This is a genomic window from Mycobacterium sp. P2_H7 (assembly GCF_056403275.1).
In genome coordinates, this window is sequence record NZ_JBFUFU010000005.1 from 338,141 (window position 1) to 568,826 (window position 230,686).

Genomic DNA, 230,686 nt, shown 5'->3' on the forward strand with positions numbered 1-230,686 from the left:
GAAGTACCAGCAGGACAATTTCGCCCAGATGCTCCAGCAGGCCGACGACATGCAGAAGAACGTCGAGACCATGGAGAAGATGTCGTCGGTCACCGAGCAGATGGCTGCCACGATGCATTCGATGGTGCAGCGCACCACGGACATGACCATCGACATCGCCGAATTGCGGGACCACATCGCCGATTTCGACGACTTCCTGCGGCCGATCCGCAACTACCTTTACTGGGAACCGCACTGCTTCGACATCCCGGCCTGCCAGTCGATCCGGGCGGTGTTCGACGCCCTGGACGGCATCGACACCATGACCGACGACATCCAGCAATTGCTGCCCGACCTCAAGCACATGGACACCTTGCTGCCGCAAATGGTGGTGCTCATGCCCGAGAACATCCGGGTCATGAAGAACATGCGCAACCAGATGCTGACCATGTACCAGACCCAGAAGGGCATCCAGGATCAGCAGTCGGCCGCGGGCGATCAGAACAATGCGATGGGGCAGGCCTTCGACGACGCGCTGAACGACGACACCTTCTACCTGCCGCCGGAAGCCTTCAACAACAAGGACTTCAAGCGCGGGATGAGCAACTTCATCTCACCGGACGGCAAGTCCGTGCGGTTCATCATCAGTCACGACGTGGATCCGGCCACCCCCGAAGGTATTTCGAATGTGGAGCCGGTCAAGCAGGCCGCGCGCGAAGCCATCAAGGGCACGCCGCTGGAAGGCTCGAAGATCTTCCTGTCCGGGACCGCGGCCACCTATAAGGACATGCACGACGGCGCGTTCTACGACCTGCTGATCGCCGGGATCGCCGCGGCCTCACTGATTTTCATGATCATGCTGCTGATCACCCGGTCGTTGGTGGCCGCCGCGGTCATCGTCGGCACCGTGCTGCTGTCGCTCGGTGCGTCGTTCGGCATGTCAGTTCTGTTGTGGCAGCACATCCTTGGGCTGGAACTGCACTGGATGGTGCTGCCCATGGCGGTGATCCTGCTGCTGGCCGTGGGCTCGGATTACAACCTGTTGCTGGTGTCGCGGTTCAAGGAGGAGCTCGATGGTGGGCTCAAGACCGGGATCATCCGCGCGATGGCGGGCACCGGGTCGGTGGTCACCTCGGCGGGCATGGTGTTCGCCGCGACCATGGCGACGTTCGCGTTCAGCGATCTGAAGGTGATGGCGCAGGTCGGTACGACAATCGCGCTGGGCTTGTTGTTCGACACGCTGGTGGTGCGGTCGTTCATGACGCCGGCCATCGCGGCGCTGCTGGGCAAGTGGTTCTGGTGGCCGAAGATCGTGCGGCCGGCGCATTCGGACCGGCGGCTGGCGGCGGCGGGGGTCGAGCCGGTCGAGGCCCGGTAAGCCGGGGCCGTGCGGCCCCGGCCGTCCCGTGACTACGGGCTGGAGCTGATGGTGACGTGCGGGGTGACCTGCGGGACCTGATCTTCGGACAGGCCGATGCAGGCACCGCTGTCGGCGCCGGTGCAGGGGATGCCGTCGATCTCGGGCATGTCCGGGTTGGCGGCGGTGGTGGTGAAGCCCGACGAATTCGGCGAGTTCGGCACCATGAACGGCGTGCACTGGGTGGTGTACTGGTCTTCTTCTTCACCGCTGCTACAGGCCGCATTCGCGGTCGCCGGATTCAGGGTGATCAGTGCGGCCGGGGCGCCGAGGGCAGCCAGGGCGAAAGCGGCGGCCAGCGCGCGCTTGGTGAGGTCGGACATGGGGGAGGCTCCTCGTTCTTTGATTGTCGTCCGAATTGTACGGCTGAGTCACAGAAGTCACACGGGGAACTGACGGGGTGGGCGATGGCTGCATGATGGGGGTATGAAGCTGCGCGTTGTCGTCGGTCTGATCCTGACTCTGTTGATGCTGTTTCCCGGGGTGGCATCGGCCTCGGTGGCGGCGCCCGCCGGCGACGCGGTGTCCATCGGTGACCCCGATGCGCTGGGGCAGATCGACCTCTATGTGGATCCGCTGTGCCCCTACAGCGGGAAGATGGTTCGCGCGCAGGGCGCGGAGATCGGCCGGCGGATCGAGGATGGGTCGCTGCGGGTGAACCTGCGGTTCGTGAATTTCCTTGAGAAGTATTCGGCTTCAGGCACTTACGACTTCCGTGCGATTGGTTCGGCGTTTGTGGTGGCCGGGCAATCCGGGTCCAGCTCGGTGGTCTGGGCGTTCGTGGAGAAGATCTTTTCCGCCGAGAACCAGCCGCATGAGGGCGGTTCTTCGGACCTTTCCAACGATCAGCTGGCTGAGTTGGCGGCTTCGGCGGGGGCGCCTTCGCCGGCGGTGGATCTCATTCGGGCTGGGGTGTTCCTGGGGTATGACCCTGCGTCGATCGCGGCGTCGAACCTGGCCGTGCTGCACACGTTCCCGGAGCCCGGGGTGCCGACGGTGGTGATCAACGGGGAGCCGCTGGATGGGGAGTCGGACTGGTTGGCGCGGTTGCCGGGGTAGGGGTTTGGCTGGGCTCTGCCCGTCAGTTGCCTACGAGCAGAAGTCGCAGGAATCCATTTTGACGGGGGGCGGGTTGTCGCCGTCCCAGATGTCGGACGGCAGCTCGCCTTTGTAGGGAACGTTGCCGGCCGAGTGCTGGACGAAGTACCACGTGTGGCAGATATTCATGTCCCATTGGTAGGCAACGCCGGGTCCTGATGACATGTCGTAGCGGGAGTAGGTCATGGCATTGCCGGGGCACCAGGTATGCGGCGGTAGGGGTCCAGCCTGGGCAGGAGCTGCCAGCGCCACACCGCCGGTGGCCAACGCGACGGCTGTCAGTGCTGCGATTCGTCGGTTCATGTTCTGACCTTTCCTTGGTTGGTGACCACAGCGTGCGCCGGACAGCTTGGGGGATTCTTGGGTCGGCGCCGTATCGCGAGTCGTACCCGCGGTCGGGGTGCGCAGTCATTTCGCTTGCACGGAGATCCTCGATTACCAGCCGTTAAGCCTGAGGCCTTAAACTGCGGGCTGACCATGACGGTGGCCTGGACTGCGCCGCTCTCACGCCGCATCCACCGAGGACACCTTGATGGCGATCGACCATGTCCCTACGTACCTGCATCTCAGTAGTGAGGACGTCGAGGCAATCGCCGACGAACTCGACGCGATCCGTCGGGATGTCGAGGAGTCGTTGGGGGCGAAGGACGCGGCTTACATCCGGCGGGTGATCTATTTTCAGCGGGCATTGGATATCTCGGCGCGGCTGCTGATCGCCGGCTCACGGTCGAAGGCCGGATGGTTGGCGGGTACGTGCGCGTTGGCCTACGCGAAGTCGATCGAGAACATGGAGCTCGGCCACAACATCTCCCACGGCCAGTGGGATTGGATGAACGATCCCGAAATCCACTCCAATACGTGGGAGTGGGACATGGTGGGGCATTCGGCGCAGTGGCGGTATTCGCACAACTACCGGCATCACGTGTACAGCAATGTCCTCGGTATGGATGAGGACATCGGCTACCGGCTGCTGCGGGTGACCGAGGACCAGCCGTGGCGCTGGTGGTATCTGGCCACCCCGCTACGAAACCTGGTGTTGGCGTCGATGTTCGAGTGGGGCATCGCCCTGCACGGCCTGCACTCGGAGCGTCTGCGGCACGACTCGTCGGACGCTGTTGCTGTCGAGAAGCGGAAGTTCTTCGGTAAGGCCGCCCATCAGTTGGCCAAGGACTACGTATTCCTGCCGGCGCTGAGCCTGCGCCGGTGGCGGCGGACCTTCGCGGCCAACCTGGCGGCGAATACGCTCCGCAATCTGTGGGTGTACGTGAACATCATCTGCGGGCATATCCCGGGCGGTGCCGAGACGTTCGATCCGGTGGTGGTCAAGGACGAGACGCGCGGCGAGTGGTACTTGCGGCAGATGCTTGGGACGGCGAACTTCCGCGCGAGCCGGCCGCTGGCGATCTCGGGTGGGCACCTGTGCTACCAGATCGAGCACCACCTATTTCCTGACCTGCCGAGTAGGCGCCTGCCGGAAATCAGTGTCCGCGTGCGGGCCTTGTGCGAGAAGTACGACCTGCCGTACAACACGGGAACGCTTGCACTGCAATTCTTCCGGACGCAACGAATCATTCACGGGTTGGCGGTCCCGGATGAGTTCCCACCTGTTGGTCGGCGCAGCTAGGGCTCAGCCTTGCGTCATCCGACGTATCTCGAGGCACACTGACGGGTGTCAGCGGCTCGAGATGGAGGCATGACCAGTGCTCAACCCCACCGTCACACCCGTACCGGGCAAGCCGAACCTGCTGTTGGGCACCTACGACCTCGCCGATGTGGGCTATCGCGTCGAGGAGTTCTTCGTCTCGGGCACGGCGACCAGTTTCGCCGGGCCGACGGAGACGGCCGACTACACCACGCGCATCGCGTCCCTGATGCCGACGGACCCGGGCCGGTTCAGCGGCACCGTCGTCGTCGAATGGCTCAACGTCAGCGGCGGTATCGACGCGCCGGCGGTGTGGTTCATGGCCCATCGGGAGGTGATCCGCGCGGGCCACGGGTACGTCGTGGTGTCGGCCCAGCGGGTGGGCGTCGAAGGCGGCGACAGCCTCGGCATGGACTTGTCGCTGAAAACGCAGAATGCCGAACGCTATTCGGCGCTGCACCACCCTGGCGACGCGTTCTCGTTCGACATGTACTCTCACGCCGGCCGGTTGGTGCGGCAGCGGTCGAGTGTGCTGCTCGGCGGGGCGGAACCGAAAACGGTGCTGGCGGTCGGGGAGTCGCAGTCGGCCGCGTTTCTCACGACCTACATCAATGCCGTCGACCGGTCTGCGGCGGTGTACGACGGGTTCCTGGTGCATTCGCGATTCGGCGGCGCCGCGTCGCTGGACGGCGGATCGTTCCTGGGCGAGTCCGACGAACCCGTGCCGTTCATCCGGCAACTTCGCGTTTCGGTGCTGACGGTGATCACCGAGACCGATCTGGTCGGCAAGGTGCGGTCGGGGTATCACGCGGCCCGCCAGCCGGACACAGAGCTGTTGCGTACCTGGGAGATTCCCGGCACCGCCCATGCGGACAACTACACCAACAAGGTGGGTTTCATCGACTCGGGACTGGCCCCGCTGGACGCTCTGGTAGCGGGGTATGCGCCGACGAATTCGTTGATGGGCAAGGATCTTCCGTACTTCATCAACTTCGGTCCCCAGCACCACTATGTCCTACAGGCGGCGCTCGCGCGGCTCGTCGAGTGGGTCGCCGGTGGCGAGGCGCCGCCCAGCGCACCGCCCCTCGATCTCAGCGACGACGCAGTGCCGAGGCTTGTGTGCGATGTCCATGGGCTGGCGACGGGCGGGGTGCGCACCCCGTGGGTGGACGTACCCGTGGCGTGGACCTCGGGGCTGGCCGACGCGGAGGACGTGATGGGACTGCTGTTCGGGTGCGGGGAGCCGTTCGCCGCGGAGAAGCTGGCGGCCCTGTATCCGGGTGGAGCCGACGAGTACCTTCGCCGATTCGGTGCGTCGCTGGACACCGCGATCGGTGCGGGGTTCCTGCTCGCCGCCGACCGCCAGGAGATCCTGGCGCTCGCGGCGGCCGTCTACGCCCGCCAGGCCGGCTGAGGTCACGCCCTGCTGCTGGCCACCGGCGGAACCTGGGGCGCCTGCAGGGTGTAGTAGCCGTAGTCGGTGGTGTTGTAGGTGCCGAGCAGCTTGTTCGCGGCGTCGTAGACCTTGCAGATCTGGTCGCGGTCATTGCCGCGGCGCGCGGTGGAGTAGACGCCGCGCACCGCTCCGGTGGCGTACAGCTCGGGGTGCTGTTCGCAGGTGGGCTGGATGGAGGTGGCGGTGTGCAGCGGCTTGGCCTCGGCGGCGGTGCTCATGGCCAGAGCGCCGGCGAGGGCGCCCGCGGTCAGGGCGGAGGCGGCGAGAGTGCGGATGGTGGCGTTCATGGTGGCTCCCTGCGGTTGGGCGCGGTCCGTGTGTGCCGCGTTCATAGGTAGGAGCGACGGGGCCGCAGGTTCGTGACACTTTTTTCGCGATTGCCTTCTGCGCCGGCGAATGAGTACGCGACTACTCGGGCCCAGTTGTGGTCGCGATGGTCTGATCGTTCCCAACACGGTTCTGGCGGTAGGGGATGGGAGCACGATGAACAGAGCACTCGCGTGGGCAGCGCCTACGGGCTCGACGGTCCCGGTCGAATCGGTGCTGTCGTGTGTGGTCTACAGCGCCGCGACCGGCGAGATCCAGCACACCCACATCGTCGTCACCCTCGAAGGCGGACGGACCCCCAACGAGGACGCGATGGCCAAGGAGGCCGTGCAGTCCTACATTCGGTCGGTGGCCGGCGCCGACCCGGATCTGCATGTGCTGCACGTGACGGCGGACGCGCTGGATCCGAGTGTCGGATACCGGGTTGACCATGCGTCGGGGAGGCTGGTGCCGAAGTACGGGGCGTGATCGGCACGGGCTCCCGACGCGGTGTGGTGCGCCAGCTCTACTCACTTGACCGGCGAGGACGAGCGAAGCGCAGACATCGCCACTGGCGGGTGCGGCCGTAGGGCGAGATTATTTCCTGGTCGGCTCGTCGCGATTTCCGGCCGTTCAAGCTCTCGGCTGCGGGCTGACCATGACGGTGGCCCGGACTGCGCCGCTCTCACGCCGCATCCACCGAGGACACCTTGATGGCGATCGACCATGTCCCTACGTACCTGCATCTCAGCAGTGAGGACGTGGAGGCAATCGCCGACGAACTCGACACGATCCGCCGGGACGTCGAGGAGTCGCTGGGGGCGAAGGACGCGGCTTACATCCGGCGGGTGATCTATTTTCAGCGGGCATTGGATATCTCGGCGCGGCTGTTGATCGCCGGCAGCCGGTCCAAGAAGGGCTGGCTGCTGGGTACGGGCGCGCTGGCGTACGCGAAGTCGATCGAGAACATGGAGCTCGGCCACAACATCTCCCCGAAATCCACTCCAACACCTGGGAGTGGGACATGGTGGGGCATTCGGCGCAGTGGCGGTATTCGCACAACTACCGGCATCACGTGTACAGCAATGTGCTCGGTATGGATGAGGACATCGGCTACCGGCTGCTGCGGGTGACCGAGGACCAGCCGTGGCGCTGGGTCCACCTGGCGACGCCGCTGCGAAACCTGGTGCTGGCGTCGATGTTCGAGTGGGGCATCGCCCTGCACGGCCTGCACTCGGAGCGTCTGCGGCACGACTCGTCGGACGCTGTTGCTGTCGAGAAGCGGAAGTTCTTCGGTAAGGCCGCCCGCCAGTTGGCCAAGGACTACGTGTTCCTGCCCGCGCTGAGCCTGCGCCGGTGGCGCCGGACCTTCGCGGCCAACCTCACCGCGAACACGCTCCGCAATCTGTGGGTGTACGTGAACATCATCTGCGGGCATATCCCGGGCGGTGCCGAGACGTTCGATCCGGTGGTGGTCAAGGATGAGACTCGCGGCGAGTGGTATCTGCGGCAGATGCTTGGGACGGCGAACTTCCGCGCGAGTCGGCCGCTGGCGATCTCGGGTGGTCATCTGTGCTACCAGATCGAGCACCACCTGTTCCCTGACCTGCCGAGCAACCGCCTCCCGGAGATCAGTGTTCGGGTGCGGGAGCTGTGCGAGAAGTACGACCTGCCGTACAACTCAGCTTCCCTTCCGCGCCAGCTCTTCCGGACGCAGCGGCTTATTCAAAGGTTGGCAATTCCGGACTCGGTGGTGAGCGTTGGGCGGGGTCGTCGCCAGGAGGACTCGCGACTTGACTTTTCGACGATGCGTCGGGAGGCCGGAACCGCCTCCCACTCCAGCGCAGGCCGTCTGCGGAACAACGCCGCGTGTGGACTTCAGCACGGTCAGGGCCGACGGATCCTCATTGTCGAATTGGGGTGGTGGTGACCGCATAATGGAGTGCCGACTCTGCTGTTTGACAGAAAGGAACTCCGACCGGTTGGCGCGGTTGCCAAGGTAGGGACTGGTCTTCGATGTTCGTGCGCCCAGACGTACTCGTGGTCACGGTGCGCAGACACGAGCCGACCCCAGTCTGATCGTCAGCCCGCAGATAGAAATTCTTCAAATCGCTCAGCGAGACGTTCCTTCGATGGGCGGTCGATTGGTCGTGCGGGCAGAGCCAGCAGACGACCGTCCATCTCCTGGAGTCCATGTCTCAGCATGGGGCCATCGATTTCCTGCATGACCTCACTGTTGATGCTGACGACATAGTTGGGTGAGATTCCGAGGAGATTTGCATCGTAGGCCGCGTGGTGGATTTTGCAGAGACTCAAGCCGTTTTGGACAACGGGCAGCCCGTGTGGCTTGTTGTCACCGATAATATGCGCAGCATCCAACAGTTTTCCGTGTCTCAAAGTGCAGACTGCGCAACGTTGTTCGTAGGCAATCAGAACTCTGCCTCGGAACTCGGGTTGATGGAGCCTCAGCTTTGCGACACGTTCGGCATACTCACGTTCGTCAGGCTTCAGGTGGAGCGGATCTGCCAAGAACCGGAGGCTCTCGTCTAGAGCGAGTATGAACTGACGGCTCGCGATGTCATCGGCGACAACATACACCGGGAAGATCGGTACGAAGACCGCAGTTTTTATCTTGCGTAGAAGAATTATCGGCAAGCCGAGCTCATAGGCCCGCCGGAGTTTACGGTTACTGCCGTCAGTGCTGCCGACTCGGTAGTCATAGGCGAGTAACGCGTCCCCGATGGCGCTATCGTCGTAGGGACCGTCGGGGCTGGATACCACCGAGAGGGTCGCGTTGAGGTCATTCGGGTTCCAGATTCCTCCGCTTTGATCGATTACTCGGCGAACTTCGCCTGTGCTTAGTTGGAGCGCTTCTAAATCGGCTCTAGTTGCGACACCGCGTTCGGCGCGTATCTCAGCGAGCCGCTCAAAGATCATCCTTCGAAGCTGCAGCTCGACCTCGCTCTCCATGCCGTGAGTGTGCCATGGCTCGTTGCCTTATTGGAGTAGGCCGACTCGCTCGGTCTACACATGTACCCGGCTCAGTTACACAGAATGCGACGAGCGGTCGGGTGTAGTGCTTTGTGCCCCTTCGGATTAAGGTGCGGCGTAGTCGAGAGTACCGACCGTCATGTTGGTCGCGGTACGTCCGCCGGCGGTTGCGATCTCGCGGCCGATGCCGAAGTCCGCGATCAGGATTCGCCTCGGCCTGGCCCCGGTGGTGAGCACGATGTTGGCCGGTTTCACGTCGCGGTGCTGCAGGCCGCGTTGGTGCGCGAAATCCAGCGCGTCGGCGATGGCCGCGCCGATGTCGGCGACGTCGGCGGCGGGGAGTCCGCGTGGATGATCGGCCAGCAGTCATGCGACGTCGGAACCGGCGACGAAGCCCATCGAAATCCAGAACCGGCCGTCGCACTCGCCGCGGTCGTGGACGCCAACAATATGGAGATGCCACAGAACGGCGGTGAAATCGGCTTCGCGGCGGAAGCGTTTTGCCGAAGCCGGCGTTGTCGATGAACGCGGCCGGCCGGCTCTTGACTGCGCCGCGTCTCGCCAGCCGTGGATGCCCGGCGAGCTAGAGCTCGCCCATTCCGCCCGCGCCCAGCAGCCGCACGATGCGGTAGCCGGCGAACAGATCGCCTTCGGTGAGCACGGCGGAATCCTAAACTCACTCCAGTACGGCCGTCCGCCGCAACCCGGCATTGAATGTCCTCGTGAGGGGTGAAGTCTACAACTCCGAAGCACGGCGGGAACTCCTGTGCCGCCTCGAAATTAGATGCACAACGTTGTTTGCTAGCTACGACAGCTATTCGGTTGGAAGCGTGAACTGGAAACAACAAGTGTGCGTGCGGACTGCGGCAGCGCGCGCTACTGGGCAATACCGGCATACTTTGCTTCTGGTCTGGGCAAATTCTGATGCGGCTGCAGCCGTGCAATCGGCGGCAAACGATAACCCTTCTGCGGACTGTCCTCTGTTCGGGTGAATGCGGAATTTCGCAACCAGATAACGTGAAGTTTGCGCCGTACTGTTATAAATTCCCGCAGCGGGCTCGCAGCGTTTTGACATCTCGGCGACGGAGGACAGCAATGACGGTGGCAGTCGGAGGAGTGCCCTCCTGCATGCGTACGCAGCGTGCATTCGGTGATGTCCGTGCGTGAGGCGCCGAAGGTAGTGAGCCTGGCAACCGCATTGGCGGCACTAGCAGTTCCGGCAGGTGCAAAGCCGATCATCGACGAACCGGCAGATGCCGGGCCGGCGGGGATCGCGTCGCCAGACACCGACGCGATCCGGGCTGAGGCGGAGGTGAGGTTCCTCGGTGATGCGGAGTTGATGGCGTTCACTGTGCATCAGAGCAGCGAGGGAATGATGTTCCCGCAGCACAGTTCACACTCTTCGCATTCGTCGCACGCCTCCCATGCTTCGCATGCCTCGTCGAGCCCCGGGTTCGGCCTTCCCGATGCGCCGAGCCCGTACATACCGAACCCGTACGTACCAACCCCATATGTACCGCCGGTGTACGTGCCACCTGCGGCGGTCGCACCGGCGGTGTTGCCACCGGCATCCCCTACGCCGACAACGGAACCCGCGCCTGCCCAGGGTGTCGACGTCGCCTATATCGCCTGCACCCGCGCCCGCAACGGATATGGCGTCAACGACATCTCAGCCGAGCTGCAGGGTTATGGCCTCTCGGTCGGTGAGGCGACCAATATCGCCACCCAGGCCTTGACCGCGGTCCTCGGTGGGGGCCACTTCTGCGACGCCTACCACGGTGATTGACATCCACCCCGCACCCGCACTGCAGGCACGGCGACCACGCACCTCCGTCCCACAACGGGATGCCGTCGAGGGTGAGGAAGTCGTCGTCGAGTTCAGCGCCGCAATCCAGTCGCTGGGAGCGTTGCAGGAGGCCGCCTACCGACTGATCGGGACCGCCACCTGTCATATCGACGAGGCAGATGGTCGGTGGGTGTGCCGGCTGTCCCCGTCCCAGCAGTCCCATGGTGCCGAACTGCGTTCGCAGTTTCTCACTTTGGTGACCGATGAGAACCTTCGCGAGAAGGTGCATGGGGAGACCGATCGGCTCCGTGATGTCATCGTCGCGTTGGCCTTCGGGTCGCTGGCCCAGGAACACTGACGCAGTGGCCGGCTTCGCTCCCGCAGACACGTTCGCGCCCGCGCCATCGGTGCTGCAATTGCTCCCGATCCGGTTCGAACGCCTCGACACCGATCACTTCCTGGTCGGAAATATGGTCGGCGATATGGCCGAGATGACAGCCGCCGAACTGGACCGGCTCTGCGCGCTGGACCTCACGCCAGGCGATGGCCTCTATGAGCGAGCGTTCGAGAAGATGTTCATCAGTTCCACCGGGCAGCACGCCGCTCAGCAGCTGCTGGCGCTGCGGCTGCGCAGCCGCCTGAGTTTCCTCCGCGCCGCCACACCGTTGCACATCTTCGTCGTCACGCTGCGCTGCGAGCACTCATGCCCCTACTGCCAAGTCTCGCGCCAGAGCAAAGACCGCGTGCGTTACGACATGGACCGCGACACCGCCTCCCACGCATTGGATATCGCGCTAGCCGCCCCCGCGCCGCTGATCAAAATCGAGTTCCAAGGCGGGGAACCGCTGCTCAACTTCGACCTCATCCGGTGGATCGTCGTCACCGCCGAACAGCGCGCCGCCCCGCTGGGTAAGCAGTTGCAGTTCGTGATCGCCACCAATCTGGCGCTTCTTGACGACGCGGTGCTCGACTTCTGCGCGCAACACAACGTACTGCTCAGCACCTCACTGGACGGGCCGCGTGACCTGCACAACGCGAACCGGCCGCGCCGCGGGCAAAACAGCTACGAACTCGCGGTGGCCGGCATCGCCCGCATCAAGAAACGTCTCGGCCGCGATAAGGTCGGTGCGCTCATGACTACCACCCAGGCCAGTTTGGATCGGGTCGAGGATATCGTCGATGAATACCTTCGCCACGATCTGGACGGCATTTTCCTTCGGCCGTTGTCCCCCTATGGTTTTGCGATCAAGACGAGGCAGTTCCACAAGTACGACGCGCAGGAGTGGCTGAGCTTCTGGAAGCGTGGTCTGCGCTACATCCTGGACATCAACAAGTCCGGTCGTCACTTTCCCGAGTTCTACGCAGCACTCATGCTGCGCCGGATGCTCAGCGATGAACCTATCGGGTACGTCGATCTGAGAAGCCCGGCCGGGATCGGTTTGGGCGCGTTGGTCTACAACTACGACGGCACCGTCTTCGCCTCCGATGAAGCCCGAATGCTCGCCGAAATGGGTGACCGCACCTTCGAACTGGGTAACGTCCGCGATCACCGCTACCGCGACCTGGTGCTGTCGGACACCTTGGTATCCGCGGTGGCGGACTCGTTGACCCAGACCGCACCACAATGCTCAGGCTGTGTCTTTGAGCCCAACTGCGGCGCCGAACCGGTCTATCACCACGCCACCCAAAACGACGTCCTGGGCATCAAGCCGCTCTCCGAGTTCTGCGCCCGGCAGAAAGGTGTCATCACCCACCTCTTCGAGCTGCTGGAACACTCGCCCGAGGATGCCGCTGTCCTGCGGCGGTGGGCGGCGTGAAACCGCTTGTCCTGGTCGGCCGTTCACCCAGTGTCGACATGGCGGGGCTGGGGACTGAGCGGCGGATCGTGCGGCTGCGAACCCCCGATAGGGCTCCCGCAGATGTGCGTGACGCGGCCCTCATCGCCGACGACAGTGACTGGCCAGCTGCACAGGCCCACGGCTTCACCATCGCTATAGCTCGTGGTACGCGGCCCGACCATTCGCCGTTGAACTATCTGCGATTACCGGCGGGATTCGCCGAGTTGGGCGATGGTGATGTGGTGAGCATCTACCCGCAGTCGGGTCGGGTGCGGGTGCTCTACCGGCGGGAGTCTCGGCACAACTTCTTCCTCGTGACCGAGCGCTGCAACAATTACTGCCTGATGTGCTCCCAGCCACCCAAAAAAGTCGACGACGGCTGGCTGATCGACGAGATCGCCCAAGCCCTCCCGCTCATCGACCCGGCGACACCAGCTCTGACGTTCACCGGCGGTGAACCGCTCACCGAGTGGCGACGCTTCCTCGGACTGCTCGAACTCACCCGTGATCTGTTGCCGGACACCGCCGTGCACGTGCTGACCAACGGCCGCGCCTTCGCCACACCGGACGTCGCGCACGCCTGGGCAGGCATCGAACATCCCAACCTGTCGGCCGGGATCCCGATCTACGCGGCCGTGGACCACATCCACGACTACGTTGTGCAGGCACGCGGTGCGTTCGACGAGACCGTCCTGGGAGTGCTGCGCCTCAAAGATCGCGGGCAGCGCGTCGAAATCCGCGTTGTCCTGCACGCCATCACCGCCCCCCGGCTGCGTGAGACGTGCACGTGGATCGCGCGCAACCTCCCGTTCGTCGACCACGTGGCCCTGATGGGATTGGAGAACACCGGCTTCGCGATCGCCAACGACGACAAACTGTGGATCGATCCGCTCGACTATCAAGAGCAACTCGCCGCCGGCGTCGATGTGCTCTCGACCGCCGGAGTCAATGTGTCGGTGTACAACCTGCCGCACTGCGTCCTCGAACCCCGAGTGCGACCGTACGCGGTGCAATCGATCTCGGACTGGAAAAACGCCTACGTGTCGGAATGCGACGGCTGCACGGCACGCGACAGGTGCGCGGGATTCTTCGCCACCGGACGCCCGAAATTCAGCCGCGGGATTGCCGCCATATAGTGTCGTATTCGACGAGCCGGGCGCCTAGCGCGTCGGCAGCCTTGCTCTCGCCGTGGTGGATATTCAGGGTGGCGATCCGCACAGTCATGACTATTCCTGTCTGCTCGACATGGAATCTCGTGCAACCCGACCAGCATGAGGGCGGGCCACCGACAAGTCGATCGGCACGAGAAGCGCCTTTCTCACGCAGTCTCCCTGGATTGTTACGGCTGACCCACAATCAGCTCGTCCATCCCGGCGCGTATCCGACGTCGAGGCGCACGCTCGCCTTGTATCCCGACCACGTCGCGACGCCTGGCGGCTGCCCTCGATAGATGCCCCGCGCCGCGGCGGCCACACGGTTGTATTCGGTGGGCCAACGGATTTCGTCGGCGATTTGCTCCAGAATCTTGCGGTCGCGGCCCAGTACCCGTTCTATGATGTCCGGCGCCGGCAGTGCGTTGCGCTTGTCGGTGTTGCAGCGCACACACGCCAGCACCAGATTGGCGAGGCCGTCGATGCCGACCAGTGACCATGGCAATACGTGATCGATCGGGTTGTTGGCGGGCAACGCCGCACTGCAGTAGAAGCACGTCGGGGTGAACGCTTTCCGGAACGGCCCGCGCACCGCGGCGAGCGCGGCGCGGTCCCGGCCGAACAGGTGCCCGGCGATATCGGGGACGCCGGCTTCGAGGAACTTGTTCATCCGCCGCACATCGTCGACCCACATGATCTCCAGAGCCGGCTTGAGTAGACCTGCCAGGCGAGCCAAGCCCATCGCCACACCCGGCAACAGCACCACCGCGTCTCCGTGTGCGCGCAGCGTTCCGCGCGACACGTTGGAATGGAGGAATGCGTCGTCGTACAGGAACCGATCACTGACGTCGCTGCCGGGCAGTCGCTGCAGACGATACAGCGGCTGCTGCGCCGGGCAGAGGCCGATTTCGTCGACAGCCTCACGGTGGGCGGAAGGCGAGGTCGTCATGGCGACACTCAGCGACGAAGCCCGTGAAGCAGCTCGTAAAGCGTTGACAGCGCGAGGAATTCTGGCGCGTTCACCCGTCGACTGACGCAACTCTTGGCCTTCGAATGGGCGGACCTGTCGCCAGTACAGCTCCAGCACCCGCTGCGCGAGATCAGGGATCGGCACCGTCAGCAAGGCTACTGGGTCGTCCGGGAGATTCTCGATGCAGTGATCTATAAGTGCCATAAAGGTGGCCAACTTGTACGTGGCCACTCGCACGCCTGTTTCCAGAATCGCGACCACCCGCTGCCCTAACAGCAGGGGATCGGCCGGCTCCACCATGTGCTCTTGTTACCACCATCCCTCGGTCGTCTGTTTGCGAACCGCCGCATACTGGTGACCTGCGCTGCTCGCCCGGTCGCCCAGGCTTTCGGAGCGGAGTACCGCCGAATCGGCGGGCCCATTGAACTTGTCGGTGGCTCCTGTCATTCTGGCCGGCTCGCCTGAGCGCAGAAGACGACGAAGGGACATCCCGATGACTACTCCCGGCTGGTATCCGGACCCGACTGGCCAACCCGGCCAGCGCTACCACGACAGCCGGCGCTGGACTCGGCACTTCACACCAATCCCCCTGCCATGCCGGCACCCGCTGTAGCCGTCGCGGTATCCAACGGCGGCGGAACCAGCCACGGACTGCATCTGGTGCTGACGGTCTTGTCGTGCGGGCTGTGGCTGCCGATCTGGGTCATCGCTGCCATCTTCAGCGGCGGCTCGTCCTCCGCGGTGGCCGTCGCGGGTTCGGGCGGGATCGTGCGCACCACCAACCGTCGCCCGCTGGTGGCGGGAGTGGTGATGGGTGGCTTCGTTCTCCTGGGCGTTGTCGGCCAACATTCTTGGCTGCTTATCGTTTTCGCGGTGCTGGGTCTCTTGGCCGGCGGCGGATTCTGGGCGCTGAAGGCGGCCCAGCAACGCGAAGGGCAGCAGCGGCATGAGCAGTTGCGGCCCGCGGTGAGTGCACGGGCAGTATGCGCGAGAGCCTGTCTGAAGTGCAGAAAGTTGTCGAACCACTACCTTCGCCAAAGATGTCGAACGATTACTCGGGTGCCGACCAGAGCGCTCGGTGTCAGGTAGGCGTGGCTCGGTGCGCTCCCGAAGACGCTGAGGGATCCGGAGTGTTCGTTTAAGAACATGGATTCGCGCACGATGTCAGTCAATGAGCACTTGAGTGACATTGTTTGGCCTTCATGTCACTAAACGAACCTTTTTCGACGTTGTTTGGCCGATCCGCCAGCGTTCCGAGCACCTTTCCTCAGCGTTCCAACCCCAGTGCGGCCCGCAACCGATCTACATTCATCGTGCCGGGACCCCCAGTGGGGAAGGAGTCCAGCAGCTTGGTCAGGTCGCCGCGGCGGGTCGGGTCGTCGGCGGCTTGGCGTGGTGTCACACCGTTGAGCGCAGGAATCGACTGCTCGAGCCAACTCGCTTCATACGTACGCACAACGTCATCGAGTACCGCTGCGATCTCGGGATCCTCGGGATCAAGAGTGGGGTCGGATGGTGTGTGTCCGGCGAGAGCCCGCGCATCGCTGGCTGGCACTCGATTCTCGTCCACCACGACCATCGCGGGATCAAGCCGGCGCAGCGCCTCCAGCGCGTCATCCATCCGTTCGTTGCTATTCGTCTCGATCCTCAACACTTCGCCGTCGAGCGTGTAAGACGCCCGAATCCGTTGGCCGCCATCGGTTGTCACCGGTTCGAGCCACTGGTTGGCCTCGGCCCGTTCATACGCGGCGTCCAAAGCCGCGGAAAACTGGACCGGATCACTGGTCCTCACGGTGACCTCGCACAGCACCATGAGGTGCCCCTCGGTGTTGGTGAGGACCGGCGGCGCGAACCTCCCGCTGAGAAAGGCCACCAGCTCATCCGGGTCCGGCTCGGCGTCGAGCAGCTCGATCAGATCATCACGATCGCGCAGCCGCACCGGCTCCAGACCACCCAGGAATCGCATCTGATCACCGGCGGGGTATAGGCGGGTGCACACCAGGTGTCCGGGTTTGAGTTGCCGGCTTGCGACGCGGTCGTGGACGGTAACGATGTCGCCGGTTCGGATGTCCCGCAACGTCAATCCGTCGCCGGGCTTTGCCTCCTCGACTTCGAAAATCGACCGCTGCACCAACATCCACTGCTGCGCCAGCAGACGCTCATCGTCGGGCAGCAGGTACCCCCGGCGGTCCAGGAAGTCCCCGAAGGCGCCACCTTCGAACAACACCGCATCCATCATCAGCGGATCGCCTTCCGCCTCTGGATCGTCGTCGTATCGAAGGCGTTCGAAGGTCACCTCGTCGAGCAGATCACTCCAATCGGTGAGCAGAACATGTTGGGTTGCTTTGAGATACAGCCATCCCGCCCGGGTGTCGAGGGGGAGTTGCTCGTTACCCAAGTGGCATTTCTTGTATTTGCGTCCGGAGCCACACCAACACGGCTCATTGCGCCCGATATCGGGTCGCTGCTGCGGCAGGAATTCCTGTAGCAGTGTGAGCAATGGGTGCTCCGGCAACGCATCGGCGCGGCGTAGTAGCGCCACGCCACGTTCGGCGTCACCGCGGTCGGAGGCGAAGCGCGCCAGGTCCAGCAGAGTGGGCTGCCAATCGACGTCCATCGACTCGGCCGTCAGGTATTCGCGCTCGGCATCCTGGACGGCGCCCGCTCGCTCAAGCGCCACCGCACGCAGCCATTGACAGCCCACCCGAGCGGGGTGCGGGACCAGCGGGGCTAACGTGTCGGCGAGCATCCCCAGTGCTGCCGGTTCCATGCACCGATAGACGAGGGCTTCCTCCACCAGGAGCTCAGCCAGGTAAGGATCGGCCACTACGGCGCCGAGTTCGACCAGTCCGAGATCGTCGTCGGGGGAGCCTTCCAACTCCTCGTTTTGCAGCAGCGTCTCCATCTGTCTGGCCACGGAGACGAGCCCCAACACGGCGGCGGCGCGGTCGACGTCGATGTCGTGACGCTCGGCGAAGAAGTCGCACTGCAACTCGAAACGGTGCCTGTCGAAATTGAAGCCGGCCGGTGCCAGGAGTTCGCCTTGGTGAGCCAGCCCGGAGTCGGCGATGATCTCGGCCAGCGGAGCTGTCGGCGCGATGAACATGGCGTCATCCTGCAGGCAGAGAGCCCACACAGCGCCATCGATGAACGTCGATCCCTCGACGCTCAACACCGATGACAGCAGTGACCCCACAGCGGGATCGACGGTGGCATCGACACGCTCGACGGCAAGCCCGTCGGGACCAATCCGGATTCCGATAAGGTCACCGGCCACCACGCCCAACGTGCGCAGAGTTGTCGGTGACAACACCAGCACGCCGCCCTCGGGGACCACCTCATCAGGAATGCCCCGCGCTTCGAGCAGCTCGTCCTCGAACTCCAGCATCGCGATGATCGCCGGAGTTCCGTCGGCGAAGTGATCGTGCGGTGCGTGCTCGCACAGAATGCTCAGCGGAGCCAGATCCGGCGACACCGTGACGGCGTCGTGGATGATCTCCTCGGCGGTGAGCCGGTGTGTGAAGATTCGGCCGGTTACAACGGACGGTACCCAGATCCACCGCTCGTCCGGCAATTGCCCTGCCGGACAGTCCATCTGGTGCAACGCAGTGTCGATGACGTCCTTGGCGTCCGGCACACCGCCGGCTCGCAGGCGTTCGGCTATCTGATCCTCGGGCAGCGGTCCGGACTGGGCGAGCATCGTCGACAACACGTCCATCGGATCGGCCACCTGCTTACCGTACTGCCGAGATGTGCGTCATCGACACACTGATATCGCCGGCGGCAGCACCCTCTCCGACGGGCATTCCCGAGCTTGGCTCTTCTGATGTGACCGCGGTGGTTCCTCCAACTCGCGCCGCAATCAAACCGTCGCGCTGCATCAGATCATCATGATGCGCAGATGATGCACTGCTATGCTTTCTTCCATGCGCACAACGATTGATCTGCCGGACGACCTGCACAAACAGGCTCAAGCGATCGCGCGCGACACCAAACGCACACTCAGTGAGACTGTTGCCGAACTGATGCGCCGCGGACTCGGGCCGTCGGGTGAGCCCGCAGCGATCTCGATGAACCACCGCACAGGATTGCCCTCCATCACACTCGGTCGAGTGGTGACGTCGGAGGACGTGCGCTCTTTGGAAGATGACGAATGAGCGTGCTACTCGACGCCAACGTCCTGATTGCCGTGCTGATCGAGGATCACGTGCATCATGATGCGGCCGCTGAGTGGTTTTCATCGTCGAATGAGGGCTTTGCCACTTGCCCCATAACACAAGGCAGCCTCATGCGTTTCCTGCTGCGTGCGGGACAGTCTGCGCACACAGCATCTGGGGTCATCCAGGCGGTCGCGAACGCCGACCGCCACGAATTCTGGCCTGACAGTATCTCTTTCGCAGATGTGCGGACGGCCGGGGTGATCGGTCATCGGCAGGTCACTGACGCTTACCTTGCCCAGTTGACGCGGAGCCACCACGGACTCATAGCTACCTTCGACACCGGCCTGGCGGGACTTCACCACGACGTCGCGGTGCTCATCGAACACCCCTGATCTGCATGGCTGTGCTTAGCGCGGGATCACAAATGGGTAACCTCGACCGAAGAGTCGATGGATCAGGGGGAAGTCCATGAGCCTCGTACTGGGCCTATCAGTGACGACGAGGGATATTCGCGGAGAGCTGGTTGACGGCGCCACCGGACAGGGAGACCACCTGGACCGCACGGTGCTTGAGCCCGCTGACGTCGAGCAATACCTGGCCACGCTGCCCGCCGGTGAGGAGATACACGCCGTCGGGCTGACGTGGACGCCGGACGCCGAGTCGGCAGCGATCAAGGTGCGCGAAGCACTCGACGTGTACCGCGGGGGAGCGGCCGTGGTGGCCGTCCGCGAGGTCGAGGCCACCGAAGCGCTGGCCCGCGGTATCGCCCAGATGACAGGACACGACTTCCTCGTCGTGTGCATCGTCGAGCCCGATGCCGCCGTGGTGGCGACGGTCGACGGCTTTCACGTGGGAGTCGAGCAGATCGACCGGGTCGATGCTGCCACCCTGATCGACCGGGTGTGCGCGGTCGTGCGCAGTGCGCGACCCAGCCCCGACGCGGTATTCGTGCTGGGTTCCGAGGATTCCGAGGAACTGGTCGCCGCCCTGCAGGAGGAAACCGACCGCCCGGTCGTCACCGCCACCGAAGCGGATTTCGCGATGACCCGCGGAGCGGCGTTGGCTTCGGCGTTCGCTGCCAGCCTGCCCGTCACGGAACCGTCCGAGCCAAGGTTCTCCCGGGTGCAGCTGCTGGCCTCGGCGTTGAGCGTCGCCAGCGTTGCGTTCGTCGTCTCGGTATCGGTGGTCCTCGGGTCGCAAGGCCTGCCCGAACGCAGCGAGCGAGTCCCCGAACCGGTCGCCGCGGCGGCACCCATCGCCAAGCCGGCGCCACCGGCGCCGAGCAGCGAGGCCGTCCGGGCCATGGCGCGCAAACCGTTCGCCTTGATGAACGCTCCCGCTCCGCTGGCTCCCGCACCTGCACCCGCCGCGCCGCCGCCGGCTCCCGAACCTGCCGCGCCGGCCAACGTGGCACCCCTGCCGCCGGCCTACATCCCGCCGCCGGTCGCTCCGCCGGAGCCGCCGAGGCTGCGTGACCGGATCCTGGACAAGATCCCGATCATCGGCCGGTTCCGCTAGACCTCAGGTCTCCGGGAGCGGCGACTCGCCGGCTCCGAGCCCGTTCAATGGATGCTGCGCCGCGGCGCTCGGCTCGTTGCGGCCTGCGACAAACGGCACGGCGCCGCAGGCAAGCAGGATGACCGCGACGCCCATCCACTGACTCGGCGCCAGTCGCTCACCCAAAAGCATTGCCGCCAGGGCAATCCCGATCACGGGTTCGAGGGCGCCGAGCAAACTCAACGGCACCGAACCCAAGGTGCGGACCGCATAGAGCGCACCGCCCATGCCGATGGTCATCAGCACCACCCCTTGGATCGCGGCTACCGTCCAGACGCTTGCCGGCACGGCGAAGTGATCGCCGGACGCAACAGCGACGACTGCGGTGGTCACAGTCGAACCCGTCGTCACCAAACCGGAGGCGGCGACCGTGCCCACCTGCGGCACCCACCGTTCACTCAGGACCAGATACCCGGCATAGCCCGCCGCGCTGAACAGCGTCAGGCCAACGGCGGCAAGGGATACCGCGCCCGATCCCGCGCCGCCGACCATGACCAGACCGGCGATGGTGACGCAGGCCAACGCGATCAACACCTTGGGCAGCGGGCCCCGATCACGCAACCAGACCAACCCGATCACCATGAGTGGGCAGACGTTCACGACGATCACCGGGATCTGTGCACCGCCGCGTTCGACGGCCATGAAGAACGCGAGAACCTGGGCGCCGAACAGCGGCCCGCACAGGAGGAGCAGGCACAGCACCGGCCGCCAGGGAAGTCGCCGGGCGCGGCCGCTCAGCAGCCACAGCGCCGCGATGACGACGGTACCGAGGACGCCGCGCAGTGTGAGCAGCACCGCGGGACCGGTGCCGTCGTCGTAAGCGAACACGGCGGCCACCGCCATCGAGCCGTACGCGAGCGCCGACGCCGCACCGGCGGCCCAGCCTCGCCGAGCCGAGCGCTCAAGATCGTCAGCCACCGCTGCCTTCCCATTGCACGTGCCGCATCGAGCCGACATCGTTGTCCGGGCTGATCTTGCGTGCGCAAAGACTACTGCCCGGCCGGAGGCGCGCTGCCGGGAGTCAGACTTTGGGAAGCCAGCCGCTCCACGTCGGGGACAGGATGAAGCCGCGGCCCTCGCCGTCCTTGCAGGCGGTGGTGCGAGCGTTGTCCACGCCGCAGGTCATGCCGTTGAAGGTGATGGAGTGAAACGGCGGGAGTGGCTTGAGAGGCTGACCTCGAAGCATGCCGTTTGGCGCGACCGGATTGCCCGTCTTCTTCAATTTCGTCAGTGTGCCAATCCAATTGGCGCCATTGAGCCCGCGGGCGGGATCCGTCTTGACCCGCGGCACATTCGGAAAATTGTTGCCGGTGCACTGTGCCTGCTCGATCATGAAGTCACACGAAATGCCGTCCGGTGTCAGAAACGCAATGGTGCTGGTGGTGAACCCTGGCGTCGACGTGTCGATGGCGTAGTCGGCGAAGTTGACCGGCGTGTAGCCGCTGAGGTCGGGGAATGTGGGTGTGTCGGCGCGTGCTTCTGCTGCGTGTGCGACGGCCGAACAGACCGCAGTGATCGCGAGTAAACGCCAGAAGTGCATCGTCCTATACCTTCGGCAACCAGTCGGACCATGCCGGCGAGAGGATGAAGCCGCGGCCCTGCGCGTCCTTGCACGCTGTGGTCGCTTTGTCGTCGACGCCGCAGATGACGCCGTCAACTGTGATGGAGTGAAACGGAGGAAGTGCCATGAAAGGCAGTCTTGGCGCGTGAATGCGCGAGCTTGTTTGTTTGAGTCCTGTTGCTGTTCCGATCCAGTTCTCGGTCTGCACTCCGGGGGTTTCGCTTGGTTCGGCTGATGCAACGCCGGGAAAGTTGTTGCCCAGGCATTGGGCCTGACCTGATAGGAAGTTGCAGGTGACACCGTCCGGCGTGACGAAGTAGTACGCATCGAACGGGTCACGTCCGGGTGTGGTGATCGGCCGGTTGTAGTCCGCGATGTCGACTGGGGAGTAACTGTCGATGTTTGGAAAGCGTGGTGTGTCCGCCGAAGCTGAGGAGCAATAGCTCCACGAGAGTGCGGTCGCGGCCGCCATCACAGCCACCGCCCCGCGCGTCGTTAGGTCGCTACACATCTGGCAGCCAGCCGGACCATGCCTGCGAGAGGATGAAGCCGCGGCCCTGCGCGTCCTTACATGCAGTTATGCCGGCGTCATCGACACCGCAGATCGCGCCGGAGACCGAAATCGAGTGCAGGGGTGGGAGGGTCTTCAATAGTTGGTCGTGCACAGTGGTACCCACAGGCCCTTCGTTCGTCTGCTTCAGGCCGGTGACTGTGCCAATCCAATTGATCCGATTGAGATTTCGTGCGGGGTCCGACACTGCTGGCGGAACAGATGGGAAGTTGTTGCCGCGGCATTGAGCCTGTAGCGACGTGAAATTGCATACCACTCCGTCTGGAGTGACGAAGTATGTTCCCGAACTCGGATGGCCCGGCGTCGTGGTGTCGATTCGATAGTCGGCGATGTCGACCGGCGTGTAGCTGTCGAGGTCCGGAAAGTTGGGTGTATCCGCCGAAGCCAGGGATGGATCGACCGCCGAGAACAAGGTCATCGCGATAGAGACGATCGTCGCTCTCCGCGTTGCGTTACGAGTCATATCTTCGGCAACCACCCCGACCACGACGACGAGAGAATGAAGCCGCGTCCTTGCGGATCCTTGCACGCCGTCGTGCCGTTGTCGTCGACACCACAAATCATGCCTTCAACGGAAATCGAGTGAAATGGAGGCAGTACCGAGATCTTGTGCCCCTGGACCGAACCATCGGCGTATGGAGTTGAGCCCGCGGTCTGGATCCCTGAGATGGTGTCGATATATGCATAGGGCCCATCGGTGACGGCACCAGGAAAGTGGTCGCTAGTGCACCCAGCGCTGCCCTGCGTGCCGCCCACGCCAGGAAGAAAGCTGCACTGAACTCCTTCCGGCGTCACGAAGGCGACATCCTCGATCGGTGTTCGACCGGGGTTCGGTAGCGCGATGGCGTAGTCCTGCACGTTCACGGGTGTGTAGCCGCTGAGATCTGGAAAGGCAGGAATGTCGGCTTGCGCATTCGGGAGATGGATTGCCGTTCCGAGGCTCACTGCGGCGGCGACAGCTGGCACCCAGCGCATGCCAACACCTAAACCTTCGGCAACCAGCCCGAGCCTTCCGAAGACAGAACGAACCCACGCCCCTGTGGGTCCTTACACGCCGTCGCTCCTGAATTACTCACACCGCAGACAACCCCGTCGACCGTGATCGAATGGGACGAGGGCAGAGTGCGAACCTGTTGCCCGTGGATCGAGTTTCCATCTACATACCCGGGATTCGATGACTGGTACAGGCCTTTTTGGGTGTCCATGTAGCTCACCCTCGACTCCGGGTTCGCCAGCGCCGGGACGCTAGGGAGATTGTTTCCGAAACACGCCGCGCCGCCGTCATCGATGACGCACACAACCCCGCCGGGGGTGAGGAAGTAATCCGTTTTGGTTGGCTGCCTGCCGGGATTGTCGAAGGCGATCGAATAGTCCTGAGCGTCGACCGGTGTGTAGCCGCTCAGGTCGGGAAAGTTTGGTGTGTCGGCATGCGCCGCTGGCTGGTGCACCAGAGCCAACAGACTTGCTGCACCCAACGCCAGTCGCGCCCACTGAGTTGGCATCACGCTGTTCCTCCGTTAGTCGCTATCCGAAAGCTTTGTCGTCAACGATGCCCTCCCTGTTACGGCGGGCGATTGGCATTGACAGTGATTTGTTGCGAGTTGTAGATCGAACCTGGATTCGGAACTCGTGGGTCACTGTTCCATTGACTTGCGAGAATATTCATCTTGTCCAGGGTCGAACCCGGCATGATGAAGCCGCCGTACGGCTGGGGAACGTTGCGCGAATCGACGACAGTGGTTGGAACCCCCTGCATGATCTGGGTCGGATCGTTGGCAACTCGGACCTCGACATTTCCCGTGGATCCGTTGAATCCAGACAGCACCGGCTTGCCGTCTACCTGCTGGAAGCTCAGTTCGCCGAAATTGACGCCGCGATCGGTCAGCATCTCAGGCGCATCGGTCGGGTTGCCGAATCCGTGACCGGTCCATGGCTGCCAGGTGTCTCGCTTCGTTATGTCCCCGCCCTGGCTCGGGTCGACTTGATACATGGAGACGCCTGAACTGCGATCGAACTGGTCCGCAGCGATGTAGATCTTTCCGTCCTGACTGCTCTGGAAACCGCTGATCTGGGTCGGTCTGGCGCCCTCTCCCGACGCCGGCGCCCACGATCCCGGCACCGGTTGCAGCGGCTTCGAGAAGTCGCCGTTCATCTTGACCAGCCAGGAACCCGTCGGTTCGAGATTGTTCTTGGTGCCGACGACCATCATGTAGGTGTCATTGCCCACCTTGACCGTTCCGCCCGGCAGCGTGTCATCAGCTCCCAAGGCGTAGCCCGGGATCGCGAACAGCTCGTTCGGACTGCCCTTCGGGCCGGTCAACGGCGGTCCGTAATGCGGATGGCCTTCGGAGTCGAACGCCACCGGGACAGCCACTGATCGGTAGTGCGGATCTGCGCCGACGTGATCGCCCTCGAAGGCGTCGCCGAAGATCGCGACGTGCTTCCCGTCGGGCAAGGTGACGACCTCGCCGAGGTCCGCGGCGCCGATGCCTGGAATGCCGGGGTCGCTACCGGTCCCGGCGACCGGCCCATGATTGCGAGCCTCGCCACGCCCCAATGGACCGCCGGGCGGCCCCAGCATGAGGTCCTCCAACGAGGTTGCGGTAGGCGCCGGCTCCGGCAACCCCGAGGCTTTAGCAATCGCCTTGGCAAGCTCGTCGTCGATCCGGTCGCCCTCGATGATCGCGTTGGCAACTTGGGCTTCGACCTCTGCCATCTTCTGAGCCACAGCCTGCTGCGTCTCGGCGTCCATGTAGCTGTAACTGTCCGGCGGGCTGACAGCATTCGTCGCCGGGTCCACCTTCACCGCCGGCGCTTCGGCCGCGTAATTGAGGATGTCCTTGACCTTGTTGGCCAGCGTCTCGGCTTCCTGATGCGCGGTGTCGATCAGCGTCGCGGCCGCCTTGATCCGCTCGGCCTGTTTGTCGTGGTCACCGGCGGTCGAGAACACCGCCTGACGCGCGGTATCGCCCGATTCGCCGTCCCAGTCCGCGGCCTGCATGGCCGACCGCAGAAAATCGGCGGAATCCGCGTGATTGGTCGCCACATCGTGCGCGGCCTTGCCCAGATCACCGATCTCGGGAGGCCAATTCAACAGCTCCTGCAGGGTGAGCGCCACGAGCTACAGGTCGCGTCCGGCTGCCTCGATGTCCTCGGCAGAGCCACTATCGGTCTTGGTGTACGCCGCGGCGGCCGCTCGATGCCCGTCCGCGTGCTTGACGTGATGCGCGGCGAACTGTGTCGCCGATGTCTCCCACTCGCTGAGCATCCCCGGCAACGCCGCCGCGGCCTTGCTGGTACCCAGCGCCACCGAACCCGCCCGCGACTGCGCCTGGGCATGTGTCGACGTGAACGACTCGGCATGACTGCTCAACGACTCCGCGGTCACCTGCAACTGGGCCGGATCGACCCGTAACGGCTTGGCCATCAGACTTACCCCCTAACCACACGATTCTAGGCCCGCGCCGAACCACCCCGAGACGCCAAATCGGAGCGGTACCGTCGTCCCGTGGAAATCTTGCGTACCGCAGATGAGCGATTCGACAACCTGCCCGGCTACAGCTTCGAGCCGCACTACGTCGAGGTCACCAGCGTCGATGGCACGCCGGTGCGGATCCACTACCTCGACGAGGGCGCCCCCGACGCACCCGTCGTCCTGCTGCTGCACGGCGAACCCAGCTGGAGCTACCTCTACCGGCACATGATCCCCGTCCTGGTGAACGCCGGACTGCGCGCCGTGGCCATCGACCTGGTCGGCTTCGGTCGCAGCGACAAACCAACGCGGCGAACCGATTACACCTACCAGGCCCATGTGGACTGGGTCCGCGATGCCATCAGCGCGATCGGTCTGACCGACATCACCCTGGTCTGCCAGGACTGGGGCGGGCTGATCGGGCTGCGCATCGTGGGGGAGAACCTCGAGCTGTTCAGCCGCGTCGTCGCCGCCAACACCTTCCTGCCGACGGGGGACCGCCCACCCGGCAAAGCGTTCCTGGCCTGGCAGCAGTTCAGTCAGCAGACGCCGGTGTTCGATGCCGGCGCCATCGTCAACGGCGGGAGCCAGACCGCCTTGAGCGACAATGTCATCGCCGCCTACAACGCCCCGTTCCCCGACGAGACGTTCAAAGAAGGCGCCCGCCAGTTCCCGACGCTGGTCCCGACCAATCCGGACGACCCCGCCACGCCGGCCAACCGCGCAGCGTGGGAAGCGTTGGGCCGCTTCGACAAACCGTTCCTGTGTGCGTTCTCCGACTCCGACCCGATCACCCGCGGCGGCGACCGGGTGCTGGCCTCCCACATCCCGGGCGCCAAGGACCACCAACCCGTCACGATCGCCGACGGCGGTCACTTCCTGCAGGAGGACAAGGGCCCCGAACTCGCGGCGGTCGTGGTGGCTTTCGTCGCCCGCACCCCGTGACCGTTTGCACGCTACGTTGTAAGCCGTGACTGTCACCCCGGCCGACCTGACCGGAACCGAGCGTGCCGTCCTGCTGGTCCTGATGGCGCAGGCGCGGCCCGTCCCCAACCCCGACCTGATCGCGCTGGGCCCCAAGCTGGAGAAGGCCGGCCGCGACAAGCTCAACGAGCTCGGCCTCATCGAATCCGACCGCAGCACCGGCAGATTCGTGCACGAGCTCACCGACCGCGGTTGGCGGCTGTGCCGCGACATCCTCACCGCAGGCGCACCGCCCCGTTCCACCGGCCCGGCAAAGACGCTGTACACCTTCCTCGCGGCGTTCGACCGCCACCTCACTCGCGCCGACCTCAGCCTCGCGGAGGTGTTCGGCGTGCCCGTCGCGACCGTCGATGACCGCATCCGCACCAGCTACGCGACGCTGGCGCCACGACCTGGCGCGTGGGTGGGTCTGGCGACGCTCCGCGGCGAACTGGACGTGGAACGCGACGACCTGGACGCCGCGCTGCAGGGGTTGTACCGGGACGGCGCGATCAGCCTGATTCCCGAGGAGAACCAGAAGGTCCTCACTGCCGCGGACCGCGATGCGGCCATCCTGATCGGCAACCAGGCCAAGCATCTGATTAGCATCGAGAGTTGATGCAGGAGGCAGATCGCGAGGCGCTCGCCGCGCTTCGACTCACGTGGGCACCGACCAGCGACGATCTGTGGCGCCCGCAATCGGCCACCCACGTCAACGGCCTCAACGAACGCGCCGTCGACGACGTGATGGAAGCGTTCGGCGACGCCCTGCGCGACCCGGACAGCGCCCCGCTCGGCGTCGCCATCCGCGGCCAGGCCGGATCCGGCAAGACCCACCTGCTCGGCCAGATCCGCGAACGCGTCCAGAAAGACGGCGGATTCTTCTTCGTGGTCGAACTGCTGAATGCCGCCAGCTTCTGGGAATCGGTGCGCAGCGGCATCCTGGAGAGTCTCGGCCGGCCCGGCGTCGGACGGGAGACCCAACTCAAGGATCTGCTGTGGGAGCTGTCCTCCATTGCGCACGTCTCCCGGGCTGAGCGCCGCGCCATCATCGGCGACGACGACCTGGAACCCGAAACCCTGGACCAGTTCGTCAACACGCTGGCCAAGGCCCGCCGCGACGTCCGCGACTGCCACCAGACCTTGCGCGCCCTGGTGCTATTGGCCGCCAACGACCTGACCGCCCGCGATGTCGGCGACGCCTACCTGCAGGCCAGCGAGGAGGACGACGACTCCTCCGACCGCAAGATGTGGCGCCTCAAGGGCACCAGCCCGTCGGCGCAGCAATGCGTGCGCGACATCGCCCGGCTGACGGCGCTGGCCGGGCCCGCGGTGCTGGCGCTGGATCAGATCGACACCCTGCTGGCGCAGTCGTCGTCGCGCACCGGCGGGGCCGCCAGCACGAGTGACGGTGTGCTGGAACAGGTTGCCCACGGCCTGATGTCGGTGCGCCAGACCATGCGCCGCACCGTGGGGGTGGTCGCGTGCCTGCCTTCGGCGTGGGAGGCCATCCGCGACCGGGCCACCGCCAGCGTGAGTGACCGATTCCGGGTGACCGCTCCGCTGACCCCGCTGCCCAGCGGTGACCTGGGCCGGGCCATCCTGGAGCGCCGGTTCGCGGCCGGCTACACCTCGGTGCGATTCGTCCCGCCCTACCCGAGCTGGCCCATCGTGGCGTCCGCGTTCGACGACGCCGCCGGGTACACGCCGCGCCAGCTCCTGATCCGCGCCGACGCGCATGTGCGCGATGCTTTGCGTCGCGGTGAGCTGACCGAACTCGCGCATCTCAATGGCGAGCCCGAGCAGGAAGCGCAGGACGATGGGCCTGCTCCCGACACCTCGCCGCTGGATCGGCGATTCGTCGAATTCCGTTCCCGCGCAGTGCCGGCCGCCGCACTCGACCCCGACGGCGAGGACACCGCCGTCCCGGCCCTGCTGCACGCGGCGTTGACGGCGTGGATCGCCGAGCAAGGCAACGACCAGTCCTACGCGTGCGATCCGCCGCCCGGATCGCACGTCGTGCTGCACGCGCGCCTGCGGCAGACCCTGGACTCGGCGACCGACGACGAGCAGCACTGGGCGTTCCGCGCGATCGGTTCGACCAACGCCGTCGCCGCCCAGAATCGAATCAAAAAGGCCGTCAGCGCAACGGGTCTGGGCTCCGACCGGCGCCGGCTCTTCTTCCTGCGCAACGGCGCATGGCCCAGCGGCCCGAAGACCGCTGCTCTTGTCCAGGACTTCGACCGCGCGGGTGGACGCACCCTGGCCATGTCCGATGACGACATCCGCACCATGACCGCATTGCGCGATCTGCTCCAGGAGGACGACGCCGGCTTGGCGGCGTGGTTGCGCGCCCGCAGGCCCGCGCACGGGATCGCCCTGCTGCGGGCAGCCCTCGGGGGCGACGAGCCGGTCGTGGTCATCGAAGCCGAGCCGGAAGCGCAGCCGGACAACGACATTGCCTTGGCGACCTCGGAGGAAGAGATACCGCTGGGCGTCGACATCCGCACCGATGCCACGGTGTCGGTCGAATTGGCCGCGCTGCGCAAACATGTGGCGATCTTCGCGGGCTCCGGCTCGGGCAAGACGGTGTTGATCCGGCGGCTGGTGGAAGAGGCCGCGCTGCGTGGGGTGTCGTCAATTGTGTTGGACCCCAACAATGATCTGTCGCGGCTCGGCAGCCCGTGGCCGGAGAACCCCGGTGGTTGGCACCGGGCCGACGACAGCCGGGCCCGCGAGTACTTCGCCAACACCGAGGTGATGATCTGGACGCCGCGGCGCTCCACCGGCCGGCCGTTGGCCTTCCAGCCGCTGCCGGACTTCGCCAGCGTGCGCGATGACCACGATGAATACAACGACGCCGTCGAGGCGGCGTGCGCGGCGCTGGAGCCGCGCGCGCAGATCGCCGGATCAACCGCCAAAGCCGCGCGTTCGCGGGCCGTGCTGCGAGAAGCGTTGCTGGAGTACGGCCGTGCGCCCGACCCCACGCTAAGCGGCTTCGTCGACCTGCTCGAAGACCTGCCCGACGACGTCAGCGGGCTCACCGGAGCGCAGAAGATGGCCGGCGAGATCGCGCAGAATCTGCGGGCCGCGATGGTCAACGACCCCATGTTCGGGGGAGCGGGCCAGCCCGTCGACCCCGGTGTGCTGCTGACCCCATCCGAGGGTTACCGGGCCCGGGTGTCTGTGATCAGCATGATCGGCCTGCAATCCGACGAGCAGCGCCAGAGCTTCGTCAGTCAGCTGCAGATGGCGTTGTTCGCGTGGATCAAACGCAACCCCGCGGCCGACCGTCCGCTTGGTGGCCTGCTGGTGATGGACGAGGCGCAGACGCTGGCCCCGGCCAAGGGCACGACCGCGAGTACCCGCAGCACATTGGCGTTGGCATCGCAGGCCCGCAAGTACGGTCTGGGCCTGATCTTCGCCACCCAGGCGCCCAAAGGCCTGCACAACCAGATCCCGGGCAACGCGGCGACCCAGTTCTACGGACTGCTCAACTCGCCGACGCAGATCGACACCGCCGAGGAAATGGCGCGCGCCAAGGGCGGATTGGTGCCCGACATCAGCCGACTGCGGGCCGGCAATTTCTATGTGGCCACCGAGGGTGAGGCGTTCCATCGCGTCGCGGCGCCGTGGTGCCTGTCGTATCACCCGGCGAGCCCGCCGTCAGCTGAACAAGTCCTGGGACTCGCGCAGGCGCGGTAATGGGTTCAATGTTGGACATTGTTATGAATTATTTTTCATAGCAACAACTTAGATGCTGTGAGCAGATGCCTCGATACCCGGACCACTCTCTGTCGAGCTTAATCCGGATCATCTGCGCTCTGCGTGGAACATAGGTGAGAATAAGCCGTGCCTCGCAAGAATGCCTCGCGACAGAACGGGCCCCAGCCGCTGCATGCCGGCGACCTCTTTACTGATCGATTCGATGAAAGCACTGCTTTCAAGACGGCTCTCGCAGCGCACCGTCTCTACATGAACTCCGAGGAAGATGTCCCTGCCGCCAAGAACGTCCTTGTCTATTACGGAGTGGGTGGCATCGGGAAGACATGCCTTTCCGATCGACTCGAGCTGTGGGTTAACGACAGCCTGCCACTCGCGACGGGGTGGGGTCCCGCTCCGCAGACTGCGGTTGCGGCAACTGGGCGAATAGACCTGCATAAGTCGCAAGGTCGCGTCGACATTGTTGACGCGGTCATCGCTATTCGAAGAGCGTTCGGGAAAGTGAAGTCGCGCTGGGTCGCCTTCGACCTCGCCTTCGCTGCATATTGGGCCTCTGTGAACCCCGGCGAACCATTGCCTGGTGCTGGCGATGGTGCCTTCGCTGACGGCGTCGCGGACACCATCACCGACCTCTTGTCCGAAATCGGTGTTCCGGGAGCTGGAATTGCTACTCGAACATTGCGTAGCGTGATGCGCGAATTCCGCGCACGGATGATCCGACGCGGCGTATTCGGCGATTACGAAGGCTTCGAGGGTCTTCTGCAACGGTGTACTGAACTGCCGGCTCCCGACAGTCCTCACCTGGAGCTACTAGGCGAGATCGTTGCGCTTCTGGACACCGACCTCTGCAACTGGGATGAGTGGGATGACCAGGAGGAGTTTGCTCCACTTGTCGTGATGTTTGTCGACACGTTCGAACGACTGACAGCTGATCCGCGCAGGACGGACGAGGCGACGATCAACCAATTGATATGGCGTCTGCCCAATGTGCTGTTCGTGGTCACTGGAAGAAACATGCTCGACTGGTGGGATGAACGTCGAACGAACCTCCACGTTGCGGGACGTGCCGTATGGCCAGGTCTGTTGCCCGGGGCAACCGAGGATCCACGTCAGCACCTCGTCGGGAATCTTGAGTTCGACGACCGCATCAGGATCATCGAACGCGGACGCGAACTGTACAACGTCCCGATCAGTAATGAAGTCGTGCACGAGCTGGGGATTGCTTGCGGTGGACTGCCGCAGTACTTGGATCTTGCACTCGCGTTGGCGCGAACGCGAATGCTCAACGGGGGCAAGTCAATCAGCGTCGCTGATGTCACCGGCTCGCTGAGTGATCTCGTCCTGCGTGTATTGGAGGATGTGCCAAACGACGAGCAGCACGCATTGCGCGCCGCATCGCTCTTTCCGTACTTCAGCGCGGAACTTGTCGAGGCGGCGGCCGGCGTCGATCATGGTTGCGCCCTTCGTGCGTTGTCTCGGCCCATGATCGACCGGCGTGGTTCGGGCGCGTTTCCCCAGTCGATGCACGACGCCATTCGTGCCGCCATCCGCTCGTCACCTCACGACATCTCGAACGGTTGGTCGGCTCAAGATTGGGAAAAGGCCGGTGAGCTCGGCCTGCACTACCTGGATCGATTGTGCGCCAGCACCAAAGAGAGCGGGAAGATCAAGCTCCACTTCGAAGTCCTCGGCTTGGCCGTGAGGCTGGTGTGTGATCAGAAGCTTTCCATCGGTCCGGCGACGTCGTCGTCCTACGACGACTGGCTCAGCCAAGCGATTGTGTTTGCGCCGTCGATCACTGGACTGAAGCCGTATCTTCCGGCGGAGGCAGTCAGTGACTATGGCAAAACGGTGATCGATTTCGTAACCGCGAAGAGCACCGATGTCACCGTTGATGAAGCGGTTGATCTCTTGAGACCGATCTTCACTTCCACCCACCCGCTTCGATTTCCTGCAGGGCGTCATTGGGGCTACACATTGCGCAACGCCGCGCGATATGAGGAGGCGCTGGACGTGTTTCAACAGATCGCGGAAGTCGCACCCACACCGATGCATCACTATCAGTTCGCGAACACCTTGGCTGCAGCGCGCCGCTTTCGCGAGGCGATGGAGAAGCTACCTGGGCTGACTACAGAAAGGAAGCTCCGACTGAAGCGCGCATGTGATGTGTCACATGGACGGTTCGACGACTACTTCGGTCCGGTCCTCGCCAAGGTCGACAGGCTTCGAACGAGCGGCAGGCAGCGCGAGGAAATCGAGGATGCCGCCAACGCATACCGCTGGCAAGCGTTTGTTCATGGAGGAGTGGACAGGCAGGTACTCGATGGACTCGCGCAGGACGCCGAGGAGGCGGCTCACTTGACCGGGATTCGCGACGTGTTTCTGGCCAGGGTGTTCATGGATCCAGACTCCGTGTCGATCGATTCCGACGCATTTGTGTACTTCGAAAGAATCGACCGGATCCGAAACTCGGGCGAGGTCGGATTCCGTACTGTAATGGCCCGAATGGCGCTGGCACTGCGAGCGGGAGATCAGAGAAGCGTCGCGGAGGTCGCCGAATTGATGGAGAGCCGCGTCCTGAGGCGCGGACGACTCTGGACGGCTTGTGAGTGCGCTGCTGACTCCTACGGCCATCCGGTGTCGATAATGCCTACGCAATGGCTCGAGCCCTACGACGTGGTCCGAGATCGGTGGCGTTCGCATTGGGACCGCTGGCTCATGCGTGTGAGCTGACAGCCGAGCTTCTCATGGAATCGCCCCTGCCGGCGGAGTGCCATCGGTCGTTTCCTGAGTGAACTCTGCGACGACGTCCACTCCAGGCCGTTCGATTTGTCGAGGCAGATCCAGTTTTTCAGCGAGTTGCCAGCTGGCAGATGGCTTTTCGTGACGACGTTGCGACCTTCGGTGACCTTTTGTACAACCAACCCTGACCGCAGGCACAGGCCCTACTTAAGGTCGGTAGCAAGACTAACTTTCAGACGTCCTCTCCGTGACATCGTCTGAAAGGAATGATCGACATGAAGTTTGCGAAAGTCATTTCCGCAGTGGGTATTACCGGGGCGCTCGCGATGGGGCTGGGTACCGGCGCCGCCAGCGCGGACCCCAACTGGGGGCCGCGAGGACCGCATGGCCCCGGTGGATGGAACAACGGGCCCGGCTGGAATCGTGGACCCGGACCCGCCGACTGGCATCACCCCGAGTGGGCCGGCTGGAACGACGGCTACCCCGACCGGGGGTGGCGTCCGCCGGAGGGCTGGGAGCCCCCGGGCGACTGGAACAACCCCGGTGGCTGGGCACCGCCGGCGGACTTCCATATGCACTGCGGTGGCCCATTGTGGAATCTGTTCCACCCGATCCCGTGTTGGTGATCTGAAACTTGCCCCAGTTCTGCCGCTCGCCGTCTGGCGGGCGGCAGAACGCTGGGCTCGTGTCACTGCTCGACGTCGTAGTCCATCACCGATACGGAAAGCATTGCCGCGCTTTGATCGTCACCGGGTCCGCTGCCGCGGAACGCATCCAGAGTGGACTGGGACGCCCACCGTTCGTAGATGTTGATCCGGCCCGCATCGATCAGGTCTGCGGAGATGGCGAAGTCCAGGCAACCGTCGGCCTGCCGCGCCAGTTTGACCACGGCCACGCATTCGGCGAGGTAGTCCTCCCGCTGCTCCGGTCTGACGGTGATGTGTCCGGCAACGATGATCATGGTCTAGGTAGACATCGAGCGAGCCTGAAACTCATCGCTTGGAACGGCGGTCAGTACCTGCACTCGAGTCCCCGAGCTCTTGCGGCCTGGTCATTTGCCGCCGATCATCCTGATCTTTGGGGGTGTGGATCCCCGTCGAATGGATGCAACCAATAAGCCGACGGCGACGATGGACGGAATGCTCGCCTGCCAGGCGATCAACAGGTACATCGGTCCCCAGATCGTCAGAGATGCGGCGACCAGGCGAATGTACTCACCAGTGGTCACTGATGCGTTGGGATCCTTACCGGCGATGAAACCGAGTGCCACCGCGATACCGACGCCGACGCTGCCGGCAGCGAACACCGTGACAGTCGACCACAGCGTTCGACGCCATGACGGCATCTACCGGTGAAAGCGGTCGGTGCGCTGGGCGCAACCTCTCGCCGTCTTCACTGTCGCTCAAAAGTCGCTCGGAGGCGGGCATTGAGACCGTCGCTTGCCGTTGCTGCGAGCCGCGACGAACGGCCTACCCCTCAGCAGCGACCAGCGACCGCAGCTTGATCGTCGGGTTGTCCCGCTGGAAACCTTCCAGGCGCCACTTCGTCGAGAACAACACCAGCAGCACCCCGTCGGAACGCATCAGCACCTCCGAGGACACCTGCTTGCTCATGAACTCGGCGTCCTCGGGATCGACGATCCGCGCCACCTGGTACGGCAGCGATTCCAGCGTGATCGCCGCACCGATCTCCGTCTCCATCCGGTGCTGGGCCACCTCGAACTGCATGGGCCCGACGGCCGCGAAGACGGGGGCCTGCTCGCCGCGGCGGTCCGAGCGCAGCACCTGCACCACGCCCTCCTGGTCGAGTTGCTCGATACCCTTGCGGAACTGCTTGTGCTTGCTCGGATCCTTGCCGCGGACCACCGAGAAGTATTCGGGGGAGAAGCTGGGGATCGGCGGAAACTCCACGGGCACATCGCGATACAGCGTGTCACCCGGACGCAGCGCCGCCGCATTGGCCAAGCCGATCACGTCACCGGGCCACGCGTCGTCCAGCGTGGAGCGCTGCTGCCCGAACACCGACTGCGCGTACTTGGTCACGAACGGCTTACCGGTTCCGGCGTGCGTCAGCACATCACCACGCTCGAACGTCCCCGAGCACACCCGCGCGTAGGCGATCCGGTCGCGATGCGAGGAGTCCATCCCGGCCTGCACCTTGAACACGAACGCGCTGAACGGCGAACTCACCGCCCGCGGCTCACCGGCCACGTCGACGATCGCGCCGGGCGAGGGCGCCAGCTCGACGAGCACGTCGAGCAGCTGGTTCACGCCGAAGTTCAGCGCCGCCGAGGTGAACAGCACCGGCGAGGACTCGCCGGCCAGGAACGTCTCGCGGTCGTAATCCGAGCCATCCATCGACAACAACTCCGATTCCTCCACGGCGGTGTCCCAGTCGCCCTCGGCGGCGTCGTGCGCCTTATCGGCGGGGATGTGTTCCTCCGGCGCGGCGGTGGCGCCACCGGCGGTGCGGGTGAACCGGATGTAGTGGCCCTTACGGCGGTCCATCACGCCCTTGAAATCACCGGCGATGCCCACCGGCCAGGTCAGGGGAGTGGTCCGCAACCCGATGCGCTCGTGGATCTCGTCCATCAGCTCCAGGGCATACCGGCCCGGGCGGTCCCACTTGTTGATCACGGTGATGATCGGGATCCCGCGGTGCTTACACACCTGGAACAGCTTCAGCGTCTGCGGCTCAAGACCTTTGGCGGCGTCGATGAGCATGACCGCGGCGTCCACCGCCGTCAGCACCCGGTAGGTGTCCTCGGAGAAGTCGGCGTGACCCGGGGTGTCCAGCAGATTGATCACGCAATCGCGGTACGGGAACTGCAACGCTGTCGAGGTGATGGAGATGCCACGGGCCTTCTCCATCTCCATCCAGTCCGACACCGTCGACTTGCGGCCCGCCTTGCCGTGGATGGCGCCGGCCTCGTTGATCACCCGGGCATGCAGCGCCAACGCTTCGGTCAGTGTCGACTTACCGGCGTCAGGGTGGCTGATGACGGCGAAGGTGCGGCGACGCGCCGCCTCCGCGGTGACGCGGCCGGCGGTACGGGTATCCAGGGCGTTCTCGGTCATATCACCCTCGATGGTATTTGCCCAGGTGGGCAAACCCGAAATCTAGGCGAAGTCGGTCCCTGAGCTGACGTTTTCCCACTCCGCGATCTCCGCGGCCCGTGCATCGGCGACATGCCGGTAGATGGCCAGCGCATCGGTGCCGAGCAGCAGGAAACCGGGGGTTTCGGGTGCCTCGACTGCGGTGATGATCGCGGTGGCCGCCTTCGCCGGGTCGCCGGCCTGGTTGCCGTGCATCGTGTCGTTCTCGATGCGCCGCTTGCCCGCGGTGTCGGCGTAGTCGGCGATCGGCGTGGCCGACTGGGTCAGGGAGCGGCCCGCGAAGTCGGTGCGGAACGCGCCCGGCTCGACGATGGTCACCGAAATGCCCAGCGGGGCAAGCTCACCGCGCAGCGAACCGCTGAGCCCCTCCATCGCCGACTTGACCGCGGAGTAGTAGCCCGAGCCCACCGGGGTGGCCTGCGCCCCGATCGACGAGATGTTCACGATCGCGCCGGACCGGCGGGCCCGCATCCCCGGCAGCACCGCCTTGATGGTCGCCACCGTGCCGAAGAAGTGCGTCTCGAACAGGGTCCTCACCTCGGCGTCCTCACCCTCCTCGACGGCCGCCCGGTACCCGTAGCCGGCGTTGTTGACCAGCACGTCCACACCGGTAAAGCGGTCTTCGGCCTGACGCACGGCATCGGTCACCTGCTCGGCTGAGGTGACATCGAGCGCGACGGCCAGCACCCGGTCCGGAGCGGCGGCGGCCAGGTCCGCGACGCGGCTGACGTCGCGGGCGGTAACCACCGCGTTGTGGCCGGCGGCGATGACCGCCTCGGCGAGGGCACGTCCGATTCCGGTGGAGCAGCCGGTGATGAGCCAGGTCGACATGTGCGCCAGTATGCCGATGAACCCTGTGGCCGTCTGCCACCATGAGCACGTGAAGAAGCGTTTGCTGATCCTGGTGGTGCTGGTGATCGTCGCCGTGGCTGCCGCACCGTGGGGTTTCCGCACCTTCGTCGAAGGCGACCCGGACCCGGCACTGACGCTGACCGCGGACGCCACCCAGGCAACCACCGGCATCGACGGCACCTGGATGGTCCAGCCCGGCTCACAGGCCGGCTACCGCGCACAGCAGCACCTGCTGTGGCAGCCCATTGACGTCAACGGCCGCACCTCCTCGGTGCTCGGGAGCGCCGAGGTGGACAAATCACGTTTGATGTCAGCCGATTTCGTCGTCGACGCCGGATCGCTGGAGTCCGCGCACCACGGCCGCGACCAACGCTTCAGCGGCACAGACGTGATGGATGCCAAGAAGTTCCCGACCGCCGAAGTGGCCGTCACCGCGCCCGTCGACCTCTCCTCGGTCCCCGACGACGGGCGCCCGGTTCAGGTGGACGTCCCGGTGAAACTGACCCTGCACGGCGTCAGCAAGCAGGAATCCGCGCGCGCCGGCATCCGGCGCACCGGAGACCGCGTCGACGTCGCGGGATCCATCCCGATCACCTTCGCCGACTACCAGATCACCCCGCCCAAACTGCTGGCCGGGGTGCTGGAGATCCAGCCGGTCGCCACCATCGAGTTCTTGGTGCATCTGGCCAAGGGCTGACACGATCGCCCGGTGAACATCTGCGTCTTCCTCTCCGCCGCCGACCTCGACGACCGCTACACCGTCCCCGCCCGGGAGTTCGCCCGCGCGCTCGGCGCAGCCGGTCACACGCTGGTGTGGGGTGGCTCGGACACCGGGCTGATGAAGGTCGTCGCCGACGGCGTACAGGAGGCCGGCGGACGGCTGGTCGGGGTGTCGGTGGAGCTCTTCCGGTCGGCGGCCCGCCCCGGCGCCGACGAGATGGTGTTCACCAAAGACCTGGCCGAGCGCAAGGCCGGCCTGCTGGCCCGCTCCGACGCGCTGGTGATCCTGCCCGGCGGCCTGGGCACGCTGGATGAGGCCACCGAGATCCTGGAGCTGCGCAAGCACGGCCACCACACCAAGTCGGTGGTGCTGCTGAACACCGCGGGCTTCTACGACGGGCTGGTGATCCAGCTGCGCCGCATGGAGCAGGACGGTTTCCTGCCCCTGCCGCTCGACGAACTGATCTACGTCACCGCCGAACCGGCCGACGTGCTGACCTACCTGGAGCGCTAGAACCGCAGCCAGCCGCGCGAGGCAGACTTGTGCCGGTCGGCGTACGGCCACGGCTGATGACGCTCCGGCACCGACGCGGCCCGCACCTCCTTGAGCTGGACGCGCAGGTAGCGGCGCACCTCATCCAGCTCGGGATCGGCCCAGCGGTTGACGGCCTCGATCGGATCACCGGTCAGGTCGTAGAGCTCCCACTGGTCGTCGAGCACGTCGCTGCGGTACCGCTCACCTCCGCGGCCGCTGAACGCGAGTTGGCGCACACCGGGTTCGGTCCAGGTGCCCGGATCGTCGAAGGTGCGCACCAACTTCCACAGCCGCCCGTCGTAACGCTGGACCAGCCCCTCGAAATTGGCCGCGACGTCGACGGGGACCCGAATGCGCAGCGGGGCAGGAGGATTGGTGACGGCACCGATGGCCCGCGCGGCCGCCGAGGCCCCGGTGTCGCCCTCGAGGACGTTGTCGCGGGTCATCAGGTACACGGGCCGGTCCTCATCGGCGGGCGCGCCGTCGACCACCGGCATCAGGTTGAGGCCGGGTAGTGGGTGCACCTCGCTGAACGTCCGCGCGAGCGCCTCCGCGGTTGCGGGCACGTCGATGCCGGCCGCGCCCAGCAGCGTCGGCACCAGATCCACATGCGATGTGGGCGCTTCAACGGTGCGGGCCGATGTGGCGCCGGCGCCGATGCGGGCGACGACGAACGGCACCCGGGTGGCTTCGTCGTAGAGGTTGAACCACTTCTGGTGCAGGCCGCCGTGCGCGCCGAGCAGGTCACCGTGATCGGACGTGCGGACGAGCACGGCCTCGGTCGATCCTTCGGTGACGGTGCGGCGCACCCGGTCCAGCGGAGCGTCCACCTCGGCGTGCAACCGGTAGTACAGGTCGCGGTACTCCTGCGCCTTGCGCCGGTAGGTCCGCTCGATCGCACCGGCCGGTCCGTACCCGGAGTAGTACGCCTCCCGGAACGCGGCCTGGGCCGTGGGTTTGGTGCTGAGATCCTCCTCTGCGGTCGGCGGGGCCGGCACAGGCGGCGGATCCAGCGGTGAGGGCTGCAACGGTGAGCGCCGTGCCCACGCCGGAAACAGCACGATGTCATGGGGATTGACGAAACTGGCCACCAGCAGGAACGGCTTCAGTGCCTCGGGATCGCCGGTGCGACGGCGCTCGTAGCGGTCCTGCAGCCACGTCACGATCCGGTCGGCGAACAGCGGATCACGGCGAAATCCGCTGTTGGCCATCAGAGCACCGTGCGGCTCGGGGCCCACCCAGCCGGAGAATCCGTATGGGCCCAGCGGGTCGGCGTCGAGATACTGACTGACCGCGGCCGGGTCGATGAGACCGTCATCGTCGTTGGTGGCCAATGGTTTACCGGTCTTGGGGTCGGTCAGGTCGGCATGCGAGATATGCCATTTGCCGTCGTAGTGCGTGTCATAGCCGGCGGCGCGGAACCAGTTGCCCAGCGTGGGCACCTCACCGGGGCGCAGCCAGCGCAACCGCGAATCGTCGTACCGCTTGCCGATGCCGTCGGTCTGGGTGACGCCGTGCAGATCGGGGTACTGCCCGGTGAACAACGTCGGCCGGCTCGGGACACACGCCAGCGACCCGGTGTAGTGCCGGCTGAAACGCACACCGTGCTCGTCGAACCAACGCCACCCCGTCAGGGTGCGCTGCCGCCACTGGCGCAGCTCCTCGGGCTCATAGGGCGGTGCGGCGCGTTCTTCGTCGGTCACCAGGATCACGACGTCGGGAGTCATATCCGAATCTCACACCCCCCGCCCAGCCCGGTGGGGGAGAATCGCCGCATGTCGACACCGCCGCCCGACGAGCCGACCCGGCGTCTGCCTCGCGTGGACGGCCCGACGCAGCGGATCCCGCGACCCGAACCGTCCACCGAGCAGATCCGCAGGCAACCCGAGCCGGCGACGGAGAAGTTCGCCCGGCCGACCCCGCCGCCCCCACCCGCGCCCGCGCCCGCGAAGAAGCGCAACACGCAGACGATCGTGCTGGTCGCGGTGATCGTGGTGGCGTTGTTGGTCGGCAGTCTCGCCGGCGCCGAGCTGTATGCCCGGTACAAGGCGGCCGCCCTGCTGTCCAACATCACCGACTGCCTGGTCAAGGACGGCGCCGACGTGTCGTTCTCGGTGAGCCCGCCGTTCCTGTGGCAGTACCTGTCCGGCGACTACACCAACATCTCGGTGGCCACCGACGGCAATCAGGTGCAGGAAGCCAAGGGGATGACCGCCGACGTCACGCTCAGCAAGATCGCGCTGAAAGACACCGGGGACTCGAAAGGCACCATCGGGTCACTGGACGCCACGCTGTCCTGGACGTCGGACGGCATCAAGGAGACGGTGGCGCAGAATCTGCCCGTCGTCGGGAACCTGGTCACCGACGTGCACACCGACACCGCCGCGGGCACCCTGGTTCTGGAGGCCTCCGGCGGCACCACCGTCACCGCGCAACCCGCCGTCGCCGACGGCAACCTCAATCTGAACGTCACCGACGTCACCGGACCGTTCGCCAAAGACACCGTGCAGAGCGCCCTCAACGATCTGACCACCAAGCTCAACGACAACTACCCGCTGGGCATCAAGGCCGACAGCGTGCAGGTGACGAGCACCGGTGTAGTCGGCAAGTTCTCCAGCCAGAACGCCACCATCCCGTCCGGGGAGAGCAACTCCTGCTTCGCCGATCTCTAGGCGGCGACGAGCCGCAGCGGCAGGTGGCTGTGCCGGCGAATGATGTTGTTGACGGCCCACACCGGCCGGCCCGTCACCTCGATGCGCTCCACCCGCTCCACCAGGGCACGCAGGATCGCGACCGTCTCCAACCGGGCCAGGCCCTGCCCGGCGCACGCGTGTGCGCCGTTGCCGAATCCGATGTGCTTCCCGGCGTCACGGCGGATGTCGAACCGTTCCGGCTCGTCCCAGGCATCCTCGTCCCGGTTGGCCGAGGCGTAGAGCACCAGCACCCGGGACCCGGAAGCGATGGCGGTGCCGGCGATCTCGGTGTCGGCGCGCACCTGACGCGCGAACGCTCGCAGCGGCGACTCATAGCGGACGATCTCGTTGACCGCGCCCGGAATCAGGTCGGGATTCTCCTTGAGCAGCTGCCATTGCTCGGGATGGGTGCCCAGCAGGTACAGCGCGTTCGAGATGGCGCTGATGGTGGTGTCCAGCGACGGCGCGATGTAGTCGATCATCAGCGCCGGGCACTCGTCGTGCGCCAGCACGCCGGCGTCCGCGGCGGTGAGCAGCTCATCGATGATGCTGCCTTCCAGCACGTTGCGTTGACGCACCACTCGGCGGGCGAACCGAAGCATCTGCAGAGATCGCGGGATCGCCTTGATGGCTTGCCAATTCATCGGACCGAGGATGTCGAACGTCGCTCCACCCCACTCGATCAGATGCTCGCGCTGATCGCGCGGCCAGCCGACCAGATCGGGGACGACGGCCAGCGGCAGCGCGGTCGCCAGATCGACACCGTCGATAGTGCCCTGTCTGACGGCTGAGTCCACCACCGCTGCGGCCTGTTCTTCGACGGTGTCACCGATGGTGCGCAGCGCGCGTGGTAGCAGCCGGTGGGCGACGAGCTTGCGCCGCTCGGCGTGTTCGTCACCGTCGCTGGCCAGGGTGGTGCCGCGGGACATCTTGTTGGACAACGTGTTCAGCGACACCCCGTCACCGGACAGAAACTGTTGGTCATCGCGCAGCGTGGCCTTGCATTCGGGATAGCGGGGCAAGGCGTAGCACTTGTGCCGGGCCAGCCACACCACCGGCCCGAGCCGGCGCAGCTTCTGGTAGTGCGGATGGGGGTCGAGGATCGCAGGGGTGGTGTACAGATCGGCGGTGTAGGTGGCGGTCATGGAATCCTTCCGGCGACGGTGAAATCTGGTCTGACGATGACGGTCTGGCCGCGCAGCCACCGCGCAGTGGCGCCGGTGACGATCTGCACGGTGGCTTTCAGGGCGTCGGCGCGCGCCTGTTGCGCCGTGGTCAGTGGCTGCGCGGATACGACGGCGAAACCGTTGCCCCACGGCTCGCCCGGATAGAGCCGGCCCGTCAACCGGCCACGACCGACCTTCAGGCGCGGCGTGGTCGAGTCGACCATCTTGGTGCGCAGGCCGGGAATCAGACGCATCCGCGGCACGACGATGCGCCGCATCAGATCACCGAACCGGCCGCCGGCCGTCATCGCCCGGCCGACGGTCAGGGCCAGGCCGATCATCGCCCGGGTATGCGGTTGGCGTTCGCGCTCATAGGTATCCAGCACGTCGGCGGTCAATTCACCGTGCAGCACCCCTGCCAGTTTCCAGGCCAGGTTCATCGCATCGCGCACCCCGGCGCCCATGCCCTGCCCGATGAACGGCGGCGTGAGGTGCGCGGCGTCACCGAGCAGGAACACGTTGCCCTGACGCCACTGCCGCGCGATTTGGGCGCGAAACGTGTACTCGGTGACCCGCACCAGCTCCAGCTCGGGGTCGGTGGTCCACGGTGCGAGCAGTGGGCGCAGTGCCTCGAGAGTGTCGTAGTCCGAGGCAGATTCGCCGGGCAGGAGTTGGAACTCCCACCGGTAGCGGGCGTCGCCGATGCGCATGTAGGTGGCCGCCCGGCGGGTGCTGCACACCTGATGGACGCCGTCCCACTGACCCAGATCGGCGGTGGTGGCGATGTCGACCACCAGCCAACGCTGTTCGAAACCGAGATCGCGCATGGTGACGCCGATGCTGCGGCGCACCAGGCTCTTCGCTCCGTCGCAGCCCAGCAGGTAGTCGCAGGTGATCTGTTCGCCGTCGGACAACGTGATCTTTCCTGGCGCGACGGCCGTCACCTCGACACCGGCCCGCAGATGAAGCTGCGGGTAACGGGAGGCGTTGTCCCGCAGCAGCTTCTCCAGCTCGGGTTGGTCGAACATGTTGGCCTGTGGGAAGCCGCAGCGGCCGGGGCCACGCTGGAACCGGGCCATCACGGCGAGCTGTTCGTCGAGCAGTTGCAGCCCGAGCGCGGGCCGGGAGATCTTGGCGAACTCCGCGGCGATGCCGAGCCGATCGATTATCCGGTACACCTCGTCGTCGAGGTGTACGGCGCGGGGTTGCGGGTAGACCTCGGGCCAGCGCTCCAGGACCAGGGTTTCGATGCCGTACTGGGCGAGCAGGGTGGCCACGGTCATCCCGGTCGGTCCGGCGCCGATGACGGCGACCGAGACGTGGTTCACCGGTAGCGCACTCTCATGCGTTGTGCGCCAAGGTCGATGACGCCGTCGTCGGTGCCGACGGTGGCCTCGACGATATCGCCGTCGTGCAGGTATTTCGGGTTCGCGGCCTGGCGCTTGAAGAACGCCTTCCACTTCACCGCCGGGGGCAGCAGGTTGCCGATGATCTCGATCGGCTTCGGCGGGGCGCTCAGCGCGGTGCCAACCGGAGTGCCGGTGAGCACCAGGTCACCGGCGGCGAGATCCTGGAACCGGGTGAGCGACTGCAGCGCCTGCAGCGGCCGGTACAGCATGTCGCCTTCGACGGTGGCGTTCTGCCGCTCGGAGCCGTTGACGGTCAACCGCAGCCGCAGATCGCCGAAGCGCTTGAGTTCGTCCCCGTCGAGCAGCACCAGTTCGGGTCCGGTCGGGGTGAAGGTCGGGTAGGACTTCGCCTCGTAGAACTGCGTCTGCGGCAGCTGGATATCGCGGGCGGACACGTCGTTGGTGATCACCAGGCCGGCGATCGCGCCCGGCAGATCGGACTCGGAAAGGGTTGTCCCGACGGGGATGTCGCGACCGATGACCAGGCCGATCTCCACCTCATAGTCAAGGAAACGGACATGCTCGGGTTTGACGATGTCGTCGAACGGCCCGCTGATGGACGCCGAGGATTTGCGGAAGAACGTCAGCGGCACTGTCTTGGGATCCATGCCTGCGTCGCGGACGTGGGATTCGAAGTTGGTCATCTGAGCCACCACCCGGCACGGGGCGGTGACGGGGGAGACCAGTGTCAGGCTGTCCACGGGCGCGGTGTCACCGGTGCGTGCCGCGTCGATGGCGGCCCGGTCGGCCAGTAGGGCAGCGGTGGTGGTGGCTGTGGTCTCGATGCGAGCGGCACCGGCGGGGGTCTTGACCCACCATGCGTCGGCGGTGCGCAACACGGAAACGGTCATGAGGAAGCAACTTTCAGTAGTCCGGCGAGCCGCCGGAGATCGAATTCGTTGTCACCGCGCAGTGCGGCCACCATCGTTGCGGCCTCGTGGCGGATGTTGCGGGCGTCGCTGCCCAAGAAGTCCCGGCTGACGGGCGGCCCCCACTGCGACAGGCCGGTCGCGGTGAACGGCGCCCACCCGGGCTCCAGGGTGTTGTCGAACATGTCCCCGTCGGCGAAATGCTCGACCAGGAAGCCGTCGGGGTCGCGCCAGTAGTCGAAGATCTGGCTGCCCTGGATGTGCCTGCCGATACCCCAGGACCTGAAATAGCCACGCTCACGGAGGTATTCGCCGCCGGCGGCCAGTGCGTCGAGATCACTGACCTGGTAGGCCGAGTGGACGTAGCGGTTCGCCGGGCCCAGCGCCAGAGCCAGGGTGTGGTGATCGGCCGGGATGGCACCGCGGTCGCACCGGATGAAGCTCATGGTGGGGCCGCGGTCGCGCTGACCGGGGAAGTACAGGAAATCGCTGACGATCATTCCGAACAGGTCGAGGTACCAGTTGAGGGTGCGCCGGTAGGTGGTGGACTGCAGCACCACGTGCCCGAGCCGCTGCACCCGGGCCGGGATCCGCGGCGGGCGCTGCGTGACGTTGGTGCGGCTGACGGCGCGGCCGGTGTTGTGGACGAGGGGCTGTTGCACTGGTAGCTCGGGCCGGACGTGCATGCCCGCGACCACCCGCACCGGGGTGCCGCCCGGATCGGCGAGGTCGACGGCCAGCCCGCCGATCGCTTCCGGCAGGGCCCGCGCCGCGACGCCGGTGTGCTCGGCCAGTCGCAGCACGTCCACCTCGTCGGCGGCTTGTAGCGCCAACCCGGCGAATCTCGTAGCGGGCCCCTGCCGCAGCAGCACGCAGGGTGCGTCGGCGTCGGTGCCGCGCAGGTGAAGTTCGGTGGGGGTGCGCAGCGCGGTCTGGAATCCGAACGCGCGGGCGAAGGCTTCGGCGCGGGTCAGGTCGGGTTTCTCGAACTCCAGCCAGGCCAGATCGACCACTTTGATGACGGGGTTACGGGACCGCCCGGGGTGTTCACCCTTGTGGGAACCCTGTTCGCTGTGCAGGTCTTTGTGCACGTCAACAACCATGAGACCTCCTTACTTGACGAAATCGTCACATACGACGCAACACTCAGTCAACGTTTCTGACGAAATCCTCAGAAATGAGGCACACTGTTGCCATGTCCGACGTGAGCCGCACAGACCGGCGGAAGGCGCGCACCCGTGCCGCGCTGATCGAGGCGGCCCAGGCTTTCATCGCCGATGGCCGGGTCAATGCGCCCATCCTGGAAATCACCCAGGCCGCCGACGTCGGGATGGGCTCGTTCTACAACCACTTCGACACCAAAGAGCAGTTGTTCGAGGCGGCCGTCACCGAAGTGCTCGACGCCCACGGCGCCCTGCTGGATGCCTGCACCGCGAATCTCGATGATCCGGCGGAGATCTTCGCTGCCAGCTTCCGGCTGACCGGCCGGTTGTTCCGAGGCCGTCCACAGGAGAGCCGCGTGCTACTGGCCAACGGCATGTCCCTGCTGGTGTCCGAGCGCGGCCTGGCTCCCCGCGCCCTACGCGACATCAAGGCCGGGGTGTCCGCTGGCCGGTTCCGGGTCGAGGATCCCGAACTGGCACTGGCGATGGCCGGTGGCGCGCTGCTTGGGTTGGGTAATCTCCTTGCGGCGCAACCGGATCGCGATGGCGCGCACGCCGCCGATGTGGTGACTGCCGATGTCCTGCGATTGTTCGGGATGAGCGAGGACGACGCCCGCGAGGTGTGCGCGCGGCCGCTGCCGGACCTCGCTGCTACCGCTGCGGCGTCCTGAGGCGCGACCAGATCGCCGCGCGCGTGCGCGACACGATCGATCTCTTGGTGTGCGTCGGCAACACCTCGATGTGCAGCCAGCCGAGACGTTGCAGCAGTTCGGCTTTGGCGACGGCGCCCTTCGGAAATTTCTGTTCTGCCGCGTGATTGCAGTCGACCGCGACCTTCCACTGGGGCCATCCCATCGCGACGACGGTCTCGTCCTGGCCGTCGACGATGCGAATCTGAGTGTCGGCGGGGCGAAGACCACCGTCGGACAGGATGAGTCGCACGCGTGTCTCCTCGGGGCAGGAGGCCCCGCCGTCCATTTCCAGCACGGCCTCGCGCGCCCGTGCGATGCCGCGGGCGCCGGCATAGCGGTCCACCAGCGGCCAGACGGCGTCCCGGGTGAGGCCCGTCGATGCGGCGAGAGCGTCGAGGATCATGACGGCCTCGTCCCTCGGCAGGTGCCGTGCGATGTCGAGAGCCGTGCGGGCCGGTGTGGTGATCATCAGGCCTGCCCGCACGGTGACCTCGTCAATCGAGATCCGCTCGTTCCGGACGATCACGTTCGGTAGGCGCCTGTGGGCGGTGATGATCTCGATCGGCTCGAAGGCGACGTCATCGGGTCTCAGATAGACGCCGGCGGCGGTTCTGCCGGCGATCACTCCTGAGCGGCCGGACCACAACCACGCCGACTTGGCGCGTTCGACCAGGGTCAGTTCGGCGCGCTTGGGCAGGTACACGTTCGGAAGGACCGCTTTGTACTGCGACCGCAGAACTCCCCTGGTCACAGAGCGGTTCTTGATGGCTACATCGCCGAGGAACGGTTCCATGCGGCCATGGTGGCCCCGGGTACCGACATCTTTCCGCAGCTCTGACGAGATTGCGCTGAGGGTTGTGGATGGAGGCGACCGCGGTCGCAACGACGACCCTCAGCGCAATCTCGTCAGAGCACCCGAAAGGGGTCAGTGCAGGGGAGCGAGTAGCGCGTCGAGCCCGTAGGCGAACACGGCGTCATAGTCGGTGGGGGATTGCAGCGCTGCCACCAGTTCCTGGTCGGGCCAGTCCGCGGTCCAGGGGTCGCGGTGGTAGTCGCCGCGCACTGTCGAGAACTGCATGACCGCAGCGGAGATGACGTGCACCTGCACGGCGCGCAGGAGCAGCGCGGCCCGCTCGCCGGTGACGCCCAGCGCGGCCAGTTCGGCGGCGAGCACCTGCTGGACCGGCTGGAACAGTGTGGCGGTCCGGCCTCGTCCATGCGCGAGCGCCAGCAGGTGCTGGTGCTCGATGAGCAGGCGGCGCTGGGCATGGGCCACCGAAGAGATGCGCTGCACCGGATCGGCGCCCTCGACCGGCAGGTTGCTCATGGCGGCGAGCAGGCGGTCGATCAGGCTGTCGAACAGCTGATCGCGGCCGCCGACATGCCAGTAGATGGAGGTGACGGCCACTCCGAGCGCGTCGGCGAGCCCGCGCACCGAGAATCCGCCACGCTCGACGAGGCGCGCGGCGGCATCGAGAATCGTCTCGGCATCAAGGGCTTTCGTGTTGCGAATTCGTCCGCCTCGGTTCTGTAACGGTGTTACATTCCGACTATATCCGGCGAAGGAGAGACACGTGTTCGATCTGCTGATCACGGGCGGCACCGTAGTCGACGGCACCGGGGCTGACCGGTTCACCGCCGATGTGGGCATCAAGGACGGAAAGATCGCCGAGGTTCGGCGTCGCGGCCCGGGCGACCGGCCACTGGAGGCCGACGCCAAGGAGACCATCGACGCCACCGGCAAGATCGTCGCGCCGGGCTTCGTGGACATCCACACCCACTACGACGGTCAGGTCAGTTGGGACGACCTGCTTGAGCCGTCCAGCAATCACGGGGTCACCACGGTGGTCGCGGGCAACTGCGGGGTGGGGTTCGCGCCGGTTCGGCCCGGCCAGGAACAGTGGCTGATCGAACTGATGGAAGGCGTCGAGGACATCCCGGGAACCGCACTGACGGAAGGCATTACGTGGGGCTGGGAAAGCTACGCGGAATACCTCGACGTCATCGGCAAACGTGAACTGGCCGTCGACGTCGGCAGCCAGATTGCGCACGGCACCGTCCGCGCCTATGCGATGGGTGAGCGCGGCGCCCGCAACGAACCCGCCACCCAAGACGACATCGCGGCGATGAGCCGCCTGGTGCAAGAGGCCATCGAGGCTGGGGCGCTGGGCTTTTCGTCATCGCGGACGCTGGCGCACCGCGCGATGGACGGCGAGCCGGTGCCGGGCACCTTCGCCGCCGAGGACGAACTGTTCGCGCTCGGCCGGGCCACGGCTGCCGGTGGTGGCGCGGTGTTCGAACTCGCCCCGCAGGGCGCCGCCGGTGAGGACATAGTGGCGCCCATCAAGGAACTGGAGTGGATGCGGCGCCTCGGTGAGGAGATCGACTGCGCCCTGAGTTTCGCGTTGATCCAGGTCGACGCCGATCCCAACCTGTGGCGCGAACAACTGGAACTGTCGGCCAGTGCGCATCAGGCGGGCAGCCGGCTCTACCCACAGGTGGCCGCGCGGCCGTTCGGCATGCTGCTCGGCTTCCCCGGGCACCACGCCTTCACCCACCGGCCCACCTACCGTCGGCTCAAAGCCGAATGCAGCAGGGAGGAACTCGCCGCCCGACTCGCCGAGCCGGCGGTGCGCACGGCCATCCTCGGAGAGGAGGACCTGCCGGTCGACCCGAATGCGTTGTTCGACGGCATGTTCGCCCTGGCGCAGTATTCGACCCACCGGCTCTACCGGCTGGGCGAACCGCCGGACTACGAGCCCACCGTGGAGCGCACGGTCGCGGCGATCGCGCAGCAGCGCGGCGAAGATCCGCTGGCGACGATGTATGACCTGATGCTGGAAGCCGACGCCGGCGCCATGCTGATGCTGCCGATGTTCAACTACGCCGACGGTAATCACGACGCCATCAGGGAGATGATGACCCACCCCGCCGCGGTGCTGGGGCTCTCCGACGGCGGCGCGCACTGCAGCATGATCTGCGACGCCTCGTATCCGACGTTCCTGCTGACGCATTGGGCGCGGGATCGTCACCGTGGGAAGAAGCTGGGTCTGGAGTACGTGATCCGCAAGCAATCCCATGACACCGCAGAGCTGTTCGGGCTCACCGACCGTGGCGTGATCGCGATCGGCAAGAAGGCCGACGTGAACGTCATCGACCTGGACGCGCTGACCCTGCACGCCCCGCGGATGGCCTACGACCTGCCCGCCGGCGGGCACCGGCTGGTGCAGGGCGCCTCGGGCTACACCGCGACGATCGTCAACGGTGTGGTCACCCGGCGCGACGGCAAAGACACCGGGGCGCGACCGGGACGGCTGGTCCGCGGCTAGAGGATGCCGAGGATGTCGTTCTTCAACGCCTCGGCCTCGGTGCCGAACACGGCCTGCACACCGGTGCCGACCTCGATGACCCCTGCCGCACCAAGGCTTTTCAGCCGCGCCTGATCGACCTTCGCCGGGTCGACGACCTCCATGCGTAGCCGGGTGATGCAGGCGTCGACGTTCACCAGGTTCTCGCGCCCACCGAACGCGGCGATGACCTGTTCGGCTTTCGAGTCAGGGGTTGCTGCGACAACGGCCGTGGGGGACACGACTCCCTCCCCGAGATTGGCCTGCTCCTCGGCCTCGAACTCGTCCTCCGGCTCGCGCCCCGGGGTGCGCATGTTCCAGCGCGTGATGGCGAACCGGAACAGCACGTAGTAGATGACGAAGAACACCACCCCCATGCCGACCAGCAACGGGATGTTCTTGGCCGCCGGCGCCGTCCCGTAGAGCAGCAGGTCGATCAGCCCGGCGGAGAACGAGAAGCCCAGATGGATGTCGAGCAGATACGCGATCGCCAGCGACAGGCCCGTCAACACCGCGTGAATGACATACAGCGGGAACGCGACGAACATGAACGCGAATTCCAGCGGTTCGGTCACGCCGGTGAGGAACGCCGTCAGCGCCGCGGCGGACAGGATGCCGACGGCCACCTTGCGCTGCTTCTTGTTGGCCACGTGGATCATCGCCAGCGCCGCGGCGGGCAAGCCGAACATCAGGATCGGGTAAAAGCCGGAGGTCAACAGGCCGGCGCTCGGGTCACCGGCGGCGAAGCGGGTCAGCTCACCGGTGACGTTCTGCCCGTCGGGGGTCTGGTAATCGCCGTAGAGAAACCACACATACGAGTTCGGGATGTGGTGCAGCCCCAACGGGATCAGCATGCGGTTGGCGAAGCCGTACACGAACGCGCCGAATGCGCCTGCGCCGCCGATGAATTTACCCAGCCCGGTGAGCCCGGCATCGAACAGCGGATAGAAGTAGCTCAGGCCGAAACCGATGAACAGCGACGCGAGCGACACGACGATCGGGACGAACCGGCGTCCGCCGAAAAAGCCGAGATACGAAGGTAATTGGATGGTGTGATAGCGGTCGAACAGCCAGGCGGTGACCAGGCCGATGACGATGCCCGCGAACACGCTGTAGTTGATCTGGGCCTGTTCACCCGACTTGTCCAATTCGCCGGCCAGCACGATCGGCGACATGGTCTTGAACACCGCCTCGACCACCAGGTAGCCGACCACGGCGGCCAGCGCGGTGGAGCCGTCCGCCTTGCGGGCGAACCCGATGGCCACACCGACGGCGAACAGCAGCGGCAGATGCGCGAACACCGCATCCCCGGCGGCGCTCATCGCCTTGAAGAACGCGCCGATCACCGGGGTGTCGATACGACCCAGCAGGTCGGGCTGGCCCAGCCGGAGCAGGATGCCGGCCGCGGGCAGCACCGCGATCGGCAGCATGAGGCTCTTGCCGAGGCGCTGCAACTGCGCAAATCCCGGAATCCGTGCACTACTTTGCGTTTTCGTCGACCCGCTCATTCGGGGCAGCTTAAACGAGAACCGGCGAAGGCAGGACGGTGTTCGACGACGCTCGTAGTGTTGAAACAATGACGACACACGTTTTCGCGCCGGTCCCCGGACAGGTGGTGGCGCTGCCTGACGTGCCCGACCCGGTGTTCGCCCAGGGCATGGTGGGTCACGGGGCTGCCATCGACCCGCCCCACACCGTCATCGAGGCGCTGGCCCCGGTCGGCGGCAAGCTGCTCAAACTGATGCCGCACGCCTACATCGTGCTCACCCCGGCCAACGTCGGTGTGCTGGTGCATCTGGGTCTGGACACCGTCGCACTCAACGGCGAGGGCTTCACCACCCACGCCACCCAGGGCGACGACGTCACCGCGGGCCAGCTGATCATCACCTACGACGTCCCCGCGGTGGTGGCCAAGGGGCTCAACCCGATCGTGCCCGTGGTGATCATGGACGAACGCGAAGCGGGGAACATCACCACAGTCGGCGCGGGCGAGATTACCAGCGGTGCAGCACTTTTCACGGCGGCCACCTGATGGAAGTCGTCATCCAACCGGACACCGCCACCCTCGGAGGTCTCGCCGCGGACGCCATCGGCGCGCTGCTGACGAGTAAACCGGAGGCGGTGCTCGGCCTGGCCACCGGATCGTCACCGCTGGCCATCTACGACGCACTGATCGCGCGCCATGAGGCCGGTCAGCTCAGCTTCGCCGGGGCGCGTGCCTTCACCCTCGACGAATACGTCGGGCTACCCGCTGAGCATCCCGAGCGCTACCGCAACGTCATCGACGATGTGTTCGTCTCGCGGGTCGACTTCGCCCCCGGCGCGGTGGACAGCCCCGACGGTCTGGCCGGTGACATCCCCGCCGCGTGCGCGGCCTACGACATCGCGATCGTCGCCGCGGGCGGGGTGGACCTGCAGATCCTCGGCATCGGCACCGACGGGCACATCGCGTTCAACGAGCCGGGATCCTCGCTGGCGTCGCGCACCCGGATCAAGACGCTGACCTTGCAGACTCGCGTCGACAATGCCCGGTTCTTCGACGGCGACGTCGACGCGGTGCCCACCCACTGCCTCACCCAGGGATTGGCGACCATCATGGCCGCCCGCCACATCGTGCTGATCGCCAGCGGGGCGGCCAAGGCCGAAGCGGTGCATCACCTCGTCGAAGGATCCGTGTCGGCGATGTGGCCCGCGACCATCCTGCAGCACCACCCGCATGTCACCGTGCTGCTCGACGACGCCGCCGCCCGGCGCCTACAACTGTCCGACTACTACCGCGAGGCCTACCGCTCCAAACCGGACTGGCAAGGTATCTGAGTGCTGATCGCCGCGGACACCCTGCTCACGGGCGCGGAACTGTTGCGGCCCGGGTGGATTGAGCTCACCGGCGACACCGTGCGCGCGCTCGGTTCGGGACCTGCGCCCGTGCCGGCCGACCATACCGCCGCCGTGGTGATGCCCGGCTTCGTCGACACCCACCTGCACGGCGGCGCCGGTGCCGACTTCTCCGCGGGCACCCTGGCCGCGACGGAGGCCGCGGTCGACCTGCACCGCAGGCACGGCACCACCACCCTGATCGCCTCGCTGGTCACCGCCGCCCCCGAGGAACTGCTGCGCCAAGTCGGTGCGCTGGCCGAACACACCCGCGCCGGCCTCATCGACGGCATTCACCTGGAGGGGCCGTGGCTGTCGGTGCATCGCTGCGGCGCGCATGATGCCGGGCTGATGCGCGACCCGGATCCTGCTGAGCTGCAACGGATCCTGGAGGCCGGTGCCGGGGCGATCAGGATGGTGACGCTGGCCCCCGAGCGCGCCGGGGCGTTGGAGGCCATCGCCACGCTGACCGCAGCCGGGGTGGTGGCCGCCGTCGGGCACACCGATGCCGGCTACGAACAGACCATGGCGGCGATCGACGCCGGCGCGACGGTGGGGACCCACCTGTTCAATGCGATGCGTCCCATCGCTCACCGCGCGCCCGGGCCCATCATCGCGCTGCTGGAGGACCCGCGGGTGACCGTCGAGCTGATCACCGACGGGGTGCACATCGACCCGGCCATCTACCGGCACGTCTGCGCCGGCGCGGGGAACGTTTCGCTGATCACCGATGCGATGGCCGCGACCGGCAGCGCCGACGGCGAGTACCGCCTGGGCACCATGGTCGTCGACGTGGTGGACGGCGTGGCGCGGGTAGCGGGTTCCGACACCATCGCGGGCAGCACCGCCACCATGGATGCGGTGTTCCGGTTCGCCGTCACCCACAGCGGTTTGGATCGTGACGCCGCCCTCCTGCAGGCGGTGAGCCAGGCCACCATCAATCCGGCGCGTGCACTGGGGCTGTCGTGGCCCGTTCTGGTGCCCGGGGGGCCGGCGGATGTGGTGACGCTGGATGCCGATCTGTCGGTGACCGGAACGGTCTACCGGGGTGAGTGGGTCACGCCTGCCGACGGCGACGACGGCGGTACCGCCACACCTTGACGGCGACGTAGATGCCGGTGCCGAGCAGCACCATCGTGGGGCCGCCGGGGGTGGTCGCGCCGTCATCGGGACTGGGGATGTGTCGTGCAGGCGGCGGCTGGAGCCCATGGGGGTCGGTCAGCGTCAGCTCCTCGACTGCCGTCGCGGCGTCGCCCGCCGAACTGTCCATGCTCATCTCGCCTGTCACCCTCATGCCAGTGCCGCCTCGCTGGCAACGGCTACGACTGTACAGAGTGTGGGTTACTGGCGGGTATCAAGAAAGTGCAGCCTGTGTGCCGTGTCACACCAGCGGTTTGTTCTTGCTGATCCGGGTGCGCAGATCACCCATCAGCAGCCGGCTGGCGCCCTGGCGGACGAACTTCGGCAGGAACGTGTTCACGTACGACACGAAGAGGAAGAGGTTCTCGAACCTGCGCTGCTCGGCGGCCGACCAGGGCAGCCGCATCGCCTCCCGGAAGACCGGGGCGAGCGACCCGATGGTGAGGAAACGCAGCAGCCGACCGAAGTTCCACCGCAGGACGGGGCTGACCATCTTCAGCCCGATCAGTCGCATCAGGTAGTCGCGCACCTCGTCGTCGATGCGCACCCGCTGGCAGGCGGTGTTCCAGTACACCTCGAAATCCGCTCGGGTGGGCGGCCATTGGTCCTCCGTGACCTGCAGCGTGGTGGCCAGCGGCATCGCCGTGGCGTAGAACTGCTCGGCCTCGTCCGCGGTCAGCCGGCCGTGCAGCAGCTGATAGGTGTCCTCGAAACCGATGAAAAGACATGCCGCGACCCACATCTGGAGGTCCCGGTCGAACGCGTTGTATTTGACGGGGCTGGCGGTGGTGGACTGCACCTGCCGGTGCGCGGCGTTCACGGCCTCCCGGTAGGCGGCCCGCTCGTCGTCGGTGCCGAGGATCGCCACCTGCAGGTACTGCACCGTGGTGCGGGCGCGTTTCCACGGATGCTTCATCAGCGCGCCGGACTCGACCCGGCTCTCGACGACGCCGTGGCCCACCTCCGGCCACGACAGCTGCATGACGACGTTGGCGGCGGCCCCGCTGAACGACCAGAAATCCAGTGCCGCAGACAGATCGGTGGGCGGGTTGGCTCGTCGGGTGGTGTATTCACCGATCTGGATCCGGGTGCCGGTCACGGGAACACCGAATCCATCCAGTGGTACCGGTTCTCCAGCGTTCCCAGCATCCAGGCGCCGCCGGCGACCGCGGCGACGCTGGTGCCGATGAACAACACCGTCACGGTCGCCATGAGCAGGTACCCGGCCGCGGTGCCACTGGCCATCAAGCGGACGGCGCGGACCACCACATCGATGATGCGCACGACAAGCATCAGCAACATCGGCAACCCCGGATCATGGCGGAAGTCTGAACAGTGCGCGCATCGTCGTTGGCTAACTTTGGCCCGCAATGTGAAGTTGCACGCGGTCATGCACTTTCAGCTAACTAGTTCCCAACACAATGAGCCGGAAATGCCAGCGTAAGCGTACTTACAGCAACAAGGTATCGCGATCGTCAATAAATTTGTGCTTTGTTTGCTGAGTGGCTGCAGAATTCCGCCCCAGACTCCTATGGTGCGCCTATTTCTCCCGGTCAGGGTAATAATTCATCCGTCTGATATCTGGAAAAGGTGTTGTTGCCCGCGTTGCGGGGTGCATGATCACAGCAAAATTTCAGGACTGGCCGAAATGCGCAACATCGAACAGATGGGCTGGGTGGGTGGCAATGAGCTACGCGAACTATGTCGGGCGTATCGGCGCGCTGGCAGTCGCACTGGGTATCGGCACCGCGATCGCGGGCACCGCGGGTCAGGCGATGGCCGAAACCGAATCCACATCGTCATCGCCGGTGGGGGACACCGCGCCCGCCGGGGACACCGCGCCCGCCGTCAAGCCCGACGCCCCGGTCACCGAGCCGAAGCCGACGACCGCCACGAACGAGCCCGCCCCGGCCACCAGCGCGCCGGCCAAACGGAACGGGAATACGGCACGTACCACCCGGCAGACCCGCTGCACCACCTGCCGGGACCGCGAGGCCACCGCCACGAAGGCGGCGACCGCACCGAGCGCGGAGAGTTCGACGCCCGCGGCGCTGCCCACCGCCGCGGTGGTCGCACCCAAGCCCGTCCCCGTCGTCGCGAAACAACTGGCACTGCTGCGCCAGACCGTGCTCGGGTTGTTCGGCATCCACCCTGCCGCGGACAAGACGCCGGCCGTTCCGGCCGATTCGTCGGCGGACCTGCTCATGCTGGCCGCCACCCGCAGGCAAACCGGTGCCGCGGCCACCGCCGAATCCGTGGTGGTGACCCCGCTGATCGCGGCGGCCGCACCGGTCAACACCGCACCCACCGCCGCCCCCATCCAGTCCGCGCCCGACCAGACGACCGGCGTGGTGACCGGCTCCGTCGGCGGCACCGACGCCGAGTCGAATCCGTTGACCTACACCGTGAGCGGAACCGCGCCGGGCAAGGGCAAGGTGAGCGTCAACTCGACGACCGGGGCTTACACCTACACCCCGACGCAGGCGGCCCGGCTGGCCGCCGACATCACCAACGGTCCCGACACCGACAGTTTCACCGTGCTGGTCAATGACGGCACCGCGGCCACGACCGTCACCGTCACCGTCCCGGTGCTGCCGGCGGCCCTCGCGTCGGGCGGCGCGAAGACCGTCGGCGCCTACCCGACCGGAGTGGCGGTGTCGGCCAACAAGATCTACGTCACCAACGCCGGCAGCAACACCATCTCGGTGATCGACCGGGCCACCGGCGCGACGGTGACCGTCAGCGTCGTCGCCTCCCCGAAGGCGATCACACTGAGTCCCGACGGCAGCCGCGCCTATGTCGGCGGCACCAACGCGGTGTCGGTGCTCAACACAGCGACGAACACCGTGCTGTCGAAAGTGGCTTTGGGTGGCGGCCAGATCTACGGAATCGAGTTCGCGCCCAACGGGCAGCGGGCGTACGTGACCAACAGCGGGAACAACACCGTGTCGGTGCTCAACACCACCACCGCCACCCCGACCCTGGTGGCGACCATCGCCGTCGGTAGCCAGCCACGCGGGGTGGTCGCGTCGGCCGACGGCACCAAGCTCTACGTCACCAACTGGAACGCCAAGTCGGTGTCGGTGATCGACACCGCCACCAACAAGGTGATCGGATCGCCGATCGCGGTGGGCACCAACCCCTTCGGGATCGACGTCTCCGCCGACGGCACCCGGGTGTACGTGTCGAACTTCGGCAGCGGCACCGTCTCGGTGCTCAACCCGACCGCCGGCTCCCCGCTGGTCGGCACCATCGCGGTGGGCGCCGAACCCATGGGCGCCATCCTCAGCCCGGACGGCAGCGTGCTGTATGTCGCCAACGGCCGCGACACGGTCTCGGTGATCGCCACCGCCACCAATACCGTGGTCAACACGCTCGCGATCGACTCCGCGGCCGAGAACGGTTCGCACCGTATCGCGCTGAGCCCCGACGGCCAGCAGATGTACATCACCGACATGTCCGACCGCGTGGTGCGCACCCTGAACCTGGTGCGCGGCAACACCGCACCGATCGCCGGCACGCCGACCGTCGGCACCCCCGACTCCGGCACCGGCAAGGTGAGCGGTGCGCTCAACGTGACCGACCCCGACGGTGACAAGCTCAGCTACACCGTCACCCAGCCCTCCGGTGGGACCGTCACCGTCGATGCCGCAGGCAATTTCACCTTCACGCCCGCACCGGCTTCCGGCGCGGCGCTGGCGAAGGCCGCGAGTTCCGTGTCGTTCACCGTGGCCGTCGGCGACGGCAAGGCCAGCACCATCACCTCGGTGACCGTGCCGCTGGCCCCGGCGCAGAGCTCCGTCGACAGCACTGCGGCACTGCAGGCATTGTTCGACGGACTCAAGCCCGGTGACACCCTCACGTTGCAGAACAAGACCTATCAGCATTCCGGCGTGCTCTACATCCGGGTGGCCGGCGTGACCATCAACGGCAACGGCGCCACCCTGGCCGCCACCAACGATGCGACGTCCTCGGTGCAGATCCTCGCCGACAACGTCACCCTCTCCAACCTCACGCTGTCCGCACCGTTGACCGGGCCGCGGTACTACGCACCCGAACAGCACAAGCTCGTCATCATGGCCGACCACGCGACCGTCAAGAACGTCACCATCAACGGCTCGGCCGGGGCGGGCGTATACCTGGACGGCGCAGGCTATTTCGAGCTGGACAACGTCACCGTCAAACGGTCGCGCGCCGACGGTATCCACATGACCAACGGCTCGCACGACGGCGTGGTGAACAACGCCCGCACCGAGTGGACGGGTGACGACGGCATCGCGGTGGTGTCCTACGTGCCCGACGGCGCCATCTCCCGCAACATCACCATCAACTCACCGACCGTCGTCGGCACCACCTGGGGCCGCGGTATCTCGGTGGTCGGCGGCCAGAACATCACCTACAACAACATCACCGTCTCGGACACCAATGCCGCGGGCGTCTACATCGCCACCGAACCGAGCTACAACACCCGACCGGTGACCGGAGTGACCGTCAACGGCGGCACCATCACCAACGCGAACACCAACACCACCATCCGGCACGGCGCGATCCTGGTGTACGCAGGCAACGCGGGTACCAGCATCAGCACGGTCACCTTCAAGAACCTCACCATCGTCAACACCCCGACGACGGCGGGCTGGGTCCTAGGCATGATCCGGGAGAACAACGTGCCCGTCAGCGGGGTCGTGTACGACACCATCACCATCAGGCAGACCCCGACCATGCAGACCACCTACACCAACGCCAACGCGGGGTCGTTCTCGCTGCAGCGGGTCACGGTAAACGGAGTGGCGCTCACATCCTTGTGAGGCAGGGCATGATGAAGCGGTGTCCGAACGCAATGTCCTCGGCGGCCCACTGGAACCGTGTGGGACCGAACCGCTCACCGGGTTCTACCGCGACGGCTGCTGCTCGACGGGCCCCGAGGATCCGGGACTGCATTCGATCTGTGCGGTGGTGACGCGGGAGTTCCTGGACCACCAGCGCTCGATCGGCAACGATCTGGCGACGCCGATGCCGCAGTACCGGTTTCCCGGCCTGGAACCCGGCGATCGCTGGTGCGTGACCGCGCACAACTGGCTGCGCGCCCATGAGGATGGTTGCGCGGCACCGGTGGTGCTGGCATGTACGCATGAACGGACCCTGGAAGTGGTGCCGCTGGAGGTGCTCGCCGAACACGCCGTCGACGTGCCCGACGATGCCAGCGACCTCTAGCGCGACCGAAGGAATTCCCGCAGCGCCGGGTCGTTGGAGGTGAAGCGGTCCACCTCCTCACCGCCGTCGCAGCGCAGCAGCGCGATGGTCACCTCGGTCGACGTCTCGGACACCACCTGCCAGTGCGCACCGGCGTCCTCCCACCGCAGCAGTTCGGCAACCCGGTCCCGTGTCATCTCTCCACGATGGCACTGATGGGGCGGGCGTGCGGGCGGAACCTGCGCTGCCGCAGCCGAAGGCGGCGTAGGCCACCGGTACTTCACGCGGTTGGGTAGGCTCGGCCCTCAAATGATCGAGACTGACGAGCCGCTGCCTATCCTGCCGCGCGAGCTGACCACGATTTCCGACGAGGTCCGCAACGTCCCGGCACCCGCGATCCCGCAGATCGCGGCACCGTACGCCGCCCGCTTGGCGGACCCGGATACCGACGCCGACCTGGTGTCGGGGTGGATGAACCTGCCGCATCTGGCCGAGGCGTGGGAGTACGACTGGCCGCCGGAGCGCTGGCGGCTGTACCTGAAGGCCCAGCTGGCCGGGACGTTCTCGCGGCCGTTCATCACCAGTCGCAAGGGTGAGGACATCGGCTATATCGAATTGTACAGAGCGTCAAAGGATTCGATCGCCACGCGGTATCAGTCCGATCCGTATGACCTGGGCATGCACGCGGCCATCGCGGACACCAAACTGGTGAACCGGGGCATCGCCCCGCTGATGATGCCCAAGCTGCTGGCCGACATGTTCGCCAGTGAGCCGCAGTGCCGCCGGGTGATGTTCGACCCCGATCACCGCAATCTCGGCGCGCGCCGGCTGGTCGAATACGTCGGCTGTACGTTCCTGGGTGAGCATCAGATGTCGAATCGCACGATGGCGCTGTACGTGTATCCGCGGACCCCGGACGACATCCCGGCCGTCACGTAGCTTTCTGCGGGAAGTCAGTGGGACATCATCGCGGCGTAGCCGTCGTGGTCGGGCTTCATGGCTGCGGCCACCAACTCCCACAATACCTCGTCGGTGCCGCCGCCGACCCGGGCCAGCTTCATGTCGCGCCACCACTGACCCAGCGGGGTCTCGTCGATGAGATAGCCTGTGCCGCCGAAGATGTGCATGCACTCCGAGACCACCTCTTCGCCGAGGCGGGCCGCGGTGACCTTCATGGCGGCAGCGGTGCGCAGGTCCAGTTTCTTGCCCGCCGCGATGCCGGCCAGTGCGTGGCGCAGCATGTCGACCCGGGCCTGCAGGTCGGCGATGCGCATCCGCAGCGCCTGGTGCTCGTACAGCGTATGACCGAACTGGCGGCGATCCATCATGCGCGCCAACGTGATTCCCAGTAGACGCTGGCAGCTGCTGGCGACCTGGCCGGCCACCGACATCCGCTCGTGCGCCAAACCCCACGAGATCGCAGCCAGGCCGGTGCCCGCCCGGGCCACCAGCGCCTCGGCGGGCACCCACGTGTCGATGTGCACGGCGGCCGTGTCCAGCGGTCCGGCGCCCACCTTGCGGTAGGGCACCTGGACCTGCACCCCGGGATCGCGCAGCGGGACCGCGATGACGACGACGTTGCCGTGCCTGCTGGTCGCGTCGTCGCCGACGTCGCGCGCCACGGCCATCACATAGTCGGCGATGGGGGAGAGTGAGACGAACTTCTTGACGCCCTTGACCTCGAAACCGCCACGGGCCGAACGCACCTCGGTGCCGACGATCTGCAGGTCGGATCCGCCGGATTCTTCGGAGGCGCCGATGCACAGCACCGCCTCGCCGCGGATGGCGCGGTCGGCGATATCGCGCAGGTAGTCGTTGCGGGCGAATCGGCGCAGGATGGCGATGGCCGAGTCGTGCAGGCTCACCCCGACGGCGATGCCGGCCGAGCCCAGCCTGCCCAGCTCCATCGCCAGGGCGATGACGTCGCCGACGTCGGGCTGCTGCTCGTCACCCCACTTGGCGGCGAACACCCCTTCGCGGCCCAAGTACTCGATGAGCTGGCGCGGGAAGTGTTCGCTCGCTTCGGCTTCGGAGGTCCACGTCCTGACCTGGTCGTTGAACACGCGGTGCAGGAGCGCCGGAAAGTCCTCGACGGGAGGGGCGGTGAGCGTCATGGTGCGGCCTCCAGATTGCGTTTGACCTCGAGCCTGCGCAGCTTGCCCGACGACGTGCGGGGCAGCGACCCAGGCCGCATGAACACCACTTCGGCCGGCACCACACCGCATTCGGACGCGATGCGAGCCACCAGCGCACTGCGGGCGGCGGGCTCGTCGGCGCCCTTGAACTCGGCGGCGATCACCAGACCGGGTCGCGTCGCGGGCCCGTCGGTGCCGATCGCCACCACCGCACCGGGGCGGATCCCGTCGACCTGGGCGGCCACCCGCTCGATCTCGGTGGGGAAGATGTTGCGCCCGGCGACGGTGATGATCTCTTTGGCGCGCCCGCAGATGACCAGGCTGCCGTCGAGTAGATAGCCGATATCGCCGGTGGGGAACCAGTTTTCGCGGTCGATCGGATCTTCGCCGAGGTAGCCCGTCATCATCGAGGTGCCGCGGACCTCGACCTCGCCGACCTCCCGATCGGTGACGCTGCCGGCGAACTGCTCGCGTGGGCTCACCCGGATCTCCATGCCGGGGATGGCCTCGCCGAGCACGGCATGCCGGCGCACGTAGCCGCCGTCATCGCTGACGACGTGGATCTCGTCGACCCGCAAACCGGTGCCCGGGGTGGGAACGCTGACCGCGCAGTTGGATTCGGCCAGGCCGTAGGACGGGGCCAGGGCGCCGGGGTCGAGACCGAAGCGGGCCATCTCGGTGGCGAACAGGCCGCTGCCTTCGCAGTCGATCGGTTCGCCGCCGTTGAGCGCGAAACGCAGGGGCGAGAGGTCGACGTCGCTGACCAGGCGGGCGTACTTGCCCACGATGTTGTAGGCCATGTTCGGTGCCGCGGTCAGGGTGGCGCGGCTGTCGCTGAGCCATTTCAGCCAGCCGAACGGCTGCGCGGAGAACGCGGAGGTGGGTGCCTGCCACAGGTTGGCGCCGCCGAGCGTGGCGGCGAGCACGAAGGACAGACCCATGTCGTGATAGAGCGGCAGCCAGGAATGCCCGGTGTCCTCGGGTCCGGCACCGACCCGGCGCACCAGCGCCCGCAGGTTGGCCAGCACCGCCTCGGGTGAAAGTTGTGCGGTGCGAGGCGTTCCCGTCGACCCGGCGGTGCCCTGCAACACCGCGACGGCGTTGCCCATGCCGCCGGCAAAGGTGGTTGAACGCTGTGTGTGCGCGACGGTGGTGACGTCCTGCACGGTGAACGCGCCGTCGGCCGAGCCCAGCCGGCCCAGGTGCGCGCCGTGGCTGAACACCGTGTGCGCGCCGACGCCCTCGAACCGTGCCGCGGTGGCCCGTGCCCAGCGCTGCGGATCCGCGCCGCGCACCGGCCCGGGCAGGATCGAGACGGCGGCCCCGGCGATCAACGCGCCGGTGATGGCGGCGAGGAATTCGACGTTCGGTTCGCCCACCAGGCCGACGGTCCGTGCGCCCTCGGAACAGATGCGTTCGGCGACGTTCTCGGCGCGCGCGTGCACCTCCGCCCACGGGTGGCGGTGCCAGGTTCCTTCGGCGGTGTCGAAGACGTGCAGGTCGTTGTTCGACCCGGTCATCGATGCCGTCAGCGCGGAGCCCAGTTCGGTCACGAGTTGGCCTGATCGGCCGGAAGCTTGGCCAGCACCGCGTCTTCCAGCTGGCCGACGGTCTCGCAGCTGAGCAGATCTTCTTCGGTGAGCGCCGCGTCGAGCCGATCCTCGATGGCCACCATGCCGACGGCGAACGCCACCGAATCCATGCCGAGATCGTCGATCAGCCGGGAGTCGCGGGTGACCCGGCTGACGTCGATGCTGAGATCATCTCTCAGGATGGAGAGCAGCTCAGGGTTGACAGCAGCGGACTGTGACTGTTCCATGTCGGGGGACGCTACACCGGGCAGTTAGCCAAGGCTAGGCTTACCCCGACCTATCGGGGTGTCGAGCGTCTCACCACGCGTGCCGGGCGAGTTCTGTGCTGCCGTTTCGCTGCCCGCCGTCGATGCTCACCCACGCCGGCACCAGCTCACTGGTGACGACGCCGTGCCGGGCCGTCAACTCGTCCACGATCGGGAAACTCGCCGCGATGCGCGCCGGGGTGTCCACCACGATCGTCGTCACCGGGACGCGCCGGCCCAACTGGAACAGCTTGTCGCCGTGCGGTTCACGGGCGCCGTGGAAACCCCAGATACCGCGCAGCACGGTCACCCCGCTGACCCCGTGGTGCGCCCGCAACCGGGCCACCAGCGCCCGGTGGATGGGCGTCGACCCGGTCGCGGTGGTCACGGTGTCCTCGGAGGTGTGGATCATCAGCTTCTGCCGCAGCGCGCGACCGTCGGCATCGGTCTCGGGCAGTTCGGGCGGCGGTGCGATCAGCTCGCCGTCGCGTTTGCAGAGCTGCGCCCGCTCCAGCGTCATGGTGGCGCCGGGCGCCAACCGGCGCAGCTCCGGTGCCGCGGCCGCCACCTGAGTACCGGTGCCTGCGGCGATGATCATCACCGGGACGTCGTTGTTGGTGCCGACGAACCGGGCCCGGTGGCGCTGCCCGGCCTCGGTGCCGTCGACCCCGAGGAACACCGCCGCCGCGGCGAACCCGTGCGCGTGCAGCACCTCGCACACCGCCCGATAGGACCGCGCCCGACGGACATAGAGGGTCAGTTTGTAGTCGCCCGGGCCCGGTGCGTCCAGCAGTCGCGCCCGCTCCAGGGTGACGATGCCGCGGCTGATCATCGCCACGGCCTGCTCGGCCACCGCGGTGATCCGCTCGGCCCGGTCGACCGCGGCGACGGCGACCGGAAGATCCTCCGACAGCGTCAGCGTCAGGTCGCTGCGCAGTTCGTGGCGCGGACCGAACCCGGCGGCACCGCGCAGCACCACGCTGGTGGCGATCCGCTGCGCGGCCAACAGGTCGAGCAACTCGTCGGCGACGAATCGGCGCTCACCACGCAACCGCTCCCCGAAGTACGCGGTCAGCTTCAGATACTCGTCGCTCACAGCAGTTTCCCCATCGTGAGGCCCAGCCACGCCGCACCGAGCCCGAGTACGACGCTGATCACGATGTTCGCCACCGCCGGCCACACCTGCCGTTCCTCACCGAGGCGCTGGGTCTCCAGCATCCACGTCGAGAACGTGGTGTAGGCGCCGACGAACGCGGTGCCGGCCAGCAGCGCGGCATGCGGGCTGAGCGCAATGCCCCCGAAGAAGCCCAACAGCCATGCGCCACTGACGTTCACCACCAGCGTGCCGACCGGGAACGGCCGGGCCATCCGCCTCGACACCGTCTTGTCCACCACGAACCGGCATACCGCGCCCAGACCGCCGATCAACGCGACACCCACCCACACCGCGAGCGTCATCGGATTCGCGCCCGTCGTACGAGCGCGGTGGTGAGGTGCAGGGCCAGCAGCCCGACCGCGATGCTCGCCACCGTGTACGCCGCGGCCAGCCCATAAAAGTGATGCTCCAACATGGTCACCGTCTCGACCTGCATGGTGGAGAACGTCGTCAGACCACCGCACAATCCGGTGCCCAACAGGGGGCGCCGGTAGGCCGAGGTCGGGAGCCGCTCCAGTAGCCGGGTGGTGAAGTACGCCAACAGGACCGTGCCGACGATGTTGACGACGAACGTCGGCCACGGCCAGTGGCCCGGCGTGAACGGCAGCACGTGCGCCAGCCCCGCGCGGGCCAGGGTGCCCAGCGCGCCACCGGCGAACACGGCCGCCAGTTCACGTCGGTCGAAGCCAGCCATGCCGCTCAGTATGTAGCCCGACGCCGGGACCGATATGTTGGGCACACCATGACGGCTGTGCGGATCTGTGTACTGGGCCCGATCCGTGGCTGGGTTGATGGTGAACCCCTTGATCTGGGCGGCCCCAAACAGCGGGCGGTGCTGGCCCGGCTGGTCTTGGCGCACGGTCAGGTGGTGTCGGTGGACCGACTCATCGAGGACCTCTGGGAGGGTGAGCCACCGCCCAAAGCGCTGGCCGCGTTGCAGGCGTACATCTCCCATCTGCGCCGGGTGCTCGAACCCGGACGGGCGCGGCGCGCCGCCGCCGAGGTGATCGTCAGCGCCGCCCCCGGTTACTGCCTGCGGCTGCCCGACGAGGCCGTGGACGTGTGGTCGGTGGAAGCGAAAATCATTGCCGCCGAAGCCAGGTCGGATCTGCTGGAGGATGTGCTCACCGAGTGGGTCGGGGATCCGTACGTGGAGGTGGCCGACACGCTCTGGGCGGCACCGGAAGTCGCCCGGCTGACCGCGTTGCGGTTGTCGGCCGTCGAGGCCTACGCCGCGGCGCAGTCGGCGCTGGGCCAGCACGCCGTCGTGGTGCGCGTGCTCGAACCGCTGGCCCGCGACCATCCTGGCCGCGAGACCGCCGCCTGCCTGCTGGCCGCGGCGCACTACCGGGCCGGACGCCAGGTTGCGGCGCTGGACGTGCTGCGCCGCACCCGCGAGTATCTGACCGACGAACTCGGCCTCGAACCCGGCCGGCCGCTGCGTGATCTGGAACGCGACATCCTGCGCCAAGCCGAACACCTCGACCCCATCGCGGTGGCGCCTGCCGCCCCCGCGCCCGTTGCACCGTCCCCGACGACATCCCGGACCCGTGGCCGCACAACCGAACTCGCCGCGATCGACGCCGCCGCCGCGACCGCCCGCCACGACGGACCGAAGGTGGTATGGATCGGCGGGGAAGCCGGCGCGGGCAAGACCACCCTCGCGGCCACCGCCACCGGCGCCTTGGCACGGGCCGGGTGGACGGTGGTCTTCGGGCGGTCCCCGGAGGTCGACGGCGCACCCGCGGGCTGGGCGTGGACGGAGGTGCTGGCGCCGTTCCGATCCGTGCTGCAGCCCGCCGAGGTGACGGCGCTGGCGCCACTGCTGCACGACGGGCCCGCCCCGGACACGGGAGCCTTCTGGCTGGCGCACACCCTCGCCGAGGTGCTGGGCCGGGCCGCGTTCGGTCAGCCGCTCGCGATCGTGCTCGACGATCTGCACCGCACCGACGGCCTGACCCTGGAATTGCTGCGCCTGGTGTCCGATCGGTTGGCGCAACGCCCGGTGCTCGCGATCGGCACCTACCGGCCCTCGGAGTCCGGCGCCGAACTCGACATGGCCCGGGCGGCGCTGGCCAATCACACCGCCGCGCACCTGATCCTCGGCGGGCTGGACGACGCCGCCATGGTCGAGTTGGCCGCCGACTGCGGCCTGCCTGCGGTGACCGGTGACACGCTGAAGTTGTTGCGGGACAGAACCGGTGGCAATCCGCTGTTCGTGCGGGAGATGGCCCGGTTGATGGCCGCCGAAGGTGCCGACGCGGCGCACGGCGGCGTCCCGGCCGGGGTGCGCGACGTGGTGCGCCGCAGGCTGGCCCGGCTGCCCGGCCAGACCGCCACCGCGCTGCGCCAGGCCGCGGTGCTCGGCCGCGAGGTGGATCTCGATCTGCTGGAGGACCTGGCGCACGGCGGGGACGACCTGCTCGACGCGCTGGAGCCTGCGGTGTTGGCCGGGCTGCTGGACGAACCGGCACCGGGCCGGATCCGGTTCGCGCACAGCCTGATCCGCGACACCCTGTATGACGACACGTCATTGCTGCGCCGGACCCGCCTGCACGCCGCCGCGCTGAACCTGCTGCGCGGCCGCGGCACCGACGCGGCGTCGCTCGCCTACCACGCCGTTGCCGCCGCCACCCCTGAAACTGCCGTGGAGGCAGCCGAATTCGCCGCCTCCGCCGCGCAGGAGGCCGACGGGGTGGGTGCCCCCGGCGAGGCGGCACGGCAGTGGCGGTCGGCGGTGCGCATGCTGGAACTGGGCGCCGCGGACCGGCAGCGCGCGGTGCCCGCCCGCTGCGGGTTGATCTCGGCGCTGGCCCGCGCCGGGGACGCCATCTCCGCGCGGGAGGAACTCAACCGCACCGTGACGCTGGCCGCCGGCGACGACGCGCTGCTGGTGCGGGCGCTCACTGCGCTGGACAGCCCGCTGGTGTGGCGGCTGCGCACCGGCGACCACATCGACCCCGTCATCGTCGACCCGCTGCGCCGGATCCTGGCCCAGGACCATCCGGCCGCCGTTCGGGTCCAGTTGCTGATCACCTTGTTCACGGAGGTGGAGGGCGCCGAGCACGAGACGGCGATGGCGGCGAGCACCGAGGCGCTGGACCTGGCCCGCGCGCTGCACGCGAACGACCCCGACACTCATGCCCGGCTGCTGTGCGCGGCACTGAACGTGCGGGCGTTCGCCTGCCTGGGTCCGGACCTGGCCGATCAGCGGCAACCGGTGGCCGCCGAGCTGCTCGCCGTCGCTCAGGACTGCGGCGCCGTCGACTACCAGGCCGTGGGACATTGGCTGCTGTTCCTGGCAGCATCGGGCCGCTCGGATCTGGCTGCCGCGCTCGATCACGTCGACCAGGCGGTGGCCCGCGCCGGCACCGGCCAGCTGGCCTTCCTGCTCGGGGTGCTCGACGCCTATTCGGCGCAGCTCACCATCGTGGCGGGGCGCCCCGACGAGGGCGAGGCCAAGTATCTGGCGGCGGCCGCCAGCCTGGCCCAACACGGCGTGGCCAACGGTGCGCTGGTCGGGTTGGTCGGCCGGGTCAGCGCCGCACTGAGCCGCGGTGATCTGGGGCCGATGGCCGATGAGCTGCTGATGGTGCACCGCACCATCTCGGCCACGATGGCCGACGGCGTGGTGCTGGCGTTGACGTCGGTGGGCAGAACCGCTGAGGCGCAAGAGGTATGGGCGCAGCGGGTACCCACCGAACGGTCCTACTACTGGGTGGCGATGACGACGCTGCGGGTGCGCGCCGCGGTGGCCATCGGCGACCTGGCGGTGGCCCGAACCGAAGCGGCCGAGCTGGCGCCCTACAGCGGGCTGATGGCCGGGCTGGACAACGGCACCCTGCTTACCGGCCCGGTCGACGAGGCGCTGGCCGTGCTGGCCGACGCCGACGGTGACACGGCCGCGGCCACTCGATACCGCCGCGCCGCCGCGCAGCTGCGGGAGCGGCTGGCCGCCGAGGCCGCCCGACTGCTCAACTGAACACACGCGCCTCAAAACGCTTGTGCCGCCGCGTCATCAGCTTGATGAACGCGATCAGGAGCGGATTCGCCTCGACCGCCATCCGCGCGTACTCCTCCTCGGTCGCCGCGCCGACGATGCGCGGCCCGTCGAAGGACATCTTCCCGGCGCGCTGGGCCGCCTTCTCCACGATGTCCCAGTCGGTGACCGACACGTGCCGGCGGATCACGTCGAACACCTCGCGCTCCTCGTCGGCGATGTGCTCGCACACCAACTGACGGAGATCGGCCAGCGCCGCGGCCAGCGGTGCCGCCGTCATCCGGCCCGGTGCCGTGCGGAAGGCGGTGGACAGCGTCTTGATGCGGTCCAACCGGGGGTCGAGGGCGGCATGGTCGTCGGTCAACTCGGACAGATCGACGAAGCTGCCCGCCGAGGCCGTCACGATCGGCCACAGGATGTCGTCCTCCACGGTGTGGTGATGGTGGATGGAGTCGCACAGCAGGTGGATGTAGCGGTCGACCTCCTTGGGCCGGGCGCAGCGGTGCGCGCCGCGGGCGACGGCGGCCAGCAGGTCGGCCAGGCGCCCGACATCGGTGATCATCGCGCGGTGGGCCATCGTGATGCCGGACAGGTCGGGCTCTGAGGTCAGGGAATTTGGGGAGCTGTTCATGCGGCATACGTTGTCGCGATGCACTTGCGGCGCACTTGCGGCGCGCTTGCGGGAAGTAGGCAAGAATCGAGGTCATGGCTGCCAACCCACGTGCCGGTAAGCCGGCAGACCCGTCCGACCTCATCGATATCGCTCACGTGGTGACGGCGTACTACACCGTCCTGCCCGACCCCGACGACATCGCCCAGCAGGTCGCCTTCGGGACGTCCGGGCATCGCGGGTCCAGCCTGGACGGGGCCTTCAACGAGGCGCACATCCTGGCGACCACGCAGGCCATCGTCGAATACCGGTCGGCGCAGGGCACCACCGGTCCGTTGTTCATCGGCCGCGACACCCACGCGCTGTCCGAGCCGGCCTGGGCGTCGGCGCTGGAGGTGCTGGCCGCCAACGACGTCGTCGCGATGATCGATGCCGCCGACCGCTACACCCCGACGCCCGCCGTCAGCCACGCCATCCTGACCTTCAACCGCGGCCGCGACACCGACCTGGCCGACGGCATCGTCGTCACCCCGTCACACAACCCGCCCCGCGACGGCGGGTTCAAGTACAACCCGCCCAACGGCGGGCCGGCGGACACCGACGCCACCGGATGGATCGCCAAGCGCGCCAACGAGATCCTGCGGGAAGGCATCTCCGCGGTGAAGCGGGTGCCGCTGTCGCGGGCCCTGCAGATGGCCGAGCGTCACGACTACCTGAACGCCTACATCGAGGATCTGCCCAATGTGGTGGACCTGCACGCCATCCGCGCCCAGGGCATCCGGATCGGCGCCGACCCGCTGGGCGGGGCCAGCGTGGACTACTGGGGCGCCATCGCCGAACGGCACAAGCTGGATCTGACGGTGGTGAACCCGTTGGTGGATGCCACCTGGCGGTTCATGACGCTGGACACCGACGGCAAGATCCGGATGGACTGCAGCTCGCCGAACGCGATGGCCTCACTGATCGCCAACCGGGACCACTATCAGATCGCCACCGGTAACGATGCCGACTCCGACCGGCACGGCATCGTCACCCCCGACGGCGGGCTGCTCAACCCGAACCATTTCCTGGCCGTCGCCATCGACTACCTGTACGCCCACCGGCCGTCGTGGCCCGGCAGCACCGCGGTCGGCAAGACGGCGGTCAGTTCGTCGATCATCGACCGGGTGGTGGCCGGGCTGGGCCGCAAGCTCGTCGAGGTGCCGGTCGGCTTCAAATGGTTCGTCGACGGATTGATCAGTGGCTCAATCGGTTTCGGGGGCGAGGAGAGTGCCGGAGCGTCCTTCCTGCGCACCGACGGCTCGACCTGGACCACCGACAAGGACGGCATCATCCTGGCGCTGCTGGCCTCGGAGATCCTGGCCGTCACCGGCTCGACCCCGTCGCAGCGCTACGCCGAACTGGCCGAGAAGTACGGCGCGCCCACCTACGCCCGCATCGACGCGCCCGCCGACCGGGATCAGAAGGCGCGGCTGGCCAAGCTGTCGGCCGAGCAGGTCAGCGCCACCGAGCTGGCCGGTGAGCCGATCACCGCGAAGCTGACCACCGCCCCCGGCAACGGGGCACCGCTGGGCGGCCTGAAGGTGACCACGGAGAATGCCTGGTTCGCGGCGCGGCCGTCGGGCACCGAGGACGTCTACAAGATCTACGCCGAGTCGTTCAAGGGTCCCGAGCACCTGGCGCAGGTGCAGGCGGCCGCGAAGGAAGTGGTGAGCGCGGTCATCAGCTGACCCGGCGGGCCCGAGTGGTACTCGTCCAGACTGTGTCATCACCTGTTGACGCACTCCGGAAGAGAACCTCCGCCGCGCCGGTGCCTACAGTCGACGGGTGAGTTCCGTTACGGAGGGCGACTGTCCAGAGGGCAAGTGCGACGCGCCCGCGAAGCCGAAGCTGCCCGGTGAAGTCTGGGTGCTGATCACCGCCAACGCGGTGATCGCACTCGGCTATGGCGTGGTGGCGCCCGTGCTGCCGCAGTACGCCCGCGACTTCGGCGTCAGCATCAGCGCCGCGACCTTCGTCATCACCGCCTTCGCGTTGATGCGGTTGTGCGCGGCCCCGGCCAGCGGCATCTTCGTGCAGAAGCTGGGGGAGCGGCGGGTCTATCTGACCGGTCTGCTGATCGTCGCGGTATCCACCGGGGTGTGCGCGTTCGCGCAGACCTACTGGCAGCTGCTGCTGTTCCGATCCCTCGGCGGGTTCGGCTCGGCGATGTTCACGGTGTCCTCACTGGGGCTGATGATCCGCATCTCGCCGCCGGACGCTCGGGGCCGGGTGGCAGGCATGTTCTCCAGTGCCTTCCTGGTCGGCTCGGTCGGCGGCCCGGTGCTCGGGTCGCTGACCGCCGGGCTGGGGTTGTCCGCCCCGTTCGCGATCTACGGGGTGGCGCTGCTGATCGCTGCCGCCGTGGTGTGGGTGAGCCTGCGACATTCGCCACTGGCCGCGCCGGCCGAGGCGGATGAGGTGTCGGTGACCGTGCGCGACGTGCTGGGCAACCGGGCCTACCGGGCGGCCCTGTTCTCCAACTTCGCGACGGGTTGGTCGGTGTTCGGCCTGCGGATCGCGCTGGTGCCGCTGTTCGTCACCGAAGTGCTACACCGCGGGCCTCGGATGGCTGGGCTGGCGCTGGCCGTGTTCGCGATCGGCAACGTGTCCGCCGTCATCCCGAGCGGATGGCTGTCCGACCGGGTGGGGCGGCGTGTGCCGTTGATCACCGGGCTGGCGATCTCCGGGGTGGCCACCCTGCTGGTCGGGCTGGCGTCCTCGCTGACGTTGTTCATGGCGGCCGCCTTCGTCGCCGGGGCCGCGGCCGGGGTGTTCACCTCGCCCCAGCAGGCCGCGGTGGCCGACATCATCGGCAGCAAGGCGCGGGCCGGCACGGCCGTGGCGACCTACCAGATGATGTCCGACGTCGGTGCCATCGTGGGATCGTTGGCCATCGGGCAGATCGCCCAGTACCTGTCGTTCGGGTCGGCCTTCGTGATCAGCGGCATCATCCTGCTGTTCGCCGCCGTCGGGTGGGTGTTCGCGCCGGAGACCCGGGCAGCCACCTCCCACGAGCACACGCCGCCTCGCCCCCTGGGGCCCGAGGCGGGGGGCGAGCTTCCGTGACCAGCGGTTTTGAACCAGGGGTACGGGTGGTGTACTTTCGGTGAGCACAAGTTACGGGGCTATGGCGCAGTTGGTAGCGCACCACACTGGCAGTGTGGGGGTCAGGGGTTCGAATCCCCTTAGCTCCACCACGTATATTAGCAGTTCAGACGTGATTTCCACCCCTAAATTGAAGTTCAGGTCAACATCACCGGTCAACAAATAGACTAGGATGCCGCGCTATGGCATCTGTGAGAGAACGTGACCGCGCCGACGGAACCAAGTACTACGCGGTTCTGTACCGCCTCAATGGCAAACAATCCAGCACCAGCTTCCAGGCCTTCGACGAGGCGCACCGCTTCGCCGAGCTGGCCAACAAGTTCGGCATCGATAACGCACTGGCGACACTGGCCGAGGACGAGTCGGTCCTGTCGGCGATCACCGTCGGACAGTTCCTGACTCATCACATCGACCACCTCACGGGCGTCGACAAGAACACCGCCGACCGGTACCGGGCCTACGTGCGCAACGACATCGCCGAGCCGTTCGGCGATCTGCCCATCACGGCCTTGAGCGCTGACCATCTGCGCGCGTGGGTCAACGGCTTGCGAGAGCCTCAAGAGGACACCGGCAAGGTCACCTCAGCCAAGACCGTGCGCAACAAATTCATGTTCGTCGCCGGGGCGCTCAACGCTGCTGTCCCCAAGTACATCTCGGCCAACCCCGCCCACGGCATCAGGCTGCCCGTGGACGACGATCCCGCCGAGATGGTCTTCCTAACCCACGAACAGTTTGCGCACCTACTGGCGAGCGTCACGGAGTACTGGAAGCCCCTGGTGGAGTTCCTGGTGGCCTCCGGATGCCGCTGGGGTGAGGCCGCAGCCCTGCGGCCCGAGCACGTGGACGTCAAAGCCGGGACCGTGCGCATCCAGCAGAGCTGGAAGTATGGCAAGGGCGGCTACCGACTGGGGGCCACAAAGACCGGCAAGAGCCGCCGCACCATCAACGTGCCGACCTCGGTGCTTAAGAAGCTCGACTTGTCCCACGACTACGTCTTCGTCAACCGGGAAGGCGGACCGGTGCGCTCCCACGGCTTTCTGCGCCGCGTCTGGGCCCCGGCAGTGGAGCGCGCCTGGCCCTCCATTGACGCCAGCGGCCAGCCAGTGCGCTCACCGCTGCGCCCGCGCGTGCACGATCTGCGCCACACCAACGCCAGCTGGCTCATCCAGGCCGGAGTGCCGCTGCCCGTCATCCAGAGCCACCTGGGCCATGAGTCGATCACCACCACCGTGGGCACATATGGGCATCTGGACCGCCGCTCGATGAAGTCAGCTGCGGACGTGATCGGTGCTGCACTGGGCACAAATGTTCTAGGACCTGTTGTGTTGTAACCGATCTCGGAGTACCACGTGCTTTCGCGTGGTCTAGCAGTCTGATACCGTGGTTACCAGCTCGATCGCTGATCGAGACATCGCATGTAAGGGGACCCCCTGGGTCTAGCCGGAAACGGCTGGAAGGGGGTCTTTTGTTGTCTGAGCAGCTGTCCCACGACACGGCCACCGCCGCGCGGCGCATGGGTGCGCCGTCCGAGCGCTGGCTGATCGAGGCCCTTCGTGCCGGTCGCTTCCGGGGCCGCAAGGTGGGACGCAGCTGGCGCATGACTGACGAGGACATCGTCGACGCCCTCGACGCCTGCTCCAACGACATCCGTCGACCCGCAGCCGCGCCAAGCAAAGCATCAGGCCTGACTCCTACCAGTCGTCGCCGGGTCGCGGGGCTTTGACCACAAAGGATCGTAGCGAAATCGGTTGGGAACAGACGCCGTGTGGCGCAACCCTGTAGAGCTTCTACAGAAAGTGTAAGTACCTGTATAGCAATAACTTTCGCAGGAATACGGGCTTGCTTGAAAGCGTCAGCAGGCGTACAAATAAGACAGTGGCCCCGCCCAGTTAAGGGCGAGGCCACTGCCACCAGAAACAACAAAACGCATCCTACGCGGGGAAGCTAGGAATCCGAACTAACCGCTCGGATGGACCACCCGGAACTGTCGATCCCGGTGATGCGTAAGCAGTCTCAAGACTCCCGGCTTGCTCTCCGGATGGATGAAGATAACTGAGTGAAATGACCATCTGGTCTGGGAGACCCAAAGCAGACCCAATCCCCCAGACGTGCAGAGCGATGTCGAGACGGCGCTGGTGCCCCTAAACAGGGAGCCTCTCGAAGGCCAGGTGGAGATACCCGGCAACTGAGGCCACCGAGTAATACCCGAGCCTGGCTGATCCTAGAACGCAGAATCAGTCCTCTCCTTGAGAGAGACCCACCAGGGTCTCCAGGCTGTCCATCAGCCCAAGGGGAGGGCTAAAGCCATGCCCGCAGATAGCACCCCCTCGGGCTTCGCCCTCGGGGTGCCGAGGCGACCTGTTGGCCAGAAGGTGACGTGTTGGCCAGAAGGTGACAAGGTGTGCGAGCCAGGTGTCGGAACGACCAGGGGATGACCTCGGCGACGGCCCGTTAGGCGAGTGCCGTGCAACGCGAGTCGCTGGAGGTGAGTGGCGAGGTCGAGCAACAGGGTGTGGATCAATGCAATCTTTGCGGGCTTAAGCAGGAGTCTGCCCACTTCCGCCGAGGAAATGCACTAAGCGCCCGGTCCGCCGTCGAAGGGCGCCGCCGCTGCGCTGGAGCCTGGTCTGTGGGTGCCCTTCGCTGAATCAACACAGCTGTCGGGTCACTCGCACTCCGGTACTCGCCCTATCTCAGTCCAATTCAGACCATGCGGCTCTGGGCGGGTGCAGCACCCTTAACCTGCATTGAGACAATGCCAAACCTGTAGAAGTAGTCCAATCAATGTCCAGTCTTCGACCTACTTTGTGATTGCTCATCTCACTACTGTCGCGCGAGCAGGCATCCATCGTTTTGGTCGAAATTGGTCCTCGTCGGATGCGATAATGAACGCATGACGTTCGGTTCGATAGTCGAGATCACGTTGGGGCAGTCGCGCTTCCGTTACATGGACCGGATTGTGACGCGCGAGGAACTGCGCGCCGAGGTCGAAGCCGAAGCCGCCGCGCTAGACCCCGCGCAGTGGTTCGACGGCGAGTTCAGGTTCGACGAGTGGCTTAGTGACTCGATCATCACTGGCATCATCACCAGGGTCGACGACGACTACGTCGGAGCCCGATAGCTCAGCCCTGGAGCCCTACGCGAAGAGACGCTTTAGCTATCGTCGAAGAGGCGGCTGACGGGCGCTTCGAGAGCCTCTGCGATGTCGAACAGTCGCTCGTAAAGCAGGCCGCGCTTGCCGTGTTCGACGTCGATCAGCACGTTGCGGGTCACACCCGAGCGCAATGCGAGCTGTTCCTGGGTCAGGCCACGCTCGATGCGCAGAGCCCTAATCCGTGCGCCGAGCACCTGGCGTCGTTGCTCCCACGCCGCAACCTTTTCGGGGTCATTCTGGCTGGGGCGGGTTGGCACCGTCCTAGTAATCGGTCGTCGAGGCACGTTGTCTGCCCTACTAGTAGTGCTATTCTCATTTGGCCACCTTCCTTGCAGGTCGGTGCGCATCCCGAACGCTTCGGTGAGGGGCCATAGCGGAGGGGAAGAGGAATCGCGATACACGACTCCGAGGGGGCTGGAACCGTGAACCGCCGAGCGTCGAGCAGGTTCCGGACTGGGTCGCATTACCTGGCGGGGGGCGCGTGGTCATTGACGGCGTTGGCGGTCGTGCTTGCAGTGCTACCGGTCGGTGCAATAGTGGCGTCTGCACCCGCATATGCATGCACGGACAGCGACGACGTGAATGTCCTCTGCTCGAACGAGCAAGCGTTCATTGACGATTTGGCGAGGGCTGGAGTCACCCCGACACAAACTCCCAGGATCATGGTCAATCGGGGCAACCAGCTGTGTGGCCAACTCGCCAGCGGAGTACCGCGCGACGTCGTGGTCCAGAAGGTCTATGGCGGGGCCGCCCTGCGTCTATCTGAGGCGCAGGCCATCGTAACTGCCGCCGTCGACCACTTGTGCGTCGTCAGCGCAGCCCCAGGCCCCACCGTCAAATCCGGCGCGGGAGGCGGGAGCCCTGCACCAACAGCCACTGGGCCAGTATCGGGGAACAGTCCGTCCTACCAGGCGGGCCAGGAGGCGGGGCAAAGGTCCGGATACACCGGGCGGGACACTTCTGCGTTAGACGCGCAGGGGTGGTGCGCGAACACCATTGCGGCCATCGGCAACAACATCATCGCGACCAACCCGCTGCGCGGCGGGATTCCCTGGTCGGGCGGGCAGATCTCACTGAAGGACTTCAATATGCCCGAATACGTGTCTGGGTGTGTCCAGGGCATTCAGGCGGCACGGTGAAACCAAGAAAATGAATGCGCACTGCTCTTTGACTGTGTCGAGGCGCGTAGCCATACCGATTCTCACTGTGGTGGCATGCGCAATTGCTCTTACCGCCTGCACCCCGCGCCATAGCAAGAGCTGGCAGTACGGGTACGACCACGCTGACTCAGCGATGACGACGATGGAGTCTGGCGTGTCCGCGAAGTTCGCCTGCGGTGCCACGATGGAGTTGTCCATTTTGCTGGCCGACGATCTTGTCCGGGACGACGTGGTCGATGGGTGTGTGCAGGGCGTGGAGGATGCGGGCAAGTAACGACTCACGCTTGCAGGCCCTCAGAAGCACCAATTCTTCCGATCGCCTGATTTGAGGACATCCCTCAACGGTGTGCCGATCGCCCACAACGCTGACCGATAACTAACGAAAACGGGCAGTTTCACCCTTCGGGGTGCGGAGCAGGCTCCTTCAGATATTGACTCAGCCGAACGTCAAGGTCTTCGTAAAGGGACGGAGCGGCCGCGACGGACCATCCGACTACTACCTTTAATGCCCTCAGGACGGCAATATCGTCGATACCATCGTCAAGGTGCAGCAGGGCAGTACGCGCGGGGTGGATAAGAAGCTCGTAGTGCTCTGCTGTGGCATCTTCGTTCAGGCCACGGATGGTTCGTCGGGCTACAAGCAAGCTATCGCGTCGACCAGTCATTAGGTCGGTCCAACCCGCACTGTTCTCCCTGACAAACCCCGCGCCAGTTCGGCTGCCTCCCATCTCATTCCAAGGCGGCAATTCGCCATGAACTTGCCGATACCCTTCGAGGAGTTGGCCCTCCGCGTTTCGTGAGAAAGGCTCGTGCTCCTCGTCTGCTAGTCCCTCCTGTAGAACTAGACTGAATCCGATGCGGCCGTGCTCGCTGAACCACTTGTTGATCTGTTGACCTTTGTTGCCTTTGCCGGGTCGTCGACCTTTCAGGCAATTGTGCTGCGCGAAGCGGGTGGGCAGATCTTTCGCCAACCCGATGTAGAAGGGTCGCCCTATTTCTGGGTCCCAGAAGCAATACACGCCAGCTCGGTTGAAGCCCGCACGAAGTAGTACATCGAGCGTCTCGTGCATCTCCAGGCGCTCGTCGTCGCGATAGACATCGCGCACGACCGTCCCGAGTGGCATCGGCGAATCGTAGCCCGCGCCTGTCCATGGTCGATGCCCGTCAAGCCCGATCCTTTCCAGATTTTGCAAGATCGGGACTTGTTCGACGCCGGGCCCTCGACATCTGAAAGCCAGTGATCACCCCGCGGTAAGGTGGCCTCGACCCTCAATTCCATCATCACACGGTGGGGTCCAACGCGGCGATCAGCCGGGCGACCGCTGAGTCCGAGGACGGCAACGTCGTCCGGATGTATCGGACCGATAACGACCGACTGCTGACCTACAAGGAGCTGTATGACGAGGTCGATGCCGAGGGGTCAGTGCTTCCGCCCGAGCAGTGGATCGACGGCGTATGGGATTGCCACGGGTACATCGTGGAGGCGTGCCTGGTTGGTATCTACGACACCGTGGAAGTGCAAGCGGCTGTGGTCAATCGGGACACCGACGAGACAGTCGTCGAGTACACCGGCGATGACGACGAGGTTGGCGCCGAGTGTCGAGTGACCGATTCGTAGAGGTGTGCCGCCGGTGCCGCTTCTCGCAGCAAGGATCGAGGACCGTGCTGAGCGCGCCTACGGCGTCGTGGCCCGGTCGGTGGTATGCGTTCGCGACCCGGACACGCCAATTGCCAGCAGGCCTCGCATGACTACGGATCAGGTGTCTACGGGATTTACGAGGCTCAAGGTCGACTGGCGAATGGACACTGGTTTCAGGAGTGAACAGATGCGGGGAGCGCGCCGCGGGTAAAGATTTCGACGACCGAATCGGCGGCTTGTTCGGGTGTTAGTTGACCGTTCACGGCCATGACGAGTCCCCGGCCGATAAGTGCGTCGTACATGGCAAAGAGTGTCTCGCTGGGGATGTCGGCACGTAGCTCGCCGTTGCGGATGCCGCGCTCGATGGTTTCTCGCACGGGTGCGATGGCGCGTTCGTGTGGCGGGTGCTCGGAGGAGTGTTCGTCGTCCTGACTGACCACTGCAGCGTATTTGGCGCCGGTGCGCAGGAAGACGTGTGTGATGCGGGCGATGGCCCGGTCGACCGGCAGAGCGTCGAGACCGGCGGCGTCGAGCGCCTCCAGCAGTTCGGTCACGCCGATGTCCTGGACTCCGCGCACCAGGGACTCACGCGTGGGGAAGTGCCGGTACAAGGTGGCACGTCCGACGCGAGCCTCGTCGGCGATGTCGGTCATGGCGGCGTCGGGTTTGCGGCCCAGCACGCGGCCTGCAGCGTCGAGGATTGCGCGCCTGGTGCGTTCTGTCATGTCTTCACGGGCCATTATCAGATAATACGTCTCGTCGCGAGACATGAACGTCTCACCTCGGCAAGTCGCGCGTTTGCATCACCCCTTGTGATGACCCGCGCCGAAGGAGGCATCGCCTCGGTAGTGCTTCGTCGCCGCGCCGCTGGTCGCTGGCGACCGACCCCGGCAGGCGATCCTGTTCCAGCGAGTTCATGCGGCACCCCCCTCGGCACCGTGCAGAGACCTCTCAGCCCACGAAGGCGACGCTCACCGCATTGGCAGCGGGTACCCGCCACTATCGTTATGAGACAGTGACGTCTCGTCATGGTGTATGTTTTGTCTCACGCGCTCGACCTGCGAGCGCTGAGGCAACGACAAGGAGCACGTGATGACCGCGCAGATTGGCACGACGAAGTTCTTGGAGCAGACACCCCACGGCTTTTCGAACGTGGTGGAGGTATCCGCTGGCCGCTTGGTCTTCGTGACCGGACAGATGGCTGTGGACGCGACGGGAAACCTCGTGGGGCCGGGAGACTACCGCGCGCAGCTAGAGCAGGCGTTCTCCAACGTGAAAGCTCAACTCGCAGTGGTGGGCGCAACATTCGAACATGTGGTCAAGCTGACCCTGCTGGCCGACCAGGGCATCACCGATCACCTGTACGACTTCGCCGCGGTCCGTGACAGCCACGTCAACACCGCGGCCCCCCCGGCCAGCGCCATCATCCTCGCCCCGAAGCTGGTGCATCCCGGCGCGCTGGTCGACGTTGCCGTCATCGCCCACCTACCCGAGTAATCCCAGACACCACTTGACGTACCAGGCGGCCCGAGGCCGCGCTGCCTCGTTGTCGGCAGCCCAACACAGTTCATCGTCACACCACCTCTTCAAAGGAGCACACCATGAGCATGGACGAATTCGCAGACCTACGCGTTCTGGTCACCGGCGGAACGAAGGGTATGGGTGAAGCCACCGCCAAACGCTTCGCCCAAGCCGGAGCCCGCGTCCTCGTCGCTGCCCGCAGCGCGCCACCGAATGACTTTCCGGCCACCTTCATCGCCGCGGACCTGTCGACCGAGCAGGGAGTCGCAGCCTTGGGGCGCCGCGTACTCGACGAGACCGAAGGCATCGACATTCTGGTCAACAATGCCGGGGCGGCCAGCGACTTGGCTCCCACGCTGGACACCTCGGAGGACAACTGGCGCACCACCTTGGACCTAAACCTGCTCAGCGCCGTTCGCCTCGACCGAATACTGGTTCCCGGCATGGTGGAACGGGGCAGCGGCGTAGTCGTGCACCTGTCCTCAGTCCTGAGTCGCCAGCCGCGCGTAGGGCAGACCTCCTACGCCGCGGCCAAAGCCGCGCTCAACGTCTACAGCCGCCAACTGGCCACCGAAGTTGGCCCCAACGGCGTGCGTGTGCTGACCGTCGTCCCCGGCTTCATCGACACGCACGGCTCGGCGGCATTCGTGCAGAAGTTAGCCGACGAGCAGGGCATCGACGTGGAACAACTCCAAGGCGCCCTGGCCGATGAACTCGGGCCCCTGGGCCGCGTCGGGACACCTGCTGACGTGGCCGAGCTGATTGCCTTCCTCGCCTCGCCCAAAGCCAGTTTCCTAACCGGCGCCCAGTTCCGGGTCGACGGCGGATTTCTCCCCACGGTGTAGGTCCGCCTGATACGCCGCGCCCGCCAGGTGCCGCCGGTGGCGGCGTTGTTCGGCCTGTCGCGTGCGTCGTCGTCATACCCGTCGAAGTCTCGAAAACGATGGGTTGACGAGACCGCGACAACCGCAGGGACGCCCAACATGGCGCCCAGGTCAACAGCTCGGCCTATGTCTTGAAAACCTGTCTCATAACCTGTATTCTAAAAACCTGGATTTCATCGGGTTTATGAGACAGGGGGCGGCCGTTGGCCATCATCGGGTATGCGCGAGTTTCGACCACCGACCAAAATCCGCAGTTGCAACTGGACGCGCTTGAAAGCGCCGGGGCGACCCGTATCTTCACCGACCATGGCGTCAGTGGTTCGACGGCCAGCCGCCCGCAGCTCGACACCTGCTTGGATCACCTCCGCGAAGGCGACGTGCTCACGGTCTGGAAACTGGACCGCCTGGGACGTAACACCCAACACGTACTCGCTGTCGTCGACGAGCTGACTTCCCGAGGGATCGGGTTCCGCAGCCTCACCGAGGGGCTCCACACGGAGGGTCCGATGGGGACAGCGATGCTGACCATCATGGCGGCCTTTGCCCAACTTGAGCGCGACACCATGATCGAGCGCACGCGCGCTGGACTCGCTGCAGCTGCCGCCAATGGGCGAAAGGGCGGACGGCCCCGAAAGATCGACGATGCCGACGCCGCGAAGGCGCGCAGCCTGCGCGACAAGGGGATCACCGCCATCGACATTGCAAAGATGCTCGGGGTCTCGCGCGCCACCGTATATCGGTACCTTGCCGAGGCTGCTTCGCTCCCAGCTTGACTGTCGCCACACCTTGCGTTCGCACGCCAACCGGAGATTCACCTAGTAGATAACGCACTGTCCGCCATTGAACGGGCCTTTATCTGATGGCTGTGAACTATCGGGAGTTGGCTACCGCCGCGCCGGATCCATTTGGCTACGTCCGCGACGGTGAACCGCTTGATCGGTGCATACGGGGTGTTGGGGAACACCTCGATCCATCCTGGTTTTATGGATCTGCGAGAAGATGATCCCTCTGTCGATGATCGAGTCCACATCATCGCCGCCAGCACCGGGCGGCGCGCCTTCAGTCTGATCCGCCAGTAGTTATGTCTCGCGGGTCATCGTGTGAGCAGCGTCGGCGATTAGCGAACCGGCGAGTCGTTTTAGCTCTCGCTCGAATGAGTCAGTCGCCGTGCTGGAACGAGCCGTGCCGGACGACTGGCGAACCGTCTGCCATGCGCTCGACTCGAAAATCGCCGAAAACGGCTGGCGCGTCGGCGCGGACGTGCTCGAGCAGAAGCGCAGATACGACTCGCATCTCCTCATCACCGTCGATGCCGCCGCGCACTGACAGGAAATGGCGTAGTGCGCGCGCATTCGCAGTGATAACAATTTTAGTCTCGGTTGCGGCCGGAAGAAGGCTGCGAGCCGCAGACCGACTCGCCCGAAGGGTCTCCCGCTCACTCAATCCGTCAAAGAGGGAGCGGTTCGCCTGCTTACTCGTTATTAGTGCTTCGTAAGTCTTATGGGCCTGCAAGACTGCGTCTCGCCAAGCGCGTTGCCGGTCGAGGTCTCGCCCGATGGATGACGGTTCTATAAACCGAGCCGGATCCTCCACGTGGTACTGCTGACTGAGTTGGCTGTATGAAAAACCGACGCGGTGCCGGACGAGTTGGTGTGTGAACGCCCTAGATATGCCCGTCAGGATCAGAGTCCATGATGCGTGCTCGAGGACACTTTCATGCCCCTGCTTCACCAGGTGCGCAATGTACTCAGCGTTGGTCTTTGGTGATTGCCGGGTTCCGAACGACAGGTAGCAAACTCGACCAGCGAGCTCGACTAGGTTGTCGGCGTCGGTCGCAGCTTGCGTCCTGTGCCACTCTGATTCTTGCTTCTCAAACGCCTCGACCGCGTTCCAATCAATGATTGGACGAGTGATCACGAACAGCGTGGGCGCCGTGAGGCCATTCAAAAAGCGTTCGTCGCTAAGGGGTTCCACTGGCTGATCCCTGAGTCGGGGGAGTGGCGGGGCCACGGGGATTCCGCTCGAGTTGGTCGAGCCGATTTTGCATCTGATCTTGATTTTTTCGATCCTCAAGAATCGAGATCCGTCGTTGGAGGTCGGCGTTCTGATTGACCAAGTTGACATAAATCGGAGCCAATATGGTCCCTGCTGCGACAACTGCGGCTAGTGCTAGCGGAACCCAGATTGCCATCCGGCGAGTCTTCTGCTCAGCGTTGTCGACGATCGATTTGATCCGACGATCAACATCGAGCATATCCGGTGACAACCGATTCATTCTTTCCAGAGTCACGGGGTTGGAGGATGCAGCTGAGCCTGACGATTTTCGGCGTTCTGCGTAATCCTTGTCAGGCTTACCACCCTCCAGTCTAAAGAAGAGCATCGTGACGATGCGGTCTCCGCGCCGCAGCTCGAAGGGCTCGCGCCCCATGTTGATGACGGTGAATGTGAGTTGTCCCTTGAAGCCCGGGTCAACATGTCCGGGATTTGTCATCAGGATCCCGTTGTTCGAAATCGTGGTGGGAGGGAAACCGATCGCTCCGTGGGTGGGCGGAATTGTGAGCGTCTCTAAGGTGGTGACAACGGCAGTGTGTCCTGGCTGTAGTGAGTAGGGCCCTGTATGCGGAGATTCGACTGTGCCCAACTCTTTGGACTTCGCGCCAGCCACGTGGATCAGGCCGACCGACAGGTCAAGCGAGGCTGGTTGAACGGGCGATTGAGGTCCGTCGACATCGTGAGGTAGTGGTTCGCTGATCAAATTTGGAAACAGGGCCTTGAGGCGAGCATCGTTCAGCATGTGTTTCCCCTCCACCGGCGATCGGTCAATGGACGATTCTCTTGGTGCTTCAGTAGAGGACTCTTTCAGGGGTGCGGATTCAGTTGAAGTCCGCTCGGTTGGGTGTCGCGCGCGCCGCCCATGAACGGCTCCACTGTCGAACGCGAGTAGCTCGCGGTTGGCGGCGGGATGGTCTGCCAGCGCCGAGATGACCGCGTCGATCAAATCAAACGCAACGACAGGGTGTTGAACTACCGCCTCGGCTCGCGACCACTTCGCCAGCCAGGCGTCGTCGGTTCGGCCAATTAGCACGACGATCGGCGGTCCCTCTGCGATTTCATCCTTGAGTTGTCTAGCAACGCCCAGGCCGCCGCTTGGTGTGGCTTCACCATCCAGGATTGCCAGGTCGATCCTGCCCGCCAGCACCTTCTGAAATACGACGGGTGCTGTGGCGACTTCAATGTAGGTCAACACTGGTAGCCCGGGATGGATGCGGTCGCCGAGTGCCTGTCTGACTTGGTCGCGCACGTCGGAATCGTCGCTATAGACCAACACCCGTAGTGGATCGGCCAGCGCCCGCACACGTCAATGCTAAGGCTAAGCCACTTTTCCCGTGCTCCACGATGGGCGCTACGCAGTTGTTCCACGGCGCTCTCCGTCGTGCAGGTCGCCGTGGTGGTCCAACGACTGCGTGCACATTTTGCAAGGAGTCCCTACTCTGACAGCACATAGCGGTCGCGGTGATACTTGATGTGCTCTGGACCGATGAAGTGCTGGTCGAGGGTGCGGAGTGCACTAACAACCAAATGTGAACCGGCTTCGCGCACGAGTTTGTCTTCGTCGATGTAGATGCCCCCGTTGTCGAAAAGAACGTGATGGTTGGGACACAAGCTGAGGATGTTATCCATGGCGTCGGGTCCATGGTGAGGTGCTCCGAGACCTCTGATGTGAGCTGCTTCAGCGTAAGGTCCGGCCGCGGTTTGAAGTTGTAGTCCACAAACCTGGCATGTGTGGTTATGCATGGCCTTGACCTTGGCGGCAATCGTCGTGTTCCGCACGATTCGCTGCACGGTGGTCTCCACGTGCGGGGCCTGATCCCATGTCTCAACATCTGCCGAATCGTTGGCGTCGTCTCTGACCAGGCGGAATTGCCATACTGTGTAGCTGTCTAGGCCGATTTTCTGCCAGTAGTCGGTGACGCGGTAGAGCCCGTCGTACCGGTATCCGCTTGGTGGTGAATACGCCGGGTTTCCTACTGATCCGCGGACTACTCGTACGAGCAGGCCTTCAACGTGGCACCGAGCTAGGCCCAGGTTTCGGTGGGTGAGCGTCTGATCCGCGACCTGCTTACCTGTATTTGGATCACGTCCGCCTTGTCCCGTGTACACGATCACGAGATCGTGGTCCTCGTCGTCGGGATATCCACCTGACACAACTACGGATTCCGACCCTGTCGCATCGCCAGAGATGCCCCCCTGTGTCTCGCGGTGCACGCCTCTTGCCCACACCTCTCTGCGATTGGCGTAGGTGGTGCCTGGTGGATTGCCGGGAATCTCGCCGTAGATGCGCTCAGCCATGGCGCAACCGTAAGGAGTCAACTCACATGTGCGGGATACATACGCGCGGACGGCCTGTCGGCACCGAGCGGGCGGCAACTCCCTGAAACGCGGTGATATGCTAAAGCTATAGTTTCGAGGTTCGAAGGTATCGCTTTAGGAGCAAGGGTGAGCATCAACATCAAGATCAGTTCATGGCGGGAGTTTTCCGCCGATGAGTTAAGGCATGACGTGCCCGAGATGGCCCATCGCACCGGGTTTGGCTTCCGCGAGGGCATGACACTTCAGGAGATCTTCGACGCAAATCATGGGTATTACACGCTGAACCGACGGCGGGCGAGTGGCGAGCGCTTGGCAACCTGGTCGTTCCGCGGAAGGATCGTCTGCGTTGCGGTGATACACCACATCGTGGACGTTTCCGACCACCGTGGGCGGCCTAAGTACGTCATTGTCGGGGCTGTTGTTGGCCCCGATGACGAGCACTACGGCTGGAAATACAAGGACGAGGTGTCGACTTCGCGAAACCCTGTCACCTACGAGAATGACAATGCTCCCGAGCGAAGGCTACAACTTTCGCACTTGCGTCCGTTTTGTTGTACGTGCGGTTGTGGTCTAATCGTTGACCTGCCAGGGTTCGCTCCAGGGCACGCGCAAAAGGCGTTGATGCGTGAAATCACAGGTATTTTCGGCAGCATCGAGATTTTCGTATCGATCGCGGGCACCGAAAAGTATCGCGAGAAATTCACCATGATCGTCGACGAAGCCCGTAGCGATCATGGTTTGACAGCAGAAGAGTATGTCGAAGTCGAGGAGTCATATCACATGGAGAAATGGGATGACGAGTTAAGCGTCGACGATTAGGCCCCACGGCCAAACACGGTGTCCCGAACATGACTATCCGAGCACCACGTCGTGGATTGCTCTGGCGTGCCAGGCATGCATGAACGACGGGAAAGCCCCTTCGGTGAATCACGGTTGTGGTAGCGGATCGAACGACCCAGCTTCGCGTAGGCGGGGCCGCGTCCCTGGAACCTGAGCTGCGCGAGGTTGGCCTCAGTCGTCCCGAGGAAGTCGGCAACAACCTTGGATTTGATCAACGCCTGCTGACGTACGGCTTGACTGGGTCGTCCACCTTAGCGTGTATCCAAGCTTTGCCCCACCACGTCTCGTACGTGCCCTCGTTGTCAGGGTCATCAATGGGCAAGTACTCCTCGACCCGAATGCCCGGGCGAAGCTTCGACGCCACCGATCACCGACCTTCCGCGATTCCCCTACGCGCGAAGCGTCGGAGTACGTCCGTTCCAATGGGTAGATTCTCACGTTGCCCGAGATGCAGACCCGCTGCGCCCCCAGTGTCGCGCACGCCGGTCGACCTGACTGCGGTCCATCGACAGGCCAGCAGTCCCGCCACACCTTTCATACGACATAGCGAAGATGTTTCGTGAATGGCCCAGCCGCCCAGTTTTGCGAGGCCCGCCGGTGGTCATGGCCGATAAGTACCGGTCCCGCGTGCCCACATTTTGCCCACAATGTGGTGACGTTTACATATACCCAGAGTAATGAATGGCTATGAGTTTTTGCAGGCAGATCGGTTTTGATGCCCTTGACCAAGGCGCAGTGCAGAACCACGACTTCTTCTCGGTCCAAGATGTTCATACGCTACTCGTCGTCGCGATGGTCACCGAGCTCGACAAGTCGCGCTTTGGCTGCGCGCGCGACGATCAATACCGTCGTGGCGCCGTTGTAGATGTTGGAAGAGTTACCTTTTAGTTCGACCATCGCAGATTTGTCGCCCTGGAAGTTGCGCACTTTAGCTCCCGAGTACGTCGACCAGACTAGCCCGTGCACAAAGCCGCTCATCATCCGATATTGGAGTAGGAGTTCAGATTCATTGGAAATAAGACCCTTAGTGCATACGTATCGTCCAACCTCGATAACGACGTCGGTTTCATTGAATTTCCGCAAGTTTCTTGGATCTATTGTGGTGCCCGCAGTTTCTTTATACTCACGATGTATTGCCGCGAACCGCGCGGGCGCGCTCGCTACAAGCGATTTGGCTTCTCGCTTAAGACGGTTATTACGTGGATCACGTCGATTCTTGGCGTCAACTAGGCATCTTGCGAACTTAACCTGTTGGTCGAGATCAAAGAATGCAAGGTTTAGCGCGCGTAATCGGCGCTGGGTGAGGCCGCCGTGAATTAACCAGAGTGCGGTGGACGCTGTTGTTAGTGCTGTCCTGATCAATGAGTACTGGCAGTAGACAAGTTCTTCTCTGCTCTCCAAGGACCGCGCGGCGAGCTGAAGATGGTCCAATGAGCTGAGTAGCCGACTGACTGTCAATTGATGCAGCGTTGTATTAAATCGTCTGAGAAATTGATCGTCGGCGTAAAGTTCAGACGCGAAAACGGCGCGCACTGTCTGTGCGTGGGCAAGCTCCTGCCTGACATGTCTACTGAGGGTCGAACACTGCTCCATTGTTGGTTTAGGACCATCGGGCAGGCTTCCGACGTCAATCGTCATTCTAGTGAGACTAGGCAAACTCCGGGCGCGCGAAGAATGAACGCGCCAGTGAAGATTGCATCCGTACGATCTAGGACGTCGTAGTCGGACCCAGCCCAGATCAGGCTCAGCGAGTGTCCGCCGCGATGCATCTTGGAGACCGCCTTCCTAGACCCCGCCTGTCCGGCTTTGACTGATCGACCCGTAGCTCAGCAGCCATCTGTGACCCTTGAATCGGCGTGTTCCGATCACGATTGGCGAATCGCCAGCGGTGCGGAAGGTGATCGGCTTTGTAGCTCCATATCCTTTCAGGTAGTTGGAGGTTTGGAAGATCTGGCCTCTATCGAGGGTGATTCCTCTTAGGCGGTTAGACATTCCACTCGATGCCCAGGACGGTGATGAGCAGGGCGGGCTCAAAGACGAGTGGGTCAGAAGCTCCAAACAAGGTCCCCGTTCGGATCTGCCTTGCACGTCGCGATCCCGTCAGTTTGCGCAACGCGTGCGCGCGCACCTGGCTCGGTGCATGGCGCACCGCGTTGGACGGCGGGCCGGTTCTGGTGGGTCTTATCCCGCCACGCACCTGTCTCCGCGCTGCAGTACAAAGTGCCGTCAGCTGACTCCTGATTGAACTCGGCAACGCTGCACGGCTTGCCCTCGTAGACGGGGGGAGCCGCCGCGGCGGTCGTTGTTACAGGAGCGCGGGTCGACGTCGCGGCAGGAATGGTGGCGGTGGCCTCCGCGCTGCGCTTTGTAAGCACTCCGCCCTCAAATCGGAAACCACCGGTTGGAGCAGAGCAGTCGATTCCCCCGCCGTCCAGGGCCGTACAACTGAAATCGCCTACGGTGATGCGATGGTTCGGCAATAGCGTCTTATTCGACGGTGGGCCGCCCTCGCCGATCATGTTTTCGGGGCCGTTCGGTGGCGCTATCTTGATTTCGTTGGGCGGACCGTTGAAGAATCCGTCGGTAACGGACGGGGTCCCCGGCGGAAAGGCTACCTCGCAGGTCAACGTCGATCCCGCACCGCTCCTTTGCTCGAATACGCCGCATTCTCTCAGTGGTGATTGCGAGAACGCCCAGCGGTAGTAATTGGGGTTCTGCCCGTCGGAAAAGTCGTTGGGGTCTACTTCCATCACCGCGATCTCGGGTGGCGTGGTCGTGGCTTGGATGGGTGACGGCGGCGCAGTCACCGAATTGGTTGCCGGGGCGGTACTCGTCGTCATGGTCGGACCGACGGACGGTGTCGCGGACTCATCGTTCCCGCTCGTCGTAACGTACGTCCCCACAGCGATTGCCGCAGCGACCGCCGCGACTGCCGCTGCAGCGATCGGAAGCGACCGGGATGTCGAACGCCGTGCCGCTTTCGGTTGCTCTTTCCGTGGCTTTGTCGGCGTGCCAGCCTGGACCGCCGTCCCCTTCGCCCATGCCGCCGCGGAAACCGTCGGTGCGGACGCGGCATGGAACTGTCCCGTCGAGGCCGCTTGAAGCGCGGCGCCAAACTCTGTGCACGTCTGATATCGATCGTTGGGGTTCTTGGCTAGCACCTTGGTGAACACCGCGTCCATCGCTTGCGGCAGATGGGGATTGACTGTGCTGATGGAGGGCACCGGCCTGGTCAGGTGCGCGGACATCGTCGACGCAATCGAGGTTCCCGCGAAGGGCGGGTGTCCCGTGAGCAGGTGGAACGCGGTGCACCCAAGGGAGTAGATATCCGACCTGTTGTCGACCTCCTCGCCCTCGATCGCCTCGGGGCTGATGTACTGCATCGTCCCGATAGTCATCCCGGTCGATGTGAGGGACGTCGACTCACCGGCAGCCTTGGCGATTCCGAAGTCGGCGAGCTTGACCGACTCGATCTGCGGTGTGTCGTCCGTCGTCTCGATGCCGACAAGAATGTTGGCGGGCTTTACGTCGCGGTGGGTGATGCGTTGTTTGCGCCAGGCGTAGTCCAGCGCGGTACCGGCGCCAGATATCAGCAACAACGCGAGATCTGGTTCGAGCGGGCCGTCGGCTTTGAGGAGTTCGGCGGCATCGGTTCCGTCTATGTACTCCATTGTGATCCACAGGCGGCCCTCGAACTGGCCGCGGTCATGGAGAGTGACGATGTTGGAGTGGCTCAGTTGTGCGAGCAGGTCAGCCTCACGCTGAAACCTGGCTTTGAAGTCATCGTTGCGGGACACCCCGGAGTCCAGTAGCTTCAGCGCGTCCCGGCGTGGCAAGCGTGGGTGTTCGACCAAGAACACCTGCCCCATCCCACCGGCACCCAGTTCCCGGATGATGCGGTATCCGGCGATCTCGGTCATATCCACATGGGGAGTGTGCCAGGGGACTCTCCAAAGCTGGGGCAACTGTGCAAGTGACAGCAACCCCGGGATGCAGGATCGTCTTGGTCACGGAAACGCCCAGCCTTAGTCGCGGACTTATCTCCGCCGCTTCTGCTTCGTCGCAAACGCAATAACGGGCCGAGTCGATCACTGACGGCGTCAGTGTGGCGCGACGTTTTCCCACGTCGGGCCACGTTCGTCTACGTGCCACTGCACCACTAGCTGAGGTTGTTTGTGCAGCTCAGAGGCCGTAGGCGCTCCATAAAACAAGGGGTTCGAATCCCCTTAGCTCCACTTTTGGGACACCTTGGTGTCGTATCTCGAACACGGCCAAGCCGACGATTCGCCTCTGCATTTGGCCGCTGTCGTGTCCACATCATGCTTACGCCGCCGCAGCACGGGTACTCGTCTGAGCACGATGACAGAAATGTCCGACAGAAGTACGGACGACATCGACCCTTGCGTGCGCGTTTACGGCACGCGGGTACACAATTTACGGGGTATCGACGTCGCAGCGCCGCGCGATGCCCTGGTCGCGTTCACGGGCATCTCCGGGTCCGGTAAATCGTCGCTGGCCTTCGGCACCATCTATGCCGAGGCCCAGCGCCGCTACTTTGAATCGGTCGCCCCGTACGCCCGTCGCCTGTTGTTGCCAACTGGCGCGCCGAAGGTAGATGACATCACCGGGTTGCCGCCCGCTGTCGCATTGCAGCAGCGCCGGGGTTCGGCGACATCGCGGTCGACGGTAGGCACCGTCACCACGCTGTCGAATCTGCTGAGGATGCTGTTCTCCCGGGCCGGAACCTACCCGCGGGGGGCCACGGAGCGACTGGACTCCGACGCCTTCTCGCCGAACACCGCGGTCGGAGCATGCCCCGAATGCCACGGGTTGGGACGAATCCATCGGGTGACCGAAGAGACGCTGGTACCCGACCCGTCGCTGACCATCCGCGAAGGCGCCGTCGCCGCGTGGCCGGGGGCCTGGCAGGGCCAAAACCTACGCGACATCCTCGTCACGCTGGGGTACGACATCGACAAGCCGTGGCGGAAACTTCCAAAGCGGCAACGCAATTGGATCTTGTTCACCGACGACCAGCCAACCGTCGAAATCGATCCGGGCCAGCACCCCGTGCAGGCCGATTATTATTACAACGGCACGTTCTCCAGCGCCGAACGCCACGTCCGCCACACGTTGGCCAATTCCAATAGCGCAATGATGCGTCGCCGGGTACTGCAATTCGTCGACAGCGTGGACTGCCCATTGTGCGGCGGTTCTGGCCTGCGTGCGGAGGCGCTGAAGGTGACTTTCGCCGGGCGCAACATCGCCGACTACGTGGCGATGCCGATGGCCGACCTTGCTGAAGCGTTGCACCCGACGGCTTCTCGGGCCGATGCCGCCGCCGCTTACGAGTCCACGAATTCCGGTGAGTTGACGGAAGTCGCGACCATGATCGCCGCCGATCTCGTTGCGCGCCTGCAGATACTCATAGATCTCGGCCTCGGCTATCTCTCACTGTGTCGCCGCACTCCGACGGTGTCACCCGGCGAGCTGCAGCGGTTGCGGCTGGCCACTCAACTGCGCGCCGGCTTGTTCGGCGTGCTCTATGTGCTCGACGAGCCGTCAGCTGGACTGCACCCCGCGGACGCCGAACCGCTACTCGACGTGCTCGACCGCCTGCGGCGCGCCGGCAACTCGTTATTCGTGGTCGAGCACGACATGGACGTCGTTCGCCGTGCCGATTGGATCGTCGACGTCGGACCTGGGGCTGGGGAGCTTGGCGGGGACGTGCTCTACAGCGGCCCGGTACCAGGTCTCGCTGACATCGAGCGGTCGGTCACTCGTAGGTACCTTTTCGAGGGGGCCAGGCGGCGGTCTCGTGAACCCCGCACGCAGTCCGGGTGGCTGCGGCTGCGCGGGATCTGCTTCCACAATTTGGAAAACCTCGACGTGGACCTGCCGCTTGGCGTGTACACCGCCGTCACCGGGGTGTCCGGGTCAGGGAAGTCGACGCTCGTAGTAAAGGTCCTTGGCGATGTCGTGAACAGCCATCTCGGCACGGGACGCCCTGCCGAGCCGGCCGAATCCGACGACGAACCCGACACCGGGGTCATCGATCTCGATCACGACGCGAGCATCGGGGTGACGGCCGAGGGGGCCGAGGAGATCAGTCGGCTGGTATCGGTCGACCAGCGTCCGATCGGACGCACGCCGCGCTCGACGCTGGCGACCTACACCGGATTGTTCGATGCCGTGCGCCGCGAATTCGCCGCGACCCCGAAGGCACGTCGCCGCGGTTGGACAGCGGGCAGGTTTTCCTTCAACGTGGCCGACGGTCGCTGCCCCACCTGCCAGGGGGAGGGATTCGTGTCGGTCGAATTGTTGTTCCTGCCGGGCACATACGCGACATGCCCGGACTGTCATGGTGCGCGCTACTCCGACGAGACGCTCGAGGTGCGCTACCGCGACCGTACGATCGCCGACGTGCTCGCGATGACCGTCGATGAGGCTTCGGAGTTTCTTGCCGACGTCGCGAAAGCGGCGCGGAGCCTGACCACGCTGCGAGAGGTAGGACTCGGATATCTGCGCCTCGGACAGCCCGCGACCGAGTTGTCTGGTGGCGAGGCGCAGCGGATCAAGCTCGCCTCCGAACTGCAGAGACCCCGGCGAGGGCACACCCTCTACGTCCTCGACGAGCCGACCACCGGGCTTCACCCCGCCGATGTGGATCTGCTCGATTGTCAACTGCACCGCTTGGTCGACGCGGGCAATACCGTGGTGGTGGCCGAACACGACATGCGGATGGTCGCGGGTGCGGACTGGGTGATCGACCTAGGACCGGGAGCCGGTAGCGACGGCGGTCGGGTGGTTGCCGCGGGCCCGCCCACGGAGGTGGCACGTGCGAAAAACAGCCGCACGGCACCGTATCTGGCAATGCGATTGGCGCCAGCTGCTATTCGATGAAGAAGTTGCGGTTCTTGACGAACCGCCGTGACGGCGGTGAAGCGGGGTCATCGAGCGCTATTTCTACGAGTACTTCGCCGACATGCTCGCCCTCGTCGTCGGCGGCGACGACCTGACCGCAGCCGAGATCGTCCACCCGTCAGTCCCCAGCTGTCGGGATGAACGCGAGGTCTAGGTGGCCGAAGCACCCTCGACGATCGGCACGATGTATGTCCGAGCGAAATCGGCCAGCTGTTTCTCGGTGTGCAAATTCACCACGGCTTGCTTGGTCAGCATGCTGGAGTGGACGAACCGACCCACGATTTCGATCCGCGCGGTGAAGTCGCTGCGGGCTGCCGCGCTGGCATCCGCCGGAATCAGCAACTCAACGGCCCGCTCGATTCCCAATGCGAGCAGCGTTGACGCCTCGGTGGTGACTCGGGGCAGGGTGTCGTCCGGCTCGATTCCGACAAGCCGGTTGTACAACGGATGGTCGCGTAGGCCCACCATCATGCCGGTGAACGCGGCGACGACGCGATCCGCGAGCGACTCCGTAGCCGCGGTAGCCGCTGCGACTCGGTTCAAGAGTCGTTCAGACTCTCTGGCAAGAACGGCTTGCGCGATGTCGTTCTTGGAGCCGACGCGACGGTAGACGGTGACGCGGTCCACGCCCGCCCTGCGCGCGACGTCTTCGACTGTGCTCTTGCGGATTCCGACGTCTTCGAACTGTTTCAACGCGGCGTCGAGTATGCGGGTGATGGCGTCGTCAGTCGGCACTGCGTTCACCGCAGGCGTTGCGACCGGTCGCGTCGTCATACCTGACAGCCTATCGAGCGCTGCAACATAGCTGACGAATTGTTGCGTCACGTCCCTGCGCTGCGACGAAAGCCGCAGACACGCGCATGCGGGCTGCAACATTGCAATCTTATTTGTTGCAGTGTTACGTTACGGCGATGACAAGAGAGTCTGCCTCCGACGCGGAGGAAGCCCACGCCATCCGTCCGCGCAACGTGGAGTTCGACTGGTCGGACGTGCCGTTGCACTACGTGCCGGACGAGCCGGTCGCGACGCAGTTCTGGAACGTCATGCACCTGGTGGTCCCCGTCGGCGAGCACCTGATGGCGGGATGTCTGGCCGACGCCTTGCCCCACATCACCGACGACCGGCTGCGCGAAGAGGCGATCGGCTTCATCGGCCAAGAGCAGATGCATGCCACCTCGCACGGCAGCTACCACGACGCACTCGCGGGCCACGGTATCGACTGCGAGCCGGTCGTCCGCAACGTCGGGCAGATGCTTCGCCTGATCTTCAGCAATCACGGCCTCAAGGGCAGCGCGAAGCAGAAGTGGCTCGCCGAGCGGCTGGCGTTCTACGCGGGGATGGAGCACTTCACGGCCGTGGTAGGACAGTGGCTGCTCGATGCGGAGGGTCTGGACCGTGCCAATACCGATCCGGTGATGCTGGACCTGTTGCGCTGGCACGGTGCAGAGGAGGTCGAGCACCGCAGTGTCCTGTTCGACGTCTATCAGCACATCGACGGCAGCTACGCCCGTCGCGCCCGTACGTCATTGATCGGCAGCTTCGGACTCTTCGCGACGTGGATGGTCACCGTCGATTACCTGATGCGCCAGGACCCTGCGCACCGCTGGTGGAAGCCGTGGCCGCTGCAGATGGCCGGCGCTGTGCGCAGGGGATTGTTGCCCAACCCGATGTTCTTCCTCGCAGAGATACCTCCGTATCTGCGGCCCGGCTTTCACCCCAGTCGAATGGGCAGCCTCGACAAGGCCGTTCGATACCTTGCGACCTCACCGGCCGCGCAGGCCGCCGAAGCCGCCGAGAGCCGGGCCCGGTGATGCGCCCGCCGATCCGGGGCGACGACGTAGTGCCCGATGCTCAGCTGCATCCCGCCATACACGCAGTGCTGCTCGCCCTCGGCAGCTACAAACGACTGAGCACAGGTCCGCTCGCTACGGCACCGGGGCATCCGAAACCACCGCACCGCAATGGGCTCAACCAAGAAGTGACTGTCGTGTCTGTTGCACAGGTCGCCGAAGACGTCGTCAGCTTGACCCTCGTCTCGCAGGGCGGCGGTGATCTACCGCGCTGGCGGCCGGGCGCGCACCTCGATGTGTTCCTGCCTTCGGGCCTGCAGCGTCAGTATTCGCTCTGCGGTGACCCGCGTGATCGGAGCCGCTACCGCATCGCGGTGCGGTTGGTCAGGGACGGAGGCGGCGCGTCGCGCGAAATCCACGAGCAGCTGCGGGTAGGTGATTCGATTCGAATCAGTGTGCCCCGAAACGCCTTTCACATGGCCGACTCGCCGTCGTACCACTTAATCGCGGGCGGTATCGGCATCACACCGATTCTGCCGATGATCCACGCGGCCCATGCTCGCGGCAAGCCATGGCGGTTGGTTTACACCGGCCGCACCCGCGTGTCGATGCCATTTCTCGACGAGTTGGCCGGTCTGCCGTCCGGAGCCATCCAGATCCGGCCCGACGACGAGTTCGGACAGCCGACGGCAACGCATCTATTGGCTGAAGTCACCGCGGCCGACGCCGTCTATGCGTGTGGCCCGCCCCAGATGCTCGAGGCGGCGCGCGCCGGTTTCGGCACGATCATCCGCGAACTGCACACCGAGCGGTTCTCCGCGGCGCCGGTCGTTGGCGGCCGTCCGTTCGACGTCGAGTTACGCCGCACTGGCGTCAGTGCCGTTGTCGGCAAGGGCGACTCGTTGCTCACTGCCGTTCGTCGCGTGAAACCGGACGTCGCCTACTCCTGTCAGCAGGGCTTCTGTGGCTCATGCAAGGTACCGGTCCTGGCCGGCCGCGTCGAGCACCGCGACCATCTGCTCAGTGCTGCAGAGCAGCTGGACTCAATGCTCATCTGCGTGTCGCGTTGTGACGGCCCGCTCGTTCTGGACCTGTAGAGGAGATCAGCGTGTTCCCTTTCGGCACAGACAATTACGATATCCGTGACAAGGTCGTCATGATCACCGGGGCCGGCAGTGGCATCGGTGCCGCCCTGGCCGTGCTGCTGCGCGAGCACGGCGCTCGACTAGGCCTCATCGATGTCGACGACGTCGGCGTCAAGGAAGTCGCGGCGGCGCTCGGTGAGGATGCACTTGCCGTTGTGGCCGACGTTCGCGACCGCGACGCGATGGCCCGTGCCGTCGACACCATCAGTGGCCACTTCGGCCGCCTCGACGTCGTCGTGGCCAACGCCGGTGTGGCCGGTGATCCCTCGACAGTGCGGACCGTCGACCCGGCCGAGTTCGACCGGGTCATCGACATCAATCTGAACGGGGCGTTCAATACGGTCCGGCCGGCGTTGGAGCATACGATCCGCAACAAGGGTCATGTCGTGATCGTGTCGTCGGTCGCGGCCTTCGTCCCGGGGGCCGGCCTGGCGCCGTACGCCATGAGCAAGGCCGCCGTGGAGCAGCTCGGCCGGGCACTGCGCATCGAACTCGCCGGGACCGGGGCCAGCGCCGGCGTGGCCTACTTCGGATTTGTGCAGACACCGTTCATGTGCCCAGTGGACGAGGATCCGCTCGGCCGTGATCTCGACGCCCTCATGCCGTGGCCATTGCGTCAACGGATCACTGCCGAGCACGCTGCCAAGGTGCTCGCCGATGGCATCGCCCGACGCGCCGCGAGCACCCTCGCTCCTTCTGCCTGGCAGCCCTATGCGTTCCTGCGGGGTGCGGCGAACCCCTTCGTCGACGCCCGCGCAGCCGTGTCGACGACCATGCGGAGCGTCATCCGCGCGATCGAGCAGCGTGCGGTGGTGCCGGACGACCGTCGTCCAGCTGAGAGGAAGGGCTGGCAATGTCTGAGCCGATCCACGAGGCGGTGATCGTCGGTGCCGGTTTCGGCGGTATGGCCGCGGCAATCAAACTATCCGGCGCCGGTATCGACGACTTCGTCATCCTGGAGCGCGCCGGAGATGTGGGTGGTGTCTGGCGCGACAACACATATCCTGGTGTGGCCGTGGATATCCCGTCGTTCACATACAGCTACCACTTCGAACCGAACCCGAACTGGTCGCGTACGTACGCGCCGGGGGAGGAGCTCTTCGAATACGCCAAGAACTGTGCCGACAAGTACGGGCTTCGGCCGAAGATCCGATTCGGCGCGGACGTCGTCGCCGCGAGGTTTGACGAGTCCGCTCACTGCTGGCGCGTCGAACTGGCCGATGGCGTGACCGTGTGCGGTCGGTATCTGTTCTCCTGCACCGGCCATTTCTCCACCAGTCAGAAGCCGGACATCCCGGGACTGGACGATTTCACGGGTCCATCCATCTACACGATGGCGTGGGACCACGCGCTGGACCTCACCGATAAGCGCGTCGCGGTGATCGGCACTGGGGCATCCGGGATGCAGGTCATTCCCGCGATCGCACCTTACGTAAAGTCGCTCAACGTCTTTCAGCGCACTCCGATCTGGGTGTTGCCACGGCCCGATGCCCAACTCAACGGCGCGGTGCGCGGCGCCTTCGCTCACGTGCCGTTCGCTCAGAAGTCGACGCGTCTGGCGACAAGCGTGCTCAGCGAATCGTTTGTGACATTCGGGGCCGTCTACAACAAGCAGCTACCCTTCGTCGTGAAGGCCGTCGAACAGCTGTGCCTGGGATTTCTGCGGGCACAGGTGCCTGATCCGGTGCTGCGCAACAAACTGACACCGAAATACGGCTTCGGTTGCAAACGGCCGTCGTTCTCCAACACCTACTACCCAACGTTCCTGCGCGACAATGTGGAACTGGTCACCGAGGGTATCGAACGGATTACCCCCACCGGCATCCGCACGGTCGACGGTGCAGAACGTGACATCGACGTGTTGGTCCTCGCGACCGGATTCAAGGTGTTGGACGTCCCTTACGCCCTGTACAGCACGACCGGCGAGACGTTGCGTGAGCTGTGGGAACGAGATCGCACACAGTCATATGAGGGCACGACGGTACGCGGCTACCCCAACCTGTTTCTCAACCCCGGGCCGTACGGCGTGGCTGGACCATCGCTGTTCACGACCTTCGACCTCTGCACCACGCATGCGCTGCGCGTCATCACCGCGGCGCGTGCGCGCGGCGCCACTCGTGCCGAGGTCTCCGCCGCCGCTCAGGAGCGATTCCTGCGCAAGATGCGACGGCAGGTCGACAACACCATGTTCCTCAGCCCCGCCTGCGCGGGCACCAGCACGTACTACGTCGACGACCACGGAGACGCTCCGTTCCTCCGGCCGACCACGGGCCCGCACGGCTGGTTGGCGCAGCATCGGTTTGCGCTCGACGACTACGAGTACGACCGGGTAACAGATCATTTCGTCAATACCTCGACGTAATGCGCAATAGGCGTCGATGATCGTGGGTCCGCATCCATGACGTCAAGCACTGTCGTCCCGTCTCGCGTGCGCGATCTGAACCCGTAGCGCGGCCGTTCAACCGTCATGCAGTTCGGCCGCATCGCGCGCGACATGACTTTCGCAATTGCTGATCCGGCTGCGCCCCTCGACTTCAGCGGCCACAATATTCGTGGCGGAGGGGGTCGTGTGACCGATGACGATGCGGTGCGTTACGAGTCGGTCTTTCGCGAGCGCTGGCGCGACCGTAAGTCCGAAGGTGCGCGTCCCGGCGAGTTGATCAGGCAGCCGCGATGGATCAACGTCGGGCTCGTCGCGCTGGCAATCCTGCTGGCCGCAGGCGCGGTGGCCGCCGCCACGATGACGACCGCACGCACCGTCGCCCTGCCCGCGGTGACGCAGGGCGCGTCGGTGAGCGCAGTGGTCGCTGACGCGCCCGTACCCACGGTGGGTGCACCGGTGCAGTTCCGGGATGCATCCGGCACCACCTTCGACGCCGTCGTGGTCGGCGCCGGCCCCACCGAGGTGACGGCCGAACTCACGCATCCCGGTCCGGCGTCGGCAGGCAAGCTGTTGGTGCCGGCGGGGCGGCAACGGTTGATCTCGCTGTTGTTGCCGAGACTCTGGTGAGGTTCCGCCGGCGGGCGATTCCCTATATCGCGCAGGCCGAGATGGCCGACTGCGGTGCCGCCGCGCTCGCGATGGCGCTGGCTTACCACGGCAGGCATGTGCCGCTGGCCGAGTTACATGCCGCCACCGGGACTGGGCGCGACGGCACCGATGCGCTGCGCATCGCCGAGGCCGCCACCACCTTCGGGTTGCGCGCCCGCGGCGTGGCCACCGAGCTCGATGATCTGGGCGTGCTCCCAAGCGGTACCGTATTGCATTGGGGCGAAGCGCATTTCGTTGTCCTGGAGTCGACATCACGGCGCGGCGTCACCGTTGTCGATCCTGCCGCCGGACGCTATCGGCTCAGCTGGGAAGCCGTCAACGACCTGTACAGCGGTGTCGCCATCCTGCTGGAGCCCGCCGAGGCGTTCGAGCCGGGCGGACAAGCCGCGTTGGGAGCGTTGCACCATGCCCGACGGTTGCTGACCCGTTCGAGTGGCCTCGGCAAGGTGCTGGCGACCTCGGTGGTGGTGCGGTTGATGGCGCTGGCAGTGCCGGTGCTGACCGGTGTTGTCGTCGACAGGATCGCGCCCGCAGGAGACGGGCACCTGTTGAAGGTCATGGCCGCGGTAATGGCGGCGTTGATCGGCTATTCGGTGATCGCGACCTTCCTGCGGTCTCATCTGCTGCTCCGGCTGCGCAGTCGTCTGGACGTCTCCATGACGCTGGACTTCCTGGAGCATCTGGTTGATCTGCCGTACGGCTACTTCTTGAAGCGGTCGTCCGGCGATCTGATGATGCGCCTGCGCAGCAACGCCACGGTCCGCGAGATCCTGACCACCGGCACCATCGCCGCACTGCTCGACGGCACTCTGGCCACCTTCTACCTGATCGTGATCATCGCCCTGTCGCCGACGCTGGCGGCCTTGGTCGCCGCGCTGGGGGTGGCTCAGGTCGCGGTGCTGCTGTCGGCGCGTCGGCGCAACCAGCATCTGATGGGCGAGGCACTGGCGACGGAAGCCAAATCGCAGTCGTACGCCTACGAGATGTTCTCGGCGATGGAGACGTTGAAGACCGCAGGCGCCGAGCGGCGGGCAGTGACGCACTGGACCAACCTGTTCATCGCCGAGATGAACGTCTCGCTGCGCCGTGGGCGGCTCTCGGCTGCCGTGGAGACGGCGATCCATGGGCTGGCCCTATTGTCGCCGATCGCCGTGCTTCTCGTCGGCGCCCATTTGGTGGGCACCGGGCAGCTCTCCCTCGGCACGATGTTGGCGTTGGCGGCACTGGGCGGCGCCTTCCTGGAACCGCTCTCCGTCCTGGTCGGCACCGCCCTGCAGGTCCAGCTGCTCGGCAGCTATCTGGCTCGAATAGAAGACGTCAACAACACGCCGACGGAGACCGAAGGACGCGACCTGCAACACGCGCCCCGACTCACCGGGGCGGTCCGTGCCGAAGGCCTCACCTTCCGCTATCAGCCACACGGTCCGCCTGCTGTCGACGGCGCGGACCTCGACGTGCGGCCCGGACAGTTGGTGGCGATCGTCGGGCGTTCGGGCTCGGGCAAGTCGACCATGGGTCGGTTGTTGTTGGGGCTCTACCCGCCGTCGGACGGTCGTGTCCTGCTCGACGACATCGACCTCGCCACCCTGTACCCGCGCAGCGTGCGCTCCCAGATCGGCGTGGTCACCCAGAACCCGTACATCTTCGGGCTGTCGGTGCGTGACAACCTCGTGCTCGGCCACCCCGACCTGCCACTGGCGCGGCTCGAGGCCGCTGCCGAATTGGCCGGTGTCGCCGAGGACATCCGCGCGATGCCGATGGGCTGGGACACAACGCTGGTGGATGCGGGTGCGTCCCTGTCGGGTGGCCAGCGCCAGCGACTGGCACTGGCCCGTGCGCTCGCGCCGTCGCCGCGGATCCTGTTACTCGACGAGGCCACCAGCAGTCTGGACACCGTGACGGAGGCCCAGGTGCACGCCAACATCGCCGGCCTCGGATGCACGGTCATCGTGATCGCACACCGGCTGGCCACCGTGATCGACGCCGACCACATCGTCGTCATGGAGGCGGGCCGGGTGGTCGAGGCCGGCGGCCATCGTGATCTGTTGGCCGCGGGTGGTCACTACGCCCGATTGGTATCCGGGCAACTCGTCAGCGAAAATCCTAGTTAGAAAAGGGGATTGGGGTGCGCGGTCGGGATGCGGGCGTTGCCGCCTCATTGATGGCGAGCGGCTTCTTCGTGATGCGGGCTCCCTTGTTGCCGCTGGAGGAGCTCGATCGACTGCGCACCGATCCCGCCTACTGGCGCAGCCTGGCCGCCCGGCCAGAGATTCGCGAGGCACTGCATCTTGCATCGCCGGGATTGGTGCGCCGCTTGGCCGACGGAGACCCGGATGCCCGGGTGGCCGCCTCTGTGACCGCCTATCTGGTCCGAATGTGTACCCGTGCCACACCTTTCGGGTTGTTCGCAGGTTGCGCTCTGGGATCGCTTGGCGACGCGACCGCCCTGCTGGTCGACGGCCCGGAGGGCACCACTCGGCACAGCAGGCCCGACACCGAGGTGCTGGCGTCGCTCGTCGAACGACTGCTTGTGGACCCGTCGACCCGGTCGGCGATGGTCGTCGAGCCCAACTCCAGCCGCTACCACGTGGCAGGCGCGATGCGGTTGATCGAGAGCCGCGTGCGCGAGGGCCGTCGCAGCCACCACCTGGTTGTCATCGAGGACGACTCCCCGCTGCGCGTCGCGATGGATGCCGCTTCGGGCGGATGCGTGGTGGCGGAGATAGTCGAGACCGTCGCCGCCCACGCCGACGTTGCGGCGGATGAGGCACGCGAATACGTCGACGCGCTGGTCGACGCCAAGGTGCTGACCCCGGTGGCGGAGCCGGCCGTGACGGGCCCAGAACCGTTGGCGCACGTACTGTCAGCCTTGAGCGGTCAGGGGTTGACCGCACCGTCGGAGGCACTGGGACGGGTGTCCGGTGAGCTCGCACGGCTGGACGCCGCCGGGCTCGGCAATCCGCCGCAGGCATACGATTCGGTCGCGGAGACGCTGCTCGGCCTGGCCGGCGGCGGCGACGACGCCAGGCTGATCCAGGTCGACTTACATCGCGCAGGGTTCGGACTGACCCTCGGGCGCGATGACGTCGCGCAGCTCGCCGAGGCGGTGGAGCTTCTGCACCGGCTGTCCCACGGGGCCGAGGATCCGGCGCTGACCCGTTTCAAGGAGGAGTTCGGGGCCCGGTACGAGGACCGCGAGGTCCCTCTGATGGAGGCGCTGGACGAGGAGATGGGCATCGGGTTCGACCGGTCGACGCATCCGGCGGCCGATGAGTCGCCGCTACTGGCCGGTCTCGATCTCGGTGGGGTGGCGGGGAATTCGACCTTCACCGTGCGTGACGCGACTCTGCTCGATTTGGTGTTGCGTGCCCGCGACAGCGGCTCCGACCGAGTCGAGCTCGATGCCGATACCGTGGCGCGGCTGACGACGGGTACGCCGTTGCCGCTGCCCGATGCGCTGGCCGTCTTCGCCACCATGCTGGACAACGGCATCGAGGTACACGCCGTCACCGGGCCGTCAGGTGCTGAGCTTCTCGGGCGGTTCTGTCACGGTGATCCCGGTCTGCACGACGCCGTTCGCGCCCACCTGCGCGCCGAGGAGGCCTACGCTCCTGGGGTCGTGTTCGCGGAGCTCGTCCACTTACCGGAGGGACGTATCGGAAATATCCTGGCGCGGCCGGTATTACGCGCCTACGAGCTCGTCCTGCTGGGCCGTTCGGGCGCATCGGAGGAGCATCAACTCAGCGTCGACGAACTGACGCTGCGCTTGGACGGCCATCGCCTCGTCCTGTACAGCCCCCGGCTGGACGCGGAGGTCCGGCCGCGCCTGACCACCGCGCACAACCCGGCGTGGCGCGGCTTTGGCGTATACCGCTTCCTCGCGGCATTGCAACGGGCCGGAGTGGCAGGCGGGCTCGCGTGGGACTGGGGTGCGTTGGCGGGTGCGCCGACGTTGCCGCGCGTCACTTCAGATCGGCTGGTCCTGGCCCGGGCACGCTGGCGGCTTTCGGCGGCCGAATTGAGCACCGTCACCGGATCCGAAGCGGCCGAAGGCTGGGCGGCGCTCGTCCGCGACCGCGGCCTGCCCAACGAGGTGCTGATCACCGACGGTGACAACCGGCTCTACGTCGATACCGCCAGCCCCGCGCTGGTTGCGGCTGCCGCCAAGGTGTTACGCGGACGCACCGGAGCCCTCGTGGAGGAAGTCCTGGCCGACGGTGTCGCCACCGGGCCGCAGGGCCGCTTCGCCCAAGAGCTCATCGTGCCCTTCATCTGCCGCACCGAACCCGTACCGAAGTCCCCGCACCGGCGCGTGCCCGAGGTGCAGCGTGCCTTTGCGCCGGGTAGCCAGTGGCTTTATTTCAAGGCATACACCGGCACGGCTTCCGCCGACCGAATCCTCATCGACGCCGTCGCACCGGTGATCGCCGGGCTGCGCAGCGCCGGGGTGGTAGACCATTGGTTTTTCCTGCGCTACAACGATCCCGAGCATCATCTGAGAATACGGCTACATGGAGATCCAGCAGCTCTGCACGACCACGCGTTGCCCGCTCTCACGATTGCCATGGCCCCGTACCTCGCCGACGGGACGGTGTCGACGGTTGCGTTGGACACCTATCACCGCGAGCTGGAACGCTACGGTGGCGACGAAGGCATCGAGATCGCTGAACAGATCCATGCCGCCGACAGCGACGCCGTGCTCGAGGTATTGGGCATGCTCGACGGCGAAGAGCTGGCCGACGCACGCTGGAGGCTCTGCGTGTACGCGACCGACCGCCTGCTGGCAGACGCCGGCCTCGACATGCAGCAGCGCCGGGACTGGGTAAGGGACGGGGCCGCCGGCTACCGAATCGAGTATCCGGGCGCGCGCGGCCTCGACACCGGAATCGGAGCACGCTGGCGCAGCGAACGCGCAGAGATCGCTGCGTTGCTCGATGACACGCAAGATCACCCGTACGAGCCTGGGCGCCGGGCGTTTCGGCAACGGTCCGAGACGCTCGCACCGCTACTCGGCGAGCTTGCGGACCGTGACCTGCGCGGTCTGCTGACCCAGCAGTTCCCAGACCTGGTGCACAGCTTCAGTCACCTCAACGCGATCCGACTGTTGCGCTCCGCCGCCCGGACCCATGAACTCGTCATCCTGAGTTTCCTCGACCGGCATTACGCCAGCCAGATCGCGCGGCAGCCCCGTCCCTGACGTGTCCGATCTGCCGACCTGACGCGCACCGATCGTCGCCAAGAAACCTCCAAGAGCGGCAGCCGATGCTCTGTCGTAACGCGAACCAACCAGGGCCCGCGAATACGAAAGGAAGCATCATGAACACCAACCGCAAGCTGGCCCTGCGCCGGCAGAGCATCCGCACGCTGACCGACAGCGAGCTGCGCATCGTCAACGGCGGCGGCACCAGCGCCGCGCCCGCCCCGGGCACCGACCGGCAGACCATCGGGACGTCGGGCACGTCCGTCATTCGTGGGTCTTCGATTTCCGGTGGTACGTCCATCATCAACCCCTCGGGTGGGTCGGTGATCAACCCGTCGGGTGGCCGCGTGCTCAATCCTTCGGCCGGCTAGCCTGCGCGGCGTTCTCTCATCCACCCATCCGACGCGCCACCGCCCATAGCTGACGATATGGGCGGTGGTTGCGTCGTCGGGGCAGACCATGATTCATCCGCTACTCGACCGGCGAGTAGCCCTTGGACGCGCGCTTGGCCGCCGCGAGCAGTTCATCGCGGAACTGCGGGTGCGCGATGGCCGCAAGGGCCTCACCGCGCTCCTGGACGGTCTTGCCCTCCAGTTCGGCGACGCCATACTCGGTGACGATCACATCGACCTGATGCCGTGGCGTCGTGATCACCGCGCCCGGGCCGAACCACGGCACGATCCGCGACTGCAGCTTGTCGTCCTTGGTGAACGTCGACGGCAGGCAGATCAGCGAGCGGTCCGAAAGCTCGAGGCCGGTGCCCGCCACGAAGTCTTCGGCACCGCCTATCCCGCTGAACTGGTTGCCGGAAATGGTGTCGGCGACCACTTGACCGTGAATGTCGATGGCGAGCGCGCCGTTGATCGAGATCATGTCGTCGTTGGCCGCGATGACCTCAGGTGAGTTGATGATTTCGACCGGCAGGAAGGCCACTTCTCTGTTGCCGTCCAGCCACTCGTACAGCTCCGGCGAGCCGAATGCGAAGGTCGTCACGCTCACCCCGTCGTACTGCCCCTTGCGGGAATTGCTGATCTTGCCTGCCCGGTGCAGCTTCATGCAGCCGTCGGTGAACATCTCGCTGTGCAATCCGTAGTCGCCGCCGTCGCCGTCGGCCAGCAGCGTCGCGATCTGGTTGGGGATCGATCCGATACCCACCTGCAGGGTCGCTCCGGTCGGGATGAAGCCGACGGCGTGCCGGGCGATCGCGTCGTCGACCTCGGTGGGTTCGCCCGCAGGCAGGGACAGGGGTGCATCCGTCGAGTGCAGCAGGATGTCGATCTCGTCGACATGCAGTCCGTGGCGGTGCTTCCCATGCCCGAAAGTTCTTGGGTACGAGTCGGATACCTCGACGACGAGCAGCCGGTCGGGATCGGCGCCGGCCCGGTGCAACTCGGCGATCGTGCCGCCCGCGTGCAGCGACAGTGAGCACCAGCCGTCGGCGTCAGGCGGCGTGGCGACGGTGGTCATGACACGCGGTGCTTGTCGTTCGAGCAGCGGTGCGAAGCGCCGGAAGTCCGCCGGCGTGAAACCGATGTCGGCGCCCGATTCGCGCAGCGCCCGCTCCAGGGGGCCGAAGAAGCCGGACAGATAGTGCACGCCGGTACGCGAGAACAGCTCGGTGAGGACGGCGAGCAGGGCCCCGTACACACGCAGGTCGGCCCAGTCCTCGCGTTGTCCGAGTGCCCGCAGGAAGGCCGGTGGCTGGCCGGGCCCGAGTGGCATGCCCAGTGCGTCAGCGGACTCGAGTCGTGCGGCGGGCTGCTCGGCGGTCAGTTCCTCGGGCATGGCGCGTGACATTTGCCGCATGGCTGCCGAATGTCAACAATCACAGGTTGTTTGTACGGCAAATGCGAAATTCCCAGCAGAACTAGCGTTCTCGTCAATTACTGTTCGTGGATCACCCGTTCAAGGTCGGAGAGTTCCATGACGGTACAGAATGCGGCGGGTGGCAACGCTACTGCGGACGACGAGTGTGTGGACTGTGGCTACGAGCCAGAGCTGAAGCGAACGCTCGGTTCGTTTCAGGTCTTCGCAATATCGTTCGCGTTCATCTCGGTAGCGGTCGGCGTCTTCAGCACCTATGACGACCTATTGCGCGGTTCCGGACCCGTTGGCATCTGGACGTGGATCATCGCTTTCATCGGCCAGATGTTGATCGCGCTGGTCATCGCGCAGTTCGCGGCTCGCATCGCGTTGTCGGGCTCGTCCTACCAGTGGGGCTCCCGATTGGCCAACCCCAAGATCGGCTGGTTCTTCGGGTGGCTCACCTTCTGCTATCTGATCACCGGCTTCATGGCCATCAACAGCGCGATGGCGAGCCAGTGTTTGATGCCGTTGTTCAACATGGAGCCCAGCGAAACGACCGGGCGGATCATCACCGTGGCGTTGATGGTGATCGAGGCGGTGCTGGCGATCGCCTCGACGAGGATCGTGGCGCTGATCAACTCAGCGGCCGTCGGCATCGAGGTGTCGATCGTCGTGGTGCTGGCGGTCGCGCTGTTGGTGGCCGTGGCGGTCACCGGAACGGGCTCGGCGGGCAACCTCGTATCGCGCGGAACCGCCGAGGGCGCGTCGAACTACTACGCACTGGGCGGTGGGTTGATGATCGCCATGATCGTCGGCCTCGGGACGCTCGTGGGCTTCGACTCTGCGGCGAACATGGCCGAGGAAGCCAAGGACCCGTTTCGTACCGTCCCGCGCGCCATCGTGGGATCGGTTGCCGCGGCGGGTGTTCTGGGCCTGGTGTTCCTGATCGCCCTTACCGCCGCGATCAAGGACATCCCCGAAGTCACGGCCGCCGCGTCGCCCGTCGCGACCATCATGAACGAGCAACTCGGCGCCGTCGGAGAGCGGCTCTTCCTCGTCGTCATCGCGATCGCCTTCTTCGGCGGTGGGTTGGTGACGTTGACCAGCTGTTCACGCATGATCTTCGCGATGGCGCGCGACAGCCGCTTTCCCGCCCACCAACTGATGAAAAAGGTGGACCCCCGCACGCAGACTCCGATCCCGGCCACCATCCTGCCGGTCGTCATCGGCGCCGCCGTGCTCTGGGCCCTGCCCGGCGATGCACTGCTGGACCTGATCACGTCCGGCACGGTATTTCCGGCGGTGACCTACGGCGCGATCGTCGTGCTCTACCTGGTCGTGCGAAAACGACTCGACCACAAGGAAGGTGGCTTCAGTCTTGGTCGGTTCGAGACGCCCGTCGCCATCGCGGCGCTGATCTGGTCGGTCGCCGCGCTGGTCATCTTGCTCGCACCGGCCACCCTCGCCCCGATGGTGATGGTGGCGGGCCTCGCACTGATCGGCACACTGTACTTCGCGTACATGATGATCTTCAGACGCGAAGTACTGGACAACGAACCGGAGATAGTTACCGTCGGGCAGACATCTGAGGTGCGTGAATGACCTCCACCGCTGCTGAACCGGCCGTGTTGACGGGTCGCATCGTGCGCCGCGGCGACGCCGATCATGCGGCGGCCAGCGCGGGCTGGAATCTGCTGTTCCGCCATGATCCGGTGGCGGTCGTATTCGCGCAGGAGACAACGGATGTCGTCAACGCAGTGGCCTGGGCACGCCAGAACGATGTCGCGCTTCGGATCCGCAGCGGTGGGCACTGCATCGAAGGCTGGAACAATGTCGATGACGGAATCGTGATCGATGTCAGCGAAATCAAGTCGGCGACCGTCGATTCGTCATCTCACACGGTTACCGTCGGTGCCGGGCTGAACCAGCTGGAGGCGGTCACCGAGCTCGGCAAGGCCGGTATGGTCGCGGCGACGGGCACCGAAGGAACCGTCGGTTTGGTCGGCGCCACTCTTGGCGGCGGTTTTGGTCTGCTGACCCGTCTTTTCGGCATGGCGTCGGACAACCTGATGGCGGCCGAAGTGGTCGTCGCCGCGGACGTTGACGGTGCCGAAGCTATCGTCGTCGACGAGCAGAACAACGCCGACCTGCTGTGGGCACTGCGCGGCGCAGGCAACGGCAATTTCGGGATCGTCACGTCATTGACCTACTCGGTTTACCCACTGACGCAGACCATTTACATCACCGCAGCGTGGTCGGGTCTGGGTGGCCTCCCCGACGTTTTCGACGCCTGGCAGCGCTGCGCCCCGTACACCGACAACCGTCTCACCACCCAGCTCGAGATAAACCGCGGTGATATCAGACTCATCGGTGTTCTCGCCGCCGGCACGGAGGATGAGGCTGCGCACTTGCTTGCGCCGATGCTGTCGTCGGGCACTCCGACTGTCTCGATGAGGAATGCGAACTGGGCTGACAACTACGCGGCCTTTCAGCCGCCGCCCTCCGACGAGGTCGCGAATTGGAAGTTCGCCTCGCAGTTCGTCTCCGAACCATTCCCCGCCGAAGCGATCGATCTGATCGTGGCATTCATGTCGAAAGCGCCGACGCCGCAGTGTAACTACTTTACCAACGCGTTCGGCGGGGCCGTGCGGCATTGCGAGCCGTCCGGCGGTTCGGCTTTCGCGCACCGCAACGCGTTGTTCTATGCCGAGCCGGGTGCCGGCTGGGGCGGTGCCCGTGGCGAGCTGCCGGGTGGTAGGCCGGCGGTGCCCGATCCGTCGACGTCAGAGTGTCTGGCCTGGACTGCCGAGTTCGCTGCTGCGTTGGCACCGTATGTCGACGGCGCCTATACCAATGTGCCCAATGCCGACTTGGCGGATTGGGAGAGCGTCTACTGGGGTGAAGGAGTCGAGCGACTGCGCACGATCAAGGCAAAGTACGACCCGTACAACGTGTTCCGCTTCGAACAGAGCATTCGGCCCGCGCCGCAGGGTTAGCCGATGCCCGTGCTCCCGACTGGGCCGACCGATCGTCAAGCGGCCCATGAGATCACGCTGTCCCATGTTCACTCTCGCCGCCTGGTGGACGCGTCGACGCTATCGAGCCGTCTGACACCTCGAGTTACGTCTGCCAGTCGCTGGAGCCGTCTTTCCTGGTATAGGTGCCGGTGGAGTTCTGCACAATGATGGGATCACCGGCGCCGAAGTTGTCGAAGAACCACCGTGCGTTGGTGGGGCTGATGTTGATACAGCCGTGACTGACATCGCGTTTACCCTGATCGTTCACCGACCATGGAGCGCTGTGCACGAAGTTGCCGCTGTCGTCGAACCGGACAGCCAGCTCGACTGTCGTCTTGTAACCGTACGTCGAGTTGACGGGAACCCCGTAGGTCGAGGAATCCATCACCACCGAGGGCATCTTTTCTTGGACGTAATAGGTGCCGTTCGCGGTTTGGTGCCCGCCCGCCGCCATACCCATCGACATCGGGATCGTCTTCTCCACGGCCCCATTGCGCGTGACGGTGAGTTGATGCGTCGCGTCGTCCGCTGTGGCCACCAGCGTGTCTCCGGTGAAGAAGTTGGACACTGTGCCGCCCGCATCTATGGTCACCGCGGTGTGGGCGGGCCAGAAGCTCAACGGGCGCCAGCGGAGCTGCGTGGGAGTCATCCAGTAGAACTTGCCGGGAACCGGGGGGACTGACGAGATGTGGACGGCACCCTCGGTTGCGCCGGCGTCGTCAACCGGTCCGGGGAAGTTGATGATGATCGGCTGGGCCACCCCCACCGTCGCGCCGTTGACGGGGGCCACCTTCGGCGGCCCGAACGGTGCGGCGCCGATGAACGGTGTCGGGTCCTGACCGCCGGGAGCGGGTTCTGCCAGCGCAGGATCCGCACTCAGCATCACGACGCTGCTCAGTATCGAAGCCCCCCCGACAAACTTCAGAACGATGGAGCGACTTCCCCTGGTCGAGCCCGGCATGCGCATCCTTCCAGTCATTTTCTGGATACAGTCTCGCACTCGCGCGACGCGGTCGGCGTTCCCGGACCGGATCACCTACGTGTCGGGCACCGAACCCACTGTGCCACGCACCGCCGGATGCCACGATATCCAGGTGACTGACGGCCCGGGCGAAGTGGAAGGCACGTGGGCAACGGCCGGAGACGGTGGTGAGATCCGGCAGTTGACCCTGTTCTTCGCCGATCTGGTGGATTCGACCGCGCTATCGGCACGAGTGGAGCCCGAGACGTACCGATTGGTCGTCGGGCGATACCGCGAACAAGTGGAGCGCATCGTGAACGGGCACGACGGGCGAATCGGTTCCACCAAGGGGGACGGCCTGCTTGCGGTGTTCGGTCATCCCATCAACCTTGGCGACGACGCGCACCGCGCGACGCGAGCCGGGCTGGAGATCACCCGGGCGGTGGCACGGCTCAGCGAGCAGTCGCAGCGCCGATTCGGGTTCGGCGTCAACGTCCGGGTCGGGGTGCACCGGGGTGCGGTGTATCTGGACGCTGGTCAGGACGATTTCTCGGGATTGGCCGCCAATCTGGCGAGCGGGATCTCGGGTGCTGCGCCACCGGGTGCAGTCGTCGTCTCCGATGCGGTCGAGGCGTTGATAAGGAACGACTTTGAGCTGAAGGTCTGCGAACCGGCGGCAGTCAAGGGCGTCGACGAGCCGGTGCCCCATTACGTGGTGGTCAGTGAGCGCGTCGCTACCTGAGCGACAGGTAACGCTGCCATTCCGGCAATTGGCTGCCGGCGGCGAACCGGCCGGCGACGTCGTCGAGCCCGGTACGGGCGGGCTCTCCGCGCCATTCGTAATCATCCAGTGTGCAGCGCAATTCGTACAGGGTTGCTCCCTGTGCACGGGCAACGTCAAGGGCCGCAGCCAGATCCGCTTCACGGTCTTCTTTGCCGGGATGGGTGTGAGCGCGCAGGCGAAGCAATTCCGCCTCGTAGAAACACATTTCGATGCGGCGGCCCAGGCCGAGTGCGGTGTCCAGCTGGGCACGGGCCTCGTCCTGACGACCGGTGGCTGTGAACAGTCGGGCAAGAGCACCGTCGAACAACGTGATGAAGACTGTCAACCCGGCCGCGCGAACGATCGCGACGAACTCCATCGCGCGATCCACGAGCGGTCCGGCGTCTGGCTCGGCGGTGAAGACCGACCTCATCGCGTCGACGATGGCCAGCTGAGCGTTACCCCACAGCGCCCACACTTCGAAGCCGTGCCGCTCGGCGTGTTCGACCAGCTCGGCGGCCAGGGCCGCCGCGCGATCGAGCTGACGCGCTTCGATGCGTATCCAGATCTCGAAGAAGCGGGCAAACGCGAGACTGAACGGACCCTGCGGGAAACTCAGTTCCTCGGCTCGCTGCGCTGCGTCGCGTAGCTGCGCCTCTGCGCCGGGCAGGTCCCCGCATGCAATCCGGTCCAGACTGAGGATTCCGTGCGCCATGGTCATCGGGTCGGTCGGCGCGAACCAGAGCGACTCGAGCGGCTGCCGACCCGCCGCAGCGAATTCTGCTGTTGCCGTGACCATCTGCTCGCGCGCGGCGGCGAATCCGCCGTTCATCCATTCGCCGATGCCGATGCCCGCTTCGACGACGGGCCGGAAGAACGCCCGCTCGGAGCTCATGCCCGCGCGCAAGGACCGCAGCACCCGAGCGGAGCGGGGCAGATCTCCCAGGGCGAAGTAATAACCGGCCAGCGCGAACAGCGTGCCGACCACTTCGTCATCACGCACATCCGCGCCGCCGATCCGCAGACACTCCTCGAAATCGTCTGCGGTGGCGTCGTTTCGCGGGCCTTCGGCGGCCGACGCGAGGAATCCCCGCTCCAGGCGCACCGCCATCTCCTGCATATCGTGTGGCCGCCCGGGCGTCTGGTTGTCCACTTGCGCCAGGGCACGGGTCAGGTACCCGCGCGCTTCGGTGAGAGCGCCACGCCGGCGCGCATCGGTCGACGCCCGCCGGTACGCCGTCACCGCGGCGGCTGCCTTCTCCGCCTGCTCGTAATGTGCGGCCACCAGCTGCCACTCCGGATCGCCACCCACGCCGTTCACCAATGCGTCCGCGACCCTGCCGTGCAGGCCGCGACGCACGCTCGGTGGCGCCAACTCCAGGGCGATCTCGCGCAGCAACTCGTGCCGAAACCGCCACCCGCTCGGTCCCCATGGTTCCAGCACGCGCGCGTCGCTGAGCTCGGCGAGGACACTGTCGAGGACATCGTCATCGAGGGCGACAACGTAGCGCAGCAGGTCCCGGTCCAACTGGCGACCGATCAGCGCCGCCGCCTCGACCACCGGGACCACGTTGGCACTTGCCCGCAGCCGGGCGAGCAACGGCTCGTACAACCCCTCGGGAACCCCGGTTTCCGTGAGCCCGCCGACGACCTGCTCCACATAGAACGGCATCCCGTCGCAGCGCTGCGCGACCGTTGCTCGATCCTGTGCCGACAGCGTGGGATCCAGGGTGGCGATCAGTCGGTCCGCCTCGTCCTCCGTCAACGGGCCGAGGTCGATCGCCGTCACCGGCCACTCGGTGGGCAGCCACTGACCCGGGCGTCCCGTCACGACGATGAGCAGCCGCCCTGCGGCGGCATTCAGGACGGACCCGAGGATCTCGAGGGTGGACGGATCGAACCAGTGCGCATCCTCGACCACCAGCAGGCCCGGGCCTTTGCCGACACAAGCCAGCAGATAGTCCTGCACCGCCTGTCCGATCAATCGATAGAGCTTGCGTCCTTCTGCGGCAGCGGCCTGGTATCCGTGTTCCGGCGCGATGCCCAGTGCCGGGGCCAACAACGGCACAGCGGTTTCGGTGTCACCTCCGCAGACCGTCAGTTCGGCTTCGAGTAGTTGCAACTTCTCAGTGGGCGGGGTCAGTCTGCCCGTCCCGCAACGCTGTTCGATCAGGTTCCGGATCGGATACAGACCTGAGTCGGTGTGCAGGGCCGAACCCGTCAAGGTCAGCACCGCCGCCCCCGTATCCGAGGCCACCTTGGCGATGGCGGCCGCCAGCGCGGACTTGCCGATTCCCGGCTCGCCGCGCACCACCACACCGGGGGTCGACAACGTGCCTGCCTGAGCCTGCACCCAACGCTCCCGCAGCCACCCGAGTTCACGGTCACGCCCCACCAGCGGGGTGTGGGGTTGGGCCTGCGGTGCCCGCTCACCCAGCACGCGGTGATGGGCGACCAACTCGCTGACTCCCTTGACGGCGGCCGGTTCGCACCGCATCAGCTCGAAGGCATCGCACAGCAACGGCGCCACCGCATCAGAAATGACCACGGCGCCGGACGGAGCCAAGCCCGAGACCCGGGCCGCGAAGTTGGCGCCGAGGCCATAGACGTCACTTTGCGCGGTGTCCAGATAGACGAGCCCACGATGCACTCCCACCCTCGCGGCGGTCTTCATCTCGACGTGGTGCGCGAACTGCTCGCCGAGCAGCGCCACCTCCCTGGTGATCTCCAATCCGGCCAGCACCGCTCGGCGCACATCGTCTTCATGGGTTCTCGGATGTCCGAACACCGCGAGCAGACCCTCACCCGTCGGGGAGTCGATATGGCCGTCGAAGCGGTGCACGATGTCCAGCACCAGTCGGCGATAACGGCCCATCAACAGCCCGTAGGTGTCAAGAGTGCTGCTGCCGGACAGCAACGCGGAGTCGACCAGGTCGACATACAAGATCGTCAAACGCCGAATCTCGCCACGATCGTCGGGGGCGGTGAGTAGATCCTCGGCGTCGGCGTTCCCGTGGTCCATGGCCAGGACGTGGTCGGCGAGCGCGGCAGCAGTCACCCGATCGCCACGGTTGATCGCCGCCACCGCCTGATCCAGCAGATCATCGATGGACGAACCGGCACCGGGACGCGACTCGGGCGGGGGAGCCGTCCCACCGTCGCTCACGTCCACAGTGTGACACCGATGCACCTGCGGGCACGGCCTAACGGGTGTATGGATGAACAGACTCGGGAGGCGCGGTGGAGGTTGCCACGACGGCAGACGACGGCGGCTTGCGCGCGTCGCTTCGTGCGATCTGGTCATCGGTCGCCCCGTCCTGGGGTGAGCTTGCCGAGTATGTCGATGCGCGCGGAGCGGTGGTGGCTGCGGCGATGCTCGATGCCGCCGACCTCCGGAGCGGGGAGCGGGTGCTCGAACTGGCATGCGGCCCCGGCGGGGTAGGGATGGCTGCGGCCGCGAGTGTGGGGCCGCACGGTGCCGTGGTGCTCTCCGACATCGCACCGGAGATGACGGCGATCGCCGCGGAGCGAGCGGAGAAAGCGGGCCTGACCAACGTCACCACCCGCGAAGTGGACATCGAGCGGATCGACTATCCCGATGCCGCGTTCGACAAGGTGCTGTGCCGGGAAGGCCTGATGCTGGTGCCCGATCCCGCATCGGCCGTGCGGGAAGCCCGCCGGATCCTGCGGCCTGCCGGCCGCGCGGTGTTCGTCGTGTGGGGACCTCGGGATCGCAATCCATGGCTGGGTCTGCTGTTCGACGCGGTCACCGAGCAGATGGGTTTTCCCGTCCCGCCGCCTGGTGTGCCCGGTCCCTTCTCGCTGGAAGCACCTGGCGCACTGGAAGAAATGCTGGACGGGGCCGGGTTCACCGGCGTCGAGATCCAGGAGATCGCTACGCCGATGAAGGTCGCTTCGGTCGACGAGTGGTGGTCGGTCGTCCCGTCGCTGGCAGGGCCGCTTGCCCGGATGCTGGAGTCACTTCCCGCCGACGTCAGTGCGGACATTCGGGTCCGGGTCGACGCGGCGATGGCAGATTTCGCCACGCCGGAAGGCTACGACCTACCGGGAGCCGGCGTCCTCGGCGTCGGGACGAGCTCTTGAACTCTCGAACGCCGCCGAGCTCGATTTATCTGAAAAGACCAGTGCTGCAACGTTGCTCATATCTTGGTCGGCAGCGTTGGACTGGTGTGGCCCACTTTCGTGGGGCGTTGGTTGAAGATGGGAGAACAAATCCATCGAATCCACGTGGTGTCCTTGCGGTGAGTTGCGGCGGCCGGTTGCGGCGCCGTGGGTGTGGACTGAGCCGCACCGAGCGACCGAACATTTCGGCCACGTTACCTCGACCGTACACCGTCGGGCACTGGGGACACCTGTCCGGGATGCGCGCACGTGCGGCCGAGCGACCCGCAGAGCATCTGCCAGACGGGTGCGGATCCGGTGTGGACCCGCCAATCCGTCGGCAGAATGCTTGGCCCACATGATCAGCGGGTGGCGCAGAGTTGAACTGCCACAGTAGAATTCGTGGCAACAGCGGCGACTCGCTCTGGACGCTTGCGCCACCCATCAAGTCCAAGCCGGCCCTCGCGCAATTGCGGGTGAGCCGCCACGTGGGTGAGAGCCGAAGGCGCCGCTCCAACGTGCAAGTGCGCGTATGCTGGGGTTCTTCGGCGGTATCCCGCACACGTGACCAACTCGAGCCGTGTCATCGCTGATCCGAGGTAGCGGGCCGATCGCCCGCCAAGAATGGATCGTCGTCATGACGTCACACCAGTCACGCAAGAATGATCTGAACGGTGCCGTCCCGGCCGAGACACCGCGACTGCGCCTCAAGCCCAAGGGGTCCCCGCTGGGTCGGGCGGACGGGGCGTGGTGGCCGCACAGCGCCGACCTCGCCTCCGAATTGCCCGATCTGCTGGCGGTGCTGTCGGTTCGCCTCGGTCGCATCGCACGGGTGCTGTACAACGTCGGTGAGTGGGCCGAGCCGCCCCGCAAACTCGTCACGGGTGGACGGACGGTGCGTCTCGACGGGTACCTACGCCAGCCGGCCGACACCATCGAGATCCTCGGCCTCGACGGTGAACGCCTGATCCTGCTGGTGATCCCGCCGGGTGCGGAGTCGCACTCGGCGCACAGCACGATGATGGCGGTGGCGCAGCCGACCGATGTGGAGGGACGCGACGCCGCCGACAGACCCGCCATGGTGGCGGTGGGAACTTGACCGGCTCCCGTCACGAACACGGGGGCCGATGAGGCGGACCTTGGGTGTCGAGGAGGAATTCAACCTCGTCGACCTGAAGACTCGCCGGTTGACCATTCATCGCCAAGACGGCGGGGCGCGTGCCCGGGGACACCGTTGGTGCCGGGGTGGGCACGCTGTCGCTGATGTCGCGAAATGGTAGACCCAGCAATTGATTTCGAATCAACGCGGGATCGGCGGAACGGGAGGCGCGAAAGTCCTGACTGCTCTTCGCCCGCCTTCTCGGGAGCGTGCTCGCCGGGTTGATGCCCGTCTCACTGGTGTGTGACGGGCGGTCGAGGCCTCGCATCGCTAGGGTGAGCAGGAAGAAACATGTAGGGCTGCACCCGTCGTCGGCACACCGCTGCGGCAGTTCTCCCGAGTAAAAGATCGGCGGTAACCATCAGTACCCTCATCCGCGAGGTGGGCACCCATCTCGATGTCGAGATCACCGATCCGAGCACGCTGGAGTTCCAGATTGCTGTCGCCCCACATCCCGGAGCGCAGGTCTCGGAATCGTTGACGTTCGTGTTGAACGGCCAACAGATCAGCGCGACGGAGATCAGCGGCGTGCACGGCAACCGGATCCACAAATTCGATTCGGGTGTGGGCAGCCTGACTGTCGACTACTCCGCCACAATCGTCGGAAACAGCGAACCCGCTCCCGTCACCGACTACGACCTTTCGCAGTACCTGCGGCCGAGCCGCTACGCGGAGTCGGACAAGTTCTACGGTTTCGCCGGCTTCGAGTTCAATCAATACTCAGACAAGGCAACACTTTTGGCGAAGATCTCGTCATGGGTGGGGGCGCGGTTGAGTTACGTGCCCGGCTCCAGTGATCCCATCGACGGCGCCGAGGACACCCTGCTGGCCGGTGCCGGCGTGTGCCGCGATTACGCGCACCTGGTCGTCGCGCTCCTGCGTGCGGTGAACGTTCCGGCCCGCCTGGTCGCGGTGTACGCGCCCGGCTGTGTGCCCATGGACTTCCACGCGGTCGCCGAGGCCTACGTGGACGGGCAGTGGCGCGTCGTCGACGCCACCTGCCTGGCGCCGCGGCAGACGCTGGTCCGCATCGCCACCGGCCGCGACGCCGCCGATACGGCCTTCCTGGACAACCACGGGGGATCCATCACGCTGACCAACATGGTTGTCACCGCGACCACCAATCAGAATCTGCCGTACGACCCGCTGGACCAGGTCGTGTCGATCAGCTGACGGCCAGCTCCGTGAGTTCTTCCGACGCCGCCCACAGTCGCCGAGCAGACGCGTTGTCCTGCAACGGCTTCCACAGCTTCTGCTGCCCCGGCGGGCCGCCCGCATTGCCTGGCCACTGCGGTCCGTAGAAACCACCGCCCTCGCCGACGGTTGCGGCCATCAGCGCAGGCAACTTCGCGGTGTCGACCGTTCCAACCAGCAGGCCGCGCGCCGACAGCCACCGAATCATCCGCACACCGACGGTGTCGGTGGCCCGACCCACCTCGGGGCGGGCGGCGAGCAGACTGGTCGGGGCCACCCCGGGATGGGAGATGGTGCTGGTGATTCCCCACCCGAGAGCCGCGCTGCGGCGGCTGAGCTCCAGCCCGAACAGCCCGCACGCGATCTTGGACTGCCGGTAGGCGGCCATGCCGTCGTACTTCTGCTCCCAGTTCAGGTCAGCCCAGTTGATCTCACCGCCGCGCGCAGCGACGCTGGTCTGCGACGTGACCCGCGCGTGCCCCGCCTTCAACAGCGGCAGCAGGCGGCCGGTCAGCGCGAAATGTCCCAGGTGGTTCGTGCCGAACTGCAGCTCGAATCCATCGGTGGTGCGCTGCAGGTCGGGCGGTGTCATCACGCCGGCATTGTTGATGAGCACGTGGATCGGAGTCCCGTCTGCGCACAGTTTGTCGCCGAGCGCGTGCACCGATGCCAGCGACGAGAGGTCAAGGTCCTCCAGCGACAGCTTCGCGTGCGGGCACTGCCGGCGAATCGCGGCGGCGGCCGCCTCACCCTTACGCGCGTTGCGGACCGGCATGATCACCTCGGCGCCTGCGGTGGCGAGTCGCGCAGCGATGCCGAGTCCGATGCCGTCGCTCGCACCGGTCACCACCGCGCGCTGTCCCGAGAGGTCCGGGATCGGGAGGTCGTACTGTCCGCGTGGCATGGGCCGCTCCTGCCTGGGGGTGAACACTCACCGACGACACTGCCGCGCGGACGGCGCCGTATCCACTGTCTGCCGATCCGTGGCTCAGCGAACGGGACCGGTAGAGACTGAGGCGGTGATCGATCGCGCGGGTCTGGCGGAATTTCTGGTGCACCGACGGGCGGCACTGCAGCCGGAGGACGTCGGGCTGCCTCGGGGGCGACGCCGGCGCACCAGCGGACTGCGCCGTGAAGAGGTCGCCGCGTTGTGCCACATGTCGGCGGACTACTACGCGCGGCTGGAACGCGAACGCGGCCCACAACCCTCGGCCCAGATGATCGCCTCGATCGCCCAGGGCCTGCACCTGTCCCGGGATGAGCGTGACCACCTGTTCCGGCTCGCCGGACATCAACCGCCCCAGCGGGGTGCTGGGACCGAGCACATCAGCCCCGGCATGCTGCGGATCTTCGACAGGCTCACCGATACTCCGGCCGAGATCGTCACCGAATTGGGCGAGACGCTGCGCCAGACTCCGCTGGGCATCGCGCTCGTCGGCGACTTGGTGCGGTACAGCGGCCCGGCCCGCAGCATCGGGTATCGATGGTTCACCGATCCGGCCGTCCGCGACCTCTACCCGAGCGAGGACCATGCCTTCTACTCGCGGATGTACGCGTCGGGCCTGCGCAGGGTGCTCACCGTGCGCGGACCCGAATCCACGGCTGCGCACCTCGCCGCGTTACTCACCGCGCAGAGCGATGAGTTCCGTGCGGTCTGGGATGAGCACGAGGTGGGCGTCGTTCCGCGCGAGCTCAAGCGTTATCGGCACCCCGAGGTCGGGCTGCTGGAACTCCACTGTCAGATCCTGCTGGACCCCGAAGAATCGCACACGCTGCTGGTGTACACCGCGGCGCCGGGAAGTGAGAGCTACGAGAAGCTGGCGCTGCTGTCGGTGATCGGCACCACCTCGCCGATATGAGGATCGCGCCACTGGGTACCCGACAACCATGCTGATCACGAAGGAAAACCTGCGACGGCTGTTGCAGGGCGAGGACGACGCGGTGCTGGTACTGCGTGAAGGGCGCGTCCACATCGTGTCCGCCGGCGACGAATCCGGCGGCCTGGAGGTGATCTCCCGAGTGGACCTGATGGGCAGGCTCGGGGACGCCGAGGACTCCGACGGGGAATTGGCCCACCAAGCCGCCGCGCTGGACACCGCGGTATCCGAGCTGGGCGGCTGACCTACCGGTGTAGACGCGGGATGTCGTCGCCGGGGCGCCGGAACCGGTGGATGCGTTTGCGCACCGTGGGAGCCGACAGGGCCTCGAACTCCATGGGCGGCAAGGACATCTGGAAGAGCAGGCCGCGGCCGCCGGACCCGTCGAGCAGCGCGCCGAGCCCCGCCACGGGCAGCTTGAGGACCATCGCGTAGTAACACGGGTGGGTGCCCTCGAACTGCAAACGGTAGACGCCGAAGCCGCTGAGGTTCGAGATCAACGGGTTCCACCGCGCCGGATCGAACGCCGTCGACACACAGCGTGCGGCTCGCCACCGCCCCGACGCATCGAGGAACTGTTGGTTGACGCGCAGATCGCGGTGCTCGTCGAAGTGGTCCACGGTGTGGCGAATGCGCTCGGCGACCGAATCGGCGGCCTCACCCCTGCGCAGGCCGATGTTCAGGGTGGTGAGGACGTTTCCGACCAGCATCGGATCGAGCCCGCAGCGGGTCCGCGCGTTCACCGCGATCGCCAGGGTACGACGGTCCACCGCCGGATCCGCGGACATCAGCACCTCGCAAAGATGTGCGCACACCGCATCATTGGCCGACAACCGGATGCGGTGCCCGTACGCGTGGCGCATCCGGTCGATCTCGTCGTCGCCGAAGTAGAGCGTCAGCGTCCGCTGGGTACGCGCCCCTTTGGCGAGGTAGGCCACGCTGCGGACCAGTTCGGCCGGCCCGAGGCAGCGCACTCCGGGTTCGGCGGCACCCCCGGCGGGGAGGTGCTCGGCGAGATAGCGGGCTCGATCCTCCGGGATCACCGGTGCGGCCGGTGCGCTGCCGGCGGCAGCGGCGGTCCACGCGTTCATGAACTGCATCAGCGTCTGCATATCGCCGATCGCGTGGTGCCAGGAGAATCCGATGGCGGTGGCGTCGTCCGCGAGATGCGCGACCCGGACTTTGCACACCGGACCCCAACCCCACCGGGCCGCAACGCCGTTCACGGGATCGATCAGCCAGTGGCCGGCGTCCGCCGACACCGAACCGACGGCGTCGGCGAGCGTGCGGGGCGAGGACAGACAGCGTAAGGGCACGCCCTGCCCGCGGCACCGGATGGTCATGGCGCCGTCGACCAGACCCAGGCGAGCGGCGAAGATCGGCAGGCTGGTCAGTGCCTCCCCGAACGCTGCCGCGAGCGCGCGGGTGTCGAGACGCCGCTCGAAGAAGAACACGCAGTGCATGGCCAGGTTCGCGACGATGGCGTCGCCGACGTCGCAGCGGATGTCGAACTGCCGGGCCTGCGCCGGCCGGATCACCTGGGTGGGCACGCGCCATCCCGCCGGTGCAACACGACGCGGGCCCCATGCTGCGGGATGTGCGCGACGCCCTGGAACACCGACCTCTCGTCGGGCGCGGCGTCTGTCTGAATCACGAAGTCGCGCAGCACCGTCCGCAGCACGATGTCCATCTCGGTGAGGGCGAACTCGGCGCCGAGACACCGCCGGGCGCCACCGCCGAACGCCAGCCACCGGGAGCCGGGTGACGTGGCTGCGGGGAACCGAGACGGATCGAACCGGTCGGGGTGCGCGAAGCCGGCCGGATCCTCGTGCAGATCGGCAATGCGCAGCAGTATCGTGTGCTCCCGCGGAATTCGCCACGGGCCGAGGCTGAAATCCGTTGCCCGCACCCGGCGCCCGGCCACATCGATGACGGTGCGGATGCGCAGCAGTTCCAGCACGGTGGCCCGGCGCAGGTCGCTGCCGCCCTGATCCACCTCGTCGACCAATTCGGCCACCACCGCCGGATGGCGCCGCAACCGTTCGAACGCCCAGCCCAAGGCCGCGGCGGTGGTTTCGTGCCCGGCGCCTATCAAGGTCACCACCTCATCGCAGATCTCGGCTCGGGTGAGGCCGCCGGACACCAACATCGCCATGATGTCGGTGCGCTCGCCGAGCAGCGGGTCGGCCTCGGTCTCGTCGATGAGTGTGCCGATGACGAGATCGAAAGCGGCGCGCAGCTTGTCGAGCTTGCGCCACGGGCTGTATCGGCGGATGCCGGCGGGCGGTGCGGGCAGGAACGCGAGCAGCTGCCCTCGCTTCATGAACGGCGGGACGATCCCGCGCAACGGGTCGACGTCCGCGTCGTCGCCGAAGATCGCGCGCAGGATCACATTCAGCGTGATCCTTTTCATCGACTCGAGGATCGGGAATTCCACACCATCGGGCCAGCGCGCGCTCTCACGTCGTGTCTCCTCTTCGATCACCATGGCGTGGTGCTGCAGGCGGTGGCCGTGAAAGGCCGGGGCCAGCAGGCGGCGCCGCGCCCGGTGTCGGTCGCCGTCGAGCGCGAAGATGGATCCGGGCCCGAACAGATTGCTCATGTTCGGCCTTACGTTGACCAGTTGATCGGCGGGTGCTGTGCATACCGCTTTCGTCAGCGCCGGATCGGAAACGACCACAGTCCGCCCGAAAACCGGGATGGACAGCTCGAATGCGCGCCCGTGCCGTTGGATCGAGGTCCGCATCGCCCGCCGGCGGCCTATCGCGAACTGAAGACCCTGCACCACGGTGGGCGAGCGCACGGCCGGTGGGGTCGACGCCCCGCACGGATTGGCCATGCCGTCACGCTAAATCGGCGCGGTCGACGTGATTCGAGTACCGCACTACTCGAATCACCGGGAGTTCTCCGAGTGACGATGGGCGGTCGCCACACCACAGTCGGGAGGCTCGATTTCGATGCGCATGAATCCGGCATTGCAACTCAAGGGCGTCGACAAGGCCTACCTCCGTGGCGACGAGCAGGTGCGGGTACTCGCCGACTTCGACTTCACGCTGGAGGCGGGCGAATTCGTCGTCGTCACCGGGCCGTCGGGCGTCGGCAAATCGACACTGTTGCATGTCGCGGGCGGCCTGGACGCCCCCGACGCAGGCACGGTGGAGGTCGGGGGCCGCGACGTCTGGTCCATGAGTACCGGTGCCCGTGCGGCCTTCCGGCGGCGCAACCTGGGATTCGTCTTCCAATTCTTCAACCTGGTGCCGATGCTCACCGCCGTGGAGAACGTGTCGTTGCCGCTGGTGCTCGACGGGATGGCGGCCCGCAAGGCCGACGCCCGAGCCGAGGAACTGCTCGAACGGGTCGGCCTCGGTGACCGCACCCGGTACCGCCCGGCGGAGCTGTCGGGCGGCCAGATGCAGCGGGTGGCGGTGGCCCGTGCGCTCGTGGCGCGGCCCGCCATCGTGCTCGCCGACGAGCCGACCGGAAACCTGGACAGCAACTCCTCGACCGAGGTCCTCGAACTCCTGCGCGCGATGTCGGACGAGGACGGTGCCGCGGTCGTCATGGTCACCCATGACCAGGCCGCGGTCGGCTACGGTTCCCGCACAGTGGATCTCGCCGACGCGGGCGCGACCGTCGAGGAACGCTGATGCAGTGGCTGCGGGCCGGGTGGATGTCATTTCGGCGGATCCATCTGGCCGCGCTGCGTGCCGACTGGCGGCGGACACTGCTGAGCGTCGTCGGTGTGGCGCTGGGCGTGACGGTGGTACTCGGCACGCTCATCCTCAAAGCGGAACTCACCCGCCCGTTCGACTCCTTCGGCCCCGCACTGGCGCACGCCGCCGACGGCGGTGTGCTCGAGGTCGTCCCGAACGTGAGCGGCCGCTTGCCGGACCGGACGGTGGACCGGCTGCGCGCCGAGGTGGCGGGAGCGGATGCCGTCATTCCCGTTGTCGCCGCCCTGACCCCGGTGGACCTCGCAGGGACCAGCCGCGGCTTCTTCCTGCTCGGTGGGTCATGTCAGATCGAGCGGTTGGTCGGCGCATTCAACTGCGCACAACGCGCGCAGCAGAAGCCGGCGGACGGACCGGGCGTGCCTCTGTTGCTGCCTGCGGTCATCGCCGAACGGCACGGCCTCACCGTGGGTGATGAGTTGCGGCTACCCGGGTTACCGCCGAACTCTGCGCACCTCGGCTGGACGTTCGCCGAATTCGACCAGGTCGCCGACATCAACGACGGATACGTGCTGTTGGCACCGTCCACCGATGTCGCTGCGGCCCTGCTGTCCACACCCGGCTTCGTCACCGCCGCGTTTGTGTTGTCCAAGACGGGCGCGGACGTAACGGCCGACGTGGACCGTGTCGCCGTAGGTATCGCCGCGGCGGGGCCGCCCCGGCCGCATCTGCCCGCGGTGTTCGAGAACGCCACGCAGAGCTTCGATCTCACCGCGCTCGCCGGAATCATCGTCGGCATCCTCATCGCCGTGAACACAATCCTGCTGGCGGTGGAGGACCGGCGGGCCGTGATGGGAACCATTGGCGCGATCGGTGCCAAACCGGCCGGGCTGTTCGCCGGGATGCTGGGTGAAGGCGCGGTGGTCGGCCTGTTGGGCGGATTGGCCGGTGTGCCAACCGGATTCCTACTCGGGACGTATCTGGTGAACCGGTTCGGTCAGGCCATGCTGGCCGGGTCGGGTGGGACGATCACGCCGCATTTCACGCCGAACCTCGTCGTGATCGGAGCGGTCGCGGGGACCATCTGCGGGACGGTGGCGATGGTCGGGCCCGCGCTGCGGCTGGTGCGCGACGGGCCGTTGGCCGCCATGGCGAGTGCCGGGGGAGTGCAGCGCGCCAGGAAGATCCCGGTGTGGCCGCTGATCGCCGGCGTCGCCATGTTGGTGGGTTCGGTTGTGGTGCTGAAGGTTTTTGCCCAAGGGGCCCTGCCGCTGAACGTGGGAATCAACGGGATGACGCTGGGGTTGGCCGGTGTGGTACTGGTGACGGTGTGGATCGCGCCGCGGGCGGCGGAGATGCTGATCGGGCTGCTGACGCGTGTGCACCCCGCCGTCGGGCGCCTGCTGGGCGCCGATTTCCGCCGCTACGCATTGCTTTTCGCGCTGTCCGCCGCGCTGCTGGCCGAGGCCACCAGCTTGGCGATCGGCTCACACAGCATGCAGTTGCTCGGCACCGCGCAGGTTGCGGCGCAGAAGGCCGACCGGCTGCCCACATCGTTGTTGATCACCTCGCAGTCGGTGCTCGATCAGCGGGACGGGCGGCTGTCCGATGCGACGTTCGCCATGGTGGCTGGGGCAGCCGACGTGCACAGGGTGTCGTCGCGCTGGCGGTCCGTCCTCTCCTCCGGTTCGTCGTCGCGGTTGATCGACGGCGTTACGCCGGGGGATTGGTACAGCCAGGCCCTCTACGAGCCGACGGAGGACTCCGACGATTTCTGGAAACGGCTGCGGGACGGGGACATCGGTCTGAGCGAGATCGCCGCCGGCCGGCTGCGGGCCGCGCCGGGCGACACGGTCGAGCTGCCAACCGTGCACGGGCCCAAGCAGTTCCGCGTGGCCGGAATCTTTCGTGCCCAGATGATCAACGACGCCGCCGTCGGCGATATCGTGCTCACGTCGCGGGATGCGGCGCGGTCGGACTGGGCCGCCGTACGCGAACAGGTCGCGGTGGCGTACCCGTCCGGCGCGGACGCGACCGTCCACCGGCCGGACTTCCTGGGTCTCGGCGCGGGATTGTCGGTGTACGACAACGAACAATGGCGGGCGGAAGCCGCCACCGGGATCACCCGGTTCCTGGAGCCGTTCACCATCGCGGGATACCTGGTGATGATCGCCGCCGGGGTGAGCGTACTCAACGTGTTCGTGCTGGGTCTGGTGCAGAGGAAACGTGAACGCGCTGCGTTGCGGGCGATCGGGGTGACCGCCGGGCAGGAGCAGGCGGTGATCGTCGCCAACGCTGTGCTGCTCGTCCTGCTGGTTGCCTGCCTCGCCGTAATGGGGGGAGTGGGGCTGACCTATCTGTGGTCGCTGGGATCGCCGGTGTATTACGGCATCACCATCGGCTGGGGAGCGCCGCCGCTGTCCCTGCGGATGGGCGTGGTGACCGTACTCATCCTCGTTACGACTGCGGCCGTCTACCCGGTGCTGCACGCGCGGCGTCTGGAGACGGCAGAGGTGCTGCGAAACAGTTGACGCCGGGAGGATTGAAACCCACCGCCGCTGGGTATTCCGCCTTTGTCGGAAACGTCAATAACTTTAGGAGCGTCCTGTGATCGTCCTCGGCATCATCCTCATTGCGGTCGGTTATCTTCTGCCGGTTCCCGCTGTCATTGCCACCATCGGCTGGATCCTTCTGGTCGTCGGCTTGGTGCTGCTCGTTCTGGGCCAGATCGGGCGCCCGATCGGAGGCCGCAAAGTCTGGTACTGATCGCGCGGCATCCGGCCGCGCGTTCGCCTGACCACTAGTCACCGAAGTGCCCCCAGCTTTCCGCCAACGGGCCTCGGCGGTCAGACCGCCGGACCCGGTCCGACCGCGACCGCCCCGAGGGCTTCGAGTACGGCATCGGTGTTCGGCGGGTGCAAGGATCCGGTGCGCACGTCGCGGTACAGACGTTCCAGCTCATGGCGCCGTGATACCGATGCCGCGCCGACCACCTGGACGGCGGTGTCGACCACCTGCCGGGCGGTGGTGGTGCTGAACTCCTTGGCGGCCAAGGCGCGCAACGCATCCCAAGGACTGTTCGGTGCGGTGGTGACGGAGTCCAGGAAGGCCGACGCCGCCTCAAGTTTGATCTCGGCCTCGGCGATCTGACGCTGCACCGCAGGCTTGTCCGCGTGCCGGGACACATCGGCACGCAGCGACCCCCTGGTCTGCGCACCGAGGATGGCGAGATCCAGTGCGCGCCGGGCGATACCGAAATACACGCTGGACACCAACGGCAGGTACCAGGCCAGCAGCAGGCCGACATAGTCGGGGTAGTCCGGGCCCACGGGGTGGGTGGCGATGGTCTTGTGTGCTTCGGCGCGCGCCCCGTCGAAGACGGTGTCATGGCTGGCCGTCGCGCGCACGCCCAGTGCGTCCCACGTCTCGACGATGCGCACGCCCGGATCGGTGCGGTTGACGAACGTGTGCACGATGACGGGGTTGTCCGGGTCGGAGTCGTCGCGGGCATGGATGCCGATCTGGTCCCACACCGGGGTGAGCGAGGTGAAGACCTTGCGCCCGGTGATGACGTAGGAGCCGTCGGGCGCCGGGACCGCGCGTACCTGAGCGTCGTCCAGTCCGACGTCGTTACCGGGTTCGCCGTGACCCGCGGCGAAGATCTGGCCCGCCGCGATGTCGGCCAGCAGCCACCCCGCGTCGGCGGCATCGCGGGCGACGGCGTCGGCTGCGGACCCGGCCCAATACAGGTGCATGTTGACGGCCAGCGCGGTGGCCGGCGCCCAGTAGGCGAGGTGGCGCTGTTCGCGTGCCAGTTCGGTGAGGGTGAGTCCGGACCCGCCCAGGTGTTCGGGCAGCGGCGCCTTGAGGTAGCCGCGCTGGACGAGGTCGGCGAAATCCTCCGCGAAGAATGCGTTCTCCGCGTCGTACCGCGGGGCCCGTTCGTGGAATCGTGCGTAGTCCGCCGCAGTGAAGAATCGGCTGCGGAAGCCGTCGGCCAGCGGGCTGGTGCCGCTGACGACCTGTGGTTCGGCGACGGGGACAGGGACAGGGACGGGTTCGGCGATCGGGGCCCGGGAGATCTCACTGACGGTCACTGTTTCGATGATCCGGCCGGGCTCGCGGCGCACCCAGGTTTGGCATCGCGGCGATTGTTTGTCTGAAGCATCCGCGCCGACCGACCTTTCAAGATCATTGCGCGACGGCAAATATCTGTGCCATACCATTAGGTTCGCTAAATTTCGCGCGGGGGATGTGCGGTAAAGCATCACATTCGCTGATCTTTGCTGGTTGTCGGCGGCAAAGCTTCCTTCGGAAATGGTTCGCCAGGCGCGCAATCTGTCAACGCTAGCGAACTGATGGTGAAAGTCGTTCAGAATCAAGGAATCTCGAGTTTCACGAACTGATTCCGGAGAATCTGCGCAGTGGCCTATTCTGCGCAAATGCACAACAGGCCACAGCGGCAGCGATAGCCGCTTGACCCAGACGATCGCTCCGAAAGACCAGTTCACCAGGCAGAAACGCCTCGATATCCAGGGTTTACGCGCCATCGCGGTGGCTCTCGTGGTGTTCTTCCACGCGGAGGTACCGGGATTCGGTGGCGGTTACGTCGGCGTCGACGTGTTCTTCGTGATCTCCGGATTCCTCATCAGCACCCACCTGCTGGAGGGCATGCGGGACCGCGGTCGGGTCGGCTACGGCGCGTTCTACGCGCGGCGGGCCCGCCGCCTGCTCCCGGCGGCCTTCACCGTCATCGTGGCCACGGTGGCTGTCGCCGCGGTCTGCGTGTCGCCCCTGCAGTTCGACATGGTCCTCAAAGACGCCGTCGCCGCCGCGTTCTACGTCCCGAACATGCTGTTCGCCCTCAATGCCACCGACTACCTGGCCGACAAGACCCCCTCGCTGTTCCTGCACTACTGGTCGTTGGGGGTGGAGGAGCAGTTCTACCTGCTGTGGCCGCTGCTGCTGATGCTGCTGTTCGGCGTCTTCAAACTCCGCGGCCGGATGGCCGCGGCGCTGATCGCGCTGACTGCGGCGTCCTTCCTGCTCTGCGTCTGGCTGACGGGCTTCTCCCAGCCCAGTGCGTTCTTTCTGCTGCCGGCCCGGATGTGGGAATTCGGCCTCGGGGCGCTGGTCGCCTTCGCCCTGCTGCATCGGGACCGGATTCTGCCGGGCCGGGTCGCCGCTGCCGCCGGCTGGATAGGTCTTGCCACGATCATCGTCAGCGGGGTGCTGTTCTCCGCCACGACGCTGTACCCGGGGTATGCCGTCGCCGTACCGGTCGCGGGCACCGCCCTGCTGATCGCCGCGGGCCCGGTGGCCTGGAGTCCGGCCGGCCTGCTGAGCCTGCGCCCGATCACCTGGATCGGTGACATCTCCTACTCGCTGTACCTGGTGCACTGGCCGGTGCTGATGCTGCCGCTCGCCGCCACCGCCTACATGGAGCCGTTGCCGCTGTGGTGGCGCGCCGTCCTCGCGGTCGCGTGCGTGCCACTGGCGTGGCTGCTCTACACCTATGTCGAGAAGCCCGGCCAGCGCCTGGCGTGGCTGACCGGCGCGCGCCCTCGCCGGACCCTGGCCGCCGCGGGCGCCGCGATGGCGACCGTGCTCGCGATGGCGGTCATCGGCACGGTGGCGATCAACCCGCCCCTGGACGGCGGCAGGCCCGCCGAGCAGACCGTCCTCAGCCTGAAACCGCACGGCACACCGTTCGTGCCGAGCAACGTCACCCCGACCCTGGCCGACGCCGAGGACATTCTGCCGCTCGTGTCGACCAACGGTTGTCACCGATCCCATCTGGCCACCGATCCCGCGGGCTGCCTTTTCGGCGCCAACGCGGGTGCCCCACTGGTCGTCCTGTTCGGGGATTCCCATGCCACCCAGTGGTTCCCCGCGTTGTCGAAGCTCGCCGACGCCGGAGCGATCAGGCTCGACAGCCACACCAAGAGCGCATGCCCGCCGGTGGTGGTCGAGGGATTGCGCTACCCCGAGTGCGACACGTGGCGCAGCGGCGTCATTGCCGACATCAGTGCGTCCAAGCCCGCGCTGATCGTCGTCGCGGCCTGGCACCAATACATGGCCGGCGACGACGCGGCGACCCAGCACTGGCGGGATGCGCTGGCGCGCACCATCAGTCAGTTCCCATCGGGAAGTCGCGTCGCGTTCCTGGCCGACACGCCCTCCATCGGCGTCACGCCGACGATGTGCCTGAGCCGCTATGTCGACGACGCGCTTCGGTGCGCCCTGCCGCGGTCTGAGGCGCTCAGCGACGATGTGCGCCGGGCGGAGCGGGATCTCGCGGCGGCTGGGAAATTCACCTACCTGGACTACGCGGACTACCTGTGCAACGACGCGGTGTGCCCCGGCGTCATCGGCAACACACTGGTCTACCGGGACCGCCACCACATCACGGTGGCCATGAGCGCCTTGCTCGGCCCACTGCTCGACGCGGACGTATCGGCGGCCCTCGCGGCACGCCAACCCGCACCCGCACCGCCCGTGGGCCCCGCCGACCGGCGGATGCTCAAGAGCGAGCCGGCGACACCCCGGACAGCGCCGCCGTTCGTGGGTACAGGATCGCCGGGCCCAGCCACCGGGCGATGAAACACCGCAGGGCGCGTCCGCTTCGTGCGGGTTCGCCCGGGGCGCAGTAGCGAGTGCACGGTGCGCAGGGGAGTGCGCAGATCTTGCAACGCGCGGGCATACCCGCGATACGAGAGCCTCAGCGCTTGGCAACATAAGGCCGCAAAGTAATTAGACCGCCCTCTGTGGCTGGCTGACAGGCAAATTGTGTCGACTTGTAGGCAACCAGCAACAGGGGCTAGGTTGTGTGGCACACGAAGTTGTGGAGGGGTGGTTCACAGTGGGCGTGCGGTTGGATTCATTCGCGCGTCCGTGCGCTCCACGGAGCCTCAGCCTTCCGATGTGCCAGGTGGCCCGCCGATGAATGACGATGCGGCGCGCACCGGCCGCATGGAATTCGACGACCATTACTACTGGCTGACCTCCCTGGTGGCCTCGCACAACCTGGAGCGGGTCACCTGTCGTGCGGTGGCGGCCATCGCCTTCCTGCTCGGCGTCATCCCGTTGATCCTCGTCGTCGAAGCACCCGGTCCGCGCCATGGCCTACACCTGGTCCTCGCCGGTGCCGTCGCCGTCGGCTGTACCGCGATTGCCGCGCTCTGGGCCATCCGCTACTGGCCCACCCGCGCGCAGTCACGCCTCTGCGCCGTTGCCGGAACGGTCTGTGTCGCCGCCGCCGTCTATGTCATCCCGGATCCGCTGCTCGCGACACTGGGCTGCCTGGCCTTCGCCGGACCGGCCGGCTTCAGCGCGTTGTTCCACTCCCGGCGCGAGCTCATCCTGACGTGGGCGGTGGGCGCCGCGACGCTGGTGATGGCCACCTTGCGACTGGCGGTGGTCGATCCGTTGGTCACCGTGCCGGTGGTGCCCGCGGTCGTGTTGATCAATCTGTTCGCGGCCTATGCCTGGCAGTTGGTGGTGCAACTGACCGAGGCGAAGGTGGCCTCCGCACATTCGGACCCCCTCACCGGACTGCTCAACCGGACGGCGTTCGAGGAGGAGATGTCGATCGTGCTGGGCGCCCGGGCCCGACAGCACGACCGGCACCTGGTCATCGTCGTCATCACCATCGACACCTACGACCTGTTGATGAGCATGGGCCAGCCCGCGGGTGCCGACGACGCGTGTGTACTGGCCGCCCGGCAACTACGGGCGACGGTGCGGCGCGACACCATCCTGGCGCACCGCGGCAACGGCGAATTCCTGATCGCCGAGGTGTTCACCTCGGCCGACCCGGCCGCGCTGCTGGAGCGCGTCCGCGGCACCTTGACCGACCGGCCCGCGCAACTCAGCGCGAGCATCGGCGCCGTGAGCACGCCGCTTCCCCCGCTGGCCAGCTACTCGGCGATCGAGGTCCTCGACGAGTTGCTACCGCTGGCCAATCAGGCCCGCAACGACGCCCGCCGCGAAGGCGGCAACTCCTCGCGCTGCCTCATCGATCCCGCGCTGCGCTTCCTGGACAACCCGCACGACCTCAGTTAGTCGGCGGCGCGTCCGGCCGGATGGATGTCCGGAGCGCCCTTCTTGTCCACGTACATCAGCCCATCGGCGAGGGTGAGCAAGTCGTCGAGCGTGTCGGTGGACGTCGGATCGGTCAGCGCCAGCCCGACACTCGCGGACACGGCGTAGGGCCGCCCCCGCTCCGCGTTGAACGCCGCGAACGCGTCCGCCAACCGGACCTTGAGGCCCGCCGGGTCGCCCGCGGGTTCGGTGACCAACACGCAGAACTCGTCGCCGCCGATCCGGGCCAGGATGTCCGACTCGCGCAGCGTGGTTCTGAGCACCTCGCTGACATCGGCGAGCAGCGCGTCACCGGTGTCGTGGCCGAGTTCGTCGTTGACCCGCTTGAGCCCGTTCACGTCGATGTAGGCGAGCAGGAACATGTGGTGGTTTCGCCGTGCCGCGCGCAGTGCCGATTCGCCGAGAAGATAGAAGCCACGGCGGTTGTTTAGCCCGGTCATCTCATCGGTGACCGACAGTTGGCGGATCTCCTCGTTGGCCTGCTCAAGGTCGGCCGTGCGGTCTCGCACCCGCTGCTCGAGCTCGCCGTAGATCTGCACGTTCTCCATGGCGATGGACGTGGAGTCGGCGAGGGCCTGCAACAGGGAGACTTCGTGCGGGGTCGCGGCACGTTCGTCGGCCCAGTACGCGCCGATCGCCCCGACCGGGTCGAGTTTGCGGATGGGCGTCATCACCAGGCTGTGCACGAAGGTCGGGCGGTACGCGGCATGCGGGATACGCGCGTCGACGTAGATGTCCGGGATGACGACGGCCGCGCGATTGAACATCACCCAGCCGCTGATGCAGGTTTCCATCGGGAAACGGCTGCCCTTCCACAGCGGGGCGATCGCGTCCTCGTCGGCGTAGTAGCACATCCCGTTGTCCCGCAACACGAAGGTGGTTCCGTCGCAGCCCACGAGCTCACGAGCCGAGGTCCGGACGATGCGCTGGATCTCGGGCAGACTGCGGGCCAGTGACAGCTCCTGCACCGCGTGCACCAACCGCTCCATGCCACGGACGTAGTCCGTTTCGGAGAACCCGCGGTCACGGGAATCCTCCGGGATGGGCGACATCAGCGGGGCGTTCACACGCCCACCTCCATGCGGTGACTGGATTTTGCTGCGTTTGGTGGACACAGCGGACGACGCCTACCCTACCGGTCGTTTGCTGAGATCGCGCACAAGGCGCGTGAGAAAGCGCTCACATGGTGATACGGCGGCGAAGTGCCATGTCTGTCGCATAGCCATAACTGCACAGCGGCGCGCGGTGGGAGCAGCCAATTCGACTTAGGTTAGCCTCCCTTACATGGGAACCGTGCAGGGTGTCGTTACTGCGGTCAGCGATGTCGGACCGCGGATCCGGCAGGTGGTGTTCGAGGTGGCCGACATGGAGGCGCTGGAGCTGCCGGAAGTCGGCGACGCGGCCCTCGGCATCTACTTTCCCGCACCCGGCCACCCCGGTCCGCCGGATATGCAGGATGACCCGGAAGGCCGCAATTACAGCGTGCGCCGCCGCGCCGGCCACCACGTGACGTGTGACTTCATCCTGCACGAGCGCGGCCTGGCCACAGCTTGGGTACGTCACGCCGCGGTGGGCCAGCGGGTGCAGCTGGACCATGCGCGCAGCTGGTACCGGCCCGAGCCGTCCTCGTCCTGGCAGCTGTTGATCGCCGATCTGTCCGGGCTGCCGGCGCTGGCCCGCATTCTGGAGGAGCTCCCGCCCGGCACTGATGCCGCGGTCATCGTGGAGGTCGCCGACCGCAGTGATCTGAGCTATCTGCCTGTGCGGCCCGACATCCCCGTCGTGGTCAGCATCGGCAGCGGCAACGGGCACGCCCCCAGCAAGCTGCCCGAACTGGTGCGTGCCCACACCCATGCCGACGGTCGTGGGTACTGCTGGTTCGCCGGAGAGGCGCAGGCCACCCGGGTGGTGCGCAAGTACCTGCGCAGTGAATACGATTGGGTGGCAGATCAATACGACATCGTCGGGTACTGGCGGTTCGACTCCGAAACCTGGGATCGCCGGTACGAGGCGGTCAGCGTCGAGGTCGAAGCGATCTACGAGCGGGCCCTGGCCGACGGCAAGAGCGAGAAGATCGCTGCCGAGGAATACGATCTCGCGCTCGAACGCGCCGGCCTGTAGGCATCTGTAGCCCATGGCGACAGCGACCGCCCACGCCGAACTGCGCTCCCCACACCGCCGCCGTCTGACGGGTCTGGCGATCTGTGGGGCCGTGCTGACACTGGTGTGCGTCCTCAGCCTGGCCGTCGGCGCGGAAACCGTGGATCTGTCGACGGTGTGGCGCGCCGTCGCCGACTACACCGACACCGGCAACGAATGGATCGTGCACGAGTTGCGCATCCCGCGCACCGTGCTGGGCATCGTGGTCGGCATCGCGCTGGGCCTGTCCGGTGCGTTGATCCAGGGCATCACCCGAAACCCGTTGGCCGACAGCCAGATCCTGGGTCTGGAAGGGGTGGCGGGGCTGTTCGTGGTCTCGGCCATCGCACTGCTGGGATTGCATTCACTGCAGAGCTACATCTGGTTCGCGTTTCTCGGAACATTCGTGGCGATGTTGGCGGTGTACGGGGTGGCCGCATCCGGGCGGATGACGGCGACGCCGGTGCGGATGCTGCTGGCGGGCGTCGCGATCGGCGCTGTGGCCGATGGGATCTCGTTCGCCATCCGGCTGCGCTACCCGCGGGCCTTCGACTCGATGCGGTTCTGGGACGCCGGTGCGCTGGACGGCAGACCCATGGAGGTCGCTGCGACGGTCGCCCCGTTCGTGATCGTCGGGGCGGCGCTGTGTCTCTACGTCAGCCGAGGCCTGAACGCCATCGCCCTGGGCGACGACCTTGCGGTCGCGATGGGCGGCAATGTGGTTCGCACCCGGGTCCTCGGACTGGTGGCGGTGACCTTGTTGACCGGAGCGGCCACGGCCGCGGCCGGCCCGATCGGATTCGTGGGCCTGATGGTGCCGCACGCCGTGCGCTGGTTCACCGGCCCGGACTGGCGGTGGATCTGTGCCTACAGCGTGCTCGCCGCACCGGCGCTGCTGTTGGTGGCCGACGTCGTCGGGCGGGTCGTCGTGCCTCCCGGTGAGCTGCCGGCCGGCATCGTCACCGCCTTCATCGGAGCCCCGGTGTTGATCTGGCTGGTGCGCCGCACGAAGGCGAGCGGCTTGTGAACCGGCCCGAGCCCGTCGATTTCGGGCGCAGCCAACTGGTGCTGCGCCGTGAACCAACGTTGGCGCTGCGGGCATCGTGGCGCAGTGTCGCGGTGCTGTCGGCACTCGGGGTCGGTGCGCTGATGTTGGCGGTGCTGGCGCTGGGGGTGGGGGAGTACCCGGTGTCGCCCGGCGAGGTGATCGGCGTGCTGACCGGTCGCGAACAAGGATTCGTCAGCGTCCTGGTGCTGCAGTGGCGGCTGCCGCGGATCGTGCTCGCGCTGGTGATCGGGGCGGCACTGGGGATGTCGGGCGCCATCTTCCAGGCACTGACCCGAAACCCTTTGGGTAGTCCGGATGTCATCGGATTCAACTTCGGGGCCTACACCGGTGCGCTGGTGGCGATCGGCGCCTTCGGGGGTGGGTACTACGTCACCGCGCTCGGTGGGGTGATCGGCGGTCTGCTGACCGCGGTGGTGGTGTACCTGTTGGCCTACCGCAACGGGATGGCAGGCTTCCGGCTGATCATCGTCGGTATCGGCGTGGGCGCCATGATGAGCTCGTTCAACCAGTGGATCATCCTCAAAATCAAACTGCACCAAGCGATCACCGCGGCCATCTGGCAGCAGGGCACCCTCAGCGGCCTGCACTGGGAGCAGGCCATCCCGGTGCTGGTGTGCGTCGCGGTAGTAGTGCTCCTGCTGGTGCCCATCGGGCCGCAGCTGGCGGTCCTGCAGATGGGCGACGACGCGGCCGGCGGACTCGGCGTGCGGCCCGAGCGGGCCCGCATCGCGTACTTCGGTATCGGGGTGCTGCTCATCGCGGTGGCCACCGCGGCGGCCGGGCCCATCTCGTTCGTGGCGCTGGCGGCACCCCAACTGGCCCGCCGGGTGGCGGGCACACCCGGCGTCGGACTGATCTCCTCGGCCGTCATGGGCGCCTTCCTGCTGCTCTCCAGTGACCTGATCGCGCTGAGAATCTTTGCCCCGGCGGAACTTCCGGTGGGCGCGATCACCGTGGTGGCCGGCGGGGCGTATCTGATCTGGCTGTTGGTGCTACAGACCCGAAGGGGGCGGTGAGACATGACCGATTTGGGTGCGCGCGCGTTGACGCTGGGCTACGGGGATCGACGCATCGTCGACGCGCTGACGGTCGACATCGCCGAGGGTGCCGTCACGGCCATCGTCGGCCCGAATGCCTGCGGCAAGTCGACGTTGTTGCGGGGTCTGGCGAGGCTGCTGCGCCCGACGGCCGGGCACGTCGTCCTCGACGGCGCCGACATCGCCACGCTCAAGACCAAGGATGTCGCCCGCAAGCTGGGACTGTTACCGCAGACATCCATCGCACCCGAGGGCATCACGGTGGCAGATCTGGTGTTGCGGGGCAGATTTCCGCATCAACGCGTGCTGCGGCAGTATTCGCAGCAGGACCAGCAGGCGGTCGCCGACGCCATGGCCGCCACCGGCGTCACCGCCATCTCCGGAAGGCCCGTCGATGAGCTCTCCGGTGGGCAGCGCCAGCGGGTCTGGGTGGCGATGGTGCTGGCTCAGCAGACCCCGTTGATCCTGCTCGACGAGCCGACCACCTACCTCGACATCGCCCATCAGATCGAACTGCTGGATCTGTTCGTGGAGTTGAACGCCACCCAGGGCCGCACCGTCGTCGCGGTGCTGCACGATCTCAACCACGCCTGCCGGTTCGCCGACCGGATCATCGCGATGAAAGCTGGGGCCATTGTGGCCCAAGGTGATCCGGCCGCGGTGATCACCGCCGAACTGGTCGAAGAGGTGTACGGCCTGAAATGTCAGATCATCGACGACCCGGAAACGGGTACGCCGCTGGTGATTCCCCGGGCGTCAACTAGGAGTTGGAGAGATCGGTGACCGGCTTACCGGTCAGCGCGTTGCTCAGCTGCGGGGTGAGCACATCGAGCGCGTACAGAATCGCCTCGGGTCCGTTGTAGGTCAGCGCGCCGCTGAGCGTGGATTCCGAACCGGCGTACAGCGTGCGATCATCCTGGACGACCTTGAGACGAGCGAACGCGGGTGAACTCGCCACCTGCTCCTTGGTGAGGCCGTTCACGAACAACACATCACCGTCGAGCAGCGAGAGCTTCTCATCCGAGACGTCTCCCGAATCGGCCTGAGCTTTGAAGCCCAGCGCGTCGAACAGCTGACGGTGTGCGTGGCCGGCCGGGAGCAGGTACTGCGAGTTCAGTTCCGAGGTGTAGTCGGCGACCAAGGTCTTGTCGGCGAACTCGGGATGCGAGGTTTTGGTCTCGGTGATTTTAGTGTTGACCTTGTCGACGAGCGCCTGGGCTTCCTTCTCCTTGCCGAGGGTCTTGCCGATGGTCAGAAGCTGGACGTCCCAGGGAGTTTCCTCGTCGGCGTACTTGTCAGACTGCACGACCGTCGGCGCGATTTGCGACAACTGGTCATATGTCTTCTTGTCGATGGTCTCGGAGACGGCGAAGATGACGTCCGGCTTTGCCTTCGCGATGGCCTCGTAGTTGATCTCGTCGCCGGGGATGACCGGCACGCCCTTGCCATCGGTGGCTTCCTTCACCCAGGGAAAGTCGTTGTAGTTGTCGAAAAAGCTACGGGTACCCACAGGTACCACGCCGAGTGCCAGCACATCGTCCTGGTCGTTCCAGCCGACGGTCACCACTCGCTGCGGCGTGGCGGGAATGGTGGTTTCGCCGAACTTGTGCGAAATGACAACGGATTCCGCGGCGGCAGCGCTGCTGGAGCTGGTGTTCTCGTCCTTTGCGGTGGATCCGCCGCAACCGGCGAGAAGGCCGGTGCTGAGCGCCGCGGCAGCCAGAATGATCGTGGTACGCCGGAAGACCATTCCGGGGTTTGTAAGCGACATAAGGTTAGGTTAACCTACGCTTCGCGACTGACTGCCAGTCGGGTGTGAACTAACTTAACAATCGCTGGAGGGACATATGTTCCGAACCATGCTGGGCGGCAAGGTGCATCGCGCCACCGTGACCCAGGCCGACCTGCACTACGTCGGATCGATCACCATCGACCAGGAGTTGATGCGCGCCGCGGACATTCTCGAAGGCGAGCAGGTGGACGTCGTCGACATCACCAACGGCGCGCGCCTCACCACGTACGCGATCACGGGGGCCGCGGGTTCGGGCGTCATCGGGATCAACGGGGCGGCAGCACATTTGATCAACCCGGGTGACCTGGTGATCATCATGTCGTTCCGCACCCTCGACGACCGGGAGATCCCCGACCACGCACCGCGGGTCGTGCACGTCGACGAACACAACCGCATCGTGGCGCTGGGTTCCGATCCGTCCGAGCCGGTCCCGGGTGCGATCAACCAGATGGCAGGCGCCTGATGCCCTTCATCTCCGGAAACGGTAATTCTGGCAACGGAATAGACCGGGTGCTCGACGTCGTCGGTGTGGGCTTTGGCCCGTCCAACCTCGGTCTGGCAATCGCGATCGAAGAACACAACCACGACCGCGGGCCCACTCCCGCCATTACCGCGGAGTTCATCGAGTCCAAGCCCGAATTCGGTTGGCACACCGGCATGCTCATCCCGGGCACGACCATGCAGATCTCGTTCCTCAAGGACCTGGTCAGTCAACGCAATGTGCGCAGCCGGTACACGTTCCTGAGCTATCTGACCGAGCGCGGCCGCCTCAACGATTTCATCAACCACCAGACGTTCTTCCCGACCCGGCTGGAATTCCACGACTACCTGGAATGGGCAGCGGGACGGGTCGGCGCCACGGTGCACTACGGAACCCGCGCGATCGCGGTGCGCGACGAGGGTGACTGGCTTGCAATCGATGTCGAATGTGACAGTATCCTCTCGACATTGCGGGCCCGCACCGTCGTGCTGGCCGGTGGGCTACAGGCGCAGTTGCCGCTGGGGATCAGCGAGACCGCACGTCAGTTCCACAATCATCAGCTGCTGACCAAGATCCCCAAGGTCCCGTCGACGGACCACAACCGTTTCGTCGTGGTGGGGGCCGGTCAGAGTGCGGCCGAGGTCACCGACTATCTGCACGTCACCTACCCGAATGCCGAAGTTCACGGGGTGTTCGCCAAGTACGGATACAGCCCCGCAGATGACAGTCCTTACGCCAACCGGGTTTTCGATCCCGCCGCGGTCGACGATTTCTACACCGCTGCACCGACGGTGCGGCAGCGGTTGATCGACTACCACCGGGCCACCAACTACTCGTGCGTCGATCTGCCGCTCATCGAGGAGCTCTACACCCGTGAATATGCCGAGCGGGTGGCGGGTAAGCGCCGGCTCTTCTTCCGCGGTGCCTCCAGTGTGCAGAGCACCGTCGAGGACGACAAGGGCGTGCGGGTGAGCATCGAGCATCACCCGACCCGTACCGTCGAGGTGCTGGACTGCGATGCGGTGGTGTACGCGACGGGATTCGTCCCGATGCCGTTGCCGGACATGCTCGGTGATCTCTTCGACGTCGGCGAGTTGGGGGTCGACCGGCCCGAATTGACCCGCGACTACCGGCTGCGCACGTCCCGGGATATCTCCGGTGCGATCTACCTACAGGGCGGCACGGAGCACACGCATGGATTGAGCTCATCGCTGCTGTCGAACGTCGCGGTGCGCAGTGGCGAGATCGTCGAATCCATCGCCCGGCACGTGCAGGTTGGCAGCCGGACCCACGAATTGGTCGGCGGGTACTGAAACATTCTGTGCCGTAGCGGGGTTGGCCAGGCCGACCCCGCTAGGCGGCGTTCACGGCCGGTCGGTGAGGTATCCGCCGCCGCGCCCGAAGTACTCCAGCGCGGGCAGTTCGGTCCCGTCGTCGAGGCGCACCCGCTCGATGACCAGGCCGGATTCCTGACCGCGGTGGGCGTCGGCGCCGGCGACGATCACCATGCCGTCACCCTCGGCGATGAACACCCGGCCCGGGGTGCCGCCGTAGCGGAAGCGCGACACCGACGCCTTCAGGACGCGGATGCGCTCACCGCGGTAGTAGGTGACCGCGTTCGGGTAGGGGTCGGACAGGGCGCGCACGAAGCGGTCCAATTCGACTGCAGACCAACGCCAGTCGATCAGGCTGTCCCGGGCCGAGCGCTTGTGGAAGAACGTGCGCTCATCGAGGTCCTGGGGGGTCCAGACGGCCGTCCCGCGCTCGATGAGGTCCAGCGATTCGATCAGCACGTCGGGGATCAGGTCGATGGTGGCGCGCACCAGTTCCGTGCCGGTGTCCTTCGCGCCGATCGGAATGGCCCGTTGCAGCACGATATCGCCGGTGTCCAGGTCGTCGTCCATGCGGTGTGCGGTCAGTCCAACCTCGTTGGCGCCGCTGATCATTGCCCAGATGACCGGCGAGAAGCCGGTGAAGCGGGGCAGCATCGAATCATGCAGATTCAATGTCCCATGGGGCGGTAGTTCGAACAGCTCACGCGGGAGCCAGGTGCGCCAGTTGTTGGCCACCATGATGTCGGGCGCCGCAGTGCGTACCCGCTCGATCAGTGCGTCGTCGGGCCGCTGTGCCAGGTGCACCGGGATGTTGTGGGCCCTGGCCAGTTCTTCCACCGAATCCGCCCAAATCGATTCATACGGTTGGTCACTCGGTGGGTGGGTGACTACCAGGACGACCTCGTGAGGTGATTTGATGAGTGCCTCCAGGGTCTTGTGTCCCCAGGTCTGGTACCCGAACATTGCTACCCGCATGTCTCACCTTCTGTATCTGGCTGTCTTTGGCAAGCCTAACCTTTGGTAGTGTGTCCAGGTTCGGGCGGGCGTGCCAGAGGTACGTCGACAGCCACGTCACTCCTGAGGAGATTTTGTGTCGGGCAACCCCTTTGATGACGAGACCGCGACGTTCTATGTGCTGGTCAACGACGAGGAGCAGCATTCGTTGTGGCCGACGTTCAAGCAGGTACCGGGTGGCTGGACCATCGCCTTCGGCGACGACGGCCAGACCGGGCGTCAGGCGTGTTTGGATTACGTCGAGCAGAACTGGACCGACATGCGGCCCAAGAGTCTTCAGCTGCGGATGGCCGCGGCGCTGGGCGACGGCTCATCGTAAGCGCCGACGTCACAGAACAACAGGCGACCGGTACGGGCACGGCCATCCTGTGGCGGACGGTCACCCGTAACGCGCGCCTGCTGACCAGTGGATCACTGCTCATCTGCGGTCACCAGTTGTGTGAGGCCATGGTGCCGGTGCTCATCGGCGTCCTCGTCGACCGTGCCGTCAAGCCGGGCGACGCCACCCAGCTGATGATCTGGATCGGCGTGCTGGCCGCGCTGTTCGTCGCGCTGACCGCCTGTTATCGGCTGGGCGCACGGCATCTGATGCGGGCGATCGCCACCGAGGGCCATCAACTGCGCGTCGACCTGGCGGCCAGGATCCTGCACCCGCAGCGGCTGCGCACCACCCAGCGCACCGGTGAGCTCCTGTCGATCGCCAGCACCGACGCCGACAACACCTCCTACCTACTGGACTACATCCCCCGCATCGCGGGGGCGATCACCGCGATCGTGGTCTGCGCGACGGTGTTGCTGACCATCGACATTCCGCTCGGGCTCGCCGTCCTGCTGGGCACCCCGCTGATCCTGTTCGTGCTGCACTTCGGCGGACCGGTGATCACCCGCCGGGTCGCCGATCAGCAGGAGCTCGCCGGCGAGGCGACCGCCATGTCGGCCGATCTGATCGCGGGTCTACGCCCCCTGCGCGGCATCGGTGCCGAGCGTGCCGCCGCGCTGCGCTACCGCACGGTGAGCCGCGACGCCCTCGCCGCGAGTATTCGGGCCGCCCGTACCCAGGGGGTGTACCTCGGCTTCTCCACGGCGCTGAGTGCCTTGCTCGCGGTCGGGATCGCCGTGCTCGCAGGCGGGTTCGCGCTGCGCGGGGACATCACCGTCGGACAGCTGATCACGGTGATCGGACTGGCGCAGTTCCTGCTCGAACCCTTCGGCACCATGGCCGAGGTGCCCAGCTGGATCGCCGAGGCGCGGGCCTCGGCCGAACGCGTCGGATGGATCGAGGACGCGACCTTCGCCCTCTCGCCGGGTGACGGCTCGCTGGGGGACGGGCCGCACGGAGTGGTGCTCGACGGGGTGCGGCACGGCACCCTCGACGGCGTCACGCTGACCGTGGAACCGGGCGTGCTCGTCGGGGTGGTCACCACCCGGGCGACCGATGCCGAGGCTCTGGTCGGCGTGCTGTCCGGGCAGCTGGCCCGTCACGAGTACGTCGGCGACATCCGGGTCGGTGGCATCGTTTTGGAGGAACTGGACCTGGCAGAGGCACGGCGGGCGCTGCTGGTCGAACCGCACAAGGCCGACCTGTTCACCGGATCGCTGCGCTCCAACCTGGCGGCCGGCGACATCGATCCGGCCGTGTTGGCGCATTCGTTGCAGGCCTCCAGTGCGGTCGACGTCATCGACGTGCACCGCGAAGGGTTGGAGCACGGTGTCACCGAACGCGGCTCCAGTCTGTCCGGCGGTCAGCGCCAACGGCTGACGCTGGCCCGTGCGCTGCTCCAGGCCGCACCCGTGCTGGTCTTGCACGAACCCACCACCGCGGTCGATGCCGTCACCGAGAGTGCGGTGGCGCAAGGCATCGCCGAGTTGCGGCACGGCCCGGCGGCCGGTCGATTCACCACGGTCATCCTGACCAGCAGCCCGGCCCTGCTCGCGGTCGCCGATCGCGTCGTCCTGATCGACGGCGGGCGGGTGGTCGTCGAGGGAACACACGAGGATCTGATGGACCGTCCCGACTACGCCTCGGCGGTGCTGCGGTGACCGCCCCGATCCTGCCGGTCGCGACAGGCAGGGAGACCTGGACCTGGCTGCGCCGCGAACTGCGTTCCCGCATCGGCGCGTTGAGCGCCACCCTGGTGGTCGGCGTCCTTGCCGCCGCAGCCGCGGTGCTGCCGGTGTACGTGCTCGGTGTCCTCGTCGACCGCATCATCGACGGATCGCCGTCCTCGGTCATCGTCACCGTCGCGGTGGTGCTCGGCGCCGCCGCCCTCATCGGTGGTGTCGCCACCGGGTGGTCGAACTACCTGATCGGACGGCTGGGCGCGATCATGCTCGCCGACCTGCGCGAGGCCGGGGTGGACCGCGCCCTGACGTTACCGACCACCACCGTGGAGCGAGTGGGCCGCGGCGACTTGCTGTCCCGCGTCAGCACCGACGTGGCGACCATCGCCAAAGCCGTCACCGATGTCTTCCCGACCATGTTCTCCGCGCTCATGCTGGCCGCGCTGACCCTGCTGTCGATGCTGGGCCTGGACTGGCGTCTCGCGCTGGCCGGTGCGGTCTCCATCCCGTTCTATCTCCTTGCGCTGCGCTGGTATCTGCCGCGTTCGGCGCCGCGGTATGCCGAGGAACGACGGGTGATCGCGCAGCGCTCTCAGGTGCTGATGGAAAGCATGCTGGGCGCACCGACCGTGCACGCCTATCACAACCACATCGTCCATCAAGGCGGGATCGAAGATGCCTCGGGCCGGGTCCGGGACATCTCGATCGGCGTGTTCACGTTCTTCACCCGCTTCGTCGGGCGGATCAACCGGGCCGAATTCATCGGTCTCGCCGTTATTTTGGTGGCCGGCTACTGGCTGGTGCAGGACGGGTCGGTCACCGTCGGCCAGACCACGGCGGCGGCCCTGCTGTTCCACCGGCTCTTCGGGCCGGTCAGCATGCTGCTGTTCACGGTCGACGAAGCGCAGGACGCGGGCGCCAGCCTGGCCCGCCTGGTCGGGCTGGTGAGCATTCCGCAACCTCCGGTTGCCGCGGCGCACACGGGCGAACCGCACGACGCCGCGCTGGACCTGGCGGATCTCGAATTCAGTTACGACGGTGTGCATCCGGTACTGCACCGGGTGAGCATCCGGGTCGAACCCGGCCAACGGGTGGCACTGGTCGGGTCGACCGGTGCCGGCAAATCGACCGTCGCCGGCATCGCCGCGGGTGTGCTCACCCCGCAGCACGGCACGGTGCGGATCGGGGGAGTCGCGCTGGCCGCTCTCACCGCCGAGCAGCGGCGCAGTCATGTCGCGATCGTCAGTCAGGATGTCCATGTGTTCGCCGGTGCGCTGGCCGACGACCTCCGGCTGGCCAAACCCGAGGCCACCGACGCCGAAGTGCTTGCCGCACTGGACACCGTCGGTGCGGGCGAATGGGTGGCCGCGCTGGAGGACGGCGTGCAGACCGTGGTCGGCGAGGGCGGGCACGAGCTGAACTCGGCTCAGGCCCAACAACTGGCGCTGGCCCGGCTGCTGCTGCTGAACCCGACGGTCGCGATCCTCGACGAGGCCACCGCCGAAGCGGGCAGCCTGGGGGCACGCGACCTGGAACGCGCGGCGGCCGCCGTCACCGCCGGGCGCACCACGCTGGTGGTCGCGCACCGTCTCACACAGGCCGCCACGGCCGACCGGATCGTCGTGATGGCGCACGGAGACATCATCGAAGAGGGATCCCACGCCGAACTGATTGCGGCGCAGGGCCGTTACGCCCAGCTCTGGCGTGCGTGGGCCGCGCAACACAGGGATGCGGAGAGGACTGACGCGTGACGAAGTTTGGTACCGGGGCGAGCGAAGCGACGGGGATTAGTACGGATGGGCTGACCCCGAGCGACCGCCTGGAGCTGTTGCGCCAGTGGAACAACGACACCTGGCCCACCAACACGGCCACCGTTCCCGAACTCTTCGCACAACAGGTCCGCCTCACACCGGACGCGCTGGCCCTGGTGTCCGGCGAGACCAGGCTGACGTATCGCGGACTGTCCGTGCGCGCCTACCAACTCGCCAATCACCTTCGTACCTTGGGTGTCTCGCACGAGCAGGTGGTGGCGATCGCCGTCCCGCGCTCGGCGGAGATGGTGGTCGCAGTGGTCGCGATCCTGGCCGCCGGTGGCGCCTTCGTGCCCGTCGACCCACAATGGCCGGCCGAGCGCCGCAGTCAGGTGCTCGCCGACACCGGGGCCGCCGCGGTCCTGGTCGCCCCCGGCGATGCCCGCGCGGGCGATCCCCATCCGATCGAACTCGACCTGGACGACTGGGCCTTCGAAGATCAGCCCGCCGCCGCGCCCGTCGTCGACATCGATGACAGCCAGCTGGCGTATGTCATCTTCACCTCCGGTTCCACCGGTAAACCCAAGGGTGCCATGATCCGGCACGAGGCCATCTGCGAGCGCCTCAACTGGCAGGTGCAGGAGATCCTCGGCTTCGGACCCGGTGACGCCTCGCTGTTCAAAGCGCCACTGTCCTTTGATATCTCGATCAACGAGGTGCTGCTGCCGCTGGTGTCCGGCGGCTACGTGGTGGTCGCCGACCCGGGCGGCGAACGGGACCCCCAATACCTGCTCGACCTGATCGCCACCGAGAAGGTGACGTTCGTCTACCTGGTGTCCTCGATGCTCGACGTGCTGCTCGAACTGGCCGACGGAACCACGCTGCTGTCCGGACTCAAACACGTCTGGTGCGGTGGCGAGGTGCTGACCCCGGCCCTGTTCGACCGGTTCCGGGCGCAGCTGTCCACGACGCTCTATCACGGCTACGGCCCCGCCGAAGCCACCATCGGCGTCTCGCACGTCATCTACCGCGACAGCGCCGAGCGCATCGAGACCTCCATCGGCCGGCCCAACCCACACACTCAGCTCTACGTCCTCGACGACGACCTGCACCCCGTGCCTGTCGGGCAGGGCGGCGAACTCTATGCGGCCGGCTTCCTGCTGGGCCGCGGCTACGTCAACGCGCCGGGGCTCACCGGCGCACGGTTCATCGCGAACCCGTTCGCACAGGACGGATCCCGCATGTACCGCACCGGCGATCTCGCCCGGTGGACCGCCGACGGCGTGCTCGAATTCCTGGGCCGTGCCGACAACCAGGTGAAGATCCGCGGCATGCGCGTCGAACTCGAGGAGATCGAGGTCGTCCTCGCGGCCCACCCGCAGGTGCGGCACGCGGCGGTCATCCTGCGCAAAACCCCCGCCGGCGGAGCTCAGCTCACCGGATACGCGCTGTCCACCACCGGCGCCGATCCCGGCGAGTTGCGGGCCTGGTGTGCCGACAAGCTGCCCGAGCACATGGTGCCCGGCGCCGTGCTGGTCCTCGACGCGTTCCCGGTGACGGCCAACGGGAAGGTCGACCGACGGGCGCTGCCCGAACCGGCTCTCGCGCAACCCGATACGGGCGCCCCGGTGACCGACCCACGCGTACAGGCGATCTGCGACATCTACGCCGACCTGCTGGGCGTGCCGACCGTCGGGGCCGACACCGATTTCTTCGGCATCGGTGGCGACAGCATCGCCGCCATGGGGCTGGTCAGCCGCGCCCGGCGGGCCGGCCTACGGATCCGCCCGCGCGATGTGTTCACCCTGCGCACCCCGGCGAAACTCGCTGCCGCCGTCACCGCCATCGACGGCCCCGCCGCCACCACCGTCGACGGCACCGGAGAGATCGAACCCACCCCGATCCTGGCGTGGCTGGACGAGATCGGCAACGGCACAGCGGGTTTCTTCCAGTCCGCGACGCTGCACACCCCGGCGGGACTCGCCCTGCCCACGCTGACGGCCATGCTCGACGCCGTGCTGGACTGCCACGATCTGCTGCGGGCCACGCTGGGTGCCGGCGCGGCCTTGACGGTGCCCCCGGCCGGCGCCATCCGCGCCACCGAGGTGCTCACCCACATCGAAGGACCTGCCGACGCCGCGACGGAACACGACCGTGCGGTCGCGCGGCTGGACCCCGCATCGGGCCGCATGCTGGACGCGGTGTGGCTCGAGCACCCCGGGGTCTTGATCCTGGTGGTGCACCACGTGGTGATCGACGGCGTCTCGCTGCGCGTGCTCGCCGAAGATCTGCAGTCCGCCTGGGCCGACGTCACCGCTGGTCGTCCGATCGCCATCGCCAAGCCCGACACCACGTTCCGGCAATGGTCGATCGAACTGCGGGGTGCCTGCGCCCGAGGCGAATTCGATGCCGACATCGACTACTGGATGCCCGCGGTGGCCGCCACCGATCCGCACCTCGGGAGCAGGCCGCTGGACCCGGCCGTCGACACCGTGGCCACCGAGGCCAAGCTCACGGTGCACATCGACGAGGACACCACCGCCCGGCTGCTCGGCCCCGTACCCGCCGCGATCCGGGGTGGGGTCAACGACGTTCTCATCACCGCGCTGGCTGCGGCGGTGGCGCACCGGCGCGGCGATGCCGATGGTGTGCTCCTGGAACTCGAGGGCCATGGCCGCGAGGCCGACCACCTCGGCGCCGCCGGCGAACACCTCGATCTGTCCCGCACCGTCGGCTGGTTCACCACCTTGTTCCCCGTCCACATCCAGCCCGGCACCGCCGACTGGACCGACCTGATGGCCGGTGGCCCCGCACTCGGCGCGGCAGTGAAGTCCGTCAAGGACCAACTGCGTGCCGTACCCCGCAACGGACTGAGTTACGGTGCACTGCGCCACCTCTGCGGGCGCACCGACCTGGCAGTCGCCCCGCAGATCCTGTTCAACTACCTCGGTCGGTTCACCGGCGCCGGGGACGCACCGTGGACGCTGACGGAGGCCGGCATCGGTGAGGACCGCGACCCGCGGATGCCGCTGCCGCGGGCCCTCGAGATCAACGCGATTGCTGTCGATACCGGCAACGGGGTACGGCTGGAGGCCACCTTCAGCTGGCCCGCCGGTGTCCTGGACAGCCACCGGGTGTCGGCGCTGGCGCAGTCGTGGACCGACGCGCTGACCGCCATCGCGCACAGCGCGTCAGTGGCCGGCCCGACGCCGTCGGACTTCCCGCTCGTCACTCTCACACAGGCCGACGTCGACGCGCTGCCCGCACCGGTCACCGACGTTCTGCCGCTGTCGCCGCTGCAGGCCGGCATCTACTTCCACTCCACCTATGCGGGCACCGATCCCTATGTGGTGCAACAGATCGTCTCCTACGCCGGACCGATGGACCCGGATCGGATGCGCCGCGCCGCCGACACCGTCGTCGCGCGGCACCCGCAGCTGGGCGCGGCCTTCCGTGCGCTCGCCGACGGCGGTCTGGTCGCCGTACTCGGGACGACCGATGCCGTGCGCTGGGAGTACCACGACCTGAGCGCCGGGCCGGGAGACGACGCCCGGGCCCGGATCGACGCGATCGCGGAACGCCAGCGCACCGAGCCGTTCGACCTCGCCGCGCCGCCGCTGATGCGCTACACACTGGTGCGTCTGACGACCGAGTGGCACGCGCTCATCCAGACCGTCCACCACATCATCGCCGACGGTTGGTCGGTGCCGATCGTGCTGCGCGAACTCGCCGCACTACACGACGACCCGAACACCGACCGGCTGCCGGCCCCGGCCCGCTACCGCGACCACCTGGACTGGCTTGCCCGCGCGGCACCGGCCGAGTCGCTGGCCGTGTGGCGCGCCGAACTCGACGGCGTCGCCGAACCGACCCGACTCGCAGATGCCCTGCCGCCCAACGATTCCGGGGGCCTCGGCTTCGGCAAGGTCAGCATCGAGGTCCCCGCCGAGCTCACGGCGGGGATCGCGGACTGGGCCACCGAACACGGCGTCACGGTCAGTGCTGTCCTCGGCGCCGCCTGGGGCATCACGGTCGGCCGCCTCACCGGACGCACCGATGTGCTGCACGGCTCGACGGTCTCCGGGCGCGGCAGTGACATCCCCGGGATCGACACCATGGTCGGGTTGCTGATCAACACGGTGCCCGCCCGTACCGGCTGGGCTCCGGGGGACACCCTCGCGACGGTGGTCGGTCGGCACGCTCAGGCGCAGGCCGCGCTGTTCGAACATCACCATGTGGCGCTGGCCGACGTCCAGCACGCCGTCGGGGTGCCGGATCTGTTCGACACCCTCGTCGTCATCGAGAACTACCCTGCCGCCGACAACGACTCCGCCGCGATCCGCGTCACCGGGATGGACGTCATCGAGGCACCGCACTATCCGCTGACCCTGATGCTCAAGCCGGGCGAGCACCTCCAGGTCGCGCTCACCCACGACCGTGCCGTGCTCGGTACGGACACCGCCGAGCAGGTGCTGGTCCTGTACCGCCGTACGCTGGCGGCCATCGTCACCGCGGGCGAGACCGCCCGATGCAGCGATATCGAGGTGCTCGACGCGGCGGCCCGGGACGACGTGCTGCGCGCCGGTACCGGTGCCCCCGGCCGTATCGGGACCGTCCTGGAACTCTTCGACAACCAGGTGCGCCGGACACCGGGCACCGTCGCGCTCATCGATACTCAGCTTCGGCTGACCTACCGGGATCTCGACGACCGATCGGCCGCGCTGGCCGGAGCCCTGGTTGCCGCGGGGGTGCGGCGAGGTGACATCGTCGCCGTCGCGACCAGCCGAACCACCACGATGGCGACGGCGCTGCTGGCCGTACTGCGCAGCGGTGCAGCCTATCTGCCCGTCGACCCCACCTACCCGGCTGCCCGCATCACGCACATGCTCGAGGATGCGCGGCCCAGTGTCGTGCTCACCGACGGCGCGGCGCTGCCCGCACACGGCATCCCGGTGGTCGGCACCGACGCCGTCGGACTGCCGTGGCGCGACACCGTCGTCGATCCGCAGGATGCCGCGTCGATCGTGTACACCTCCGGTAGCACCGGGCGCCCCAAGGGCGTCGTCGGCACGCACGGTGCCCTGACCAACCGGCTGGCGTGGGCCAGGACCGCGTGGTCGCGGGACCGCGACGACGTGCGGATCGCCAAGAGCTCCATGAGCTTCATCGACGGCACCACCGAACTACTGGGCGCGCTGACCGCCGGTGCCACCACGGTCATCGCCGACGACACCGCCGCCAAGGACGGTGCAGCACTGGCCGGATTGGTCGACGAGGTGGCCGCCACCCAACTGCTGGTGGTGCCGAGCTTGGGGTCGGCGCTGGCCGAGGTCGCGGCGGACAAGCTCGCCACCGTGACGCGCTGGATCTGCAGCGGCGAACCGCTGGATGCGACGACTGTCGAAGCCCTGCAGCAGGTTTCCCCCGAAGCAGAGATCGTCAACTCCTACGGTTCGTCGGAGGTGGCGGGCGACGTGCTCGCGGGTCCCGTGGCGGGCCCGGTGACCCTGGGACGGCCGGTCCCCGGCACCCGGATCTACCTGCTGGGGCCCGATCTGGCTCCGGTGCCCGCCGGCGCCGTCGGTGAGATCTACGTCGGCGGCGCGCAGTTGGCGCGTGGCTACCTCGGCATGCGCTCGGCCACCGCTTCCCGCTTTGTCGCCGACCCGTTCGGTGCGGACGGCGAACGGCTCTACCGCACCGGTGATCTGGCGCGCTGGACGCCGGATGGCACCGTCGAGTACCTGGGCCGGATGGACAATCAGGTGAAGATCAACGGGTTCCGCGTGGAACTCGGCGAGATCGAGAGCGCCCTGGCGGGTCTGCCCGACATCGCCGAGGCGGTGGTCGCCGTCCGCGGGCGGCGCCTCGACGGATACGTGGTACCCCGCACAGGCAACGATCCCGACCCGGCGGCGGTCCGGGCCGCACTGGCCGACACGCTGCCCGCGCACATGGTCCCCGCCACCGTCACCGTGCTCGCCGCGATCCCGCTGCTGCCCAACGGGAAACGGGACCGCTCCGCACTACCCGAGCCCGTGCAGGCCACCTCACGCACCCAGCCGCGCACCCAGCGGGAAGCGCAGATCTGCTCGGTGTTCGCCGCGGTGCTGGGTGTGGACGAAGTCGGTATCGATGACGACTTCTTCGCCATGGGCGGTGACAGCCTGCTGGCGCTGCGGGTGGTCAACCGGCTTGCCGCTACCGGCATGACGCCGGCCACCAGCGAGCTGTTCCGGCTGCGCACCGCGCGGGCACTGGGCAGCGCACTGGGCATCGACAGTCCTGTTGTGACACCCGCGCCGGCGACACCTCAAGCGTGGCACGGACTCTCCGAGCAGGAACTGGCCGGCCTGGCCGCCAGCGCGCCCGTCGAAGTGGCCGACGTCTGGCCACTGTCGCCGCTGCAAGAGGGCGTGTACTACCAGTGCACCTACACCGACGACGTCAACACCTACCTGGCGCAGAACGTCTTCGACTTCGACCACCGGCTCGACGTCGACGCGCTGCGGGTGGCTTTCGGCGCCATGCTGTCGCGCCACGACAATCTGCGCGCCGGTTTCACCAGCGACGACCTGCCCCGGCCCGCGCAGTACATCGGACGTTTCGTGCCCGCAGCGGTGGCCGAGGTCGATCTGTCGACGCTGGCCACCGATGCCGCCGACGAGCAGCTGGCTGACATCATGCGCTCCGACAGCGAGGCGCCGTTCGATCTGCGGATGCCCCCGCTGGTGCGGCTCACCGTCATCCGGTTGCCGGACCGCGGCGACCGGCTGCTGCTGACCTGTCACTTCCTGCTCTGGGACGGCTGGTCGCGCGAGCTGGTCCTACGAGAGCTGTTTGCGCTCTACAACTCCGGTGGACTGCGGGGCGCACTGCCCGCGGGCACCGCCACCTACGCCGACTACCTGCGCTGGGTGAACGCGCAGGACCGCGCGGCATCGACGACGGCGTGGGCACAGGCACTGAGTGGCCTGGCCGAACCCACGCTGGTCGCCGGCCCCTCCTCCAAGAATGATGCGGTCATGCCGGAGCGCGTCTACGGTGAGCTGCCCACCGAGATCACGGCACTGCTGGAGCAGCACGCCCGCCGCGAGCACACCACCGCGAACACCGTGCTGACCGCCGCACTGGGCATCGTGCTGGGATACGAAACCGGCACCGCCGACGTCGTCTTCGGCACCACCGTGGCCGGGCGCCCGCCGGAGTTGGCCGGTATCGAGCATGTGATCGGGCAGTTCCTCAACACCGTCCCGGTCCGCGTCGACATGGCGCCGACGGCGACGGTGGCCGAATTGCTGCGCGCCGTCGAGGATTTCCGCCTCGACCTGATGGCCCACGAATACGTCGGTCTCGGTGACATCACCCGTGCCGCCGGTCATCAGCAACTGTTCGACAGCTTGTATGTGCTGCAGAACTTCCTCGACGACGACACCTTCACCGACTTCGAGCGTGAACAGGGCATCGTCGGAGTCGATTTCGTCGACACCACGCACTACCCGCTGACCTGGGTGCTGACCCCGGGGGAGCGGCTGCGCATCAAGCTGGAGTACCGGCCCGACGTGATCAACGCCGACACCGCGGCGCTGATGGTCGCGCGACTGTGCCGCGCGGTGGGGCTACTGGTGACCGAACCCGGCAGCCAGGTCGGGTCACTGGACCTGACGCTGGACTCCGAACATCATGCGCTGGTCACCCAGTGGCGCAGCGCCGAACACGAGATCGGCGACGACACCATCGCCGACCTGCTCGCCGCACGCGCCGCGTCGTGCCCTGAGGACACCGCACTGGTCTTCGGCGCCGAGCAGCTCACCTACGCCGACCTCGACGCCCGGATCAACCGGCTGGCCCGACTGCTGATCACCCACGGAGCAGGGCCCGAACAGGTGGTGGCGCTGGCACTTCCGCGCTCGGTGGACATGGTGGTGGCCTTGTTCGCCGTGCTGCGCACCGGTGCGGCCTATCTGCCCCTGGAGCGCGACTATCCGCTGGCCCGGCTCACGGGCATGCTCGACGACGCCCGCCCGGTCCTGCTGGTCTGCCCCGAAGCCGCCACCGAACTGGCGGCGCATCAGACCGGTCTCGGCGCGACCGTGCTGAGCCCGGACAGTGCCGCCGTGGCGCAGGCGTTGTCCGCGCTGCCGGGAACGGCGTTGTCCGACAACGAGCTCGGTGACTTCGTCGGTGCGCAGCGCCTCGACCATCCGGCGTACGTCATCTTCACCTCGGGCTCCACCGGGCGGCCCAAGGGTGTGGTGACGCCGTACCGCGGCCTGACCAACATGCAGCTCAACCATCGCGCGGAGATCTTCGAACCGGCCATCACCAAGGCCGGCGGCCGGCGCCTGCGGGTGGCGCACACCGTGTCGTTCTCCTTCGACATGTCGTGGGAAGAACTGCTGTGGCTCGTCGAGGGTCACGAGGTGCACATCTGCGATGAGGAGCTGCGCCGCGACGCCACCGCACTGGTGGCCTACTGCCACGAGCACCGGGTGGACGTCATCAACGTCACCCCCAGTTATGCGCATCATCTCTTCGAAGAAGGCCTGCTCGACGGACCTTCCCCCGTCGCTTCGCTCCCCTCCGGTGCCAGCCACGCGCCGACCCTGGTGTTGCTGGGTGGCGAAGCGGTGTCCGACGAAGTCTGGAACCGGTTGCGCGACAGGCCGGACAGCACCGGGTACAACCTGTACGGCCCCACCGAGTACACGATCAACACCCTCGGCGGCGGCACCGACGACAGCGTGACCGCGACGGTGGGGCGCCCCATCTGGAACACCCGCGCCTACGTCCTGGACGTGTGGCTGCGCCCGGTCCGCGACGGCGTGATCGGCGAGTTGTACATCGCCGGAGCGGGTTTGGCGCGGGGCTATCTGCACCGCGCCGCGCTGACCGCGGATCGCTTCGTCGCCGACCCGCACCGCGCGGGCGGCCGGATGTACCGCACCGGCGACCTCGTGGCCCGACGCGCCGACGGCAGCGGCATCCTGGACTTCTTCGGGCGCAGCGACGATCAGGTGAAGATCCGCGGCTACCGGGTGGAACTCGGTGAGGTCGCCGCGGCGCTGCAGGCACTGCCGGGGATCCGGCACGCAGTGGTGATAGCCCGGCCCACAGCCACATCCAAACAACTCGTCGCCTACGTAGTGCCCGAAAATGCCTCGGATGAAGCCGAACTCGCCGCCGAACTTCGGGCGGCGCTGACACAGGTGCTGCCCGACTACATGGTGCCCGCGCTGTACGGCGTGCTGGACGCGGTCCCGCTGACCGTGAACGGAAAGCTGGACACCAAGGCCCTGCCCGAGCCTGTCACCCCGGCGGCCGGGGCGGCCCGCGCCCCACGCGATGCCCGCGAAGCACTGCTGGCCGGCATCTTCGCCGAGGTCCTCGGGCTTCCCGAGGTCGGGATCGACGACGACTTTTTCACCCTCGGTGGGGACAGCATCTCCTCCATCGCGGTCTCGGGCAAGGCCCGCAAGGCCGGCCTGCAGCTGACCCCGCGCGACATCTTCCGGCGCCGCACAGTGTCCGCGCTGGCCGCGTCGGTCACGCAGACCACACCGGACGTCGTCGTCGCGGACCGTGGGGTGGGCGCCATCTCGGCCACGCCGATGCTCGCCGAAACCGCACAGTCCGGCACCCCGCTGGACAACTTCTACCAGGCGATGGTGCTGGCCACCCCGGCCGGAATCACCGGTGCGCACATCGAATCCGTGCTCGGCGCGGTGCTGGGCGCACACGACATGTTGCGGGCCCGGCTCGACCGCAACGCCGACGGCTGGACCCTGCATGTCCCTGAATCGGCTGCGGCACCCGCCGTGACCCGGATCGCCGGAGCACTCACCGATGTCGATGCCGCCGTCAGCGCGGCGGCCGCCGAACTGGATCCCGCGACCGGCACCATGGTGCGGGCCATCTGGGACGAGGCCGAGAGTCAACTACTGCTGGTCATCCACCACCTCGTGATCGACGGGGTGTCCTGGCGCATCCTCACCGACGACCTGTCCCGCGCGTGGGCGGACGTCGCCGCGGGCCGAACCCCGGCCGTCGATCCCGCCCCGACCTCCTTCCGCACCTGGTCCGAAACCCTCGGTGCGGCAACGTTCACCGACGAGGCCGCGCACTGGAACCGCGTGCTCGCCACCGCTGACCCCGACCTCGGTACGCGCCCCATCGACCCGGCCGTCGACACCGCAGCCACCGTCATCAGCCACCGCGCGTACCTGCCCACCGAGATCAGCTCGGCCCTGCTGACGGCCGTGCCCGCCGCCATGTACGGCGGCGTCAACGACGTCCTGCTGACCGGGCTGAGTCTGGCGTTGGCGCAGTGGCGCACCGATCGCGGACACCGCGATTCGACGGCGACCGTGCTGAGCCTGGAGGGCCACGGCCGCGAAGGGGACCTGCTGCCCGGACATCTGGACCTGTCCCGGACCGTCGGCTGGTTCACGTCCATCTACCCGGTGGCGGTGGACCCGGGCTCGGTCGCCTGGGCGGATGTGCTCGCCGCGGGCGCCCCGCTGGCTGCCGCGGCCAAGGCCGTCAAGGAGCAGCTGCGTGCGGTTCCCCGGCGCGGCCTGGGCTACGGCGCGCTGCGCTACCTCGACGCGTCGGCACCGATACACGGTGCGCCACCGCAGATCCTGTTCAACTACCTCGGCCGGTTCGCCGGGGGAGCGGGCCGGGACTGGGAGGCGGTCGCCGGTATCGGCGCGCTGCGCGAAGGGGTCGACAAGACCAATCCGGCCATGCCGTTGGAGATCAACGCGCTTGCCGAGGACGGCCCGGACGGCCCGGTGCTGACCATGACCCTGTCCTGGCCGGCCCAGCTGATCGACGCCGGCGACGTCCAGGAGCTGGCAGGCATGTGGGCCGACGCCCTGACCGCGCTGACCCGTTGTGCGGAACTGACCGGACACACGCCGTCGGACTTCGGTCTGATCGCCGTCAGCCAGGACGATCTCGACGACTGGCAGCAGCTCGGTGACATCGAGGAGGTGTTGCCCCTGCTGCCGCTGCAGGAGGGCATGTACTTCCACAGTGCTTACACCGAGGGTGTCGACACCTACCGGGTGCAGCAGATCGCCGAGATCAGCGGCCCCGTGGACGCGGAGTTGCTGCGTGCCGGCGTGACCGCGACCGTGCGCCGCCACCAGGCGTTGCGGGCCTGCTTCCGCGAGCTGCGCGACGGCCGGATCGCCCAGGTCATCTGGTCGGATGCCGCCGTCGAATTCACGGTCGTCCACGGCGACGTGAAAACCATTGCCGAACAACAGTTGTCGCGACCCTTCACACTCTCGGAAGCCCCGCTGGTGCGCTACACGCTGGTATCGCTCGGCGATACCGAACACCGGCTTATCCAGACGATGCATCACATCGTGGCCGACGGCTGGTCCTATCCGGTGATCTTCGGCGACATCGTCGGCTACTACAACGCCGGCCTGGGTGCGGCCACCGGCCTGTCCCCGGTGATCGCCACCCTGCGCGACCACCTCGACAACGCAGCGGCCGCACACGACGACACGGCCCGCGCCGCGTGGTCGTCGGCGCTGTCGGGGGTCGAACCCACCACCCTGCTCACCACAGGCCGGGAGACCGTCGGCGAGCACCGCAGTGCCGTGCGCCGGCTGTCGGTCGAACTGAGTGCCGCACTGACCCGCACCGCCCGCGAGCGTGGGGTCACCCCTAGCACTGTGCTGCACGGCGCGTGGGGGCTGCTGCTCGGGCGGCTGCTGGACCGCACCCGCGTGGTGTTCGGCTCCACCGTCTCCGGACGCGGCGGCGAACTGGCAGGCACCGATTCCCTGGTCGGACTGCTCATCAACACGCTGCCCGTGCCGATGTCCTGGCAGCACGCCACCCCCATCGGCGACGTCATGACGGCCCTGCAAGACCAGCAGAGCGCACTTCTCGACGCCCAGCACCTGGGGCTCGCCGAGCTGGCCCGGTTGGCCGGGGTACGCGAGTTCTTCGACACGATGGTGGTGGTCGAGAACTTCCCGGCCACCTCCACCGAAACCCCGGACGATCCGCGGGCGCTGACGTTCCACCGGTTCACCGGCACCGACGCCCCGCACTACCCGCTGTCCTTCGTCGCCTACCTCGACGATCGCATCGGCATCGAGATCAAGTACGACGCCGACGTGGTGAGCGCGGCTCAGGCAGAGCGCTACGCCGAACGCGTCGAACACATCCTGTCCGCCTACGCCTCCGATCCGGACGCCCCGGTCGCCGGCTTGGACCTGCGCACCGACGCCGAACGGGCACTCGTCGCCGCCGACGTGGCAAGGCCCGGTCCGGACCGCACCCTCGTCGACACGTTCGCCGAGGTGGTCCGCCGCTCACCGGACGCCGTCGCCGTGACCTGCGGCACCGAGCGCCTCACCTACGCAGAGCTCGATGCACGCGCCACCGCCGTCGCGGCCACCCTGGCCGACCTCGGCGTCGGACCGGAATCCCATGTGGCAGTCGCACTGCCACGTTCCACCGACCTGATCGTCGGGCTGCTGGCGGTGCTCAAAGCAGGTGGCGCCTACGTCCCGCTGGACATCGACTCACCCGCCGCCCGGCTGCAGCACATCGTCACCGACTCCGCACCCGTGTGTGTCCTCACCGATGCACCTGATCGGGTGCCCGCCGGTGCGGCCCGCACCGTGCTGCTCGCCGACGCGGCACGTCACCCCGGACCCGCCCCGGTGGTCCGGCTGGACGCCGACCACCCCGCCTACCTGATCTACACCTCCGGCTCCACCGGCGTGCCCAAGGGCGTGGCGGTGGCACACCGCCAGGTGGCGGCGCTGTTCGACGGTGCCGCAACGCTGTTCGACTTCGGGCCTGCCGACGTGTGGACGATGTTCCATTCCGCCGCGTTCGACTTCTCGGTGTGGGAACTCTGGGGTGCGCTGCTGCACGGCGGACGACTGGTCATCGTCGAGCAGGCGGTGGCCCGGGACCCGGACCGCTTCGTGGACCTGCTGGCCGACGAGGGCGTGACGGTGCTCAACCAGACGCCGTCGGCGTTCTACCCCCTGATCGAGGCCGACCGGCGCGGTCGGCCCGCGCTGTCCCTGCGCTACGTCGTCTTCGGTGGTGAAGCCCTGGACACCTCCAGGCTGTCCGGCTGGTATGACCGGCACCGCGCGGATGCCCCGCAGCTGGTCAACATGTACGGCATCACCGAGACCTGCGTGCACGTCTCGTTCCGGCCGCTGACCGCAGCGGACGCCGGTGCGGCGCACGGTGTCATCGGCGGACCCATCCCCGGCCTGCAGATCCACCTGCTGGACGACGCGCTGCAGGCGGTACCCACCGGGACGGTCGGCGAGATGTACATCGCCGGTGGACAACTGGCCCGCGGCTACGCGGGGCGCGCCGGCCTGACGGCCACCCGCTTCGTCGCGAACCCGTTCGGCGGGGAGCGGTTGTACCGCAGTGGCGACACCGCCATGTGGACCGAATCGGGCGAACTCGTCTACGTCGGTCGCTCCGACCAGCAGGTCAAGGTGCGCGGCTACCGCATCGAACTGGGTGAGGTCGAGTCAGCACTGGCCGCCGTGCCCGGTGTCACCAACGCCGCGGCGGCCGCCCACACAGACGGGGCCGGACGGACCCGGCTCATCGGCTACCTGGTGGGTAGCGCCGACATCGCCACCGCCCGAGACGAACTCACCAGAACACTGCCCGGCTACATGGTGCCGTCGGCGCTCATCACGCTGGAGAAGCTGCCGCTGACGGTCAACGGGAAACTGGACCGCGCGGCGCTGTCCGCACCGGCCGAGCCGGCCGCGCCGCCGGTTCCGGTCGCGGCGGCCACCGGCGCCGCCGCCGTGCTGGCCGCACTGTGCACCGAAATCCTCGGTACCGCAGTCGGTGTCGACGACGACTTCTTCTCCATGGGCGGCGACAGCATCGTCGCCATTCAGCTGGTGAACCGGGCGCGCAGGCAAGGGCTGCGGATCACCCCGCAACAGGTGTTCTCCGCGCGCACCCCGGCCGGGCTGGCCGAGGCGGCCGGCGCGCACGCACCGCAGCCGGACGGCCCGGCGGACCCAGGGCCCGATCTGGGTGAGGTGATGCTGACCCCGATCGTGCAGCGCCTCGCCGAGCTCGGTGGCACCGTGTCGCGGTGCAATCAGAGCGAGCTGCTGCGCACACCGGCCGGTGCGACCCAGCAGCGTCTCGAGTCGGTGGTCAACGCCGTGGTGGCCCGCCACGACGCGCTGCGGCTGCGGCTGCACCGCCCGGCACCGATGCTGTGGTCACTGGAAACCACGGCAGCCGAACATGTTCCGGTTCGCCACGTCGACGCGACGGCGTGCGGGGACGATGACCTACGGGTGCTGATCGGCACCGAATCCGATGCCGCCGCCGATCGACTGGACCCCGACGCCGGCGTGGTGCTGCAAGCGGTCTTCTTCGACCTCGGCTCCGACCGGCAGGGCCGGTTGCTGCTGGTGGCCCACCACCTCACGGTCGACGCCGTGTCGTGGCGGATCATCATCGACGACCTCGCGGAGGCCTGGGCCCAGCAGCGTCTCGCGCCGGTGCCGACCTCGCTGCGCAGTTTCGCCAGGACCGTCAACGAGAACGCCCAACACGCGGCGCGGCTGGCCGAGTTCGAACACTGGACGGCCACCCTGGCCCCCGGTGCGGAACTCGATCCGCACGCGAACACCGTCGCGCTGACGGTGGGGTCGACCCGCGACCACGAGATCCGGCTGAGCGCCGCCGAGACCACGCCGCTGCTGACCACCGTGCCTGCTGCGGCCAATGCCGACGTCAACGAAACACTGCTCGCCGCACTGCATATCGCCGTACAACGGTGGCGCGGGGTGTCGGCCCCACTGGTGCTGGACCTGGAGCGGCACGGCCGCGACGGGTGGGGCGAGGAGCTCGACCTGTCCCGCACCGTCGGCTGGTTCACCGCCATCGCGCCGGTCAGGCTGACGGCAAGCGACACCGACGACCACATCACCGTCCTCAAAGAGGTCAAGGAAGCACTGCGCGCCGTCCCCGGCCGCGGGCTGGGCTTCGGCCAGCTGCGCTACTGCAACCCGCGGACCGCGGCCGCCCTGGGCCGGCTGGCGGCACCACAGGTGCTGTTCAACTACCTGGGCCGGTGGCCGTCGGACGCCGACGGTGACTGGGCGTCGGCACCGGAAGTCGCCGCGTTGCGCGTTGAACCCGATCCCGACCTCGGCACGCCGTATCTGTTGGAGATCAACGTCATCTGCGATGAGACGCAGGACGGTCCGCGGCTGCGGGCCACGCTGACCTACCCGGACGGTGGGTTCGGCGCCGATTCGGTCGGCGAACTGGCCGGGCACTGGGCCGCCGTGTTGCGGGAGTTAGGCTCCATCACTGCGGCGACCGGGTCACTGACGCCATCGGACCTGCCGCTGGTCGCGCTGACCCAGCAGCAGATCGACGACGTCATCGATGCCGGCGCCGATGCCGATGCCGTGCAGACGGTCTGGCCGCTGTCCCCGCTGCAGGAGGGGGTGTACTTCCAGGCGCGGTACTCCGATGCCGCGGTGTACATCGTGCAGAACGTGTTCGACTTCGCCGACCCGGTGGACACCGACGCCCTGGAGGCCGCCTTCGGCGCCGTGATGCGCCGCAACCCGGTCCTGAGATCCGGCTTCCGGGCCGATGACCTGCCGCAACCGGTGGCGGTCATCGCCGAAAGCCCGCAGTGCGAACCGGAAGTCATCGACCTGACGGCACTCACCGCGGCACAGGCGCAGGACCGGATCGAGGCGATCACCGCCGAGGACCGGTTGCGCACCTTCGACATCGCGGTGCCGCCACTGGCCCGGTTCACCGTCATCCGTACCGCGGGTATCGACCGGCTGATCTTCAGCTACCACTTCCTGCTCCTGGACGGGTGGTCACGCGAACAGCTGCTACGCGAACTGTTCGCCGAATACGCGGCCGCCCGAAACGGGGCCTCGTCGGCGAATCTGCCCGAACCGTCGGCTCAGTTCACCGACTACCTGAGCTGGCTGGCCGGACAGGACCGCGAAGAGTCGGGACGGCAGTGGGCTGGTGCTCTCGCCGACCTGGCCGCGCCGACGCTGCTGATACCGCAGGCGGTCGGCACCGCACCCACCCTCGCGCTGCGCCTGGACTTCTTCCTCACAGAAGAACAGACCGCACGGCTCACCCAGGCCGCACGGGATTGCGGCGTGACCCTGAACGCTCTCATCAGCACCGCGCTGGCGCTCGTGCTGGCCTACGAAACCGGCACCGACGATGTCGTATTCGGGTCGACCGTGGCCGGGCGGCCCACCGATATCGACGGTATCGACTCGGTGATCGGGCTGTTCCTCAACACGGTGCCGACGCGGGTGAGGCTACGGCCGCAGACCTCGACCGCCGAGGCCATGCGCACGGTGCAGAACGATCGCCTGCAGGTGATGGACCATGAATACCTGGGCCTCGGTGACATCCAGCGTGCGGCGGGCATCCAGGGCGAACTGTTCGACAGCCTGTACGTGCTGCAGAACTTCCTGGACGACGACACGTTCACGGACATGGAGAGCGAGTACGGGATCGTCGGCCACGATTCGATCGACGCCTCGCACTACCCGCTGACGTGGGTGGCGTCGCCGGGCCGCCGGCTCTGGGTGAAGCTGGAGTACCGCCCCGACGTGGTGGATCGCACGCACGCACAGCGCCTGCTGGACCGGTTGCGCCAGGTCCTGGTGCACCTCAACCCGGCCGATTCGCTGGCGTCTGCGCAGCTTGTGCTGTCCGACGAGTCCGAAGCCCTGGCCGCTCAGGCTGATTCGACCCGTCACGCCCTTCCGGAAGCCACCGTGGTCGACCTGCTGGCCGAGCGCAGTGCGACCGCCACCGGCAGCACCGCGCTGGTCTGCGGGGGCGAGAGCATCGACTACGGGCAACTGGACGCCCGGCTGAACCAGATGGCGGGTCTGCTGCGGGCCCGCGGCATCGGTCCGGAGAGCACGGTGGCCCTGGCCATCCCGCGCTCCATCACCGCCGTCGTGGCCCTGTTCGCGGTGCTGCGCTCCGGTGCGGCATACCTTCCGCTGGAACTGGACTATCCCGACGACCGGCTGGCCGTCATGCTCGCCGACGGTGCACCCGCCTGCGTGCTGACCACCCGGAGCGTCGCCGCCCGGATCGGGGCAGTCACGCCCGAGACCTGCCCGGTGATCGTGCTCGACGACGCCGACATCAGCGCGGAATCGGCCGCCGCACCGACAGTGTGGACCGGTCACCGACCCGGCCTGGACGAGCCCGCCTACGTCATCTACACCTCCGGATCGACGGGCAAACCCAAGGGTGTGCTCACCCCGCACCGCGGGCTGACCAACATGCACCTGAACCACCGCGAAGCCATCTTCGCGCCCGCCATCGCCAAGGCGAGTGGTCGGCGGCTGCGCATTGCCCACACGGTGTCGTTCTCCTTCGACATGTCGTGGGAGGAATTGTTGTGGCTGATCGAGGGTCACGAGGTGCACATCTGCGACGAGGAGTTGCGCCGCGACGCCACCGCTCTGGTCGCCTACTGCCACCAGCATGAGATCGACGTCATCAACGTCACCCCGACCTACGCGCAGCTGCTGTTCGAACAGGGCCTGCTGGATGGTGGCCACGCACCCGTTCTGGTGCTGCTCGGCGGGGAGGCCGTCTCGGCCACCGTATGGAACCGGTTGCGCGACAGCGACACCAGTTACGGCTACAACCTCTACGGCCCCACCGAATACACGATCAACACCCTCGGCGGCGGCACCGACGACAGCGCGACCCCGACGGTCGGCACCCCGATCTGGAACACCCGCGGCCACATCCTGGACGCCTGGCTGCGGCCGGTGCCCGACGGGACCCCGGGCGAGCTCTACATCGCCGGTGCCGGGCTGGCCCGCGGATACCTGCGCCAACCCGCACTGAGCGCAGGCCGATTCGTCGCCAACCCGTTCCAGACCGATTCGGGGGACGAGGATTCCCGGATGTACCGGACCGGCGACCTGGTGGTCCGCCGGCCCGATGGCAACCTGGACTTCCTGGGCCGCACCGACGATCAGGTCAAGATCCGCGGCTACCGCGTCGAACTCGGCGATATCGAGAGCGCAGTGGTGGCTCATCTCGACGTGAAACAGGCCGCCGTGATCGCCCGGCCCGATCCGTTCACCTCCGGCTCGCACCGCCTGGTCTGCTACCTCGTGCCCGCAGGGCAGGATGATCCGGAATTGATCCGGCGGGTCCGCACCCACCTCAAGGGCGTGCTGCCCGGCTACATGGTGCCGGCGGCGATGGCGGTGCTCGACGAACTACCGCTGACCGACAACGGCAAGCTCAACATCCGCGCGCTGCCCGAGGTCGCACCACAGCAGACGTCGAGCCGGCCGCCCCAGACGGCGACCGAGGAGAGCCTGTGCACGCTGTTCGGTGAGGTGCTCGGCCTCGACGCGGTCGGCGTGGACGACGACTTCTTCGACCTCGGCGGGCATTCACTGGTCAGCATCCGGCTGATCAACCGGGTACGCGCCGCGCTCGGCATCGAGATGTCCATCCGCGACGTCTTCGACGCGCCCACCGTCGCCGAACTGGCGGCGTCTCTGGACGGTCGGCCGCGGACCGCGATGGCGCGCCCCGAACTGGCGGCATCACCACGGCCCGAACGCATCCCGGCTTCCCCGGCCCAGCAGCGGCTGCTCCTGCTGGAACGCCTCGCCGAGCACGGCATGGCCTACAACTATCCGCTCGCCTTCCGCGTCGACGGTGACCTGCGCATCGACGTTCTCGAGCGTGCGCTCACCGATGTGCTCGCCCGCCACGAGTCGTTGCGGACCGTGTTCACCGAACACGACGGCCACTACGTGCAGGACATCCTGGCCGTGGGCACCCCGGCGCCTGTCGAGGTCATCGACTGTGCCGCAGCCGATGTCGAGGGCCAGATCGCCACCGCCGTGCAACGGCCGTTCGACCTGCACACCGAGATACCGGTGCGAGTCACCGTGTTCCGCACGGAGCTGCGCGAGCACACCGTGGTGGTGCTGCTGCACCACATCGCCACCGACGAATGGTCCGACGGCCCGTTCCTCGCCGACCTGAACCACGCCTACCAGGCCGGGATCAGCGGTGACGGCACGCCGATGGCCGCCCTTCCGGTGCAGTACGCCGATTACACGCTGTGGCAACGGGCACTGCTGGACCTGATCGGCGACCAGCAGCGTGAGTTCTGGCGGGCCACGCTGGCCGGCGCACCCGATGAGCTGACCTTGCCCACCGACCGGCCCCGTCCGGCCCGGCCCAGCGGCGCGGGCGGTGTCCTGTACCTGGATCTGCCCGCGGAAACCGCTGCGGCGCTGCGCAACCAGGCAACCCGTCAGCAGGTCAGCCCGCTGATGCTGCTGCACGCCGGCGTGGCCGCACTGCTGCACCGCCTCGGCGCCGGAGACGACCTCGTGGTCGGTACACCCGTCGCCGGCCGCGACGAGGCCGCACTCAACGACGTCATCGGGTTCTTCGTGAACACCCTGGTGTTGCGGGCAGACGTGTCGGGCAACCCGACGTTCGGCGAACTGCTGGCCCGGGTCCGCACCGCCGACCTGGCGGCCTTCGCGCACCAGGACCTGCCGTTCGACCACGTCGTCGAGATGCTGAATCCGCCACGGGTGGCGGGCCGCAACCCGTTGTTCAACGTGTTCGTCGGTTACCACCTGCGCGCCGGCGGCAGCACCGACATGTTCGGTCTGCCCACCCGGTGGAGCGAACCACCCGTGGCGGCAGCCATGTTCGATCTCGGGTTCACCCTGATCGACGACCGCGCCGACGGTGGCGCGACGATCATGGCCGAGTACAGCGCCGACCTGTTCGATGCTTCCTCGGTGCAGAATCTGACGCAACGCCTGATCGCTGCGCTGGGTGTGTTCATGCGCGACACGACGATCCCCGTGGGAGCGGTGGACCTGCTGGCTGACACCGAACATGCAGCACTGAGCGTCCGCAATGCCACCGACCGCGAGGTCACGCCGATCGGGTTGGGCGGGTTGGTCTCCCGGCAGGCTCGGCTGACCCCCGATGCCGTCGCGGTGCGCTTCGAGGGCGACGAACTGACCTATGCGGACCTCGACGCGTGGTCCGACCGGGTGGCGGCCACCCTCGATGCGCCCGCGGGCAGCATCGTCGGGGTGTCTCTGCCCCGTTCGGTGGAGCTGATCGTCGCCCTGGTTGCGGTCGCCAAGTCGGGTGCGGCGTTCCTGCCCCTGGATCCGGAGTATCCGCCGGATCGGTTGCAGTACATGGTCGACGACGCGCAACCGCACGTCGTGCTGGCCAATCCCGCGGTCATCCGGGTGGTCCGGGGGGAGCCGAACCGGCCGCCGCTGCGCGAGGTCGACCCGGCGGCGTGGGCGTACGTGCTCTACACCTCCGGCTCCACCGGACGGCCCAAGGGTGTTGCCGTCGCGCAGGCCGGAATCGTCAACCGGATCGGCTGGTTGCAGGACGCCTACCCGTTGACGATGCAGGACCGGATGCTGGTGAAGACACCGATCAGCTTCGACACCTCGGTGTGGGAGGTCTTCTGGCCGCTCAGTGTGGGCGCCACCCTGGTGGTAGCCCGCCCCGGTGGTCACCGCGACCCGGCCTACCTGGCGGAAACGATTGTCTCCGAACGGGTCACGGCCGTCGACTTCGTGCCGTCCATGCTCGAGCTGTTCCTGGACGAACCGGACTCGGCACGATGCGCATCACTGACTCGGGTGACGGTCGGCGGTGAGGCACTCACCGATGAGCTGGCGCACCGCTTCACCCGCACGCTCGGCGTGCCGCTGCACAATCTGTACGGCCCGACCGAAGCCGCCGTCGACGTGCTCGGTTGGACCGCCGACGGCGGCCCGGTGGCGCTGGGGGTTCCTGGCTGGAATGTGCGGGCGCACGTGCTGGACGGGTACCTCCATCCCGTGCCGGACGGTGCCGCGGGCGAGCTCTACCTGGCCGGAGTGCAGTTGGCCGACGGCTACCTGCATCGCCCGGACCTGACCGCACAACGTTTCGTCGCCGACCCGTTCGACACCGCCGCGCGGCTGTACCGCACCGGTGACGTGGTGCGCTGGCGGCGCGACGGTCAACTCGAATACCTGGGCCGCACCGACGAACAGATCAAGCTGCGTGGCGTGCGGATCGAGCCCGCCGAGATCGAGACGGTGCTGGCCGCTCATCCGGGGGTGTCCTCGGCCCGGGTGGTGGTGCGCAACGACCGGCTGGTCGCCTACTACCTGGGGACCGGCACAGCGACCGCGCTGCGCGAGCACGCCGTTGCTGCGCTGCCCAACCACATGGTGCCCTCGGCGTACGTGGAGTTGACCGAGTTCCCGCTGACCCCCAGCGGAAAGCTGGACCGCAACGCGCTGCCGGCACCGCAGATCACCGCAGGCACCGGAAGGGCACCGGAGACCGACGAGCAGCGCCGGTTGTGTGCATTGTTCTCCGATGTGCTGGGTATCGCTGGGGCGAGCGAAGCGACGGGGAAAATAGCAGTCACCAGCATCGACGACGATTTCTTCGCCCTCGGTGGGCATTCACTGCTGCTGGTGCGGCTGGCGTCGGCGATCCGGCGCGAATTCGGTGCCGACGTGGCGGTGGCCGATCTGATGCTGACCCCGACCGTCGCCGACATCTCGGCTTACCTGCAGGGCGACGGGGCGCGCGGCGAGGCCGGCCTGGCGGCCGTGCTGCCGCTGCGTGCGGCGGGTACGGAATCGCCGCTGTTCTGCGTGCATCCCGCCAGTGGACTCAGTTGGCAGTTCACCGGGTTGAAAAAGTATGTGCCCGAGGATATTCCGCTGTACGGATTGCAGTCCCCGCTGTTCTCCACCGGCCGGCTGCCCGGCTCGATCGCCGAACTGGCCCGCGAGTACGCGGATTCGGTGCAGCGGGTGGCGCCGACCGGACCGGTCCGGCTGCTCGGCTGGTCGTTCGGCGGTTCGATGGCACTGCTGATCGCCACGGAGCTTCGTGGCCGCGGCCGGGATGTCACCTTCGTCGGCATGCTCGACGCGCGCACCGACGTCGTCGACGGCGAATTCGATACCGAGGCGGTGCTGGCAAGCCTGCTGCGCGAGATGGGCTTCGCGGTCGAGGCCGGTACCCGGATGAGCGTCGCCGACGCGGTGGCACTGGTCCGCGACAGCGGCGACGCCATCGCCATGCTCGACGACACCCGGATAGCGCAGGTGATCGAGAATTACGTCGCTGCAGAGCGTTTCACCGCCACCGCGGACTACGGCCGCTACGACGGGGACGTGTTCTTCGTGGATGCGGCGATCCTGGAGATGGACCTGGACGGGGTGGCGTCGCAGGGCTGGCGGGCGCACGTCAGCGGCCAACTGGACGTGGTGTCGCTGAACTGCCGGCATTCCGAGCTGATGGACGCGGACACGCTGGAGCAACTGGGCCCCCTGATCGCGGCTCAACTGCGGGATTGAACCGGCGTGTGACAATCTCCCCGTGGGCAAAACAGTCGTCATCACGGGGGCCGGCAGCGGGATCGGCCGGGCTACGGCGCGCGTCCTGCTCGACGCCGGTCATCAGGTGGTGCTCGCCGGGCGCAGACCTGAGCAGCTGACGGACACCGCGGGCGACCGGCCGAACGCCCGGGTGGTGCCGACCGACGTCACCGACGCAGCGTCGGTGCGGGCGCTGTTCACGGCCACCGTCGCGGCCTTCGGCCGGGTCGACGCGTTGTTCAACAATGCCGGCATGTTCGGCCCGTCGGCCGCCATCACCGACATCGACACCGAGCAGTGGCAGACGGTGTGGCGCACCAACGTCGACGGTTCGCTGTTCTGCGCGCGTGAGGCCGCCCGCATCATGGCCGCGCAGCTGCCGCGCGGTGGCCGGATCATCAACAACGGCTCGCTGTCGGCACACCGCCCGCGGCCGCACAGCCTGGCCTACACCGTCACCAAACACGCCATCAGCGGACTGACCGCCTCGATGCTGTTGGACCTGCGTGATCTCGACATCTGTGTGACACAACTCGATATCGGCAACGCGGCGACCGACATGACCGCCGGCTTCAGCAAGACGCGGCAAGCCAATGGGAGCCTGGCCGCCGAGCCGACGTTCGATGTCGTGCACGTGGCCCGCGCGGTGGCCCACATCGTCGAACTGCCGCTGGAGGTTTCGGTTCCGGAACTGACGGTGATGGCCCGCGCCATGCCGTATTACGGCCGGGGCTGAGCCGTGGCGGCGCGCTATGTCGTCAACTGCTCGATGCTGCTCACCGAACTCCCACCACTGCAACGCCCGCAGGCGGCCAGGGACGCGGGCTTCGAGGCGATCGAATTCTGGTGGCCCTTCGCCGAATCCGTACCGCGTGACGCTGAGGTGGACGACTTCGTTCGTGCCGTCGCCGATGCCGGCGTACACCTGGTCGCACTGAACTTCGCCGGTGGCGACATGGCGGCGGGGGAGCGCGGGCTGCTCTCCGATCCCGGCCGGCGCCGAGAATTTCTGGACAATGTCGACGTGGCCGTCGGCATCGCGCAACGGTTGGGCACCACGGCATTCAATGCGCTCTACGGCAACCGGATCGAGGGCCTGGAAGCCGAAGTTCAGGACGAGATCGCCGCGGCGAACCTCACCGACGCCGCCGACCGGGCCGGACATATCGGCGCGGCAATCCTGATCGAGCCGCTCAGTGGCGTACCCGCCTACCCACTGCGGACCGCCGCCGATGCGATCGCCGTGATCGACCGTGTCGGCGTGCCTGCCCCGCGACTGCTGGCCGATCTGTATCACCTGGCCGTCAACGGCGATGACCTCGACTCAGTCATCGACACGTTCGCCGAGCGCATCGGGCACGTCCAGATAGCGGACGCGCCCGGTCGCGGTGTTCCGGGCACCGGGGACATCGACTTCGGCAGGCATCTGGCACACCTGGGCCGTCGCGGCTACCGAGGCCACGTCAGTCTGGAATATCGATCCGACGGGCGCGACCCGTTCGGGTGGCTGCCGCCGGCACGGCGGGGTGGCAGCCCGTGGGACTAGCCGGATAGGAATCAGAGCCGGGGCCCGAAGGCCGCCGGCTCTGTACTACCGAACCTCTGCAACGCGAAACGGATCAGCTATCCGAATCCAGGAACTCGTGCCGCTGCGCCACTGCGATCAGCTCTTCGCGAACCGTCGAATCTGGCATTGCGTTGATCCGCGCGTAGAGGCGCCGCCGGTTGTTGGCACGCTTCATATCGGCGCGAAACTGCGCGAAAGACATTCTCTTCACTCCTCGAAAGATCCCCGGGTTGCGGGGATTCTGTTGTTATCGGCGCCCACAGGATCGGGGATCGCCCGCCAAGTGGAACACCTCGATGCTCCTTGTTAATTCTGTGTAACGCAACTTTCGCGGTGTGAGTTTCGCTACAGGTCAAGCGATTTCGGCGCGGCCGCGGTGGCCCGGGTCACACTTGGTGATCCCGGGCCGCCCGGGCCACATAGATCCTCAGTGCACCAGGACGTTGCGGAACTGCCACGGGTCGTCGGCGTCGATGTCGTCGGGAAACAGGTCGATCCGGTCCGTCAGCGGTGTCCAGTCGGTGAAATGTCCCTCCACCGGACCGAGATAGGGGCGCTGCACCTCCAGGCACCGGGCGAAGTCGATCTCGTCGGCCTCGACGATGCCCGCCTCGGGATGCTCCAGGGCCCAGACCATGCCGGCCAGGACCGCGGAGGTCACCTGCAGGCCGGTCGCGTTCTGGTTCGGCGCGAGCAGTTTGGTCTCGTCGTTGGACAGGCGCGAGCCGTACCAGTAGGCGTTCTTCGCGTGCCCGTAGAGCAGGACTCCGAGCTCGTCGATGCCGTCGGTGATGTCGTCGACGTCGAGGATCACCCGGTGCTGTGGGTCCCTGCCGCCGAGCAGTTCGTGCCAGGACATCACCGCGTCGTCGGCCGGGTGGTAGGCGTAGTGGACCGTCGGCCGGTACACCGGCTCTCCCTGCGCGTCGGTCGCCGTGAAGAAGTCGGCGATGGACACCGACTCGTTGTGTGTCACGCAGAAGCCGTGTTGCGGCCCCGGCGTCGGGCACCAGGTGCGGACCTTCGTCGCGGCGCCGGGCTGGGCGAGGAAGATGCCGGGGGCCTTCGGGTCGTCGTGCCGGTATGCGTTGGCAGGCATCCAGCGTTCGTGGGTACCCCAGCCCAATTCGGCCGGCTGCAACCCCTCTGACAGGAATCCGTCCACCGACCAGGTGTTCACGAAGGTGCCGATCGGTCGCGGGGTGCGGGCGTGCTGGGTGTCCCGCTCGGCGATGTGGATGCCTTTCACGCCGGCGTCGCGCATCAGGGCGGCCCATTCTTGCCGGGTCTTCGGCACGGTGTAGGTCACGCCCACCGCATCGGCCACGTCGAGCAGCGCCTGCTTCACGAACCACGACACCATGCCCGGGTTGGCGCCACACGCGGACACCGCCGTGGTGCCGCCCGGCCGAGCTTGACGTTCGGCCAGAAGTGTCTGGCGCAGAGCATGATTGGTGCGCGCCGCCATCGGCAGGTCGGGGTCGTCGTACAGGCCGGCCCAGGGTTCGATCACGGTGTCGATGTAGAGCGCGCCGCGGTCACGGGCCAGCCGCATGATGTCAACCGACGACGTGTCCACCGACAGGTTCACCACGAACGTGCCGGGTGACAGCAGAGGAGTGAGCACCTCGGCGTAGGTCTGCGGGGTGAGGAACGCATCGACGCGGGTGACGCCGGACTCTTTGAGCACGCGGTCGTTGTCGTCGTTGGGGGCGAGCACCGTGATGCATTCGGGGTCGACGTCGAAGTGCCGCAAGATGAGTGGCAGCGTGCCGCGGCCGATCGAGCCGAAGCCGATCATCACGACGTCGCCGAGGCGTCCATAGGTGGTCACAGAAGTTCTCCGTTCGAAGAGTGGGTTGCCGACAAGTGGTAGGTGCGCAGGGGCTCGATCCCGTTGAAGCCGACCGAGGAGTACGACGTCGTATAGGCGCCCGTGGAGTGGATCTCGACCGGGTCGCCCGCCCGCAACCCGGTGGGAAGGGGATAGGGCACCCGTTCGTAGAGGATGTCCAGGCTGTCGCAGGTCGGGCCGGCCAGCACCGCAGGGGTTTCGTCGCCGACCGCGCCGGGGCAGGTGATCCGGTAGCGGATGGCCTCCTCCTGGGTTTCGACGAGGCCGTTGAACATGCCGATGTCGAGGTACACCCAACGCCGGCCGCCGTCGGACGGTTTGGCCGTCGCGAGAACAACTTCCGCACGGATCACGCCGGCGTCGCCGACCAGGAATCGGCCGGGCTCGGTCATCACGTCCAGATCGGTCATGCCGTGCCTGCGCAGCGCGTCACGGATGTGCTCGCCGTAGGCGGCCAGCGGCGGTGTCGGCTGCGCGTGGTGGCTGGGCAGCCCGCCGCCGAGGTTGACGGCGACCAGGTCGTGCCCGTCGCGGCGCAGTGCGTCGCGCAACCTGCGGGTCGCGGCCAGCGGCGCGTCCCACGCCTGCGGTTCGCGTTGTTGTGACCCGACGTGGAAGCTCACCCCCACCCGGTGTCCGCGCGCGACCGCGCGGCTCATCAGGGTCAATGCCGCTTCCTCGGTGGTGCCGAACTTCCGGCTCAGCGGCCAATCGGCGCCACCACCTTCGGACACCAGCCGGATCAGTAGCGTCGAGCGCGGGGCGAGCAGTGTGAGCTTGTCGAGTTCTTCGGGTGCGTCGACCGCGAAGGTCCGCACCCCCGCCGCGTAGGCGGCGGCTATCGCCGCTTCCTTCTTGACGGTGTTGCCGAACGAGAGCCGCTCGGCGGCGATGCCGAGGGACCGACAGAGGTCGATCTCACCGATGCTCGCCACGTCGAAGGACGACCCCGCCGCGGCGAGGACACGCAACACCTCCGGTGCCGGATTCGCCTTGACTGCGTAGAAGATCCGGGTCTGGGGGAGGGCATCGCGCAGCGCGTCGTACCGCTGCGCCACGATGTCGAGGTCCATCACCAGATACGGCGTGGGCAGGTGCGTGTGGCCGTCGACGAACTCCTGCAACCTGCTGGACGTGCTGATGTCCGCCACCGCCCCGGTCATGCCGATCCCCTGGAAGTTCCAGCCATGTGATCTGTCTGCATCATGACTAGGAGCTTTCCGGAGCTCCGGTCCAGGGGAGTAGGTAGCGTCCTACTCGATTGCGCGGCGGCGTTACTCGGTGCGGAGCGTCAGTCCAGGATGCGGCGCGCCACGTTGGTGGTCATCAGGTCGAGCAGTTCGTCGGCGCGCCCGGCCATGATGGTACGAATTGCGTACAGCGAGAAGCCCTTTGCCTGCTCGACGGTGATCGCCGGTGGAATCGACAATTCCTGGCGGGCCGTCACGACGTCCACCAGGGCAGGTCCGTCGTGGGCCAGCGCCGCGGCGATTGCGGATTCCAGATCCGCGGGGTTCTCGACGCGGCGACCGAACAATCCCAGTGACTCGGCCACCGCGGCGAAGTCGGGGTTCTTCAGCTCGGTGCCGAACGTGACGATGCCCGCCGCCTTCATCTCCAGCTCCACGAAATTCAGCGACGAGTTGTTGAACACGATGAGCTTGACCGGCAGCCGGTTCTGCGTCAGCGTGATCAGCTCGCCGAACAGCATCGCCAGCCCGCCGTCGCCGGCGAACGCGACGACTTGTCGGTCCCGGTTGACGGTCTGGGCGCCGATCGCCAGCGGGAGCGCGCACGCCATGGTCCCGTGGTTGAACGAACCGAGCAGCCGGCGCTTTCCGTTCATTGTCAGATAGCGCGCCGCCCACACCACCGGTGAGCCGACGTCGACGGTGAACACCGCGTTGTCGGAGGCGAGCCGATCAGCCACTGCCGCCACGTATTCGGGACGGATGGGGGTGCGGTCGCGGTCGTTGACGGCAAGCTCGTCGAGCCGGCGCCGGGTCTTGGCGTAGTGGTTGCGTGACCGGTCCAGATGCGCCCGGTCATGCCGGGCGGTGAGCAGCGGCGCCAGCGCCGCGAGCGTGTCGGTGACGGTGCCGACCAGGCCGAGGTCCACGGCGGTGCGCCTGCCGAGGTTGCGGCCCCGGACGTCGACCTGGATGACGGTCGCGTTCTCGGGATAGAACTGGCGGTAGGGGAAGTCGGTGCCGAGCATGAGTAGCACGTCGGCTTCCTTGATGGCCTTGTAGCCGGATGCGAACCCGAGCAGGCCGGTCATCCCGACGTCGTAGGGGTTGTCGTATTCGACGAACTCCTTGCCGCGCAACGCATGCACCACCGGCGCCTGCAGGGTCGCGGCGAGCGCCACCAGCTGATCATGCGCACCTTGCGCACCCGCCCCGGCGAGAATGGTGATATTGCTGGCGCCGTTCAGCATCGATGCGGCTCGCGCCAGCTCGTCATCGGACGGCCGGATCACCGGGTGGGTGGGCAGCACGGGGGTGACGGGCACCTCACCGATCTTGGACAGGAAGATCTCGCCGGGGATCACCACGACGGCGACACCGTTCTCCTCGACCGCCGCACGCATCGCCATCTCCAGCACGCGGGGCGCGGACTCGGCGGTGGTGACCATCTCGCAGTACACACTGCATTCGCGGAACAGCTCTTGGGGCCGGGTCTCCTGGAAATACTGCGACCCGATCTCGGCCTGAGGGATGTGCGCCGCAATGGCCAGCACCGGCACCCGGCTGCGCTGCGCGTCGAACAGACCGTTGATCAGATGCAGATTGCCGGGGCCGCAACTGCCCGCGCACACCGCGAGCCGTCCGGTCAGTGCGGCGTCGGCCGCGGCGGCGAATCCGGCGGCCTCCTCGTGGCGCACGTGCTCCCAGGCGAAATCCTGCGACCGCCGGATCGCATCGGTCAGCCCGTTCAGGCTGTCCCCGGGTAGTCCGTAGACCCGCTGCACCCCGCTGGCTTGCAGGGTCGTGATGACGTGATCCGCGAACGTGGTCATGGCTCAACCCTAGGCCGCACGCGTCGCCGGGGTGAGGCGCTACACGTCCTGCGGTGACGTCGGGACGCTGGTAAGGACGTCGACGATCGACGGATAGCTCGTCAGCGCTGCCGCACCCACCGGGACCATCGCGACGGCCCATTCGTTGCGCGCGGTGTAGGCGATGACGGCGAACGAGTCGTCGATCGCGTCGGCGGGCACGTCGTCGCCCGGCGGCTTACGCGTGTACGCGAATGCGCCGTACTCATCGACCGTCACCGAGCCGCACTCCAACTCGCCGTCGTACCAGTCGCTGTCGACGACGCTGCCGATGCTCTGCGCCAGCAGCGCGGCCGGCACCACGACGTAGCCCGAGACCTCGTCCAGCGGCGCATTGATCTGCCCTGTGAAGGTGTCCTCGCCCAGATACGGTCCGGTGGGGGTGACGGTGGCCAGCTTCGGGATCGCCACCGGCACCGTCGTGACCGTCACGCCGCCGTGCCCGTCGTCGGCGATGAAGGCGAAGCTGTCGTGGAAGACGGTGGTGTCGCTGCGGTGCTCTTCGTAGGGCGTGTAGACGAACTGGACCAGATGGGTGTGCGCGTCGGTGTGCACCGTGACCACCGTGCCGAAGGTGGGTTGGGTGACGGTGATGCTCTCGTGCTCGACCGCTTGGACGTCGAACACCACTTCGCCGGTGGGCAGGAAGGTGGCCCCGGTGAACGCGCCGAGATGGTCGATGTCGATCGGGTCGGGCGAACGCGGTCCCCACGTGGTGATGGCCGGGGAACGCACGGGCGGGACAGTGAGCGACAACCTGGCCGACGTGCGGGTGACGCCCTTGCCGTCGGTCACCGACACCGTGATGGTGTCGCTGGTCGGTTGCAGGCGGGCCGTCGCGAGGTCTTTGGGCCGATACACGATTCCGACATATGTGCCGGGTGCCAGCCCGAATGCCGGCCCGGTGAGGTCGCTGTCGCCATGTGAGGCGCGGGCGTCGACATCGAAAGGCCCGAATGTCGTGGTCCGGCCGTGTTCGGCGCCGATCACCTCGATACCGACCCGCCCGGTGAGCCCGTGGGCGACCGGGTAGAAGTATACGAACTCACCGAGGGTCAAGCCCAACTCGTGGTCGTGGTCGAAACCGTAGGGCCCGCACAGCGAGTCGGCAGGTAGCGCGCGATCCGAGGGGCCCGAGGTACCCGTGCCCCGCCTGACATACCGCGTGTAACGCGCCAACTTCATCGACTCTCTCCTCGCCGTGACCAGCATTTTTCGCTGCACGGCGACGTTATCGCCGGGCGCTGCGCCCAATCACGAGTAGCGCACTACGTGTCTTTGTGCGGCCGGTCAGTCCTGGGCGTGCCTGCGGTAGTCCCACCCCTCAAGCCGGTGCTGCAGGTCGTGGATGCCCAGCGCGGTGCCCACGGCCAGGGCGAGCAGGGTGAGCGCCAGGATGGTCCACATCTGACTCTCCTTCCGCTGCGTGTGGTTCTCTGCCGGCAACGTTATTGCTGCAGTCGGCCCCCGCCGTGCGTAGTCGACTACGTGACTTCGGTAGGACGCCTCACCTGCACCTGGCGGTAATTCCGGCGGGAAAGATGTCGTGGCCTTAATATCCGGACGTGACGGCAGTGAAGTGGGTCACCGCGCAGCGCGGTGTGTCGGCGGGTCAGTTGGACGCCGCGGTGACCGCTGCCGACCGCCGGGGTGCGTTGCTGGTCGGTCAGGCCGGTGTCGGCAAGACCGTGCTCGCGCGGGCCGCCGCCGAACGGTTCACCCGGCGTCACCCGAAGGCGACCGTGCACTGGGTCTCGGCGACCGCGTCGGCGAGCCGGGTGCCGTTCGGTGCGCTCAGTCACCTCGTCGAAGTCACGGGGACCGGTGAGCCCGCGACCCTGCTGACCCAAGCCCGGGCGGCGCTCTGCCCGGCCGGTGCGAATGTGCTCGTCGTCGTCGACGACGCGCACCTGCTCGATAATCTGTCCGCGACCCTGGTGCATCAGGTGGCGGTCACGGCCGCGGCCCGGCTCATCCTCACGCTCCGCTCCACCGAGCAGCCGCCCGACGCGGTGACCGCCCTGTGGAAGGACGAGGTGCTGGCTCGCCTCGACATCGAGCCGTTCGACACCACCCAGACCACCCGGCTGGTGGAGGCGGTCCTGGGCGGCCCCCTCGAATCGGCCAGCGCCATCCGTATTTTCAACCTCAGCGAAGGCAACCCCCTGTACCTCCGGCACCTGGTGGACGGTGCGGTGCAGGCCGGCCGCCTGCGTGCGGTGGACGGGGTGTGGCAGCTGCGCGGCGAGATGTCCCTGACCGCAGCGCTCAGCGATCTCATTTCCGGACACCTCTCGGCCATGCCGGAGGCGGTGCGAAACGTGTTGCAATACCTCGCGGTGGAGGAGCCGCTGCCGGTTCGGGAACTGTCCACGGTGGCCGGTGCCGACGCGGTGGAAGCGGCCGAGGCGGTCGGGGCGGTGACGGTGGTGCCCCGCGGGGCGGATCTCGTGGTGCAGCCGGTGCATCCGCTGTACACCGAGACGTTGCGCGGGTCGCTCGGGCTGCTGGCCGCGCGCAGGCTGAGAACCGAACTGGTGGAACAGTTCTCGGCCCGTCCCACGACACACCTCAGCGACCGGCTGCGCTGGACCGCCCTGGCCATCGACAGCGACCGGGCGCCCGAGGTGCCCGACATCCTCACCGCCGCCTGGCAGGCCATGCAACTGGGTGATCTGGCACTGGGGGAGCGGCTGGCCCGCGGCGCGCTGGACCGCGCGGACGGTCTGCCCGCCAGGCTGGCCCTTGCCCATTCGTTGTCCTGGCAGGGCCGCGGCCGCGACACCGATGACGCCCTGTCGCCGGTGGACACCGATGCCCTGTCGGAATGGGAGTTGACGGCGTGGCTGCTTCCCAAGGTGGCCAACCAGTTCTGGATGCTGCGCGAATCGGAAACGGCGGTGCGCGTCCTACACGAGACGCGGGCGAGGATCTCCGAATCTGCGCCCCTGAACACCATCGACGCACTGGCCGCCACCTTCGCGATGAATGCCGGGCGACCCGACGAGGCCATCGAGATCGCCACCGGAGTGCTGGCGGCGACCACGGCCGACGACCTGGCCATCGCCTGGGCCGCCTCGGCCGCTGCGCTGTCGTCGGCGCGGATGGGACGATTCGCCGATGTCGACACCTTCACCGAAAGATGCTTGTCGGCAGCGCATCCCGGGCTCGTCCGCTATGCCAGCGGCCTCGGACAGGTGCAGACGGCGCTGCTGGCCGGGGCCATCAACCCGGCCGAGGAGTTGGCGCGGCACTACCTGGGCTTCGCCGAGTTCGAACAACCGGGCCGTGCCATCGGCGAGGTGATCCTGGGCCAGGTCCTGATCGCCAAGGGCGAGCTGGACGCCGCGGTCACCACCTTGCGGCATGCCACCGCCGCGCTGCGGGACACCGGCTACTCGTGGGGGCCGATGGGCCTGATGCACCTGACGAAAGCCCTTGGCCAGCAAGGCCTCGGCCCGGCTGCCGCCGAAGCGCTGCGCAGGGCCGAGGACAGCCACGGTATGCGTTCGGAGCTCTACGCGCCCGAGTTGCACCTGGCGCGGGCCTGGACGTTGGCGGCCGGCCGTGACCTGCACGGCGCGACGGCCGCCGCACGCGAGGCAGCCCGGGGTGCGCTGCGTTCGGGCCAGCTGGGGATCGCGATGTTGGCGTTCCATGATGCGGTGCGGCTCGGCGACACCGCAGGTGCCGAGGGGATCGCCCGGTTGTCCGCCGAGCTGGACTGCGTGCTGGGCCGCGTCGTGGAGCGCCACGTGCGGGCGTTGACTGCCCGCGGCGGACAGGAATTATCTTCCGTCGCAAACGAATTCGAGGAATTGGGGATGATCTGCGCGGCCGCCGACGCCGCCGCGCAGTCCGCGGTCGCACACGCCGCCGCGGGCAATCGCAAACGGGAACTGGCGGCGCGGGCCCGGGCCGGTGAACTGGCCCAACGTTGCGGCAATCCACTGACGCCGGCACTGGAGAAGGTGCTCAACCCGCTGCCGCTCACCGGCCGGGAGCGGGAGGTCGCCATCATGGTGTCGACCGGACTGTCCAACAAGGACATCGCCGACCGGCTGAGTATCTCGGTGCGCACCGTCGAAGGCCATATTTATCGCGCTTGCATCAAACTCGATGTGGAGGATCGCACCATGCTCGCGCAGGCGGTGGCTGCCTCGCGGATCGGGACCGAGGAGCAGCGATGACCGAGGTTTACACCACCACCGCTCCCGAGATCCGGCTCCGGGCCGCACCGGGGTACACGGTGCCCGAACCGGAAACGGTGTGGTTCAAGGCCCTCGACGGACACTGGTTGAATTTCAAGCACCTGCCGCCCGCCCCGGAGCGGAACGTGGACCGGGGCCCGGTGATGCTGGTGCACGGTGCGGGTGTGCGCGCAAACCTGCTGTGCCCGCCGACGACGCTGACGCTGCCCGCGATGTTGTCGGCGGCCGGTTTCGATGTGTGGATGCTCAACTGGCGCTCCAGCATCGACCTACGCCCGATCGAGTGGAATCTCGACGACGCCGCGGTGCTGGACTATCCGGCAGCGGTCAAGGTGGTTCTGGATCAGACCGAGCGGGAAACTCTCAAGGCGTTCATCCACTGCCAGGGTTCGTGTTCGTTCCTGATGTCGATGGTGGCGGGCAAGCTTCCGCAGGTGAGTACGGTGGTGGTGAATTCGTCGGGTCTGCATCCGATGGTGCCCTGGCCGACCCGGGTCAAGCTGCCCATCGCCATGTTCGCGTTGGCGCCCTTCGTGCGCTGGTTCAACCCGCAATACGGCCTGAACGCACCGAGGTTCTGGCCCAAGGTGATGGACTGGATCGTCCGGTCGTTTCACCACGAATGCAGTAACGCGGTCTGCAAACACGCCAGCTTCGTCTACGGGTTCGGATTCCCGACCATGTGGAACCACGAGAACCTCAACGACGAGACCCATGAATGGCTCAAGGGCGAATTCGGCGCGGTTCCGGTAAAGGTGTTCAAACAGATCGCCCGGTGCGTGGCAAAAGGCCGGCTGGTGTCGATGGGCAGCTATCCAGAGGATGTGTTGCCCAAGGAGTTCGCCGAGGACGACCCCGAGCTGGCCGCCACGTTTCACCTCATCACCGGCGCGGAGAACCGCACATTCCGGCCCGAGGCGATGAAGAAGACCGCCGAATTTCTCAATCAGTTCTCCGGATCGGACCGGCACAGCTTCCATGAGTTTCCCGGCTACGGGCACATGGACATGTTCGTCGGAAAGAACGCCCACAACGACGTCTATCCCTACATCATCGCGAAGTTGAGCGAGTGACGCCGTGCCCAAGCTGATCGTCCTGCTCAACATGATTCTGCTGCTGTGCTTTTCGGTACTCGCCGGGGGTGGTGTGCCGGCGCTGCTCGGGTCGGGTCCGGCGTTGCCGCACTGTCTCGTCCAGCTTTTCACCGGGGTCGGACTGGTCACCGGCGTGATCATGTTTCTCACCGAGATCTTCTCCGGGGTCAAGTGGGTCCCGGTGGTGGCGCTGGGTGCGTTGGCGGCGGGCTGGTTCCTGGCCGCGCCGATCGGTAGCGCGGTGGCATGGATCATCGGCTGGTGGGCGGTGGCAATCTGGTTCGGATACCTGGCCTTTCAGGCGCGGGAGGACCGGTGAGCGGGCTGCGGTTCAGTGAGACGATGGCCGGACAGATCGCACCTCAGGAATCCTCGCCGATCATCGGGTATGACGCGCCGGGTGCGCTGGCGGCCACCCTGCGGGCCCGCGTCGACATCCCCGACCTGGGACTGTTCGTCGAAGGAAACCTCCCGCACCGCGGACGGCTGGACGTCGACCTGGACATTCCGGTGCTCAGCGCGCGCCGATTCGCAGCCACCGAAGGCGAATTCGAGTTGTTCAGGGCCGGCGATGTTCCGTCGGGACGGCGTGGTTTCTGGATGGTTTACGACGCCTTCCTCACCGACGGCGACCGGGTATTCCAGATGCGTGGACGCAAATATCTGCAACCCGGTTGGCAGCTGTGGAGGGTATGGCCCGACACCACGGTCCTGTTCGTCAGGCTGCGCGATGTCACTCACGGCGGGCGTGTCGACGTCACGAATCCCGTGGAGAAGATTGTTGTGCTGGAGGGTCCGGGGCCGGCGCCGGAATGGCTCACCGCCATCGACGTCGAGGAGCCTGCCGCACTACGCGATTACCGCAGGCCCAAGTATCTGGCAGGCAAGATCCGGATCACCCCGGCGGCCTTCGGGGGTCAGCTGCTGTCCATGCGGGGCGTCGGCGTCCCGTGGTACCGCAGGCCCTTCACCGTGGCCCGGTTCCAGTGGTTCTTCGTGACCTCGCTGGTGCGGATCTACGTCGGAGGTTGACCGAACTCGTCGGCCGGACGCGGTGGCGGGGTGAAATCGCGCTCAGCGAGCAGGTTCCCGGCCGAACGGTGCGCGAATGCCGCGATGGTCAGGGACGGGTTGGGGCCGACCGGGCCCGGGAACACCGATCCGTCACAGACCCGTAGGCCGGGAACCCCGCGCACCCGGCCGAACGTATCGATGACACCGGGCGAGATATCGGTGTCCATCGGGCATCCGCCGACGGGATGCACGGTGATGACGCGCTTGAAGAAATCGGAGATCAGGTTCTCCGTGAACTTCCCGCCGAAACCGCGGGCGATATTCCGCATCCGCGCTTTCATCGTGTCGAAATAGGCTTCCGACGTGTCGAGCGACCAGTCGTTGCGCAGGACCTCGTCATCATCTTCGTCCAGGTACAGCTTGCCGTCCGGGCGGTCGCGTCCCATGCCGAGCAGCGGCATGAAGCCGGCGGAAAACGACCCGTTCTTCAGGATGTCGTTGATTTCCTCTGACATGTTGGGGTTCTCCTCGACGTCCAATAGATCGCCGAGCTTGCGCACCAGTATTTTTCCCATCGCGGTCATCGCCATCCCGCCCACTCGCCCCAACTGCATCAGCCACGCCGCGAACGCCGGATACCCGGCGTCCTCGATGTACATGCCGTGGGTGCCGCCGGTGCCGGGGTAGTGACGGTAGGCGGTGATCACCGGGCCCCTGGTGCAGGCCAAGTCGGTGTCGGCGCTGTGCACGAAACCGAGGTAGTCACCGTTACCGCTGAACCGGTGGCCCAGGGCATCGCTGTTGATGTTCAACGCATCCTGGTGGCGCAGCAGCAGATACGTGCTGCCCAGGGTGCCCGCCGCGAGCACCACCCGCTTGGCCCTGATCGGTTCCGTGGGTTGCGGCCTGTCGCCGTGCACTTTCACGGTGACGTCGAACAGGTAGCCGTCGCCCGCGGCCCGGCGGGCGAGACCCACCACTTCGGTGAGGGTCTGGATGGATACGCCGCCGTCGGAGGCCAGCGAAAGGTAGGTGTTGTCCATGCTGCTCTTGGCGCCGTCGTTGCAACCGAGATCGCATTCGCCGCAGAGCCGGCAGGTTCGGCGGTGATATCCCGCGCCGTGAATGTTGCCGTACGCCTCGTCTCGCAACGGTGCCCCGACCGATGGTTGGCCGTTGTCATCGCGGAACCGGACCGCCAGGGGTGCGAGGACAGCCCGCTCACCACCGTCCGGTGCATCGATCTTGAGGAACCGTTTCGTCTTGGGTAGGTGAAAGGCATTGTCCGCCGGTCCGTTCGGTAACGTCTGCACGCGTAGGAAGTCGCTGACGGCGGTGTAGTGCTCCTTGAGGTGTTCGCGCGTCAACGCCCAGGTCTCAACTCCCGTGCCGTCCGGGGTCGTCTGGGTGAACCACGATTCATCCTTGGGCAGCATCACATTTGCGTAGATCAGCGACCCGCCGCCGAGCCCGCTGGAGACGACGGCGTCGACGTTCTGGAAGCTCCACACGTCGAACATGCCCGTCAGCTCTGCGTCGGGATCCCAGAAGTTGAGGCTGATCCCCGCCGGATCGCGCGGAAATGATCCGGGCGGATACGCCCGACCACGTTCCAGGACACATACCTCGTACCCCTTCCCGGCGAGTTCGGCGGCCATCACCGAGCCACCGAAACCGCTGCCCACGATCAGGACGTCGGTCTCCGTCGGCAGGTCATCATCGAGCGGCATGGCGAATCTCCGGGGGCAGGCGGCTGGTGCCTAGAAATTAGACCACCGAACCCTCCGAGCAGCGTAAACCCGAAGGAACCATCCGTTCGGCCGACGTTTGTTGGGATCGGTAGCGATCCGCGCGCACTGTACTTGCACCCATGGCGACGCCACCGGGGCGAAGCGCCCGAAAGGAACTCCGAAGACATGTTCATCGTGCCCGCTCGCATCCAGGAGCAGATCAACCGCGTCGACCGCTCCCGCGCCATGGTGCTCGGCATCGTGGCCGCCCTGACCGTGCTGTGGTCGGTCTACCGGCTGGTCTGGCTCGTCTACTCAGCCACCGTGCTGGCCGGTGTCGGCTGGTCGCCCGTCGCGCTGGTCTTCCCGTTCATCCTGTGGACGGCCATCGGCGTCGCCGCGGCGATCGCCGGCCTGGGCCTGCTGAACCGCTACAAGCAGCCCGAGTAGCCGCCGGCCTCAGCGGCCGGAATGCTTGGCCACGTACTCCGTCATGGTCTTGAGCTGGTAGGCCGACACTTCGTGGGCGGTCTCGTCCTCGGCGAACACCGAGGACACCATGACGGTGTCGTCACGGTCGTAGAAACCGAGTTCGGCCAGGCCGCCGAAGAATTCGTCCCAGTTGACATCCCCGTCGCCGATCTTGAGGTGCTGGTGCACCCGCACCGGGTTACCCGGCGGGTTGGTGATGTAGCGCAGGCCGTGGCTGCGGTGGTGGTCCATGGTGTCGGCCACGTGCACCAGCCGCAGCTTGTCCCCGGCGGCCCGCATGATCTCGGTCATGTTGCCGCCCATGTGAAAGCTGTGGCAGGCCACGTAGACCATGCCGATGTTGGGTGAGTTGACCCCACGGATGATCCGCACCGCTTCCAGGCCGTCCTCGACGAAATCGTCGGGGTGCGGGTCGATGCGGACGTCGATGCCTTCACGTTCGATGATCGGCAGCAGTTCTTCCATGGACCGGAAGAATGCCCGCTCGGATTCCTCGGCTTTCTCGGGGCGGCCGGAGAATTCGGTGTTGATGACGGTGACGCCGAGGTCGACGGTGATTTGGATGACGCGCTTGAAGTTGCGTACCGCGGCGTCGCGGGCGTCGGGGTCGGGGCTGGACCACCGTAGGACCGGCAGTACCGAGGCGATGCCGACACCGGCTTCGGTGCAGGCCTTCCGGAACTTCGCCACCAGATCGTCATCGGCACGCGGATGGTTGTAGAACGGGATGAAGTCCTTGTGCGGGGTCAGCTGCAGGTGTTCGAAGCCCAGTTCGGCTACCACACGCGGCAATTCGAGCAGGTCGTAGTCGTGGTGGAACGGTGTCGGGTCCAGTGCGATCTTCATGTCACGCGCCTTCGATGGACGTGCGATCGACCAGTTTCACCTCGACGGGCCTGCCGCCGTTGTTCAGCGATTCGACACCCGCCTCGCACACCGCGGCGGCGGCGTAGCCGTCCCACGCGCTCGGCCCGTCGACATTCGTGCCGTTGCGAACAGCATCCACCCAGCGCTGGAACTCGGTGTCATAGGCCTGGCCGAAGCGCTCCTTGAAGCTCGGGGTGATCTGGCCACCCCAGCTGCCGGGGGCATTCCTGCGGACCAGACCGACGTCGAGTCCGATCATGGCGCTGCCCTTTTCGCCGACGATCTCGGTGCGGACCTCATAGGCGACACCGGTGGTGACGAACACCTCGACGTCCACGTGCTTGCCGGACACCGTCTTGAAGATCCCGATCTGCGGGTCCTGCAGGCCCTGGGGCGCAGCGGGGTTCGCGGCCGGGCGGATGATCTGCACGGAGGCGATCTCCTCGCCGAACAGGAAACGGGTCACGTCGACCTCGTGCACCAACGAGTCCCGCACGATCATGTCGCTGTCGAAGTTGGGCGGCACGGCGGGATTGCGGTGGGCGCAGTGCAGCAGCAGCGGCTCACCGAACTCGCCGGCGTCCAGCAGCGATTTCAGCTGCGCGTACTCGTGGTCGAAGCGGCGCATGAACCCGACCTGGATCAGCCGCTTGCCCAGCTCGGCCTCGCGTTTGACCACCGCGAGCGAGGTCTCCACGTCGGTGGTCAGCGGCTTCTCGCACAGCACCGGCTTGGCGTGCTCCAGGCAGGCCAGCAGTTGCTTCTCATGGGTGGGGCCCGGGGTGGCGATCACGACGGCGTCGACCTCGGGGTCGGCGATGGCGTCGAGCGGGTCGCCGATGGCCCGGCAGCCGGGGATGCCGGCGGCGATGGCCTCGGCCTTCTCGGTGAGGTAATCGTTGACCACGACGACCCGCGCGCCGGAAATACGCGAGGTGATGCGGGCGACGTGGTCGGCGCCCATCATCCCGACGCCCAGGACGGCAATCTTCAACTCAGACATGAGGTGTGGTTCTCCTACTTGAAACGGACGGACGGAATGCCACACGAGCCCAGGTACTCACTCGTGCGCTTGGCGATGGGCAGGGGAGCGTCGACCTCACAGGGATACATGTCCTGCTCGACGATCGCGAAGACGTCGATGCCGAGCTTCTCGATCTCGGCCAGCAGCGGCGGCATGTCCGGAATGCCCAGTGGCGGTTCGGTCATGGCGCCGAGCTTGACTGCCTCACCGAACGGCAGGTCCTCGGCCTCGACCTTGGCGCGCACCTCGGGATCGACCTGCTTGAGGTGCAGGTACCCGATGCGCTCCGGGGCGCGCCGGATGATCGCGATGTTGTCGCCGCCGCAATAGGAGATGTGGCCGGTGTCCAGACACAGGTTCACGAACTCGCCGTCGGTGCCGTCCAGGAAGCGGTAGACGTTCTCCTCGGTGTCGACGTGCGAGTCGGCGTGCGGGTGGTATTGCGCACGCACGCCGTACTTCTCGAACATGGCCTTGCCGAGCTCGTTCATGCCCTGGGTCTTCTTGCGCCACTGTTCGGTGGTCAGGTTGCGATCCTCGAGCACCGCGCCGGTGGCCGGGTCGCGCCACATCTCGGGGATGACGACGACGTGCTTACCGCCCACGGCTGCAGTCAGTTTCGCGACGTCTTCGATCTGACTCCACACTGAGTTCCAGTTTTCGTCCGCAACTATCCCGTCCCGGTGCAGGTGCTCGAACACCGTGCCTGCGGACAGCTTCAGGTTGCGCTTGGCCAGTTCGTCGGCGAGCTGCGCCGGATCGGTAGGCAGGTAGCCGAACGGCCCCAATTCGATCCACTCGTAACCGGATTCGGCTACCTCGTCGAGAAACCGGGTGTACGGCGTCTGGTTAGGGTCGTCGGGGAACCACACGCCCCAGGAGTCGGGGGCGGAGCCAACGAGAATGGTGCTCATCGGAAAATATCCTTTCGGTGATCAGACTGATGCGCTGTGACGGGTGCCGTGCTGGGTCTCGAATCGCTCTTCGAGTTCTTCGAGGGTGGTGTCTTTGGTTTCGGGGACGAAGCGGAGCACGAAGAGGAACGAGGCGACATTGATGAGAACGAACAGTCCGAAGGTGCCGGTGGATCCCAGTGCCTGGTTCAGCAGGGGGAAGGCGAACGAGATGATCGCGTTGGTGCACCACAGCACGAAAACCGCTATGCCCATGGCGAATCCGCGGATGCTCAGCGGGAAGATCTCCGAGAGCAGCAGCCAGACGACGGTGCCGATGAACATCTGGACGAAAGCGACGAACAGCACCATGCAAGCCAGGATGACGTAGCTGCGGGTCATCGACGCGGGCATCAGGAAGGTCGCCGCGAGTGCGGCCTGGGACAGCGCGACGCCGGCGAATCCGATGAGCAGCATGGCCCGTCGGCCGACGAATCCGAGCAGGATGATCCCGATAATGGTGGTGACCACCGATGTGACGCCGACGGCGATGGTGGCCACCAGGGCCGCGCTGACGCCCAGTCCGCTCTGCTCGAGAATGGTGGGCGCGTAGTAGTTCACGGTGTTGATGCCGGTGGCCTGCTGGACGATGGCCAGGCCGCAGCCGATCAGCACGACCCTGCGGATCCACGGCACGTCACGGATCACGGAGAACGGGGTCGCGGTGGACTTGAGCATGTGTGCGGTGTGCTCGGCGATCAGGCCGAACTCGGCGTCGGCCTCGTCGGGGGTGCGGCTGAGCCGCAGCACGGTGCGGGCCTCGTCCATCCGGCCCTTCAGCCCGTACCAGCGGGGCGAGTCGGGCAGCACCAGCATGCCGAGGAAGAGGGCGATCGCGGGCACGGCGGCGACTGCGAGCATGGTGCGCCACACGTGCGGGTCGTGGATGAGGTGGTCGAGCAGTGCATTGGTGGCGAAGGCGAGCATCTGGCCGGTGACGATCATCAGCTCGTTGATGGTGACCATGCGGCCCCGTCGTTCGGCGGGGGCCATCTCGGCCAGGTACAGCGGGCAGGTCACCGCGGCGGCGCCGACACCCAGACCGAGGATGATGCGGGCGGCAACCATGATCTGCACGGTCGGGGCCAGCGCGCAGCCGACGGCGCCGATGAGGAACAGCCCCGCGCAGACCAGGAGCATGCGCTTGCGTCCGATCCGGTCGGCGACCCGGCCGCCGAACAGCGCGCCGAAGGCGGCGCCGGGGAACAGCAGGGAGCTCACGACGGTGGCCTCGCCGAACGAGGACAGTGCGAGGTCGTCCTTCATGTAGAGCAGTGCACCGGAGATGACGCCGGTGTCGTACCCGAACAGCAGGCCGCCGAGTGTCGCGATGACGGTGAGCTTGGTCAGGAAACGTCCTGACTCCTGGGGGGTGGTCATCGGTGTACCTCTGTCTGTCCGCGACGGGAATCCGCCGACTTTCTGGATCTAACGCGCGTTAGTAACGCGCGTTAGAGCTACTATGGGTGCTCGAATAGGGATGTGTCAACCGTCACGTCGTTCAGGAGGTGTGATGCCGTCAGCCCCGCGCAGCGGTGCCTCATCGCGCCGCCCGACGATGGCCGAGGTCGCGGCCCGCGCCGGCGTCTCGCGGACGCTGGTGTCGTTCATTCTGGACGGCAAACCGGGGGCCAGTGAGGAGACCAGACAGCGCGTGCTCGCCATCGCCGAGGAGGTCGGGTACCGGCCGGACTCGGCCGCCCGGCTGCTCGCGCTCGGGCGCAGCCGAACGCTGGGCGTGCTGACCGACGTGCGCCAGCTCTTCCAGGCCGAGCTGGTCGCCGGTATCTACCCGGCCGCCGAGGAACTCGGCTACGAGGTGCTGCTCACGACGAACCTGTCCGACCGGCCGGAATCGGTCCCGGTCGATGCGCTGCTGAGCCACCGCTGCGGCAGTCTGGTGCTGCTGGCCCCGGTATCCGCGATCGATTACCTCATCAAGTTGTCATCCGAAGTGCCCGTCGTCGTGGTGGGCCCACGGCTACCCGCCGACGCCCTCCTGGACGGGACGAACCTGGCGTCGGTGCGCACCGATGACGCCCAAGGTACCGGCGAGGCGATCGACTATCTGGTCTCCTTGGGCCACAAGGACATTCTGCACGTCGACGGTGGCGAGGAGTCCGGCTCGCCGGAGCGGCGCCGCGGTTACCGCGAGGCCATGCACGCGCACGGCCTCGGCGACCGGATCGACGTCATCGCGGGCACCCACACCGAGGACGGCGGTGCCGTCGCGGCGCGGGAGCTGCTCGCCCGACCGCACCTGCCGACGGCGGTGCTGGCCAGTAACGACCGCAGCGCGCTGGGTCTGCTCGACGTGCTGACCCGCGCCGGCGTGGACATCCCCGGTGACCTCTCACTGGTGGGATTCGACGACAGCCGGCTGTCGGACTATCCGCGGATCGACCTGACCACGGTGCATCAGGATGCGCACGGTCTGGCCCGGCATGCGGTGCGGCTGGCGGTGGAACTGCTCGAGCAACGATGCAGCGGACCCAAAGAGGTTGTGCTGGAAGCAGAACTCGTCGTCCGTGGCACCAGCGCCGCACCGCCCGCGGGACGCTGAGCGCTCAGGCTGACGGCGGGCCGAGGCTGCCCGCGCCGGCTATTCGTTTGATCCGCGCCCGGATTTCGGTCTCGGTGGAGCCGAGTTCGCGCGCGATGGCCGGCACATCCAGTCCATGGGTGCGCATGTCCAGAATTTTCACGTCGCGGCGATGATGCTTGATGCCTCGTGCCACTGCCACCAGGCACGCGGCCACCATCAGCCCGACCAGTGCCAGGGCCAGCCAACTCCACAGCATGGCCAATGCTAGCTCTGGCGATGCGGCGATGTGCGTTAGGTTCACACTGACAAGCGGAGGAGTGGCAGATGGTGAACTTCGCCCTGCGGTCCTGTGGCCTGCGCGGGCACGCGACGTTCGCACCCGACGAGCCCGAGTTGCGGGACCGTCTGCGGGTGGACACGCCGGTCGGTGAGGCGTGGCGTTGCCTGCGGTGCGAGACGTTCGTGGTCGGCCCGCCGCGTGGCCACGGTCCCGCCGACACCGCACCCGAGGTGCCCCGCGGCAGGCTGTTGCGGGACCGGACCCTGATGCGGATCCTGGCCGCCGAACGGGTGATTCGCGCGCTGTTGCTGTTGCTGGCCGCCGGCGGGGTGCTCAAGGTCCGCGGCGAGCGTGAGCATCTGAAACAGGCTTTCGAAGAAGAGCTTCCGCTGCTGCGCCCGCTGGCCGACCAGATCGGCTGGAATCTGGACGAGTCAAAGGTCATCCGGCACATCGGCGATGCCTTCTCGCTGTCGTCGACCACCTTGTTGTGGATCGCGATCGGGCTGGCCGCCTACGCCTGCACCCAGCTGGTCGAGGCCGCCGGCCTCTGGTTGATGAAGCGTTGGGGTGAATATTTCGCCGTCGTGGCGACCAGTGCCTTTCTGCCCCTGGAAATCTACGAACTGACCGAGAAGGTGACGGTGCTGCGGGTCGCGGCAGTGGTCATCAATGTCATCGCGGTGGTGTGGTTGCTGTGGAGCAAGCGGCTGTTCGGCCTGAACGGTGGAGCCAAGGCGTATTGGGCGGAGCACCACACCGAGAGCCTGATGAGCGTCGAACGTGCGGGGCTGGAAGGCGCTGCGTCCTAGCTGTCGTGACCTGGCTGTTGTGACCGGCCGTCCGACGAGCCCAGCCGCTCCCGCGCGTACTGCCGCACGGCCTCTTTCGCGATCTTCCCATTGCTCGTCAGCGGTAGCGCCTCGAGGAACAGGACGTGGCGCGGGCGTTTGAACCCGGCAAGGCTGCCGCGCACGTGCGCGATCAGGTCTTCGGTGCTCACCGGCTGCCCGGGCTGGGGGACCACCACCGCGCAGATGGCTTCGCCCCAATAGGGATCCGGCACGCCGACCACTGCCACCTGGTCCACGCCGGGGTGGCGGGACAACACATCTTCCACCTCACGGGACGACACGTTCTCCCCGCCGGTGATGATCACATCCTTGAGGCGGTCCGACACCACCAGGCGACCGGCATCGTCGAGGTAGCCGACGTCGCCGGTGTGCAGCCAGCCGTCCACCGTTGCCGGGGTGTCCGGCCAGTAGCCCGCGGCGACTTGCGCCCCGCGCACCAGGATCTCCCCGACGGGGCCCGGACCGGCGATGCGTATCTGCACCCCGGCGTGCGGCCGTCCCGCGCTCGCCAGGACCGCGGGGTCGTCGGTCCGGTGCTCCTCGGGTCCGAGAAACGTGACGTTGCCGCCGGTTTCGGTCATTCCGTAGCCCTGATGAAACCCCACCCCGAGCCGGCTGATGGCCCGGTCCAGCAGGTCGGCGGGGATGGCGGCCGAACCGTAGGCGATATCGCGCAGGGTGGGCAGGGCAGAGCCGGTGCGCTCCAGATGGCGGAGCAGGCTGTGCAGCATCGTCGGCGCCAGCGAGCACGATGTCACGCCGTGCGCGTCGACGGCCTCGGCGAAGGACTCCGGCCGAAAGGTCGGGACCGGGAGCACCGTCGAACCCGCGCCGTGGTGCACCAGCACGTTGTAACCGGCGATATGGCACATGGGGAAGGGCAGCAGATACACCCCGCCGGAACGCACTGCCCGGCCGGTGATGGTTCCGCGTACGGCGGCCAGCAGTGATCGGTGGGTGTGGATGACGCCCTTGGGCTTTCCGGTGGACCCGCTGGTGAACAACAACCACGCCGGGCTGTCCGGGGCGGGCGTCACGTCGACGGTCGAGTCGGACCGATCCCGCCAGTCAGGGCCGTCGAACGGGATCAGGCGGTGGCCGCTGCCGGTCAGTGGCGCGAGGTAGCCGGGGTCGCCCACCACCAGGGCGGGACGGACCGAGGCCAGCTGGTCCAGATGCTCTGCGCCACTGAGGCGTTGGTTGATGAGCACCAGGATCCGTCCTGCGCGCGGTATCCCGTAGTACAGGCGGGCGTAGTCGGCACTGTTGTCGGCGATGACGGCGATGCGATCACCCGGCACACTGCGAGCCACCGCCCAGGCCGCGGTCGTGCGGATCTGGGCATCGAACTGCGCGAAACTGATGGCCGTCCCGTCGGGGCCGATCACGGCGGCCCGGGCCGGTGTCTCGGCGGCCGCCGCGGTGATCAGTTCGTGCAGCAGCACGGTCACAAATCGTCGATGCCGATGATGCCGTCCTGGATGGCGCGGGCCACCAGAGCGGCCTTGGTCGGCGCCGGCCGACCCACCGCGGCGTATTTGACCCGGACGCGCTGCAGGTGGGTGCGGACGGTCGCCGGGGCGATGTCGAGCCGTCCGGCAACCAGATCCTTGCTCTCGGTCTGGAACCAGGCGAGCAGCACTTCGCGCTCGCGCGGAGCCAGGGCGGGACGCCCCTGACGACGATCCGCGCCCAACGCGCCCGCCATTCGGGGGCCGACGTACGTGCTGTCGGTGCTGGCGGCCCGGATCGCCTCCACGAGATGCTTGCGACCCTCGGATTTCACCAGATAGGTGACGGCCCCGAGGTCCAGGCACGTCAGGATGACCTCCGCGTGCTCCAGATGCGAGTACACGACCACCCGGTGGCCGGCCTGCGCGATGCGTTCCAGGGCGGTGAAGTCCGGTGCCGGGCCGGTCAATTCCAGATCGAAGATCACCACGTCCGCCACCTCGGCGTGGGTGGCGGCGAGAAACGACTCGGCATCGAAGTAGCTGTCCGACAACCGGATCGGCGGATCTGCGGCGCCGCACCAGGCGCTGATCCCGCTGTGGATCACGCCGTGGTCGTCGATGACGGCGACCGTTACCTCACTCGCTGCTGTGGGCATTGCGCCGATCCCCTTCCCCTGCACCATGTCGGATGGTCAGCCAGGCGATGTCGTCGTGCGCGGTCAGTTCGACATCGCAGTCCCTCAGTTCGGGCCATTGTGCCAGGTCATCTGTCAGGCCTTGGCACACGATGCTGGCGAGCACGCCGTCCGGCCCGGCGGTGATCGCGATCCGGGCCGACGCGGAGGTGACGTTCAGCGCGTGACCCAGTGCCTCGGCCATCGGATCCACCTCGGCGGCAGCCAGATCCGGCAGTGCCCCTTCGATGTGCAGGGAGACGTCGACGCCGCGTTCTTCGGCGGCATCGATGGCACGCCGTACGGTGCGCAGCAGAGGATGGTCGAAGCTGGCCGACTGATCGAAGAGCACCCGCATACGTTGGGTCTCCAGTTGCGCGCGCCTGCGGAAGGCGGCGTCGATGGGCTGGTGGTCGGCCAGCGCACTCAGCATCGGCCGGACACCGGTGATCAGGTCGGCGTAGCGGCGCCCATATTCGTCCTGGAGGGCGCGGGTCACCTGCTCGCGGGTGAGTAGCTTTATCCGCGAAACGGTTTCGGCGTGTGCGTTCTCGGCGGCGGTATTGATCAGGGTGTTGAACAACAGCACGCACATCTGGACGGTGAGGATGCTGGCCGTACCCAACGCGATGTTGAGAACCGTTGCGGAGGTGGGCTGGCGGGCCGCGCTCACCACGGCGGGTATGAGCCAGTAGAGGGCAAGCAGGGCGCGCGCCCGGGGCTGGGATTGACGCACCAGCAGCGGCATCAGGCACCACCCGATCGCGCTCTGGGACCACTGGGCCTGCCCGCCGATCAGGTGCGGGGGAACCAGCATCGTCTGCGTCAGGGCGACGGCCATCAACGTCGCGGCCCCGACATGGGGCGACAGTCGGGCCCGCCCGAGGATGTCGGGCACCGCACTGAGCGCGCACAGTCCGGCCGCCACGGCCAGCGCGACCTGCAGGTGCGGGTTGGGCAGCAGCGCCAGCGCCGGGAGCGCCATCGCCGCCAGATTGATGACGGCGAAGCCGACCAGCACCAGCCCGTAGCCGACCCGGATGCGTTCCAGCAGGCGCTCCGGATCGACCGCGTCGGCGTCGGATCGTGCGGCGGCCCAGGATAGTTCGACGGTCGTGCCGGCACCGGGCGCAGAGGTGACGTCAGCCCGGCCGCCGGACTGTGTCATCCGGCCGATGACCGAGGCGGCCAGGCCGTGACCCGTCGCCGGCGCGGAGGGGTCGAATCCCACCCCGTCGTCGGCGATCACGACCACGTGAGGCCGGACGTCGATGGTGACCAGGGCGGCGTGGGCGTGCCGGTCGACATTGGTCAGCGTTTCGCGGGCCGCGGCCACGATGGCGTGGGCCACCGCACCATCCACCCACAGCGTCGGCAATCCGGTGATCCGCGCCGGCGTGCGCAGGTGTGCCGTCAGGGCATGCAGTGCGCCGACCAGTTCCGTCGGTTCGTCGCGGGCGGGGGCGGGCCCGTCGCCGAGGATCGCCAGATCCCGCCTGGCCTGGGCGGCGAGCCGGTCGGCGGGCAATGCCGTGCCCTGCCCGACCAGCAGCAGCGTCGAGGCCACGGTGTCGTGCAAAAGGCGGGCCTGCTCGCGGTCATAGGAGCGGACCGCGGAGCCGACCTGTTCGGCGATCTCGGCCCGCTGCCTGCCGTGGCGGGCGGTGTCCACCGCGCCGGTGACCCGCAGCACCGTCAGTCGCATCAGCGCCGAGGTCGCCCACTGCAGGGCGAAATAGTAGAGGTTGAAGATCTCCGGGACATGGGACCAGCCTGCGACCTGCGCGGCGCCGTAGGCGTAGGCGGCCGCGATGCCCAGCGTCATCGACAACGACCACCGCGCGGGCAGCGAGATGCCGTAGGTGATGACGGCGGTGCCGACGATGGCCACGGGGGCGCAGTTCGATTGGTAGAACGCAGGATCCGATACCAGCAGCGGGATCGCCAGGCAGACCGCGATGGTGGCGACATAGTCGGCGACGGTGGCCGGCATCGAGCGGGACCGGGTCAGCAATCGGTAGGCCGACCACGCACCCAGTACGGCCAGCAGCACCTGACCCGCTGCCGAAGCGGTGTCGGCGGGATCGGCCACCACGACCGCGGCGACCAGAACCGTCGCGCTGTGGCGCATCAGGATGGCGACCGTGCCCGCCCGGCGGTCCATGTGCCTGCGGGAGGCATCGTCGAATGTGGTGTCCATGCTGCGCTGCATTGTGTCCGAGGCGGCGACCGTCCGCAGCGGTGATCGGGCTGGTGTCAGTCGCTGTCGGGCAGCAACAGCGACAACATGGTGTCGAGCCGGTCCGCCATCTGGTGGTAGCTCATGACGCGGGACTGCACTTGGAGCAGCGCGCCCCAGAACATCGTCTCCAGGGTGTCCATGACCTCCGGCCATGCGCCCATCCCCAGGGCAGCGGCGGTGCGCCGGTGCACCTCGGCGGCGACTCGGGCACGGACCGCGGCGACGGCGTCGTCGTCGTCACGCAGCAGGGCACGCGCACACGCCGAGGCGAGCAGGGGTTCGTCGGCCAGTACCAGGGTGATGGCGCGCAGTTGCGTGCCCACCCTGGTTCGGATCCCGGCGTCGGGATCGATGTCGAGTGGGAGTTCGTGGACCCGGGTGAGGTACAGCTCGGCGAACATCGCGTCGACGGACGGAAAGTGCGCGAACACAGCCGATGGGGTGATGCGGGCCCGGGCGGCCACCTCGGTGAGGGACAGTTCGGCGCGGGCATCGAGGATGGCGGCCGCGGCACCGAACACCTGCCGGTGCGTCTGCTTGATCCGGACAACCGGATTCTGTGCGTGATCCTGCAAATAGGTGACATCAGCCACCGCTGGGCTGGACATGTGTCCAGGATAGAGGGCGCCCGAGTGATTGGCAATCGAGTGGACTGAAACCCGACTCCACATGGCCTTTCGCTTCCGGTAGGCCATTTCCCGACGGAGTCGAAATGTGCCTGGCATCCGCGACGGCTACAGTTTCCAGACAAGTGTCCAGTAATTTCGGAGCAGGCCGAGGGGGAGACCATGAGTTACGTGATCACACAGAACTGCTGCAAGGACGCCAGTTGTGTGCCGGTGTGCCCGGTCGACTGCATCCGGCCGGTGGCCGGTGATGACACCGACATGCTCTACATCGATCCGGAGGCCTGCATCGACTGCGGCGCCTGCTTCGACGAGTGCCCCGTTGATGCGATCCACTACGAAGAGGACCTGCCGCCCGGACAGGAGCGCTTCCGCGAGATCAACGCCGCCTACTTCGAGCGCCACCCCCTCGAGCCGGACACCGCCGCACAGCGCCCCACCCGCGCGGCCGTGGCCGCCGGCGCGCTGCGGGTCGCGATCGTGGGTGCGGGTCCGGCCGCCTGCTACGCCGCGGCCGAACTTATCGACATCGACGGCGTCGAGGTGAATCTCTTCGAACGACTGCCCACCCCGTTCGGTCTCATCCGGGCCGGCGTGGCGCCCGATCATCAGCACACGAAATCGGTGGTGAGCATCTTCGAACGGGTCTTCACCAACCGCCGGTTCGGTTGTCATCTCGCTGTCGAGATCGGCCGTGATCTCACGCACGACGATCTGCTGACCCACCACCACGCCGTCATCTATGCCGTGGGCGCCGCGACCAGTCGCGCGCTCGGAATCCCCGGTGAGGATCTGCCCGGCAGTCATCCCGCGGCCGATTTCGTCGGGTGGTACAACGGCCACCCCGATCACGCCGGGCGTGCCTTCGACCTGGACACCGAACGGGCCGTCATTGTCGGCAACGGCAATGTCGCGCTGGACGCCGCACGGATGCTGCTGATGGGTCAGGACGCACTCGCGGGTACCGATATCGCCCAACACGCACTGGAGGCGTTGCGCGACAGCCTGATCCAGGAGGTCGTGATTCTGGGGCGGCGCGGCATCGCCGACGCCGCATTCTCGGTGGGTGAGTTCATCGCCCTCGGCCATCTCGACGGGGTCGATGTCATCATCGACGGCGATCTGCAGGCTCCGGTGGACGAGGCCGATCTCGGTGCGGTGCTCAAGACGGACATCGCCCGGGAGTACGCGCAGAGGGAGATGACTCCCGGTAACAAGCGGATCGTGTTCCGGTTCAACACCACTCCGGAGGAGATCGTCGGCGACGACGCCGTGCAGGCGCTGCGGGTGAGCCGTGGCGGGGAACCCGACACGCTGACGACAGGACTGATCCTGCGCTCCATCGGCTATCACGGGGCCCCGGTCGACGGGTTGCCCTTCGACGAGTCCGCCGGCGTGGTGCCCAACGAGGACGGCCGGGTTGTCGGCGCTGCGGGCAGCTACGTCACGGGCTGGATCAAGCGTGGCCCACGGGGCGTGATCGGCACCAACCGAACCTGCGCCGTGCAAACCGTCGATGCACTGTGGCAGGACCATGTCGACGGCGTCCTGCAGCGTGATCTCGAGAGCTCCGAGGAACTGCGAAAGCTCCTGGAAGAACGCGGGATCCGGCACCTCGATTGGTCGGGCTGGCGGGCCATCGATGGTGCCGAACGTGACCGCGGCGCCGCGGCAGCACGTCCCCGGGTGAAGTTCATCGCCATCGAGGACATGCGTGCCGCGGCCCTGGGGTGATACTCAGGATCTGGTGAGTTCCGCGTAGCGCGCCAGATGGTGGTCGGTGGAGCCGAACTCGTACTGCACGGCCGTCAGTCGCTTGAAGTAGTGACCGATGGCGAGCTCCTCGGTCATGCCCATGCCGCCGTGCAGCTGCACCGCGTTCTGCCCGATGAACCGTGCCGCGCGGCCCACGGTGGCCTTGGCGGCCGAGACGGCCCGGGACCGCTGGTCGGCGTCGGCCTCCAGGTTCAGCACGGCCAGATACACTGCGGCCACCGATTGTTCGAGCTCCATGTGCATGTCGACCATGCGGTGCTGCAGCGCCTGGAAGCTGCCGATCGGGGTGCCGAACTGCTGGCGCTGCTTGCTGTATTCGACGGTGTCGGCCAGAACCTTGCGCATGTTGCCGACGGCTTCCGCGCACACCGCCGCCGCGCCCTCGTCGCGGGCCTGTGCCAGCGACGGCCAGGCCGCGCCGTCCTCGCCCAGCAGCGTCGCCCGCACTCCGTCGAACTCGATGTCGGCGGCCCAGCGGTCATCGACCGTGCGGTATCCGTGCACGACGAGTCCGGCGGGGGGGTCCGTCACATCGACGAGGAACAGTGACAGGCCGGCCGATGTCGTCGCGGTGACGAGCAGGTGACTGGCGAGTCGGGCGTTGAGCGCCATGATCTTGGCGCCGTCGAGCAGCCAGTCGTCACCGTCGCGGCGCGCGGTGGTGGCCACGTCCTGCCAGCGTTCGCCGGACTGCGCCTCGGCAGCGGCCAGCGCGACGACGGCCGCACCCGCCACGAGTCTCTCCAATAGCTCGCTTGCGCTGGTTTCATTCCCCGTCGCTTCGCTCGCCCGGGTTTTATCCCCCGTCGCTTCGCTCGCCCGGGCCGCACGCACCAACAGTCCGCCCGCCACCACCGCGGTGTCGACATAGGGCTCGACCACCAGTGCCTGCCCGAGAGCCTCGGCGATCACCATGACTTCCACAGGGCCGCCACCGATCCCGCCGACCTCCTCGGGCAGTGCCGCGCCGAGGATGCCGAGTTCATCGGCGAACGCGCGCCAGATCTCGGGCTGCCAGCCGGCCCCGGTCTTGGCGGCCGCGCGGCTGGATTCCAGCTGATAGCGCGTCGCCAAGAATTTGGTCAGGCCGTCGCGCAGCAGTTCCTGTTCACCGGTCAGTCTGAAGTCCATTTACAGTCCCAACTCCGCTTTGGCGAGGATATTGCGCTGAATCTCGTTGCTACCGGCATAGATTGAGCCGGCCCGGTCGTTGAGGTAACGCAACGGCGCGACCGCCTGCCACGGTTCGCCGCTGAGGTAGCCGTCCTCGGGCACGATGAAATCCGCGATCGGCCCGCCCGGGCAGGTGGCGTGCGGCTGGTAGGCGCGACCGCGCGGGCCGGCGGCTTCCATGGCCAGTTCGGTCAGCGCCTGGCTCAGTTCGGTCGAGATGACCTTGAGCATCGACGACGCCGCGCCTGGGTGACCCCCGCCGGCCAGCGCCGCCAGCACCCGGTACTCCAGGATCTCCAGCACCTCGGTGCGGATCCGGGCGTCGGCGAGCTTGCGGGCGAAGGAGGGGTCGTCGATCAGCAGACCACCCGCCGGGCCGGGCTGGGTGGCGGCCGCGGCGGCGACCTCCTCGGCCATCACCTGCAGCGCGGGGGCGGTGGCGCCGCCACCGCGCTCGAATTCCAGCAGGTACTTCGCGACGGTCCAGCCGTCGTCGATCTGCCCGATGACATTGGTTTTCGGGACGCGGACCTCGTCGAAGAACACCTGGTTCTGCACCTCTTCCCCAGAGGTCATCACCAGGGGGCGGATCTGGATTCCGGGGGTGGCCATGTCGATGAGGACGAAGGTGATGCCCTGCTGCTTCTTGCCGCTGCGCGAGGTGCGCACCAGGGCGAACATCCAATTGGCTTCGGTGGCGTGGGTGGTCCAGATCTTGCTGCCGGTGCAGACCAGGTCATCGCCGTCGTGGGCGGCGGCCATGGTCAGCGCCGCCAGATCCGAACCGGCCTCGGGCTCGGAGTAGCCCTGGCAGAAGAACACCTCGCCGGTGAGGATGCGGGGGAGGAAGAAGTCCTTCTGCTCCGGGGTGCCGAACTTGACGATGGCGTGGGCGACCATGCGAATGCCCATCGGGGACAACGAGGGGGCCCCGGCCAACTGAGATTCCCTGCTGAAGATGTAGTGCTGGGTCAGGGTCCAGTCACAGCCGCCGTGCTCCACCGGCCACGCGGGCGCCGCCCAACCGCGCTCGTGCAGGATTCGCTGCCACTCCATGCTGGCCTCGTGATCGCTGTACACGCTGGTCATCAGCCGGCCCGCACGCTGCAGTTCGGGGGTGAGCCGGGCCGCGAGGAACTCGCGCACCTCGTCCCGGAAGGCGGAATCCACCTCTGACCAACTCAGGTCCATATGTCCTCGCCTCTCCCTCGGCTATCTAACTACGTAATATAACTGGCTGCTCGCGGCTGCGAGCCAAGGGGGCGAATCGCACGTGATGTGGTCGTCGCCACGGTGGATCTGCGCGGTTTCGGACCGCTCGTCGGGCGGCGCGGGTGCTATCTTCATCTGGTTGCCGCGGTCCATGCTGGCAAACCCCCTCGATCCCTCGCGTGGACCGCGGCTCCACTTTGCGAAAGTGTGCTGGCGCCAGACGGTCGTCGTCTCGTTTGATTACTTTCACGAGTGTTAATACTGTGGGGGGCCTCGATTTGCGGGGCTGCCTGAACACATCGCCACTGTTGCTCAAAGCCACACGGTGTACGCGGCGATTCGCGCTTGAGCAATGGTGAGGTCACTAACGAGCTATGTGGGACGACGATGTTGCAGTCATTTCGGTGGGCGCCGGTCCGGGCGGCCTGGCCTACGCGGCGGCGACCGCGGATGCCGGGCTGCATGTCCTGATCGCCACCCCACCGCGGGCCGACGGCGCGCAGGCGCAGGACGCCGGGCTCGGCTGGCTCTCCGTCAGCGGTGACCCGGGCACCGACGAGTATCTGGCCGCGCTCGCCACCGGGGTGATCTCACCTACCGCCCCCACCACGTCCGACCTGGTTGTCCGCACCCTGCACACCCCACCCCGGCAGCGGACCCGCAAGCCGGTCGTGGAGACGTTCGTTGGTTCCCGGCTGCCCGTCTGGGCGGGTGCCTGCCTGGCCTCGCCGTTCGGCGCGGTGGTGACGACGGTGGACCACTGGCCTGCCACGAGGCGCACAGCCAACGGCCTCTCGGTGGGGGTGGCCCCGATCGGTGCTCCCGACGGATGTGCACTCGACGACTGGATGGCCGAGGCGGTGCGTCAGCGCGAGATCTCCGTGCTCGACGACGCGACGTTGCAGCGCTTGGTGTTCGAAGACGGCCGGGTGATCGGCGCGGTGTTCGACACCCCCGAGGGCGATTGGGCGGTGCAGGCCACGCACGGAGTGGCGCTGGCGCCGACCGGCCCGGTGCCCAGGGCACCGGTGCCTGCCGGCGGCGAACTCGCGCTCGTCGGGCTGGCGGGTAGCCGGTTCGTGCGACTGGAGCAGGTGCACACCGAGGACGCTCCGGACTAAGGGCGCAGGCCCGTCGAGAAATCCACCGCGACGCGGCGTTTGCGCAGGAGTGCCTCCATGGCCTCGCTGGAGATCGGCCGCGAGAGCAGGAATCCCTGTGCGCGGTGGCAGCCGTGCCGCAGCAGCGTCACCGCCGCCGAATCCGTCTCCACACCTTCGGCGATCAGTTCGAGCCCGAACGCCTCGGCGAGCGCGATGATGGCGCGCACGATGGCCAGGTCACCCGGGCTGGCGCCGAGTTCCTGTACGAAGCTCTTGTCGATCTTGAGCGCATCCACCGGCAGGGACTTCAACAACGACAGAACGCTGTAGCCGGTGCCGAAATCGTCGATGGCCACCTGCACTCCGACGTCACGCAAGCCGGCCAGCGTGATGCGCGCCGTATCGATGTCCTGGACGACGACGCTCTCGGTGATCTCCAGACACACCGAGCTGCGCTCGAGGCCGAATTCGTGCAGGATGCCCGCGACCGATTCGACGAACCCGTCGGCGACCAGCTGCACCGGTGAGACGTTGATCCGCAGCACCGTGTCCTGTCCGACACCGTTTTCCTGCCACCGTGCGAAATCCGCGCACGCGGTGCGCATCACCCAGCGACCGAGTTCGCCCGCCAGGTTGATGGATTCGGCCACGCCGATGAACGAGTCCGGAGCGAGCAAACCGCGCGTCGGATGCTGCCACCGCACCAGTGCCTCGGCGCCGAGGATCTTTCCGGTGCGCATGTCGATCTCCGGCAGATAGCGCAGGAACAGCGCACCGGTCTCGACGACGTTCTGCAGGTGCAGTTCGATGTCGTTGCGGAACTCGTTCTCCAGCTCCATCGTGTCGGAGAACACCGCGACCTGGTTACCGCCGTTGCTCTTCGCGTTGAGTACCGCCTGATCGGCACGGCGGAGCAGATCCGAGCTGGTGTCCCGTCCCGGAATGCCGAGTGCCACGCCGATGCTGACGGTGCGGGTGAGCATTTCGCCGTCGATCGGCACACGTTCGCCGAGCACGGCCTGCAGCCGGAAGGCGAGCTCCTCGGCCTCCACCGTGGTCATCGGGGTCTCGGGCACCACCACGAACTCGTCACCGCCGAGGCGGGCGATCATCGCGGGGCCCACCGTCGCGGCCAGTCGCTCGGCGAGCACCCGGATGAACCGGTCCCCGGCGGTGTGGCCGAGGTAGTCGTTGATCGCCTTGAGCCGGTCGAGATCCAGGAACAGTGCGGCCACCGGGCCCGGTCGCCTGGCGCGCAACCGCGCGTCCAGGTGTGCGGTCAGCGCCCGACGGTTGTGCAGTCCGGTGAGGTCGTCGTGCTCGGCGAGGAACCGCAGCCGGTCCTCGGCGGCGACCCTGGCCTGCACCTGTGCGAACAGCGAGGCGATCGCCATGAGGGCGTTGAGCTCGTCGCCACTCCATTGCCGCACACCGACCTTGACGAAGCCGAGAACGCCGGTGGTCACTTCGCCCGACAGCAGCGGTACGCAGGCCATCGACGTGGTCGGGATGTGCCGGCCGGTCTCGATGGTGCGCTGGTAGTCCACCGTGGTGTTGGGGTCGAATACTTCCGGCGCCTTGAGTGATTCGGCGAGCTTGAACACCGGGTCGGCATCGGCGAAGTAGACGAGCGCCAGCGGATCGGGTCCTTCGCTCGCGGGTCTGGCAGGCCACTCGGCGATCAGGCGGGTCGCATGGATCGTGTGATCGTTGTGCCGCAGGAAGCTGAAGTCGACATCGAAGTATTCGACCAGCTCGGCAAGGACCTGCCGGCTGACCGAGGCTGCGGTGGCGGCGTCGACTGCTATGAGACGAGTGGCAACCGCGGTGACGAGTAGCTCCAGACTTGGCGGCGGCACCTCTACCTCTGGTCCGGGCGTCACCGTCACGGCGACACGGTTTGGCGGGGTGGACACTGACGGCGGCTCCGAACCGAGGGAGGCGGGGCTTGGGTGAATCGCAACACCAAAGCCTGTGCCTCCTGCGGACCGGCGCCGATCAGCTTGCGGAAAGTGTATTGCAGGGAACGCAGTTCGCCGGGGAATGTCGGCGTCAAGGAGACCAGTTCGTTGTCTTCGTGGGCGTAGAGGAAGGCCGGGGAGACGGGCTGTACCGCCAGACCGTGCAGCTGGGCGGCGATCCAGAGCGCCTCGACCGCCTCGCCGGCGCGTGCGTAGTCCGAAAGCGTGTGTCCCGCGATTGAAACGACCGCCAGGGCCGACCCGGCGACGACGCGATCGCGGGTATCGCTGCCGAGCACGCCGCCGGCGTCCCAGCTGGCCAGGTGCGCCATCACTTCCGGGCGGCGCAGCACGTCGAGCACTGCGAGATCTGCCGGTGGCAATTCCAGGCCGCGAACGTCGATCCCGTACTCCGGCGCGGGATCACCGGGCCACCATAGTTCGGCGAACATCTCCGCGTGCAACCGCGGGGTGAGATAGCGGAGCCGGTCCGCTGCGGCGAGAACCGATGCCCCCGATTCGATCTCACTTCGCGATGTGAGCAGGTGCAACCGGGCGCCGAAACGGGACACGGTGGCCCGCAACAGTTCTGCGAGCTCTGCGGGGATCTCGGTGCCGGCACCTTGGTGCCGGTTGGTCGCCCGTTCGAGCATCGGCTCGTACAATACGGCCATATTGGGATCGGCGGCCCCGGAAAGGGTTACGACGGCTTCCAGCGGTGAGTCGTCGGCATCTGTGGTCAATGTCACGTCGGTGCCGTGGCCGTGCGTCGCCGCGGCCACCCGAGCATTGAACACCGCAGCCCCCAAGGCGACGGCGCTGCCCCGGAATTCGACATCCATCATGGTGGTCCGGGCCGGGTCGATCCGCAGCGTCAACGAGGCCGCAGCCGTCTCGATCTGCCACGGCTGCGCGTTGCCCCCGGACGGGGCGCGGGTGGCCGCTGCGGCCATGGCGGCGGTCACGGAGGTGACCTCGCACCGTTCGTCGGCGGTGGCGACGTCGTCGGAGGAAACGTGCTGTGCCGAATAGGGATCGGTGGACCGGACCAGTTCCGCCCCGATGTCGATGCGCACCCGCCCGGACGGCAGCGGCTCGCCCAGGCCGATACGCCGCACCGCCTCGGCGATCAGCGAAGCGCCGAGCGTCACCTCACCTGCCAATTGTGGCCAGGTCGACAATGTCTCGCCGACCTCGCACAGCGACGCCGCCATCCGCGCCGACAACTGGCCGGCGTCCAGGATGCCGAGCACATGGGGCACTTTGTCGGCGCTGGTGAGGCCCGCCAGCCCAGCGGTTTCCACGTCGCCGAGCAGCCCGTGCAGAATCGGGCGGGTGGGATCGAGGTCGAATCGCTCGACGTCGACCAGACCACGATCGCTGGTGGCCATCAACACCGGAATGCGGCGTGCCCGCGCGGCTTCGCGCAGGAGCACCTTGGTATCCAGCGAATCGCAGACCTCGACCACGATGTCCAGACCGTCGAGGAACGAGTCGATCGTCTCCGCGGTGACTCCCGACGTGTCGGCCCGCACCGGGAGATACGGGTCCAACTCGGCGATCCGGCGCGCGGCCACGACCGCTTTGTTGTGACCTTCGTCGAACAATGTCGCCGGTACCCGATTGAGATTGCTGAGCTCGAGATCGTCGAAGTCGGTCAACCGCAGTTCACCGCAGATGCCCTGGGCGGCAAGTGTGTGCGCGATCACGTGACCGACACTGAGTCCGACGACACCGATGCGGAGCTCCTGGAGCCGGTGCTGCTCGTCGAGGGTGATCAGATTGCGGTTGCGGTCCAGCCGGAGTCGCCGGAACCCCCGCGGCCCGAGCATCGCCAGCACCGATCGACGCCACGGGATATAGATCCACTGGGGTGATTCGGCGAGGATGTCCTCTGCCGCTGCGGGTGTGACCTTGCCCAGCGCCGTCCGTTGCCCCGCCAAGTTGTCGATGAATTCGATGTCCGGCCGGGCGCGTAGTTGCCACAGCAGTTCGGAATGGCCGGCGTCGGCATCGGACAAGATGATCGCGTTGCCGGTCTCCGTCACGCGTCGCTCCCCGCGGCGGAGTCGTCGGCGTCCAGATCGATCATGAGGGGCAAGAGGATTCGTGATTCGGCCAAGATCGTCGATATCTGGTGTGGTTCTGCTGAGCGGGCGAATTCGGCACGGTCCCACCACATCATCTTCGTCTGGTACCTGGCATCGGGGTAGGGCGTCGCGGGTATGCGCGAGGCGACGATACCGCCGGTGGACCGCCAGCGGTCCAGTACATGGGCGGCGGCCGTCGCCATGGCGAACTTGGCGCCCAGGACCGCGGTGGCATGCAACGGCATCCGGGCCAGCGCAGCGGTCAGATGGCGGCCCCGGTCATGCTTGCCCGTCCAGGCCGTCTTGATCTCGACGACGCCGAACGGGATGCGGTCGCCGATCATCTTGCGCACGGCGATCAGCCCGGACTGGCCGTCCCATTCCACGACCGCGTGGGACTGCTCGACGTCGCCGTAGGGCCCCTGGGCGCGAACGCCACCCACCACCGCGCCGGTGGAGTCGATCGCGGCCAGGAACAGTGACGTCATGGCCGGGTCGCGCAGGACGTCTTCGTCGATCGCACGTTCGGCCCCGTGCTCGCGGTAGCTGGACATGGCGCCATCGATGAAGTCATCCCAGAGCTCCGGTTCGGCTCCGGGTGTACTTACGACGAGCGTGCAGGCGGCACCTTCGTCCCACCATTGCGCGGTCCCCGCGGTGCCCGGTGCCGGTGTCGCCTCGGCCAAGGAAGTGCTCATCTGAACCCCGATCGAGTAGCCGGCATCGCTTCTGCGATGGCGTGCGCTTTCATGCGTTTTCAAATAGGTCGATTAAGTATCGCCATATCCAGGGGTTATTCCAGAGGAATCTTTTGACCGAAAATGCCAACCATTTGCTGGCGGGAAAACCGTGATTGAACAGCAATGACTCACTCGAGCACGTTTATTATGTTTGGCGTCAAATAATGAGCGCCAACGATAGGCTACGGCAAAAATTTTGCACGGTGTCAATTATTGTCTGGGCTCACGACGCTGATCGCCCGCTGAGAGGCCCACATTGCCGGGTCTGGCCGAAGTCCACAAGAACGCGCTTCGGACCCGGTGACGGGACCGTCCTCCTAAGAGGCTATGTATGAAGCGTTACTCGAGAGGAGAAAAAGTGAAAGTCTTCAAGGATCTCGCCGATCTGGTGGCAGGCGCAGGCACCGAACTCGGTCCCACCGAATGGTTGGAGATCACCCAGGACCGGGTGAATCTGTTCGCCGATGCCACCGAGGATCATCAGTGGATTCACGTCGATCCGGAGCGGGCCGCCGGCGGGCCGTTCGGGGGGGCGATCGCCCACGGACTGCTGACACTGTCGCTGCTGCCGCATTTCTCGCATCAGCTCTATGGTGTCGAGGGTGTGAAGCTGGCGGTCAACTACGGATACAACAAGGTGCGCTTCATCACCCCGGTGAAGGTGGGCGCGAAGATCCGGGCGCGTGGAGTGCTGACCGATGTGGCGGAGCCTGCCGAAGGGACCGCACAGTCGACGGTCACCATCACCATCGAGATCGAGGGATCGGCCAAGCCCGCCGCGGTGGTCGAGTCGATCGTGCGCTATATCGCCTGACGCTTGGCCGCCTTGACGAGGGCGCCACCGATGATGAGTCGCTGGATCTCGCTGGTGCCCTCGTACAGGCGCAACAAGCGCACCTCGCGATAGATGCGCTCGACCGCAACTTCACGCATATATCCACTGCCGCCGTGGATTTGAACCGCAAGGTCGGCGACCTGCCCGGCCATCTCGGTGCAGTACAGCTTCGCCGCGGACGGCGCGATACGCCGGTCTTCGCCCGATACCCACTGCCGAGCCGCGTCGCGGACCAGTGCCCGGCCGGCCATCACGCCGGTCTGCTGGTCGGCGATCATCGCCTGCACCAGCTGGAAATCGCCGATCGCCGTGCCGCCCTGGGTGGCGGTGGCGGCGTAGGTGACGGACTCATCGAGCGCGCGCGCTGCCGAACCCACCGCCAGTGCGGCGATATGCACCCGACCGCGGGCCAGCGACGTCATGGCGGCCCGATACCCGATGTCCTCACTGCCGCCGACGAGAGTGTCGTTGCCGACGCGCACATCGTCGAAGCTGACGTCGGCGGTCCACGCGCCCTCCTGGCCCATCTTGGCGTCCTTGGCCCCGATCACCACACCCGGTGTGTCGGCGGGAATCAGGAACACCGCGATGCCCGCACCGTCGGCATCGGCGGGGCGGGTCCTGGCGAACACCACGAACAGATTCGCCGTCGGCGCATTGGTGATGAACCGCTTCTGGCCGTTGATCACCCAATCATCTTGATCTCGAACGGCTTTGGTGCGCAATCCGGCCGGGTTCGACCCCGCGCCCGGTTCGGTCAGGGCGAACGATGCGACCACATCGCCGGAGGCGATGCCTTCGAGCCAACGGGTCTTCTGTTCGTCGGTACCGAAGCCGACGAGCACCTGTCCGGCGATACCGTTGTTGGTGCCGAACATCGAACGCAACGCCAGGCTTGTGTAGCCGAACTCCATTGCCAACTCGACGTCCTGGGCCAGGTTCAGCCCCAGCCCGCCCCATTCCTGGGGAATGGCGTAGCCGAACAGGCCGAGGGCCTTGGCCTGGTCGCGGATGTCGTCGGGCACCTTGTCGGCAGCCATGATCTCCAATTCCCTCGGCACCACCTGGGTGCGGATGAACTGCCGGGTGGCGGCGAGGATGTCGGCGAAGTCCTTCTCGCTGACCTCGCTGGTGACGGCTGACGTCATGGGGATCTCCTCGACTGCTACCCGGGGGAACACGGACTTGAAGCAACAAATATCATATTTTATGTTGAGTCCAACAAAAGCAGAGGAAGGGAGCGGGCACCATGGCCCTGCTTGACGGTCGCACCGCGGTGATCACCGGTGGTGCCCAGGGGATCGGATTCGCGATCGCGGAACGATTCATCGCCGAAGGAGCGCGCGTGGTGCTCGGCGACCTCAATCCCGAAGCGACCGAGGCGGCAGTCGCCCAACTCGGCGGCGCCGGTGTCGCACACGCGGTGCGTGCCGACGTCACCTCGGCCGCCGATGTGCAGGCTCTGGTCACCGCCGCGGTCGACACCTTCGGCAGCCTGGACATCATGGTGAACAACGCCGGGATCACCCGGGACGCGACCATGCGCAAGATGACCGAGGAACAGTTCGACCAGGTCATCGACGTCCACCTGAAGGGCTGCTGGAACGGCACCCGGCTGGCCGCCAACATCATGCGTGAGGCGAAAAGCGGTGCGATCATCAACATCTCGTCCATCTCGGGCAAGGTGGGTCTGATCGGCCAGACGAACTACTCGGCGGCCAAGGCAGGGATCGTCGGGCTCACCAAGGCGGCGGCCAAGGAGGTCGCCCACCTCGGTGTGCGCATCAACGCAATCCAGCCCGGACTGATCCGGTCCGCCATGACCGAGGCCATGCCGCAACGCATCTGGGATCAGAAGCTGGCCGAGATCCCGATGGCCCGCGCCGCGGAACCCAGTGAGGTGGCGTCGGTGGCTGCCTTCCTGGCCTCGGACATGTCGTCCTACATGACGGGCTGCGTGCTCGAAGTGACCGGCGGACGGCACATTTGATGGGTGACGTGGTCATCTGCGAACCGGTCCGCACCCCGATCGGCCGCTATGGCGGCATGTTCGCCTCACTCACCGCCGTCGATCTGGGTGTCGCGGCGCTGCGTGGTCTGCTGGGGCGCACAGGCGTTCCTGTCGACGCCGTGCAGGACGTCATTCTCGGTCACTGCTATCCGTCGGCGGAGGCCCCGGCGATCGGCCGGGTGGTCGCGCTGGACGCCGGACTGCCGATCACGGTGCCCGGCATGCAGCTCGACCGCCGCTGCGGGTCGGGCCTGCAGTCCGTCATCCAGGCCTGCCTGCAAGTCGGCAGTGGCGCAAACGATCTCGTCGTCGCCGGCGGGGCCGAGTCGATGAGCAACGTGGCCTTCCACTCCACCGACATGCGGTGGGGCGGCTCCCGGGGCGGCATCACCGTGCACGACGGTCTCGCCCGCGGCCGCACCACTGCCGGGGGTAAGAACTACCCGGTACCGGGCGGCATGCTGGAGACCGCCGAGAACCTGCGCCGTGAGTACGGCATCTCGCGCACCGAGCAGGACGAGCTGGCGGTGCGCTCGCATCGCAAGGCCGTCGCCGCACAGGCCAGTGGGGTGCTGGCCGAGGAGATCATCCCGGTCACGGTGGCCTCCAGATCCGGGGATCAGGTCATCGACACCGACGAACATCCGCGCGCGGACACCTCGGTGGAGGCACTGGGCAAGCTGCGTCCCGTCCTCGGCAAGACCGACCCGGAGGCGACCGTCACCGCGGGCAACTCCAGCGGCCAGAACGACGCGGCCTCGATGTGCATCGTCACCACCGCCGAGCGCGCTGCCGAACTCGGCCTCAAACCCCTCGTCCGGCTGGTGTCCTGGGGTCTGGCCGGAGTTGCGCCCAAGGTGATGGGCATCGGCCCGGTACCTGCCACCGAAGTGGCCCTGCGTAACGCCGGGCTGAGTCTGTCGCAGATCGACATCATCGAGCTCAACGAGGCCTTCGCCGCGCAAGCACTGGCCGTGCTCAAGGAATGGAAGTTCACCGAGGCCGACCTGGAGCGCACCAACGTCCGCGGATCCGGGATCTCGCTCGGGCATCCGGTGAGCGCCACCGGCGGCCGGATGCTCGCCACGCTGGCACGCGAACTGGACGTCCGCGGCGCCCGCTACGGGCTGGAAACCATGTGTATCGGAGGCGGCCAGGGACTGGCCGCCGTATTCGAACGGATCGCATCATGACCCGCTTGGCCCAGACCCTCGGCCTCACCGAGATTCAAGCCGAAATCGTCTCCACCGTAAGGCAGTTCGTCGACAAAGAGGTCATTCCGAACGCCCAGGAATTGGAGCATTCGGACACCTACCCACAGGCCATCGTCGACGGCATGCGCGAGATGGGCCTGTTCGGGCTGATGATCCCCGAGGAGTACGGCGGCCTGGGGGAGTCGCTGCTGACCTACGCGTTGTGCGTGGAGGAACTGGCCCGTGGCTGGATGAGCGTGTCCGGGGTGATCAACACCCACTTCATCGTCGCCTACATGCTGCGCCAGCACGGCACCGACGAGCAGAAGCAGCGGTACCTGCCGCGGATGGCCACCGGCGAGGTGCGCGGTGCGTTCTCGATGTCCGAACCCGAATTGGGTTCCGATGTCGCTGCGATCCGCACCAAGGGGGTGCGCAACGCAGACGGCGGCTACACCATCAGCGGGCAGAAGATGTGGCTGACCAACGGCGGCAGCTCGACGCTGGTGGCGGCGTTGGTGAAAACCGATGAGGGAGCGGCCAAGCCGCATCGCAACCTGACGGCGTTCCTGATCGAGAAGCCCGCCGGGTTCGGTGAGGTGAAGCCCGGTCTGACCATTCCGGGCAAGATCGACAAGATGGGCTACAAGGGGATCGATACCACCGAGCTCATCTTCGACGGGTACGTAGCCTCCGACGACGACGTGCTGGGCGCCGCACCCGGTCAGGGCTTCTTCCAGATGATGGACGGCATCGAGGTCGGGCGGGTCAACGTCTCGGCGCGCGCCTGCGGTGTGGGGATCCGGGCGTTCGAGCTGGCGGCGCGCTACGCCCAGCAGCGGGCCACCTTCGGTAAGCCCATCGCCGAGCACCAGGCGATCGCGTTCCAGCTGGCCGAGATGGCGACCAAGGTGGAGGCCGCGCATCTGATGATGGTCAACGCGGCGCGACTCAAGGACTCCGGCGAGCGCAATGACGTGGCCGCCGGGATGGCGAAATACCTTGCCAGCGAGTTCTGTTCGGAAGTCACCCAGCAGAGTTTCCGGATCCACGGTGGCTACGGCTATTCCAAGGAGTACGAGATCGAGCGGCTCATGCGGGATGCGCCGTTCCTGTTGATCGGCGAGGGCACCAGCGAGATCCAGAAGACCATCATCAGCAAGAATCTGCTCGATGAGTACCGCATCTGATTCCTTCGCGGTCCGCCCGCAACTCTCCGACGACGTGGCACGGGTGGTGCGGCGCCGCATCTTTCACGGCACCTATGCCGCGGGGAACTATCTGCGGCTGGAACAGCTGGCCGCCGATCTCGGGATCAGCGTCACGCCGGTACGGGAGGCCCTGCTGAACCTGCGGGCGGAGGGGCTGCTGGTGCAGCATCCGCGGCGGGGGTTCATGGTGCTGGAGGTCACCGCCCGCGACATCGCCGATGTGGCCAACGTGCAGGCCTACGTCGGCGGTGAGCTGGGCGCGCGGGCGGCGGCCAACATCACCGATGAGCAGCTGGCGCAGCTCGTCGCCATCCAGGGCGATCTGGAAAAGGCTTACGAACACGATGATCTGGATCGCACGGTACGGCTCAACCATGAGTTCCACCGGCTGATCAACGTCATCGCCGATTCGCCGAAGCTCACCCAGGTGATGTCCGGGGTCACCCGCTACGCACCGGAGTCGGTGTTCCCGACGCTGGAGGGCTGGCCGGCTCAGTCCATCAAGGATCACCGCAAAGTGATCGCCGCCCTCGAACATCGCGACGCGGAGTTGGTCCGGGCGGCGATGGCCGAACACTTCACCATCGGCGTCGGGCCGCTTACCGAGCACCTGACGGAGCAGGGCGTGATCACCGGCTGACGTGTGTCAGAAATCGTTGACGTGTGTCAGTTGGCTGGTAGGGTCCCTGTCATGCAGCGATCGCAGCCCCGCACCGCCGTCATCGGCGCGGGCATCAGTGGTCTGACGGCCGGCAAGATGCTCAAGGACTACGGCGTCCCGTACACGACCTTCGAGATCTCCGACCGCGTCGGTGGTAACTGGGCCTTCGGCAACCCGAACGGGCTGTCCAGCGCGTACCGTTCGTTGCACATCGACACCTCCAAACATCGGTTGTCCTTCAAGGACTTTCCGATACCCGAGGACTACCCGGCCTTCCCGCACCATTCGCAGATCAAGGCCTACCTGGATTCCTACGCAGCGGCGTTCGGACTGCTGGAACACATCGAGTTCAACAACGCGGTGGCCTCGGCCACGCGGCGCTCGGGCGGCGGCTGGCTGATCGAGGACCAGGCCGGGACCACCCGGGAGTTCGATCTGCTGGTGGTGGGCAACGGCCATCACTGGGACGCACGGTCGGCCGAGTTCCCCGGCACGTTCGACGGCGAGACGATCCATTCGCACCACTACATCGACCCGCAGACGCCGCTGTCGTTGACCGGCAAGCGGATCCTGGTGGTCGGTCTCGGAAACAGTGCCGCCGACATCACCGTCGAACTGTCCTCGAAGACGCTGCAGAACAAGGTCACCCTCTCCACCCGCTCGAGCGCCTGGATCGTGCCGAAATTCCTGGCCGGCGTACCGGGGGACAAGATCTTCAAGACCTCACCGCATCTGCCGCTGTCCTGGCAACGCAAGGTCGCGCAGGTGCTGGCGCCGGTGCTGGGGGCCGACCCCACGAAATACGGGCTGCCCGCGCCCAATCACAAGCTCTTCGAGGCACATCCCACGCAGTCGGTGGAACTGCCCCTGCGGCTCGGTTCCGGTGACGTCATCCCGAAACCCAACATCGCGCGGCTGGACGGCGACACGGTGCATTTCGAGGACGGTACCTCCGATGACTTCGACGTCATCGTCTACGCGACCGGCTACAACATCACCTTCCCGTTCTTCGATCCGGAACTGATCAGCGCGCCCGGCAACCAGATCCGGCTCTACAAGAGGATGTTCAAGCCCGGCTTCGACGACGTGGTCTTCATGGGTTTCGCCCAGGCCATCCCCACGCTGTTCCCGTTCGTCGAATGCCAGGCCCGGCTGCTGGCCGCGTATGCGATCGGGCGCTACACCCTTCCGGCCGTGGCCGAGATGGAACGGGTGATCGACGCCGATCAGCAGGTGCACGCGGGGCACTGCACCGACCGGCCCCGGCACACCCAGCAGGTGGACTACTTCGTCTACGAACACGATCTGCGGACGCGGGAGCTGCCCGCCGGACTGAAACGGGCTGCGGCAGTATGAGATCACCCACCGACCGCAGGCCCGCCGTGCGCAGCGACGTGCGACGCGAAGCCATTCTCGATTCGCTGGACGAGTGGTTGCGCGAATCCAGCCTGGAAGCCATCAACGTCGCCGAGATCGCCAAACAAGCCGGGGTGTCCCGGTCGGCGTTCTACTTCTACTTCGAGAACAAGGGCGCCGCCGTCGCCGCACTCATGGAACGGATCATCGACGAGATCGAGGCCGTCAACACCGCGTTGGTCACCGGTGAGGCCAGTCCCCGGGACCGGGTGGTCACCATGCTGGATGGACTGCTCGACACCTGCGACCGGTATCGGCACGTCTTCGGCGCCATGCTGGAGGCTCGGGGTTCCAGCGCCGCCGTGCGCGAGATCTGGGATTCGGCACGGGAATCGTTCGCGCCGGCCGTCGCCGATCTGATCGCCGTGCAGCGTGCCGTGCCGAACCCACAGGTGCTCGCACTGGTGCTACTGGAGTTCAACGACAGGATCATCGAACGGTTCGTCCTAGGTGGCCCATTGTCGCGCGCGGAGTTGACGGAAGGAGCCGCGGCGGTGTGGCTCAGCACGGTGTACGGAGTGAGCGAGTGAGTATGCGCGAGTTCAGCTTCGATTCGGCGGGAACGGCCTGTAGCGCTTGGCATTTCCCAGCATCGGGTGCGGCTGCGCGACCGGCCGTCGTGATGGCCCACGGTTTCGGCGGCACCAAGGATTCGGGTCTGCAGGCGTTCGCCGAAAGGTTCGCCGCGGCCGGTATCGATGTGCTGGCCTTCGATTACCGCGGTTTCGGCGCCTCCGGCGGTGAGCCGCGTCAGACGATCTCGTTGGACCGCCAGCTGGCCGACTATCACCGTGCCGTCGACGCCGCATACGCACTCCCCAACGTGGACCGTGTGGCGTTGTGGGGTGTGTCGATGTCGGGCTGCCACGTCCTGCGTATCGCGGCCGAGCGTACCGACATCGCTGCGGTGATAGCGCTGACCCCGATGACCAGTGGGCTGGCGGCCGGGCGCACCGCGATCGGCAGCCCCAATGATGTTCTGACGGCGATGCGCTGGACCGCGACCGGTCTGCGCAGCAAGGTCGTGGCCGCCCGTGGTGGGGCGGCGACGTTCATGCCGATCGTCGGGCGCCCCGGCGAACCCGGCGCGCTGACCCTCGCGGGTGCCTACGAGAGCTACCTGGCGATGGCAGGGTCGACATGGCGCAACGAGATCGACTCCTCGGTGGGGCTGGAATTGGGCCGGATGAGCACCAGGTCCGCGGCGCGCAAACTGCGGATCCCGGTGCTGGTGCAGATCGGTGACTTCGACCGGTTCGCGCCGGCGGCCGCGGCGACCAAGACGGCCGAGCAGGCCCGCGCCCAGGTGCACCACTACCCGTGCGACCACTTCGACGTGTGGCCGGGCAACGACTGGTTCGACCGCACCGTGGCCGACCAGCTGGCGTTCCTGGCCCGCACGGTGTGACTGTCGTCAGCGCCTTTCCGACGTTTTTGGTGTCCCAAGGCATGTTTTTCCCACCGAAACGTCGGAATTGAGTGCTGAGCGATCGACTAGCGTTGCGCGGGGAATTGATTCGGCTGCAGGGGCGGAGAAATGCGAGAAGCCAACGCCGCCAACGCCAAGTCAACTCCGTCAGCTCAGGCGGACGGTCCCGTCGGCCTCGACCCGCCACCCCGGATTGTGCGCGATCTCCCAGATGGCCCCGTTGGGGTCACGGACGTGCGCGTGGAAGACGCCGCCGAATTGGCCGGGCTGCGGTGATTTCAGCACGGTGCCACCGGCGCCGGCCATCGCGTCGACCACCCGGGTGACGTCCTCGGCGCTGGGCACGTTGTGCGCCAAGGTGATTCCTGAAACGGTGGCGGCATCGTCATCGGCGGGCAGCCCGAGGTCGGCGTTGAACTTCTCGGCGAGGAAGAACCCGAGCACTTGCCCGGGCGCCGTCTGGTAGAAGACGATCTCGCCCTCGACGTCGAGAAGCGGTTGCCAGCCGAGTGCGCCGTAGAAGCGGCGGGTGGCGTCCAGGTCGGTGGCGGCAAGGGTGACGAAATGGAGCTGCTGATCCATGACACGACGGTACCGCGGACCTGGCGAAGCCATACTGTAATACTTACAGTCCATACGTTGACGGAGGTGGTGGCGCCATGCCAGGTGTGCTGGACGGGATCCGGGTGCTCGACTACGGGCGCTTCATCGCCGCGCCGTGGTGCAGCGCGATCCTGGCTGACATGGGCGCCGACGTGTTGCGGGTGGAGAAGCGTGAGGGCGGCGAGGACCGCTGGGTGCAGGCGGTCACCGAGGGTGGCGAGGGTGGCACCTTCCTGCAGTGCAACCGCAACAAGCGTTCTCTCACACTGGATTCCACCACGCCCGACGGGGCGGAGGTGACCAGGCGGCTGGTAGCCCGTGCGGACATCGTCATCGCGAATATGCCCGCCGCCGGGATGCGGGCCAACGGTTTGGACTACGACACCCTGCGCGCGGTCAAGCCCGACATCATCCTGGCCAGCGCCACCGCCTATGGAGAGGGCGGACCGTACAGCGACAAGATCGGATTCGACGGTGCCGGGCAGGTGATGTCGGGAGCGGTCTACCGGCAGGGCCTGCCCGATCAGCCGATCAGGACCGTGGTGCCCTACGCAGATTTCGGCACCGCCCTGACCTTGGGCATCGGGGTGATGATGGCGCTGTATCACCGGGACCGGACCGGGGTGGGCCAGCACGTCGAGGGAGCACTGTTACCCACGGCGCTGATGTTGTCCAACGCCTTCCTGATCGAACGCGAGCTGCTGCAGGTGGACAAGCCCAGGATGGGCAACCAGGGTGCCTCGGTGGCGCCCTGCGATCTCTATCGCACCTCCGATGACCAGTGGGTGCTGCTGCAGGTCGCCGGGCAGCCCATGTTCAAGCGCTGGTGCCGGTTGGTCGGGCGGCTCGATCTGTTCGAGGATCCGCGCTTGGGCGATGACGACGCGCGCTGGCGGCACAGCGATCTGCTCAACGGCATCATGGCCGATTGGTGCGCGGAAAAGACCAAAGCCGAAGTGATGACACTACTGGACGAGGCGAAAATGCCTGCCGCACCGCTGTATTCCACTCAAGAGGTGCTCGACGACCCCCATGTGCAAGCCATGGGCTATCTGCAGCGAGTGCCCTATCCCGGGGCCGCGCGCGATGTGCCGATCATCGAGACCCCGTTCCGGATGTCGGCCACCCCAGGGACCATTCGGCACCGGGCGCCGCTACTGGGTGAGCACACCGATGAGGTGCTTGGTGAGATCGGCTACGACACAGCGGGAATCGAACGGTTGCGGGCCGACAAGATCGTCTAGCTCCGGTCCGCCTCGGTGAACCGGATGACACCGCGGATGTTGTGACCTTCCAGCATGTCCCGGTAGGCATCGTTGATCTGCTCGAGGCGGTACTCCCGCGTGACCATGTCGTCGATGTTCAGCTTGCCCAGCCGGTAGAGCTCGAGTAACTCGGGGATGTCGCGTTGGGGATTGCCGCCGCCGAACAGGCTGCCCTGCAGACGCTTCTGCAGCAGGGTCAGGCCGGCGAGGTTGAGTTTGGTGTCGTTCTCGAGCACGTTGCCCATCGCGGTGACCACGCAGGTACCCCCCTTCGCGGTGAGCTGCAACCACGATTCCGCCTCCTGCCCGTCGGTCCGTCCCACCGTGACGATGACCTTGTGACACATACGTCCACGCGTGGCCTCGGCGATACCGGCGTGGGCGGCCGCGATGTCGGCGAAGGTGGCGGTGGCGCCGAACAGTTCGGCTTGCTCGCGTTTCCATTCGACCGGGTCGACGGCGAAGATCCGCCGGGCGCCGGCGATCGCGGCACCTTGCAGAGCGCCGGTGCCCACCCCGCCGATGCCGATGACGGCGACGTCCTGGCCGGGACGCACATCGGCGCTGCGCACCGCCGATCCGTACCCGGTGGTCACCCCGCATCCCACCAGCGCGGCGACCTCGAACGGGATGTCCTTGTCCACCTTCACCAGCGAGGTGTGATGGGCGACCACGTAGGGGGCGAAAGTACCGATAAGGGACATCGGAATCACGTTGCGGCCCTGGGTCTGGACTCGGAAGGACCCGTCAGATACCGAGGCCCCCGACAGTAGTCCGGCGCCGAGGTCACACAGGTTGCGCAGCCCGGACTGGCACGCAGGACAGATGCCACAGGACGGGATGAAGGACATCGCGACGTGGTCACCGACGGCCAGGCCCTCCACATCAGGGCCGAGTTCGACCACCACCCCGGCGCCCTCGTGGCCGCCGAGGATGGGGAAATCCGCCATCGGGATGTCGCCGGTCATCAAATGGTGGTCGGAATGGCACAGGCCCGCGACCTCCATCGCGACCTTCACCTCACCGCGCCGCGGATCGCCGATCTCGATGGCCTCGACGGACCACGGTTGGTGGAAATCCCAGACCAGGGCTCCTTTGGTTTTCACGGCTCCTCGCTTTCCTTCAGCAACTTGCGTAACGCCCGCACGTCCACCTTGCCGGTGGCGCCGCGCGGAAGGTCGTCGACGTCGAGCACCAGCCAGACCGTCGGGATCTTGAACGGGCTCAACACATCCCGCGCGGCCTCGCGTAGTTCCGAGACGGTCCGGTCGGCGATCACCGCCGCCGCGACGGCGCCGTCCACCTCGGTGACGTGGGCGGCGCGTACCCCGGCGATACCGCGCAGGGCGCGCACAACCTCGCTGGGGTACACCGTCGCCCCGCTGACCTTGAACATGTCATCGCAGCGGCCCTGATAGAACAGGAACCCGTCGGCGTCGAACCGCCCGAGGTCCCCGGTTCGGTAGTAGCCGTCGGCGGTGAACACCTCTTCGCGGCTGCGGCGGCAGATGCCGCGCAGGATGTGCGGACCGCGAATCTGGATTTCACCGACCGGCCCATCACCGGCGATACGGACGTCCATGCCCGCGAACGGTTTCCCACAGCTGCCCCAGGCCGATTCGGGCATGTCCGTGTCGGCCGGGAAGCCGCAGTACGGTCCGAAGGATTCGGTCATCCCGAACAACGACGCCCGTGCCCCCGGCTGAGACCGCAGCGTGGGCGGCAGCAGAGCTTCCAGGCTGCCCGGCAGCAAGGTCGGCAGCGGGCCGGTGTGGCGGGCCAGGACCTCGGCTTGCTCGAGCCAGCCCCGGAACAGCGTGACCCGTTCCCGCCGGAGCAGCGCCGCGGTCGACTCCGGGGTCGGGATCGCCTCGGTGACCAGCGTCGCCCCGGCCAGCAGTGCCGACAGGATGCCTGCCCCGAACCCGCCCACCCAGAAGAACGGCATCGGCAGGTACAGCCGGGTGTCGGCGGTGATGCACCGCGCCGCAAGGCCGGAACGCACCGCGGCCAGGGCATTGCCGTGCGAGTGCAACACGCCTTTGGGGGCGCCACTGCTGCCCGAGGTGAACGTGATGGCCAGCGGATCGGCGGGCCGGACCGGCGGTAGCGGCCCGGCGCCCCGGAGCTCCAGAGCCTCTCGGGTGCTCCAGACCCGCCGCAGGGCGGGCAGCGTCTCCGGCCGGACCGGGTAACGGCGGCCACGGAACTCGTCGACGGTGATCAGCTGCTGCACGGCGGCCATCCGCAGCTGGGCGTGCAATTCACCCGTTGTCAGCAGCGTGCTGAGCGGGACGAGGACCGCGCCGAGGCGGGTCACCGCGAGGGCCAGGCGCACCCAGTCGGCGCCATTGGGCATCAGCAGGCCCACCCGGGTGCCCTTGCCGATGCCCGCGTCGATGAGTCCGGCGGCCAACGCTGCCGTGCCGGATTCGAGTTCGCCGTAGCCGATCGCGGTCTCGGGGTCGACGACCATGGCCTTGTCCAGCCCGGCGTGCGCGCGCAGGACCGCGTCGATGGTGTCAGGCATCGAACATTTTCCGCAGGGCGGCGAGGTCGATCTTGCCGCTCGCGAGGATCGGCACGTCGCGTGCGTGGCAGGTGGTGAAGATCCGCGGGACCTTGTACGCCGACAAGGTGTCGCGCAAGGCCGTGCGAAGGGCGTCCGTGTCGATCTCTCCGTCGGTGACGATGACGGCCGCGACCACCTCACCGCGTTCGGCATCCGGCACGCCCACCACGTGTCCGACGAACCCTGCTGCAGCCAGAGCCGTTTCCACCTCGGAGGGAGTGACGTTGGCACCGGCGGTCTTGATCATGGTGCCGGCCCGCCCCAGAAAGTAGATGTAACCGTCCTCGTCCACCCGCACGATGTCGCCGGTGTGAAACCAGCCGTCGGCGTCGAAACACTCTTCGCGGGCCCGCCCGTAGTACTGCTGCATCAGGTAAGGACCCCGGATGCACAGTTCGCCGGTGTCGAGCACCCTGGTCTCGAAGCCGGGGGCGGGCCGCCCGTAGGAGCCACGCCGGTGTTCGGGTTGATCGGCCTCGTCGGCATCGAGCAACAGGACGCTGCCGGCCTCGGTCATGCCCAGCATGGTGTGGCGCAGTTCCGGATCGGTGGGCCGGACGTCGGGGGCCATGATGGGGTAGAGGTTGCCGTGGCGCGCGGTGAACCGGCGGCCCGGGTAGCTCGGATGGCCGGCCAGATGCGCGACGCCGGAAACGAACCCGTTTGTGTGCGTGGGCCGTTCGGACTCCAGCAGGTCCAGGGTGACGGCCGGGTCGGTGGCGTTGGAGCAGATCAAGGTGGCGCCGGCGGTCAGGGTGGCCAACAGGCCGAAGGCGAATCCGCCGATCCAGAAGAACGGCGAATTGCAGTACAGCCGGTCGTCGGCGGTCAGCCCGCGGATCGCATTGAGGTGGCGTTGATGCGCCAGCAGCGAACCATGGGTGTGCACCGCCCCTTTGGGCGCCCCCGTCGAACCGGAGGTGTAGATGATTGCCAGCGGGTCGCACGGCTCGACATCGGCCTCCAGGCCGGTCAGGTCCGGCTCGGTGCCCATCGGCGGTTCGAAGAGCACCTGCCGCAGACACGGGGCGACGACGGACGCGAGTCGGTTCCGGTAGTCGTGCTGTCGGAAACCGGTTGCCGCCAGGAGCAATTCGGTATCGCTGTCGACCAGCTGGGTACGCAGCTCCGCCGCAGTGAGGAAGGTGGAGTACGGCACCACCACGGCGCCGATCCGTGCGGCGGCCAGCATGGCCACCACGAACTCGGGCCCATTGGGGTAGAGCAGGCCCACGTGGGTGCCCTTGCCGGCGCCCAGCCCCACCAGACCGCGTGCCAGCTCCGCGGAACGGTGATCAGCCTCGGCGTAGGTGAGGCGCTGGTCATCACAGATCAGCAGGGGATGGTCCGCCCGGGCCCTGACCGAGCCGACCAGATCCCCCGGCGGCTCAGGGGCGGGCAGTGAAATGCTCACGGACGGCGCCGAGATCGGCCTTGCCGGACGGGGTTCGCGGAATCACGTCGACGACGTCGATATCGGTGGGGATCTCGTAGCGGGCCAGCCGGGTCGCCAGGAACTCGGACAGTTCGGCCGCCGTGGCGTGGGCGTGCAACTCGACCATCGCCACCGGTGTCTCGCCCAGCCGCTCGTCGGGGCGACCGATGACCGCGGCACCGCGCACCGCGGGATGAGATTCCAATGCGGTGCGGACATCGTCGGGCATCACCTTGAACCCGCCACGGATGATGGCCTGATCGGCCCGCCCGAGAATCCAGACGAACCCGTCGGCGTCGATGCGGGCCAGGTCGGTGGTGCGCAGCCATTCACCGGTATCCATCTGGGCGGGAATGACTTCCAGCAGACCCAGGTGGTCAGGTTGCAGCGGCCTGCCCTCGTCATCGACCACCCGAAGGCGGGCACCCGGATTCGCCCGACCCACGCTGCCCCGTTTCGCCGCCCAATACTGCCGATGATCGGCAAGGGTCCAGCCGGCCACGCCGCCGCCGAATTCGGTGGCCGCGTAAGACGTCAGCACGGGGATGCCGAACTTCTCGGTGAACGCGTCGGCGTCATCGGCCGACAGCGGGGCGGTACCGGAGGTGACGGCACGCACGCCGGCCAGGTCGGCGCGGGTCAGTTCGGAATGCAGCACCATCCGCAGCGCCGTCGGTACCAGGGACACCGCGCGCGGTTGGTGTTCGCGGACGGCGTCGGCCCAGCGGTCCAGGTCGAACTTGGGCAGCAGCACGAACGGCCGGCCCTCGGCGATGCAGAGCAGGATCCGGAACACGCCGCCGACGTGCACCAGCGGCGAGTTGACGATCGCCACCCCGGTGCGCAGTTGTGTTGGGGTGGGCGATGTCTCGGGGTCGCGTCCCATGACGCTGCGGGCCAGCATGGTGTAGGTCAGGTCGACGCGTTTGGGTGGGCCGGTGGTACCACTGGTCAGCATCCACACCGCCACACCGGGGCGGCCGGCGTCGGCGGCCGGTTCGCCGGTGGTGGTCGGCTCGGCGTCCAGGCCCGCGATGGTGACCAGCATGGTGCCCGGACGCGGGCGCGCCAGGTTGGCGAGATCGTCGGCGATCCCCACGATGACAGGCAGACCGAGTGCCGCGATATCGGCACGGGTGCGCTCGTCACCGCGGGACGGGTTGATGACCACGACCGTGCCGCCGGCTTCCAGCACACCCAGCAGGGCGGCGACGTGCACCGGCGTGTTGCGCAGCATGATGCCGACCCGGCGGTCCCCGGTGAGTGCGCCGAGGCGCCGCGCCGCGGCGCCGACCTGGCCCCAGGTGGACCAATCACCGTCGTATTGGATTGCCCCGGCCGTCGGGTCGAGGTCCAGGACCTCACCGATGCGCCGCGAAAGGGGATGGGGCATCAACGGATCCGCGGGGCGGTCTTGGTGATCGGCCGCTCGGCCAACTCGGTCTTGGCGATCGGATTGCCCAGCCGGGTGTAGATGAGGCCCTGGTCCATCGCCGCGCGGTAAGGCTTGTCCAAGGATTCCCAGATAGCCTTCACAGTGCCCTGGGTGGCGGTCGGTGGTTTGGCCGCGATGGTCGCGGCGATCTCGTGCGCGCGGGCCCACAGGTCGGCCCGGGGCACCACTTCGGTGACCAGACCGATCCGCAGCGCGGTGTCGGCGCCGACGCGTTCGTCGTTGCCCATCAACGCCATCCGCAGGGTGTCGCCGAGGCCGACGCGGCGCATCAGGCCGATGGGTTCGAGCGCGGACACCAGGCCGGCGCTGACATGGGAGTCGAAGAAGGTTGCCTCCTGCGAGCAGATCACCACATCGGATTCGTTCACGAAGTACAGGGCGCCCGCGGTGCACATGCCCTGTACGGCACACACCACCGGCTTCCACATCTTCTGCCACTTCGGGCTCAGCAGCTCACCCGGATCTTCGTGGTTCCAGACGATCTCGGGCTGTCCATACGACGACTTGACGTCCAGGCCGGCGCTGAACGCACGGTCGCCCGCGGCACGCAGGACCACGGCGTTGATGCCCTCGTCGGCCTTGATGGTGTGCCAGGCGTCGCGCATCTCGTGGCACATCGCGCGGTTGAACGAGTTCAGCGCCTCGGGCCGATTCAAGGTGACGGTGGCCACCCGCGAGTCATAATCGAGGTCGAGCAGGATCGTGTCCACTAGCGAGCCTGCCAGTTGGGCTTGCGCTTCTCGACAAACGCCCGCGGTCCCTCCAACGCATCCTCGGTGCGGGTGACGCGTTCCCGGAATGTCTCGGCGAGGATCTCGCCTTCGTGTAGCGGCAGATCCAAAGTCTTGTGGATGGCCAGACGCGTCCCGCGAACCGCCAGCGGCGCATTGAGATTCAGTGTATCGGCGATCTCATGGGCGCGTTGTACCAGCTTGTCATGCTCGACGATCTCGGTGATCAGCCCGAGCTCGTAGGCGCGTTGCACCGTCATCCGTTCGTGCTTGCCCATCAGCGCCATCCGCAGGGCCACCGACCGGGGCAGTGCACGGGCCAACCGCACCATCTCGCGGGCTGCCACCAGGCCGATGCTGACGTGCGGGTCGAAGAAGGTCGCCTGGTCCGAGGCGATGACGATGTCGCCGGTGGTCACCCAGTCCAGCCCTGCGCCGCAACAGATTCCGTTGACGGCGACGATGACGGGTTTGGTCATGGTGCGAAACGGCGGGGTGCCCTCCTGCGGCGCCTCCCACTGCTCATAGGTGGACAGATAGGGCCGCTCGTTGAGCACCTTGCCGTCGCCGGGGATCTCCTTGACGTCGGCTCCGGTGCAGAACGCCCGCCCGTTGGCGGTGACGATCATCAGCCAGATGTCGTCATCGTTCTCGGCCTTGTCGTAGGCGGAGCGCAGTTCGGTGATCATGTGCGGGGACAGCGCGTTGAGGGCGTCCGGCCGGTTGAGGGTGATGGTGGCTTTGTGGCCGTCCACCTCGTAAGTGATGGTGTCGTACATGACTTCCTTTCAGCGTCCGGAGAAGTCGGGGTCGCGGCGGTCGCGGAACGCCGCGAGGCCCTCCTTGAAATCCGCAGTGCGACAGGATAGTTCGAGATTGGCCAGTTCCTGGTTCATGGCCTGGGGGAGGGTGGCGCCCTGGCCGTAGGCGATGGCCTGCTTGGCCAGCCCGATCGCGACGGTGGGTCCGGAGGCCAGCCGCCGCACCAGTTCATCGGCTGCGTCGTCGAGTTCGTCGGCCGCTACGGCGGCGTGGATCAGTCCCCAGTCGGCCGCGTCGGCGCCGGTCACCTTCTCGCCGAGCAGCAGCATGCGTTTGGCGCGCGCGACACCGGCCAGCCGGGGCAGTAGCCAGGTGGCGCCGGAGTCGGGACTGAACCCGCGCTCGACGAACGGTTCCCACAGGGTGGCCGCGCGGTCGGCGATGGTGAAGTCCGCGGCCAGCGCGAGATTGCAGCCCAACCCGACCGCCCACCCGCGCACCGTGCACACCACCGGCAGCTGGATGGTCGCGATCAGCTCGACGAGACGGTTGGCGGTGTGGGGGATGCGGCGCACCAGATCACCGGTCCGGGGGCGCCGGCCTTCACTGTTGGTGGCGACCCAGTCGGCACCTGCGCAGAAGTCGTCGCCGGTGCCGGTCAGCGCGATGGCGCGCAGCGAATCGTCATACGCGGCCGTGCTCAGCAGCGCGACCAGCTCGTCGATCATGCTGTGGCTCAGTGAGTTACGCCGGTCCGGCCGGTCGAGCGTGATGCGCAGGACCGCGTTGTCCACGGACGTGGTGATCACCTGGGATCGGGCCTTTCCACGAACATACGGTTGACCATACAGTAGGCAATGCAGTTACTATCTTGTACAAGTTAGCAAGGAAAGGTCGTCGATGGAAGGACGCGCTCGGCGCATCCGGCAGCCACGGGTTGCCGAGATCGTCGCGGCCAAGCTGCGCGACGACATCCTGTCCGGCCGGCTGCGTGAAGGGGACATCCTGCCCACGCAGGAGGGTCTGTTCCAGGAGTTCGGCGTGAGCCCGCCCGCGCTGCGCGAAGCCATCCACCTGTTGGAGACCGACGGGTTGATCACGGTGCGCCGCGGCAACATGGGTGGCGCGGTGGTGCAACTGCCGTCCGCGGAACGCACCGCCCACATGATCAGTATGGTGCTGCAGACGCGCGCGGCCACGCCCGCGGACGTCAGCGGGGCGCTGCTGCACCTGGAGCCGATCTGTGCCGGGATGTGCGCGGCCCGCTCCGACCGGGCGACCGAGGTGGTGCCCCACCTGCAGGCCGAGATCGACCTCCAGACAGCCCAGTTCGACGATCTCGCGCAGTATGTGCCGAACGCCCGCCGGTTCCACGAGCAGTTGGTGGCCCGGTGCGGTAACGAGCCGATGATTCTGCTCATCGGGTCACTGGAGCTGATCTGGTCTACGCATGAGTCCTCGGTGTGGGGCGACGACCTGGCGCACAAGACCATGCGTGCGGCGTTGCGCGACCACCAACGACTGCTCGACGCCATCACCGAGGGCAACGTGGCGCGGGCCACCAAGCTCGCGGCCGACCATCTCACGGCGGCGCGGAGTTCCACGCTCGCCGCCGGAACCGACAAAACGATTGAAGCGAGGCTGATTTCGCATGACTGACGACCGGGTGCTCTTCGAGGTGGACGCGGCCCACCGCATCGCCACCATCACCTTGAACAATCCCAAGCAGCGCAACTCCTATGACGCCGCGATGCGCGACGAGGTCGCCCGCTACCTGGACGTCGTCGCCGAGGATGACGACATCACCGTGGTGCTGTTGCGTGGCGCCGAGGGCGTGTTCAGCACGGGCGCGGATATGAACAACGCCTACGGCTGGTATGGCGAAGGCAAGGAAAAAGCCGAGAAGAAGTCGCGCCCCAGCCAGCGCCGCCGACTCACGGTGGACCGCAAGTCTTTCGACTTCTATCACAATCTGCTGGGCTTCCCGAAGGTCACCGTCGGTGAGATCAGCGGCTACGCGCTCGGCGGCGGCTTCGAGATGGCGCTGATGACCGACATCTCGGTGATCGCCCGCGACACCAAGATCGGCATGCCCGCCACCCGGTTCCTCGGTCCGGCGCTGGGCAGCCTGCACATGTTCTTCCATCGGCTCGGCCCGGTCCTCGCACGCCGGATGCTGCTCACCGGCGACATCATCGAAGCGGGCGCGGTCGAGCATCTCGGCGTCTTCACCGACACGTGCGACGCGTCCCAGGTGAGCGCGCGGGCGCAGTACTGGGCGCAGAAGGCGGCGAAGATGCCCGCCGACGGTGTGGTCATCGCCAAGGAGGCGTTCCGCTGGGTCGAGCAGAGCCAGGCCTACCAGGGGGAAGAGGTCGCGAGCTACCTGTTCCACGCGTACGGCACCAACCTGCAGTTCTCGCCGGGGGAGTTCAACTTCGTCAAGACCCGCGCCCAGCATGGAACCAAGGAGGCGTTCCGGCTGCGTGACGAGCATTTCCACGTGCCCGAACCGCAGTAGCCAACCTCACGGCGTGGCGCCTACAGTGGGTGCTACGGTTTTACATAATCACTCGATATCGTAAAGGCGGAGAGATATGCCCCAACCTGTTGTCGTCGGTGCCGCCCGCACCGCCATCGGCCGGTCCTTCAAGGGGACCCTGGTCAACACCACCCCCGAAGAACTCATCACGACCGTGCTGCCCGAGGTCGTGCGTCGGGCCGGTATCGCTCCCGAGGCGATCGATGACCTGATCTTCGCCGAATCGAACTACGGCGGCGGCGACATCGCCCGCTACGCCGCGGACGCGCTGGGCTGGGAGTCGGTGCCCGGTCAGGCGGTCAACCGGCACTGCGCGGGCTCGCTCACCGCGATCGGCAACGCGGCGGCGCAGATCGGTTCCGGCATGGAGCGGGTGTTGCTGGCCGGCGGCGTGCAGTCGCTGTCCTCGTCGCCGCTGATGAAGTGGCGCGTGCCCGGTCCCGAGTTGACGTTCATCGAGCCGTGGATGACCCCCACCCACGTCGAGACCCCCGAATCGCCGATGCGCGACATGTCGATCACGGTCGGCTGGAACACCGCGCAGGCCGCGGGCATCACCCGCGAGGACATGGACGCCTGGGCGGCGCGTTCACACCAGCGGGCCATCGCCGCGATCGACGCCGGGAAGTTCCTCGACGAGATCGTCCCGCTCAAGGTGACCCAGCCGGACGGTTCGGTCATCGAGTTCAGCGTCGACGAGCACCCGCGCCGCGGCACCACGGCGGAGAAGCTCGCCGAGCTCAAGGTCCTGCATCCGGAGATCGAAGGATTCTCCATCACCGCGGGCAACAGCAGTGGCACCAATGATGCTGCCGCTGCTGTCGCGCTGGTCGCCGACGACTATGCGGCCGCGGAGAACCTCACCGTGCTGGCGAAGGTCAGGGCGTGGGGTTCGGTCGGCGTCCCCGCGAAGGACACCGGCCTCGGTGGTGTGAAGGTCATCGGCCACGTGCTCAAGCGAGCCGGCCTCAAGCCCTCCGACGTGGCGCTGTGGGAGATCAACGAGGCCTTCGCCTCCGTGCCCATCGCGGCGGTCCGCGAGTACGGCATCGACGAGGAACTGGTCAACTTCTCCGGCAGCGGTTGCAGCCTGGGGCACCCCATCTCGGCGTCAGGCGCGCGGATGGTCACCACGTTGATCTACGAACTGCAGCGTCGCGGTGGCGGCATCGGCGTGGCCGCGATGTGCGCAGGCGGCGGCCAGGGTGGCGGGCTCGTCATCGAGGTCTAGGCAACGGACGCCGGACGTGTGCCCGCGGTCGGGTTCACGTCCGGCGTTTTGCCTTCGGCGGGCTGAGTTGGGTGGTCGCGTGGTCCAGGATGCAGGTGAGCCCGAACTCGAAGTTGTTCTCATCGGAGGCGCCGAAACTGTGCCCTTCCCCGGTGACCTGCGCCAACAGTGGAGCCACCTCGGGATCGATGATGAGCGTCTGGTCGTAGGCGCCCGGCCCGTCCTCTTGATCGGCCTGGTTCTTCTCGGCCAGGCGCTGCAGGACGACCGATCCACGCACGTGCAGGGTCACCGCGGAGTAGGTGTCGAACGCCTCTTCCGGGCTCAGCCCTGCCTCGACCAGACCCGAGATGGCTTTCTCCATCTCCAGGACGCCGACCTTGGCGGCGCGCGGGCTCAGCGCGGCCCGGATGAGAATGAGATCGCACAGGATCGGGTTGCCCACGAACGTCTTTCGCATCGTGCGGGCGTGGTTGCGGAGCGTCTCGCGCCAATCCTTGGCCTCTACATACGGCGTCGCGAACACGTACTCACTCAACGCCCGGTCGGTCATGGCATTGAGCAGATCGTCCTTCTTGCGGAAGTACCAGTAGATGCTCGTGACCCCGACACCGAGGTGCTTGCCCAACAGCGGCATGCTCAGGTTGTCGATGCCGACCTGTTCGGCGAGTTCGAAGGCGCCCTTGATGATGTCGTCCGGATTGATGGACCCGCGCTCCCGCCGTTGCCGCTTTTCGGCCACCGGTTGCTTTGCCACCGCAGACACCTCCATAAGTTTCCCCGCCACAACGTGTGGTGGGAGACCGTCAAGCTTACCGGTAGGCATACCGTGATGCGGGCTTCACGCGCTTCCGGCCGAGTTACCGTAATGGCTATAGTAAGTTTTTCCGGTACCTGTGGAACCAATTCGACTTCGATAAGCGAGGGATGAGCGTGGCGGACGAGATCCTCACCGAACGGCAGGGGCGCACCCTGGTGATCACCATCAACCGGCCCGAGGCGCGCAACGCCTTCAACCTGCCGGTCGCCGTCGGGCTGGCCGCGGCCATGGACGAGCTGGACGACAGCCCCGAGCTGTCGGTGGCGATCCTCACCGGTGCGGGCGGAAACTTCAGTGCCGGTATGGATCTCAAGGCTTTTGCCTCCGGCGAGCTGCCCTATGTCGAAGGCCGGGGTATCGGTTTCACCGAACGGCCGCCGCGCAAACCGGTGATCGCCGCCGTCGAGGGGTACGCCCTGGCCGGTGGCACCGAGATGGTGCTGGCCACCGATCTGATCGTCGCGTCACGCACCGCGAAGTTCGGCATCCCCGAGGTCAAGCGCGGCCTGGTGGCCGGCGGTGGCGGACTGCTGCGCCTGCCGAGCCGTATCCCGTATCAGAAGGCGCTCGAATTGGCGCTCACCGGTGAGAACTTCACCGCCGAGGAGGCCGCGGCGTGGGGCTTCGTCAACAAGCTGACCGAGCCGGGTGAGGCGCTGGCCGGCGCACTGGAACTCGCCGAGAAGATCACCAAGAACGGCCCGTTGGCGGTGGCGGCGACCAAAGAGATCATCGTCAAGGCACCCGAGTGGAGCCGGGCCGAGATGTGGCAGAAGCAGAACGAGATCATGGCCCCCGTCTTCGGGTCCAAGGACGCCATCGAGGGCGCCACCGCGTTCGCCGAGAAGCGCACCCCGAACTGGACCGGTAGCTGACGACCACCACCCATGGATCTCGGGTTTGATGGAGCGACCGCCGTCGTCGTCGGCGGCGGTCGGGGGATGGGCCTGGCCACCGCCCGGTGCCTGGCCGAGGACGGCGCCCGGATTGCGGTCGTCGGGCGTTCGCAAGATGTTCTCGATGCCGCCGCGGCCGATCTGACGTTGCGGGGCAGTCCGGAGGCGTTCGGCGTCGCCGCCGACATCGGCGACGACGAGCAGGTGCACCGGGTGTTCGGTGAGATCGGGCAGCGCTGGGGCGGCAAGCTCAACGTCCTGATCAACACCGTGGGACCGGGTGCGGCGGGCGATTTCGAGGCCCTCACCGACGGCGAATGGCAGGCGGCGTTCGACGACGGCGTGATGGGCATGGTGCGCAGCGTGCGTGCCGCACTTCCGTTGCTGCGCAACGCCGAATGGGCGCGCATCGTCAATTTCTCCGCGCATTCCACCCAACGGCAGAGCACCCGGCTGCCGGCCTACACCGCGGCCAAGGCGGCGGTGAACAGCGTGTCGAAGAACCTCTCGCTGCTGCTGGCCAAGGACGAGATCATGGTCAATGTGGTGTCCCCGGGCAGCATCTCGTCGGAGGCGTTGCTGGGATGGGCCGACTCGGTGGGCGTCGACGGCACCGACCCCTATGCGTTGATGTCGGCCATCGACGAGCATTTCGGCCATCCGGCGCACCTGCCACGGGCGGGCCTCCCGGACGAAATCGGTCCCGTGGCAGCGTTTCTGGCGTCCAAGCGCAATTCGTACATGACCGGCGCGAACATCAACGTCGACGGCGGTTCGGACTTCAGCTAAGGGGTAGCGGTATGGCGACAGCGAGTGAAGCGCGGGACTGGGCCCGCACGGCATTGCGCGGCATCGGCAACTCGCTGTACACCCCGTTCCAGGGCGTCGACGGTGACGATATCGACTGGGCCGCCTACCGCACGCTCGTGCGCTACTGCGTGGCTGATCTGCGCCATGAAATGCTCTGGTGCACCAGTGGATTGGCCGAATTCTGGGCGCTGACCCTCGATGAACGCAAACAGTTGCTGGAAGTGGCCATCCAGGAGGGGCGCGCGGCGAACCCGCACGTGGTGGTGCAGGCCTGCACTGCCGCCACCTCGGCCAAGGACTGCCTGGAACTGACCCGCCACGCGCAGCAGGCCGGCGCCGACATCGTCTACCTCCAGACGCCGATGATGGAGGCCCACGGTGGGGAAGGGGTGCTGCGCTTCTTCCGCTACATCGCCGCGCGCACCGACATCGCGCTCGGGATGTTCAACTCGCCGTCCTCGGGCTACGTGCTGACCCCGGCCGAAGAGGCGCGCATCGTCGAGGAGGTCCCCGCCGTGTGCGCCACCAAGGAGGGCGCGTTCCGTCCGGCGGCCAGCCGCCGGCTGCATGAGCTGGCGCCGGAACTGGTGATCTGGGAATGCGATACCACCGTGTACCGGGCCGGGTGGCTGCGCGAGGGCATCGTCGGCCCGGCGCAACTGGGCACCGCGGGCTATCTGCACGAGACGCCGGAGCGGCCGATCTTCACCGAGTACTGGGAACTGGTGTGGGCGGGCGAACTGATCGCGGCGATGGACTTCGCGCAGAAGACCGGGATGGATCAGTTCAGCCTCGACATGGGGTCCTGGTTCACCTGCTATCCGGGCCGGCCGGACTACTTCACACACTGGGCCGGCGCATTCAAATACGCCGCATCGCTGCTCGGCCTGCCGATCGGGGACTACCCGCATTCGCGCCCGCCGCAGGCCGAACTCCCCGCCGTGGCCAAACCCCAGATCGAGACCGCGTATCGCCATCTCGGACTGATTGGTTGACGGACGGTTTTACGCTGGTAGTGGCCGTGCAGCGGCTTGCGGAATGCTCTACCGATAGGTATACAGTATCTATGGCCACTGAGACGTCGCCCAGCGCTGCGGTCCTGTACGAAGTCACCGATACCGGCGTTGCGGTCATCACCCTGAATCGGCCAGAACGGCTCAACTCGTGGGGTGCCGATATCTCCGCCGGGGTGTACGCGACGTTCGACCGCGCCGAGGCCGACGCGGACGTCCGGGTGATCGTGCTGACCGGTACCGGCCGGGGATTCTGCGCAGGCGCCTACATGGGTGCCATGCAGGATCTCGGGGCGTCGATCAGCGGCGACACCGACGTCAGCAAGATCGTCGGCGAACGCCATCCGCACTTCCTCACCACCCTGCGCAAGCCCGTCATCGCGGCGATCAACGGCGCCTGCGTCGGGATCGGACTGACCCACGCGCTGATGTGCGACGTCCGGTTCGCCGCGGCAGGCGCGAAGTTCGCGACGGCTTTCCCCCGTCGCGGCCTGATCGGCGAGTACGGCATCACCTGGATCCTGCCCCGGCTGGCCGGCTGGGGTGCCGCCGCTGATCTGCTGCTGTCCGGGCGCACCTTCTACTCCGAGGAAGCCCAGCAGCTCGGATTGGTGAAAGAGGTTGTGCCGCCCGAAGATCTGCTCAAGCGGGCGCTGGAGTACGCCGAGGACCTGGCCCGCAACTGCTCACCGGCGTCCATGGCCGTGATCAAGGGTCAGCTCTACGGCGACGCGACCGGTGAGGTGGTCGACGTCAGCGCCCGTGCGGAGACCCTCATGCATGAATCGATGGTCCGGCCCGACCTGGTCGAGGGCATCACCGCCTTCTTCGAGAAACGGTCCCCGAATTTCCCGCCCCTGAAAGGTTGATGAAATGTCTGACACCCCAGAGCGTCTGCCTTACCTGGCCGTCGACGTCGACAACCATTACTACGAACCCACCGACGCCTTCACCCGGCACCTGCCCAAGGAATTCCGCAGCCGCGGCGTGCAGATGGTCCAGGACGGCAAACGGACGCTGGCGGTGATGGGTGGGACGGTCAACCATTTCATCCCGAACCCGACCTTCGACCCGATCATCGAACCGGGTTGCCTGGACCTGCTGTTCCGTGGCGAGATCCCCGAGGGCGTCAACCCGGCCTCACTGATGAAGGTCGATCGCCTCGGTGATCATCCCGAGTACCAGAACCGGGAAGCCCGGCTGAAGGTGCTGGACCGGCAGCGACTCGAAACCGTGTTCATGCTCCCGACTTTCGCCTGCGGGGTGGAGGAGGGCCTCAAACACGACATCGAGGCGACCATGGTCTCGGTGCACGCCTTCAATCTGTGGCTTGACGAGGACTGGGGATTCGACCGGCCCGACGGCCGCTTCGTCTCGGCGCCGATCATCTCGCTGGCCGACCCCGTCAAGGCCGTCGACGAGGTCGAGTTCGTGATCAGCCGCGGCGCCAAGCTGGTGTGCGTCCGGCCGGCACCGGTGCCGGGTTCGGTCCGGCCGCGATCGCTGGGCGACCCGTCACATGACCCGGTGTGGGCGCGCCTCGCGGAGGCGGGCGTCGCGGTGGTCTTCCACCTGTCGGACTCCGGATACATGGCGGTCCCGGCATTGTGGGGCGGCAGCGGCGTGTTCAAGGGATTCGGCAAACGCGATCCACTGGACATGGTCATCATGGACGACCGCGCCATCCACGACACGATGGCCTCGATGATCGTGCACCAGGTCTTCACCCGGCACCCCAAGCTCAAGGTCGCCAGCATCGAGAACGGTTCGTACTTCGTGTACCGGCTGATCAAGCGACTCAAGAAGGCGGCCAACAACGCGCCGTACCACTTCACCGAGGACCCGGTGGAACAGCTGCGCAACAACCTCTGGATCGCGCCCTACTACGAGGACGACGTCAAGCTGCTGGCCGCCACCATCGGCGTCGACAAGATCCTGTTCGGTTCGGACTGGCCGCACGGCGAGGGCCTGGCCGACCCGACCACCTTCACCGCCGATATCCCGCAGTTCCCGGAGTTCAGCCTGGAGGACACCCGGAAGGTGATGCGTGACAACGCACTCGAACTGCTCGGTGACCCGACCCGGACCGCACCGGGTGTCGCCAAGCTGGTTTCGGCGTAGCCCCCGCGATGGCCGAATGGACCGTCGGTGCCGTCATCGACGCGATCGCCGACACGGTGCCGGACCGGGAGATGACGGTGTGCGGCACCCGCCGCACCACCTTCGCTCAGGGAGCCGAGCGGACCCGGCGGCTGGCGAACTTCCTGGCCGTCAACGGACTCGGCGCGCACACCGAACGCGCCGAACTGAGCCGCTGGGAATGCGGTCAGGACCGGGTTGCGCTGCTGATGCACAACGACCAGTACCCCGAGATGGTCATCGGCTGTCTGAAGGCACGCACCGTGCCCGTCAACGTCAACTATTACTACTCGCCGGGTGAGGTCGCCGACCTGCTCGCGTATCTGCAGCCGCGGGCGGTCATCTACCACCGCTCGCTGGGGGCCAAGTTCGCGTCTGTCTTGGACGCGGAGGTTCTCATCTCCGTCGACGACGGCGAAGGCGACGAGCTGGCCGGCTCGGTGTCACTGGATGATGTTCTGGCCCAGGGCGATACCGACTGCGTCGCACCTGTCTCGCCGGATGACCTGTTGATGATCTGTACCGGCGGCACCACCGGCAGGCCCAAAGGGGTGATGTGGCGCCAGGGCGACATCTACGTATCGTCCATGAACGGTGCCGACCACGACGCGGTCGAGGAGATTCACACCAAGGTCGCCCACGCGGGTCCGCCGTGGTTCGCGGTGTCCCCGATGATGCACGCGGCCGGGATGTGGACCGCGTTCTCCGGGCTGCTGTCCGGCCAGACCGTCGTCCTGCACGACACCAAGCCGAAGTTCGATCCGCGCACAGTGCTCGAGACCGCCGAGCGCGAGAAGATCGGCTTGATGACGATGGTCGGCGACGCCTACGCCGCGCCGCTGGTGGAGGAACTGAACGCGCGGTCCTATGACCTGTCGTCGATGTTCGCCATCGGTACCGGGGGCGCGGCCACCAACCCCAAATACCAACGGGCGCTGCTGGACCACATCCCGCAGATCACCATCATCAACGGGTTCGGTTCCTCGGAGACCGGCAACATGGGATTCGGGCACACCCAGCGCGCGACCAAGACGGCTGAGACCTTCCAGCTGCGGCCCGGCGGCCTGGTGCTGGCCGAGGACTACACCCGATTCCTGACGCCGGGCGAGGCCGAGGTGGGCTGGGTGGCCCGCAACGGACGAATTCCGTTGGGCTACTTCAACGATGCCGCCGCGACCGTCAAAACCTTTCCCGAGGTGGCGGGTGAACGGGTGGTGGTGTCCGGTGACCGGGCAGCACTCGAGTCGGATGGGTCGCTGCGGCTCTACGGCCGAGACTCCCTGGTGATCAACACCGGCGGCGAGAAGGTGTTCGTCGAAGAAGTCGAAGAGGCCTTGCGCGCGCACCCCGAGGTGGCCGATGCGCTGGTGGTCGGCCGATCCAGCGATCGCTGGGGTGAAGAGATCGTCGCGATCGTGGCGCTTCGCGCCGAGGTGGCCGTAGAGCTCCTGCGGGAACACTGCGCGACCCGGTTGGCGCGGTTCAAGATTCCCAAGGACGTGCTCGTG

The 230,686-nt window shown here is 66.7% G+C and carries 192 protein-coding genes, 1 tRNA gene and 4 pseudogenes (2 of these 197 cut by a window edge); 107 read left to right on the top strand and 90 right to left on the bottom strand.

Annotation, left to right across the window (positions count from 1 at the left end):
• On the top strand, positions 1 to 1,357 hold the 3' end of the coding sequence (locus AC1DY7_RS07515) for an MMPL/RND family transporter (protein WP_477493023.1). Its footprint begins 1,493 nt before the window's first position; 1,357 of the gene's 2,850 nt are visible here — the last part of the coding sequence; its start codon lies beyond the left edge, outside the window; its stop codon occupies positions 1,355 to 1,357.
• Positions 1,358 to 1,389: 32 nt separating this feature from the next.
• On the opposite strand, the gene AC1DY7_RS07520 is transcribed toward AC1DY7_RS07515, so the two are convergent.
• A complete protein-coding gene (locus tag AC1DY7_RS07520) occupies positions 1,390 to 1,719 on the bottom strand; it encodes a hypothetical protein (protein ID WP_477493024.1) in 330 nt (109 codons plus the stop codon).
• Between the two features lie 103 nt (positions 1,720 to 1,822).
• On the opposite strand from AC1DY7_RS07520, the gene AC1DY7_RS07525 reads away from it, so the two are divergent.
• Entirely contained in the window at positions 1,823 to 2,455 is a 633-nt protein-coding gene (locus AC1DY7_RS07525; RefSeq protein ID WP_477493025.1) for a DsbA family protein, read from the top strand.
• A 30-nt stretch (positions 2,456 to 2,485) separates the two neighbouring features.
• Here AC1DY7_RS07525 and AC1DY7_RS07530 read toward each other — a convergent pair whose 3' ends face one another.
• Positions 2,486 to 2,797, bottom strand: coding sequence for a hypothetical protein (locus tag AC1DY7_RS07530; RefSeq protein ID WP_477493026.1), 312 nt, complete (start codon positions 2,795 to 2,797; stop codon positions 2,486 to 2,488).
• 229 nt (positions 2,798 to 3,026) lie between these two features.
• On the opposite strand from AC1DY7_RS07530, the gene AC1DY7_RS07535 reads away from it, so the two are divergent.
• Positions 3,027 to 4,118 carry a fatty acid desaturase family protein gene (locus AC1DY7_RS07535; protein ID WP_477493027.1) on the top strand — a complete coding sequence of 364 codons (1,092 nt, stop codon included), beginning with the start codon at positions 3,027 to 3,029 and terminating at the stop codon, positions 4,116 to 4,118.
• Positions 4,119 to 4,194: 76 nt separating this feature from the next.
• Positions 4,195 to 5,550, top strand: a complete 1,356-nt coding sequence (locus AC1DY7_RS07540; protein WP_477493028.1) for an alpha/beta hydrolase domain-containing protein — start codon at positions 4,195 to 4,197, stop codon at positions 5,548 to 5,550.
• 2 nt (positions 5,551 to 5,552) lie between these two features.
• Here the strand turns inward: AC1DY7_RS07540 and AC1DY7_RS07545 are convergent, their stop codons facing one another.
• Positions 5,553 to 5,879: a hypothetical protein gene (locus AC1DY7_RS07545; protein WP_477493029.1), complete on the bottom strand. Its 327-nt coding sequence runs from the start codon at positions 5,877 to 5,879 to the stop codon at positions 5,553 to 5,555.
• A 196-nt stretch (positions 5,880 to 6,075) separates the two neighbouring features.
• Here AC1DY7_RS07545 and AC1DY7_RS07550 point away from each other — a divergent pair, with 196 nt between their 5' ends.
• Entirely contained in the window at positions 6,076 to 6,387 is a 312-nt protein-coding gene (locus AC1DY7_RS07550; protein ID WP_477493030.1) for a hypothetical protein, read from the top strand.
• A gap of 224 nt (positions 6,388 to 6,611) precedes the next feature.
• Positions 6,612 to 7,828: pseudogene (locus AC1DY7_RS07555) on the top strand (fatty acid desaturase family protein).
• Positions 7,829 to 7,980: 152 nt separating this feature from the next.
• Here AC1DY7_RS07555 and AC1DY7_RS07560 read toward each other — a convergent pair.
• Positions 7,981 to 8,868: an HNH endonuclease gene (locus AC1DY7_RS07560; protein WP_477493031.1), complete on the bottom strand. Its 888-nt coding sequence runs from the start codon at positions 8,866 to 8,868 to the stop codon at positions 7,981 to 7,983.
• Positions 8,869 to 8,994: 126 nt separating this feature from the next.
• Entirely contained in the window at positions 8,995 to 9,255 is a 261-nt protein-coding gene (locus AC1DY7_RS07565) for a protein kinase domain-containing protein (protein ID WP_477493233.1), read from the bottom strand.
• On the opposite strand from AC1DY7_RS07565, the gene AC1DY7_RS07570 reads away from it, so the two are divergent.
• The 6 genes and pseudogenes from AC1DY7_RS07570 (at position 9,151) to hxsC (ending at position 13,649) form a co-directional block, all read left to right on the top strand.
• Positions 9,151 to 9,414, top strand: coding sequence for a hypothetical protein (locus tag AC1DY7_RS07570; RefSeq protein ID WP_477493032.1), 264 nt, complete (start codon positions 9,151 to 9,153; stop codon positions 9,412 to 9,414). The genes AC1DY7_RS07565 and AC1DY7_RS07570 overlap by 105 nt on opposite strands.
• 628 nt (positions 9,415 to 10,042) lie before the next feature.
• A pseudogene (gene hxsA2 / locus AC1DY7_RS07575) lies at positions 10,043 to 10,324 on the top strand (His-Xaa-Ser repeat protein HxsA2); the annotation flags it as partial.
• Positions 10,325 to 10,411: 87 nt separating this feature from the next.
• Positions 10,412 to 10,675 (top strand): hypothetical protein, encoded by a 264-nt coding sequence (locus tag AC1DY7_RS07580; RefSeq protein ID WP_477493247.1) that lies wholly within the window; start codon positions 10,412 to 10,414, stop codon positions 10,673 to 10,675.
• Positions 10,668 to 11,033: a hypothetical protein gene (locus AC1DY7_RS07585; protein ID WP_477493033.1), complete on the top strand. Its 366-nt coding sequence runs from the start codon at positions 10,668 to 10,670 to the stop codon at positions 11,031 to 11,033. The genes AC1DY7_RS07580 and AC1DY7_RS07585 overlap by 8 nt, the downstream gene beginning before the upstream one ends.
• Positions 10,987 to 12,492, top strand: a complete 1,506-nt coding sequence (hxsB, locus tag AC1DY7_RS07590) for a His-Xaa-Ser system radical SAM maturase HxsB (RefSeq protein ID WP_477493234.1) — start codon at positions 10,987 to 10,989, stop codon at positions 12,490 to 12,492. The genes AC1DY7_RS07585 and hxsB overlap by 47 nt, the downstream gene beginning before the upstream one ends.
• A complete protein-coding gene (gene hxsC, locus AC1DY7_RS07595; RefSeq protein ID WP_477493034.1) occupies positions 12,489 to 13,649 on the top strand; it encodes a His-Xaa-Ser system radical SAM maturase HxsC in 1,161 nt (386 codons plus the stop codon). The genes hxsB and hxsC overlap by 4 nt, the downstream gene beginning before the upstream one ends.
• 220 nt (positions 13,650 to 13,869) lie before the next feature.
• Here hxsC and AC1DY7_RS07600 read toward each other — a convergent pair whose 3' ends face one another.
• Positions 13,870 to 14,934, bottom strand: coding sequence for an HNH endonuclease (locus tag AC1DY7_RS07600; protein ID WP_477493035.1), 1,065 nt, complete (start codon positions 14,932 to 14,934; stop codon positions 13,870 to 13,872).
• Positions 14,935 to 15,127: 193 nt separating this feature from the next.
• Between AC1DY7_RS07600 and AC1DY7_RS07605 the strand changes: the two genes are divergently transcribed.
• Both AC1DY7_RS07605 and AC1DY7_RS07610 read left to right on the top strand, forming a co-directional pair.
• Entirely contained in the window at positions 15,128 to 15,247 is a 120-nt protein-coding gene (locus AC1DY7_RS07605) for a DUF2510 domain-containing protein (RefSeq protein ID WP_477493036.1), read from the top strand.
• Positions 15,229 to 15,723 carry a hypothetical protein gene (locus AC1DY7_RS07610; RefSeq protein WP_477493037.1) on the top strand — a complete coding sequence of 165 codons (495 nt, stop codon included), beginning with the start codon at positions 15,229 to 15,231 and terminating at the stop codon, positions 15,721 to 15,723. The genes AC1DY7_RS07605 and AC1DY7_RS07610 overlap by 19 nt, the downstream gene beginning before the upstream one ends.
• 178 nt (positions 15,724 to 15,901) lie before the next feature.
• Here the strand turns inward: AC1DY7_RS07610 and AC1DY7_RS07615 are convergent, their stop codons facing one another.
• The gene (locus tag AC1DY7_RS07615) at positions 15,902 to 18,352 is read right to left on the bottom strand and encodes an SEC-C metal-binding domain-containing protein (protein ID WP_477493235.1); all 2,451 of its coding nucleotides are present in this window, start codon (positions 18,350 to 18,352) and stop codon (positions 15,902 to 15,904) included.
• A 208-nt stretch (positions 18,353 to 18,560) separates the two neighbouring features.
• On the opposite strand from AC1DY7_RS07615, the gene AC1DY7_RS07620 reads away from it, so the two are divergent.
• From AC1DY7_RS07620 to AC1DY7_RS07630, 3 genes are all read left to right on the top strand, one after another.
• Positions 18,561 to 18,791 carry an antitoxin gene (locus AC1DY7_RS07620; RefSeq protein ID WP_477493236.1) on the top strand — a complete coding sequence of 77 codons (231 nt, stop codon included), beginning with the start codon at positions 18,561 to 18,563 and terminating at the stop codon, positions 18,789 to 18,791.
• Positions 18,788 to 19,186, top strand: coding sequence for a TA system VapC family ribonuclease toxin (locus AC1DY7_RS07625; protein ID WP_477493038.1), 399 nt, complete (start codon positions 18,788 to 18,790; stop codon positions 19,184 to 19,186). The genes AC1DY7_RS07620 and AC1DY7_RS07625 overlap by 4 nt, the downstream gene beginning before the upstream one ends.
• Before the next feature lie 76 nt (positions 19,187 to 19,262).
• Positions 19,263 to 20,312 carry a DUF7159 family protein gene (locus tag AC1DY7_RS07630; protein WP_477493039.1) on the top strand — a complete coding sequence of 350 codons (1,050 nt, stop codon included), beginning with the start codon at positions 19,263 to 19,265 and terminating at the stop codon, positions 20,310 to 20,312.
• A gap of 3 nt (positions 20,313 to 20,315) precedes the next feature.
• On the opposite strand, the gene AC1DY7_RS07635 is transcribed toward AC1DY7_RS07630, so the two are convergent.
• The 8 genes from AC1DY7_RS07635 to AC1DY7_RS07670 all read right to left on the bottom strand — a co-directional run bounded on the left by AC1DY7_RS07635 (position 20,316) and on the right by AC1DY7_RS07670 (position 25,910).
• Positions 20,316 to 21,269 carry a DMT family transporter gene (locus AC1DY7_RS07635; RefSeq protein ID WP_477493040.1) on the bottom strand — a complete coding sequence of 318 codons (954 nt, stop codon included), beginning with the start codon at positions 21,267 to 21,269 and terminating at the stop codon, positions 20,316 to 20,318.
• A gap of 103 nt (positions 21,270 to 21,372) precedes the next feature.
• On the bottom strand, positions 21,373 to 21,891 hold the full coding sequence (locus AC1DY7_RS07640; protein ID WP_477493041.1) for a hypothetical protein: 519 nt from the start codon (positions 21,889 to 21,891) through the stop codon (positions 21,373 to 21,375).
• Positions 21,892 to 21,895: 4 nt separating this feature from the next.
• Complete coding sequence (locus tag AC1DY7_RS07645) at positions 21,896 to 22,384, bottom strand: hypothetical protein (protein WP_477493042.1); 489 nt, start codon at positions 22,382 to 22,384, stop codon at positions 21,896 to 21,898.
• Between the two features lie 31 nt (positions 22,385 to 22,415).
• Positions 22,416 to 22,970 (bottom strand): hypothetical protein, encoded by a 555-nt coding sequence (locus AC1DY7_RS07650; protein ID WP_477493043.1) that lies wholly within the window; start codon positions 22,968 to 22,970, stop codon positions 22,416 to 22,418.
• Positions 22,943 to 23,458, bottom strand: a complete 516-nt coding sequence (locus tag AC1DY7_RS07655; RefSeq protein WP_477493044.1) for a hypothetical protein — start codon at positions 23,456 to 23,458, stop codon at positions 22,943 to 22,945. Before AC1DY7_RS07655 ends, AC1DY7_RS07650 begins: the two co-directional genes overlap by 28 nt.
• An 8-nt stretch (positions 23,459 to 23,466) precedes the next feature.
• On the bottom strand, positions 23,467 to 23,985 hold the full coding sequence (locus AC1DY7_RS07660; protein ID WP_477493045.1) for a hypothetical protein: 519 nt from the start codon (positions 23,983 to 23,985) through the stop codon (positions 23,467 to 23,469).
• A gap of 59 nt (positions 23,986 to 24,044) precedes the next feature.
• Positions 24,045 to 25,601, bottom strand: coding sequence for a DUF4185 domain-containing protein (locus AC1DY7_RS07665; protein ID WP_477493046.1), 1,557 nt, complete (start codon positions 25,599 to 25,601; stop codon positions 24,045 to 24,047).
• Between the two features lie 3 nt (positions 25,602 to 25,604).
• Positions 25,605 to 25,910: a WXG100 family type VII secretion target gene (locus tag AC1DY7_RS07670; RefSeq protein WP_477493047.1), complete on the bottom strand. Its 306-nt coding sequence runs from the start codon at positions 25,908 to 25,910 to the stop codon at positions 25,605 to 25,607.
• Between the two features lie 81 nt (positions 25,911 to 25,991).
• Between AC1DY7_RS07670 and AC1DY7_RS07675 the strand changes: the two genes are divergently transcribed.
• From AC1DY7_RS07675 to AC1DY7_RS07695, 5 genes are all read left to right on the top strand, one after another.
• Positions 25,992 to 26,900: a haloalkane dehalogenase gene (locus AC1DY7_RS07675; protein WP_477493048.1), complete on the top strand. Its 909-nt coding sequence runs from the start codon at positions 25,992 to 25,994 to the stop codon at positions 26,898 to 26,900.
• Between the two features lie 25 nt (positions 26,901 to 26,925).
• Entirely contained in the window at positions 26,926 to 27,537 is a 612-nt protein-coding gene (locus AC1DY7_RS07680; RefSeq protein ID WP_477493049.1) for a hypothetical protein, read from the top strand.
• Positions 27,537 to 30,623 carry a helicase HerA domain-containing protein gene (locus tag AC1DY7_RS07685; RefSeq protein ID WP_477493050.1) on the top strand — a complete coding sequence of 1,029 codons (3,087 nt, stop codon included), beginning with the start codon at positions 27,537 to 27,539 and terminating at the stop codon, positions 30,621 to 30,623. Before AC1DY7_RS07680 ends, AC1DY7_RS07685 begins: the two co-directional genes overlap by 1 nt.
• A gap of 270 nt (positions 30,624 to 30,893) precedes the next feature.
• Complete coding sequence (locus tag AC1DY7_RS07690) at positions 30,894 to 33,374, top strand: tetratricopeptide repeat protein (RefSeq protein ID WP_477493051.1); 2,481 nt, start codon at positions 30,894 to 30,896, stop codon at positions 33,372 to 33,374.
• A 284-nt stretch (positions 33,375 to 33,658) separates the two neighbouring features.
• Positions 33,659 to 34,009: a hypothetical protein gene (locus AC1DY7_RS07695; RefSeq protein WP_477493052.1), complete on the top strand. Its 351-nt coding sequence runs from the start codon at positions 33,659 to 33,661 to the stop codon at positions 34,007 to 34,009.
• 62 nt (positions 34,010 to 34,071) lie between these two features.
• Here AC1DY7_RS07695 and AC1DY7_RS07700 read toward each other — a convergent pair whose 3' ends face one another.
• From AC1DY7_RS07700 to AC1DY7_RS07715, 4 genes are all read right to left on the bottom strand, one after another.
• Positions 34,072 to 34,344 carry a putative quinol monooxygenase gene (locus AC1DY7_RS07700; RefSeq protein ID WP_477493053.1) on the bottom strand — a complete coding sequence of 91 codons (273 nt, stop codon included), beginning with the start codon at positions 34,342 to 34,344 and terminating at the stop codon, positions 34,072 to 34,074.
• Between the two features lie 90 nt (positions 34,345 to 34,434).
• Complete coding sequence (locus tag AC1DY7_RS07705) at positions 34,435 to 34,689, bottom strand: hypothetical protein (RefSeq protein WP_477493054.1); 255 nt, start codon at positions 34,687 to 34,689, stop codon at positions 34,435 to 34,437.
• A 163-nt stretch (positions 34,690 to 34,852) separates the two neighbouring features.
• The gene (locus AC1DY7_RS07710) at positions 34,853 to 36,460 is read right to left on the bottom strand and encodes a peptide chain release factor 3 (RefSeq protein ID WP_477493055.1); all 1,608 of its coding nucleotides are present in this window, start codon (positions 36,458 to 36,460) and stop codon (positions 34,853 to 34,855) included.
• A gap of 42 nt (positions 36,461 to 36,502) precedes the next feature.
• On the bottom strand, positions 36,503 to 37,330 hold the full coding sequence (locus AC1DY7_RS07715) for an oxidoreductase (RefSeq protein ID WP_477493056.1): 828 nt from the start codon (positions 37,328 to 37,330) through the stop codon (positions 36,503 to 36,505).
• 49 nt (positions 37,331 to 37,379) lie between these two features.
• Between AC1DY7_RS07715 and AC1DY7_RS07720 the strand changes: the two genes are divergently transcribed.
• Together AC1DY7_RS07720 and AC1DY7_RS07725 are read left to right on the top strand one after the other, a co-directional pair.
• Positions 37,380 to 38,048 carry a YceI family protein gene (locus AC1DY7_RS07720; protein WP_477493057.1) on the top strand — a complete coding sequence of 223 codons (669 nt, stop codon included), beginning with the start codon at positions 37,380 to 37,382 and terminating at the stop codon, positions 38,046 to 38,048.
• Between the two features lie 12 nt (positions 38,049 to 38,060).
• A complete protein-coding gene (locus AC1DY7_RS07725; protein ID WP_477493058.1) occupies positions 38,061 to 38,585 on the top strand; it encodes an LOG family protein in 525 nt (174 codons plus the stop codon).
• Here the strand turns inward: AC1DY7_RS07725 and AC1DY7_RS07730 are convergent.
• Positions 38,582 to 40,333, bottom strand: a complete 1,752-nt coding sequence (locus AC1DY7_RS07730; RefSeq protein ID WP_477493059.1) for a sulfatase-like hydrolase/transferase — start codon at positions 40,331 to 40,333, stop codon at positions 38,582 to 38,584. The genes AC1DY7_RS07725 and AC1DY7_RS07730 overlap by 4 nt on opposite strands.
• 48 nt (positions 40,334 to 40,381) lie before the next feature.
• Here AC1DY7_RS07730 and AC1DY7_RS07735 point away from each other — a divergent pair, with 48 nt between their 5' ends.
• The gene (locus AC1DY7_RS07735; protein WP_477493060.1) at positions 40,382 to 41,278 is read left to right on the top strand and encodes an LmeA family phospholipid-binding protein; all 897 of its coding nucleotides are present in this window, start codon (positions 40,382 to 40,384) and stop codon (positions 41,276 to 41,278) included.
• Here AC1DY7_RS07735 and AC1DY7_RS07740 read toward each other — a convergent pair.
• Genes AC1DY7_RS07740 through AC1DY7_RS07755 form a run of 4 tightly spaced genes read right to left on the bottom strand, consistent with a single transcriptional unit; the run spans position 41,275 to position 45,846 of the window.
• Positions 41,275 to 42,444: a cytochrome P450 gene (locus AC1DY7_RS07740; protein ID WP_477493061.1), complete on the bottom strand. Its 1,170-nt coding sequence runs from the start codon at positions 42,442 to 42,444 to the stop codon at positions 41,275 to 41,277. The two genes, AC1DY7_RS07735 and AC1DY7_RS07740, sit on opposite strands and share 4 nt — an antisense overlap.
• Complete coding sequence (gene mhpA, locus AC1DY7_RS07745) at positions 42,441 to 43,793, bottom strand: bifunctional 3-(3-hydroxy-phenyl)propionate/3-hydroxycinnamic acid hydroxylase MhpA (RefSeq protein ID WP_477493062.1); 1,353 nt, start codon at positions 43,791 to 43,793, stop codon at positions 42,441 to 42,443. The genes AC1DY7_RS07740 and mhpA overlap by 4 nt, the downstream gene beginning before the upstream one ends.
• Positions 43,790 to 44,725 (bottom strand): fumarylacetoacetate hydrolase family protein, encoded by a 936-nt coding sequence (locus tag AC1DY7_RS07750; RefSeq protein ID WP_477493063.1) that lies wholly within the window; start codon positions 44,723 to 44,725, stop codon positions 43,790 to 43,792. Before AC1DY7_RS07750 ends, mhpA begins: the two co-directional genes overlap by 4 nt.
• Positions 44,722 to 45,846: a VOC family protein gene (locus tag AC1DY7_RS07755; protein WP_477493064.1), complete on the bottom strand. Its 1,125-nt coding sequence runs from the start codon at positions 45,844 to 45,846 to the stop codon at positions 44,722 to 44,724. Before AC1DY7_RS07755 ends, AC1DY7_RS07750 begins: the two co-directional genes overlap by 4 nt.
• Positions 45,847 to 45,938: 92 nt before the next feature.
• Here AC1DY7_RS07755 and AC1DY7_RS07760 point away from each other — a divergent pair, with 92 nt between their 5' ends.
• Complete coding sequence (locus AC1DY7_RS07760; protein ID WP_477493065.1) at positions 45,939 to 46,577, top strand: TetR/AcrR family transcriptional regulator; 639 nt, start codon at positions 45,939 to 45,941, stop codon at positions 46,575 to 46,577.
• Here the strand turns inward: AC1DY7_RS07760 and AC1DY7_RS07765 are convergent.
• Positions 46,558 to 47,391: a hypothetical protein gene (locus AC1DY7_RS07765; RefSeq protein WP_477493066.1), complete on the bottom strand. Its 834-nt coding sequence runs from the start codon at positions 47,389 to 47,391 to the stop codon at positions 46,558 to 46,560. The genes AC1DY7_RS07760 and AC1DY7_RS07765 overlap by 20 nt on opposite strands.
• A 132-nt stretch (positions 47,392 to 47,523) precedes the next feature.
• A complete protein-coding gene (locus tag AC1DY7_RS07770) occupies positions 47,524 to 48,111 on the bottom strand; it encodes a TetR/AcrR family transcriptional regulator (protein ID WP_477493237.1) in 588 nt (195 codons plus the stop codon).
• A 61-nt stretch (positions 48,112 to 48,172) separates the two neighbouring features.
• On the opposite strand from AC1DY7_RS07770, the gene AC1DY7_RS07775 reads away from it, so the two are divergent.
• Positions 48,173 to 49,927 carry an N-acyl-D-amino-acid deacylase family protein gene (locus tag AC1DY7_RS07775; RefSeq protein ID WP_477493067.1) on the top strand — a complete coding sequence of 585 codons (1,755 nt, stop codon included), beginning with the start codon at positions 48,173 to 48,175 and terminating at the stop codon, positions 49,925 to 49,927.
• Here AC1DY7_RS07775 and AC1DY7_RS07780 read toward each other — a convergent pair.
• Complete coding sequence (locus AC1DY7_RS07780; protein ID WP_477493068.1) at positions 49,924 to 51,453, bottom strand: PTS transporter subunit EIIC; 1,530 nt, start codon at positions 51,451 to 51,453, stop codon at positions 49,924 to 49,926. The two genes, AC1DY7_RS07775 and AC1DY7_RS07780, sit on opposite strands and share 4 nt — an antisense overlap.
• A 68-nt stretch (positions 51,454 to 51,521) precedes the next feature.
• Between AC1DY7_RS07780 and AC1DY7_RS07785 the strand changes: the two genes are divergently transcribed.
• From AC1DY7_RS07785 to nagA, 3 genes are read left to right on the top strand one after another with little or no spacing between them, the layout of a single operon-like run.
• Positions 51,522 to 51,977: a PTS sugar transporter subunit IIA gene (locus AC1DY7_RS07785; RefSeq protein ID WP_477493069.1), complete on the top strand. Its 456-nt coding sequence runs from the start codon at positions 51,522 to 51,524 to the stop codon at positions 51,975 to 51,977.
• Positions 51,977 to 52,762, top strand: coding sequence for a glucosamine-6-phosphate deaminase (nagB, locus tag AC1DY7_RS07790; protein WP_477493070.1), 786 nt, complete (start codon positions 51,977 to 51,979; stop codon positions 52,760 to 52,762). Before AC1DY7_RS07785 ends, nagB begins: the two co-directional genes overlap by 1 nt.
• A complete protein-coding gene (gene nagA / locus AC1DY7_RS07795) occupies positions 52,763 to 53,920 on the top strand; it encodes an N-acetylglucosamine-6-phosphate deacetylase (RefSeq protein WP_477493071.1) in 1,158 nt (385 codons plus the stop codon).
• Here the strand turns inward: nagA and AC1DY7_RS07800 are convergent.
• The 3 genes from AC1DY7_RS07800 to AC1DY7_RS07810 form a co-directional block, all read right to left on the bottom strand.
• Positions 53,877 to 54,113 carry a hypothetical protein gene (locus tag AC1DY7_RS07800; RefSeq protein ID WP_477493072.1) on the bottom strand — a complete coding sequence of 79 codons (237 nt, stop codon included), beginning with the start codon at positions 54,111 to 54,113 and terminating at the stop codon, positions 53,877 to 53,879. The genes nagA and AC1DY7_RS07800 overlap by 44 nt on opposite strands.
• Before the next feature lie 87 nt (positions 54,114 to 54,200).
• Positions 54,201 to 55,058 carry an oxygenase MpaB family protein gene (locus tag AC1DY7_RS07805; RefSeq protein ID WP_477493073.1) on the bottom strand — a complete coding sequence of 286 codons (858 nt, stop codon included), beginning with the start codon at positions 55,056 to 55,058 and terminating at the stop codon, positions 54,201 to 54,203.
• A complete protein-coding gene (locus tag AC1DY7_RS07810) occupies positions 55,055 to 55,261 on the bottom strand; it encodes a hypothetical protein (RefSeq protein ID WP_477493074.1) in 207 nt (68 codons plus the stop codon). Before AC1DY7_RS07810 ends, AC1DY7_RS07805 begins: the two co-directional genes overlap by 4 nt.
• A 383-nt stretch (positions 55,262 to 55,644) precedes the next feature.
• Between AC1DY7_RS07810 and AC1DY7_RS07815 the strand changes: the two genes are divergently transcribed.
• Complete coding sequence (locus AC1DY7_RS07815) at positions 55,645 to 58,767, top strand: Ig-like domain-containing protein (protein WP_477493075.1); 3,123 nt, start codon at positions 55,645 to 55,647, stop codon at positions 58,765 to 58,767.
• Between the two features lie 19 nt (positions 58,768 to 58,786).
• Positions 58,787 to 59,173 carry a DUF2237 family protein gene (locus AC1DY7_RS07820; RefSeq protein WP_477493076.1) on the top strand — a complete coding sequence of 129 codons (387 nt, stop codon included), beginning with the start codon at positions 58,787 to 58,789 and terminating at the stop codon, positions 59,171 to 59,173.
• Here AC1DY7_RS07820 and AC1DY7_RS07825 read toward each other — a convergent pair.
• Positions 59,170 to 59,349, bottom strand: a complete 180-nt coding sequence (locus AC1DY7_RS07825) for a hypothetical protein (protein WP_477493077.1) — start codon at positions 59,347 to 59,349, stop codon at positions 59,170 to 59,172. The two genes, AC1DY7_RS07820 and AC1DY7_RS07825, sit on opposite strands and share 4 nt — an antisense overlap.
• Positions 59,350 to 59,461: 112 nt before the next feature.
• Here AC1DY7_RS07825 and AC1DY7_RS07830 point away from each other — a divergent pair, with 112 nt between their 5' ends.
• Positions 59,462 to 60,091: a GNAT family N-acetyltransferase gene (locus AC1DY7_RS07830; protein WP_477493078.1), complete on the top strand. Its 630-nt coding sequence runs from the start codon at positions 59,462 to 59,464 to the stop codon at positions 60,089 to 60,091.
• A 14-nt stretch (positions 60,092 to 60,105) separates the two neighbouring features.
• Here the strand turns inward: AC1DY7_RS07830 and mbtN are convergent, their stop codons facing one another.
• From mbtN to crcB (AC1DY7_RS07860), 6 genes are read right to left on the bottom strand one after another with little or no spacing between them, the layout of a single operon-like run.
• Complete coding sequence (gene mbtN / locus AC1DY7_RS07835) at positions 60,106 to 61,266, bottom strand: mycobactin biosynthesis acyl-ACP dehydrogenase MbtN (RefSeq protein WP_477493079.1); 1,161 nt, start codon at positions 61,264 to 61,266, stop codon at positions 60,106 to 60,108.
• Positions 61,263 to 62,831, bottom strand: coding sequence for a long-chain-fatty acid--ACP ligase MbtM (gene mbtM, locus AC1DY7_RS07840; protein WP_477493238.1), 1,569 nt, complete (start codon positions 62,829 to 62,831; stop codon positions 61,263 to 61,265). Before mbtM ends, mbtN begins: the two co-directional genes overlap by 4 nt.
• A 5-nt stretch (positions 62,832 to 62,836) precedes the next feature.
• Positions 62,837 to 63,130, bottom strand: coding sequence for an acyl carrier protein (locus AC1DY7_RS07845; RefSeq protein ID WP_477493239.1), 294 nt, complete (start codon positions 63,128 to 63,130; stop codon positions 62,837 to 62,839).
• 46 nt (positions 63,131 to 63,176) lie between these two features.
• Positions 63,177 to 64,220 carry a DUF190 domain-containing protein gene (locus AC1DY7_RS07850; RefSeq protein ID WP_477493080.1) on the bottom strand — a complete coding sequence of 348 codons (1,044 nt, stop codon included), beginning with the start codon at positions 64,218 to 64,220 and terminating at the stop codon, positions 63,177 to 63,179.
• Positions 64,217 to 64,582 carry a fluoride efflux transporter CrcB gene (crcB, locus tag AC1DY7_RS07855; RefSeq protein WP_477493081.1) on the bottom strand — a complete coding sequence of 122 codons (366 nt, stop codon included), beginning with the start codon at positions 64,580 to 64,582 and terminating at the stop codon, positions 64,217 to 64,219. The genes AC1DY7_RS07850 and crcB (AC1DY7_RS07855) overlap by 4 nt, the downstream gene beginning before the upstream one ends.
• Entirely contained in the window at positions 64,579 to 64,974 is a 396-nt protein-coding gene (gene crcB, locus AC1DY7_RS07860) for a fluoride efflux transporter CrcB (protein WP_477493082.1), read from the bottom strand. The genes crcB (AC1DY7_RS07855) and crcB (AC1DY7_RS07860) overlap by 4 nt, the downstream gene beginning before the upstream one ends.
• 48 nt (positions 64,975 to 65,022) lie before the next feature.
• On the opposite strand from crcB (AC1DY7_RS07860), the gene AC1DY7_RS07865 reads away from it, so the two are divergent.
• Positions 65,023 to 68,262 (top strand): BTAD domain-containing putative transcriptional regulator, encoded by a 3,240-nt coding sequence (locus AC1DY7_RS07865; RefSeq protein WP_477493083.1) that lies wholly within the window; start codon positions 65,023 to 65,025, stop codon positions 68,260 to 68,262.
• Here AC1DY7_RS07865 and AC1DY7_RS07870 read toward each other — a convergent pair.
• Positions 68,255 to 68,911, bottom strand: a complete 657-nt coding sequence (locus tag AC1DY7_RS07870; RefSeq protein WP_477493084.1) for a hemerythrin domain-containing protein — start codon at positions 68,909 to 68,911, stop codon at positions 68,255 to 68,257. The two genes, AC1DY7_RS07865 and AC1DY7_RS07870, sit on opposite strands and share 8 nt — an antisense overlap.
• A gap of 74 nt (positions 68,912 to 68,985) precedes the next feature.
• On the opposite strand from AC1DY7_RS07870, the gene pgm reads away from it, so the two are divergent.
• From pgm to AC1DY7_RS07900, 6 genes are all read left to right on the top strand, one after another.
• On the top strand, positions 68,986 to 70,620 hold the full coding sequence (pgm, locus tag AC1DY7_RS07875; protein WP_477493085.1) for a phosphoglucomutase (alpha-D-glucose-1,6-bisphosphate-dependent): 1,635 nt from the start codon (positions 68,986 to 68,988) through the stop codon (positions 70,618 to 70,620).
• Between the two features lie 97 nt (positions 70,621 to 70,717).
• Positions 70,718 to 71,998 (top strand): MFS transporter, encoded by a 1,281-nt coding sequence (locus AC1DY7_RS07880; protein WP_477493086.1) that lies wholly within the window; start codon positions 70,718 to 70,720, stop codon positions 71,996 to 71,998.
• Positions 71,999 to 72,053: 55 nt separating this feature from the next.
• Positions 72,054 to 72,129, top strand: a tRNA-Ala gene (locus tag AC1DY7_RS07885).
• A gap of 90 nt (positions 72,130 to 72,219) precedes the next feature.
• Positions 72,220 to 73,368 (top strand): tyrosine-type recombinase/integrase, encoded by a 1,149-nt coding sequence (locus AC1DY7_RS07890; protein ID WP_477493087.1) that lies wholly within the window; start codon positions 72,220 to 72,222, stop codon positions 73,366 to 73,368.
• 137 nt (positions 73,369 to 73,505) lie between these two features.
• Positions 73,506 to 73,760: a DNA-binding protein gene (locus tag AC1DY7_RS07895; RefSeq protein WP_477493088.1), complete on the top strand. Its 255-nt coding sequence runs from the start codon at positions 73,506 to 73,508 to the stop codon at positions 73,758 to 73,760.
• A gap of 1,170 nt (positions 73,761 to 74,930) precedes the next feature.
• Entirely contained in the window at positions 74,931 to 75,158 is a 228-nt protein-coding gene (locus tag AC1DY7_RS07900; protein ID WP_477493089.1) for a hypothetical protein, read from the top strand.
• A gap of 32 nt (positions 75,159 to 75,190) precedes the next feature.
• Here the strand turns inward: AC1DY7_RS07900 and AC1DY7_RS07905 are convergent, their stop codons facing one another.
• Positions 75,191 to 75,448 carry a helix-turn-helix domain-containing protein gene (locus AC1DY7_RS07905; protein ID WP_477493090.1) on the bottom strand — a complete coding sequence of 86 codons (258 nt, stop codon included), beginning with the start codon at positions 75,446 to 75,448 and terminating at the stop codon, positions 75,191 to 75,193.
• 321 nt (positions 75,449 to 75,769) lie between these two features.
• Between AC1DY7_RS07905 and AC1DY7_RS07910 the strand changes: the two genes are divergently transcribed.
• On the top strand, positions 75,770 to 76,330 hold the full coding sequence (locus AC1DY7_RS07910) for a DUF732 domain-containing protein (protein ID WP_477493240.1): 561 nt from the start codon (positions 75,770 to 75,772) through the stop codon (positions 76,328 to 76,330).
• A 416-nt stretch (positions 76,331 to 76,746) separates the two neighbouring features.
• On the opposite strand, the gene AC1DY7_RS07915 is transcribed toward AC1DY7_RS07910, so the two are convergent.
• Entirely contained in the window at positions 76,747 to 77,475 is a 729-nt protein-coding gene (locus tag AC1DY7_RS07915) for a GIY-YIG nuclease family protein (protein ID WP_477493091.1), read from the bottom strand.
• A gap of 164 nt (positions 77,476 to 77,639) precedes the next feature.
• On the opposite strand from AC1DY7_RS07915, the gene AC1DY7_RS07920 reads away from it, so the two are divergent.
• Entirely contained in the window at positions 77,640 to 77,969 is a 330-nt protein-coding gene (locus AC1DY7_RS07920) for a hypothetical protein (protein WP_477493092.1), read from the top strand.
• Positions 77,970 to 78,163: 194 nt separating this feature from the next.
• On the opposite strand, the gene AC1DY7_RS07925 is transcribed toward AC1DY7_RS07920, so the two are convergent.
• The gene (locus AC1DY7_RS07925) at positions 78,164 to 78,760 is read right to left on the bottom strand and encodes a TetR/AcrR family transcriptional regulator (protein WP_477493093.1); all 597 of its coding nucleotides are present in this window, start codon (positions 78,758 to 78,760) and stop codon (positions 78,164 to 78,166) included.
• Positions 78,761 to 79,082: 322 nt separating this feature from the next.
• Between AC1DY7_RS07925 and AC1DY7_RS07930 the strand changes: the two genes are divergently transcribed.
• The 3 genes from AC1DY7_RS07930 to AC1DY7_RS07940 all read left to right on the top strand — a co-directional run bounded on the left by AC1DY7_RS07930 (position 79,083) and on the right by AC1DY7_RS07940 (position 81,168).
• Complete coding sequence (locus tag AC1DY7_RS07930; protein ID WP_477493094.1) at positions 79,083 to 79,487, top strand: RidA family protein; 405 nt, start codon at positions 79,083 to 79,085, stop codon at positions 79,485 to 79,487.
• 104 nt (positions 79,488 to 79,591) lie between these two features.
• Complete coding sequence (locus tag AC1DY7_RS07935; protein WP_477493095.1) at positions 79,592 to 80,356, top strand: SDR family oxidoreductase; 765 nt, start codon at positions 79,592 to 79,594, stop codon at positions 80,354 to 80,356.
• A gap of 242 nt (positions 80,357 to 80,598) precedes the next feature.
• Entirely contained in the window at positions 80,599 to 81,168 is a 570-nt protein-coding gene (locus tag AC1DY7_RS07940; RefSeq protein WP_477493096.1) for a recombinase family protein, read from the top strand.
• A gap of 385 nt (positions 81,169 to 81,553) precedes the next feature.
• Here AC1DY7_RS07940 and thyX read toward each other — a convergent pair whose 3' ends face one another.
• From thyX to AC1DY7_RS07960, 4 genes and pseudogenes are all read right to left on the bottom strand, one after another.
• Positions 81,554 to 82,405 carry an FAD-dependent thymidylate synthase gene (thyX, locus tag AC1DY7_RS07945; RefSeq protein WP_477493097.1) on the bottom strand — a complete coding sequence of 284 codons (852 nt, stop codon included), beginning with the start codon at positions 82,403 to 82,405 and terminating at the stop codon, positions 81,554 to 81,556.
• Positions 82,356 to 83,189, bottom strand: a complete 834-nt coding sequence (locus AC1DY7_RS07950) for a dCTP deaminase (RefSeq protein ID WP_477493241.1) — start codon at positions 83,187 to 83,189, stop codon at positions 82,356 to 82,358. The genes thyX and AC1DY7_RS07950 overlap by 50 nt, the downstream gene beginning before the upstream one ends.
• A gap of 177 nt (positions 83,190 to 83,366) precedes the next feature.
• A pseudogene (locus tag AC1DY7_RS07955) lies at positions 83,367 to 83,750 on the bottom strand (hypothetical protein); the annotation flags it as partial.
• A 131-nt stretch (positions 83,751 to 83,881) separates the two neighbouring features.
• Entirely contained in the window at positions 83,882 to 84,745 is an 864-nt protein-coding gene (locus AC1DY7_RS07960) for a YDG/SRA domain-containing protein (protein WP_477493098.1), read from the bottom strand.
• Between the two features lie 147 nt (positions 84,746 to 84,892).
• Here AC1DY7_RS07960 and AC1DY7_RS07965 point away from each other — a divergent pair, with 147 nt between their 5' ends.
• Positions 84,893 to 85,585 carry a hypothetical protein gene (locus AC1DY7_RS07965; RefSeq protein WP_477493099.1) on the top strand — a complete coding sequence of 231 codons (693 nt, stop codon included), beginning with the start codon at positions 84,893 to 84,895 and terminating at the stop codon, positions 85,583 to 85,585.
• 798 nt (positions 85,586 to 86,383) lie between these two features.
• Here AC1DY7_RS07965 and AC1DY7_RS07970 read toward each other — a convergent pair.
• Complete coding sequence (locus AC1DY7_RS07970; protein ID WP_477493100.1) at positions 86,384 to 87,244, bottom strand: hypothetical protein; 861 nt, start codon at positions 87,242 to 87,244, stop codon at positions 86,384 to 86,386.
• 407 nt (positions 87,245 to 87,651) lie between these two features.
• Positions 87,652 to 89,526 carry a serine/threonine protein kinase gene (locus AC1DY7_RS07975; RefSeq protein WP_477493101.1) on the bottom strand — a complete coding sequence of 625 codons (1,875 nt, stop codon included), beginning with the start codon at positions 89,524 to 89,526 and terminating at the stop codon, positions 87,652 to 87,654.
• A gap of 439 nt (positions 89,527 to 89,965) precedes the next feature.
• On the opposite strand from AC1DY7_RS07975, the gene AC1DY7_RS07980 reads away from it, so the two are divergent.
• Complete coding sequence (locus AC1DY7_RS07980; RefSeq protein WP_477493102.1) at positions 89,966 to 92,509, top strand: excinuclease ABC subunit UvrA; 2,544 nt, start codon at positions 89,966 to 89,968, stop codon at positions 92,507 to 92,509.
• Here the strand turns inward: AC1DY7_RS07980 and AC1DY7_RS07985 are convergent.
• Complete coding sequence (locus AC1DY7_RS07985; RefSeq protein ID WP_477493103.1) at positions 92,499 to 92,645, bottom strand: hypothetical protein; 147 nt, start codon at positions 92,643 to 92,645, stop codon at positions 92,499 to 92,501. The two genes, AC1DY7_RS07980 and AC1DY7_RS07985, sit on opposite strands and share 11 nt — an antisense overlap.
• Before the next feature lie 35 nt (positions 92,646 to 92,680).
• A complete protein-coding gene (locus tag AC1DY7_RS07990; protein WP_477493104.1) occupies positions 92,681 to 93,304 on the bottom strand; it encodes a TetR/AcrR family transcriptional regulator in 624 nt (207 codons plus the stop codon).
• Positions 93,305 to 93,441: 137 nt separating this feature from the next.
• On the opposite strand from AC1DY7_RS07990, the gene AC1DY7_RS07995 reads away from it, so the two are divergent.
• From AC1DY7_RS07995 to AC1DY7_RS08030, 8 genes are all read left to right on the top strand, one after another.
• Positions 93,442 to 94,341, top strand: a complete 900-nt coding sequence (locus AC1DY7_RS07995; RefSeq protein WP_477493105.1) for a metal-dependent hydrolase — start codon at positions 93,442 to 93,444, stop codon at positions 94,339 to 94,341.
• Entirely contained in the window at positions 94,341 to 95,417 is a 1,077-nt protein-coding gene (locus tag AC1DY7_RS08000; protein ID WP_477493242.1) for a PDR/VanB family oxidoreductase, read from the top strand. The genes AC1DY7_RS07995 and AC1DY7_RS08000 overlap by 1 nt, the downstream gene beginning before the upstream one ends.
• Positions 95,418 to 95,428: 11 nt before the next feature.
• A complete protein-coding gene (locus tag AC1DY7_RS08005; RefSeq protein ID WP_477493106.1) occupies positions 95,429 to 96,346 on the top strand; it encodes a short-chain dehydrogenase/reductase in 918 nt (305 codons plus the stop codon).
• A complete protein-coding gene (locus tag AC1DY7_RS08010; RefSeq protein ID WP_477493107.1) occupies positions 96,319 to 97,827 on the top strand; it encodes a flavin-containing monooxygenase in 1,509 nt (502 codons plus the stop codon). Before AC1DY7_RS08005 ends, AC1DY7_RS08010 begins: the two co-directional genes overlap by 28 nt.
• A 207-nt stretch (positions 97,828 to 98,034) precedes the next feature.
• Positions 98,035 to 98,475: a hypothetical protein gene (locus tag AC1DY7_RS08015; RefSeq protein WP_477493108.1), complete on the top strand. Its 441-nt coding sequence runs from the start codon at positions 98,035 to 98,037 to the stop codon at positions 98,473 to 98,475.
• Positions 98,472 to 100,628 carry a peptidase domain-containing ABC transporter gene (locus AC1DY7_RS08020; protein ID WP_477493109.1) on the top strand — a complete coding sequence of 719 codons (2,157 nt, stop codon included), beginning with the start codon at positions 98,472 to 98,474 and terminating at the stop codon, positions 100,626 to 100,628. The genes AC1DY7_RS08015 and AC1DY7_RS08020 overlap by 4 nt, the downstream gene beginning before the upstream one ends.
• Before the next feature lie 14 nt (positions 100,629 to 100,642).
• A complete protein-coding gene (locus AC1DY7_RS08025) occupies positions 100,643 to 103,714 on the top strand; it encodes a lantibiotic dehydratase (RefSeq protein ID WP_477493110.1) in 3,072 nt (1,023 codons plus the stop codon).
• Between the two features lie 119 nt (positions 103,715 to 103,833).
• Positions 103,834 to 104,088 (top strand): hypothetical protein, encoded by a 255-nt coding sequence (locus tag AC1DY7_RS08030; RefSeq protein WP_477493111.1) that lies wholly within the window; start codon positions 103,834 to 103,836, stop codon positions 104,086 to 104,088.
• A 100-nt stretch (positions 104,089 to 104,188) separates the two neighbouring features.
• Here the strand turns inward: AC1DY7_RS08030 and AC1DY7_RS08035 are convergent, their stop codons facing one another.
• Positions 104,189 to 105,502: an acetyl-CoA hydrolase/transferase family protein gene (locus AC1DY7_RS08035; RefSeq protein WP_477493243.1), complete on the bottom strand. Its 1,314-nt coding sequence runs from the start codon at positions 105,500 to 105,502 to the stop codon at positions 104,189 to 104,191.
• A 138-nt stretch (positions 105,503 to 105,640) separates the two neighbouring features.
• Here AC1DY7_RS08035 and AC1DY7_RS08040 point away from each other — a divergent pair, with 138 nt between their 5' ends.
• Together AC1DY7_RS08040 and AC1DY7_RS08045 are read left to right on the top strand one after the other, a co-directional pair.
• Entirely contained in the window at positions 105,641 to 107,125 is a 1,485-nt protein-coding gene (locus AC1DY7_RS08040) for an APC family permease (RefSeq protein WP_477493112.1), read from the top strand.
• Positions 107,122 to 108,519 carry an FAD-binding oxidoreductase gene (locus tag AC1DY7_RS08045; RefSeq protein ID WP_477493113.1) on the top strand — a complete coding sequence of 466 codons (1,398 nt, stop codon included), beginning with the start codon at positions 107,122 to 107,124 and terminating at the stop codon, positions 108,517 to 108,519. The genes AC1DY7_RS08040 and AC1DY7_RS08045 overlap by 4 nt, the downstream gene beginning before the upstream one ends.
• 124 nt (positions 108,520 to 108,643) lie before the next feature.
• Here AC1DY7_RS08045 and AC1DY7_RS08050 read toward each other — a convergent pair whose 3' ends face one another.
• The gene (locus AC1DY7_RS08050) at positions 108,644 to 109,519 is read right to left on the bottom strand and encodes a L,D-transpeptidase (RefSeq protein WP_477493114.1); all 876 of its coding nucleotides are present in this window, start codon (positions 109,517 to 109,519) and stop codon (positions 108,644 to 108,646) included.
• Positions 109,520 to 109,634: 115 nt separating this feature from the next.
• Between AC1DY7_RS08050 and AC1DY7_RS08055 the strand changes: the two genes are divergently transcribed.
• The gene (locus tag AC1DY7_RS08055) at positions 109,635 to 110,243 is read left to right on the top strand and encodes an adenylate/guanylate cyclase domain-containing protein (RefSeq protein ID WP_477493115.1); all 609 of its coding nucleotides are present in this window, start codon (positions 109,635 to 109,637) and stop codon (positions 110,241 to 110,243) included.
• Here AC1DY7_RS08055 and AC1DY7_RS08060 read toward each other — a convergent pair.
• Positions 110,236 to 113,430, bottom strand: a complete 3,195-nt coding sequence (locus AC1DY7_RS08060) for an ATP-binding protein (protein WP_477493116.1) — start codon at positions 113,428 to 113,430, stop codon at positions 110,236 to 110,238. The genes AC1DY7_RS08055 and AC1DY7_RS08060 overlap by 8 nt on opposite strands.
• 74 nt (positions 113,431 to 113,504) lie before the next feature.
• Here AC1DY7_RS08060 and AC1DY7_RS08065 point away from each other — a divergent pair, with 74 nt between their 5' ends.
• The 3 genes from AC1DY7_RS08065 (at position 113,505) to AC1DY7_RS08075 (ending at position 116,718) form a co-directional block, all read left to right on the top strand.
• Positions 113,505 to 114,368, top strand: coding sequence for a class I SAM-dependent methyltransferase (locus AC1DY7_RS08065; RefSeq protein ID WP_477493117.1), 864 nt, complete (start codon positions 113,505 to 113,507; stop codon positions 114,366 to 114,368).
• A gap of 655 nt (positions 114,369 to 115,023) precedes the next feature.
• Complete coding sequence (locus AC1DY7_RS08070) at positions 115,024 to 115,485, top strand: DUF5994 family protein (RefSeq protein WP_477493118.1); 462 nt, start codon at positions 115,024 to 115,026, stop codon at positions 115,483 to 115,485.
• Positions 115,486 to 115,926: 441 nt separating this feature from the next.
• Positions 115,927 to 116,718: a transglutaminase-like domain-containing protein gene (locus AC1DY7_RS08075; RefSeq protein WP_477493119.1), complete on the top strand. Its 792-nt coding sequence runs from the start codon at positions 115,927 to 115,929 to the stop codon at positions 116,716 to 116,718.
• Here the strand turns inward: AC1DY7_RS08075 and AC1DY7_RS08080 are convergent.
• Positions 116,711 to 117,643, bottom strand: coding sequence for an SDR family oxidoreductase (locus AC1DY7_RS08080; protein WP_477493120.1), 933 nt, complete (start codon positions 117,641 to 117,643; stop codon positions 116,711 to 116,713). The two genes, AC1DY7_RS08075 and AC1DY7_RS08080, sit on opposite strands and share 8 nt — an antisense overlap.
• Positions 117,644 to 117,758: 115 nt before the next feature.
• Here AC1DY7_RS08080 and AC1DY7_RS08085 point away from each other — a divergent pair, with 115 nt between their 5' ends.
• Both AC1DY7_RS08085 and AC1DY7_RS08090 read left to right on the top strand, forming a co-directional pair.
• The gene (locus AC1DY7_RS08085) at positions 117,759 to 118,598 is read left to right on the top strand and encodes a helix-turn-helix transcriptional regulator (protein ID WP_477493121.1); all 840 of its coding nucleotides are present in this window, start codon (positions 117,759 to 117,761) and stop codon (positions 118,596 to 118,598) included.
• Between the two features lie 28 nt (positions 118,599 to 118,626).
• The gene (locus AC1DY7_RS08090; RefSeq protein ID WP_477493122.1) at positions 118,627 to 118,860 is read left to right on the top strand and encodes a hypothetical protein; all 234 of its coding nucleotides are present in this window, start codon (positions 118,627 to 118,629) and stop codon (positions 118,858 to 118,860) included.
• A gap of 1 nt (position 118,861) precedes the next feature.
• Here the strand turns inward: AC1DY7_RS08090 and AC1DY7_RS08095 are convergent, their stop codons facing one another.
• Both AC1DY7_RS08095 and AC1DY7_RS08100 read right to left on the bottom strand, forming a co-directional pair.
• Complete coding sequence (locus tag AC1DY7_RS08095) at positions 118,862 to 120,166, bottom strand: acyltransferase (protein WP_477493123.1); 1,305 nt, start codon at positions 120,164 to 120,166, stop codon at positions 118,862 to 118,864.
• Entirely contained in the window at positions 120,151 to 121,455 is a 1,305-nt protein-coding gene (locus AC1DY7_RS08100; RefSeq protein WP_477493124.1) for a cytochrome P450, read from the bottom strand. The genes AC1DY7_RS08095 and AC1DY7_RS08100 overlap by 16 nt, the downstream gene beginning before the upstream one ends.
• Positions 121,456 to 121,573: 118 nt before the next feature.
• On the opposite strand from AC1DY7_RS08100, the gene AC1DY7_RS08105 reads away from it, so the two are divergent.
• The 3 genes from AC1DY7_RS08105 to AC1DY7_RS08115 all read left to right on the top strand — a co-directional run bounded on the left by AC1DY7_RS08105 (position 121,574) and on the right by AC1DY7_RS08115 (position 125,053).
• A complete protein-coding gene (locus tag AC1DY7_RS08105) occupies positions 121,574 to 122,263 on the top strand; it encodes an ABC transporter ATP-binding protein (protein ID WP_477493125.1) in 690 nt (229 codons plus the stop codon).
• Positions 122,263 to 124,818, top strand: coding sequence for an ABC transporter permease (locus AC1DY7_RS08110; RefSeq protein ID WP_477493126.1), 2,556 nt, complete (start codon positions 122,263 to 122,265; stop codon positions 124,816 to 124,818). The genes AC1DY7_RS08105 and AC1DY7_RS08110 overlap by 1 nt, the downstream gene beginning before the upstream one ends.
• Before the next feature lie 76 nt (positions 124,819 to 124,894).
• On the top strand, positions 124,895 to 125,053 hold the full coding sequence (locus AC1DY7_RS08115; protein ID WP_477493127.1) for a DUF6131 family protein: 159 nt from the start codon (positions 124,895 to 124,897) through the stop codon (positions 125,051 to 125,053).
• A gap of 80 nt (positions 125,054 to 125,133) precedes the next feature.
• On the opposite strand, the gene AC1DY7_RS08120 is transcribed toward AC1DY7_RS08115, so the two are convergent.
• A complete protein-coding gene (locus AC1DY7_RS08120) occupies positions 125,134 to 126,384 on the bottom strand; it encodes an acyl-CoA dehydrogenase family protein (RefSeq protein ID WP_477493128.1) in 1,251 nt (416 codons plus the stop codon).
• A 379-nt stretch (positions 126,385 to 126,763) separates the two neighbouring features.
• Between AC1DY7_RS08120 and AC1DY7_RS08125 the strand changes: the two genes are divergently transcribed.
• Positions 126,764 to 128,890: an acyltransferase family protein gene (locus AC1DY7_RS08125; protein WP_477493129.1), complete on the top strand. Its 2,127-nt coding sequence runs from the start codon at positions 126,764 to 126,766 to the stop codon at positions 128,888 to 128,890.
• Here the strand turns inward: AC1DY7_RS08125 and AC1DY7_RS08130 are convergent.
• Positions 128,835 to 128,958 (bottom strand): annotated as a pseudogene (locus tag AC1DY7_RS08130) (TetR family transcriptional regulator); the annotation flags it as partial. The gene AC1DY7_RS08125 and the pseudogene AC1DY7_RS08130 overlap by 56 nt on opposite strands.
• A gap of 271 nt (positions 128,959 to 129,229) precedes the next feature.
• Here AC1DY7_RS08130 and AC1DY7_RS08135 point away from each other — a divergent pair.
• The gene (locus AC1DY7_RS08135; protein WP_477493130.1) at positions 129,230 to 130,351 is read left to right on the top strand and encodes a diguanylate cyclase domain-containing protein; all 1,122 of its coding nucleotides are present in this window, start codon (positions 129,230 to 129,232) and stop codon (positions 130,349 to 130,351) included.
• Here the strand turns inward: AC1DY7_RS08135 and AC1DY7_RS08140 are convergent.
• Positions 130,348 to 131,442 (bottom strand): GGDEF domain-containing protein, encoded by a 1,095-nt coding sequence (locus tag AC1DY7_RS08140; protein ID WP_477493244.1) that lies wholly within the window; start codon positions 131,440 to 131,442, stop codon positions 130,348 to 130,350. The two genes, AC1DY7_RS08135 and AC1DY7_RS08140, sit on opposite strands and share 4 nt — an antisense overlap.
• Positions 131,443 to 131,674: 232 nt before the next feature.
• Here AC1DY7_RS08140 and AC1DY7_RS08145 point away from each other — a divergent pair, with 232 nt between their 5' ends.
• The 4 genes from AC1DY7_RS08145 to AC1DY7_RS08160 are packed head-to-tail and all read left to right on the top strand — an operon-like array spanning position 131,675 to position 135,418.
• Positions 131,675 to 132,511 carry a siderophore-interacting protein gene (locus tag AC1DY7_RS08145; RefSeq protein WP_477493131.1) on the top strand — a complete coding sequence of 279 codons (837 nt, stop codon included), beginning with the start codon at positions 131,675 to 131,677 and terminating at the stop codon, positions 132,509 to 132,511.
• Between the two features lie 13 nt (positions 132,512 to 132,524).
• Entirely contained in the window at positions 132,525 to 133,556 is a 1,032-nt protein-coding gene (locus tag AC1DY7_RS08150) for an iron chelate uptake ABC transporter family permease subunit (RefSeq protein WP_477493132.1), read from the top strand.
• Entirely contained in the window at positions 133,553 to 134,614 is a 1,062-nt protein-coding gene (locus AC1DY7_RS08155) for a FecCD family ABC transporter permease (RefSeq protein ID WP_477493133.1), read from the top strand. The genes AC1DY7_RS08150 and AC1DY7_RS08155 overlap by 4 nt, the downstream gene beginning before the upstream one ends.
• 3 nt (positions 134,615 to 134,617) lie before the next feature.
• Positions 134,618 to 135,418, top strand: coding sequence for an ABC transporter ATP-binding protein (locus AC1DY7_RS08160; RefSeq protein WP_477493134.1), 801 nt, complete (start codon positions 134,618 to 134,620; stop codon positions 135,416 to 135,418).
• On the opposite strand, the gene AC1DY7_RS08165 is transcribed toward AC1DY7_RS08160, so the two are convergent.
• The gene (locus AC1DY7_RS08165; RefSeq protein WP_477493135.1) at positions 135,396 to 136,385 is read right to left on the bottom strand and encodes an iron-siderophore ABC transporter substrate-binding protein; all 990 of its coding nucleotides are present in this window, start codon (positions 136,383 to 136,385) and stop codon (positions 135,396 to 135,398) included. The genes AC1DY7_RS08160 and AC1DY7_RS08165 overlap by 23 nt on opposite strands.
• Positions 136,386 to 136,482: 97 nt before the next feature.
• Here AC1DY7_RS08165 and panD point away from each other — a divergent pair, with 97 nt between their 5' ends.
• Positions 136,483 to 136,890: an aspartate 1-decarboxylase gene (gene panD, locus AC1DY7_RS08170; protein WP_477493136.1), complete on the top strand. Its 408-nt coding sequence runs from the start codon at positions 136,483 to 136,485 to the stop codon at positions 136,888 to 136,890.
• Positions 136,890 to 138,221: a lysine N(6)-hydroxylase/L-ornithine N(5)-oxygenase family protein gene (locus tag AC1DY7_RS08175; RefSeq protein WP_477493137.1), complete on the top strand. Its 1,332-nt coding sequence runs from the start codon at positions 136,890 to 136,892 to the stop codon at positions 138,219 to 138,221. Before panD ends, AC1DY7_RS08175 begins: the two co-directional genes overlap by 1 nt.
• A 51-nt stretch (positions 138,222 to 138,272) precedes the next feature.
• On the opposite strand, the gene AC1DY7_RS08180 is transcribed toward AC1DY7_RS08175, so the two are convergent.
• A complete protein-coding gene (locus tag AC1DY7_RS08180) occupies positions 138,273 to 139,217 on the bottom strand; it encodes a methionyl-tRNA formyltransferase (RefSeq protein WP_477493138.1) in 945 nt (314 codons plus the stop codon).
• A gap of 115 nt (positions 139,218 to 139,332) precedes the next feature.
• On the opposite strand from AC1DY7_RS08180, the gene AC1DY7_RS08185 reads away from it, so the two are divergent.
• The 6 genes from AC1DY7_RS08185 to AC1DY7_RS08210 are packed head-to-tail and all read left to right on the top strand — an operon-like array spanning position 139,333 to position 167,095.
• Complete coding sequence (locus AC1DY7_RS08185) at positions 139,333 to 139,575, top strand: MbtH family protein (protein WP_477493139.1); 243 nt, start codon at positions 139,333 to 139,335, stop codon at positions 139,573 to 139,575.
• Positions 139,569 to 141,296, top strand: coding sequence for an ABC transporter ATP-binding protein (locus AC1DY7_RS08190; RefSeq protein WP_477493245.1), 1,728 nt, complete (start codon positions 139,569 to 139,571; stop codon positions 141,294 to 141,296). The genes AC1DY7_RS08185 and AC1DY7_RS08190 overlap by 7 nt, the downstream gene beginning before the upstream one ends.
• Positions 141,293 to 143,068, top strand: a complete 1,776-nt coding sequence (locus tag AC1DY7_RS08195) for an ABC transporter ATP-binding protein (RefSeq protein WP_477493140.1) — start codon at positions 141,293 to 141,295, stop codon at positions 143,066 to 143,068. Before AC1DY7_RS08190 ends, AC1DY7_RS08195 begins: the two co-directional genes overlap by 4 nt.
• Positions 143,065 to 165,528 (top strand): non-ribosomal peptide synthase/polyketide synthase, encoded by a 22,464-nt coding sequence (locus tag AC1DY7_RS08200; protein ID WP_477493141.1) that lies wholly within the window; start codon positions 143,065 to 143,067, stop codon positions 165,526 to 165,528. The genes AC1DY7_RS08195 and AC1DY7_RS08200 overlap by 4 nt, the downstream gene beginning before the upstream one ends.
• A gap of 22 nt (positions 165,529 to 165,550) precedes the next feature.
• The gene (locus AC1DY7_RS08205) at positions 165,551 to 166,285 is read left to right on the top strand and encodes an SDR family oxidoreductase (protein WP_477493142.1); all 735 of its coding nucleotides are present in this window, start codon (positions 165,551 to 165,553) and stop codon (positions 166,283 to 166,285) included.
• Between the two features lie 33 nt (positions 166,286 to 166,318).
• Positions 166,319 to 167,095 (top strand): hydroxypyruvate isomerase family protein, encoded by a 777-nt coding sequence (locus tag AC1DY7_RS08210; protein WP_477493246.1) that lies wholly within the window; start codon positions 166,319 to 166,321, stop codon positions 167,093 to 167,095.
• Between the two features lie 73 nt (positions 167,096 to 167,168).
• On the opposite strand, the gene AC1DY7_RS08215 is transcribed toward AC1DY7_RS08210, so the two are convergent.
• From AC1DY7_RS08215 to AC1DY7_RS08235, 5 genes are all read right to left on the bottom strand, one after another.
• On the bottom strand, positions 167,169 to 167,318 hold the full coding sequence (locus tag AC1DY7_RS08215; RefSeq protein ID WP_477493143.1) for a hypothetical protein: 150 nt from the start codon (positions 167,316 to 167,318) through the stop codon (positions 167,169 to 167,171).
• 225 nt (positions 167,319 to 167,543) lie between these two features.
• Positions 167,544 to 168,950, bottom strand: a complete 1,407-nt coding sequence (locus tag AC1DY7_RS08220) for a homospermidine synthase (protein ID WP_477493144.1) — start codon at positions 168,948 to 168,950, stop codon at positions 167,544 to 167,546.
• On the bottom strand, positions 168,947 to 170,134 hold the full coding sequence (locus tag AC1DY7_RS08225; protein ID WP_477493145.1) for a type III PLP-dependent enzyme: 1,188 nt from the start codon (positions 170,132 to 170,134) through the stop codon (positions 168,947 to 168,949). Before AC1DY7_RS08225 ends, AC1DY7_RS08220 begins: the two co-directional genes overlap by 4 nt.
• A 128-nt stretch (positions 170,135 to 170,262) precedes the next feature.
• The gene (gene poxB, locus AC1DY7_RS08230; RefSeq protein WP_477493146.1) at positions 170,263 to 171,993 is read right to left on the bottom strand and encodes a ubiquinone-dependent pyruvate dehydrogenase; all 1,731 of its coding nucleotides are present in this window, start codon (positions 171,991 to 171,993) and stop codon (positions 170,263 to 170,265) included.
• Between the two features lie 39 nt (positions 171,994 to 172,032).
• Complete coding sequence (locus AC1DY7_RS08235; protein WP_477493147.1) at positions 172,033 to 173,217, bottom strand: hypothetical protein; 1,185 nt, start codon at positions 173,215 to 173,217, stop codon at positions 172,033 to 172,035.
• 380 nt (positions 173,218 to 173,597) lie between these two features.
• Between AC1DY7_RS08235 and AC1DY7_RS08240 the strand changes: the two genes are divergently transcribed.
• Genes AC1DY7_RS08240 through AC1DY7_RS08255 form a run of 4 tightly spaced genes read left to right on the top strand, consistent with a single transcriptional unit; the run spans position 173,598 to position 178,369 of the window.
• Positions 173,598 to 176,222 carry a LuxR C-terminal-related transcriptional regulator gene (locus tag AC1DY7_RS08240; protein ID WP_477493148.1) on the top strand — a complete coding sequence of 875 codons (2,625 nt, stop codon included), beginning with the start codon at positions 173,598 to 173,600 and terminating at the stop codon, positions 176,220 to 176,222.
• Complete coding sequence (locus tag AC1DY7_RS08245) at positions 176,219 to 177,316, top strand: alpha/beta hydrolase family protein (protein WP_477493149.1); 1,098 nt, start codon at positions 176,219 to 176,221, stop codon at positions 177,314 to 177,316. Before AC1DY7_RS08240 ends, AC1DY7_RS08245 begins: the two co-directional genes overlap by 4 nt.
• A 4-nt stretch (positions 177,317 to 177,320) precedes the next feature.
• A complete protein-coding gene (locus AC1DY7_RS08250) occupies positions 177,321 to 177,656 on the top strand; it encodes a hypothetical protein (protein ID WP_477493150.1) in 336 nt (111 codons plus the stop codon).
• Positions 177,653 to 178,369, top strand: coding sequence for a hypothetical protein (locus AC1DY7_RS08255; protein ID WP_477493151.1), 717 nt, complete (start codon positions 177,653 to 177,655; stop codon positions 178,367 to 178,369). The genes AC1DY7_RS08250 and AC1DY7_RS08255 overlap by 4 nt, the downstream gene beginning before the upstream one ends.
• On the opposite strand, the gene AC1DY7_RS08260 is transcribed toward AC1DY7_RS08255, so the two are convergent.
• Positions 178,354 to 180,081 carry a GMC oxidoreductase gene (locus AC1DY7_RS08260; RefSeq protein WP_477493152.1) on the bottom strand — a complete coding sequence of 576 codons (1,728 nt, stop codon included), beginning with the start codon at positions 180,079 to 180,081 and terminating at the stop codon, positions 178,354 to 178,356. The two genes, AC1DY7_RS08255 and AC1DY7_RS08260, sit on opposite strands and share 16 nt — an antisense overlap.
• A 186-nt stretch (positions 180,082 to 180,267) precedes the next feature.
• On the opposite strand from AC1DY7_RS08260, the gene AC1DY7_RS08265 reads away from it, so the two are divergent.
• Complete coding sequence (locus tag AC1DY7_RS08265) at positions 180,268 to 180,531, top strand: hypothetical protein (protein WP_477493153.1); 264 nt, start codon at positions 180,268 to 180,270, stop codon at positions 180,529 to 180,531.
• Positions 180,532 to 180,540: 9 nt separating this feature from the next.
• Here AC1DY7_RS08265 and AC1DY7_RS08270 read toward each other — a convergent pair whose 3' ends face one another.
• The 4 genes from AC1DY7_RS08270 to AC1DY7_RS08285 are packed head-to-tail and all read right to left on the bottom strand — an operon-like array spanning position 180,541 to position 184,797.
• Positions 180,541 to 181,419, bottom strand: coding sequence for a sugar phosphate isomerase/epimerase family protein (locus tag AC1DY7_RS08270; protein WP_477493154.1), 879 nt, complete (start codon positions 181,417 to 181,419; stop codon positions 180,541 to 180,543).
• A 1-nt stretch (position 181,420) separates the two neighbouring features.
• Positions 181,421 to 182,443 carry a Gfo/Idh/MocA family protein gene (locus AC1DY7_RS08275; protein WP_477493155.1) on the bottom strand — a complete coding sequence of 341 codons (1,023 nt, stop codon included), beginning with the start codon at positions 182,441 to 182,443 and terminating at the stop codon, positions 181,421 to 181,423.
• Between the two features lie 14 nt (positions 182,444 to 182,457).
• Complete coding sequence (locus AC1DY7_RS08280; protein ID WP_477493156.1) at positions 182,458 to 183,378, bottom strand: sugar phosphate isomerase/epimerase family protein; 921 nt, start codon at positions 183,376 to 183,378, stop codon at positions 182,458 to 182,460.
• 21 nt (positions 183,379 to 183,399) lie between these two features.
• The gene (locus AC1DY7_RS08285) at positions 183,400 to 184,797 is read right to left on the bottom strand and encodes a sugar porter family MFS transporter (protein WP_477493157.1); all 1,398 of its coding nucleotides are present in this window, start codon (positions 184,795 to 184,797) and stop codon (positions 183,400 to 183,402) included.
• A 133-nt stretch (positions 184,798 to 184,930) separates the two neighbouring features.
• Between AC1DY7_RS08285 and AC1DY7_RS08290 the strand changes: the two genes are divergently transcribed.
• Complete coding sequence (locus AC1DY7_RS08290; protein ID WP_477493158.1) at positions 184,931 to 185,980, top strand: LacI family DNA-binding transcriptional regulator; 1,050 nt, start codon at positions 184,931 to 184,933, stop codon at positions 185,978 to 185,980.
• A 4-nt stretch (positions 185,981 to 185,984) separates the two neighbouring features.
• Here the strand turns inward: AC1DY7_RS08290 and AC1DY7_RS08295 are convergent, their stop codons facing one another.
• Positions 185,985 to 186,218, bottom strand: coding sequence for a hypothetical protein (locus AC1DY7_RS08295; protein WP_477493159.1), 234 nt, complete (start codon positions 186,216 to 186,218; stop codon positions 185,985 to 185,987).
• Positions 186,219 to 186,286: 68 nt separating this feature from the next.
• Between AC1DY7_RS08295 and AC1DY7_RS08300 the strand changes: the two genes are divergently transcribed.
• Positions 186,287 to 187,054, top strand: coding sequence for a DUF2127 domain-containing protein (locus AC1DY7_RS08300; RefSeq protein WP_477493160.1), 768 nt, complete (start codon positions 186,287 to 186,289; stop codon positions 187,052 to 187,054).
• Here AC1DY7_RS08300 and AC1DY7_RS08305 read toward each other — a convergent pair.
• The 4 genes from AC1DY7_RS08305 to AC1DY7_RS08320 are packed head-to-tail and all read right to left on the bottom strand — an operon-like array spanning position 187,051 to position 192,074.
• A complete protein-coding gene (locus AC1DY7_RS08305) occupies positions 187,051 to 188,541 on the bottom strand; it encodes an AMP-binding protein (RefSeq protein WP_477493161.1) in 1,491 nt (496 codons plus the stop codon). The two genes, AC1DY7_RS08300 and AC1DY7_RS08305, sit on opposite strands and share 4 nt — an antisense overlap.
• Positions 188,542 to 188,543: 2 nt before the next feature.
• Positions 188,544 to 189,206: a response regulator gene (locus AC1DY7_RS08310; RefSeq protein WP_477493162.1), complete on the bottom strand. Its 663-nt coding sequence runs from the start codon at positions 189,204 to 189,206 to the stop codon at positions 188,544 to 188,546.
• A complete protein-coding gene (locus tag AC1DY7_RS08315; RefSeq protein WP_477493163.1) occupies positions 189,187 to 191,424 on the bottom strand; it encodes a sensor histidine kinase in 2,238 nt (745 codons plus the stop codon). Before AC1DY7_RS08315 ends, AC1DY7_RS08310 begins: the two co-directional genes overlap by 20 nt.
• A gap of 56 nt (positions 191,425 to 191,480) precedes the next feature.
• Positions 191,481 to 192,074: a TetR/AcrR family transcriptional regulator gene (locus tag AC1DY7_RS08320; protein WP_477493164.1), complete on the bottom strand. Its 594-nt coding sequence runs from the start codon at positions 192,072 to 192,074 to the stop codon at positions 191,481 to 191,483.
• Between the two features lie 180 nt (positions 192,075 to 192,254).
• On the opposite strand from AC1DY7_RS08320, the gene AC1DY7_RS08325 reads away from it, so the two are divergent.
• Positions 192,255 to 193,826 (top strand): FAD-dependent oxidoreductase, encoded by a 1,572-nt coding sequence (locus AC1DY7_RS08325; protein WP_477493165.1) that lies wholly within the window; start codon positions 192,255 to 192,257, stop codon positions 193,824 to 193,826.
• A gap of 3 nt (positions 193,827 to 193,829) precedes the next feature.
• On the opposite strand, the gene AC1DY7_RS08330 is transcribed toward AC1DY7_RS08325, so the two are convergent.
• Both AC1DY7_RS08330 and AC1DY7_RS08335 read right to left on the bottom strand, forming a co-directional pair.
• Positions 193,830 to 194,999, bottom strand: coding sequence for an acyl-CoA dehydrogenase family protein (locus tag AC1DY7_RS08330; RefSeq protein WP_477493166.1), 1,170 nt, complete (start codon positions 194,997 to 194,999; stop codon positions 193,830 to 193,832).
• Positions 195,000 to 196,232, bottom strand: coding sequence for an acyl-CoA dehydrogenase family protein (locus AC1DY7_RS08335; RefSeq protein WP_477493167.1), 1,233 nt, complete (start codon positions 196,230 to 196,232; stop codon positions 195,000 to 195,002).
• A gap of 425 nt (positions 196,233 to 196,657) precedes the next feature.
• Between AC1DY7_RS08335 and AC1DY7_RS08340 the strand changes: the two genes are divergently transcribed.
• Positions 196,658 to 197,374 carry an FAD-binding protein gene (locus tag AC1DY7_RS08340; RefSeq protein WP_477493168.1) on the top strand — a complete coding sequence of 239 codons (717 nt, stop codon included), beginning with the start codon at positions 196,658 to 196,660 and terminating at the stop codon, positions 197,372 to 197,374.
• Here AC1DY7_RS08340 and AC1DY7_RS08345 read toward each other — a convergent pair.
• The 3 genes from AC1DY7_RS08345 to AC1DY7_RS08355 are packed head-to-tail and all read right to left on the bottom strand — an operon-like array spanning position 197,371 to position 202,105.
• Entirely contained in the window at positions 197,371 to 199,245 is a 1,875-nt protein-coding gene (locus tag AC1DY7_RS08345; RefSeq protein ID WP_477493169.1) for a putative bifunctional diguanylate cyclase/phosphodiesterase, read from the bottom strand. The genes AC1DY7_RS08340 and AC1DY7_RS08345 overlap by 4 nt on opposite strands.
• Positions 199,242 to 201,365 (bottom strand): Rv1355c family protein, encoded by a 2,124-nt coding sequence (locus AC1DY7_RS08350; RefSeq protein WP_477493170.1) that lies wholly within the window; start codon positions 201,363 to 201,365, stop codon positions 199,242 to 199,244. Before AC1DY7_RS08350 ends, AC1DY7_RS08345 begins: the two co-directional genes overlap by 4 nt.
• Complete coding sequence (locus AC1DY7_RS08355; protein ID WP_477493171.1) at positions 201,362 to 202,105, bottom strand: hypothetical protein; 744 nt, start codon at positions 202,103 to 202,105, stop codon at positions 201,362 to 201,364. Before AC1DY7_RS08355 ends, AC1DY7_RS08350 begins: the two co-directional genes overlap by 4 nt.
• A gap of 400 nt (positions 202,106 to 202,505) precedes the next feature.
• On the opposite strand from AC1DY7_RS08355, the gene AC1DY7_RS08360 reads away from it, so the two are divergent.
• Complete coding sequence (locus AC1DY7_RS08360; protein WP_477493172.1) at positions 202,506 to 202,961, top strand: MaoC family dehydratase; 456 nt, start codon at positions 202,506 to 202,508, stop codon at positions 202,959 to 202,961.
• Here the strand turns inward: AC1DY7_RS08360 and AC1DY7_RS08365 are convergent.
• On the bottom strand, positions 202,949 to 204,130 hold the full coding sequence (locus AC1DY7_RS08365; RefSeq protein WP_477493173.1) for an acyl-CoA dehydrogenase family protein: 1,182 nt from the start codon (positions 204,128 to 204,130) through the stop codon (positions 202,949 to 202,951). The genes AC1DY7_RS08360 and AC1DY7_RS08365 overlap by 13 nt on opposite strands.
• 101 nt (positions 204,131 to 204,231) lie before the next feature.
• On the opposite strand from AC1DY7_RS08365, the gene fabG reads away from it, so the two are divergent.
• Genes fabG through AC1DY7_RS08400 form a run of 7 tightly spaced genes read left to right on the top strand, consistent with a single transcriptional unit; the run spans position 204,232 to position 210,882 of the window.
• The gene (gene fabG, locus AC1DY7_RS08370; protein WP_477493174.1) at positions 204,232 to 204,972 is read left to right on the top strand and encodes a 3-oxoacyl-ACP reductase FabG; all 741 of its coding nucleotides are present in this window, start codon (positions 204,232 to 204,234) and stop codon (positions 204,970 to 204,972) included.
• Positions 204,972 to 206,186: an acetyl-CoA C-acetyltransferase gene (locus tag AC1DY7_RS08375; RefSeq protein ID WP_477493175.1), complete on the top strand. Its 1,215-nt coding sequence runs from the start codon at positions 204,972 to 204,974 to the stop codon at positions 206,184 to 206,186. Before fabG ends, AC1DY7_RS08375 begins: the two co-directional genes overlap by 1 nt.
• Complete coding sequence (locus AC1DY7_RS08380) at positions 206,183 to 207,376, top strand: acyl-CoA dehydrogenase family protein (protein WP_477493176.1); 1,194 nt, start codon at positions 206,183 to 206,185, stop codon at positions 207,374 to 207,376. Before AC1DY7_RS08375 ends, AC1DY7_RS08380 begins: the two co-directional genes overlap by 4 nt.
• On the top strand, positions 207,360 to 208,037 hold the full coding sequence (locus AC1DY7_RS08385; RefSeq protein WP_477493177.1) for a GntR family transcriptional regulator: 678 nt from the start codon (positions 207,360 to 207,362) through the stop codon (positions 208,035 to 208,037). Before AC1DY7_RS08380 ends, AC1DY7_RS08385 begins: the two co-directional genes overlap by 17 nt.
• A 51-nt stretch (positions 208,038 to 208,088) precedes the next feature.
• Entirely contained in the window at positions 208,089 to 209,414 is a 1,326-nt protein-coding gene (locus AC1DY7_RS08390; RefSeq protein WP_477493178.1) for a flavin-containing monooxygenase, read from the top strand.
• Entirely contained in the window at positions 209,411 to 210,004 is a 594-nt protein-coding gene (locus AC1DY7_RS08395; protein WP_477493179.1) for a TetR/AcrR family transcriptional regulator, read from the top strand. The genes AC1DY7_RS08390 and AC1DY7_RS08395 overlap by 4 nt, the downstream gene beginning before the upstream one ends.
• Positions 210,001 to 210,882, top strand: a complete 882-nt coding sequence (locus tag AC1DY7_RS08400; protein ID WP_477493180.1) for an alpha/beta hydrolase — start codon at positions 210,001 to 210,003, stop codon at positions 210,880 to 210,882. The genes AC1DY7_RS08395 and AC1DY7_RS08400 overlap by 4 nt, the downstream gene beginning before the upstream one ends.
• A 168-nt stretch (positions 210,883 to 211,050) precedes the next feature.
• Here the strand turns inward: AC1DY7_RS08400 and AC1DY7_RS08405 are convergent, their stop codons facing one another.
• Positions 211,051 to 211,485, bottom strand: a complete 435-nt coding sequence (locus AC1DY7_RS08405) for a VOC family protein (RefSeq protein ID WP_477493181.1) — start codon at positions 211,483 to 211,485, stop codon at positions 211,051 to 211,053.
• A gap of 77 nt (positions 211,486 to 211,562) precedes the next feature.
• Between AC1DY7_RS08405 and AC1DY7_RS08410 the strand changes: the two genes are divergently transcribed.
• The gene (locus AC1DY7_RS08410) at positions 211,563 to 212,750 is read left to right on the top strand and encodes a CaiB/BaiF CoA transferase family protein (protein WP_477493182.1); all 1,188 of its coding nucleotides are present in this window, start codon (positions 211,563 to 211,565) and stop codon (positions 212,748 to 212,750) included.
• Here the strand turns inward: AC1DY7_RS08410 and AC1DY7_RS08415 are convergent.
• Genes AC1DY7_RS08415 through AC1DY7_RS08445 form a run of 7 tightly spaced genes read right to left on the bottom strand, consistent with a single transcriptional unit; the run spans position 212,747 to position 220,536 of the window.
• Positions 212,747 to 213,877, bottom strand: a complete 1,131-nt coding sequence (locus AC1DY7_RS08415) for an NDMA-dependent alcohol dehydrogenase (protein ID WP_477493183.1) — start codon at positions 213,875 to 213,877, stop codon at positions 212,747 to 212,749. The two genes, AC1DY7_RS08410 and AC1DY7_RS08415, sit on opposite strands and share 4 nt — an antisense overlap.
• Positions 213,874 to 215,301, bottom strand: coding sequence for a class I adenylate-forming enzyme family protein (locus AC1DY7_RS08420; RefSeq protein ID WP_477493184.1), 1,428 nt, complete (start codon positions 215,299 to 215,301; stop codon positions 213,874 to 213,876). The genes AC1DY7_RS08415 and AC1DY7_RS08420 overlap by 4 nt, the downstream gene beginning before the upstream one ends.
• Entirely contained in the window at positions 215,294 to 216,757 is a 1,464-nt protein-coding gene (locus AC1DY7_RS08425; RefSeq protein ID WP_477493185.1) for a class I adenylate-forming enzyme family protein, read from the bottom strand. The genes AC1DY7_RS08420 and AC1DY7_RS08425 overlap by 8 nt, the downstream gene beginning before the upstream one ends.
• A complete protein-coding gene (locus tag AC1DY7_RS08430) occupies positions 216,732 to 218,171 on the bottom strand; it encodes a class I adenylate-forming enzyme family protein (protein WP_477493186.1) in 1,440 nt (479 codons plus the stop codon). Before AC1DY7_RS08430 ends, AC1DY7_RS08425 begins: the two co-directional genes overlap by 26 nt.
• Positions 218,171 to 218,944 carry an enoyl-CoA hydratase/isomerase family protein gene (locus AC1DY7_RS08435; protein ID WP_477493187.1) on the bottom strand — a complete coding sequence of 258 codons (774 nt, stop codon included), beginning with the start codon at positions 218,942 to 218,944 and terminating at the stop codon, positions 218,171 to 218,173. The genes AC1DY7_RS08430 and AC1DY7_RS08435 overlap by 1 nt, the downstream gene beginning before the upstream one ends.
• Positions 218,944 to 219,744 carry an enoyl-CoA hydratase/isomerase family protein gene (locus AC1DY7_RS08440; RefSeq protein WP_477493188.1) on the bottom strand — a complete coding sequence of 267 codons (801 nt, stop codon included), beginning with the start codon at positions 219,742 to 219,744 and terminating at the stop codon, positions 218,944 to 218,946. The genes AC1DY7_RS08435 and AC1DY7_RS08440 overlap by 1 nt, the downstream gene beginning before the upstream one ends.
• 9 nt (positions 219,745 to 219,753) lie before the next feature.
• A complete protein-coding gene (locus AC1DY7_RS08445; RefSeq protein ID WP_477493189.1) occupies positions 219,754 to 220,536 on the bottom strand; it encodes an enoyl-CoA hydratase/isomerase family protein in 783 nt (260 codons plus the stop codon).
• A gap of 91 nt (positions 220,537 to 220,627) precedes the next feature.
• Here AC1DY7_RS08445 and AC1DY7_RS08450 point away from each other — a divergent pair, with 91 nt between their 5' ends.
• The 3 genes from AC1DY7_RS08450 (at position 220,628) to AC1DY7_RS08460 (ending at position 223,500) form a co-directional block, all read left to right on the top strand.
• Complete coding sequence (locus AC1DY7_RS08450) at positions 220,628 to 221,386, top strand: FadR/GntR family transcriptional regulator (protein ID WP_477493190.1); 759 nt, start codon at positions 220,628 to 220,630, stop codon at positions 221,384 to 221,386.
• Positions 221,379 to 222,248, top strand: a complete 870-nt coding sequence (locus AC1DY7_RS08455) for an enoyl-CoA hydratase/isomerase family protein (RefSeq protein WP_477493191.1) — start codon at positions 221,379 to 221,381, stop codon at positions 222,246 to 222,248. The genes AC1DY7_RS08450 and AC1DY7_RS08455 overlap by 8 nt, the downstream gene beginning before the upstream one ends.
• A gap of 76 nt (positions 222,249 to 222,324) precedes the next feature.
• Positions 222,325 to 223,500: a thiolase family protein gene (locus tag AC1DY7_RS08460; RefSeq protein WP_477493192.1), complete on the top strand. Its 1,176-nt coding sequence runs from the start codon at positions 222,325 to 222,327 to the stop codon at positions 223,498 to 223,500.
• Positions 223,501 to 223,534: 34 nt separating this feature from the next.
• Here the strand turns inward: AC1DY7_RS08460 and AC1DY7_RS08465 are convergent, their stop codons facing one another.
• A complete protein-coding gene (locus AC1DY7_RS08465) occupies positions 223,535 to 224,272 on the bottom strand; it encodes a TetR/AcrR family transcriptional regulator (RefSeq protein WP_477493193.1) in 738 nt (245 codons plus the stop codon).
• 155 nt (positions 224,273 to 224,427) lie between these two features.
• On the opposite strand from AC1DY7_RS08465, the gene AC1DY7_RS08470 reads away from it, so the two are divergent.
• The 6 genes from AC1DY7_RS08470 to AC1DY7_RS08495 form a co-directional block, all read left to right on the top strand.
• Entirely contained in the window at positions 224,428 to 225,195 is a 768-nt protein-coding gene (locus AC1DY7_RS08470) for a crotonase/enoyl-CoA hydratase family protein (protein ID WP_477493194.1), read from the top strand.
• A gap of 12 nt (positions 225,196 to 225,207) precedes the next feature.
• Complete coding sequence (locus AC1DY7_RS08475; protein WP_477493195.1) at positions 225,208 to 226,005, top strand: SDR family NAD(P)-dependent oxidoreductase; 798 nt, start codon at positions 225,208 to 225,210, stop codon at positions 226,003 to 226,005.
• 11 nt (positions 226,006 to 226,016) lie between these two features.
• Complete coding sequence (locus tag AC1DY7_RS08480; protein ID WP_477493196.1) at positions 226,017 to 227,021, top strand: dihydrodipicolinate synthase family protein; 1,005 nt, start codon at positions 226,017 to 226,019, stop codon at positions 227,019 to 227,021.
• A 71-nt stretch (positions 227,022 to 227,092) separates the two neighbouring features.
• Positions 227,093 to 227,908 carry an enoyl-CoA hydratase gene (locus tag AC1DY7_RS08485; protein ID WP_477493197.1) on the top strand — a complete coding sequence of 272 codons (816 nt, stop codon included), beginning with the start codon at positions 227,093 to 227,095 and terminating at the stop codon, positions 227,906 to 227,908.
• Positions 227,909 to 227,912: 4 nt separating this feature from the next.
• Complete coding sequence (locus tag AC1DY7_RS08490; RefSeq protein WP_477493198.1) at positions 227,913 to 229,160, top strand: amidohydrolase family protein; 1,248 nt, start codon at positions 227,913 to 227,915, stop codon at positions 229,158 to 229,160.
• A gap of 8 nt (positions 229,161 to 229,168) precedes the next feature.
• On the top strand, positions 229,169 to 230,686 hold the 5' portion of the coding sequence (locus AC1DY7_RS08495) for an acyl-CoA synthetase (RefSeq protein ID WP_477493199.1). The gene runs 84 nt beyond the window's last position; the window shows 1,518 of its 1,602 coding nt (coding positions 1-1,518); its start codon is at positions 229,169 to 229,171; its stop codon lies beyond the right edge, outside the window.

What these genes read in the sequence shown, in the direction of transcription:
- AC1DY7_RS07870 (WP_477493084.1), bottom strand. Translation starts at nt 68,911, where the DNA reads ATGAACAGCTCCCCAAATTCCCTGACCTCAGAGCCCGACCTGTCCGGC.
- AC1DY7_RS07755 (WP_477493064.1), bottom strand. Translation starts at nt 45,846, where the DNA reads ATGGTTGTTGACGTGCACAAAGACCTGCACAGCGAACAGGGTTCCCAC.
- AC1DY7_RS07765 (WP_477493066.1), bottom strand. Translation starts at nt 47,391, where the DNA reads ATGGAACCGTTCCTCGGCGATGTAGCCATCAAGAACCGCTCTGTGACC.
- AC1DY7_RS07810 (WP_477493074.1), bottom strand. Translation starts at nt 55,261, where the DNA reads ATGTTGCTGATGCTTGTCGTGCGCATCATCGATGTGGTGGTCCGCGCC.
- AC1DY7_RS08280 (WP_477493156.1), bottom strand. Translation starts at nt 183,378, where the DNA reads ATGAGCACCATTCTCGTTGGCTCCGCCCCCGACTCCTGGGGCGTGTGG.
- panD (WP_477493136.1), top strand. Translation starts at nt 136,483, where the DNA reads ATGTTCCGAACCATGCTGGGCGGCAAGGTGCATCGCGCCACCGTGACC.
- AC1DY7_RS07715 (WP_477493056.1), bottom strand. Translation starts at nt 37,330, where the DNA reads ATGTCGACCTGGCTCATCACCGGCTGCTCCACCGGAATCGGACGTGCC.
- AC1DY7_RS08145 (WP_477493131.1), top strand. Translation starts at nt 131,675, where the DNA reads ATGGGAACCGTGCAGGGTGTCGTTACTGCGGTCAGCGATGTCGGACCG.
- AC1DY7_RS08455 (WP_477493191.1), top strand. Translation starts at nt 221,379, where the DNA reads ATGACTGACGACCGGGTGCTCTTCGAGGTGGACGCGGCCCACCGCATC.
- AC1DY7_RS08260 (WP_477493152.1), bottom strand. Translation starts at nt 180,081, where the DNA reads ATGCCGCTCGATGATGACCTGCCGACGGAGACCGACGTCCTGATCGTG.
- AC1DY7_RS08080 (WP_477493120.1), bottom strand. Translation starts at nt 117,643, where the DNA reads ATGCCACGCGGACAGTACGACCTCCCGATCCCGGACCTCTCGGGACAG.
- AC1DY7_RS07690 (WP_477493051.1), top strand. Translation starts at nt 30,894, where the DNA reads ATGAACTCCGAGGAAGATGTCCCTGCCGCCAAGAACGTCCTTGTCTAT.
- AC1DY7_RS07800 (WP_477493072.1), bottom strand. Translation starts at nt 54,113, where the DNA reads ATGAGGGTGACAGGCGAGATGAGCATGGACAGTTCGGCGGGCGACGCC.
- AC1DY7_RS07605 (WP_477493036.1), top strand. Translation starts at nt 15,128, where the DNA reads ATGACTACTCCCGGCTGGTATCCGGACCCGACTGGCCAACCCGGCCAG.
- AC1DY7_RS07520 (WP_477493024.1), bottom strand. Translation starts at nt 1,719, where the DNA reads ATGTCCGACCTCACCAAGCGCGCGCTGGCCGCCGCTTTCGCCCTGGCT.
- AC1DY7_RS07600 (WP_477493035.1), bottom strand. Translation starts at nt 14,934, where the DNA reads ATGGTGGAGCCGGCCGATCCCCTGCTGTTAGGGCAGCGGGTGGTCGCG.
- AC1DY7_RS08135 (WP_477493130.1), top strand. Translation starts at nt 129,230, where the DNA reads ATGAATGACGATGCGGCGCGCACCGGCCGCATGGAATTCGACGACCAT.
- AC1DY7_RS08315 (WP_477493163.1), bottom strand. Translation starts at nt 191,424, where the DNA reads ATGGACACCACATTCGACGATGCCTCCCGCAGGCACATGGACCGCCGG.
- AC1DY7_RS07700 (WP_477493053.1), bottom strand. Translation starts at nt 34,344, where the DNA reads ATGATCATCGTTGCCGGACACATCACCGTCAGACCGGAGCAGCGGGAG.
- pgm (WP_477493085.1), top strand. Translation starts at nt 68,986, where the DNA reads ATGGCTGCCAACCCACGTGCCGGTAAGCCGGCAGACCCGTCCGACCTC.
- AC1DY7_RS08410 (WP_477493182.1), top strand. Translation starts at nt 211,563, where the DNA reads ATGCCAGGTGTGCTGGACGGGATCCGGGTGCTCGACTACGGGCGCTTC.
- AC1DY7_RS08450 (WP_477493190.1), top strand. Translation starts at nt 220,628, where the DNA reads ATGGAAGGACGCGCTCGGCGCATCCGGCAGCCACGGGTTGCCGAGATC.
- AC1DY7_RS07550 (WP_477493030.1), top strand. Translation starts at nt 6,076, where the DNA reads ATGAACAGAGCACTCGCGTGGGCAGCGCCTACGGGCTCGACGGTCCCG.
- AC1DY7_RS07660 (WP_477493045.1), bottom strand. Translation starts at nt 23,985, where the DNA reads ATGCCAACTCAGTGGGCGCGACTGGCGTTGGGTGCAGCAAGTCTGTTG.
- AC1DY7_RS08160 (WP_477493134.1), top strand. Translation starts at nt 134,618, where the DNA reads ATGACCGATTTGGGTGCGCGCGCGTTGACGCTGGGCTACGGGGATCGA.
- AC1DY7_RS07740 (WP_477493061.1), bottom strand. Translation starts at nt 42,444, where the DNA reads ATGACCGCCACCTACACCGCCGATCTGTACACCACCCCTGCGATCCTC.
- AC1DY7_RS08270 (WP_477493154.1), bottom strand. Translation starts at nt 181,419, where the DNA reads ATGAAGATCGCACTGGACCCGACACCGTTCCACCACGACTACGACCTG.
- AC1DY7_RS08010 (WP_477493107.1), top strand. Translation starts at nt 96,319, where the DNA reads ATGTCTGAGCCGATCCACGAGGCGGTGATCGTCGGTGCCGGTTTCGGC.
- AC1DY7_RS08300 (WP_477493160.1), top strand. Translation starts at nt 186,287, where the DNA reads ATGGTGAACTTCGCCCTGCGGTCCTGTGGCCTGCGCGGGCACGCGACG.
- AC1DY7_RS08040 (WP_477493112.1), top strand. Translation starts at nt 105,641, where the DNA reads ATGACGGTACAGAATGCGGCGGGTGGCAACGCTACTGCGGACGACGAG.
- AC1DY7_RS08310 (WP_477493162.1), bottom strand. Translation starts at nt 189,206, where the DNA reads ATGCCCACAGCAGCGAGTGAGGTAACGGTCGCCGTCATCGACGACCAC.
- AC1DY7_RS08090 (WP_477493122.1), top strand. Translation starts at nt 118,627, where the DNA reads ATGCTGATCACGAAGGAAAACCTGCGACGGCTGTTGCAGGGCGAGGAC.
- AC1DY7_RS08405 (WP_477493181.1), bottom strand. Translation starts at nt 211,485, where the DNA reads ATGGATCAGCAGCTCCATTTCGTCACCCTTGCCGCCACCGACCTGGAC.
- AC1DY7_RS08460 (WP_477493192.1), top strand. Translation starts at nt 222,325, where the DNA reads ATGCCCCAACCTGTTGTCGTCGGTGCCGCCCGCACCGCCATCGGCCGG.
- AC1DY7_RS08105 (WP_477493125.1), top strand. Translation starts at nt 121,574, where the DNA reads ATGCGCATGAATCCGGCATTGCAACTCAAGGGCGTCGACAAGGCCTAC.
- AC1DY7_RS08165 (WP_477493135.1), bottom strand. Translation starts at nt 136,385, where the DNA reads ATGGTCTTCCGGCGTACCACGATCATTCTGGCTGCCGCGGCGCTCAGC.
- AC1DY7_RS08245 (WP_477493149.1), top strand. Translation starts at nt 176,219, where the DNA reads ATGACCGAGGTTTACACCACCACCGCTCCCGAGATCCGGCTCCGGGCC.
- AC1DY7_RS07935 (WP_477493095.1), top strand. Translation starts at nt 79,592, where the DNA reads ATGAGCATGGACGAATTCGCAGACCTACGCGTTCTGGTCACCGGCGGA.
- AC1DY7_RS07930 (WP_477493094.1), top strand. Translation starts at nt 79,083, where the DNA reads ATGACCGCGCAGATTGGCACGACGAAGTTCTTGGAGCAGACACCCCAC.
- AC1DY7_RS08210 (WP_477493246.1), top strand. Translation starts at nt 166,319, where the DNA reads ATGCTGCTCACCGAACTCCCACCACTGCAACGCCCGCAGGCGGCCAGG.
- AC1DY7_RS08420 (WP_477493184.1), bottom strand. Translation starts at nt 215,301, where the DNA reads ATGCCTGACACCATCGACGCGGTCCTGCGCGCGCACGCCGGGCTGGAC.
- AC1DY7_RS08380 (WP_477493176.1), top strand. Translation starts at nt 206,183, where the DNA reads ATGACCCGCTTGGCCCAGACCCTCGGCCTCACCGAGATTCAAGCCGAA.
- AC1DY7_RS08385 (WP_477493177.1), top strand. Translation starts at nt 207,360, where the DNA reads ATGAGTACCGCATCTGATTCCTTCGCGGTCCGCCCGCAACTCTCCGAC.
- AC1DY7_RS08140 (WP_477493244.1), bottom strand. Translation starts at nt 131,442, where the DNA reads ATGTCGCCCATCCCGGAGGATTCCCGTGACCGCGGGTTCTCCGAAACG.
- AC1DY7_RS08485 (WP_477493197.1), top strand. Translation starts at nt 227,093, where the DNA reads ATGGCCACTGAGACGTCGCCCAGCGCTGCGGTCCTGTACGAAGTCACC.
- mbtN (WP_477493079.1), bottom strand. Translation starts at nt 61,266, where the DNA reads ATGACGCTCACCGCCCCTCCCGTCGAGGACTTTCCGGCGCTCCTGCAC.
- AC1DY7_RS07655 (WP_477493044.1), bottom strand. Translation starts at nt 23,458, where the DNA reads ATGCGCTGGGTGCCAGCTGTCGCCGCCGCAGTGAGCCTCGGAACGGCA.
- AC1DY7_RS08465 (WP_477493193.1), bottom strand. Translation starts at nt 224,272, where the DNA reads ATGGAGGTGTCTGCGGTGGCAAAGCAACCGGTGGCCGAAAAGCGGCAA.
- AC1DY7_RS08050 (WP_477493114.1), bottom strand. Translation starts at nt 109,519, where the DNA reads ATGACTGGAAGGATGCGCATGCCGGGCTCGACCAGGGGAAGTCGCTCC.
- AC1DY7_RS07865 (WP_477493083.1), top strand. Translation starts at nt 65,023, where the DNA reads ATGACGGCTGTGCGGATCTGTGTACTGGGCCCGATCCGTGGCTGGGTT.
- fabG (WP_477493174.1), top strand. Translation starts at nt 204,232, where the DNA reads ATGGCCCTGCTTGACGGTCGCACCGCGGTGATCACCGGTGGTGCCCAG.
- AC1DY7_RS08330 (WP_477493166.1), bottom strand. Translation starts at nt 194,999, where the DNA reads ATGGACTTCAGACTGACCGGTGAACAGGAACTGCTGCGCGACGGCCTG.
- AC1DY7_RS08480 (WP_477493196.1), top strand. Translation starts at nt 226,017, where the DNA reads ATGGCGACAGCGAGTGAAGCGCGGGACTGGGCCCGCACGGCATTGCGC.
- AC1DY7_RS07695 (WP_477493052.1), top strand. Translation starts at nt 33,659, where the DNA reads ATGAAGTTTGCGAAAGTCATTTCCGCAGTGGGTATTACCGGGGCGCTC.
- AC1DY7_RS08470 (WP_477493194.1), top strand. Translation starts at nt 224,428, where the DNA reads ATGAGCGTGGCGGACGAGATCCTCACCGAACGGCAGGGGCGCACCCTG.
- AC1DY7_RS08390 (WP_477493178.1), top strand. Translation starts at nt 208,089, where the DNA reads ATGCAGCGATCGCAGCCCCGCACCGCCGTCATCGGCGCGGGCATCAGT.
- AC1DY7_RS07620 (WP_477493236.1), top strand. Translation starts at nt 18,561, where the DNA reads ATGCGCACAACGATTGATCTGCCGGACGACCTGCACAAACAGGCTCAA.
- AC1DY7_RS08430 (WP_477493186.1), bottom strand. Translation starts at nt 218,171, where the DNA reads ATGCCCCATCCCCTTTCGCGGCGCATCGGTGAGGTCCTGGACCTCGAC.
- AC1DY7_RS08325 (WP_477493165.1), top strand. Translation starts at nt 192,255, where the DNA reads ATGAGTTACGTGATCACACAGAACTGCTGCAAGGACGCCAGTTGTGTG.
- AC1DY7_RS08365 (WP_477493173.1), bottom strand. Translation starts at nt 204,130, where the DNA reads ATGACGTCAGCCGTCACCAGCGAGGTCAGCGAGAAGGACTTCGCCGAC.
- AC1DY7_RS07530 (WP_477493026.1), bottom strand. Translation starts at nt 2,797, where the DNA reads ATGAACCGACGAATCGCAGCACTGACAGCCGTCGCGTTGGCCACCGGC.
- AC1DY7_RS08175 (WP_477493137.1), top strand. Translation starts at nt 136,890, where the DNA reads ATGCCCTTCATCTCCGGAAACGGTAATTCTGGCAACGGAATAGACCGG.
- AC1DY7_RS08475 (WP_477493195.1), top strand. Translation starts at nt 225,208, where the DNA reads ATGGATCTCGGGTTTGATGGAGCGACCGCCGTCGTCGTCGGCGGCGGT.
- AC1DY7_RS07815 (WP_477493075.1), top strand. Translation starts at nt 55,645, where the DNA reads ATGAGCTACGCGAACTATGTCGGGCGTATCGGCGCGCTGGCAGTCGCA.
- AC1DY7_RS08035 (WP_477493243.1), bottom strand. Translation starts at nt 105,502, where the DNA reads ATGCCCGAGGAACTGACCGCCGAGCAGCCCGCCGCACGACTCGAGTCC.
- AC1DY7_RS08295 (WP_477493159.1), bottom strand. Translation starts at nt 186,218, where the DNA reads ATGCTGTGGAGTTGGCTGGCCCTGGCACTGGTCGGGCTGATGGTGGCC.
- AC1DY7_RS07970 (WP_477493100.1), bottom strand. Translation starts at nt 87,244, where the DNA reads ATGACGATTGACGTCGGAAGCCTGCCCGATGGTCCTAAACCAACAATG.
- AC1DY7_RS08225 (WP_477493145.1), bottom strand. Translation starts at nt 170,134, where the DNA reads ATGACCGGGGCGGTGGCGGACATCAGCACGTCCAGCAGGTTGCAGGAG.
- AC1DY7_RS07640 (WP_477493041.1), bottom strand. Translation starts at nt 21,891, where the DNA reads ATGCACTTCTGGCGTTTACTCGCGATCACTGCGGTCTGTTCGGCCGTC.
- AC1DY7_RS07610 (WP_477493037.1), top strand. Translation starts at nt 15,229, where the DNA reads ATGCCGGCACCCGCTGTAGCCGTCGCGGTATCCAACGGCGGCGGAACC.
- AC1DY7_RS08215 (WP_477493143.1), bottom strand. Translation starts at nt 167,318, where the DNA reads ATGTCTTTCGCGCAGTTTCGCGCCGATATGAAGCGTGCCAACAACCGG.
- AC1DY7_RS08265 (WP_477493153.1), top strand. Translation starts at nt 180,268, where the DNA reads ATGTTCATCGTGCCCGCTCGCATCCAGGAGCAGATCAACCGCGTCGAC.
- AC1DY7_RS08030 (WP_477493111.1), top strand. Translation starts at nt 103,834, where the DNA reads ATGAACACCAACCGCAAGCTGGCCCTGCGCCGGCAGAGCATCCGCACG.
- AC1DY7_RS07925 (WP_477493093.1), bottom strand. Translation starts at nt 78,760, where the DNA reads ATGTCTCGCGACGAGACGTATTATCTGATAATGGCCCGTGAAGACATG.
- AC1DY7_RS07950 (WP_477493241.1), bottom strand. Translation starts at nt 83,189, where the DNA reads ATGCTGAACGATGCTCGCCTCAAGGCCCTGTTTCCAAATTTGATCAGC.
- hxsB (WP_477493234.1), top strand. Translation starts at nt 10,987, where the DNA reads ATGTCATCGTCGCGTTGGCCTTCGGGTCGCTGGCCCAGGAACACTGAC.
- AC1DY7_RS07750 (WP_477493063.1), bottom strand. Translation starts at nt 44,725, where the DNA reads ATGACCGTTTCCGTGTTGCGCACCGCCGACGCATGGTGGGTCAAGACC.
- AC1DY7_RS07825 (WP_477493077.1), bottom strand. Translation starts at nt 59,349, where the DNA reads ATGACACGGGACCGGGTTGCCGAACTGCTGCGGTGGGAGGACGCCGGT.
- AC1DY7_RS07735 (WP_477493060.1), top strand. Translation starts at nt 40,382, where the DNA reads ATGTCGACACCGCCGCCCGACGAGCCGACCCGGCGTCTGCCTCGCGTG.
- AC1DY7_RS07560 (WP_477493031.1), bottom strand. Translation starts at nt 8,868, where the DNA reads ATGGAGAGCGAGGTCGAGCTGCAGCTTCGAAGGATGATCTTTGAGCGG.
- AC1DY7_RS08490 (WP_477493198.1), top strand. Translation starts at nt 227,913, where the DNA reads ATGTCTGACACCCCAGAGCGTCTGCCTTACCTGGCCGTCGACGTCGAC.
- AC1DY7_RS07780 (WP_477493068.1), bottom strand. Translation starts at nt 51,453, where the DNA reads ATGAGCGGGTCGACGAAAACGCAAAGTAGTGCACGGATTCCGGGATTT.
- AC1DY7_RS07535 (WP_477493027.1), top strand. Translation starts at nt 3,027, where the DNA reads ATGGCGATCGACCATGTCCCTACGTACCTGCATCTCAGTAGTGAGGAC.
- AC1DY7_RS08290 (WP_477493158.1), top strand. Translation starts at nt 184,931, where the DNA reads ATGCCGTCAGCCCCGCGCAGCGGTGCCTCATCGCGCCGCCCGACGATG.
- AC1DY7_RS08395 (WP_477493179.1), top strand. Translation starts at nt 209,411, where the DNA reads ATGAGATCACCCACCGACCGCAGGCCCGCCGTGCGCAGCGACGTGCGA.
- AC1DY7_RS07685 (WP_477493050.1), top strand. Translation starts at nt 27,537, where the DNA reads ATGCAGGAGGCAGATCGCGAGGCGCTCGCCGCGCTTCGACTCACGTGG.
- AC1DY7_RS07980 (WP_477493102.1), top strand. Translation starts at nt 89,966, where the DNA reads ATGACAGAAATGTCCGACAGAAGTACGGACGACATCGACCCTTGCGTG.
- AC1DY7_RS08110 (WP_477493126.1), top strand. Translation starts at nt 122,263, where the DNA reads ATGCAGTGGCTGCGGGCCGGGTGGATGTCATTTCGGCGGATCCATCTG.
- AC1DY7_RS07545 (WP_477493029.1), bottom strand. Translation starts at nt 5,879, where the DNA reads ATGAACGCCACCATCCGCACTCTCGCCGCCTCCGCCCTGACCGCGGGC.
- crcB (WP_477493082.1), bottom strand. Translation starts at nt 64,974, where the DNA reads ATGGCTGGCTTCGACCGACGTGAACTGGCGGCCGTGTTCGCCGGTGGC.
- AC1DY7_RS07975 (WP_477493101.1), bottom strand. Translation starts at nt 89,526, where the DNA reads ATGACCGAGATCGCCGGATACCGCATCATCCGGGAACTGGGTGCCGGT.
- AC1DY7_RS08000 (WP_477493242.1), top strand. Translation starts at nt 94,341, where the DNA reads ATGCGCCCGCCGATCCGGGGCGACGACGTAGTGCCCGATGCTCAGCTG.
- AC1DY7_RS07830 (WP_477493078.1), top strand. Translation starts at nt 59,462, where the DNA reads ATGATCGAGACTGACGAGCCGCTGCCTATCCTGCCGCGCGAGCTGACC.
- AC1DY7_RS07730 (WP_477493059.1), bottom strand. Translation starts at nt 40,333, where the DNA reads ATGACTCCCGACGTCGTGATCCTGGTGACCGACGAAGAACGCGCCGCA.
- AC1DY7_RS08375 (WP_477493175.1), top strand. Translation starts at nt 204,972, where the DNA reads ATGGGTGACGTGGTCATCTGCGAACCGGTCCGCACCCCGATCGGCCGC.
- AC1DY7_RS08320 (WP_477493164.1), bottom strand. Translation starts at nt 192,074, where the DNA reads ATGTCCAGCCCAGCGGTGGCTGATGTCACCTATTTGCAGGATCACGCA.
- AC1DY7_RS08150 (WP_477493132.1), top strand. Translation starts at nt 132,525, where the DNA reads ATGGCGACAGCGACCGCCCACGCCGAACTGCGCTCCCCACACCGCCGC.
- AC1DY7_RS07890 (WP_477493087.1), top strand. Translation starts at nt 72,220, where the DNA reads ATGGCATCTGTGAGAGAACGTGACCGCGCCGACGGAACCAAGTACTAC.
- AC1DY7_RS08100 (WP_477493124.1), bottom strand. Translation starts at nt 121,455, where the DNA reads ATGGCCAATCCGTGCGGGGCGTCGACCCCACCGGCCGTGCGCTCGCCC.
- AC1DY7_RS07615 (WP_477493235.1), bottom strand. Translation starts at nt 18,352, where the DNA reads ATGGACGTGTTGTCGACGATGCTCGCCCAGTCCGGACCGCTGCCCGAG.
- AC1DY7_RS08440 (WP_477493188.1), bottom strand. Translation starts at nt 219,744, where the DNA reads ATGTACGACACCATCACTTACGAGGTGGACGGCCACAAAGCCACCATC.
- AC1DY7_RS08235 (WP_477493147.1), bottom strand. Translation starts at nt 173,217, where the DNA reads ATGAAGTTGGCGCGTTACACGCGGTATGTCAGGCGGGGCACGGGTACC.
- AC1DY7_RS07525 (WP_477493025.1), top strand. Translation starts at nt 1,823, where the DNA reads ATGAAGCTGCGCGTTGTCGTCGGTCTGATCCTGACTCTGTTGATGCTG.
- AC1DY7_RS07625 (WP_477493038.1), top strand. Translation starts at nt 18,788, where the DNA reads ATGAGCGTGCTACTCGACGCCAACGTCCTGATTGCCGTGCTGATCGAG.
- crcB (WP_477493081.1), bottom strand. Translation starts at nt 64,582, where the DNA reads ATGACGCTCGCGGTGTGGGTGGGTGTCGCGTTGATCGGCGGTCTGGGC.
- AC1DY7_RS07915 (WP_477493091.1), bottom strand. Translation starts at nt 77,475, where the DNA reads ATGCCACTCGGGACGGTCGTGCGCGATGTCTATCGCGACGACGAGCGC.
- AC1DY7_RS07710 (WP_477493055.1), bottom strand. Translation starts at nt 36,460, where the DNA reads ATGACCGAGAACGCCCTGGATACCCGTACCGCCGGCCGCGTCACCGCG.
- AC1DY7_RS08275 (WP_477493155.1), bottom strand. Translation starts at nt 182,443, where the DNA reads ATGTCTGAGTTGAAGATTGCCGTCCTGGGCGTCGGGATGATGGGCGCC.
- poxB (WP_477493146.1), bottom strand. Translation starts at nt 171,993, where the DNA reads ATGACCACGTTCGCGGATCACGTCATCACGACCCTGCAAGCCAGCGGG.
- nagB (WP_477493070.1), top strand. Translation starts at nt 51,977, where the DNA reads ATGGAAGTCGTCATCCAACCGGACACCGCCACCCTCGGAGGTCTCGCC.
- AC1DY7_RS07760 (WP_477493065.1), top strand. Translation starts at nt 45,939, where the DNA reads ATGTCCGACGTGAGCCGCACAGACCGGCGGAAGGCGCGCACCCGTGCC.
- AC1DY7_RS08045 (WP_477493113.1), top strand. Translation starts at nt 107,122, where the DNA reads ATGACCTCCACCGCTGCTGAACCGGCCGTGTTGACGGGTCGCATCGTG.
- AC1DY7_RS08335 (WP_477493167.1), bottom strand. Translation starts at nt 196,232, where the DNA reads ATGGACCTGAGTTGGTCAGAGGTGGATTCCGCCTTCCGGGACGAGGTG.
- AC1DY7_RS07645 (WP_477493042.1), bottom strand. Translation starts at nt 22,384, where the DNA reads ATGGCGGCCGCGACCGCACTCTCGTGGAGCTATTGCTCCTCAGCTTCG.
- AC1DY7_RS07785 (WP_477493069.1), top strand. Translation starts at nt 51,522, where the DNA reads ATGACGACACACGTTTTCGCGCCGGTCCCCGGACAGGTGGTGGCGCTG.
- AC1DY7_RS08070 (WP_477493118.1), top strand. Translation starts at nt 115,024, where the DNA reads ATGACGTCACACCAGTCACGCAAGAATGATCTGAACGGTGCCGTCCCG.
- AC1DY7_RS07960 (WP_477493098.1), bottom strand. Translation starts at nt 84,745, where the DNA reads ATGGCTGAGCGCATCTACGGCGAGATTCCCGGCAATCCACCAGGCACC.
- AC1DY7_RS08355 (WP_477493171.1), bottom strand. Translation starts at nt 202,105, where the DNA reads ATGAGCACTTCCTTGGCCGAGGCGACACCGGCACCGGGCACCGCGGGG.
- AC1DY7_RS07670 (WP_477493047.1), bottom strand. Translation starts at nt 25,910, where the DNA reads ATGGCCAAGCCGTTACGGGTCGATCCGGCCCAGTTGCAGGTGACCGCG.
- AC1DY7_RS07630 (WP_477493039.1), top strand. Translation starts at nt 19,263, where the DNA reads ATGAGCCTCGTACTGGGCCTATCAGTGACGACGAGGGATATTCGCGGA.
- AC1DY7_RS07990 (WP_477493104.1), bottom strand. Translation starts at nt 93,304, where the DNA reads ATGACGACGCGACCGGTCGCAACGCCTGCGGTGAACGCAGTGCCGACT.
- AC1DY7_RS08180 (WP_477493138.1), bottom strand. Translation starts at nt 139,217, where the DNA reads ATGCGGGTAGCAATGTTCGGGTACCAGACCTGGGGACACAAGACCCTG.
- AC1DY7_RS07995 (WP_477493105.1), top strand. Translation starts at nt 93,442, where the DNA reads ATGACAAGAGAGTCTGCCTCCGACGCGGAGGAAGCCCACGCCATCCGT.
- AC1DY7_RS08285 (WP_477493157.1), bottom strand. Translation starts at nt 184,797, where the DNA reads ATGACCACCCCCCAGGAGTCAGGACGTTTCCTGACCAAGCTCACCGTC.
- AC1DY7_RS07900 (WP_477493089.1), top strand. Translation starts at nt 74,931, where the DNA reads ATGACGTTCGGTTCGATAGTCGAGATCACGTTGGGGCAGTCGCGCTTC.